This is a genomic window from Mesorhizobium sp. KACC 23794 (assembly GCF_052180275.1).
Lineage (GTDB): Bacteria > Pseudomonadota > Alphaproteobacteria > Rhizobiales > Rhizobiaceae > Kumtagia.
In genome coordinates this window covers 3518169-3743997 of sequence record NZ_CP197465.1, presented here as the reverse complement: position 1 = coordinate 3743997, position 225829 = coordinate 3518169, and the positions used below count along the sequence as shown (strand labels likewise).

Genomic DNA, 225829 nt, shown 5'->3' with positions numbered 1-225829 from the left:
GGCGCGCCCGAATATCTGTCGCAGGCGCGCGAGGCGACCGCCCTCCCCGTGCTGCGCAAGGACTTCATGTATGAGCCCTATCAGGTCCTTGAGGCGCGCGCCTGGGGCGCGGACGCCGTGTTGATCGTGCTTGCCGGGGTGGAGGACGACGGGGCGCGGGCGATCGAGGATACATCGCTCGAACTCGGCATGGACGTGCTGCTCGAAGTGCACAATGAGGCGGAACTGGAGCGGGCATTGGCGATGGCCTCGCCGCTGATCGGCATCAACAATCGCGACCTGCGCACTTTCGATGTCGACCTCGCCGTTTCGGAGCGGCTGGCCCGGCTGGTGCCCAGCGACAGGATCCTGGTCGGCGAGAGCGGCATTTTCTCCCATGAGGATTGCCGGCGGCTGGCGCATGCCGGCATCGAGACATTCCTCGTCGGCGAAAGCCTGATGCGCCGGCCAGACGTGACGCAGGCGACCCGCGCGCTGCTCTACGGCGAGGCGGCTGCGTCCGCCGAGATCGGCTGAGCGATGGCAGCGCCGGCATCCGCGCTGACGCATCTGAGCCCGGACGGCCAGGCGAACATGGTCGATGTCGGCGAAAAAGCCGAGACCGTGCGCACGGCGGTTGCGGAAGGCTGCGTCACAATGAAGGCGGAGACGCTGGCGACGATCATGGCCGGCAACGCCAAGAAGGGCGACGTGATCGGCGCGGCGCGCATTGCCGGCATTCTGGCAGCGAAGCGCACGCACGAACTCATTCCTCTATGCCATCCACTGCTGCTCACCAAGGTCGCCGTCGACATCGCGGAGGACACCGCCCTGCCCGGCCTGCGCGTCACCGCGCTCGCCAGGGTCACCGGCAAGACCGGCGTCGAGATGGAGGCGCTCACCGCCGCGTCGGTCGCGTGCCTCACCATCTACGACATGGCCAAGGCCGTGGACCGTGGCATGGTGATCTCCGGACTCCGGCTTGTCGAAAAGACCGGCGGCAAGTCCGGCGATTTTCGCGCGGCGGACTGACATGGCGCTGCTGCCGGTGGCCGAGGCCTTGCGATTGCTGCTCGACGGGGCCGGACCATTGCCGCCCGAACGGGTTTTGCTTCATGAGGCGGCGGGGCGCGTGCTAGCCGGTCCGTTGACGGCTCTCCGGACCCAGCCGCCTTTCGACGCTTCGGCGATGGACGGTTTTGCCGCGCGCGCAGCCGATGTGGCTGATGTGCCGGTGCGGCTTGAAATCGTCGGCGTGTCAGCGGCCGGACGCGGGTTTCGCGGCGAGGTCGCGCAAGGACAGGCGGTACGCATTCTGACAGGCGCGCCGATGCCGGAAGGCGCCGACACGGTCGTCATCCAGGAAAATACACGTCCGCTTGGTTCGAATGCCATTGAGGTTTTCGAGACGGTGGCGGCCGGCCGGCACATCAGGCGGCGCGGGCTCGATTTTTCGGAAGGCGAAATGCTGCTCGAAGCGGGCCGCATGCTTGATGCCGCCGCACTTTCGCTGGCCGCTTCCGCAAACCACGCCACGCTCAACGTGGTCGGCCGGCCGCTTGTCGCCATCATCGCGACAGGCGACGAACTGCTGCCGCCCGGCAGCCATCTCGGGCCGGACCAGATCATTTCCTCGAATGCCTATGGCGTCGCGGCGATCGCGTCGGCCGCCGGCGCGCGCGTGCTCGACCTCGGCATCGTCGGCGACGACCGCGGGGCCATCGCGGCGCGGCTGGCCGAGGCAACGACGGCCGGGGCGGACATCGTGGTCACGCTGGGCGGCGCGTCCGTGGGCGACCATGACCTCGTCCACGAGGTGCTCGGCTCGCAGGAAGTCCAGCTCGATTTCTGGAAGATCGCCATGCGGCCCGGCAAGCCGCTGATGTTCGGGCGGCGAGGCGGGATGCGGTTCATCGGCATGCCCGGCAATCCGGTGGCGAGCCTCGTGTGCTCTCACCTTTTCCTGAAACCGCTTGTCGCTCAGCTTGGCGGCCGCCAGGTGGAGCATGACAGGCGCCCGGCGGTGCTCGGCGCGCCGATGGCGGCAAACGATTTGCGGGAAGATTATGTTCGCGCCAGGATCGACATCGTCGACAGCGGGCTTGTCGCGACGCCCTTCGGCATCCAGGATTCGTCGATGCTGCGGATTCTCGCCGATTCGGGCGGTCTCATCATCCGCCCACCTTTCGCCCCGGCAGCCGAAAAAGGCGCTCCCTGCACCATCCTGATGCTGCGATAACAATTCGCTGCCGGTAAGTCGTGAAACGGCTCTGGCCGGGCATGCCTTCCGGGAGAGTCCGGGCCCGTGCACCTCAAATGGTGCTCGATCGATAGCCGGCATTTCCTATACCACGCCAAAAGTGCCCGATCGGCCCTCCGCCAACCACGCAGCCTGCCGCCTGACATCGGCCGGCAGCGGCGGCCAGTCCCGCTGATCCACTGCCGATATCCGCCCCGACGCGGCGGCGGTGCAACAAAGACGCAGCGGCGGGTGCAATAAAAAACCCGGCGGTTGCCCGCCGGGTTCTGTCTAGGCCGATCGGTGAAGCCGATCAGAACGTGCGCTGGAAGCGCAGGTTGAAGCCCCAGCTGTCGTCGAGATCCTGGTCGACGCCCTTGCTGTTCTTGTCGGGGGCGTAATAGACGACTTCCGGCGTGATCGTGAAGCCCGGAACCAGGTCGTAGGCAACGTTGGCGGCAACCGAGAAGTTCGAGCCGTCGTCATAGCCGACTTCGGCGTTGAACGTCGCCTTCTCGTTCAGCTTGATCGCCGTGCCGCCCCAGACGGCCCAGTCGCCAGCCCACTGCGCGTAGAAGTTCTCGTTGTCGAAGCCGGCCGAGTCCCAGGCGCCCATCACGAACACCGAAGCGGTGTCGGTGATGTTGATGTCCAGGCGACCCTTGACCGCCACTTCCGACTGCCAGCTGTCGTAACCGGCGACGAGACCGATCTTGCCCCAGCCCTGCGTGAACGACAGACCGCCGACCACATAAGGAGCGTAGTCCTGCGTGATGCCGCCATACCCGAAGGGGCCGTCAAAGTCCGAACCATACACGATCTCGTTCTGGTCGCCCTGCTCCAGGGCGACGCCGGCCGAGAAGCCGTTCGCGCCAGTGTAGGTGTAGGCGATCTGGAACGTGCCGAACGGACCGTAGGGAACGATACCGTCGTTCATGACGCCCGACGAATAGTCGGTGAAGGTCGAGAAGTAGGAGTCCGTCTTGCCGATGCGGAAACCGCCAAGCTCGATATAGGCATGCTCGATGCTCATGCCGTCGTTCATGTCGTAGAAGGGCGTGCCGCTGCCGGACACCTGGTAATTGAAGTTGATGGCGGCATACGCACGCAGCGTGCCGAGTTCGGTCTCGCTGCGGGCGTCGGTGCGCAGCTGGAAGCGGACGCGATTGTTGTAAGTATCGTCGCCTGCGGCGCTCGTCACGCCGTAGAAATCGCCGCCACGAATATCGACGCGGACATAACCGCCGATCTTCAGGCAGGTTTCCGTGCCGGGCAGGTAGAAGAAGCCCGAACCATAGACGTCGCAGACGCGGACGTATTCGACGGGTTCCGGCTCGGCAACCACGACCGCATCGGCCGCACGAGCGCCGGTGACTGCGACCAGGGCCGCAGCGGAGCCGAGAAGAAGGCTCTTGATGTTCATTTTCTGATCTCCAGTTTCAGTTGCGACCGGTACTTGTCTTGCTGGAGGCACCCGCCCCCTCAACGGCAAATCAAAGAACCCTATCGATTGCCCCTTGGCCATAACTCATACCTGTCATATCCGCGCTTTCAACCATGATCAGGTGTTTCGCCCATCCGCCGTCGCCGCTATCTCACGCCATGTGACATAAACGCCACGATTCCATGACCGATCGAAATCTTTGATTTACTTTTGGCGATGGTTGGCGGGCGCAGGCATCCCCTGACCGCCCCAATATACCGCTCGATTTGTCCGATGCGGATTCGGGGCCGGCTCGGCTCAAGGGCCCCTAGACCGCTTCCGGAACGCTGAACACGTCGACCAGGGTCCGGCCGGTGGCGAGTTCCGCGATCCATTTTTCTTCCATGCGGACCCTCTCCTGGGCAATGGCGAGCACGGTGCTCGCCTCATCGAGAGGAATCACCGCCAGGCCGTCATTGTCGCCGAGCACGATGTCACCCGGCTTTACTGCCACGCCGCCGAAAACGATCGGCCCGTTCACCGTGCCCCTCTCCTTGGAGAGCGGTCCTCGCGCGGTGTTGCCAAGGGCGTAGACGGGGAAATCATCCCAGCTGGCGATCGTGTCGATATCGCGGACCGCGCCGTTGACGACCAGCCCCGCAATCTTCTTGCGTCGCGCCAGGCCGCAGAGGATTTCGCCGACATAGGCGGTCTGGAGGCAGCCCCCCGCGTCGACGGTCACCACATCGCCCTCGCCCGCGACATCGATCGCATGCAGCATCGGCCCGAAATCGGAGCGCTCGCACCATGCCGTCACCGCCTGTCCGGCGAATCGCCTGCCAAGCGGAAATGGCCGCAGCGGCCGGATGCGCGGGTCGGCCACCACGCGGCCGCTGGTCACGTCGGACAAGATGGTCACCGGTATGCCGCGCCATGCGGCGAGGTCAGCCGGGGTGAGGCGCTTCGCCGTGTGACTGTAGATTTTTGTTGGCATGGTCGTCTCCTCCAGACGGTCGAACGGTGGTTGCGTGCCTCAGGCGGCAGCCGGTTTGAATCGGTTTCGGGAAAATCCCTCGACAGGATAGGCCGGCACGCGCCCCGCCGCCATGTCGGCGACAATCCTCCCGGAAAAGGCGCCGGCAAGATTGCCGAAGAAATGACCGGTATTGACGATCAGCCCGGCTAGCCCGGCCGATGAGTCGATCACCGGCAGGCCGTCTGGCGTCTGGGCGACGACGCCTGCCCATTGGCGAACGATCGGCAGACCGGCGATTCCGGGGAAATTTCGGCTGGTGATGGAGCAGGCCATGGCCTGCCCGGCCACCGTTGCCCGGTCGAGGTCGCTGCCGATCTCATAGGCGCAGCCGAACTGCAGCGATCCGTCGGGATAGCTGGCGATCTGCTCGGTGAAACCAAGCTCCGGGCGGATGCGCTCGGAGGGCTCGCGGGGCAGCATCGAGACATCGACGCCGGGCGGCGTGAAGAAACGGAACAGCGACTGGCCGGAAACGACGGGTTTTATCCGGAAAGGCGCAGGCGCGGTTTCGGCTGCCTCGAAGCGAGTCGGTTTATAGGGAATGGCCAGGCCCAGCCGCGACAGAAGCTCGTTCGACCAGGGTCCGCCGGCGATCACCACGATGCGGCTTTCGATTTCGGTCCCATCGGCGAGCCGGATGCCGCCGCAGGCGTCTTTATCAATCAGGATCGCCTCGGCGCGGGCTGGCGCTACAATCGTTCCGCCCGCCTGGACAAAGCCGTCGGCCAGATGCCGCACCAGAAGCCGCGTATCCTGATGCGCGTCGAGCGGATTCCAGACCGCACCCGAAACGTCAGGGCCGATGTCGGGACAGAGATCGCGCAGCGCCGGGCGCTCGAGCAATTCGACCGGCAGGCCCGACGCGACACGATCGGCGACGAAGGCGCGCGCCACCGGCTCATATGCCTCGTCGCGGTAGATGATCAGGCCGCCGCTAGCGCGAAAGCAGAAATCCGGGAACTCGCCGGTCAGCGATTCGGCAAAACGCCGGCAGGCCAGCGAAAAATCCATAGAAAGCCCGGCGGCCTTGGTCTGCAGCCAAAGGAAGCCCGGATTGCGTCCCGATGCGCCCCAGCCGGGATGATGCATGTCGAGGAGCGCGACCGAAAAGCCCTCCCGGCGCAGATACCAGGCGCTGGCAGTGCCGGCGATACCGGCGCCGACGACGATCGCGTCGAAGCCGCGGTTCACGCCCATGGCAGCCCGGCATCCTCAAGCTGCTGCGCGAGGCGGTCGATGAATGTCCTGCACCGATCGATCTCCGAGAGAGCGAGATATTCGTCCGGCTTGTGCGCCTGCTCGATCGATCCAGGCCCGCAGACGACGGACACGACGCCGGCGCGGTTGCTGAACAGGCCCGCCTCGGTGCCGTAGGCTACCTTTGCGTGGTCGTTGCGGCCGGCGAGTTGTTTCACGAAGGTGACGCCGGGATGTTCGACGTCGGTGCAGAGCCCGACGAACTCGACGATCGGCTCGACGGAGATCGATGCTTCCGGCGCGACGGCACGCATGCGCGGCAGGATTTCAGTTTCGGCATGCCGGCGGATCTCGGCGATCAGGGCGCGGGCGTCGACCTCCGGCAGCGACCTTATGTCGAAGCCGATTTCGCAATGGTTGGGAATGATGTTGAGCGCGGTGCCGCCGGAAATCGTCGTCACCGACAGGGTCGAGTGGGAGACATCGTAGAGATGGTCGTGCGGACCGGAGTGCGCGTGGCCCATCGACAGTGATTTGATGAAGGCGATCAGTTCGGCGGCGTATTCGATGGCATTGACCGCGGTCGGCGCGAGGCTGGAGTGGGCGCTCCTGCCGGACAGGACGGCACGAAACATGCCGCCGCCTTTGTGGCCGACGACGACCTGCATGCTGGTCGGCTCGCCGACGATGCAGAGCGCCGGCCGGACCGACATTGCCGCGATACGGTCGATCAGGCTGGTGACACCGGTGCAGCCCACTTCCTCGTCGTAGGAGATGGCGATGTGGATCGGAGCCTTCAAGCTGCGTTTCACCAATCCCGGCACGGCGGCGAGCACGATGCCGATGAAACCCTTCATGTCGCAGGCGCCACGGCCGTAGATGCGGCCGTCGGCCTCGCGCAACTGGAACGGATCGCTGGACCAGTCCTGCCCGTCAACCGGCACGACATCGCTATGACCGGAAAGGATGACGCCCGGCACGTCCGGCGGACCGATGGTCGCCCAGAGGTTGCCCTTCGTCCTGTCGGCGTTCCAGATGATGTCGCAACCGATGCCATGCCGTGCCAGTAAGGCCTCGACATGAAACAGAAGCTCGCGGTTCGGATCGCGCGAAACGGTCGGAAAGGCGATGAGATCGCCGATCGCCGCGATGCAGTCTTGCCTGGTCGCGGCAGCCGTCATTGCGTCATTCACCAGACGGGCTTGAAAACCGGAAGCGGCGGCAGGCCGCCGTCGCGTGGCCGCCACGAGACGCCGACCCGGTCACCGATCGTGGCGTTGTCGGCGACGATATTGGTGAGCAGGCGCGGTCCCTCGTCGAGTTCGACGATGGCCAGCAGATAGGGGGGCGGCAGTTCGGGCGTCACCGGAATACGCATCGTGGTGAGCGAATAGATGGTGCCGGTGCCTGCCACGTCAATCCATTCGAGCGAAGTCGATTCGCAGGAAAGGCAGAACGGCCGCGGATAGAACTGATGCGCATCGCAACTTTTGCAGTGCTGTACCGTCAGCCGCCCTTCGGCGCAGGCCTGCCAGAACGGCTCGGTGGTCGGGTCGGCGGCGCCAAGGTCGGAATAGGAGATTTTTTCAGACACGGGCGAGCACCACGGTGGAGGCGGTCGAGAAGGCGAGGCCGCCGGTGCCATGCGCGACGGCGATTTTTGCGTCGGGAACCTGGCGGGCGCCAGCCTCGCCGCGAAGCTGGTGCACCGCCTCGACCAGGAGCAGGATACCGAGCGCGCCGGGATGGCAATAGGAGAGGCCGCCGCCGGAGGTCATGCTGGGCAGGCTGCCGCCCGGCCTCAGCCGCCCTTCGGAAACGAAAGCTCCAGCCTCGCCTTTCTTGCAGAAGCCGAGATCCTCAAGATACAGCAGCACCGCGTGGGTGAAGTTGTCGTAGGGCTCGAAGACGTCGACGTCGGACGGTTTTACGCCAGCCATGCCGAAAGCGTCGCGCCCGGACGCCGCGCCCGGCGTCACCGTCAGGTCCGGGCATTGCGCGACATGCCATTGCACATGGCTTTCGCCGGCGCCCAGCACGCGCACCGGCCTCTTCGCGGCATCGCGCGCCCGGTCCTTGCGCGCCACGACGATCGCGCCGCCGCCGTCGGTCACCAGGCAGCAGTCGAGTTTTCGCAGCGGATCGGACAGCATCGGCGAGGCCATGACATCGTCGATCGAAAGCGGATCGCGGATCCAGGCTTTTGGATTGAGCGCCGCCCATTGGCGGGCGGCGACGGCGATTTCCGCCGTGTGTTCCAGCGTCGCGCCGTACTGGTGCATGTAGCGTGCGGCGCTCAGCGCGTAATGGCCGATCGGAAAATGGATACCGAAAGGCGTCTCGAACTGCGCGGACAGCGAGCCGTCGAGTGCGGCGGCGGCCTTCTTGCGGTTCTTGCGGCTGCGTTGCCGCGAGGCATAACCGATCAGCGCGACATCGCAGCGGCCGGTGGCGACAGCCACCATCGCGTGATGCACGAAGAATTCGAAGGATGCGCCGCCCATGTCGGACGATTCCGCGTAGCGCGGCTGCAGGCCGAGATATTCGCCGAGCTGGACCGAGCCTTCCTCACCCATATAGTTCGTGAACAGCGCATCCACGTCCCGGAAGCCCAGGCCGGCCTCGGCCAGCGCTTCCTGCGCCGCCATTGCAACCATCGAGAATTCGCTCTGGTCCAAAACCTTGCCGAGCGGCGTCTCGGCCGCTCCGACGATGTAGACAGGCTGTTCCGTCAATGGATGCGGCATGAAAAATCTCGGCATGGGAAATAGGAGTTCTGGTCGCGGATGGACGATGCGTGGTCGGTCTCGATGATCACGAAGCGCTCCCCTGCCCGCTTTCCTGGCCACGCACAGTTAAGCACCCCCTTTAAGGAGGCCGCCTTGCCTTCGGGCCTTGCGGGTGACATTGAAATCAGAGAGCAACATGAATATGAAGTCAATATCAATTTTTGATTCCGAGCTGTCGATTGTCGGCAAAGCGGCGTCGGATGTTGATTAACGACGATGCCGGTGCGATATCGGCCCGGCGAAGGATGGATCCGATGGCAGCGGAAGCCGAATTGAAGCCAGACGCGGCCCAGGGCGACAGGTCCCGGGAAAAATACGCCGACTATCTGGCGGCGGGGCTGGGGTCGATCCCGTTCGCCTCCAAGGGCGACCGGACGAAATATCGCCTGAAGATCGCCGCGGCGCGCGCGCTCGAGGAGATCGGCTACCAGGACGTGAAGGTCTCGGACATATGCGGCTTTGCCGATGTCGCGCTGGGAACGTTCTATGTCTATTACCGCGACAAGAACGAGATCGCGATCGAAGTCGTGCTCGACTTCGTCGAACATCTCTACGAGCAGGCGCGGCAGGTCGGGCGCGGCACCGGCGAATATGAGGCGATCCTCAACACGAACCGTTTCTTCATCGCCGCCTACTCGGCCAACCCCGGCCTGATGCAGTGCCATGTGCAATTGCAGAGCCAGCTGCCGGAGTTCCGCGAGATCTGGCGACCGCGTCATCTCAAATGGATCGAGAATCTTGCCCGATCCATCGCGCGGCGCGGCAATTACAAGGAAAACATGCCGGGATCGCCGCAGGCCGTCGCGCATGCGCTGGAGGTCATGGTGTTCCACTACCTCTATGCCGTGATCGTCAGCCGCAACCCGCTGGTCGACGGCGAGGATCCGGCACATGCCGACGACCTGGCGCAGATGCTGTCGACGCTTTGGTATCGCGCGGTCTACTGCAAGGATCCGCCGAGGCGGTAGAATGCGGAAATACGGGGACAGTTTACTGAATTCCCAAGCGTTTGCGACCGCTTGTCGAGAACAGAGTTTGGGAATTCAGTAAACTGTCCCCGCATTTCTTAGCGCGCGTTCAGTAGTTCGAGGTCAGGTAGCGTTTCGTCGCCTTGGCCAGCCGTGCAACCCCTTCTTCCAGGACGGACGGCGCATTGCGCGTGAAGTTGACGCGCATCGCAGAACGAAGCTGTGTGGCCGGGTCGAAGACGCTACCCGGAACGAAAGCCACTTTTTCTTCAAGCGCGAAGCGGTAGAGCGCGTCGGTGTCAACGGCTGGATGGCGCGTGCGCATCCACACGAACATGCCCCCAGGCGGCGTGTCCCATTCGAACCATTCGCCAAGCTCGGCGCTGGCCGCCGCGCAGAGCGCGTCGCGGCGCTCCCGGTAGTGCCGGACGATCGACGGCACATGCGCCTCCTCGCGTCCCGCTTCCAGCAGTTCCAGCGCGATCGCCTGGGTCAACATCGAACTGGCGATGTCGGAGGACTGCTTTGCCAGCGCCAGCGCCTGGATCATCGGCGCAGAGGCGACCGTCCAGCCGACGCGCAAGCCGGGCACGATGCTTTTCGACAGCGTGCCGAGATAGACGACAGGGCCGTCATAGGCGCCATCCGGCTCCATGCGGCCGTGCAGCGACAGGATGCTCGGGCCGGTGTCGCCGTCGAATTGCAGCGGCAGGTAGGGATCGTCCTCGACCAGCCAGGTGCCTGCTTCAAGTGCCTTTTCGAGCAGCGCCTGCCGGGCGGAAGTCGGAACCAGCGCGCCCGTGGGGTTGGAATAATTCGGGACGGTATAGATGAATTTCGCGGTCCGCAGGCTGTCGACGCCGGTTCCGGTTTCCGCCGACCAGTCCAGCGCCTCATAGACCGGGCGTCGCGGACGCCAGGCGTCGAGCGCGCCGACATAGGTCGGGAATTGCGCAACGATGCGGTCGCCCGGATCGATCAGCACTTTTCCGATGAGGTCGAGCCCCTGCATGGCGCCGACCGTCAGCAATACGTTGTCGATGGTGAAGGTCCGGCCCGACTCGCGGCTGATGCGCTCGGCGATATGTCGGCGCAAAGCCGACAATCCCTCGATCGGTCCGTATTCCAGCGCGCCTGAACCCCATCGCGCCAGCGCCTTTTCGGCTGCCTCGGCGATCGCCGCGGTCGGATAGAATTCGGCGGCAGGCAGGCCGCCGGCCATGCTGATGAAATCCGGATCGATGCCCAGCGCCATGAACTGCTGGGTGATGTTGTTGCTTTGCGAGATCCAGCGGGAAAAGGCCGGACGAACAGGGGATGAAGGGGTACGAAGCGCCATTGGCTGCGACCTTTGCCACGGCGCCTCCCCTCTCCGCAAGGACGGATCGGGAAGAGATTTCGCCCACAAAATTGATATTGACTTCATATTCATTTTGTCTTCTGCTGTCAATATCGGCGGGGGCCGCGAGGCTCGGCCGAGGGGGATGCCGGACGGGTTTCCGGATCGAATTTTCAGTGCATTTGTCGAGCGAGGTGGGCGTGCCGAACCATAGGAATTTCATGGCTGAACGGTTGCCGTCCGGAGCTTCAATCTGATGCCGCATCATCGACTTGACGGGCGTGTCGCAATCGTCACCGGCGCAGGCCGCGGGCTTGGGCGGTCCTATGCGCTGGCGCTGGCGGAGCTTGGCGCGGCAGTCGTCGTCAACGACCTCGGCGGCGACCTTTATGGATCGGGCCGCGACCCCTCCCCCGCACAGTCCGTCGTTGCCGAGATCGTCGCCAAGGGCGGCAAGGCGGTCGTCAGCGGCCACGATGTTGCCGACTGGAGCGATGCGCAGGCGCTGGTCGCCATGGCGGTCGAAACCTTCGGCGGCCTCGACATACTGATCAACAATGCCGGCATCCTGCGCGACAAATTGTTCGCCAACATGTCCGAAGAAGAATGGGACGCCGTCATCCGCGTGCATCTCAAGGGACACGCGGCGCCGTCGCGCCACGCCATGGAGCATTGGCGCAATGAATCGAAGGCCGGCAACAAGGTTGCCGCCTCCATCGTTCACACCACCTCGCTTGCCGGGCTTGTCGGTAACTTCGGCCAGGCGAATTATTCGTCGGCAAAGCTTGCCGTGGTCGGCCTGTCGCGGACGCTTGCGCTGGAAGGCATGAAATATGGTGTGCGGTCCAACGCAGTGTCACCGTCGGCGCGCACGCGCATCGAAGCGTCGCTCAAGCCCCCACCGGAGGGCGTCTTCGACGTGTTTTCGCCCGATAACGTGTCGCCGCTGATCTGCTGGCTGGCGCTGGAGCGCTGCCCGGCGACCGGCCAGGTGTTCCAGGCTTACGGCAACCGCATCGAAGTGATCGCGCCGTCCACCATCGAGGTCGATTTGAAGACCGACGGCCGCTGGAGGCTGGAAGATATCGACAGGGAGCTCGCGAACAAGCTGCCGAGACTTTCGAAACTGAGCGATTTTGTTGAGGGATTGCCGTGATGAATGCGAACGCGCCTGCGTCGCAGACCGAGGGATTTCCGATCGGTCTTTCAATCGACTCCGAGGAGTTCCGGACCAGCAGCCATCGCATAGCGCAATTCGCGCGGTCGGTGGACGATGAGAACCCGCATCATTTGGCGGGAGAATTCGCGCCGCCGGTGTTCTCGCACGTACCGGTCATGCAGAGCATGGTCGCGATCCTCGATCGCGTCACGAACGGTTTCGCCCTGCATGGCGAGCATGATTTCATCTTCCATGCGCCGATCGTGCCGGCCTTGCGGCTGTTCACCGTCTCGACGCTGGTCGGCGTGCGCGGCACCAAGCCGGGCACGACCTTTATCGTACGCTCCGAGACGTCGACCCACGATGGCAAGCCGGTCGTGACACAATACAGCACCTGCCTTGTGCGTGGCGCGGCGCCGGAGAATTCATATGGCGAGGCGGCGCCGGCGCGGCCGACGTCCGCCAGGGGCGCCGCGGCAGTCGTCTCGCATTTCGCGCTGACGCCGGACCAGACACGCCGCTACGCCGATGCCGCCCGCGACTATTCCGCCTACACCATCGACCCGGCCGCTGCCGCCAAGGTCGGCTATGCCGCGCCGCTGGTGCATGGAATGCTGACGCTTTCGCTGGCAGCCCGGGCCATCGTCGACGACCATTGCGGGGGCGAGACGCCGAGGTTGAAACGGCTTGGCTGCCGTTTTGCTTCTCCGCTTCTGCTGACGCCGGGCCAGACGCTGAAGGTCGAGCATTGGAACGGCCCCGGCGGACCGGTCGGTTTTGAAGCGTCCGACAAGGACGGCAACATCGTGATCAAGAACGGCTACGCCGAGGTGTCGAAATGAGCGCCGCCCTCTCATCGCCGCGCATGGAACTCGGCGTGATCAATGTTCCGGAGCGGCCGGAAAGCTGGATCCGCCATGAGAACGTGGCGCCCGACTGGGCCGCGGTACCCTTCCAATCGGTGATCGAGATCGTCAGCAAGGGCTGCCTGGAAGATCCGGAGCGCCCGGCGATCATCATCGAGGGCGGCACGGTGATGACGCGGCGCGAATTCCTCGACCGCTGCCAGCGCTTTGCCGGCTATCTCAGCGACAAGGTGAAGGCCGGCGACCGCGTGGTCGTCATGCTCGACAACCGGCTGGAGTTCATGATCGCCCTGTTCGGCATCATCGCCAACCGCGCCACCATGGTGTCGATCGCGCCGACGGCGATGCAGTACGACGCAGGCCATATCGTAACCGACGCGGCGCCAACCGTCGCGATCGTCGGCAAGCCGCAACTGCCGATCATGGAGGCCGTGCGCGGCAACTCGCCGGCGCTGGCCCATATCGTTCTGGTGGAGGGTGACGAGCCGGACGGTCTCGCTCAATACGAGCAGGCGGCCGAACCGCTCGATTTCGCCACGGTGAAATGCGATCGCGAGGACATCATCACGGTCTACTACACGTCGGGCACGACGGGCGCGCCAAAGGGCTGCATGCTGCATCATGGCTGGTGGCTGCGCGTCATCGATATCGATTTAAGGCTGTTCCGGCGCGGCTGGCAGGATCGGCAGCTCTGCTGCCTGCCCTTCTATTATGCCGACCCGGCGATCCAGCTTCTGACCTCGCTCGCCTCGCGCGGCACGATGGTGGCGATGCGCCGCTTCTCGGTGTCGCGCTTCTGGGAAGTGGTGACGACCTACGACGCCACCGAGATACTCTCGATCGCCTCGATCCCGGCGCTGCTGATGAAGGGCGAGCCGGGGCCTGCGGAAAAGGACCACCGCATCCGCCTTGCCATCCACGCCGGGCTGCCCAAGGAACTTCACGCGGAGATGGTCGAGCGCTACGGCTTTCACTGGCACAACCAGTATGGCTCGACAGAGGGCGGCGTGATGAGCCGCGTGCCCAACCACATGGCCGACGAACTGGTCGGCACCGGGACGATGGGCGTCGAGCCGCCCGGCGTGACCATCCGCCTGGTCGACGATGACGACAACGACGTGGCGCCCGGCGAGGCCGGCGAATGCCTGATCGGCGGTCCGGATCTCTACGCCGGCTATTTGAACCGCCCGGAGACAACTGCCGAAGCCAATCGCGGCGGCTGGTATCATTCTGGCGACGTGGCACGGCGCGACGAGCGCGGCCTGCTCTATTTCGTCGGCCGCAAGAAGGAGATCATCCGCCGCATGGGCGAGAACATTTCTGCCGCCGAGGTCGAGGGCGTGCTGCGCTCACATCCCAAGGTTGTCGAGGCGGCGGTCGTGCCGGTGCCCGACACGCTGCGCGGCGAGGAAGTGAAGGCCTATCTGCAACTCCGTCCCGGCGACGTGTTTCCGCCCGAAGGTGTAATCGCCTTCTGCCGGCAGAATCTCGCCGCCTTCAAGATCCCGCGCTTCATCGAGTTCCGCGACACCGATTTCGAACGCACGCCGTCGATGCGCGTCCAGAAGCAGAGCCTGCTCAAGGAGAGGAGCGACCTGCGCCAGGGCGCATGGGACCGCGAGACCGGCAAGATCGGAGAATGACCGTGAGCGCCACCGACCAGACAAGCGCCGGACCGAAAAGCTGCGATCTGCTGATCGCCAACGGCCATGTGCTGACGATGGACGGCACCCGCACCGTCTATCCGGATGGCGCGATCGCGGTGTCGGGCAAGAAGATCGTTGCCGTCGGACCGCGGCGCGCGGTCGAGGCGGCGTGGCAGGCGGCACGAAGGATCGATGCGCAAGGCGGAACCGTCCATCCCGGCTTCATCGAAGGCCATTACCATGCCGGCCTGCACCTCAGCCGCGGCTCGATCACCGACAATCCCAACCCTCCCAAGGAAGAGGGCGGCGGCGGGCCTGGCGTGTTCACGCGCTGGATCAACGCGGTCGAGGACGAAGACGAATATGCGAGCGCCCTGATGGCGTCGGCAGAACTCGTCCGCAACGGTTTTACCGGCTTCGTCGATGCCGCGACGAGCTTCTTCCCCGACCTGGTCGCCGAGGCGGCAGGCGCTGTCGGCATACGCTGCTCGGTGACCGACTGCATGTTGTGGGACCACCTCGGCGACGGCGAGCCGATGGCGGCTGACATACCGCGGGCGCCGTGCAGCATCGACCGATCGCTGAAAGCGATGGGCGGCCAGTTGAAGCGCAACAAGGACGAGGACGCACTGGCTCGCGGCCATGTCGCCATCTATGGCTGCGGCAGCGCGACCGACGAACTGATGCGTGCGGCCAAGACGCTCGCCGATCGCGAAGGCGTGGTGATCCACCAGCACCAGAGCCTTATGGTGTCCGATGCCAGCTACGACGAAAAACGCTTCGGCAAGCCGGCGCTGGTGCACTTCGCCGAGGAAGGATTGATCGGACCGAACAGCGTGTTCACCCATATGAACATCCTGTCGCCGCCAGAGGTCGAGGCGGTGTCCGCCAACGGCATGGCGCTGGTCTGGCATCCCGGCAACTTCATGTACTACGCGATCTCGCAGACGGGCCGCAGCGCCTTTCCGGGCCTTCACAAGCGCGGCACGTCGATTGCGCTGGGCACCGACATCGCAAAAGCCTGGGCGTTCGGCGATCTCGGCATCATCGCCTATCTGGTCAGCCGCGAATGGGGCGAATACCTGCCCTCCGAGTCGATCCTCGAAATGTTCACGCTGGGCGGCGCCCGGGCAATGGGCTTTGAAAACCAGGTGGGCAGCATCGAGGTCGGCAAGCGAGCCGATATCGTCATCCGCTCCAACGAGCTGCCCGACGCCCAGCCAAACGTCAACGTGGTGAAGCAGCTGATGCTGGTCAGCCGCACCAAGGCCGTCGACACGGTGCTTTGTAATGGCGAGATCGTCGTGCGCCACGGGCGGCTGGTGAAGCTCGACGAAGCGGAAATCTATCGGCTGGCCCGGCAGTCGGCCGAACGAACGGCGCAACGCGCCGGCATCAAGCCGAAGTCGACCTGGCCGCATGTGACCTGAACGCCGCCGCTTGCCGGCGGCAGCGAGAAACGTGGATCTATGACCAACGTTCGATTTTCAAACGTCTCGAAATCCTACGGGCCGGTTCAGGCCATCGGCGACCTGTCGCTTGCCGTTAATTCTGGAGAGTTCACGACGATCCTCGGGCCGAGCGGATCGGGAAAGACCACGATGCTGTCGCTCATTGCCGGCATCACGGCACCGACCACGGGCAGCATCGAACTCGGCGACAAGGAGATCACCTACGTACCCGCGGCGCAGCGCAACATCGGCCTGGTCTTCCAGAGCTACGCCCTGTTTCCGCATATGTCGATCTTCGACAACATCGCATTTCCGCTCAGGGTTCGAAAACTCTCATCGGCGCAAGTCTCCGAGCGCGTCACCGAAGCGCTACGCCTGGTTCGGCTCGGCGGCTTCGAAAAGCGCCGGCCGCACCAGCTTTCCGGCGGCCAGCAGCAGCGCGTCGCACTGGCACGCGCCATCGTGTTCAAGCCGGATATCCTTCTGCTCGACGAGCCGCTGGCAGCGCTCGACCGCAAGCTGCGCGAAGAGGTGAGATCCGAAATCCGTGCGCTGCAGCGCGGCCTTGGCATCACGACGATCATGGTCACCCACGACCAGGAGGAAGCGCTGTCGTTGTCCGACCGCATCGTCCTGCTTTCCGGTGGCAAGGTCGAGCAGATCGGCACGCCGGACGAAATCTATCACCGGCCGAAGACGCGGTTTGCCGCAGGTTTCCTGGGTCTCGCCAATTTCGTCGAAGGCACGCTTGACCGCGACGGCGCGATCCACAGCGAGGATGGCCGCTATCCCTGCGTCGATGGAGAGCGTCCGGCCGGTGCGCGCGTCTGCGGCCTGATCCGGCCGGAGGACATCCGAACCGACAAGGACAGCGGCTTCATCAGCGGCGTCGTCCGCGACGTTGTCTTCCTCGGCGAAATCGCGCGCTACACGATCGAATCCGCAAGCGGCCGCACGCTCACCGCCAATGTCGGCAGCGCGCGCACGCGCTTCCAGGAAGGCGCGACCATCTGGCTCTCATGGAACCCCGACCGCGTCTGGCTGCTGCCGGACGAGACAGGAGGAAAATCCGTCCACTAGGCCGCCGCCAAGGCAGGGCGTCCAAGCGTGGCATTCAACTCTGCCGAATTAAACTCAACAAGGATGATGCAAATGAAAAAGCAATTGGGGAACATATCGCTTGCATGCGTTGTCGCCTTGGCCCTGTCGACGCCTTTGTCGGCGCAGGAGGTCAAGGAACTTCACATCATGAACTCCGGCGGCGAATATGGAGACGCGTTGGACAAATGCGTGAACGGGCCGCTGCTGAAGAGCGACAGCATCAAGGTCATCACCGAAACGCCCGGCGGCTATGCCAAGATGGCGGCGCAGGCCAAGTCGGGGGTCATCACCAACACGGTGACGGACGCACCGACCGGGGACATGTATCGCCAGGTCGCCGAAGGCCTGACCGAGCCCATCGACTGGGCAAGGCTAAACCCGGAGCCGATGTTCGACGAAGCGAAAAACCCGAACGGTTTTGGTGCCAGCTATTATTCGACCATCATGGCCTGGCGGGCTGACGCCAAGGCGCCGGCGAACTTCGCGGAATTCTTCGATACCGAGAAATTCCCCGGCAAACGCGCCCTGCCCGACTATCCGGAATTCGTCCTGCCGTTCGCGGCGATGGGTGGCGGCATGTCGGTTGAGGACGCCGCCAAGGGCGTCGACCTCGATCTCGCCTTCAAGACATTGGAGAAAATCAAGAAGGACACGATCTGGTGGCAGTCGGGTGCGCAGCCGGCGCAGTTGCTGAAGGATAACGAGGTACAGTACGCGATCGCCTGGTCGGGACGTGTGCTGGGTCAGGAAGGCGTATCCGCCACCTACGACCAGGGCATGCTCGACATCTCCTGGTGGGTGGTGGCCAAGGGCATTTCCGACGACCAGCGCGACATGCTGTACAAATGGCTGAAAGTTCAGACAAACGCCGAGGCGCAGAAGTGTCTGCTTGACTTCCTGCCTTATCCCGGCCCGAGCCCGGAACTGGAAAAGCTGGTCACGCCGGAAGTGCTGAAAACCTTCCCGACCTCCGCGGAGAACAAGAAGGTGCAATGGCTGATGAACGGCCAGTGGTGGTATGACAACGCCAAGGAAGTCGAGAAGCGCTGGAACGAGTTCAAGCTCCTGCAGTGACGGAGGCCGGAAAAGCCGAAGAGAAGCCGTCCGTGTCCGACGCTTCCATGACGATCGATGGCGCGGCGCCAGCCGCCGCGCCATCTTCCAGTCGTCTTCGCCTGAGGCTGCGCTGGGACCTGCTTGTCCTGTTGGCGCCGCTCATGGTGTTGACGCTGATCGTCTTCGACGTCCCGCTGCTGACCACCGCGTTCTGGAGCGTGAGCGACGCCGACACCGGCGTGCTCACGAGTAAATACTTTCAGGAATTCTATGAATCCAATGCCTACATGCGCATCATCTGGCGCACGCTGGCGATTGCGCTTGAGGTGACCATTGCCACCATTCTGGTCGGCTATCCCCTCGCCTACTGGACAACGAAACTGCGGCCCCGGCTGCGCATGGTCGTGCTGGGTCTGGTCGTCATAACCTTCTGGGTGTCGATCCTGGTCAGGACCTATGCCTGGATCGTGATCCTCGGCAATGCGGGCCTGGTCAATCGCGGGCTGATGTGGCTCGGCGTGACCAGCAAGCCGGTCGAATTCCTCTACAACGAACTTGGCATCGTCATCGGCATGACCAACGTGCTGCTGCCGTTCCTGGTGCTGCCGCTCTATGCGGCGATGATCAGGGTCGACCAGCGCCTGCTGCAAGTGGCGGAGACGCTCGGCGCCGGCCGCGTGCGCATCTTCTGGCAAATATTCTTTCCGCTCACCATTCCGACACTCGCCGCTTCCGCGATCCTGATCTTCATCCTCAGCCTCGGCTTCTACATCACGCCGGCGGTGCTTGGGGGCGGGCGCGTGCCGTTGATCGCCAACATGATGGATCTGCTCATCAACCGCTTCGCCCGCTGGGAGATCGCCGCCGTCGTCTCTGTGGTGCTGATGGCGATCACGCTGTCGCTTTACGCCGTCTATCAATGGCTGCGGGAGCGCTATCAATGAGCGCGCGCGGCCGGTTTTCCGATCTGTGGCTGGCTATCTTTGCGGTGCTGGTGCTCATCTTCCTGTGCCTGCCGGTGCTGATCGTCGCGCCGATGTCCTTCTCCGACGCCAAGTCGCTGGAGTTCCCGCCGCCCGGTTTCTCGCTGCGCTGGTACGAAAACCTGCTCGGCAACCCGATCTGGGTGGAAGCCGGCAAGAACTCGCTGCTGCTCGCAACGCTCTCCAGCACGGCGGCGCTGGTCGCCGGAACGCTCGCATCCTACGTGCTGGTGCGCGGCGCTTTCTTCGGTCGCCGGATGCTGGAGGCCAATTTCATGGCGCCGATGATCGTGCCGTCGATCATCACCGCCGTCGCGCTCTATATCTTCTTCGCACGCACCGGCCTGCTCGGCACCTTTACAGGGCTGGTGCTCGGCCACACTATTCTGGCGGTGCCTTATGTCGTGCTGATCATGCAGGCGGCGATCCGCGGCTTCGATGTCCGCATCGAGCAGGTGGCCGCGACGCTCGGCGCGTCGCAGTGGCAGATCCTGACGAAAATCGTGCTGCCCAACCTGACGCCAAGTGCTGCGGCCGCCTGGATCTTCTCCTTCGTCATGAGTTTCGACGAGGTGGTCGTCACGCTGTTCGTTTCCGGAACCTACATGACCATCCCAAAACGCATGTTCAACGAGTTGATGCTGCAGGTGAACCCGACCGTGACGGCCGTCGCGACGCTGCTGATCGCTTTCAACCTCTTGGCGCTCGGCGTGCTCGTCCTGCTCAGCGGGCGCGGAAAACTATTCGGGACGGGCGCGGCGTGATCAGGGTCGGAGATATTCTTGAGGAATGGGAGTTCCAGATCGAGGCTGGAAAAGTGCGCGAGTTCGCGCGGGCGGTTCACGATGTCCATGCCGAGGACAGTGTCATTGCACCGCCAACCTTTCCGGTGGTGATCTCGTCCGATTTCGTCGAGCGGCTGATCACAAAAATGCTCGATCTCGACCGGTCTCGCACCGTGCATGGTGAGGAGACCTACGAATATTTCCGGCCGATCGTCGCAGGCGACACGCTGCGCTGCCGGGCGCGACTCGTGGCCGACGAGACCAAGACGGGAAAGCGCGGCGGCACGATGCGCATCATCACGACGGAGGTCGAATTCATCTCGGTTGCGAGTGGGATGCTCGTCTGCCGGGAGACCATGACCTCGATCGAGAAGGGCGCGGCCGCGCCATGAGCTTCGCAATCCCCGGGCCGGTCGTATACGGTCCGCTGACGCGAACCGATCTGGTTCGTTATGCGGGCGCCTCCGGCGACTTCAACCCGCTCCACCACGATCATCAATTCGCCAGCAATGCCGGGCTGCCGGACGTGATGGCGCATGGCATGCTGTCGGCGGGATTGCTTGCCTCGGCACTGACAAAATGGTTCGGCGCCGGCAGTGTCCGCCGCTATTCCATCCGTTTCCGCAGTCCGGTGTGGCCGGGCGACGTGCTGACCGCGCATTGCCGCAATGCCGAGACCGTCGCCGACAATGGCGGGCAGTTCGCCGATCTCACGCTCGAACTGGTGCGTGGCAATGGCGATGTCGTTATCGCCGGCACAGCGCGCGTGACGGTCGCCGACCCTTCCCATCTCGGCTCCCGGTAGGCGGAAAGCACGAACAGAAGAACAGATGAAAGGCCTTTGATGACGACGCCAGCCGTGACCATACGCCCTGCCCTGCCGAAGGATCGCGCAGCGTTCCTGGAGATGTGGCGCGATTTTGTCTCGCTTGCGCCGGACGAGCCTGGCAATCCCCAGATGGGCGAGCGCAACTGGGACCGCGTCGCGGATGCCGCGAGCGGGCTTCGATGTATCGTCGCCGTCGATGCGGATGACGTGCCGCAGGGCTTCACCCTCTTCCTCACCTTCCCCTTCACCTGGAGCAAAGGCGACGCCTGCTACCTGCAGGACATCTTCGTGAAAGCCGAAAACCGGGGCAGCGGCGCCGCGCGGGCGATGATCTCGCATCTTGAGCAGCTTGGCCGCGAGGCCGGATGGTTCAAGATATTCTGGATGACCCAGCCCGACAATTTCACTGCGCAACGGCTCTACGACAAGGTGGCGCAGCGCATGGATTATCTGCGCTACGACCTGAACGTCTCCGAGCCCTGACACCCCGTCCTGTTCGTCACACGCTTCCTGCCGAAGGTGTTCATACAACTGCCACAACAGGAAAAAATTGATATTGACTTCATATTCATGTTGCGGTCCAATCCAATTCTGGCGCTGGCCAATTCTCCGTTTCCTTCAATAGGTGTCCGTCACCCATGACCGCACGCCCGCGCGTTGCCATCGCCGGATTACAGCACGAAACCAATACCTTCGCGCCTTTCGGCGCTTCCTATGACGACTTCGTCCGCGCCGATGGCTGGCCGGAAATGACCACCGGCGAGGATATACTGAAGGTCTTCCCTCACCTCGCCATCCCGATCGGCGGCTTCATCAACGCGGCGCGTGAAAAATATGATTTCGTGCCGCTGGTCTGGGCAGCGGCCGAGCCGTGCAGCTACGTCACCGACGATGCCTTCGACCGCATATCGACTGTCATCTGCGGCGGCATCGCCGAGGCCGGCCGGCTCGACGCCGTCTATCTCGACCTGCACGGCGCCATGGTGGTGGACTCTTATGAGGACGGCGAAGGCGAGTTGTTGCGCCGCGTCCGCACGGTAACGGGACCGGATCTGCCGATCATCGTCAGCCTGGACATGCACACCAACATCACGGCTGCCATGGTCCAGCATTCCGACGCGCTGGCGATCTACCGCACCTATCCGCATATCGACATGATCGAGACGGGACAGCGCGCGTACGAATTGTTGGAACAGCGCCTCGCCCATGGAAAGCCTTTTCACAAGGCGCTGCGCAAAGTGCCTTTCCTGATCCCGCTCTATACGCAATGCACGGATTTCGAGCCCAGCAAGAGCCTCTATGGCGGCCTGCCTGCGCTTGCTGGACACGGCGTGGCGAATGTCGATATCGGCATTGGCTTTCCACCGGCCGACATCGCCGAGTGCGGGCCGGCCATCGTCGCCTATGGAACGGATGCCGGCGCTGTCGATGCGACCGCGGATGCTGTGCTTTCCCGCATGATGGATGCGGAAATGGCATTCAGCGGTCCGCTCTTCAGCCCTGCCGACGCCGCCAGCTACGGGATAGCGCACGGTCGGCCGGGTGATCCGATCGTGATCGCCGACACGCAGGACAATCCAGGCGCGGGCGGCACTTCGGACACGACCGGACTGCTCAGGGCAATGGTCGAATCCGGCATGCGCGATGCCGCGCTCGGCCTGCTCTGGGATCCGCCGACGGCCGAGAAGGCGCATGAGGCCGGCGCCGGCGCCGAACTCGACCTCGTGCTCGGCGGCCGCTACGGCTACGACTCCGAGCCATTTCCGGTCAGGGTCCGGGTCGAAGCGATTTCCGACGGCACCTTCACCTGCCACGGCGCCATCCTCGGCGGCGTGACCGTATCGCTGGGAAAAATGGCGCGGCTGCGCATCCTGGACGAAAAGTCCGACGTGCAGGTCGCGGTGTGCAGCGTGCGCTACCAGTGTCTCGATCAACAATTGCTGCGCGAAGTCGGCATCGAGCCGAAGGACCACGCCGTCATCGCGCTGAAGAGCACCGTGCATTTCCGGGCGGATTTCGACCCGATCGCCAAGGAGACGATCGTTGTCGAGGCGCCCGGAGCCAATTTCTGCCGGGGTGAAAAGGTCGTCTACAAGAACCTTCGCCCGGGAGTACGGCTCGGTCCCGGAGGCCCGGCCAACTGAACGAAGCTGCCTGACAAAATGGGAGACGGCACAATGAAACGCATGCTTCTGGGACTGCTTCTGGCCACATCGATGCTGACGGCGCCGGCGCTCGCCGACACGCCGGCCAACACGCTTGTGATGGCGAAAGCCATCGATGACATCGTGACGATGGACCCGGCCGAAATCTACGAACTCTCGAATTCCGAAATCGCGGTCAATGTCTATGACCGCCTGATGGGTCTCGAGATCGGCGACATGACGAAACTCGTGCCGAAGATGGCCGAGAGCTATTCGGTCAGCGACGACGGCAAGGTTTTCACCTTCAAGCTCAAGCCGAACCTCAAATTCCACTCCGGCAACCCGGTGACGGCCGAGGACGTGGCCTTCTCGTTTCAGCGCGTCATCCTGCTCAATTTGACGCCCGCGTACCTCTTCCAGGCGCTCGGCTGGAATGCCGAGAACGTCAAGGACATGGTGAAGGCGGTCGACGAACATACGGTGCAGCTCACGGTTTCGGAGAAGTATGCGCCGACCTACATCCTCAACCTGATGAGCACGGTCACTTCCTCGGTCGTCGACAAGAAGGAGGCGATGGCGCATGAGAAGGACGGCGATCTCGGCCATGACTGGCTGAAGACCAATTCGGCCGGTTCCGGCGCCTACAAGATGCGGTCCTGGAAGGCCAACGAGTCGGTGGTGCTCGAAGCCAATCCCGACTTCCGCCTCGGCGCGCCGAAGATCGAGCGCGTCATCGTCCGACACGTGCCGGAAGGCTCGACCCAGCGCCTGCTGATCGAAAAAGGCGACATCGACATTGCGCGCAACCTCAGCCCCGACCAGATCAAGGGTATCGAAGGCAATTCCGACCTCGTCGTCGAGCAGTTTCCCAAGGCGACGGTTTATTATCTCGGCCTCAGCCAGAAGGTCGAACCGCTGAAGAACCCCAAGGTGCAGGAAGCGCTGCGCTGGCTGATCGACTACCAGGGCATGGCCGACTCGTTCCTCAAGGGCCAGTTCATCGTGCACCAGGCGTTCTGGCCGGCGGGCTTCTATGCCTCGCTGGAAGACAATCCCTACAAGTTCGATCCTGCCAAGGCGAAGGCGCTGCTTGCCGAGGCCGGTTATCCCAACGGCTTCGACATATCGCTCGACACCGGCAACACGCAGCCCTTCACCGGCATCGCGCAGTCGATCCAGTCGACCTTCGCGGAAGGTGGCGTCAAGGTGACCATCAATGCCGCCGAGGTGAAGCAGGTTCTGACCAAATACCGCGCCCGCCAGCATGACATGATCTACATGTACTGGGGGCCGGACTATCTCGATCCGAACGCCAACGCCGACAGCTTCGCCAACAACCCGGACAACAGCGACAACTCCGCGTCCAAGCCGCTCGCTTGGCGCAACAGCTGGGACATTCCGGAGATCAGCGCCGAGACCAAAGCGGCCCTGCAGGAGAATGACGTCGAGAAGCGCAAGCAGATGTATCTTGATCTGCAGAGCAAGCTGCAGAAGTCCGGCCCGTTCCTCAACATGTTCCAGGAGAGCGAGCAGACGGTCCTGCGCAAGAACGTGAAGGGATTTTTCTCCGGTCCGAACGCCGATCTGGTATTCTTCTACGACGTGACCAAGTAGCTGAAGACCGCATCCCTGATGGCCGGTGAAACGACAGCAACGGGACGCGCGGTTGCCGCCTGGCAGCCGCGCGGCGCCGAGGTCGCCTATGAAGTCTTCCGCTTCCTCGGCATCCTGATCCTGACCCTCATCGGCCTGATCTTCATTACCTTCGTCATCGGACGGCTGGTGCCGATCGACCCGGTTCTCTCTATCCTGGGCGATCGCGCACCACCCGAGGCCTATGAGCGGGTGCGCCAGGAACTCGGCATCGACCTGCCGGTCTACCAGCAGTTCTGGATCTACCTGCTGAAGGTGATGCGCGGCGATTTCGGCACATCGGCGATGACGTCTCAGCCCGTTCTCCACGATCTCGGACAGTTCTTTCCCGCGACACTGGAACTTGCCACTGCCGCGACGCTGATCGGCGTCGTCATCGGCATTCCGCTCGGCGTCATCGCCGCCACCAACCAGGGCCGCTGGATCGATCATGTGACTCGCGTCATCGGCCTGGTCGGCTATTCCATCCCGATCTTCTGGATGGGGCTGATCGGGCTGCTCGTCTTCTATTCCTGGCTCGATCTCGTCGCCGGCCCCGGGCGACTGGACATCGCCTATGACGGGCTGGTCGAGCCAGTGACCGGGCTGATCACCATCGACAGCGCGATTTCCGGCGACTGGGACGTGTTCTTCAACGCCCTCTCGCACCTCGTCCTGCCCGCAAGCCTGCTCGGTTATCTCACGCTCGCCTACGTCTCGCGCATGACGCGCAGCTTCATGCTGGCGCAGTTGAACCAGGAATACATCCTGACCGCCCGCGCAAAAGGCATGACCGAGCGCCGCGTCGTCTGGCGTCACGCGCTCGGCAACATCGTCGTGCCGCTGATCACCGTCGTGGCGCTGAGCTACGCTTCGCTGCTGGAGGGCGCCGTGCTGACCGAGACCGTGTTCGCCTGGCCGGGCCTCGGCCTCTACATCACCCGCTCGCTGTTCAACGCGGACATGAACGCCGTGCTTGGAGGAACCATGCTGATCGGCGCGATCTTCGTCTGCCTCAACGTCTTCTGCGACATGCTTTACCGGCTGCTCGACCCAAGGGCTCGGACATGACCGCGCGCGACTGGCTGCTCACCGACACGCCGGGTTCGCGGCGCCAGGCCTCCTTCGGCCACTGGTATCGCAACTGGCTGGCGTTCCGCGGCAATCCGCTGGCTATGGTCGGCTTCGCGATCGTGCTCACGCTGATCCTCGTCGCAGTGCTGGCGCCGATACTGCCGCTGCAATCGCCGACCTTGCAGTCGCTGTCGACGCGGCTGCAGCCGCCGGGGGCCGAGCACTGGTTCGGCACGGACGAGCTTGGCCGCGACATCCTCTCGCGCGTCGCCTGGGGCGCACGGATCACGCTCACCATCGTCATCATGGTGGTGGTGATCGTCGTGCCCATCGGCCTGCTGATCGGCACGATCTCCGGCTACATCGGCGGGGCGGTCGACGTGGTGCTGATGCGCATCACCGACATTTTTCTCGCCTTCCCACGGCTGATCCTGGCGCTGGCCTTCGTCGCGGCGATCAAACCGGGGCTTGAGAGCGCCATCATCGCAATCGCCCTGACCTCCTGGCCGCCCTACGCCCGCATCGCACGCGCCGAGACGATCACCGTGCGCAACGCCGACTTCGTCAAGGCTGCCCGCCTGCAAGGCGCATCCCGCTTCCGCATCATCTGGCATTACATCGTGCCGCTCTGCACCGCCTCGGTGATCGTGCGCATGACGCTCGATATGGCAGGCATCATCCTGACCGCCGCCGGCCTCGGCTTTCTCGGCCTCGGCGCGCAGCCGCCCACACCGGAATGGGGCGCCATGATCTCCACCGGCCGCGACTACCTGCTCGACCAATGGTGGGTGGCGACGATCCCGGGCATTGCCATCTTCGTCGTCAGCCTCGGCTTCAACCTGCTGGGCGACGGCCTGCGGGACGTGCTGGACCCGAAACGCTCATGAGCGGCGCGATCCTCGACGTCGAGAATTTGCGCGTCACCTTCCCGACCTATCAGGGTTTTGTGGACGTGGTTCGCGGCGTCAGCTTTTCGCTCGGCCGTGAGCGGCTGGGCATCGTCGGCGAATCGGGTTCCGGTAAATCGCTGACCGGCCGCTCGATCATGCGGCTCGTGCCGCCGCCCGGCCGCGTCAGCGCCGACCGGCTTTCCTTCATGGGTCTGGACCTGCTCAAGGTGCCGGCAAAGGAGATGCCGAAGATCCGTGGCAAGCGCATCTCCATGGTGTTGCAGGACCCCAAATTCTCGCTCAATCCGGTGATGACCGTCGGCCAGCAGATCGAGGAGGCGTTTCGGCTGCATGTCGCAAAAGATCGGGCGCTTGCCCGCGCAAAAAGCATCGAGGCGCTGAAGGCGGTCAAGATCCGCGATCCGGAGGCGGTCTATCACCTCTATCCACACCAGCTTTCCGGCGGCATGGGCCAGCGGGTGATGATCGCGATGATGCTCATCCCCGAGCCGCAACTGCTGATCGCCGACGAGCCGACCTCGGCGCTCGACGTGACGGTGCAGTTGCAGGTGCTCGCCATCCTCGACGACCTGGTGCGCGAGCGCGGCATGAGCCTGATCCTGATCAGCCACGACCTCGGCATGGTGTCGGCCTTCTGCGACCGCGTGATGATCATGTATGCCGGCAAGGTCGTCGAAACCGTCAAGGCGAGTGAACTCCACCGGGTCCAGCATCCCTATGCCAAGGGGCTGCTCGCCTCCTCGCCGCGGCTCGGCGACGACCGGCCGGAACTGCCCGTGCTGCAACGCGATGCGAGTTGGGCAAGATGACCGCGCCGATGATCGCGATCGAAAACCTCGGCATCAGCTTCGGCAAGGGCGCGCGCCGGCTCAGCGCGGTCCGAGAGGTGTCGGTTTCGATTGAGGAGGGCGAGGCGTTCGGTCTGGTCGGCGAATCCGGTTCGGGCAAATCGACGGTGCTCAACGCGATCGCCGGGCTGATCGGCGACTACTCCGGGACCATCCGCATCGGCGGCACCGTTGTCGCGCCGACACGCAGCCATGCGCAACGACGCTTGATCCAGATGGTATTCCAGGACCCGTATGGCTCGCTGCACCCGCGCCATACCGTCGACAAGGTGCTGTCCGAGCCGGCGCGCATCCACGGGCTGCCCGACGTGGAAAAGCGTGTCGAGCGCGCGCTGGCCGATGTCGGGCTGAAGCCGGAACACCGCTTCCGCTTCCCGCACCAGCTTTCCGGCGGCCAGCGCCAGCGCGTGGCGATCGCCCGCGCCATCATTTTGGAGCCGCGCGTGCTTCTTCTGGATGAACCGACCTCGGCGCTCGACGTGTCCGTGCAGGCGGAAGTGCTCAACCTCTTGCGGCGCCTGCGGCGCGAACGCGGCTTCACCACCATCATGGTCAGCCATAATCTGGCTGTAGTTTCCTACATGTGCGACCGTGTCGCGGTGATGAACCGCGGCCGCATTCTCGAGACCTTGGCCAGCGCCGACCTGGCCGCCGGACGGTTCGAGCATGCCTATACGCGGCAGCTTTTCCGCGCCAGTTCGGGTTACGACCGTGAGTTGCTGCAATATCTGTGGGAAGAGGCCTGAACTCGAACACCATGCGCGCGGACAGCGTCAGCCTGCCTCAGACCTGGACGCGATTTGCCATCGCAGATTCTTGATTTCCGCATCATGGTTGCCCCCGTCTTAACCCGATATTTAACGGTTGCGGAACACAACTGGAACAGATAGTGTTTTGTTCTGGTTTTGTTTTTGGTGTGATTCTTGACGGGGCCAAGATGCTGACGCGCAAGCAACACGAACTCTTGCTATTCATCCACGAGAGATTGAAGGAGTCCGGCATTCCTCCCTCCTTCGACGAGATGAAAGAAGCCCTTGATCTGGCGTCGAAATCCGGAATCCATCGGCTGATCACGGCGCTGGAGGAACGCGGCTTCATTCGCCGGCTGCCGAACCGGGCGCGGGCGCTGGAAGTGCTTCGGTTGCCGGACTCGATCGCGCCCGGCCTCAATGCGGCGAGAAAATTCTCGCCGAGCGTGATCGAGGGCAGCCTTGGCAAGCGCCCGGCGGAACCGTCCCGCGTCGCCGGCAATGACGATTCGGGTTCCGGGATATCGATCCCCGTCATGGGCCGCATCGCGGCCGGCGTGCCGATCGATGCGATCCAGCATCGGACGCATTCCATATCGGTTCCACCGGAAATGCTGTCCGGCGGCGACCATTATGCGCTGGAGGTCAGGGGCGATTCGATGATCGAAGCCGGTATCCTCGACGGCGATACGGTGATCATCCGCAACGCCAATACAGCCATGCCCGGCGAGATCGTCGTGGCGCTGGTCGACGACCAGGAAGCAACGCTGAAGCGTTTTCGCAGGAAGGGCGCTTCGATCGCGCTCGAAGCTGCTAACCCGGCCTATGAGACCCGCATCTACGGTCCGGACCGCGTTCGCGTTCAGGGAAAACTGGTCGGGCTGATCCGCCGCTACTGATTTTCCGGCGGCGCCTGCGGGCGCGCCTTGCCTTGGTAGGGCGGAAGCCCGCGAGCCTCGCGCGAGAATATTCTGTGTCTGTGCCATGGGCGGTCCGGCGAGCGGATGGCGAAACGAACTTCACCGGGTTGCCCGTCGCTGGACGGCAGGTGGACCGCCGCGCTGCCATGCCGGGCGAGGTCGCGTTTGGTGACCACGGCAACGGCAGGGTTGGCACATTTCAGCGGCACGGTCGCGTTGTCGAGGATTATGACGCCGGCAAAAGAACAGGCGATCCGCGCTTCTTCCGGATCGGATGTGTGGATGATGGCGATGCCTGACGGATGCCATGCGACGCAGGTGACGTCGTCGCACAGGAAGGCGCTCGATGAATCGTCCGCGCCCCCGTCTGTTGCATCCTCGAATGACGCAACGGTTAGATTCCCGGCATAGGGGTTTTGAACCAAGGCTATCCGCCTTGACGATAAGGACCCACCGGGCGAAGGGCCATTGCCCTCGTCCCTGCCTGCATTGCTTTTCTTGTAGACGGCCTTCGCCGTCTTGACGCCTGCGGAAGGCGCTGGCGGATCGGGACCGACATCCCTGGTCGGCTTGTGAATTCCATAGGCCTGCAGCGTTCTTTTCCAGTTCTCGGCTGTGAAGGCGTTGGGCCGTGGCCTGTTGACGGCCATCAGGCTCTCGCTGGTGCGATAGCCCACCAGCCGCCCGTCCTCCGATATCAGCACGTCGGGGGTGCGCGTCGCGCCGAGCGTCAGCAGGCCGGCAAGCGCGAACGGCAGCGCGAGAAACCGCAGCCACGTCGTCGCCACTGTCGCCACGATCAGCGCGATGGTCAGCAGCACCACGGACTTTCCCGATATCAGGCCAACCGCGTCGATCGGCGAACGCGCCGAAAACCATTCCGCCACAACGATCATCGCCGTGATGCCCTTGCCCATCACGTCCAGGAACGGCCCGTCGAGGCCGAATGGCATGGCGACTGCCGCAAGCACTGCAAAAGGCACGACCAGCAGCGACACGATCGGCATCGCGGCGAGATTTGCGGCGAGGCTCAGCGGCGCGATCCGCTGGAAATGATAGGCGCCGAAGGCAGCCGTGGCGAGGCCGGCGACCAGCGACGTCAGGAGCAGCCCGACGACCAACGCGCCGACATGCCGCGCCGCGATCGAAACCCATCCTCGTTTCGGGTGGTGGAAAGGTCCGGACCCGGTGCGCCGTTGCGTCCAGAATGCGTAGGCGCCGACAAGGGCGGCCGTCGCCGCGAAGGACATCTGGAAACTTGGACCGATCGCCTCGTGCGGGGTGATCGCCAGCACGATGATGGCCGAGATGGCCAGGTTGCGCATGGTCAGCGCCGCCCGGTCGAACACCAGCGCGATCAGCATGACGGCCAGCATGAGGAAACTGCGCTGCGCCGCGACCTCGCCGCCGGAGATCGCAAGATAGGCGGCAATCGCGACAAGGCCGGCCAACGCCGCATATTTGCGGACCGGCCGGCGCGACGAAACGCCGGGGAAAAGCGCGAAGCCCGCCCTCAGCGCCGCGATCACCACGCCGGCGACCAGCGCCATATGCAGGCCGGAGATCGAGATGATGTGATAGAGGCCGGTGCGCCGCAGCGCCTCGCTGACGTCGTTTGGAATGCCCGCGCGCACGCCGACCACCAATGCGGCGGCAATCTCGCCTTCGGCCCCGCCGATCCTTTGCCGGATCCTCGCGGCGATTGTGTTGCGGGCATTCTCGATGAAGGTGCCGACCGAAGCGGAGAAACCAGTACCGGGTTCAGCGACGATGTCCGGGCCTTTCATGAAATAGCCGCTGGCGCCGATGCCGTCGAAATAGCTCTCGAACGAGAAATCGTAGCTGTCGGGACGCACCGGCCCGGAGGGCGGACGCAGCCGGACGAGGCCGTTGATGATCGACCCCGCCGCCACGCCCGCCGGCGCGTGGCGCGCGGTGGCGCGGATACGTTCGGGTGCATATCGCAGTTTCGGGCGCTCGGTCGACATCAGGTCGATGGTCAACCGGGCACGGCCATTGGAAAGCGGCTCGATGGCGACGACACGGCCGGTGATACGGGTCGATATGTCGCCGCCGAGTATGCTGGTGCCGGCCCGCCAGGTTTCGCCCTTGGCTAGCAATGCGCCGCAGAGCGTGAGCATGACCGCCAGCGCCGCCAGTTGCCCTGCCGTATGGCGCCGCAGAAGCACCGCCGTGCCCAGGGTAGTCAGGACGCCGGTTGCAAGAGTCACGAAAGCCGGCTCGGCCGGAAGGCTGAAATACAGGAAGGCGCCGGCTGCGAGAAACACCGGCACCAGCAGGAACAACGTGCCGCGTTCCACTTCCAGCGCGGTCGCGTTTCGCAAGGCAACGGCCGCCCGGGAGGCCATGACCGGCACGGGCGGCAAGTGTGCTCCGCTGCGCCACCATTGTTCCAGCCGGGTCTGGCGCCGGGGGATGACGACAAGTTCGCGGGATGGCGAAGCGACAAGGTGGGCGGCGGTCTCCATGTCCGTTTTCCGGAACAGGAACCGCTCGTCCAGGTCGCCCGCGGACACCTCCGACATGGCCTTCATCCAGCCCGCGCCAGGGCTTCATGGCGCATTGCGCCAAGCCGCGTCTGCGGCCTTGCGCGCCCGACCTTCTATGCTACATGAACGCCAGCAATTTTCCATGCACCGTCAGCGCGAACGCGCAGGGCGGGCCTCTCTTCGGAAATCTCGATGTCCCGCCCCGTCGTCACACGTTTCGCTCCCTCGCCTACCGGCTATCTCCATATCGGTGGCGCGCGCACCGCGCTGTTCAACTGGCTCTATGCCAGGCATACCGGCGGCCGGATGCTGCTTCGCATCGAGGACACCGACCGTGAACGCTCGACCGATGCGGCGACGGCTGCGATCCTCGACGGTCTGGCATGGCTCGGCCTGAAGTGGGACGGCGAACCGATTTCGCAGTTCGAGCGCGCACCGCGCCACCGCGAGGTGGCCGAGGACTTGGTGCGCATTGGCAAGGCGTATCATGCCTACGAGACCCCCGCCGAACTCGACGCCATGCGCGAGAAGGCACGTTCCGAGGGTCGCCCGCCCCGCTATGACGGCAGTTGGCGCGACCGCGACCCGTCCGAGGCGCCGGCTGGTGTCAAGGGAGCCATTCGAATCAAGGCGCCGAGCCAAGGCGAGACGATCGTACACGACCGCGTGCAGGGCGACGTGCGCTTCCCCAACAAGGACCTCGACGATTTCATCATCCTGCGCTCCGACGGCAACCCGACCTACATGCATGCCGTCGTCGTCGACGATCACGACATGGGCGTCACCCACATCATCCGTGGCGACGACCACCTGACCAATGCCGCGCGCCAGCAGGTCATCTACGATGCCATGGGCTGGGAAGTACCTGTCATGGCGCATATCCCGCTGATTCATGGCGCCGACGGAGCAAAACTGTCGAAGCGGCACGGCGCGCTCGGCGTCGAGGCCTACCGGTCGATGGGTTATCTGCCGGCAGCACTTCTGAACTACCTCGCCCGCCTCGGCTGGAGCCATGGCGACGACGAAGTCATGGCGATGGAAGACATGATCCGCTGGTTCGAGATCGAGGATGTCAACCGTGGCGCGGCGCGCTTCGACTTCCAGAAGCTGGAGGCGTTGAACGGCATCTACATGCGCCGTATGGACGCCGGCGAACTCACCGATATCCTTGTCGACACGCTGCCCCATCTTTCGGCGTCGGGCTCACTGGCCGCCGGTCTGAAAGACGCCCAGAAGTCGATGCTCGCAGCCGCGATGCCGGGGCTGAAGGAGCGCGCGAAGACGCTGGCCGAACTCGCCGACAGCGCATCCTATCTCTTCGCGGCGCGGCCGCTGGCGATCGACGACAAGGCCGCAGCGCTGCTTGGCGAGCGCCCGCGGACCCTGCTTGCGGGCGCACTGGCGGCGTTGAAGGATGTCGGCGGCGAATGGACGGCGCAGACGACGGAAGCCGCGATCCGCGACTTCGCGACCGCTCACGGCCACAAGCTCGGCGCCGTCGCGCAGCCTCTGCGCGCGGCGCTGACCGGGCGCAGCACTTCGCCCGGCGTGTTCGACGTCTTGGCCGTATTGGGCCGCGAGGAAAGCCTCGCACGTATTGGAGATCAAATCGATTAGCATGTCGCCGTTCTCATCAACGGCCATTGTAACCGTCCTGTTGCGATGCAACATTGCGGCCAAGTCAGACTATTCTCGGAACCGGGCCGGGAGCAGGAACGTCATGCTCTTTTCGGCTTCTCTTCCGTCTGGCGGCGTTCCTTCGCCGCTATCCCGGGTTCACAGCAAAGGGGTATCCGTATGAGCGAATCCACAGCGAGACTGGAATTCAACGGCAAATCGCACGAGCTGCAGGTTCGATCGGGCACCGTCGGGCCGGATGTGATCGACATCGCGGCGCTCTACAAGGACACGGGCGCCTTCACCTACGATCCCGGCTTCACCTCCACCGCGAGCTGCGAATCCGAGATCACCTTCATCGACGGCGACGAAGGTGTGCTGCTGCATCGCGGTTATCCGATCGACCAGTTGGCCGAGCACAGCGACTTCCTCGAAGTCTGCTACCTGCTTCTTTATGGCGAACTGCCGACCAAGTCGCAAAAGGACGACTTCGATTATCGGGTGACCCGCCACACCATGGTGCACGAGCAGATGTCTCGCTTCTTCACCGGCTTCCGCCGGGACGCGCATCCGATGGCGGTGATGTGCGGCGTGGTCGGCGCGCTGTCGGCCTTCTACCACGACTCGACCGATATCTCGGACCCGCACCAGCGCATGGTCGCCTCGATCCGGCTCATCGCCAAGATGCCGACGATCGCCGCCATGGCCTACAAGTACCATATCGGCCAGCCCTTCATCTATCCGAAGAACGAGCTGAACTTCGCCGCCAACTTCCTGCACATGTGCTTCGCGGTGCCGTGTGAGGAATACAAGGTGAACCCGGTCCTCGCCCGCGCCATGGAGCGCATCTTCATCCTGCATGCCGACCACGAGCAGAACGCCTCGACTTCGACCGTTCGCCTCGCTGGCTCGTCAGGCGCCAACCCCTTTGCCTGCATCGCCGCCGGCATCGCCTGCCTGTGGGGGCCGGCGCATGGCGGCGCCAACGAGGCGGCGCTGAACATGCTGGGGGAGATCGGCACCGTCGACCGTATCCCGGAATACATCGCCCGCTCGAAGGACAAGGACGATCCGTTCCGGCTGATGGGCTTTGGCCACCGCGTTTACAAGAACTACGATCCGCGCGCCAAGATCATGCAGAAGACCGCGCATGAAGTGCTGGGCGAGCTCGGCATCAAGGACGATCCGCTGCTCGACATCGCGATCGAGCTCGAGCGGATCGCGCTGACCGACGATTATTTCATCGAGAAGAAGCTCTACCCGAACGTCGACTTCTATTCGGGAATCACGCTGAAGGCTCTCGGCTTCCCCACCACAATGTTCACCGTGCTGTTCGCCGTCGCGCGCACTGTCGGCTGGATCGCGCAGTGGAAGGAGATGATCGAGGATCCGCACCAGAAGATCGGACGGCCGCGCCAGCTCTACACAGGCCCGACGGTTCGCGATTTTGCGCCGATAGCGAAGAGATAGGCAGTCGGGAATAGGCAGTGGGCAGTAGAAGAAACAATACTGCCTACTGCCTACTGCCTACTGCCTTCATCACCACCTCAGCGGCGAGTTCGCCGGACGGCCTCTCGGTGCGCATCCGCCGCGCCACCTCTGCGAACCCGTCCTTCTGCCAGGCGCGCATCGGCGTGTCGGCGAACAGCGCTTCCAGATCGCGCGCAAGGTGTTCGGGGCGGACGTAGAAATTGTAGAATTCCGGCACGATGGCGCGGTCCGCGATGATGTTCGGCAGCAAGGCGGACCATACCGTGACGAGATACTGGAACAGCCGTCCGACCGCGTCGACCTTGTAGCAGGACACGAACGGCACGCCGGCGAGCGCCAGTTCCAGAGACACCGTTCCCGAAGCGATCAGCGCCGCGTCGGCCTCGCCGAAGGCGCGCCACTTGCGCACGGGGTCGAGGATAATCTCCGCCTTGTCCGGCCAGTCGGACGTGGCCTTGCGCACGATCTCCGCCACATGCGGCACGGTGGGCAGCGAGACATTCAGCCTGTGTCCGCGCTCCCGAAGCTTTGCCAGCGTCTCGCCGAACGGCGCCAGCAGTGCGTTGACCTCACTGCGCCGCGAACCCGGCAGGACGAGCAGGTTGCGCGGCTCGCCCGTCGGCGAAACCTGCCGCTGCTTCTGCATGCGTGCGGCAACGGCAATGCCCGGATCGGTGGTCAGCCTGTGGCCGACGAAGGTTCCGGGCGGCCCGGCCAGCCGGTCAAGTTCCGCCGGCTCGAAGGGTAGCAGGCAGAGGATGTGATCGACATGCGGCCGCATCGCCGGCGCCCGGCCTGGCCGCCATGCCCAGACCGAGGGACAGACATAGTGGACGATCGGGATCGACGGATCCAGCGCCCGGACCTTGCGAGCGACGCGCAGGGAAAACTCCGGACTGTCGATGGTGACGAGGCAGTCCGGCCGCGCGGCGACAACAGCCCGCGCCGTCTGGCCGATACGGCGGATCAGTCGCGGCAGATCGCGCAGGATGGCCCCTACCCCCATCAGCGCGATCTCGGAAGCATCGAACAGCGAACGCAGGCCAAGCGATTCCATATGCCGGCCGCCGGTGCCTACCAGTTCGACGTCGCGGCCGGAAACGCGGCGCAGCGCTTCGATCAAGTCATGGCCGAGAAGGTCGCCGGATTCCTCCCCGGCGATCACCCCGATCTTCAGCGGGCGCGCTGCGCTCATGCCGGGCCGCCTTGCGGCAGGCCGACCACGAACAGGCCGAGCGCATCGGCGCGCGCCACCAGCTCGGCGCTGTCGAGCACAAGCGAGCGGCCGGCCTCGACGCCGATGCCGGCCAGGCCCGCCGCGTGGGCGGCCTCTACTGTCAGGGGCCCGATCGACGGAAGGTCGGCGCGCAGTTCCTGCCCCGGCTTGGCGCATTTCACCAGGACGCCGCGGGCCTTGCCGGCCAGGCGGCCGTGTCCGCGCAGATCCCGCACGCGCTGCAGCATGCCATCCGTGCCCTCGACACCCTCGACGGCGATCACCCGACCGCCGATCGACACTGTTCCCTGGCCGATGTCGAGCGCGCCGATCGCCCGCGCAGCCGCATAGGCGGCGTCGAGATCGGCTGTGTCGGATTTGAGCGGTTTTGCGCGCGTCATCGGACCCTCGATCGCCAGCAGGTCCGGCACGATCTCCTGCGCGCCGACGACGCGAAAACCTTCGCTCTCAATGCCCTTCACAAGGATACGCAACAAACCGTCATCGCCGCGCGCGAGCGCCGCCATCGCCTTTGCAAGGTGACGGAGCAGCGCGAAACTGATGCGGATCTCGCGCCAGGTGGGCCGCCGGCTTATGCCGCCCGCCAGAACGATGTGGGTCACGCCACGGCGCTTCAGGCGCGGCACCATCTCGGCAAATTCGCCGAGGCTGAGTTCATCGGTTTCGAAGGAGGCGAAAGCGTGCCCGTTGTCAGCCTCTCCACGCACCCGCAACACCAGCGGCGGATGCCCGTGCAGGGCCAGGCTCTCGGCTATATTGACGGGCAGTCTCCCACTGCCGGCGACGATTGCGACCTTGTCGGCCGGACCAAGCTCGACCCGCGGCCGGCTAGTCCTGGTCGTCGGCGTCGTCATCGGCCGCCCCTTTCAGCGGCGGAAGAGTGAATTGCCTTTTGCCGCGCGCCAGCATGAAATCGACGACCTTCATCGCATAAAGCGAGCCGGCAAACTTCTCGCGGGCAATCTCGATGTTCTCGGCAAGCGGGTGCGAGCGGTCGAACAGCGTCTTGTAGGCCTGCCGCAGATGCAGGATTTCGGCCTTTGGGACGCCGGATCGCTTCATGCCGACCACGTTCATGCCGCGTAGCGTAGCCCGGTTGCCGCCGACCATCGCGTAGGGAATCACATCGCCAAGAATCATCGAGCCGCCGGCGATGAAGGCGTTGTGGCCGATCCGCGTGAACTGGTGAATGGCGCTCAGTCCGCCGATGCCGACGAAGTCGCCGACTTCGATATGGCCGGCCAGCGTCGCCCCGTTGGTCATCGTCACGTTGTTGCCGATCGCGCAGTCATGGGCGATGTGGACGTAGGCGAGGAAATGCCCGTTGTTGCCGATCGTCGTGGCGCCGCGGCCGAAATCGGTGCCGGTGTTGATGCTGACGAATTCGCGGATGATGCATTTGTCGCCGATCGTCAGCGTCGTGCGTCCACCCTTGTGGCCGGTGCTCTGCGGCGGGCCGCCGAGAACGGCCTGCGGGTGGACGGTGCAGTCGCTGCCGATCGTCGTCGCGCCGGCGATGACGACATGGCTGATCAGCCGCGTGCGCTCGCCGAGCACCACCTCCGCTCCGACATGACAGAAAGGCCCGATATGCGCGCCGGCGCCGATGCTGGCGCCCGGTTCGACGATCGCCAGCGGATGGATGAAGGTGTCGTTCTGCATAGTCTTCCGGTTCACGAGGGCGAGTTCGCGATCATGGCGGAGATTTCTGCTTCCGCCGCCTTCGCGCCGTCGACCAGCGCTTCACAGGCGAAACGCCAGATGGTGCCGCGCTGCTTCAGTTTCTTCACACGAATCTCGAGCCGGTCTCCCGGCACGACCGGCCTGCGGAACTTCGCATTGTCGATGGTCATAAAATAGACGATCGCCGGCGTGTCCGAGCCGCGGTTGCGGATGCAGATGGCGCCCGCCGTCTGCGCCATTGCCTCGACGATGAGAACGCCCGGCATCACCGGCTGGCCGGGAAAATGGCCCTGGAAATGCGGCTCGTTGATGGTGACGTTCTTGATGCCGGTCGCCGAGCTGTCGCCGTCGATGTCGACGATCCTGTCGACGAGGAGGAAGGGATAGCGATGCGGCAGAAGCTTCATGACGCCGATGATGTCGATCGCTTCCATGGTCGTGGGAGCAGCGTCAGCCATTGTCCTCTTTCCTCGCCTTGGACTTCGCGAGCCTCGTCAGCGTCGCCACCTCGCGCATCGCCTGGCCTATCGGCTTTGCCGGGTAGCCGGCCCAGATCTCGCGCGCCGGGACGTCATGCATGAAGCCGCTGCGCGCCGCAAGCTGCGCGCCGCTGCCGATCGTCAGATGATCGGCGATGCCCACCCCGCCCGCCACCATGACGTTGTCGCCGATGGTGACCGAACCGGATACGCCTGACAGTCCGGCGATCACGCAATTGCGGCCTACGCGGACGTTGTGGGCGATCTGAACGAGGTTGTCGATCTTGGTGTTCTCGCCGATCACCGTGTCGCCGAGCGCGCCGCGATCGATGGCCGAGTTGGCGCCGACCTCGACATTGTCCTGGATGATGACGCGGCCGATCTGCGGAATCCGCTCCGGGCCGGACTTTCCGAACGCAAAGCCGAAACCGTCCTGCCCGATCTTGGCTCCCGCATGGATGACCACGCGGTCGCCGATCAGTGCGTACTGGACGACGGCATTAGGACCGACATAGGAGTTGCGGCCGATCTTGCAGCCTTTGCCGATCACTGCGTTCGGAGCGACGATGGTGCCGGCGCCGATCTCGACATCGCCGGCCACGACCGCACCGGCCTCCACCACCACGCCGTCCTCCAGCCGGGCGGAGTGGTCGACATGGGCGCCGGACGAAACGCCGGTCTCACCGGTCATCGTCCCGGGCGAAGCGGCGTCGGGATAAAGCAGCCGGCCAACCATGGCGAATGCATATTGCGGGCGGGGGCTGACCAGAACGGCGATGCCGGCTGGAACCCGGTCCGCGACATCGGGCGTACAAAGCACGGCGGTTGCGGACAGGCCGTCCATCAGGGCCGCGTTGCGCTTGCCCTCGACAAACACCAACGCCCCATCGCCGCCCGCAGATGCGGCGGCGACGGATTCAATCTGGACATTGGCGAGATCGGCGGTCCTGATCTCGGCGCCCGTAAGGACCGCAATCTCAGCCGCCGAGTAGCGCCGCGCCGGCACGAAGAATTCGGTAACGGACATGCAGGCCTTCAGATCCGGACGCTCACGCCCGGAACGATCATTTCACTTACCAGCGCGTCGAGATGCCGAAATTGAAGTTCTGCACCTGGTCGTTCTCTTCCTTGACCACGGGGAAGGCATAGTCGACACGCAGCGGACCGAAAGGCGAGGCCCAGATCAAGCTGGCGCCGACCGAAGCACGCCAATCCATTCCGGCGCCAGCGACTTCCGATACGACGCTGCTGGAAATGCTGTTGCCGTAAAGTGTCGCCGCATCGGCAAAGACCGCGCCACGCAAGCCGAAGCTCTCAGGAATCACCGGAACCGGGAACTGCGCTTCAAGCGTGGCGTTGAAATACGTCGTGCCGCCGAGATGGTCCTTGTCACTGGTCGTCGGGTCGTATGGGCCGATGCCGTTATACTCGAAGCCGCGGATCATGCGATCGTTGCTCTGGAACTGATCGAAGATGCGCAGGTTCGATTCGCTCCCGTAGCCGGCGATGTAGCCGCCGCCGGCCAGCGCCATGCCAACGATGTCGTATTCTTCCGACAGCGTCTTGTAATACGAAGCCCGAGTGGTGAACTTCACATATTTGGCGTCGCCGCCGAGACCCGCAAACTCCGCCACCGCAGTGGCGTAGATACCGGAATGCGGGCTCTTCATGTCGTCAATGGTGTTATAGATCAACGACTGCGAGACAGACGATTTGTTCCAGGGGCTATCCTCCGCGCCCTGAATGATCGCGTTCGATATACCGCATGGGTTATTGTCCACGGGCGGGCCGGCGTCCGGCTCGCAATTGTCATCGAGCTCGTACTTCTCCTGCTGGAAAGTATAAGCCGTCAGCGTGCTCAACGCCTGGGTGATGGGCAAGCCGAAGCGGACGGTCGCACCGGTCGTCTCGGTGTCGTAGTTGTCATAGTTGCGCGTGTTCCGGAAAATGTCGAAACCGGCCGCAATACGGCGCCCAAGGAAATAGGGCTCGGTGAAGGAGAAGGTGAAGTCGCGCGACTTCTCTCCGACGCCCGCTGCGAAACGAATGAACTGGCCGCGGCCAAGGAAATTCCGTTCCGTGATCGAACCTTCGATGGACGGCCCGGGAGAATCGCCGCCCGTCGTGTACCCGGCGCCGATCGACAGTTCGCCCGTCGACTTCTCGACCACATCGACGACCAGGATGACCTGATCCGGCTCCGAGCCGGGCGCGGTGGAAACATCGACGCGCTCGAAGAAATTGAGCGCTTCCAGCCGCCGCTTCGTGCGCTGGATGAGAACCTGGTTGAAGGCGTCGCCCTCGCTGATATCGAACTCGCGGCGGATGACGTAGTCGCGGGTGCGCGCATTGCCCCGAATCTCGATGCGCTCGACATAGGTACGCGGACCCTGGTCGATGGCGTAGGTCACCGAGATCGTGTGATTCTCGAAGTTGCGGTCGCCGCGCGGCGTCACCTGGGCGAAGGCGTACCCTTGGCCGGCAACCCTTTCGGTCAGCGCGATGATCGTGTCCTCGACGTTCTTCGCATTGTAGACGTCGCCGGCGTGCGTCTCGATCACCGACTGAAGCTGCTCGGTGTTCACATCCGCAATGGTGCTGTCGACGGTAACGTCGCCGAAGGTGTAGCGGTCACCCTCCTCCACCGTGATGGTGATCGTATACTGGTTCGACGCCTCGTCGAGTTCGCCATAGGCAGACACGACGCGGAAATCCGCATAGCCGCGATTGTAGTAGAACCTGCGCAGCAACTCCTCGTCGGCGCGAAGGCGCTCCTCGTCATAGATGTCGTCGCGCATCAGGAACGACAGGAAGTTCGAGCGCTTGGTGGCGATGACGTCGGACAGGCGGCGGTCGCCGAAGGCATTGTTGCCGACAAAATTGATGGCGGCGATCTTGGTGCGATCGCCTTCCTGGATGTTGAAGACCACGTTGACGCGGTTGTCGCCGAGGTCGATGACCTGGGTGGTGACCGTCGCATCATCGCGACCGACACGGCGATAGGCATCACGGACTGCCTGGGCATCAGCCTCCAGCGTTGCATCCGAGAACGTGCCGCGCGGCTTCAACTGGACCGCGCCGGCAAGCGGCGCGTCCTTGATCTTCTTGTTGCCCTGGAAAAGGACCTGATTGACGATCCGGTATTCCGACACCTCGACGACGAGGGTCGACCCGACCTGGTTGATGCGAACATCTGAGAACAGGCCCGTCGCGAACAGGCGCTTCACCGCCTCGTCGATGTCGCCGCTGGAGAAGGACCTGCCGGGCACGATGCCGGTCTGGCTGCGGATCGTATCCGCCTCGACGCGCTGATTGCCGCGCACCTCGATGCTGCTGACGACGGCCGCCTCGGCAGCCGAGATCGTCGCCAACTGCACGACGACGGCGCTTGGAGCGGCTATCGCCGCTGAAAGGGCTATCGCCGACGCGGCGCCCAGAAACTTCGATACTGCCTTCATTGGGCTCAAATTACCTTTTTCTCGTAGTCCCCACGGCGAGAAAACCGGACGTCGCGGACATTTTCACTTACGGTATTAACCGGATTTTCCCTATACGCAAGGCTTCTGGTTAACCGCCGTTTACTTCGCAGCCCGGCGTGACATTGGTGTCACGCCATTTGGTCGTCATGGTAAATGATGCTGTAACGTCCTGCGGCATAAGTCACATTCCGTTGTGAAATCAGCACCCGAACAGGTCGTTCCAGAACACGAACACCATGAAGCCGAGCACGATGAACATTCCCGTCCGGTACACCGCCTCCATCATCCGTTCGGACGCCGGGCGGCGGAACACGGCCTCGTAAGCGTAGAAGGCGAGATGCCCGCCGTCCAGCGGGGGAATCGGCAGGAGGTTCAGGATGCCGATTCCCACCGAGAGAAGCGCAACGAGCTGCACCAACCATTCGAAGCCCGCCTTGGCCGCCTTCCCCGCCATCTCCGCGATGCGGATCGGTCCGCCAAGCTGGCATTTGTCCTCACGGCCAACGACAAATCGTTTTAAAAATTGACCGGTGCGAACGATGATGTGGCCGGTTTCATCCACCGCTTCCAGCAACGCGCCGCCCGGACTGTAGGCAATATGCCGCGGCTGTCCGAACTCCTCGTTGTTGACCACGCCGATCGCACCGATCTTCACGGCGTTGCCCAGCGCGTCCTTTTGCTCCAGCAGTTCGGGCGTCGCGGTCAGCGTCATCTCCGCGCCATCGCGCAGGATCGTGAAGGTGATGGAATCGCCTGCCCGGCCGGAAACCAGCCTTTGCACATCGGCGAAGGTGGTGACCGGCGTGCCGTCCACGGAAACGAAGCGGTCGCCCGGCATGAAGCCGGCCTTTTGGGCCGGACTGTCGGCCCTGACCTCGGCAACCATCGGCTCGACGACATAGCGGCCGTAGGCGGCAAACAGAACCGTGAAGACGGCGATCGTCAGCAGGAAATTGAACGCAGGCCCCGCGAACACCGTGAGCGCGCGCTTCCAGACGGGCTGGGTGTGGAACGCGATCTTGCGCTGTTCCGGCGACAGGCTCTTCTCGACGTCCGGGTCGGGCGTGCTGGTGACGCTCATGTCGCCGACGAATTTGACATAACCGCCGAGCGGGATGGCGCAGAGCTTCCAGCGCGTGCCGCGGCGGTCGTTGAAGCCGACTAGTTCGGGGCCGAAGCCGATCGAGAACGCCTGCACGCCGATGCCGCACCAGCGGCCGACGAGGTAGTGCCCCATCTCGTGCACGAACACGACCACGGTGAGCACGAAAAGGAACGGCACGATGGTGCCGAGGATGAACCCTTGCGTGCCAAAGACGGCCGACAGAATCTCGTTCAATTCATATCCTCGTTACGACGAAACGGTCGCGTCTGCAGCGCTAGGGCGCGATGGCGGCGAATCGAAGGCTTTTCCACGACGCCGCCGGATAGCCCGACACCGGTCATCCGGCAAACAACGCCAGCGCCGGCCGATCGGCATCGCCGAGCGCCCAACCGATCAGGTAGAGGGTGAAGGCAGCCGCCACAAGCCCGTCGACGCGGTCCATCACGCCGCCGTGACCGGGAATGAGCCAGCCCGAATCCTTTACGCCATGCCGGCGCTTGACCCAGGATTCGAACAGGTCGCCCGCCTGGGAGACGGCGGAAAGCAGCGCGGCGACGGCGGCAAGCAGCCAAAGGTCCGCAAGTCCGGCGGCGGCGCCCAGGATCACGCCGGCAATCACGCCCGCGGCCAATCCGCTCAGCGCGCCGCTCTGCGTCTTTCCCGGCGAAATCGACGGCGCCAGCTTCGGGCCGCCGACGGCGCGCCCGACAAAATAGGCAAAGATGTCGGTCGCCCAGACAACGGCGAACAGGAACAGGATGGCGATCAGCCCGGCCTTGTCGTCGCCGCGCAAGAGGGCCACCGACGTACCCGCCAAACCGGCATAGGCAATGCCAGCGGCGGTCCAATATCCCTGTCCCCTGATGTGGTCGACGACCGCGAACGCCAGTGCCAGAATCAGCATCGGCCCGAGAACGACCACGGCAGGTTGGCCCATCACGAGCGCGACCAGCCCCATCGCAAGCCCCAGGCCCGCTGCGCGCTGGATTGCCGCGCTGCCGGTTGCGCGGGACATCGTGCACCATTCGTAGAAGATCGCCGCTGCTATGGCCGCCGCCAGCACCCGGAACGGCAATCCGCCGAACCAGGTAACAACCAGCACGACGGCGGCGAGAATCACCGCAGACACGATCCTCAATTGAAGATTGCTCATCCGCGCTCCGGTCAGGCGCTGGACGAGACGACGTCGCGCTCGATGCGGCCGCCGAAGCGCCGCTCGCGCACGCTGAATTGCCGCAGCGCGTCCTCGAACTGTTCGGGCGTGAAATCCGGCCAGAAGCAGGGAAGGAAGATCAATTCGCTGTAGGCAGCCTGCCAGAGCAGGAAATTGGAAAGCCGCATCTCGCCGCTGGTGCGAATCACCAGGTCCGGATCGGGGATGCCGCTGGTGTCGAGCGCATCGGAAATGGTCTCCGGCGTGATCGAAGCGGGGGCGATGCGCCCGGCCTCGACGTCGGCGCCGATCTTGCGCATCGCCCGTACGATCTCGTCGCGGCCGCCATAGTTGAAGGCGATGACGAGATTGAGAGCGCGATTGCCGACCGTGAGCGATTCGGCCTCGTCGAGCAGCCCCCTGATGTCGGGCTGCAGGTCCTCGCGCTCGCCGATCACCCGCACCCGGACGCCCGAACGATGCAGTTCCGCCAGATCGCGGCGGATGAACAGTTTGAGCAGGCCGAGCAGGTCGCTGACCTCGGATTGCGGCCGCGACCAGTTCTCGGAGGAGAAGGCGTAGACGGTGAGCCAGGCGATGCCGAGCTTCGACGCCGTCTTCACCGATTGCCGCAGCGCCTCGACCCCTGCCCGATGGCCGGCGAGCCTGGGCAGGCCCCTCGCCTTCGCCCAGCGGCCGTTGCCGTCCATGATGATCGCGACATGCGCGGGCGTGGTCATCGGCCTGGCGCCTCAGACCTGCATGATCTCGGCTTCCTTGCCGGCAAGCATGCTGTCGATGGTGGAGATGGTGTCGTCCGTCATCTTCTGGACGCGCTCCGACTGCTTGCGGTGCTCGTCCTCGCCGATGTCGCCGTCCTTCTCCGCCTTCTTCAGGTGGTCCATGCCGTCGCGGCGCACATGGCGCGCGGCAACGCGGGCGCCTTCGGCATATTCATGCGCCTTCTTGACCAGGTCCTTGCGGCGCTGCTCGTTGAGTTCCGGCAGCGGGATGCGCAGCGTGGTGCCGTCCATGATCGGGTTGAAGCCGAGATTGGATTCGCGGATGGCGCGGTCGACCGCGTTGACCATCGACTTGTCCCAGACCGATACCGAGATCATGCGCGCCTCTGGGATCGATATCGTCGCCACCTGCGACACCGGCATGGTCGTGCCGTAGGCCGACACCATGATCGGGTCGAGCAGGTTGGAGGACGCGCGCCCGGTGCGCAATGAAGCCAGATCGGACTTGAAGGCCGAGATGGCTCCGTCCATGCGGCGCTGGATGTCGGTGAAGTTTGCCCCATTCGTCATCGTTTCACTCCTTGATCCACAGTCGACATGCAGGTTTCAATCGGCAACGACGGTGCAATGGCCGCCGCCATTGAGGATTGCGCCGAAGCCGCCTTTTTCGTGGATCGAATACACAATTATCGGGATGTTGTTTTCGCGCGCAAGCGCAATTGCCGCCGTATCCATGATCGCCAGGCCCTTGCGGATGACTTCTCCATGGCTGATGCGCTCAAAACGCGTGGCGGTCGGGTCCTTGTTGGGGTCGGCGGAATAGACGCCGTCGACCTGCGTGCCCTTGAACAGCGCATCGGCGCCGATCTCGGCGGCACGCAGGGCCGCCGCCGAATCGGTGGTGAAGAACGGATTGCCGGTGCCGCCTGCGAAGATCACCACCTTGCCGGCGTCCATGTAGGCGGTGGCCTGGCGCTGCGAGAAACTCTCGCACAGTTCCGGCATGGCGATGGCCGAAAGCACCACCGCGTCGACGCCGATCTTGACCAGCGAGGTGCGCAGCGCCAGCGAGTTGATGACGGTGGCCAGCATGCCCATGTGGTCGCCGGTGACGCGGTCGCCGCCCTTGGACGCCACCGCGACGCCGCGAAAGATGTTGCCGCCGCCGATCACCACGCCGACCTCGACGCCGAGCGCGCGGGCCTCGGCGATATCGGACGCGATCCGGTCCACGACGGACACGTCGATGCCGAAATGCTGCTCGCCCATCAGTGCCTCGCCGGAGGCCTTCAGCAGGACGCGTTTATAGGGAGGCTTGGCCATCGAGCTCCTCGAAATGTTCGCAAAACCGGCCGCCGCTGCCGGAAACTCTGTCGCTGGCGCCCGTAATCCGAGCTGAGACCGGACACGGATTCCCGATACACGAAGGGCGCCGCGATGTCACGCGACGCCCCTTGCTGAAAGTCGACAGCCTTCGGGAAGGCTTACTTCTTGACGGCGGCCGCAACCTCGGCGGCAAAGTCCGACTTGTCCTTCTCGATGCCTTCGCCGAGCGCAAAACGCACGAAGGCGGAGATCTTGGCCGGCGCGCCGATGTCCTTCTCCGCATCCTTCAGCGCCTTCTCGACCGTCACGTCGGGATTGATGACGAAGGCCTGCTTGAGGAGCACGACCTCCTCGTAGAACTTGCGCAGGCGGCCTTCCACCATCTTCTCGATGATGGCCTCCGGCTTGCCGGATTCGCGGGCCTGCTCGGTGAAGATCGCCTTCTCACGGGCGACCGCGGCCGGATCGACCTCTTCCGCCGTCAGCGCCAGCGGGCTTGTGGCCGCGACGTGCATGGCGACCTGGCGGCCGAAGGCGCGCGCCGCGTCGGCATTGCCGGTCGTCTCGATCGCGACCAGCACGCCGAGCTTGCCGAGGCCGTCGGCGACCGCGTTATGGACATAGGTCGCGACGGTGCCATGCTCGACCGTCAGCTTGGCGGCGCGACGGAAGCTCATGTTCTCGCCGATCGTGCCGACCGCATCCTTGATGGTCTCGGCGACCGACTTGTCCGAATGCGGATATTTTGCATTGGACACGGCGTCGTGGTCCGGACCGAAGGCCAGCGCCACCTTGGCGACGTTGCTGACGATCTCCTGGAAGGCGGCGTTGCGGGCGACGAAGTCGGTCTCCGAATTCACCTCGACCACGACGGCCTCGCGCAGCCCCGAATCGATGCCGATCAGGCCTTCGGCGGCGGTCCGCCCGGCCTTCTTGTCGGCCCGCGAAATGCCCTTGGCGCGCAGCCAGTCGACCGCCGCCTGCATGTCGCCATTGGTCTCGGCAAGGGCTGCCTTGCAATCCATCATGCCCGCGCCGGTGATCTCGCGGAGCTCCTTAACCTGTGCTGCAGTAATGCTCATCTTCGCCTCTTTGCTTCTTAAAATGCGCTGGCGCACCATCGGATTATCGACGATGCGCCTGACGCCGGCACGACAAGCGTGCCCATTTCAATCGGGACGGGCCTGAAAGAGCCCGAAGACGGTTCAGGCCTGGGCGGCAGAGTCGTCGGCCGGGGCCGCCTCGACAGCAATCTCGTCCAGAGCCGGCTCGACCGGGGCCTCGACGGAAGCGCCGATGTCGACGCCGAACGAGCCCTGCTGGCGGGCGATGCCGTCGATCGCCGCCTTGGCGATGAGGTCGCAATAGAGTTGGATGGCGCGCGCCGCGTCGTCATTGCCCGGGATCGGGAAGTCGATCTTGTCCGGATCGCAGTTCGAATCGATGATGGCGACGACCGGAATGCCCAGGCGCTTGGCCTCCAAAATGGCGATCGCTTCCTTGTTGGTGTCGATCACGAACATCAGGTCCGGCGTCGAGCCCATGTCCTTGATGCCGCCCAGCGCCTTGTCGAGCTTCTCGCGCTCCCGCTGCAGGTTCAGCAGTTCCTTCTTGGTGAGGCCGCTGCCGCCGCCGGAAAGCAGCTCGTCGAGCTTGCGCAGGCGCTGGATCGAATTCGAGATCGTCTTCCAGTTGGTCAGCATGCCGCCGAGCCAGCGGGAATTGACATAATACTGGGCCGAACGCTGCGCGGCGTCGGCGACGATATCGGCCGCCTGGCGCTTGGTGCCGACGAACAGCACGCGGCCGCCGCGCGACACGACGTCGGAGACCTGCTTCAGCGCCTGGTGCAGCAGCGGTACCGTTTGGCTGAGGTCGATGACATGGATGTTGTTGCGGACGCCGAAGATGTACGGCGCCATTTTCGGGTTCCAGCGGTGGGTCTGGTGGCCGAAGTGAATGCCAGCTTCCAAAAGCTGGCGCATGCTGAAATCAGGCAGAGCCATTCTAAGTTCCTTTCCGGTTAGCCTCCACGGACACAGGCGAGAGAAAGGATTTTCGCTCGCCACCGGAGGTTTCAGCCGGATTTCTCCCGGGCAGACACCAAAGTCCGTGTGTGGAATGGCGCGGCATATAGAGGGGCTTCTTGGGAAATGCAAGCGCGGCGGGATTTTTGCCAGGGCTTGGAACTCGGGTTAACGCGCTTTCTCTGTTGCGGAATGACTGATTCCATGGGTGCTTCCTTGATTCGGAGCATCGCATGTCCGTCGCGATCCTTGAGGGTTTCGAAAAATCCCGCCTGAAGTCGCTTCTTGATTATTTTGGCGACATTGAAGACCCGCGCGAGCCATGGCGCGTGGCTCACCCGCTGCCAGAGGTCCTATTTCTTGTGGTCTGCGGCACCATCTGCGACTGCGAGGACTACGATCTGATCGCCGACTGGGGTGCGGCGCATCTGGATTTCCTGCGTCGCTACCTGCCCTATCATCACGGCGTGCCGGGTGGCCGCTGGCTGACCATCCTCATGAACCGTATCGATCCGGCCCTGTTCTCGGAATGCTTCACGGCATGGGTGCGCGAGACCTGGCCCGACAAGCCCGACTTCATCGCCATCGACGGCAAGACCTCGCGCCGCAGCCACGACCGCAGCATCGGCCGCGCGCCGCTGCATCTGGTCTCCGCCTTCGCCACCACGCAGCGCCTGGTGCTCGGCCAGGAGGCGGTCTGCGACAAGTCGAACGAAACCACCGCCATTCCGGTGCTTCTGGAGCGGTTGGCAGCAAATGACGGCCTCAAAGGCGCGCTGGTGTCGATCGATGCCATCGCCACCAATGCCACCATCGCCACGGCGGTCCGCGATGCCGGGGCCGACTATCTGCTCGCCGTCAAGGCCAACCAGCCAACGCTGCGCCGCGACATCGAACGCTATTTCAACGACGCGCCCGATGAAACGCTCGACAACTCCCACGACCTCGACAAAGGCCACGGCCGCATCGAGGAACGCTCCGTCACCGTCTCACGCGAGACCGATTGGCTTTCCGGAGACAGACGCTTCCCCGGCGAACTGCGCCTGCCAGGCGCGACGACCATCATTCGTGTCAGTTCGCGCGCCGAACTCAAGGACAGGTGCCGCTTCGAGACCCGTTACTATATCTCTTCGGCCACGCTCTCCGCCGAGCGGGCCGCGCACGCCGTGCGTGGCCACTGGTTGGTGGAGAACGCCCTGCACTGGACCCTCGACGTCGTCTTCAAGGACGACCAGTCGAGGTTGCGCAAGGGCCATGGCGCACACAACATGGCCATTGTCCGTCACTTCGCCATCAACCTCGTCAGAGCCATGAAGGACAACAGAGCCATCAAGCGCCGCCGCAAGGTCGCGGGATGGGACGCAGACTACCTCGCCTCTATCCTCGGCCACCTAACCCGTTAACCCGGATTCGAAGCCCTGGATTTTTGCGGCCAGCACACCGCCAGATAATGTACCGACCTGTTCGGTATGCCGGCAAGTTCTCGGTAGAAGTCAATTCGCCCGCCAGGCTGCCAAAGAGTTTGGCACCTTTGCCATCCGGAGTCGGCGGCGGTTTCTCGAAGGCAATACGGATCGCGGCACGGGGCGGAAAATTCCGCGCCGGCCATCGATGCCTCGCCTTCGCATCCGCCCCGGTCGGATGCGCGTCATGACGTGTTCGGGCGCTCCAGTGCGTACACGGCCAGCGCATGGGCGTGCGCCAGGATCTCGTCGACCTCACGGACTCTTCGGGGATGGTCGGCGGATGGATCGTAGCGCGACAGCCGGCAGCCGGGCGGGCGCCCGCGCCGCAGCGGCGAGATGCGCCGGGATCGGCCAGCGGCGGAACCACCCTGCGAAAGCGTGGCGTCGCGCCTAGCCTGCCAGCGGGCGAAACGCTTTGCCTGTCCCGGCAGGTCGTCCAGCGCGCGGCCCAACGCCTCCAGCCGCGCGCCCAGCCGAGCGGCGTCGATCGGATCGTCGGGCGACGGCGGGGGAGGCAGAGGGCTGAGCCGTGCGTTGAAGTCAAGCCACGAAATGCGCGGGGCGGCGTGGGCGGGCAAATGGGGGCGGTGGACGCGGAACGGTCGATGCAGCGGATCGAGCAGCGGCAGGCTCCATGTGCGAGCGGTGGGCCAGAGACGTTTCTTCGGCCCCATCGGCATGAAGGCGCGAGGCCCTCGCCGGATCGCGGGGTCAGGTTTCGGTTTTCTCGGGCGCGGCAAGGCCACCACAATGCCGCGCGCCGCCGCGATGATCAGCCGCCGCGTCGCGGCTTCGGCCGGACGCAAGAGCCGCAAGATGGCGCGGTAGAGGTGGCGGGGCAAGATAAGTGCCGGGTCAGATGCCGGGGACGGCTCCCTTTTTTCCGCCTGCACCTGCTTCCGGATTGCTCCGTCCTTCTGCGAAGAGAAAACAAACCGTCCCGAAGCGCCCATCTCGGCCATGCCCACGAGCATGACGAGGATGCGCTTCAGCGCCTCCCAGTTCCGCTCGATCGCCACGCTCCCGTCCATCTCCGCCTCCTCCGGCGATAGCGGCCGGCCCGACGAGTATGAGCCAAGTTTTCGCGCGGGGATGAAAATCGTGTTCGTCCGCGTTTTGCGCACCGGACGACAGAAGACGGGATCAGCAAAAACAATAACTTGGCGGCACACGTCGGCGGACGTCCAAGAAACTTTTCCGGCAGGGAGAAAATTCCATCCCCTTTTCGGGCTGAAATCCGGGAAATTCCGGGGACAGTTTTACCCAGCCTACTCGGAAACCCGAAAAGCGCGGCGTGGGGGCTTGTCCTACCCGATGATTCGAAACTGCTCGGGCCTGACGATGTGGAAATTGTCGTTGACGATTTCGCGGAAGGATTTCCAGTTTTTCGGCAGGGTGGTCTTGAAGAACCGCATGATGGCTTCGGCGAAGGTTCGGAAGTTGGGGTAATAGCGATTGTGGGTGACATGCTCGTGCATGAGCTTCCACAATCGCTCGATGGCGTTGAGGTTGGGAGCGTAGGCGGGCAGGAAATGCAGGCGGATGCGGCATCCGGGCCGCGCCAGCCAGGCCTTGACGGCTTTGCCGCGATGGATCGGCGCCCGGTCGAGGATGAGGTGGATCAGCCGCCTGCCGGGATTGTGCCGCTCCAGCCTTTCCATCAGGTCGATCGTCGTGCCCGTCGACATCTTCAGCGTCTCGATCAGTTCGAGATCGAAGGTTTCCAGGTTGAGCGCGCCCATCAGGTTCATGCGCTCGCGGCCCTTGCCCTTTTTGACGGCCAGCCTGTCGCCGCGCCGGATCCAGCCATGGGCGGGCCGGCTCTGGTATTCGGGGTGCACGGCGTCGCCGAAATAGACGACCTCGTCGGGGAGAAGCCGGGTGAGCAGCGTCTCGTAGGCGGCCACGAAGGCCTCCTGCACCGCCGCGTCAGCCTTGGCCGGCAGCCCCTTGGGCTTGCGGTAGTCGAAGCCCAGCCGGTGCAGCAGCTTGATCATCCCCGGCTTGGAATAGACGATGCCGTAGCGCTGTTCGACATGCGCCCGCACCGCCGCCGTGCTCAAAAACAGCTGGGCCGACAGCGTCTCGGCCAGTTCGGCTTCCTGGCGGCGCGACAGCTTGCCCGCGCTGCCCTTCCAGCCGAAGGCGCGCAACGCCGCCGCCCCGTCCGTCGTGAACGCCTTGTGCCAGCCGCGAACCGTATCGTCGTCGAGGTACAGCGCACGAGCCACGTCCTCGCAGGTCCAGCCGTCGTCAAGCAGCAGGATGGCGTTGCAGCGACGCGCCACACCGTGCTTCTCGCTCGCACGGCGCACCACCGCCTCAAGATGGTCACGCCCTTCCCCGCTCAGAAATCCGCCTCGAATCATGCCACGACAAGAATCAACCCGGGAAACGCCGTCACCCTCTTCTTCGGGTATCCAGAGAGTCAGGGTATTACTGAATTCCGCCGGCTTCAGCCTCGAAGCGCCGCGTCTTTCTGCGGAATTAAGGAAACTGTCCCCTGATTTCAGGCCGACGCGCGCGCCTCGGCCAGCGCCTTGAGGTCGGCGGGCTTCAACTCGACCGATTCACCGCAACCGCAGGCCGAACTCTGGTTCGGATTGCGGAAGGTGAAACCAGTCCTGAGCGTCGTGGTCTCGAAATCCATCTCGGTGCCGAGCAGGAAGAGTGCGGCCTCCGGCGCCACATAGACATGCGCGCCGTCCCGCTCGACATGGTCGTCGCCGGGCTTCGGCTCGGTCACGAGGTCGACCGTATATTCCATGCCGGCGCATCCGCCCTTCTTGATGCCAAGGCGGATGCCTTTTGCGCTGTCGCGCGTGTCGACGATCTCGCGCACGCGGATGGCGGCCTTGTCGGTCAAGGATATGACGGCGAAACGTCCCATTTCTTTCTCCCACTCGCGGCAGGTTCAAGGCCTGCGGAATGATCTTAGCCTTAAGATGGTGAATGATGCGCTGCAAGGCAAGGTGACAATGAATTCAAGCGTTCGAACGGCAAGGGGAGAATAATCCTGCCTCCAAGGGGTCGATTTTCATGCCTTCGCCCGCACCACAAATCGTCCGCAAGTCCATAAATCAACAGCACAAACAGAAAGGGCGGCCCAAAGGCCGCCCCTGATAGTCAGGTCAACGTCGCGAAAACGTCGCGCGCTATTCCTTGATCGACACGACGACGCCGGCGCCGACGGTGCGGCCGCCTTCGCGGATGGCGAAGCGCAGCTTCTCCTCCATGGCGATCGGCACGATCAGCTCGACGTCGACCGTCACATTGTCGCCCGGCATCACCATCTCGGTGCCCTCGGCGAGCGTCACGATGCCGGTCACGTCCGTCGTGCGGAAGTAGAACTGCGGACGGTAGTTGGTGAAGAACGGCGTGTGGCGGCCGCCCTCTTCCTTGGTCAGGATGTAGGCCTCGGCCACGAACTTCTTGTGCGGCTTCACCGTGCCCGGCTTGGCCAGGACCTGGCCGCGCTCGACACCTTCACGATCCACGCCGCGCAGCAGCGCGCCGATGTTGTCGCCCGCCTGGCCCTGGTCCAGAAGCTTGCGGAACATCTCGACGCCGGTGCAGGTGGTCTTGGCCGTCGGGCGGATGCCGACGATCTCGAGCTCCTCGCCGACCTTGACGATGCCGCGCTCGACGCGGCCGGTCACAACCGTGCCGCGGCCAGAGATCGAGAACACGTCCTCGATCGGCATCAGGAACGGCTGGTCGATCGGACGCTCGGGCGTCGGGATGTAGCGGTCGACCTCGGCCATCAGCTTGCGGATCGCGTCCTCGCCGATCTCTTTGTTGCTGTCCTCAAGGGCAGCCAGAGCCGAGCCGGGAACGATCGGAATGTCGTCGCCGGGGAACTCGTTCTTCGACAGAAGCTCGCGAACCTCGAGCTCGACCAGCTCCAGCAGCTCGGCGTCGTCGACCTGGTCGACCTTGTTAAGAAATACAACAATGGAGGGCACGCCGACCTGGCGGGCGAGAAGAATGTGCTCGCGGGTCTGCGGCATCGGGCCGTCGGCGGCCGAAACCACCAGGATCGCGCCGTCCATCTGCGCCGCACCGGTGATCATGTTCTTCACATAGTCGGCGTGGCCGGGGCAGTCGACATGGGCGTAGTGGCGGGCCGGCGTCTCGTATTCGACGTGGGCCGTCGAGATGGTAATGCCGCGCGCCTTCTCTTCGGGCGCCGCGTCGATCTGGTCGTAGCGCTTGTATTCGCCGAAATACTTGGTGATCGCTGCCGTCAACGACGTCTTGCCATGGTCGACATGGCCGATCGTACCAATGTTCACATGCGGCTTGTTCCGCTCAAATTTGCTCTTGGCCATCCTGCTCTTTCCTGGGCGTCAGCTATGAGGGTCTGCTTTAGTGGGGCCGATTAGCGACAACAGCACGAAAAGACAAGGGGTTTTCACCCGCCTGCCCGGCAATGCCATGCCATCCGGCGATCCCGTGGGAAGCCCGTTAGATAGGATTTTTGGCCGCACGCACAAGGCGGCTGATGAAGCAGGGGAACGCCGGCGGAAAGGCGCCCTGCAAGCAGGCGCCATCCGGCGTATGCCGCGGCCGCCAAGGGGACGCGCCGAGGCGGGAAAGACCCGTCTCGGAGAGGCCAGTCAAAGCCTCAGTAGACGACGACGGTCGTCTTGCCCGGAACCCGGTTGTAGAGGTCGATGACGTCCTGGTTGATCATGCGCACGCAGCCGGACGACATGTTCTGGCCGATCGTCCACCATTCGGGCGACCCGTGGATGCGGTAGCCGGTATCCTGGCCATCCTTGAAGATATAGAGAGCGCGGGCGCCGAGCGGATTGTCGATGCCGCCAGGCTGGCCGTTGGCCCATTTCACCAGTTCCGGCTTGCGGGCGATCATCTCCGAAGGCGGCTTCCAGGTCGGCCATTCCCGCTTGTACTGGATGTTGGCGCGGCCGTTCCATTCGAAACCGGCCTTGCCGATGCCGACGCCGTAGCGCAGCGCGTCACCGCCGCTCTGCACGAGGTAGAGGAAATGATTCTTCAGATCGACGACGATGGTACCGGGCGCCTCGCCAGTCGGGTCCTGCACGATCTGGCGGCGGAACTCGCGCGGGATCTTTTCGTAAGGGATCGCCGGCAGCACGAACGAACCCTCGGTGACCGAGGCGTACATGGTCGCAGGATTGGTGACGCCGGCGTCGACGCTGATCTTCGGCCGGATCGAGCCGGTGGAACTCATGTCGAGCCCTTCCAGCGAAGGCGAACAGGCGGCGAGCGTCGTGGAACCGGCAGCGACCAGGAAGGTGCGGCGGGTCAGCTTCAATGCGTCTTGGCTGTTGTGATCACGCGACATGGCAAGCACTCGTTACTCGAACGGGTTCATCATGTCGCAACATGGTTTAAATTCAGCTAAACAACGGCAGCTTTGCGCAAACGCCGTTTACCGTGTCGCTCGGGCGCGAAAGATCGGCGAAGCCCAGGGAGTGGAAATTCAAAAGGCTGGAGCGGGTGAAGGGAATCGAACCCTCGTATTCAGCTTGGAAGGCTGCTGCTCTACCATTGAGCTACACCCGCATCGCGTCGCGACCTTATGCAATATCCGGAGGTGGTGGAAGGGGTTGGATTCGAACCAACGTAGACTGAGTCAACGGATTTACAGTCCGTCCCCTTTAACCACTCGGGCACCCTTCCTACCGTCCGGAGCCTGTTTCGAGGCTGCGTGCCGCCCGGGGAATTGTAAGCCCGGAAAGCGAAGCGCCTTATGGCGGGCCGGCAAAATCCTGTCAACCACGCCAAACTCGAATTCGACCGCAATTTCGAAGGGCCTGTGAAATGCGCGTCATCCCGGCTATAGGCGTGGAATGAGCGACGACAAGAAATCCGGCACCCCCAAGGACACCCATTACGCGAAGCTGCGGCGCGCGCATCGCGACGCGAACGCTGGCGGTCCCGTGCAGCGCGCGCGCGCGCCGATTCCGGCCGGCGACGGCCCTGCGGAAGGGCTGGTGCGGCTCTACGGCCTGCACACGGTGCGCGCCGCGCTCGACAATCCGCGCCGCAAGATCAAAACCATGCTGGTGACGCGCAACGCGCTGGAGCGGCTGGGCATAACCGACATCGCCGCCCTGCCCTTCAAGGCCGAACTGGTCGAGCCGAAGGATATCGACAAGCAGACGGGCTCCGACGCAGTGCACCAGGGCGTTATGATCGACGCGCTGCCGTTGAAACCGAAACCGCTCTCGGCGCTCGGCGAGACAAGGCTGGTCGTCGTGCTCGACCAGGTGACCGACCCGCACAATGTCGGCGCGGTGCTGCGCTCAGCGGTGGCCTTCGGCGCCGGCGCGCTGATCACGACCTCGCGCCACAGCCCGACCGAAAGCGGCGTGCTGGCCAAGGCCGCGTCCGGTGCGCTGGAGCATATCGACCTGATCGAGGTGAAGAATCTGGCCGCCGCGCTTGACGAGCTTCACGCGGGCGGCTTCCAGAGCATCGGGCTGGATTCGGAAGGGGCCGAAGAGTTGGAGCCGACGTTTTCGGGGGAGCGGGTCGCTCTCGTGCTCGGCGCCGAAGGAAAAGGCCTGCGCCTGAAGACGCGCGAAACGGTGACGGCGCTGGCCCGCCTCGACATGCCGGGCGCCATCCGCTCGCTCAACGTGTCGAACGCGGCGGCGGTGGCGCTGTACGCGGCGCGGCGGTTTTTGGCGGTACGTTGACAGGAGCCTGAGGGTCGACTGCCGTCGCGGACTTGCCGGCCGGCATGTCACCTGTAACTATTGACCGGGGCGGATGCGGGTGTGCCATCCTGCGCTGAATGGCGCGGGTTGGATCGAAGGGTTCCGCCATGCGACGGTTTTTCGGAATGTTGCTCGTTGCCGGGTTCGCCATGAGCGTTTTGGCGGGCTGCCAGAACACTGCCGGCCGGCCCGGTTTCGTCCCACCCAATTGCGGATCAGTCGGCTCGTCCTGCTCGGCGCACTGATCGCTTTTGGGCAGGGACCGATGCCCGCTGAATATGCGTCGGAGTTCGGCCTTATCGCTTGAACACGCCCGGCGTCATCCGCTCGCGCAACGTATCGAACGCCGCCGCCATGGCGTTTTTTGCAGCAAGGAAAATTTTCGTGCCCGTTGAAAGCTGCTTCACTTCCATTTGAATTTTCAGCCTGATACCTCATCTGCAACCATCGGCTTCAGCCTCTCGATGCCCGTGGGGAATTCAGGTCCCATACCCAACGGCCGGGACCTGCCTTGAGGAGTTTCGGACATGCGACGGTTTTTCAGCGTTTTTGTCATCGCCGGCTCCGCCATGTGGGCACTGGCCGGCTGTCAGAACCTTGCCGGCCAGCCCGGCGTTGATCCGGCCAATTGCGCGGTCCCGGGCTCTTCGTGCTCCCGCGACGGTGGCGGCCGGTAGGCGCGGCCGCGCGCAGGACCCGGGAGACGCATTCTCCTCACGCCAACACGGTCTGCCGGTTACCCCACCGACGGCTCAAGCCACCTCATGTGCCGCCAGCCGCTCCAGCGCCCGCACCAGCGCCGAATGATCCTCCTTTGCCCCGCCATTAGCCGCGCAGGAATTGAAAAGCTGCTGCGTGGTCGAGGTGTTGGGCAGCGCCACGCCGAGCGCCTTTGCGCCTTCCAGCGCCAGGTTCAGATCCTTGCTGTGCAGTTCGATGCGGAAGCCGGGCGCGAAGGTGCGCTTGACCATCCGCTCGCCATGCACTTCGAGGATTCTTGACGCGGCCAGCCCGCCCATCAGCGCCTGTCGGACCTTCGCCGGATCGGCGCCGGCCTTGGAGGCGAACACCAGCGCTTCCGCCACGGCCTCGATGGTGAGCGCGACGACGATCTGGTTGGCGACCTTGGTGGTTTGCCCGACGCCGTTGCCGCCGACCAGCGTGAGGTTTTTCCCCATTTTTTCGAAGATCGGCCTCGCGCGCGCGAACGCCGCTTCCGGTCCGCCGACCATGATGGTCAGCGACGCCGCTTTTGCGCCGACCTCGCCGCCCGACACCGGGGCGTCGAGATAGTCGCAGCCCAGAGCGTTGATCCTTTCTGCGAATTTTTTCGTCTCGATCGGTGATATGGAGCTCATGTCGATCACGAGCTTTCCCTTGGAAAGCCCTTCCACGACACCGTTTTCGCCGAACAGAACGTCGGCAACCTGTGGCGTGTCGGGAACCATGGTGATGATGATGTCCGCCGCCTTCGCCACCGCCGTGTGGCTGGAGACGGTCTTCAGCCCGTTGGCCACAAGATCGGCCGGCGCCGGTTTCCTGTGGTCCGACGAGACGACCGGATAGCCGGCAGCGAGCAGATGTCCCGCCATCGGCGCGCCCATGATGCCGAGGCCGATGAAGCCGATTGTCTGCATGGTTCCAGTTCCTATCGTTCAAGACTTCAATGTTTTCATTCCACTGGAACACCCCTCATCCGTCTCGGCTGCGCCTCGACACCTTCTCCCGCAAGGGGAGAAGGGGGAGCCCTGCATTTACGCTTCCGCCAATCGCCGACCCTGGAGATCGGCGGAGGCGGTCGGGCAAGGCTCCGACCTTCTCCCCTTGTGGGAGAAGGTGGCCGAGCGAAGCGAGGTCGGATGAGGGGTGTTCCAGCTTGGCGCAGAGGGTGTTGATCAGGCAGCGCACTTGCGTCCGCTCAACGCCTTGAACCACCCCAGCCCCGCCTCCGTGCCGGCCTTGGGCTTGTATTCCGCGCCGATCCAGCCGGAATACCCGATCCGGTCGAGGTGCTCATAGAGATAAGGAAAATTGATCTCGCCCGTCCCCGGCTCGTGACGGCCGGGATTGTCCGCAAGCTGGATATGCGCGATGCGGCCGAGATTGTTCTCGATGGTTCGGGCGAGATCCCCCTCCATGACCTGCATGTGGTAGATGTCGTATTGGAAATAGAGATTGTTCGAGCCGACGCGGTCGATGATCGCCAGCGCCTGGGCCGAATTGGTCAGGAAGAAGCCTGGGATGTCGACCTTCGTGTTGATCGCCTCGATCAAGAGCTTGATACCTGCGGCCTCGAAGCGCGGCGCCGCGTATTTCAGGTTTTCGACGAAGACATTTTCCAGCACCGCGCGATCCACTCCGGCGGGCGCGATGCCGGCGAGGCAGTTCACCTGTGGGCAGGCGAGCGCCTTGGCGTAGGCGATCGCCGTATCGACGCTTTTGCGGAATTCGTCGATGCGGTCGGGCAAAACGGCAATGCCGCGTTCGCCAGCCGTCCAGTTGCCGACCGGCAGGTTGAACAGCACCTGCGCCAGCCCGTTATTCTCCAGCCGCGCGGCGACGGTCTCGGGCGGATGATCATACGGGCCGATATATTCGACGCCGGTGAAGCCGGCGCGGGCGGCAGCGTCGAAGCGGTCGAGAAAATCGTGCTCGGTGAAGAGCATCGACAGATTGGCCGAGAAACGCGGCATTGGTGTTTCCTTCAAATGTATCTGCTTTCGGTGCGTCCTTCGAGGCTCGCCCGCCAGAGTTGGTATCAATGCCCCACCAGCGGTGCGGGCTCGCACCTCAGGATGAGGACCGTGGGTGCTGCTTCGCCGGTAGCAAAGGCCGGTATCAACAATCTCATTTGGCGACCTGTTAGGTGACCGTCGTGGCCAACTCGCAGCCTATGCTGGTGCTCTCTTCCTGCGGCCCTGGCAATTGGAGACGCTGCGCCGTCCGTCCTCATCCTGAGGTGCGAGCCTGCACGACTGCGCCAATCCTGGCACGACCTCATGCGGGCGAGCCTCGAAGGACGCACCGATATCATCTCCTCAATCCAGCAGCGCGATGGCGGTCGGCGCATCCTCGTTGCGTTCGGCCAGTTCCTCGAACTCGACGACGGCATCGATCTCGGTGCCCATCGAGATGTTGGTGACACGCTCGAGGATGAACTCGACGACGACGGGAACCTGATGTTCGGCCATCAGCCGTTTCGCCTCCTTGAAGGCCGCCGCGCAATCCTCCGGCCGGCGGACGCGGATCGCCTTGCAGCCCATCGCCTCGGCGACGGCGACATGGTCGACGCCGTAACCCGGCTCGGCGCCCTCGCCGCGATTGATGTTCTCGAAAGCCAGGCTGACCTCGAAATCCATCGAGAACCCGCGCTGCGCCTGGCGGATCAGGCCGAGATAGGCGTTGTTCACCACGACGTGGATGTACGGCAATTTGTGCTGCGCGCCGACCGCCAGTTCCTCGATCATGAACTGGAAATCATAGTCGCCCGACAGTGCCACGATGGTCGCATCCGGATTGGCGGCGCGCACGCCGAGTGCTGCCGGCAGCGTCCAGCCGAGTGGGCCGGCCTGGCCGCAATTGATCCAGTTGCGCGGCTTGTAGACATGTAAAAACTGCGCGCCGGCGATCTGGCTCAAACCGATGGTGGTGACATAGGTGGTGTCGCGGCCGAACGCCTTGTTCATCTCCTCGTAGACGCGCTGCGGCTTCAGCGGCACCTGATCGAAATGGGTCTTGCGCTTCAAAACCTTCTTGCGCTGCTGGCATTCCTTCGCCCAGCCCGACCAGTCGCGCAGTTTTCCCGTCGTCTTCCATTCGGTGGCGACGTCGAGCAGCATCTTCAGCGCTGCCCCGGCATCGGAGGCGACGCCGAGATCCGGCGCGAAGACACGGCCGATCTGTGTGGGCTCGATGTCGATGTGGACGAATTTGCGCCCCTCGCGGTATTTGTCGACGGAGCCGGTGTGGCGGTTTGCCCAGCGGTTGCCGACGCCGAGGACAAAATCCGAGGCGAGCATGGTGGCGTTGCCGTAGCGGTGCGAGGTCTGGAGGCCACACATGCCGGCCATCAAGCGGTGGTCGTCGGGGATGGTGCCCCAGCCCATCAGTGTCGGGATGACGGGGACGCCGGTGATCTCGGCGAATTCGATCAGCAGGTCGGAGGCGTCGGCGTTGACGATGCCGCCGCCGGCGACGATCAGCGGCTTTTCCGCCGCGTTCAGCATCGCCAGGATTTTTTCGGCCTGGCGGCGGCTCATCGCCGGTTTCGCGGCGGTGAGCGGCTCATACGCGTCGATGTCGAACTCGATCTCGGAAAGCTGAACATCGATCGGCAGGTCGACGAGAACCGGGCCGGGACGCCCCGAGCGCATGAGATAAAACGCCTTCTGCAGTGCCATTGGCAGCTGGTAGGGCTCCATGACGGTGACCGCCCATTTGGCGACGGGTGCGGCGATCGCGGCAATGTCGACGGCCTGAAAGTCCTCCTTGGTCAGCCGGGCGCGCGGCGCCTGGCCGGTGATGCACAGGATCGGGATCGAATCGGCGGAGGCCGAATAGAGCCCGGTGATCATGTCGGTGCCGGCCGGACCCGATGTGCCGACGCACAGCCCGATATTGCCCGCCCTGGCACGGGTAAACCCTTCGGCCATGTGCGAGGCGGCCTCGACATGACGCGCCAGGATGTGGCGGATCGAGCCGCGTGCCCTCAGCGCGGAGTAGAACGGATTGATCGCCGCGCCCGGCACCCCGAAGGCGCACGAGATGCCTTCCTTTTCGAGGACGAGAACAGCGGCATCGACAGCGCGCATCTTCGGCATGGCCGGCCCTTTCCTTGTTCTGAATGCGTTGTGATGGTGGGAGGATGCCAGAGCATTGCGTATTTATCAATTTTTCCAGAATATTTTTTCATTTCCCTATAATTTACGTTATGCACTGATTTTAAAGGAAAATCTCTTTTCCGGAAATTCGCCATTCCAAATTCCGGAAAAGTTTTTTATTTTGATGTCATGCAAGCTCCCGAGAAACGCCAGCGCGGCCGGCCGCGCGCCTTCAACGCCTCGCCGGAAGCCAACGCCGTGCAGTCGCTGGACCGTGGCCTGCGAATCCTTTCGATCGTCGCGGAAGCCGACGGCCTGTCGCTGAGCGAAGTGGCGGAACGCTCGGGCATCGCCGCCTCGACCGCCTACCGGATGCTGACCACGCTGGAGACCCACGGCATGGTCGAGTTCGAGAAGACCGAGCAGCTATGGTCGATCGGCGTCGCCACATACCGCATGGGCGCTGCCTTCCTGCGCCGCCGAAAACTGGCGGACCGGGCGCGCACCGTCATGCAGGACCTGATGGAAAAGACCGGGGAGACGGCCAATCTCGGCGTGGCGGAGGAGGACTGCGTTGTCTTCATCAGCCAGGTCGAGACGCACCAGGCGATCCGCGCCTTCTTCCGGCCGGGCACGCGCAGCCCGTTTCATGCCAGCGGCATCGGCAAGGCCGTGCTGGCGAACCTGCCGGCCGAGCGCGTCACCCAGATCGTCCGCAGAACCGGGCTGGAAGCCTTTACCGGCAGGACGCTGGCCGACGCCCCTGCCCTCACCGGCGACCTCGCGGAGATCAGGCGGCGCGGCTGGTCGGTCGACGACGAGGAGCGGTTTCCCGGCATGCGCTGCGTGGCGTCGGCCATCTTCAACGAGTACGGCGAGCCGATCGGCGGCATTTCGGTGTCCGGCCCTAGCGCCCGCATCACGCCGGAACGGGTGGCGGAACTGGGGCCGATGGTGCGGGCGGCGGCGGCCGCGGTTACCGGGATGATCGGGGGACGGGTGGCGGTGGTTTAGCTCACGCCGGTGGCGGAGCGCCTTCATATTGCGGCAGGCCGTCGTCGATCGTCACCCAGGGCTGCTTCGACGCGGTGAAGATGTGCATCTCCGGTTCGAACAGCGACGGATCGTCGAGCGAGCCGGTGGTCAGCCCCATGATGCCTGCCGCGTCGCGGCGGGAGAAGATCGTGGTGCCGCAGCTCGGGCAGAAACCGCGCTTCAGGTCGGGCGAGGAATGCACGGTCGCCACCATGCCGTCGATACGCACGTCGTCGATGCGGAACAGGATGCGCGCATTGAAGGCGGCGCCGATCGCCCGCTGGCAGAGACGGCAATGGCAGATGCGCTGGTTGATGGGTTTTGCGTCGGCGCTGTAGCGCACGGCGCCGCAGAGGCAGCCGCCCCGGTATTTCGCGGTCATGATTTCTCCTAATGCCGACGTGCCTGCACCAGATAGGCGTCGATGCTGGTTTCGCCGAGCCATTTGGCGGCTTCAAGGCGATGAAGGCCTTCGACCAGAACATGCCGCTCACCGTCCACCCGCACCTGGATCGGCATCTTCATGCCGTTCTCGAGGATGTCTTCCGCGAGCAGCCGGACGGTTTCCGGATGCAGCGTCTTCCGGCGCGCGGCGGGCACGTAGATGTTGTCGATCGGAACCTTGTGAATCCTAAGCATGGCTGCTCCCTGGACACATCGATAGGCCCTCGGCGGGCGAAGTCCAAGACCTTTCCGGGCGTTGGACTGGCGGCCCGGCTCTTTTCCGGGCACTCTCGCGCTGCCGATCGTTGCGGTCGCGGGGAGGTTTCCATGCGCAGATGCGCGGTCCTGGCGTCGATGGTCGCGGTCGCCGTTTCGGCCGGAGCCATTGCCGTGCTTCCGGTTCCCGTACAGGCGCTCGAGCCGGAGCGCTACACCGTCTACTGCGCCGACGACCGGATCGAGATCTCGTTCTGGGATCTCGAGCAGATGAAGGTGCGGCGGGGCCTCGATGTGTGCCAGTTCGCCAGCTATACGAGCTACAGCGACGCCCTGAACTTCGCGCGGAAGAATTTCGGCGGCGAGGGCGAATCCTGCAGCTGTTGATTCGACGGACATTTGCCGGAAGAAACGCGTCGGCGGCTTTTTGGCGCGAGGGCAACGAAAAGGCCGGCGGAGCGCCCTGTCGGGGAACCCGCGCCGGCCAGCCGGCCCTTGGGAGGTCGGTCGACTTCAGATGTTCTTCGCGCCCATCTCCTGCGCGATGTAGTCCGCCTGCCTTATTGCCAGCGTGACGATGGTCAGCGTCGGGTTCTCGGCGCCGCCGGTGGTGAACTGGCTGCCATCCGAGACGAACAGGTTTTTCACGTCATGCGTCTGGCCGTGCTTGTTGACCACGCCGTCGGCCGCTTTATCGCTCATCCGGTTGGTGCCCAGATTGTGCGTCGACGGATAGGGCGGCGTCGGGAAGGAGCGCGTGGCGCCGACCGCATCGTAGAGCGCCATGCCTTGCTTGTAGGCGTGGTTGCGCATGGCGGTGTCGTTGGCATGGTCGGTGAAGGCGACGTCGGGCACCGGCAAGCCGTGCTTGTCCTTCAGTTCCTTGTGCAAGGTCACGCGGTTCTGCTCCTGCGGCATGTCCTCGCCGACGATCCACATGCCGGCCATGTGGTCGTAATGGTCGAGCGCCGTCGTAAAACTCCGGCCCCAGGCGCCGGGGTTGAGGAAGGCGGCCATGAACGGCAGTCCGAGCGCCAGCGTCTCCATCTCGTAGCCGCCGACGAAGCCGCGCGACGGATCGTGCTTCGCCTCGTCGCGGATGATTCCGGCCATGGTCGTGCCGCGGTAGAAATGCACCGGCTTGTCGAAGATCGCGTAAACCGACCCGGTGGTGTGGCGCATGTAGTTCTTGCCAACCTGACCCGACGAATTGGCGAGGCCATCCGGGAATTTGTTCGAGGCCGAGTTGAGCAGCAGCCGGGGGCTTTCGATCGAGTTGCAGGCGACGCAGACAACGCGCGCCTTCTGGCTTACCACCTTGCCGTCCTTGTCGGCGTAGACGACGTTGGTCACCTTGCCGCTGTCGTCGTGCTCGATCTTCAGCACCATCGAGTTCGGCCGCACCTCAAGCTTGCCGGTCGCCTCGCCCTTGGGGATTTCGGTGTAGAGCGTCGACCATTTGGCGCCCCACTTGCAGCCCTGGAAGCAGAAGCCGGTCTGCTGGCAGCCCATGCGGCCGTCGCGCTCGGCCGAGTTGATGGCCATGTTGCCGGTGTGGCATTCCTTGTAGCCGAGCTTGTCGGCGCCGGCCTTCAGAATCTTGAAATTGTTGTTGCCGGGCAGGCCCTCGATGCCGGTGGTGCGGGTGACGCCCATCTTGTCCTCGGCCTTGGCGTAATAAGGCTCCAGGTCGGCAAGGGTGATCGGCCAGTCGAGCAGGTTGGCGCCGTCGACCTTGCCGTAATGCGTCAGAACCTTGAATTCATGCTCCTGGAAACGTAGCGAGGCGCCCGCCCAATGGGTGGTCGTGCCGCCGACCGCCTTGACGATCCAGGCCGGCAGGTTCGGGAAATCCTTGGTGATGCGCCAGGCGCCGGACGTCGTGCGGTTGTCCAGCCAGGCGAGTTGCGAGAAGGAGTCCCACTCGTCGTTGATGAAATCGTCGTATTCGATGCGGTTGCCGGCTTCGAGGATGACGGTGTCGATGCCCTTCTGGGCGAGTTCGTTGCCGAGCGTGCCGCCGCCGGCGCCCGAGCCGATGATGACGACAACGCCGTCGTCGTTGAGATCGTATGGTGCAGCCATGGTTTCCTCCCAAAGGCCTTGATTCTGATGGTTCGACGCGATCGACAGGACGAAGGGGCTAGAGCCACTCGATGTCGTCGAAACCGCGCGCGATGTATCCGCCCTTGGAATAGGATTCGCCCTCGTAGCCGAAGATCGGCCACACCTCCTTCTGATTGTAGAGGCCGACCACCAGCCCGCCGCGAATCGCCTGGAAGAACGGCGTCTCCTCGATCTGTTGGAGCACCTTGACGCGCTCTTCCTCCCAGCCGAGGCCGCGATAGCCGCCGGCGCCCGACCGCTGGTCGAGGTCGGCGACGCCGTTCTCGATCAAGTCCTTGTGCGCGGCATCCTTGGCGGCGGCAGCGTCATGGCTTTTCACGGCGATCGCGTAATATCTGTCCGGCACCTGATCGTGCGGATAGATGTCGCGGGCCATCTGGATCAGCGTCGCCATGGTTTCCGGCTTGAGCGTTGCCGTCTCAAGCCCCCAGGCGTTTTGCGGGCTGATCACCGCCGTGCCGCTGATGACGAGCAGCGCGCCGGCCGCCCCTCCCCGCTTCAACAGTTCGCGGCGGGAAATCCCCGGCTTGCTCTCGTATAGGGTGACCATCTTTTCCTCCCTTGCTTGCTATCGGCGCCACACGGCGCCCTTGCTGGCTGACGTCCCTCCGTCCGCCACTTATCGATATCGGCCGTGCCGCTGGAGCACCTCGATCTTGTAGCCGTCCGGATCCTCGACGAAAAAGAAGCGCGCCAGGAGCGCGCCTTCGCGGTTGAACTCGACGATCTTTCGCGGATTGAGCCCGGCCGTCTCGAAGCGGGCGTGCTCGGCGTCGAGATCGTCGACGCAGAAGGCGATGTGGCCATAGCCGTCGCCCAGCGCGTAGGGTTCCGTCCGCCCTTTGTTGACGGTCAGTTCGACCTCGAAATCGGCCTGCGGATTGCGCAGATAGAGCAGCGTGAACGTTTCGAAATCCAGGCGGTCGGCAATGTCGAGGCCGAAGGCGGTCCTGTAGAATTCCACCGAGCGCGCCTCGTCGAGCACGCGGATCATAGAATGTATCGCTTTGGCCAAATCGGTCTCCGTCGTTGCTGTTCTGGATCGATTATGGGCTGCCCGGCCCGCATTTGGTGGCAGCCCGTTACCACGGAGCATGCTCCGATCTGCCGCCGGACAAAAGTCCGATTGCAGGAAGCGGCGTTTGCGCTGAATATGACGCCAGGGAGAAAAGCTCCGCCGCCAGGCTCGTCTTCAGTCGGTGCGGCCAAGACCAAGAACGAGGAGATCGACATGTGCAAAGTGTTCGCCGGGCAGGATCCGGAAGGCTATCGCCAGATCAACCGCTCGATCCGCATTGCCGGCCATTCGACCAGCATCCAGCTGGAGAAGACGTTCTGGGAACTGCTGGACGAGATCGCCGCCGGACAGGGCCTGACGACGCCGAAATTCATCTCGAAGCTCTATGACGAGGCGATCGAGATCAACGGGGAGATTCCGAATTTCGCGTCGATGCTGCGCACCACCTGCGCGCTCTATCTGCGCGGCCACCGGCCCGGCGACGCGGATATCAGGGCGCTGCACAGCGAAGCGGCCTGACCGGCGAGCTTGAAGTTGACGAGCAGGGCGCGAACGGTGCCCCGCTCAAATTGCGACTAGTTTCAAGCCAACTTCAGCCGATCACTTTGGCAACGTCGAGCGCGACCTGCGCCGCTGTGCGAAACAGTTCCTGGCGTTCGGACAGCGCGGTTTCCTCGCCCGTCAGCAGGCTGTCGACGATGGTGCAGATCGACAGCGCCCGGTAGCCCAGCGCGGAAGACAGCGCGAACAGGTTGGCGGTCTCCATATCGACGGCGGTGATGCCCTTGGCACGCGGCAAGTCGAACCGTGTCTCCGGTTCGGGATGATAGAAGATGTCGCTGGAGACCATCGATCCGGCATGGAAAGGAATCGATGCCGCCCGCGCGGCCTCCACCGCGAGCCGCGCCAGTTCGGGGTCGGGCCGGCCGATCGGGTCGCCAGCCGCCACGTCGAAATCCATGACCGCGCTTTCGGCGAAAAAGATATCGCGCAGCGGCGTCGACGCCGTCAGCGCGCCGCAGGAGCCGACGCGGATGACGGTGCGCACGCCGTAGGACGCGATCAGTTCATGGACATAGATGGTAAAGGACGGACGGCCCATGCCAGTCGTCTGCACGCTGATACGTTTTCCCTGGTAGAAGCCGGTGAAGCCGAGTGCGCCCCGTACGCTGTTCACGCAGCGCGCGTCGTCAAGGAATGTCTCGGCGATCCATTTGGCACGCAACGGGTCTCCGGGAACCAGGACGGTTTCCGCATAGTCGCCCGGCGATGCCTCGTTATGCGGTGTCATTGGTCCCCCGACCGCTTTCCGCGCTGTGACACACTATGCGGCCGGAACGGCCGCCGGTTCATTCGCTCTCCAGCACTTCCTTGACCACGGTTGCAAGCTGCTTCAGCGAGAACGGTTTTGGCAGGAAGCCGAATTTTGCCTCCGCCGGCAGATTGCGCGCGAATGCGTCTTCCGCATAGCCGGAAACGAAGATGAACTTGATGTTTGGATCGATCTTGCGCAATTCGCCGAGCAGCGTCGGCCCGTCCATCTCCGGCATGACGACGTCCGACACCACGATGTCGATCCTGCCTTCGAGCTCGCGGTAGATTTCCAGCGCCTCGACGCCGGAGGACGCTTCGTGCACGGTATAACCGCGCGAGGTCAGCGCCCGCATGCCGCCCATGCGCACCGCGTCCTCGTCCTCGACCAGCAGGACGGTTGCGGAACCCGAAAGGTCGCGCGACGCGTCGTTCGGCTTGGGCGGCGCAGCGACGGCAGCGCCATTGCCGGACGGCGGCTGCGCACCATCGGCCGCCTCGGGCTGGGCGGCGGCCCCCGGAGCCACGGCGCGGATCTCGGGAATATGGCGCGGCAGGAAGATGCGGAACACCGTGCCTTTTCCGACTTCGGAATCGCAGAAAATGAAGCCGCCGGTCTGCTTGATGATGCCATAGACCATCGACAGGCCGAGGCCGGTGCCCTTGCCGACCTCCTTGGTGGTGAAGAAGGGTTCGAAGATCTTCTTCAGCACGGCAGGCGCGATGCCGGTGCCGGTATCCTCGACCTCGATCAGCACAAAGTCGCCGGTTTCCAACTCGCGATGATAGGAGAAGGAGCGGGACTCGTCGGCGGTGACATTGCGTGTCCGCACCGTCAGCACGCCGCCGGAAGGCATGGCGTCGCGGGCGTTGACCGCGAGATTGACGACCACCTGCTCGAACTGGCTGATGTCGACCTTCACCGGCCAGAGGTCGCGGCCGTGATCGACCTTGAGCTTGACATTGTTGCCGACCAGCCGGGCCAGCAGCATGCGCAGGTCGGCAAGCACATCGGTCAGGTTGAGGACTTCCGGCCGCAGGGTCTGCTTGCGCGAGAACGCCAGCAGTTGCCTGACCAGCGAAGCCGCCCGGTTGGCGTTCTGCTTGATGTTCATGATGTCCGGGAAGGACGGATCGGACGGCCTGTGGTTGGTCAGAAGCAGGTCGGAGGCCATGATGATGGCCGTCAGCACGTTGTTGAAGTCGTGCGCGATGCCGCCGGCGAGCTGGCCCACCGCCTGCATCTTCTGGCTCTGGGCCATCTGGCCTTCCAGCGCCTTCTGCTCCGTCATCTCGACGGCGTAGACGATCGCCGCCTCCTCGGCGTCCTCGCTGCCCGGGCCGTCGGCCACGGCGTTCACATAGAGCCGGACATGCCGCTCCTCATTGTTGGGGAGCACCGTGTCGATGGTGTCGATCTCGGCCTGCCGGCGGCGGGCCCTCTCCAGCGCCAGAGCGAAGGCGGCGCGGTCGCGTTCGTGGATCATCGATTCGAAGCGGACATGGCGATCGATCGCGTCGCGGTCGACGATGCTGGAGAACAGCGAGAAGAACGGCGCGTTGGTGCGAACGATGCGTCCCTGTTGGTCGACGCCGGCGATCGCCATCGGCGTGGAATTGAAGAAGCGTGTGAAGCGGTTCTCGGAAGCCCTTAGATCGGCAGAGGAATCCTCGCCCTGCGTCCGGTTCAGGACGATCGTCCGGGTCGGGCCGCTGGAGCCGTCCCGGTTGGCTGTCACCCTGTGCAGGAAACGCACCGGCAGCGCCTGCCCGGTCGACATGGCGAGGTCGAGGTCGATGACCGCGTTCCTGGTGGTGCCCGGATCGGCCTTCACGGAGCGGATCAGCGCCATGCCGTCGCCGGCGACGACCCCGTCGAGCGTGACCTCGCCGGAGGTGAAGCCCGTCAGGTCGATGCCCAGCCATTCGGCGAGCGTGGCGTTGAGGTAGGTTATGCGGTTCTCGGCATCGGCGGCAAAGAAGCCGGCCGGCGCGTGGTCGAGATGGTCGATCGCCTGCTGCAGGTCGAGGAAGAAGCGCTCCTGCTCGGCACGCTCGCGCGAGATGTCGGCAAGCTGCCAGGCGGAAAGCGGCTGGCGCTCACCCGGGACCTTGAACGTCCGGGCCTGGGCGCGATACCAGCGCGGCCCGCCATCGACGCCGGGCTTGATCGACCGGGCCATGCGGAATTCGCCGCTGCCGGGCTGGCCGTCGCGCAGGCCCGACGCCAGCCGGTAGATCGTGTCGGCAGCCTCGGGCGCATCCGAGAGCAGCGATTCGACGGTGCGCAGGTCGGAGGCACTGGTTGCGCCGGTCATGTCGGCATAGGCGCGGTTGGCGTAGATCACGCGCGCCTTACCGTCTGTGACGATCAGGCCCTGCGCCATCGAATCGATGAAGGACTTCGACAGTTCGTCGGTGGTGGATTTCGATGCGATCTGCACGAAGCCGATCGCCGCGGCGAACAGGAAACCGACGCCGGTCATGGCCAGCACACCAAGCATGCCCAGCAGGAACGGATCCCCCAGCCTGTCGCGGAATATGCCGAAGACGATTGCCGCGCCGGTCAGCACGACGATGAAGGTGATCAGCCGGGTGATCGCGCCGGGCCGCGTGCCTTGATCGACGATCGGTACGGGATAGAAATCGCCGCGCGTGTCCTTCGCCATCAGAGCGCGATTCCCGCCATTTGCCGCTGTCCACCCCATTTTTCGAATCGGCCCAGATCAGATACTCCTTAACCTGAAAAGCCCATCGGCAAAAAGCGCTGAAAAGCCTCACTTCGGGCGGAAATGCCGCTGTCCGCGACATATCGCCGGGCATGCAAGGTAGTCCGAAACCAAGGCCCCAGGAAGGTTCCATCCGCGCCGCCTTTGCTCTAGTGTCCCCGCCGCGGCTGGCAATGATGCGGGGATCGAAATGCTGGACTTTTTGGATGAGGTAGCAGGTCCAGGATATTCGCAGGGGATCGTGGTGACCCTGCTCGCGCTGTTCGCCCTTATCCTTCTCCTGTTGGCCATCAGGCTGTTGCGCGGCCTGTTTGCCGGCACGTTCGTAGCCGGCGGCCGCAACCGAAAGACGCGGCTCGCTGTGATGGACGCGACGGCCCTCGACAATGAGCGGCGCTTGGTGCTGGTCCGCCGCGACGACATCGAGCATCTGCTGTTGATTGGTGGAAAGAGCGATATCGTGGTCGAGCGCGACATCCGCATCGGCCAGCAGCGCCGGCCGGCAATACCGACGGAGCCTGCGCGGGAGCCGCAGGTCGCCCAGCCTGCTGCGCCGCAGCCGGCGCCGCCCGCCGTCCCGCCAAGACGCGCGCCCGAACCGGCACGCGCCGCACCGCCGGCTCCCATAAGCCGCCTTCCGGCGCAGCCGGCGCCGCGTCCGCCCGAAATGCTGCCGCTGCGCCCCGCCGCGCGGCCCGAGCCGGCGAGACTGGCGCCTGCGCCTCAACCGACCGTCGCGCCGCGACCCGAGCCCCGCATCCCGCCCGTGGCGCCCCCTGCCCCGCCGCCGCACGCCAATTCCGTGCAAGCCCAGGCCGACGACCTCGACGACGCCCTACTGAAGGAACTGGAAGTCTCTCTGGACGACAACGACGCCAGGCCGGGCAAGCCGCAGCAGGCGCCCACGCTCGATGAGGAGATGGCGAAGCTGCTGGGCGAACTGTCGAACCCGAGGCGGTAGGCCCGGAGCCTCGCACAAAAAGAAAAAGCGGCTCGACGCCGCTTTTTCTTTTTGTCCGCAAAACTGGTTTCGGAAATCAATCGTCGCGATAGACTTTTTCGCGACGCTCGTGCCGCTCCTGCGCCTCGATCGAAAGCGTGGCGATCGGTCGGGCATCGAGGCGCTTGAGCGAGATCGGCTCGCCGGTCTCCTCGCAGAAACCGTAGGTGCCTTCGTCGATGCGCATCAGGGCCGAGTCTATCTTGGCGATCAGCTTGCGCTGGCGGTCGCGGGCCCGGAGCTCGATGGCACGGTCCGTTTCGGAGGAGGCGCGGTCGGCGAGGTCGGGGTGGTTGGCGTTTTCCTGCTGCAGGATTTCCAGTGTTTCGCGGGCTTCCTTGAGTATGTCACTCTTCCAAGTCATGAGTTTTGCCCGGAAATAAGCTTTCTGCCTTTCATTCATGAAAGGCTCTTCATCCGAGGGCACGTAGTCGGCATTAACGAGAACGCTCATTCGACTCATCCCATTACCCCTAGTTTTTTCGCGCCTATATATTCGCCGCCTCCAAGGGGCACAAGATCATTCCGTGCAACCGTCACGCAATTGTTAGCTGTGCCCGGAGGCGACTTGGCGTGTCGGTAGCACAGCTTGCATGACATTGATTTGATAAAGGAATGACGATCGCGGCGGGCCATTGCGCAGTACGGTTTCGACGGCTATTCCCAATGCCGCAAGGGAACCTCAGATGAGCACGCTCTATCTTCTCAGGCATGCCAAGGCCGGCTGGGCGCAGCCCGGAATGCGCGATTTCGACCGCCCGCTCGATGCTTCCGGCGTCAAGGACGCAGGCACGATCGGCATCGTCATGCGCGAACGGGGCTATGTGCCCGACCTCACGCTATGCTCCACCGCCCAGCGCGCCCGCCAGACGCTGGAGGGCGTCGCGACGAACGCCGACACCGGGCGTGTGCTTTTCCTGGACCGGCTGTATTCGGAGGATGCGGCGGGCTATCTCTCGGCCGTGCACGAGAACGATGGGCGCGGCTCGCTGCTGATCATCGGCCACAATCCGATGATGGAGGATCTGGCGCTGGCCGTAGCCGGCACGGGCGATGCGGCCGCGCTGGCGGCGATCCGTTCCGGCTTTCCGACATCAGGACTGGCGGCGATCGTCTTCAAGACCCCGCTTTCCCGGGCTCGTCCGGGCCAGGGCCACCTGGAGGCATTCCTGACGCCGGCCGATATCGGGCAGCACGGGCGCTAGGCCTGCCGACGACGCCGGCATTTCAATTGCCGCCACGCTCGCCTATATCGCCGGGACGGTTTGCAGCGGGATGTCCGGTTTGGCGTCACTTACCAGTTTCACCGACGAGGCGCGCATTGCGCTGGACACGCTTACCGGACGCGCCGCGACCCTGTTCTCGCAGCCATCGCTGCGGCTGGGCGTTACCGGCCTGTCGCGCGCCGGCAAGACCGTGTTCATCACCGCGCTCGTCCACAACCTGATCCATGGCGGGCGGCTGCCGCTGTTCGACGCCCGCAAATCCGGGCGCATTGCCCGAGCCGGGCTCGAGCAGCAGCCTGACGACGCGGTGCCGCGTTTCCAGTACGAGGATCATGTCGAGGCACTGGTGAATGCGCGGATATGGCCGGATTCGACCCGCGCCATCTCCGAACTTCGCCTGACGGTCGAATACGAGTCCGCATCCGGCTGGAACCGCATGTTCTCCAGTGGGCGGCTCGCCATCGACATCGTCGACTATCCGGGCGAATGGCTGCTCGACCTGCCGCTGCTCGGCAAGGATTTCCGGCAATTCTCGAAGGAGACGGTGGATCTGGCCGCCCTGCCCGTCCGCGCCGACCTTGCGGCGGCATGGCGGGACCTCGCGGCATCCGCCGATCCGACCGCGGATGCCGACGAGATGACAGCGAGACGCCTTGCGGAGGCCTTCGCCGGCTATCTCAAGGCCTGCAAGCTCGACGAGCGTGCATTGTCGACGCTGCCGCCGGGTCGCTTCCTGATGCCGGGCGACCTCGACGGATCGCCGGCGCTGACGTTTTCCCCGCTGGTGCTCGACGGCGACCGGCCGGCGCAACCGGGTTCGCTGCACGCGATGATGGAACGGCGCTACGAGGCCTACAAGACGCATGTGGTGAAGCCGTTCTTTCGTGAGCATATCGCACGGCTGGACCGGCAGATCGTGCTGGTCGACGCCTTGCAGGCGCTGAATGCCGGCCCCTGGGCGATGGCCGACCTGGAACGGGCGCTCGGCGAAATCCTCGCCTGCTTCCGCATCGGGCGCGGCGGTTTTCTCACCGATTTCTTCTCGCACCGCATCGACCGTATCCTTGTCGCCGCGACCAAGGCCGACCATCTGCACCACGAAAGCCACGACCGGCTTCAGGCAATCGTCAAACGCATCGCCGACCGCGCGGTGAAACGCGCCGACCTGACGGGAGCCGAGGTCGACGTGCTCGCCATGGCCGCGGTGCGGGTGACGCGCGAGGGCACGGTCAAACATGGCCGCGAGGAATTGCCGGTGATCATCGGCACGCCGCTGAAAGGCGAGACCATTGGCGACGAGGTCTTTGACGGCAAGACCGAGACGGCGGTCTTTCCCGGCGACCTGCCGGGAAGAATCGAATCGGCATTCGAGACGGTTTCCGGAGACGCCGGCGAGAATGCCATCCGCTTCGTCCGCTTCCGCCCGCCGAAGCTGGAGCGTGCCGCCGACGGCATGACCTTGTCGCTGCCGCATATCCGCCTCGACCGCGCCATGCAGTTCCTGCTGGGGGATCGCCTCGCATGACACCGCCCCGCAAGCCTGCATCTTTCCGCCTCTCCAGCGAGACGTCCGAGCAGCCTGTCCCCGCCCCGCAGCGAGCGGCTTCCGTCTCGAAACCGGCCGTCACTGAAGAACCTGCCAGGCCGAGACTGCCGCGCGCGCTGAAAGCCGAGGATGCTGTCGTGCTGCCGGCGGAGACGGATTTCTTCGCCGAGCCGGAGGCTGTCGCCGGCGACCCGCCGCCCGCCACCGCGCCAAAGAAGCGGTCGTGGCTGGCGACGATCTTCACGACAGCTTTTGGCGTGCTTGTCTCGCTCGCCGTCGGGCTATGGACCGACCAGTTGATCCGCGACCTGTTCGCGCGCGCCGAGTGGCTGGGATGGGTTGCGGCGGCGGCGGCGGCGGTCGCGTTGCTGGCGCTGATCGTCATCTTCGCCCGCGAAATGCTTGCGCTGTCGCGGCTCTCGACGATCGGGCATCTGCGCGACGCAGCGGCCGACGCCATACGCCGGGACGATTCCGCCGCGGCGCGCAAGGTGGTCGCCGAGCTGACGCTGCTGGTTGCCGGCAACGCCGAAACCGCCGCAGGACGGCGGGCGCTGGCCGACCTCAAGGGCGAGATCATCGACGGCGCCAATCTCGTCCGTCTCGCCGAGGCCGAACTCCTCGGCCCGCTCGACGCGCGGGCAAAAACCATGATCCTCGACGCAGCCAAGCGCGTGTCGATCGTCACCGCGGTCAGCCCGCGAGCCTTGGTCGACCTCGCCTACGTGGTGTTCGAGGCGGGCCGGCTGATTCGCCGCCTGTCGGAACTCTATGGCGGCCGGCCGGGCACGCTCGGCTTCTTCCGGCTGGCGCGCAGCGTGCTTGCGCATCTGGCGGTTACCGGCGCGATCGCCGCCGGAGACGATTTCGTGCACCAGATCGTCGGCCAAGGCCTTGCGGCGCGGCTTTCCGCAAAACTCGGCGAAGGCGTGGTCAACGGCACGATGACCGCGCGCATCGGCATCGCGGCGATGGAGACGGTGAGGCCCCTGCCCTTCAATGCTCTGAAACGGCCGAGACTGACGGATTTCCTCGCAGCGCTCGCCTCCTTCACCAAGAGCAAAGCGTCGGGAAAAGACATACCCGGCAAATGATGCGGTATCGTGCCGGCGACCGTTCCGGGAAGGCAGAAAGCCGACCGTTAAGGAAAGCATTAACCAATCTTGGTCATGTTCGCACACAGCAAAGCAGCCTCCTGTGCGTGGACAGTCCTCGATGAAGTTCGTGTCTTTTTCCGCCGTTTCGATGTTCGTCGCAGCGGCCGCCGCCTCCCTGCCTGTAACCGGCGCATCCGCCGCCGACCGCGACAAGAAGTTCTTCGAATCGGTCGAGGGCAACTGGACCGGGCCGGGTGAGATAGTCGCCGGGAAGTATAAGGGCACCAAGTTCAACTGTTCCTTCGAAGGCACCACGCCCGGCAACAAGGCCGGCATGACGCTGGACGGCGGCTGCAGGGTGGGCGTGTTCACGCAGAAGATGACCGCATCCATCGAACACAAGGCCGGCCGCTACCAGGGCACGTTCCTCGACGGCGCGGCTGGCAAGGGCCTCGACATCATCTCGGGCAGCGTGGTCGAAGGCGGCCAGAAGGTGGTGCTGGCAATCAACCGCAAGCAGCTCAACGGCATCATGCAGGCGCGCATCGCCGGCGAGAACACGATGAACGTCACCATTTCGGTGCGCGTCGAGAAACAACTGGTGCCGGTGATCGGCATGAGCCTCAAGCGCGTCGACACGACGACCGTCGGCTCGGTCGACTGATCCCCGCGCCTTCCTCCGGGAACTTCGCCGTCCTTTTTTGCACGACCGCCAGCGTCCATCCGCCACTGGCACAGAAGCGGTCGATTCCCTATCGTAGCCGCCGAAGGGCCACCCGGCCCGGCATGGCAACGGATGGGATGAACGCATGGCGGCTGAAGGCGCAGGCAGCGACCTCATTCAAGTTGTAGCGCTACTGGCGGCCGGCGTCGTCGCTGTGCCGATCTTCAAGCGCATCGGCCTCGGCTCGATCCTCGGTTATCTCGCCGCCGGCGTCGTCATAGGCCCGTTCGGCCTCGGCATCTTCTACGAATCGGAAGCGATCCTGCACGTCGCCGAACTCGGCGTGGTGATGTTCCTGTTCATCATCGGGCTGGAGATGGAGCCGTCGCGGCTGTGGGGCCTGCGGCGCGAGATCTTTGGGCTCGGCGTTTTCCAGGTCGGCCTCTGCGCAGCCTTGCTTACCATGGTCGGTATCGTGACCGGCTTTCCCGTCGCCGCCTCCTTCGTCGCCGGTGCGGGTTTCGTACTGACCTCTACCGCTATCGTGATGCAGCTGCTGGAAGAGCGCGGCGACATGGCGACGCCCAAGGGGCAGCGCATTGTCTCGGTACTGCTGCTGGAGGACCTGGCCATCGTACCGCTGCTGGCACTTGTCGCCTTCCTGGCACCGGGCGGCGAGCATATGGGCTGGACGGAGCGCCTGACGGGCATTGCGATCGGCATTGGATCGATCGTCGGCCTGATCGTTGCCGGCCGCTACCTCCTCAACCCCGTCTTCCGCATCCTTGCGGAATCGCGGGCGCGCGAGGTGATGACGGCCGCCGCCCTGCTGGTCGTGCTGGGATCGGCGCTGGCGCTGCAGCTCGGCGGGCTGTCGATGGCCATGGGCGCCTTCATCGCCGGCGTGATGCTGTCGGGATCGACCTTCAAGCACCAGCTCGAAGCCGATATCGAACCGTTCCGCGGCATCCTGCTCGGCCTGTTCTTCATGGCGGTCGGCATGTCGCTGAACCTCGCCGTCGTCTGGGAGGACTGGCGCCTCGTCGCCTTCTACGTGGTCGCTTACATGATCATGAAGGCCGTCGGCATCTATATCGTGGCGCGGCTGCTCGGCGCGGGACACCGGGAGGGGCTGGAACGCGCGGTGATCATGGCGCAGGGCGGCGAATTCGCCTTCGTGCTCTACGCCGCGGCTTTGTCGGAAGGCATCATCAGCACGAACGAAAGTGCGGTGCTGACGGCGATCATCATCGTGTCGATGGTGCTGACGCCGCTCGCCATCATCGTGCTGCGCCGCCTGACCCCGCGCGAGCAGCAGTCGCTGGAAGGCATCGACATCGCTTCCGGACTGACCGGCAGCGTGCTGATCATCGGCTTCGGCCGCTTCGGCCAGATCGCCAGCCAGCCGCTCCTCCTGCGCGGCATGGACGTGTCGATCATCGACAATGACGTCGAGATGATCCAGGCGGCCGCCGATTTCGGCTTCAAGGTCTATTACGGCGACGGCACGCGCCTCGACATATTGCATGCCGCCGGCGCCCATCAGGCCCGCGCCGTGCTCGTCTGCGTGGACAAAGGCGACACGGCGATCCGCATCGCCGAACTGCTCAAGTCGGAATTCCCGATGGTGCCGGTGCTTGCGCGCGCCTACGACCGGGGCACGACGATCTCGCTGATCAAGGCCGGCGTGGACTACCAGCTGCGCGAGACCTTCGAATCGGCGCTGTCGCTCGGCGGCGAGGCGCTGCACACGCTGGGCGCAGGGGAAGAGGTTGTTGCCGAGGTTCTGGCGGACGTGCGCCGGCGCGATGCGGAGCGGCTGGAGTTGCAGCTCGCCGGCGGCCTGCAGGCCGGGCGCGGGCTGATGAAGGGCAATGCGCCGGTGCCGGCGCCGCTGGCGCCGCCGAAGCGGCCGGGCCAGGCGATGAATCCCGAGACCGCCGACATTCTTGCCCAGACCGCTGCCCAGGAACGCCGATGAGGATGGTACAATGATCGCGACGGCCAAGCAGGTCGTGGATTTCTGGCGCGAGGCCGGGCCGGAAAAATGGTTCGAAAAGAACGAAGCGTTCGACAACGCTTTCCGCCAGCGCTTCATCGACACGCATGAGGCTGCAGCGCGCGGCGATCTGGATGGCTGGTCCGACAGCGCCGAAGGATCGCTGGCGCTGCTGATCCTGCTCGACCAATTTCCCCGCAACTGCTTCCGCAAGACCACACGCATGTATGCCACCGACCCGCATGCGCTGCACATCGCGCGCAAGGCGATGGCCGCCAGCCACGACCGCTCCTTTAGCGGACCGATCCGCATCTTCTTCTATCTGCCGCTCGCCCACTCCGAGGACATTAGCGACCAGGAGGAAGCTGTCCGCCTCAACACCACGGTCAACGAGGAATTCGCCCGACATGCGAGAGGCCACCGCGACATCATCGCGAGATTCGGCCGCTTCCCACACCGCAATTCCATTCTCGGCCGCGACACGACGCCGGAGGAGCAGGCGTTTCTGGACGAGGGCGGCTTCGCTGGTTGACGCGCGATCAGCCCTCCGACTGCCTCCACCAGTCGCGGCCGGACGGCAGGCGTTCGATCCCGGCGTGGTCGAGCATGGCGAGATGGAAGGCGATCGGCTTGCCGCCGATTTCGAGGCCGGGTGCGATCTCTTCAAGCGGCACCAGCACGAAGGCGCGCTCGGTCATGCGCGGATGCGGGATATCGAGGCCCGGCTGATGCAGGCTGAGGCTGCCGAACAGCAGGACGTCGATGTCGATCAGCCGCGGCCCCCAGCGCTCGCGGCGCTCGCGCTTCAGCCGACGCTCCGCATCCAGGCAAAGCTCCAGGAAAGCACGCGGCGTCCTGTCCGTTCGGATCTCGGCGGCGGCGTTGAGGAACTCCGGCTGGTCCAGCTTGCCCCAGGGCGGTGTCCTGTAGAGCGACGAAACCGCCACGACCTCCGTCTCCGGATCGGCGTCGAGCAGGCGCAGCGCTGCGCCCATGGCGCTCGCGGGGTCGCCCAGATTGCCGCCAAGGCTCAGGAAAACGTTCTTGCTCTGCGTGGCCGACAAGCCTCACCTCGATATGGTCAAGGGGTGCATCCGCTAGCACCGCCCCATGCCCGGATGCCGCCCCGATTGCGACATCCCTGGCAGGATACCGCGCGCTGGGGCATAGCTAACCACATGGAATGATGGAGCACATATTGGCCTTTATCATATGATCCGACTTTCGCAGCTTCCCATAGTCACCGGAATCGAGGCCGGACCAGAGGCGACATGCTGAAAAGAATACTGGCCTTGGTGGCTGCGCTCGCCTTCACCGTCCCGGCGGCCGGCGCGGCCACCGTTTCCAAGACTTATAGCTATTTCTCCATCGGCGGCGGCACGCTCGACGAGATCGAGGCCGAGCTCGGCAAATATGGGCCGCATGTCGAAAGTTCCGGCCAGCGGCATCCGGGCGCCACGCAGATGAAATTCTCCATGCGGGCGAGTTATGGAGATGACGGCAAGCGCTGCCGGATCGTCAAGGGTGACGTCAGCATCAAGGCGACCGTCATCCTGCCGAAATGGCGCCGGCCCAAGCGGGCGGACAGCGACGTACGGCTGATATGGGACACGCTGCGCTCCGACATCAAGCGGCATGAGGAGAGCCACGTCATCATCGCCAAGAACCATGCGCGCGAGCTGGAACAGGCCCTTCCATCGATCAGCGCGCCGACCTGCAAGGAGGCCGCCGAGGACGCCAAGGCGATGATGGCGAAAGTGCTCGCCAAGCTGGAGAAGGCGCAGAACGATTTCGACAAGGTCGAGGCGATAAACTTCGAACGCCGGCTCATTCGGCTGCTGGTCTACCGGCTGCAGCGGATAGAAGCCTATCAGAAGGCCAGAAAGCAGTGATCAGGCTTCAAGCCACGCCCAGTTTCTTCTGCAGGCTGGTCGAGGACGTGGTGTACTGGAAGACGACACGCTCGCCGGGACTGACGATGCGTTTCGCGGCCTGCGTCATCAGCGCGGCCTCATGGAAGCCGGACAGGATGAGCTTGAGCTTTCCGGGGTAGGAGTTGATGTCGCCGATGGCGAAGATGCCCGGCACCGAGGTCTCGAATTTCTCGGTGTCGACGGGGATCAGGTTTTCATGGAGATTGAGGCCCCACTCGGCGATCGGCCCGAGCTTCATCGTCAGGCCGAAGAACGGCAGCAGGCGCGTGCACGGCACCTCGGTATCGCCGTCCGGACCTTTCACGGTTGCGGACGAGAGCCGGCCGTCGGCGCCCTTCAACCCGGTCACCTGGCCGACCAGGAACTCCAGCTGCTTCATCTCCTGCAGCGCGTACATCTTGTTGACGCTGTCGGGAGCCGCGCGGAATTCCGGCCGGCGGTGCACCAGCGTGACGCTCCTGGCGATCGGCTGCAGGTTCAGCGTCCAGTCCAGGGCGGAATCCCCGCCGCCGACGATCATGACGTCCTGATCGCGGAATTCCTCCATCCGCCGCACGGAATAGAAGACGCTTCCGTTCTCGAAAGCCTCGATGCCGGGGATCGGCGGACGCTTGGGCTGGAAGGAACCGCCGCCGGCGGCGATCACCACCACCTTCGCCTCGAACACCTCGTTCTCGTCCGTGGTGACGCGAAAACCGCCGCCGTCGAGTTTTTCGAGCCCCGTCACCATGCGGTTGAAGCTGAATCCCGGCTTGAACGGCGCGATCTGCTCCATCAGCCGGTCGACCAACCCCTGCGCGGAGATCAGCGGGTAGCCCGGAATGTCGTAGATGGGTTTTTCGGGATAGAGTTCGGCGCATTGGCCGCCGGGCCGATCGAGGATGTCGATCAGATGGCACTTCATATCGAAGAGGCCGAGTTCGAAGACGGCGAACAGCCCGACCGGCCCGGCGCCGATGATCAGGATATCGGGTCGGGTCGGCTCTGGCATCGGCTGCTCCTCCGGGAGGCTTGGCTGGTCGCTGCGATCAACCTTGCCTTTCGGGGACGCTCACCACAAGCCCGTCAAGTTCGTTGCGCACCTTGATCTGGCAGGAAAGCCGCGAATTCGGCCGGACATCATAGGCGAAGTCCAGCATGTCCTCCTCCATGGATTCCGGCTCGCCGACGATAGCGGACCAGGCCTCGTCGACATAGACGTGGCAGGTCGCGCAGGCGCAGGCACCGCCGCATTCCGCCTCGATCCCGGGAACGGCATTGCGGACGGCGTTCTCCATGACGGTCGAGCCATTCTCGGCTTCGACCTCGAAGCGCGTGCCGTCGAAGGTTAGATATGTCAGCTTGGTCATGATTTATTCCGGGCTGCCTGAACAGCCGACATAATCACTGTTGCGCGCGAGTCAACAGAGCGGCCTTTTCACGCAGTCGAGGAATGATCGAGAGCCTGTTCGGCGGTGGTCAGCGGCATATGGCGGCGACGAAGTCGCGGGCCTCGTCGATGAGCCGGGCCAGTTTGCGCTTGGCCTGCGCGTCCTCGGGATCGGCCTCGATGGCCGCGGCGCAATCGGCGATCGCGAAAGCGCCGACGCTCCCGGCCGAGCCGCGCAGGCCATGGGCCAGCCGCTTGCACTCCGCCTGGTCGGCGTGGACGATACGTTCGCGCACCTGCTGGGTCTGGTGCACGAACATGCCGAGGATCTCCTGTTCGAGCGCCCGGTCGCCCATGGTCTGGCGCGCGAGGTGCATCAGGTCGATCGCGCGCCCACGCGCCGTCGCGGTTCCTTCTCCGCCGGGCATGGAGAATGCGACGGCGTTTTCCTTGTTCTCAAGCATGCTCGGTCGAACCTCGGTAGTTTCCGGCGGGCGCCCCACCTTAGCCATATGATGTGGATAACGGGTTAATCGCAAAAATGGCCAAAAATTGGCTCAATTTGCCGTCTCAATATGTCGTGACGTTAACCCTATGTTTAAAGTTTTACGCATTTCGCGGGATTGCGGTTTTCTTTACGGGACCCGCTGGATACGATAACGGGGCTCATAATGGGCCTTTCATGCGAGGTTTCCCTCGCGGAACTCGACCGGCATTGCAGCATTCGTACAGGGTAATAGCGGCATGGCTAAGGCACCGACGACCTCGAAAACCTTGGACAGCGATGTCGCAAAGGAGCTCGAAAAGGCGCTCGATCGCGACCTCATCGGCGAAGGCGACGATCTCGACATAGCTGCTTCTATGGAAGATCTCGAGGCGCAGATATCGCGCGCCGCCGAAGAGCTTTCGCGCGAAACGCGCGGCGCCCCGGCGAGCGAGGAAACGCCCTCCCCCCAAGCTGCACAGAATGACGGTCTGGCGATCGACGGCGACGTGATGCCTGCGTCGACGCTCGGATTGCGGCCTGCCGATCCGCCGACGGTGTCTTTCGCGCCGGCAAACGATGACACCGTCCGGGATTCCCGCCTCGTGCTGCAAGGCCTGAACCGCCGCTCGTCATCGGGCATCTACTGGGCGGTCGCCGTGCTTTCGCTGCTGTGGATCGCCGGCGGACTGATGCTGGGCTACCTTCTGGTCGGGCCGGAAATCCTCAACGAATTCACCGCAAGCACGGTACTCGACCAGCCGCTGGTGCTGCTCGTCGCCATCATCACGCTCACCCCGCTCATCCTGTTCTGGGCCTTTGCGGTCATGATCCGCCGCGCGCAGGACATGCGGCTGGCGGCGCAAGGCATAGCGGAAGTCGCAGCGCGCCTCGCCGAGCCGGAAAGCCTCGCGCAGAACCGCATCCTCACCGTCGGCCAGGCGGTGCGCCGCGAAGTGGCGGCCATGGGCGAAGGCATCGAGCGCACGCTGGCGCGCGCCGTCGAACTGGAAACGCTGGTCCATACCGAGGTCAACCAGCTCGAGCGCTCCTATTCCGAGAACCAGGCGCGCATCCGCGCGCTGGTTGACGGCCTCGGCAGCGAGCGCGAGGCGGTCGTCACCCATGCCGAGCGCGTGCGCGCCTCGATCACCGGCGCCAACGAGACGCTGAAGGATCAGTTGAGCTCGGCCAGCGACGTCATCCGCGACAGCATCCTCGGCGCCTCGACCAAGCTGACGATGACCATCACCAATTCCGGCGACGCGCTGATCGACCGCATCAACGACAGCGGCAATTCGATCTTCGATTCCATCGGCAGCCGGCTGGACAGCCTGAGTGACCGCATCACCACCTCGGGCGAGGCCTTCGCCAGCCTGCTCGATACCCGCATCGCCACCCTCCAGCAGACCTCCGACGACGTCACCCGGTCGCTGACCGACATGCTGGACGAACGCACGTCCGGCATGGTTTCCCTGCTCGGCGGCGCGGCGCGCTCGCTCAACGAAGAGTTCGACACCAGCCTGAAGGCGATCGAGCGCACGCTCGCCGAACGCGGCCAGAGCCTGATCGGCGAGTTCCAGACACGCGCCGAGGCGCTCGACACCGGCACGGAAAAACTGAACGCCGCGCTGGAAGCACGCGCGCGCCAGATCAACGACAGCCTGGTGGAGCGCGCAACCGAGATCGCCGCGACCTTCACCGGCGGCCGCCAGCAGCTCGCCGACCTGTTCGACGACAACAAGCTGAAGCTGAATGCCGAGATGACCGACATGGTCACCTCCACCTCCTCTATGCTGGAGGCGCGGGCCGCCGATTTCGCTGGACGCCTCGAAGAAGCCCGCCACACCGCCTCGCAGGCCTTCGACACCGACCTCGGCAAGTTGTCCGGCGCCCGCAAGGGCCTCGACGACATCATCGAGCTTCACACACGCCAGCTCACCGAGAGCGGCGACCGGGTGACGAACGTGCTGCGCGCCGACCTGGAGCGCTTTGCCGTCCGCCGCGGCGAAATCGAGGATGCCGTCGATACGCAGGTCAGGAAACTCGCGGAGGGCCGCGACGCGATCGCCAAGGCGGTCGAGGACGATTTGCGCCGCATCGACGAGTCGCGCACGCTGATCGACCTGTCGCTGGGCGAACAGCTGCGCAAGATCGCCGAGGGCCGCGAAAGCCTGGACCGGGCGCTGCAGGAGGATGCTGTCAAACTCGCACAGAGCCGCATCGGCATCGACGACATGGTCACGTCGCACGTCGCCAAGCTGAGCGAGGGCCGCAACATTCTTTCGCGCGCGCTGGAAGCGGACGTGTCGGTGATCGACAACATGGTGGCCACCCAGACCGAGAAATTCGCGGAGGGCCGCACCGCCCTTTCCCAGGCATTCGAAAAGGACATCGAGCGCCTCGACGCTGTCGTCACCGCGCAGACGGCGCGCATCGCCGAAACGCGCGGCGCGCTCAGCCGGGCGCTCGACTACGACATCGGCAGCCTGGATGCGATCGTCTCCACCCAGGTCGAGAAGATCGAAAGCGGCCGCCGGGCGCTGATGGACGCGCTGGAAAGCGACCTCGGCGGCATTGAGGCCGCCGTCGCCGGCCAGATCGACAAGATCGCGAGCAGCAGCCGCGCCCTTTCGCAGTCGCTGCGCGGCGAATTCGAAGGCGTCGAGACGCTGGTGGACAACCAGGTCGGCCGCATCTCAGAGAGCCGGTTCGCGCTGACCAAGGCCCTGGAAAGCGACGTCGGCACGATCGACGGGCTGGTTTCCAGCCAGGTCGAGAAGATCGAACTCGGCCGCAACGTCCTTTCCAAGGCGCTCGAAGCCGACATGGCGGGCATCGATTCCATGGTCTCGGGCCATCTGGACCGGCTGGCCGAAGGCCGGCGCATCCTATCGCGGGCGCTGGAATCCGAAATGGCCGACATCGAGGGTCTGCTGGCGGGCCAGTCAGGCCGGCTGGCCGAGGGCCGCGACGCGCTGAGCAAGGCCTTCGCCTCCGACATGACCGCCATCGACGACATGATCGCCAATCATGTCAGCAAGCTCGTCGACGGCCGCAGCGTGCTGACCGAAGCGCTGGAAACCGACATCGCCGAACTGCATGCCGCCGGTGACACGCAGGCGCAGAAATTCGCCGAAGGCCGCGATATGCTGTCCAAGCGCCTGGCCGAGGACCTCGCCAGGCTCGACGAAAGCCGCAATGGCATAGATGGCCTGGTCGCCGCGCAAGTGGAAAAGCTGGCGGAAGGCCGCGATATACTGAAGCGCGCGCTGGAAGCCGACCTGGCGAGACTGTCCGAAAGCCGCACCGAGATCGACGGCATCGCCGCCACCCATGTCAGCAAGCTGGCCGAGGGCCGCGAACTGCTCAAGCAGGCACTGGAAGCCGATCTCGCCACGCTGGCGGAAAGCCGTGCCGGCATAGACGGGCTTGTCGCCGCCCAGGTGGAAAAGCTCGCCGAAGGCCGCGACATCCTGAAGCGCGCGCTGGAAGCCGACCTGAACAGGTTGTCGGAAAGCCGGTCGGAGATCGACGGGCTCGCCGCCACCCATATCGAAAAACTTGCAGAGGGTCGCGCCCTCCTGGCGCGGGCGCTCGAAGGCGATCTGGCCAAGCTGGACGGCATCGCGTCGACACATGGGGAACGGCTTGCGGAGGGCCGCGCCCAACTGGCTCGCGCGCTCGAGGACGATCTCGGCAAGCTCGAAGGCATTGCGGCAACCCATGGCGAACGGTTGGCCGAAGGCCGCAGCCTGCTGGCCCGCGCCCTGGAGGCCGACCTCGCCAAGCTGTCGCAGAGCCGCGCCGAGATCGACGGACTGGCCGCCACGCATGTCGAAAAGCTCGCCGAGGGACGCGACCTCTTGGCCCGCACGCTGGAAGAGGACCTCGCCAAGCTCGAAGGCATTGCGATCACCCATGGCGAGCGGCTCGCCGAAGGCCGCAGCCTGTTGGCCCGCGCCCTGGAGGCTGACCTCGCCAAGCTGTCGCTGAGCCGTGCGGAGATCGACGGCCTCGCCGCCACGCATGTCGAAAAGCTCGCCGAGGGACGCAATCTGCTGTCCCGCACGCTTGAAGAGGATATCGCCAAGATCGACGGCATCACCGCCTCCCATGCGGAGAGACTGTCGGAGGGCCGCAGCCTTCTGGCGCGCGCACTGGAGGCCGATCTCGGAAAGCTCTCGCAGAGCCGCGACGAGATCGACGGCATCGCCGCAGCCCATGTCGAAAGGCTGGCCGAGGGCCGGAGCATCCTGTCGCGCTCGCTGCAGGAGGATCTTGCGAAGATCGAGGCGCTGAACGCCGCGCATGTCGATAAGCTGGCGGAAGGCCGCGGCTTGCTGAACGAGGCGCTGGAAGCCGACCTGGCAAAGCTGGCCGAGAGCCGTGCCGGCATAGACGGGCTGGTCGCCGCGCAGGTGGAAAAGCTGGCAGAGGGCCGCGATATCCTGAAGCGCGCGCTGGAAGCCGATCTCGCCAGGCTGTCTGACAGCAAAGCGGAGATCGACGGCATCGCGGCGAAACATGTCGAGACGCTTGCCGAGGGCCGCAACCTCCTGTCGCGGTCGCTCGAAGACGATCTCGCCAAGATCGAGACCTTGAACGCGGCCCATATCGAAAGGCTGGCGCAAGGCCGCGGCGTGCTCAACCAGGCGCTGGAAGCTGACCTGGCAAAGCTGTCGGAGAGCCGCGCCGGCATAGACGGACTGGTTGCCGCGCAGGTCGAAAAGCTGGCGGAAGGCCGCGATATCCTGAAGCGCGCGCTGGAGGCCGATCTCGCCCGGCTTTCGGACAGCAGGGCGGAAATCGACGGCATTGCCGCGAAGCATGTCGAGACGCTTGCCGAGGGCCGTAACCTCCTGTCGCGGTCGCTCGAAGGCGACCTCGCCAAGATCGAGACCCTGAACGCGGCCCATATCGAAAGGCTGGCGCAAGGCCGTGAGGCGCTTAACCTTGCGCTCGAAGCCGACCTGGCCAAGCTGGCGGACAGCCGCGCCGGCATAGATGGTCTCGTCGCCGCGCAGGTGGAAAAGCTGGCGGAAGGCCGCGATATTCTCACGCGCGCGCTGGAAGCCGATCTCGCCCGGCTTTCGGACAGCAAAGCGCAGATCGACGGCATCGCCGCGACCCATGTCGACAGACTCGCAGAGGGCCGCGAGGTCCTGGCCCGCGCGCTAGAGGCTGATCTTGCGCTGCTTTCGCAGAGCCGCGCCGACATCGACGGCATCGCCGCGAAGCATGTCGAAACGCTGGCCGAAGGCCGTAATGTCCTGTCGCGCTCGCTGCAGGAAGACCTTGCCAAGATCGAGGATATCAACGCCGCCCATATCGAAAAGCTGGCGCAGGGACGCGAGGCTCTGAACCTGTCGCTGGAAGCCGATCTTGCCAGGCTGGCCGAGAGCCGCGCCGGCATGGACGGCCTTGTCACCGCGCAGGTGGAGAAGCTGGCCGAAGGTCGCGACATTCTCAAGCGCGCGCTCGAAGCCGATCTTGCGAAACTCTCCGAAAGTCGCGCCGAGATCGACGGTATCGCCGCGACCCATATCGACAAGCTCGCAGAAGGCCGCGAAGTCTTGGCCCGCGCCCTGGAGGCCGATCTCGCGCGGCTGTCGCAGAGCCGTGCAGAGATCGACGGGCTCGCAGCCGCGCATGTCGAACACCTCGCCGCCGGCCGCGACGTGCTGAAGCAGGCGCTGGAAGCCGACCTCGCACGTCTGGCCGAAAGCCGCTCCGGCATAGACAGCCTGGTGACGGGGCAGATCGAGAAACTCTCGGAAGGCCGCGACCTGCTCAAGCGTGCCCTGGAAGCCGATCTTGCGAAGCTGTCGGACAGCCGCGCGGAGATCGACGGCATCGCCGCCATGCATGTCGGGCGGCTGTCGGAAGGCCGCGACGCGCTGGCGCGCGTGTTCGAGGCCGATATGGATAAGCTGTCGCAGCGCCGCATCGAACTGGACGGCATGGCCAAGACCCATGTCGAGCATCTGGCGGCTGGCCGCGAAGTGCTCAAGCAAGCGCTGGAAGCCGATCTCGCCAAGCTGACGGAAAGCCGCGCCGGCATAGACGGACTGGTCACCGCGCAGGTCGAAAAACTCGCCGAAGGACGCGACATCCTCAAACGCGCGCTCGAAGCCGATCTGATAAAACTCTCGCAGAGCCGCTCGGAGATCGACGGCCTGGCCGCCGCTCATATCGAAAAGCTCGGTGAAGGCCGGTCGCTGCTGCGCGACGCGCTGGCCGCCGACCTCACGGCGCTGGAAGCCAGCCGCGGCGAGATCGACGGCATCGCCGCAAGCCATGTCGACCGGCTGGCGGAAGGCCGCGAGGTGCTGAAGCGTGCGCTGGAAGCCGACCTCGAAAAACTGTCCGAGAGCCGGGCGGAAATCGAAAACATCGCCGCCAGCCATGTCGAAAGGCTGGCCGAGGGCCGCGAGACGCTCAAGCGGGCGCTGGAAGACGACCTCGCCCGCGTGCTGGAAAGCCGTTCCGAAATCGACAGCATCGCCGCCGGCCATGTCGAGAAGCTTGCCGAGGGCCGCGACCTGCTGCGGCGGGCTCTGGAGGCCGACCTCGCCGCACTCGACGAGAGCCGCGCCACCATCGACGGCCTCGTCATCGACCAAGTGTCGAAATTCACCGAGGGCCGCAACACGCTGACGCGGGCGCTGGAAGAGGACCTGTCGAAGGTCCACGACACACGCGGCGAGATCGACAAGCTCGTCGCCTCGCATTTCGACAGACTGGCACAGGGCCGCGACGCCTTGAAGCTTGCGCTGGAAGCCGACCTCGACAGGCTGGCGGACACTCGCGGCGAGGTCGACGCCCTCGTGCAGGCGCAGGTCGGCCGACTTACCGAAGGCCGCAATTTCCTGGTCCAGGCGCTGGAGGCCGATCTTTCCAAGGTCGCCGAGGCGCGCACCACGATCGATGCCAGCATCGTCGGCCACGTCGCCAAGCTGGCAGAGGGCCGTAGCCTGCTGTCGCGGGCGCTCGATGCCGACCTGAAGAAGGTTGGCGAAGGCCGCGACGGGCTCGACCAGATCGTGGCGAAGCAGCTGGAGCGCATCTCGGAAGGCCGCGACATGCTGGCGAAGGCCATCGAGACCGACATGGCCGGGCTGGAAGGCGTCGTCCGCGATCAGATCGCCAAGCTCGCCGACGGACGGGACGTGCTGTCGCGCGCGCTCGAACAGGACATGTCGAGCATCAGCGGCTTGGTCGACGGCCATGTGCAGAAGCTGGCCGAGACACGCAATGTGCTGACCGAAGCGCTGCAGGGCGACCTCGGCATGATCGACCAGGTGATCGCCGGACAGGCCGGCAAGTTCGCCGAGGGCCGCGAACAGCTCAGCCGGTCGCTTGCCGACGATCTGGCGAAACTCGGCGAGAGCCGCGCCAGCATCGACCAGCTGGTCTCGGCGCAGGTCGAGAAGCTGGCGGAAGGCCGCGACATCCTGCGCCGCGCGCTGGAAGCAGACCTCGCCAAGCTCGGCGAGGCGCGCAGCGGCATTGACCGGGCGGTCGAAGGCCAGGTCGAGAAGCTCGCGGAGGGCCGCGAGGTTCTGAGGCGCGCCCTCGACACCGATCTCATCCAGCTTTCGGAAGCCCGCGAGAGCATCGACCGGCTCGTCGAGAGCCATGTCGAGAAACTGGCGGAAGGCCGCGGCCTGCTCGGGCGTTCGCTCGAAGCCGACCTCGCGAAACTCTCCGAAGTGCGCGGCAGCATCGACCAGCTCGTGCAGTCGCAGGTCGATACGATCGCCGAGGGCCGTGAAATCCTCGCCCACGCGCTGGAGGCCGACCTGCAAAAGGTCGCCGGCAGCCGTGCCGACATCGATTCGATCGTCGCCGGGCATCTCGAAAAGCTGGCGGAGGGCCGCACCCGGCTGGCCCAGGCGCTCGACACCGATCTGCTGAAGCTGGTGGATGCGCGCCGCAGCATCGATCTCGAGATTTCCTCGCATATCGACACGATCGCCGGCAAACGCGACATGATTTCCGAAGCCATCGCTGCCGACGTCGAGCGCATCGAAGGAGCGTTCAGCCGCCAGACAGGCGTCATCGAGGAGCGCACCAGCACGCTGGAACGCGCGCTTTCGTCGGGCATCGACAATGTGCGCCAGGCCCTGCAGGGCAGCGCTGTGTCGGTTGCCACCTCGCTGCGCGACAAGGTGATGGAGATCACCGCGGCACTGCACCAGGAGGCCGGCAACGCCTTCACCGAGGCCGACCGTCGCATCGCCGAGCGGGCCGAGCAGACGTCCGCGGCCCTTCTGGCGCGTGCCGAGGACATCGCCGGCGTGTTCGCAGACACAGACCGGCGCATCCTCGCCCGCACCGGCGAGACGGCGGACGCGCTATCGGCGCGCACCGCCGAGATCGCAGAGACCTTCGACCAGGCGGACCGCAGGCTGGCCGAGCGCGCCGTCGCGACAGCGGCGACGCTTGCCGCCCGCGCCGGCGAAATCGGCCAGAACTTCGACCGGATCGACGGCACGATCGGCCAGCGCATAACGGAATCGGCCGATGCGCTGAGCGCCCGCGCCGCCGAGATCGGCAGGCTGTTCGACGGCGTCGACGAGCAGATCGTGCTGCGCTTCGCCAAGGGCGCGGAAACGCTCGACGCCCGCACCAGCGAGCTCAACGCGCTCTTCGACAGCGCCGACCGCAAATTTGCCGAGCGGATCGACAACGGCGCCCAGGCCTTCGGCGCACGCGCCACCGATCTGGTGAAGGTCTTCGAGAATGCCGACCAGCGGCTCACCGCCCGCGTCGGCGAGACGGCCGCGACGCTGGCGTCGAGGGCAAGCGAGATCGGACAACTGTTCCACGAGACCGACGAGCGCCTCGCGGCGAGCATGGACAAGAACTCCGACATGCTGGCCGGCCGTGCCGACCAGTTTGAAAAAGTGTTCGAGGCCGTCGACCAGCGCATCGCGGCGCGGGTCGATCACACCATCGATTCGCTGGCCGGCCGCGCGATAGAACTCGGCCGCGTCTTCGAAAGCGCCGACGACCGGATCGCCGCCGGCACCGAGGCTGCGTCAGCCGCCTTGTCGGCGCGCGCTGCGGAGATCGGCGAGGTGTTCCGGGACGCCGACGAGCGGCTTGCCGCGCGCACCGACGCCACGTCGCAGGCGCTGGCGGCCCGCGCCGCCGAGATGGGAGAAGTGTTCAAGGGGGCCGACGAACGTTTCGCGGCGCGCATCGGCGAAAGCGCTTCGGCGATCGGCGCGCGCGCGGAAGACGTCGCCAAGGCGTTCGCGGCGGCCGAACAGCGGGTGACCGCCCGCGCCGCTCAATCGTCGAGGGAACTGGAAGCGCGCGCGCGGTCGATCGAGGAAGCGCTGTCCGCCGCCGACCAGCGGGTCATGTCCGGCGCAGAGGCCGCCGCCTCCTATGTCGAAGCGAAGCTGGCCGACGCCGAAAGCCGGCTGGCCAACAGCGCCGACGAGGCGACCTTGCGCGTCGGCAACACCATGCTCGATGTCGAGAACCGGATGGCGGGCAGCGCCGAAACGCTGCGCCAGCGCGTCAACGAGCATGTGTCTGAAGCCGAGGCGCAACTCGTGTCGCGCGCCGACGTCATCGCCAATACCTTCACGGCGGTGGGCAAGCACATCGGCGACAGCACCAACGATGCGGCGCGGGCGATCGCGGCCAACACCCGTGAGCTCAATGCGCTGATGGCCGAGCGCTCGGCCGAGATCACCCGCATCCTCGACGAAACCGCGCGGCCGATCGCAGACAAGCTCAACGCCGCCCATGCAGACCTCGAGCACACGCTGGAGACCGCCTCGCAGCGCGCCGCCGACAAGCTGCGCTCGGAGAACAACGCACTTGCCGAAGCGCTGGCGAGCCGGACAGCGGAGACGCTGGCCGCAGTCGACGGAGCGCGCAACAACCTCGCCTCGGGCGTCAGCGACCTGCTCGGCCGCATGTCGTCGTCCAGCTCGAAGCTCGGCAAGCTGATCGAGACCGCCGCCGAAAACCTGAACAGGGTCGACGGCGAGCTGAGCTCGACCACGCAGCGCTTCGCGGCAACGACGGAAAAAGCAGCGCTGACTTTCGCAAGCTCGGCGCGGCTGGTGGATTCCAACACCACGCGCCTCGCGGACCTCTCGTCCGGCACGCTGCGCGAAGTCGCGTCGATCGCCACCCGCTTCGAGGAGCACAGCCGCCTGCTGACCAGCGCGTCGCATCTGCTCAGCTCCGCGCAGAACAATCTGGAGCATACGCTGGAGCGCCAGTCGACGCTGGAGGATCTGGCGGTCGGCCTGGTCAAGAAGTCGGAAGACCTCGAGAACATCATGAAGTCGTTCGAGAATCTTGTCGGCAACGCGCTGGAGAAGGCGGAAGGCAAGACGCTGGCGTCGACCGACAAGATTCGCGCCGCGATCACCGATGTCGTCGATTCGGCGACCAAGCGCTTCGCAGACGCGACGGAGGAGATGCGGCGCACCGCAAGCTCGATCAAGGGCGATCTCGACGCAACTCGCGCGGAGTTGAAAAAGGGCGTGCTCGACATGCCGCAGGAGGCGAAGGAATCGACCACTGCGATCCGCCGCGCCGTCGGCGAGCAGATCAAGGCTTTGAAGGAGCTCTCTGAAATCGTTGCGAAATCCGGGCGCACCATCGATGTGTCCGACAAAGGCAATACGCCGGCGCCACGCCGGCTGGTGCCGCCGCAGGCGCAGCCGCGCCCCGTCGAACGCGCGCCGGAGCCGGCTCCGCCGCCGAGGACGGAGCCGCCGCGGGCTCGGGAGGAGGAGCAGCGTCCGAAGTCCGGCGGCTGGGTGCGTGACCTCTTGAGCGGCGCCTCGCGCGCCGAGGACGAGGAAGGGGAAGTCATCGCAACTCCGCCGCCGCGCGCGGCACCCCGCGCCCCGTCGCAAGCGGCGGAATCGCTCAGCACCTTGTCGGTCGACATCGCCCGCGCCATCGACCACGACGCGGCGATCGAACTCTGGAGGCGCTACAGGCGTGGCGAACGCGGCGTATTCACCCGTCGCCTCTACACGCTCAAGGGCCAGCAGACCTTCGACGACATCCGCCGCAAGTACCAGAACGACGCCGATTTCCGCGGCGCGGTCGACCGCTACTGCGAGGATTTCGAGAAGCTGCTGAAGGACGTCGCCCGCAACGACCGCGACAACCGGATGACCGAGACCTATCTCAGCTCGGATACCGGCAAGGTCTATACGATGCTTGCCCATGCGGGCGGCCGGCTCGGGTAGGATGATGCCGCACGAATAGAAAAAGGCGGGCACTTGCCCGCCTTTTTTGTTGCTGTTTGGTCTCAGTTCGACCCGATCGACAATCGAACGAAATCAATGGCTTTGGCGATCGATCGGAAGTTTTCGGCGAGCATCTCAACAAGCTTCGCGCGGCGTCGACCCCAGGCGTCTCGTCTCACTGTCAGGCGAATGCGGCGAACCCTGCGCCGTATCCGAATTCCGCTGTCGACGCGGGGAATCTCCCCGTTCAGATGTCGATCGTCTCGCCTACCTTCGGCAGCACGATTTCGGTGCCGCCGCCTTCAAGACCCGCGGCGAACTTGTCGGCGCTCTGGTCGAGCGCTCCGAAGGTTGCGAAGTGGCAGGGGATGACTTTCTTGAAATTGAAGAAGCGTTTGCAGGCGAGCGCGGCCACCGCGCCGCCCATGGTGAAACGGTCGCCGATTGGCACGATGCCGATCTCCGGCTGGTGCAGTTCCTCGATCAGCGCCATATCGCCGAAAATATCGGTATCGCCCATGTGGTAGAGCGAGCGGCCGTCTGCGAAATGCAGGACCAGCCCGAGCGGGTTGCCGAGATAGGTGTTCGAGCCGTCGCCATTGTTGAAGGACGAGGAATGCAGCGCCTGGACGAAGGTGGTGGTGAAGCCGCCGCAATCGACCGTGCCGCCGGTGTTGCCGGGATTGATCCTGTCTCCGGCTGCCCCCTGGCCTACGAGGTACATGCAGACCTCGAAATTGGCGACGAGCTGTGCGCCGGTCTTCTTCAATATCTCAACGGCGTCGCCGATATGGTCGTTATGACCATGGGTGAGCAGCAGATGGGTGACGCCCTCGGCAGGTCCTTCCCAGCCACGCGACCACGAGGGGTTGCTGCTCAGGAACGGGTCGATCAGGATATTCGCGCCGCCCGTCTCGATGCGGAAAGCCGAATGGCCGTACCAGGTGAGTTTCATGCCGATGTCCTCGATTTCAGTGGCGGCAGAAGATAGAACGGCGGCAGCCTGAAAGGAAAGCCCGTGCCGGTCGTCGCCATAGAAACCCTGCCCGATCTCCTGAGCGGCGGCCGCACGCTTGCCGGGCTGGACCTCGGCGAAAAGACCATCGGTGTCGCCGTGTCGGACCGGGGCCTCTCCTTCGCGCACCCCCGCCCGGTGATCCTGCGCAAGAAGTTCACGGCGGACGCCGAGGCGTTGCTGAAACTGCTGCAGGCCGAACAGACAGGCGCGATCGTCATCGGCCTGCCGATCAACATGGATGGCAGCGAGGGTCCCCGCGTCCAGGCGACGCGGGCCTTCGTGCGCAACATGCAGCGGCTGACCGACCTGCCCTTCGTCTATTGGGACGAGCGGCTGTCGACGGTGGCGGTGGAGCGCACGCTGATCGAGATGGATTTTTCGCGGGCCAAGCGGAAAGGCAAGATCGATTCGGCGGCGGCCGCCTTCATCCTGCAGGGCGTGCTGGACCGCCTTCAGGCGCTTGGCGAATCCGGCGCGGCAGACTGGCCGGAATAGCGCTCGCGCTGCCTGCGCAGCCAGGCCACGATCTCGCGGCGGCGGCGGAACGCCCAGATGGCCACCAGGATGAGGGTGTCGAGAATGCACGCCTTGGCGATGAGCCAGGGGACCGTGGCGGGGTCGACACCCATGATCTGCCCGGCAAGCTGGAAATAGATGTCGTGGATCTGCCGCGACAGCATGAGGTAGCCGAAGTTCATGTCGTAATAGGAGAGGCCGAACCAGCCCCAGAAGATCGCCAGCGGCAGCGCCCAGATCGTCAGGATGTAGCGCATCAGTGATCGAAACTCCGCCGGCCCTCATGGGTCGCCACGAAACGCGACAGGCGCGCCGTCTGCGACGCATCGATCGCCTTGACGCGGGCGGCGAGCCGCAGTTCCTCGCTGTCCGCCTCCGGCTCCGGAGCGAGCTGCTGTTCAGCCCTGATGGCAACGTAGGAGGCGATCAGCGCGGCGAAATGCGCGGCCATCGCCGGAAACAGGCCGTGGGTGGCCTTGATCGTTCCAACCAGCAGCATGAGCGTCATCAATCCGGACGCGGCGGCGAATGCCATCCGCAAGACCTCCTCCCCGGCCACCCGGTTGCCGCCCGAGACGAAGAACGTCACGAAGGCCCACCAGAACAGCACGGAGCAGATGGCGAAGCCGAACGACACGGCAGCCTTCATGACCGGCACCGAAGCCAAGAAGACGTCCGGGCCGGACATGTCTATGCCGAAGAAGGTCAGCCCGTTGGCCGCGCCGTCCTGGCCGCCGAATATGGCGAGGCCCGCCAGCAGGGAGAACAGCACGGCCCAGTGCAAAACCAGAAAAAGAGTCAGTAACCGCGGCATGCTGTCCTCGTTCGCGCATTACAGACTGGGGCCGTTGCGGCTCCGGCGCAACGTAAACCATTTGTTAAGGTTAACGGCCTGGGGAAATGCGCTTGCTCGCCGGGCTCAGCTGCCTGGATAGAGCGTGTCGAGGATGAGCGACGGGTCGTGGCGTGGCGCCAGCATGCCGTAGGTGGTCCGCCACTGGCCGGCGAGGCGCGTCTCGACGAAGGCGTCGGCGATGCGGCCGGCGCCGATGCGCCGGAGTTCGGCCGCCGCCGCCGACAGTGCCAACTGCTCGGTCAGCACACGGGCGGATCCCTCGTCGGAAGACGCGACCTGCATGGCCGCGCGCAGCACGCCGACCGTCCCTGCCCCGCCCGAGCCCAGGTCGCGCGAAATGCCCGCCAGCACTTCCTCGAACAGTGCCGGCCCGCGGCCCAGCACGCGCAGCACGTCGAGCGCCATGACGTTGCCGGAGCCTTCCCAGATGGCGTTGACCGGCGCCTCGCGATAATAGCGGGCGAGCGGCCCCTCCTCCACATAGCCGTTGCCCCCGAGGCATTCCATGGCTTCTGCCAGCAGCGTCGGCGCCACCTTGCAGACCCAGTACTTCACCACCGGCGTCATGACGCGGGCAAAGGCTGCCTCGCCGCGGTCTTTCGCCGCCTCGTCGAAGGAGCGCGCCAGCCGGAACGACAGCGCGGTGGCGCCGGCGACGTCCAGCGCCATGTCGGCCAGCACGCGTTGCATCAGCGGCTTTTCGATCAGCGCGCCGCCGAACACTTTCCGGTGCCGCGCATGATGCACGGCCTCGGCCAGGCCGGCGCGCATGATCGCGGCCGATGCGACGGCGCAGTCGAGCCGGGTCAGCGTCACCATGTCCATGATCGTCTTGACGCCGGCGCCAGGGTCGCCGACGGGCTCGCCGACCGCGCCTTCGAACTCCACTTCGGAGGAAGCATTGGAGCGGTTGCCAAGCTTGTCCTTCAGGCGCTGGAAGCGAAAACCGTTGCCGTTGCCATCGCTCATGATGCGCGGCACGAGGAAGCAGGTCAGCCCTTCCGCCGCCTGCGCCAGGACCAGGAAGGCATCCGACATCGGCGCCGACATGAACCATTTGTGGCCGGTGATGCGGTAGAAGCCGCCCCCTGCCCGCTCGGCGCGCGTCGTGTTGGCACGGACATCCGTGCCGCCCTGCTTCTCGGTCATGCCCATGCCAAGCGTCAGGCCGGCCTTCTGGATCGGTGGCTTCTGCGTCTGGTCGTATTTGCGGCTGGTGATTCGCGGCGCCCACTCGCGAAAGAGTTTCGGGCTGGCCATCAGCGCCGCCAGCGAGGCGCTGGTCATGGTGATCGGGCAGAGATGCCCCGCTTCGAGCTCGGCGGTCAGGTAGAACCGCGCAGCCCGCACCTGGTGGCGGCGGCCGGTCTCCATCTCGCCGTTTTCCCAGACGGAAGAATGCAGCCCGCCGGCGATTCCGCGCCGCATCAGTGCGTGGTAGGCCGGATGATATTCGACGATGTCGAGACGCCGGCCCTGCCGGTCGTGAGTCCTCAGCTTCGGGGTCTCTGCATTGGCGAGGCGCGCAAGCTCCTGCGCCTCCTGGCTCAATACGAATTTGCCGTGCGCATCCAGTTCCTTGCGAACGGGCTCGGAAAAATCCTCCGCCAACTGCACGAGCAGCGGATCGCCGCGCCATGCATTGCCTCCGGCAAGCGGCGGCGGCTGGTTCGTTACCTCGTGCGTCACGCCGGATCTCTTTCCCCTGCGCCCTCGAATCCAAGCGCTTCGAGAGACTTATAAACGAAGGAAAGCGGCAAACGCGACGAAAAAGGGGAAGGTACTACGCCGCCCGCACCGACACGATCTTGCCGTCGGCGTCGATGACGCAGGTGGTCGGCTTACCGCCCGCGTTGAGTTCCACCTGATAGTTCTTCGCGTCCAGCTTGCGCGAACTCACCGGCAGCACCTTGCTGCTTTCCACCCCGGCCGATCGCGCCGCTTCGTTGGCGCACAGCAGTTGCAGGTCGGCCGGAGCCGTCTCCAGCGTCGTCCTTGCCATCTGGTCCGGCGTCGGACCTGTCGTGCAGGCGCTCGCGGCCATCGCCAGGGCGGTTGCAAACGACAGACCGGGCAACGGCCCGACTGCCCTCTTTGCGGATGTGCTCATCGTCCCCTCCTTTGAAAGAAGTCATACCCCCTTGTAGAGAGCGGCCCCCTGCATCAGCACGATGACCTTGGCGCCGATCTCGATGCGCGAATGCAGGTCGACGATGTCGTCATTGTTCATGCGGATGCAGCCGGACGACACGTCGAGGCCGATGGTCCAGGGCTCCGGCGTGCCGTGGATGCGATAGATCGTGTCCTGGCCGCCCTCGTAGAGATAGAGCGCCCGCGCGCCGAGCGGGTTGTCGGGACCGCCGGGCTGGCCTCCGGCCCATTTTCGCGCATTCGGATCGCGCGCCACCATTTCGGCGGGCGGCGTCCAGATCGGCCATTCGGCGGTGCGCCCGACACGCACGATGCCGGCCCAGCCAAAACCGTCGCGCCCGACGCCGATGCCGTAGCGGATCGCCTGCTGGCCGGGCTGGACGAGATAGAGAAAATGCTGATTGCCGTCGATGATGATGGTGCCCGGTTTCTCCGCCGTGCGGAACTTCACCATTTGCGGGCGAAAAGCTTCGGGAACCTGCTTGTGCTGCCGCCAGTATTTGTAGGCCTTGGTACGGTCGTAGCTGGTCCACGTCCGCGTCTTCGGATCGTAAACCTGGGTTCCACCGGCGGCGAACGATACCGCTGTCGCCAGCATCAGCCCAGCGGCGAACAGCGCGCCGAGTTTGATCATCCGGCCGCGCGTAACTGTGCTGGAAAACGTTGGACGGTTGAAGGCTTCGGTCATGGCTTGGCCCACCCGTCGACGCGCGCCTGGTTTTTCGCGACCCACTGCTCCGCGAAGGCGTAAGGGTCCTGCCGCTCGACCTGCAATGCATAACTCATGTCGATCGCCTCATCGGGCTTGAAATCGATACGCTCGAGGAAGCGGACGACATCCGGGTGCTTCTGGCGCAGCGAAGTGGCGTAGGCGATATGATAATGGGCTGCATCCCAGCCGACGGCGGCGTTCGATTTCGACAGCCAGTTTGGGTCCTCGCTGGGCAGCACCACCTTCCATTTGGCGGGGTCGTAGGGCGGCTCGGTCAGGCGCACGATGTCGTGCAGCTTGAACACGGCATGCGGCGCGTAGCAGGCAAAGACCATCGGGCGCCCGGTCGCCTCGGCGGCGTCCACGGCCGCCATGCCGACATCCTCCTGCACTTCCAGCAGCGTGAGGGTCTTGGCATAACCGTAGCTGTTGGCCCGGATGCGTTCGATCTCGGTGGACGACCATGTCGGCGCGCCGATCCACAACTCGCCGCGGCCATCGCCGTCGGTGTCGAGCACGGATGTCTTCTTCTCGTCGCTGAGGTCCGCGATGTCGCGTATGCCGTCCTTGTCCGCCGTCACCTTGGTGGCACAGATGCCCTGCCAGGCCGGCACGCCGATGGGGCTCATTGCGACCGTACCGGCATCGGTGACGTAGCGTTTGACGAGACTGTCGAGGTTGGGCAGCCAGACTTCCGGATGGATGTCGACCTGGCCGGAATCCAGACCGGCGAAGGCGATCATCGTGCCCATCTCGACGGCATCCGCGTCGAGGCCGAACTCCTTCTTCAGCGCCACCTTCAGAATGTTGGCGGTGGCCTGACCGGATGACCAGTTGGGCATCGCGATCACCAGGTCGGCAGCCTGGGCGCCCATGCAAGAAAGGCCAAGCGTCGATGCCGCCAACGCGGTCTTCATCCAAGACCATGCGCAGAGCATGCGGAGTCCCTCTCAACCGTGACGCGCCCCGCCGATAATTTTACATGTCTGGGGACGAAGCGCAATTTGCATCCTTCATCGTTGTCAAGGAAAAGCTGCATGGGCGGAGTCACCACCGTCAGGCACGCCCGTGCAGCCAAGGCTGGACTCTCGAACGCCTCCGAGCCGGCGGCACGAACAGTTGCCGGCATCTTGTTGACGACATCGGATATCGTCTTGTGGCAAGGCTGTGTGCAGCCTATAGCAGCCGCTTGAGATGACCGACGCCGCATCCCTGCCGCTATACCCTCACCGCCACCTTCTAGGCATCCGCGACCTTTCGGCGGCCGATGTCGAGCATCTGCTCGACCGTGCCGATACCGCAGTCGGGATCTCGCGGCAGTCGGAAAAGAAGACGTCGACGCTGCGCGGGCGCACCCAGATCAACCTCTTCTACGAGGCGTCGACCCGCACGCAGTCGTCGTTCGAACTGGCGGGGAAGCGTCTCGGCGCCGACGTCATGAACATGAGCGTCGCCAGTTCCTCGGTGAAGAAGGGCGAGACACTGATCGACACGGCGATGACGCTCAACGCCATGCGGCCGGACATATTGATCATCCGCCACGCCTCAGCAGGTGCCGCCGCGCTGCTGGCGCAAAAGGTCGGCTGTTCGGTGGTCAATGCCGGCGACGGCGCGCATGAGCACCCGACGCAGGCGCTGCTCGACGCGCTGACCATCCGACGCGCCAAGGGAAAACTGCGCGGGCTGGCGGTGGCGATCTGCGGCGACATCCTGCATTCGCGGGTGGCGCGCTCCAACATTTTGCTGCTCACCGCCATGGGCGCCTATGTGCGTGTCGCCGCGCCCTCGACGCTGCTGCCCGCAGGCATCGAAAATATGTCGGTGGATGTCTGCGCGACCATGGAGGATGCGCTTCGCGACGCCGATGTGGTGATGATGCTGCGCCTGCAGCGCGAGCGCATGGCCGGCGCCTTCGTGCCGTCGACGCGCGAATATTTTCATTATTACGGCCTTGATGCCGAGAAGCTGAAGGTTGCGAAAAGCGATGCGCTGGTCATGCATCCCGGCCCGATGAACCGCGGCGTCGAGATCGCCTCGGAAATCGCCGACGGCCCGCAGAGCGTCATCCAGGAGCAGGTGGAGATGGGCGTCGCCGTGCGCATGGCGGTGATGGAGGCGCTGCTCGATCCGCGCCGCAATCCCGAAGGGCGCGCCGGATGACCGTCACCGTCTTTTCCCACGCCCGCGTCGTCGACCCGTCGCGCGGCATTGATGAAGTTGGCGCCGTCATCGTCGACGGCAACAAGATTCTGGCGGCCGGCGCCTCGGCGCTGAACCAAGGTTTTCCGGGCGGCGCCACCGTCGTCGACTGCATGGGCAAGACGATGCTGCCCGGACTGGTCGATGGCCGCGTCTTCATCGGCGAACCCGGCGCCGAGCATCGCGAGACCATCGCCTCGGCCAGCCGTGCGGCTGCGGCAGGCGGCGTCACCTCGATCGTCATGATGCCGGACACCGACCCGGTGATCGACAATGTGGCGCTGGTGGAATTTGTACTGCGCACGGCGCGTGATACGGCGGAAGTCAACGTCTTCCCTGCCGCCGCCATCACCAAGGGCCTTGAAGGCGTCGAAATGACGGAATTCGGCCTTTTGCGCGAAGCAGGCGCGGTTGCCTTCACCGACGGCCGCCACTCGATCGCCAATGCGCTGGTGATGCGCCGGGCGCTGACCTATGCGCGCGATTTCGGCGCGGTCATCTGCCATGAGACGCTGGACCGCGACCTCGCCGCCGGCGGGGTGATGAACGAGGGGCTGTTCGCAAGCTGGCTCGGCCTGCCGGGCATTCCGCGCGAAGCCGAATCGATCCCGCTGGAGCGCGACCTCGCTCTCGCCCGGCTGACGCGAGGCCGCTACCACGCCGCAAAGATATCGACGGCGCTGTCGGCGGCGGCGGTCGCCCGCGCCAAGTCTGACGCTGCCAATGTGACGGCGGGCGTATCGATCAACCACCTGTCGCTGAACGACAATGACGTCGGCGAGTACCGCACCTTCTTCCGCCTGTCGCCGCCTCTGCGCGCCGAGGAAGACCGGATCGCCATGATCGAGGCGCTGCGCGACGGGACCGTCGACATCATCGTATCCTCGCACGACCCGCAGGACGTCGACACAAAACGCCTGCCCTTCGCCGATGCTGCCGACGGGGCGATCGGGCTGGAAACGCTGCTCGGCGCGGCCTTGCGCCTTTACCACAATGACGACGTGCCGCTCATCCGCCTGATCGAGGCGCTGTCCACGGCGCCGGCCAAACTCTTCGGCCTGCCCGGGGGCACGCTGAAGCCCGGCGCGCCCGCCGACCTGGTGCTGGTCGATCTCGACGAGCCATGGGTGGTGCGCGAAAGCGATATCCGCTCGCGTTCGAAGAACACCTGCTTCGAGGGTGCGCGGTTGCAGGGCCGCGTTTTGCGTACGCTGGTTGCCGGACGCACGGTTTTCGAGGCATAGTTCCAGGGAGCGGCGCGAGCCGCCCCGGGGGAGGCTCATGACGATCAATCTCATTGTCGCGGCGGTCTTCGGTTATCTGCTCGGCTCGATCCCGTTCGGGCTGCTGGTGACGCGCGCTGCCGGGCTGGGCGATGTACGCAAGATCGGCTCCGGCAACATCGGCGCCACCAATGTGCTGAGAACCGGCAACAAGGGCCTGGCGGCTTTGACGCTGCTGCTCGACATGCTGAAGGGCACGGCCGCAGCGCTGGTCGCCGGATATTTTTCTCCCGAACTCGGCCTCGCCGCCGGTTTCGCCGCCTTCATCGGCCACATCTTCCCAGTCTGGCTCGGCTTCAAGGGCGGCAAGGGCGTGGCGACCTATCTCGGCGTGCTGCTCGGGCTTTCCTGGCAGGCGGGGCTGGTCTTCGCCGTGGTCTGGATCGCCCTCGCCTTCCTGCTGCGTTACTCCTCCGCCTCGTCGCTGACCGCGGCCGTCGCTACCCCGGTCTTCCTCTATTTCACCGGCCGCACCGATCTTGCGGTCGTGTTCGCCGTCATGTCGGCGATCATCTGGATAAAGCATCACGCCAACATCTCGCGCCTGCTCGCCGGCACGGAAACAAGGATAGGCGCCAAGGGATGACTCAGGCCCGGCCGCTGCTTTCGGAGCGTCAGCGGCTCGCCTGGCTGAGACTGATCCGCACGCCGAATGTCGGACCGGCGACTTTCCGAGACCTGATCAACCGGTTCGGCTCGGCCGAGACGGCGATCGAGGAACTGCCGGGCCTCATGCGCAATGCCGGCGCCGCCGCAGCGCCGCGCATCCCGCCCGTGTCGGCGGCGGAGGCCGAAATGGAAAAGGCGAATCGCTTCGGCGCGCGTTTCGTCGGCATCGGGGAACCCGACTATCCGCCGCAGCTGAGGCGCATGGATTATCCGCCGCCGCTGATCGCGGTAAAGGGCAATGGCGCGATCTTTTCGCTGCCGGCCGTGGCAATTGTCGGCGCTCGCAACGCTTCGCTCGCCGGGCTTAAGATGGCGCGCATGCTGGCCGCGGCCGTTGGCAAGGAAGGGTATGCAGTCATCTCCGGCCTGGCGCGCGGCATCGACACAGCCGCCCACGAGGGCAGCATCGCCACCGGCACGGTCGGCGTTCTGGCCGGCGGACTCGACCGTCCCTACCCCCCCGAGAATGCCGGCCTGTGCGAACGCATCGCCGAGAGCGGAGCGGTCGTCACCGAGATGCCATTCGGCTGGGAGCCGCGCGCCCAGGATTTTCCGCGCCGCAACCGCGTGGTGGCCGGGCTGGGTCTCGGGCTGGTGGTGGTGGAGGCGGCCCGCCGATCGGGTTCGCTGATCAGCGCGCGGCTCGCCAATGAGATGGGCCGGATCGTCTTTTCGGTGCCAGGCTCGCCACTGGACCCGCGTGCCGAGGGCGCGAACCGGCTGCTGAAGGACGGCGCCGTGCTGGTGACGTCAGCCGAGGACATTTTGGACGCGCTGGCGCCGCTGACGCTCACCGAATCGCCGCCGGAGATCGACCTCGACGAGCCGCCGGATTTTTCGGACGCTCCGACGCCCGCCGAGACGGATCGCTCGAAGATCCTGGAGGCGCTCGGCCCCGTGCCGACCGGCATCGACGAACTGATCTGGCACACGGGCCTGCATCCCGCCCAGGTGTTCATGATCCTGCTGGAGCTCGATCTCGCCGGACGGCTGGAGCGCCACTCAGGTGGCGCTGTGTCGATTGTCTTCCCCGATCCGTAGCGGCCTTTCGCTGCGCATAACCTCGCCGGCCTCGGAGATGGCCATTCCGATGAGGTAGGCGAGCATTTCGCATCGCTCGGCTTCGGCCATGCCCCGCAGCTGGCGGAGCATGGAGTGGATATAGTCTAGCTGTTCGGTACGGCGTTTTCCAAGAATAGGACGCATGATGCTCATCCCGATCGAACCATGTGCGCGTCAACCGAGCCCCCGCCCGAACTGGCCGCCACCCGTCACTGCAATCGTCAGTCGCATCACATTTATCACAATAACCTAAGATTGCAAGGAATTTTTACCTACGATTTCGGTTGTATTGACGGCCGCAAGACGCCATTTTCGACCAGCGCCCTTGACCGATGGGCTTTCCGCAGCCATTTGACGAACCCGAACGGATTGCGAACGGCTTGGAGCCGTTGCGACAGGGGGCAGTCCACCAAGCAGAAACCTGGGTAGTCCATGGACGTCGTCGTCGTCGAATCGCCTGCGAAGGCAAAGACAATCAACAAGTATCTCGGCCGCAACTACAAGGTTCTGGCCTCCTACGGCCATGTCCGCGACCTGCCGGCCAAGGACGGATCGGTGCGTCCCGACGAGGACTTCGCCATGTCGTGGGAAGTCGACGGCCCCTCCTCCAAGCGGCTCGGCGACATCGCCAAGGCGATGAAGGACGCCGACGGCCTGATCCTCGCAACCGACCCGGATCGTGAAGGCGAAGCCATATCCTGGCACGTCCTGGAGGTGCTGCAGCAGAAGCGCGCGCTGAAGGGCAAGCCGGTCAGCCGCGTCGTCTTCAACGCCATCACCAAGCAGTCGGTGCTGGACGCCATGGCCAATCCACGCCAGATCGACGCGCCGCTGGTCGACGCCTATCTGGCGCGCCGGGCGCTCGACTATCTGGTCGGCTTCACCCTGTCGCCGGTCCTGTGGCGCAAGCTGCCGGGTGCCCGCTCCGCCGGTCGCGTCCAGTCGGTGGCGCTGCGGCTGGTCTGCGACCGCGAGGCCGAGATCGAGCGCTTCGTGCGCCAGGAATACTGGCAGATCGCCGCGACGCTGGCGACGCCGCGGAGCGACCTGTTCGAGGCGCGGCTGACCGGTTTCGAGGGCAAGCGGCTGCAGAAGCTCGACATCAACAATGGCGAGCAGGCCAATAACATCAAGGCGATGCTGGAAGGCGCGACGTTCCGGGCGCTTTCGGTCGACGCAAAACCGACGAAACGCAATCCCGGTCCCCCCTTCACCACCTCGACCTTGCAGCAGGCGGCGTCGTCGCGGCTCGGCTTCTCCGCCGTTCGCACCATGCAGGTCGCCCAGCGTCTCTACGAGGGCATGGACATCGGCGGCGAGACGGCGGGACTGATCACCTATATGCGTACCGACGGCGTGCAGATGGCGCCCGAGGCGATCTCCGCGGCCCGCGGCGCGATCACCAAGGAATTCGGCGAGAAATATCTGCCGGAAAAGCCGCGCTACTATTCGGCCAAGGCCAAGAATGCGCAGGAAGCCCACGAGGCGATCCGCCCGACCGATTTCTTCCGCACGCCGGCGTCCGTGCGCCAATATCTCGATGCCGACCAGGCGCGGCTCTACGAGATGATCTGGAAGCGCGCCATCGCCAGCCAGATGCAGCCGGCCGAGATCGAGCGCACCACGGTCGAGATCGAGGCGCTGAACGGCGGGCGCACCGCCAGCCTGCGTGCCGTCGGCTCGGTCATCCGCTTCGACGGCTTTATCGCCGCCTATACCGACCAGAAGGAAGAGGACGCGGCTGACGACGAGGAAGGTGGTCGCCTTCCGGAAATCCGCGCCGGCGAAGGGCTCGACCGCAAGTCGATCCAGGCGACGCAGCACTCGACCGAACCGCCGCCGCGCTATTCGGAAGCGACGCTGATCAAGAAGATGGAGGAACTCGGCATCGGCCGCCCTTCCACCTACACGGCGATCCTGAAGACGCTGGAAGACCGCGAATATGTGGTCATCGACAAGCGCAAGCTGATCCCGCATTCGCGCGGCCGGCTGCTCTCCGCCTTCCTCGAAAGCTTCTTCGCCAAATATGTGGAGTATGACTTCACCGCCGGACTGGAGGAGAAACTCGACGAGATTTCCGATGGCAAGCTGGTCTGGAAGGACGTTCTGCGCGACTTCTGGAAAGACTTTTCGGCGGCCGTCGCCGAGACCAAGGATCTGCGCGTCGGCGACGTGCTGGAGACGCTGAACGAGGAACTGGCGCCGCTGATCTTTCCCGCGCGGGAAGATGGTTCCAACCCGCGCATCTGCCCGAAATGCGGCGCCGGCACGCTGTCGCTGCGGCTCGGCAAATACGGCGCCTTTGTCGGCTGCTCGAACTATCCGGAATGCGGCTACACCCGCCAGCTCGGCGATGCCGCCAATGGCGAGGGCGAGAATGGCCAGGGCGAGGATGGCGGCACCAAGGTGCTGGGCAGCGACCCCTACACCAACGAGGAGATCACGCTGCGCAGCGGCCGCTTCGGCCCGTACCTCCAGCGCGGCGAAGGCAAGGAAGCCAAGCGCTCCAGCCTGCCCAAGGGCTGGACGCCGGACAGCATCGACCACGAGAAGGCGCTGGCGCTGCTGGCGCTGCCGCGCGATGTCGGAAAACATCCCGAAAGCGGTAAGATGATCTCCGCCGGCCTCGGCCGCTACGGGCCGTTCGTGCTGCATGACGGAACCTACGCCAACCTGGACAGCATCGAGGACGTGTTCTCGATCGGCCTCAACCGGGCAGTGACGGTGATCGCCGACAAGCAGTCCAAGGGCAAAGGCGCCCGCGGCGGCACGCCGGCGGCGCTGAAGGATCTGGGAGACCACCCCGACGGCGGCGGCAAGGTCACCGTGCGAGACGGCAAATACGGTCCTTATGTGAACTTCGCCAAGGTCAACGCCACGCTGCCGAAGGGCAAGGACCCGGCGTCGGTCACCATGGAGGAAGCGCTGGTGCTGATCGCCGAGCGCGAGGCCAAGACCGGCGGCGGCAAGAAGCCGAGCACCGCAAGACGGCCGGCAGCCAAGGCCAGTGCGAAGAAACCCGCCGCGAAGACGTCGGCGGCCAAGAAGCCTGCCGCGAAAAAGACGGCTGCGAAGAAAAAGGAATAGGACCGGTTGGCGAAAAAACCGACTCCGCCGAGAGAGGAAAGCGGCAAGAGCCCGGCCTATGGGCCGGGCGCGCATCCGAGGACGGCGGGCGACTTCCGGCCGAGCCGCGAGGACCTTCTCAGCTACATCGAGGAAAACCCGGACAAGAGCGGCAAGCGCGACCTCGCCCGCGCCTTCTCGCTGAAAGGCGCTGATCGGGTCTGGCTCAAGGACACGCTGACCGATCTTCACGACGAAGGCCTGATCGAGAAGGACAAGAAGCGGCTGAAGCGTCCGGGCTCCCTGCCCCACGTCGCCGTGCTCGACATTTTTTCCCGCGACGCCGACGGCAATCTGCTGGCGCGGCCTGCCGAGCGCGACGCTTCCGATACGCCGGTGGTGGTCACCATCAAGACCGCCAAATCCAGCGGTGGCCGGGCGCCCGGCGTCGGCGACCGCGTGCTGGCAAAAACCTTCCGCAATGACGGTCCAGGTCCGGCCTATACGGCGCGGGTGATGAAGGTGTTCGACAGGCGCGCCGACACCGCGCTCGGCGTATTCCGCACTTTGTCCGGCGGCGGCTTGCGCATCGTCCCGGTCGAGCGCGGCAAGCCGGAGATGGAAGTGCCGGAGGAATTCCGTAACGGCGCTGATGACGGCGACCTCGTCGAGGTCGAGACCGGCCGCTCGACGCGCTACGGCCTGCCGCAGGCGAAGGTCGTGGCGGTGCTGGGCTCGCTGGCCAGCGAGAAGGCGGTCTCGATGATCGCCATCCATGCCCATGGCATTCCGCATATCTTTCCCGCTGAAGTGCTCGCCGAGGCCGAATCGGCCGCACCCGTCGGCATGGACGGGCGCGAAGACTGGCGTGAAATGCCGCTGCTCACCATCGATCCGGCCGACGCCAAGGACCATGACGACGCAGTCCATGCCGTGCCGGACGCCGATCCGGCCAATCCCGGCGGCGTCATAGCGACTGTCGCAATCGCCGATGTCGCGTCCTACGTGCGGCCCGGAACCGCGCTCGACCGCGAGGCACTGAACCGTGGCAACTCGGTCTACTTCCCCGACCGCGTCGTGCCGATGCTACCCGAGCGCATTTCCAACGACCTCTGCTCGCTGAAGGAAGGCGTCGACCGCCCGGCGCTCGCGGTGCGCATGACATTTGCCGCCGATGGCCGCAAGCTGCGCCACACTTTTCATCGCGTCATGATGCGCTCGGTCGCGAAACTCTCCTACCCCCAGGCGCAAGCCGCAATCGACGGCGTTACGGATGAGAAGACGGCACCGCTGCTCGACACGGTGCTGAAGCCGCTATGGGACGGCTATGCCGTGTTGAAACGCGGACGCGACAAGCGCGGGCCGCTCGACCTCGACCTGCCGGAACGAAAAATCCTGCTGAAGCCGGACGGTACGGTCGACCGCGTCATCGTGCCGGAGCGCCTCGACGCCCACAAATTGATCGAGGAGTTCATGATCCAGGCCAATGTCTCGGCCGCCGAGACATTGGAGGCCAAACGCCAGAAGCTGGTCTACCGCGTCCACGATTCGCCCTCGCTGGTGAAGCAGGAATCGCTGCGCGAGTTCCTGCAATCCATCGGCATCTCGCTGGCGCGCGGCGCCGAACTGCGTACGCAGCAGTTCAATTCGATCCTCGACCGTGTCCGCGACGGCGAACATGAGGGCTTGGTCAACGAGGTGGTGCTGCGCACCCAGAGCCAGGCGGTCTATTCGCCCGACAATCTCGGGCATTTCGGCCTGAATCTCCGCCGCTATGCGCATTTCACCTCGCCGATCCGCCGCTATGCCGACCTCATCGTGCATCGTGCGCTGATTTCGGCATTGGGGCTGGGCAAGGACGGGCTGACGGCCACCGAGGAAGCGCGGCTGGAAGACATATCCGAACTGATCTCGACCACCGAGCGCCGCGCCATGGCAGCCGAGCGACAGACCGTCGACCGGCTGATCGCCGCGCATCTGGCCGAGCAGATCAATGGCGAGTTCAACGGCCGTGTCTCCGGCGTGACCAAGGCGGGACTATTTGTCCAATTGCCGCAGTTCGGAACAGATGGCTTTGTGCCCGTAGCAACTCTCGATGCCGATTACTATGTATTCGACGAGACGGCGCGGGCCCTGGTGGGCGAACGGACGGGCAAGGGTTTTCAGCTTGCCGACGCCGTGCTGGTGAAACTCGTCGAGGTCGCGCCGCTGGCCGGCGCGCTCCGCTTCGAGATGCTGAGCGAGCCGAAGCCCCTGCCGGGCGCCAAACGGTCGTTTCATAAGGCCAAGGCCCGGCAAAAGCGTGGGCGCGCCACCATGTCGCGCGGCCCGCGCGGCAGGAGATGACGATGGAAGAACAGGTTTTCGGCGGCGTCAATCATACCGGAAAAGTCGCCCGGCCGCTGTGGACGGCAATGAAGCGCGGCTTCCTCGGCCGCTGCCCGCACTGCGGCGAAGGAAAACTGTTCCGCTCCTTCCTGAAGACGGTCGACCGCTGCGAGCACTGCCACGAGGAGATGTTCCACCACCGCGCCGACGACCTGCCCGCCTATCTGGTGGTGGTCATCGTCGGCCATATCGTCGTCGGCGCCTTCATGGGCGTCGAGGCGACGAGCACGCTGTCGACCTGGCAGCACCTGGCGATCTGGGTGCCGCTCACCATCGCCCTGGCGCTGGCGCTGCTGCGTCCGGTCAAGGGCGCCGTCGTCGGCCTGCAATGGGCGCTCTATATGCACGGCTTCGGCGGCGAGCACGATCTGATCGAGCAGCATCCCGAGGCATGACGGCCGCCCGCTGGCCCAAGGCTCGGTCGAAAAGGGTGGTTCCATCGCCGTCCTCGCTCCGTTAAGGGAAGCCCTATGGACGGAATGAGCCGAACCGACCTCGACAAGGCCGAAGCCAAGGATTTCGCCCTCGGCAAGGGGCCGCTGCGGCCGCGCGATGCGGCGACCCTGATCCTTCTCGATCGGCAGGACGGCGCGGTCAGGGTGCTCATGGGCCGCCGCCATGCGCGTCATGCCTTCATGCCTGGAAAATTCGTCTTCCCGGGCGGACGCACCGACCCCGGCGACAGTTTTGTGGCGGTCGCCGAAGACCTCCACCCCGACGAACAGCAAAACCTCCTCCTGCGCACCGGCCGCGCCGGCCCGGTACGGGCCCGCGCCATTGCGCTTTCCGCCGTCCGCGAGACCTATGAGGAGGCCGGACTGCTGATCGGCCGCAGGGCGGACTTCAAGACGCCGAAGGCAGGCTGGCAAGGTTTTGCCGAAAACGGCGTGGTGCCCTCGCTGGAAGGACTTCGCTACCTCGCCCGCGCCATCACGCCACCCGGCCGCGTGCGCCGCTACGACACGCGGTTCCTCGCCGCCTGGAGGGAAAGCGTCGTGGTCGAACTGCCCGGTGGCGGACCGACGGAGGAACTGGAGGAACTCGTGTGGCTGCCGCTCGATGAAGCGAGAAAGGCCGACATCCCCACGATAACGCGAACCGTGCTCGGCGAACTCGAGCAGCGGCTGGCCTTCGACCCCCTGCTGCGTCCCGGCGGCGTGGTGCCGTTCTATCGCATGGTCCGCAACCGCTTCGTCCGCGAAACCCTCTAACCCTTACCAGCAAGTTCATACATGACCGGCAGTGTTCATCCAGGGGACGATCACGTGCGTATGCGCTGGCGGCCGATCTCAGCCGCCATCGCGTCGATCAGCGTGGTCGGCATCGCCATCGGCCTCGGCATGCCGCTGCTCAGCGTCATCCTCGAATCGCGCGGCTATTCGGCAAGCCTGATTGGCCTGAACACGGCGATCGCCGGTGTCGCCTCCATCGTCGGCGCCCCTCTGGCGACGCCGCTGGCGATGCGCTTCGGCGTGGTCTGGACCATGGCGGCCATGATCCTGCTCGGCGCGCTGGCCTTCATGGGGTTCTATTTCGCCACCGCCTTCTGGATGTGGTTCCCGCTGCGCGTCGTGCTGCACATCGCGCTCACCGTGCTGTTCATCCTCTCGGAGTTCTGGATCTCGTCGTCGGCGCCGCCGCACCGGCGCGGCTTCGTGCTCGGCATCTACGCCACGGTGCTGTCGCTCGGTTTCGCGCTGGGGCCGTGGCTGTTCTCGCGCATCGGCAGCGGCGGCTTCGCGCCGTTCGGAACCGTCTTCGTACTCGTCATGTTCGCGCTGGTGCCGGTGGTGGCCGCCTGGCGCGAGAGCCCCGACATCCATCCGAGCGGCGACGAAAGCGGCCATTTCCTGCGATACATCTGGCTGGTGCCGACGGCGACCGCCGCGGTGCTGGTGTTCGGCGCGGTCGAAACCGGCGGCTTCGCGCTGTTTCCCGTCTATGGCGCGCGCAGCGGTTATTCGGAAGGCGACGCCGCTCTGCTGCTCACCATGATCGGCCTCGGCAACGTGCTTATGCAGATCCCCATCGGCATGCTCAGCGACCGGGTGCCCGACCGCCGCTACCTGCTGCTCGGCTGCGCCACGATAGGTCTCGCCGGCATGATCTTCCTGCCGAGCGTGGCGGGCAACTGGCACATCATGGCGGCGGTGCTGTTCGTCTGGGGGGGCATGGTCGCCGCGCTCTACACGGTCGGCCTCGCGCATCTCGGCTCGCGGCTTTCCGGCCATGAGCTCGCCAACGCCAATGCCGCCTTCGTGCTGTGCTACGGGCTCGGCATGGTGCTCGGACCGCAGGCGATCGGCATCGGCATGGACCTGTTCGGCAAGGAGGGTTTTGCCGGCGCGCTGGCGCTGTTCTTCCTGTTCTACATCGTGCTGGCGGTCGTCCGCATCGCCATGTCGCGACGCCGCGCTTGACTTTCCGGCAGCGATCTTTATGTGTCGCGGCAGTTTTCCGCGCCGGGGTTCCGCCCCTTAGAGGCGGTTCGAACCCCAGTCTGTTGAACGGAACCTATCCATGGCAAAAGCTGCGAACATCAAGATCAAGCTGCTCTCCACCGCCGACACCGGCTTCTTCTACGTGACGAGCAAGAACAGCCGCACCAAGACCGACAAGTTCTCCTTCCGCAAGTACGATCCGATCGCGAAGAAGCACGTCGAGTTCAAGGAAACCAAGATCAAGTAAACTTGATCGGAATCCAGTCGTCGAAGCCGCCTCCGGGCGGCTTTTTCGTTTGTAGGGAGACGGCTGGCGATGCCAGCATCCGCTTCGGCGGCGCCCCTAGCACGTCAACCGCAAACGTCGCCCGCGCGCCTGGCCCAGAACAAGACCGGAGCTTCACCTTGTGCCCGGGGCGGCTTCTCCCGATAATGGGCGGAGCGAAAGGAGAAGGCCATGCGAAGGATGTTGTGCGCCGTCCCGATGCTTCTTCTGGCATCCGCCGCCGGCGCGGACCCGGCCTACACCGTCACCAACATGACCTGCAAGGCGGTCCAGGCGGCAGTGAAATCGAGCGGCTCGGCGATCCTGCACTATCGCTCCAAGTCGAATCCCGGCCTGCCCCTCTACAGCCGCTACGTATCCGACGCGAGCTATTGCGATTCCCGCACGACCATCGCCTATGGCAGCGTGCCGTCGGCGGACAACAAATCCTGCCCCGTCAAGAAGTGCATCGCGGCCTACTGAGAAGAGCAGTTCGGCTCGCAGTTAGCCGGCTCATCATCGCCGGCGACGACGGGGAAATCTCGTTGCGAAAAAGCGGAATTGGGGGCCGGCCGGCGATCTGGCAGCGGTACGAGGAGGCCACTGTGTGCCAGCGCCGGCCGGCCGACCCCACGGACCCAGGAGATGCGGCGGACCTGAGCATCATGGGGTAACTTTGTCCGCGCCGACTTTGTCTGATAAATTGCGGCGCTTTGTTGTCCCGGAACCGATGGTCGCGCAAGAAGACTTCAAAATCAATAGTTTCTTAACCAAACTGCGCAAATCGTGGCGGTTAAGGTAAATGCGAAACCATTGCCGACGAAATTCAAACGGTCAAAAAGCTTCAGAAACGGCCACAAATCCTGCCGATAAGGCATGCCGTTTCAACATGCTACGACATCGACTTAACGCCCTTTCGAGCTTCTGCCGCGATCGGCTCACGATGTTTTGAAAAATCACGCCGCGTTGGCAACGACCCGGTTGCGGCCGGCGGTCTTGGCTTCGTAGAGGGCCAGGTCGGCGCGTTTCATCAGGTCCTCTACCTTGTCCCGCCTGCGCAGCACGGAGGACACGCCGACGCTGATCGTCACGCCGATCGTCAGTCCGTCCTTGCCCACCGCAAAGGGGTTGCGCTCGATCTCGGCACGGATGCGCTCGGCGACCTTCTCGGCGATCGACGCTTCGGTGTCGGGCATGACGACGACGAACTCCTCGCCGCCGTAGCGGCAGGCGAGGTCTATGCCGCGAACGTTCTTGCGCAGCCGGTAGGCGAATTCGCGCAGCACCTGGTCGCCGCCGTCATGACCGTGCAGGTCGTTGATCCCCTTGAAGCGGTCGAGGTCCAGGATCAGCACGGAAAGCGGCCGCCGCCGCGACACCGCCCGGTCGAACAGCGTCCGCAGATGGCTGTCGAGATAGCGCCGGTTGTGCAGCCCCGTCAGCCCGTCGGTGACCGCCATCTCGATGGTCTGGGTGACGCTGGCGCGCAGATGGTCGTTGTAGCGCTTGCGTTTGACCTGCGTGCGCAGGCGCGCCGTCAACTCATGCTCGTCGATCGGGCGGACCAGATAATCGTTGATGCCGAGCTCCAGCCCGCGGATGATGCGGTTCTCGTCTCCGACATCGGCGAGCAGGATGATCGGCAGGAAGCGCGTGCGGTCGACAGAACGAAGCTGCGAGCAGAGCCGAAGAGGGTCGTGGTCGGCAAACGCCGTCGAGATCAGCACGCATTCGTAGGGCGTCTCGGTGGCCTGGAAGAAGCCGGCCTGCGGATCGGTGACCACGTCCAGATCGGCTTTTCCCGACAAAAACCGGCTTATGCTGTCGCCGGAGGCCGGCCGCTCGTCGATGAGCAGCACCTTGGGCATTACCCCGTCTTCCGGCAACCTGCGCGACAACAGTTCCTCGATGCCGATGTTGCGCGTCGTCGCCGCGCGCAGCCGCAATTCGTCCGTCAGCATCTTCAGCCGCACCAGGCTTTTCACGCGCGTCATCAGTTGCAGGTCGTTGACCGGCTTGGTCAGGAAATCGTCGGCACCGGCCTCGAGCCCGCTGACCCGATCGGAGGTCTGTCCGAGCGCCGTGATCATCACCACCGGGATATGCGCCGTCGCGGGGTCGGCCTTCAGCCGGCGGCAGACCTCGAACCCGTCCATGCCGGGCATCATCACGTCGAGCAGCACCACGTCGACCTTGCCGTTCTCGCAGGTCTCGATCGCTTCTTCGCCGTTCGACGCCGTCAGCACCTCGAAATATTCGGCGAGCAGCCGCACTTCGAGGAGCTTCACATTCGCGGGGATGTCGTCGACGACGAGGATGCGCGCGGTCATCGGCTACGAAGGCTCCGGGATGTGGATGCGGGCGACGATCATGCGTCGCCCAGATAGGATTTTATCGTCTCGATGAAGCGCGGCACCGAGATCGGCTTGGATATATAGGCCTCGCAGCCCCCCTGTCGAATGCGCTCCTCGTCGCCCTTCATGGCGAAAGCCGTCACGGCGATCACCGGGATGGTGTGCAGGTCGTCATCCTGCTTCAGCCATTTCGTCACCTCGAGGCCGGAAACTTCGGGCAGTTGGATGTCCATCAGGATGAGATCCGGCCGATGCGCGCGCGCAAGGTCCAGCGCCTCGAGCCCGTTGCGCGTGCGCACCGTCTCGTAGCCGCTCGCCTCGATGAGGTCGCGGAAGAGCTTCATGTTGAGCTCGTTGTCCTCGACGATCATTACCTTCTTGGTCATTGCCCTTTCCCCGACAGGAGCCCCGCCTGTCCACGAATCCCGTCACATACGCGATTCCCATATCAAACCCCGCCGGACCCTAGCCGAAGAACCTTGACGAAACGGAAACCGTTCCGATCGCTTGCAGGAAGCCGGGCGTTGACAGGCTGGTTCAGCGGCTTGCGGGCGGCGGCGGGCGCCGCTACTGCATCACATAGGGATCGAACGTCGGAGTCGCCAGTTGACGCGCAAAACCACTTCCGAGGATGCCGAAGCACTGGCGATTTCGGCGCTGGCCTATGTCGCCGCGGATCCGGTGCTCCTGCCGCGCTTTCTGGCGTTGACCGGCATCGATGCGCAGGCGATCCGGCACGCGGCGCGCGAACCGGGATTCCTCGCCGGGGTGCTGCGCTTCGTGCTCGCCCACGAGCCGACGCTGATCGACTTCGCCGGGCATGCGGGCATCACTCCGGCATCGGTCGGCGAGGCGCTGAAGGCACTGCCGACAGGCGACGACCGATATCTGGCGTCGACATGAGCGAGGATCCTGAGACCGCGCGGCAGATCGCGGAACTGTCGCTGGACACCAGGCCGCTGCTGGTGCTCGACGTCGATGACGTGCTGCTGGAGTTCCTGCGGCCGTTTACGCTCTATCTGGAAGCACAAGGGCTCGACCTGTCGCTGGCGACATTCCGGCTGCACGGCAATATCAGCATCAGGAAAACCGGAGAAGTGCTTGAGCGCGAACCGGTTTCGGCGCTGATCGATACATTCTTCGGCGCTCAGGCAGAATGGCAGTCGCCGCTCGACCGCGCTGTCGAGACGATCGCCGGCCTGGCGAAGAGCGCCGAGATCGTCATGCTGACGGCGATGCCGCACCGTCACCGCGCCGCACGCCGCGCGCATCTAGACCGGCTCGGCTTCCCCTACCCGCTTCTGACCACCGAAACGGCCAAGGGCCCGGCGATCCGCGCGCTGCGCGGCGCCACGCCGCGCCCTGTCGCCTTCGTCGACGACATTCCGCACAATCTGGTGTCGGTGCGTAGCGCTGTCAGCGAAGCGCACCTCTTTCACCTGATGGCGATGCCGTCGATGCGTTCGCTGCTGCCGCCGCTGCCCGAACGGATCGAGATCGTCGACGACTGGCGGGCGGCAGGCCCGAGGATCGCGACGGCGCTGGGACTCTGACTTGGCGCCGAACGGCCAGCCGCGTCACGCCACCGAGAAATCGGCATTGGTCAGGGCGAGGCCCGCCGTGATCGTCGCGAACAGGATACCTGCGGTCGATCCGGTGCCGTCGGCATCGTAAAACAGCCGGCCGAGATCCGTCTCATAGACGATGCGATCGCTGGCGTCGCCCGCAAGCCCTGTCAGGTTGGCGCGAAACGCCGAGGCGGCGAGCACGCCGGGGGTCAGCGCCTTGAAGATCGAGTCGGAGAGCAGAAAACGGTCGTCGGCGACGCTGAAGTCCGTGATCTTGTCCACATTGCCGGACCCCAGCGCCGTGGCGAACACAAAAGTGTCGTTGCCGGACAGCCCGCGCAGCGTATCGCTGCCGCCCTTGCCCTCCAGCCGGTTGTCGCCGTAGTTGCCGGTGATCTCCTGGGCGAATTCGTTGCCGGTGAGGCTGATCGACGTCGTCTCTGTCGAACTGCTGGTGGTCAGAATCTCGACATGCACGCCGGTTCCGAGCGCGTAACCGACACCTGCCATGACCCGGTCGGACGCGCCTTGCGACGACGTTTCGACAATGACGTCGCCGGCATTGAAAACGCGATAGATGTCGTTGCCGCCGAGCCCGCGCAGGATGTCCGCCTTGCCCGTCCCGCCATCGTGCAGGATGTTGGCGCCGGCATTGCCGGTTATGTCCTGCTTCAGCGCGTTGCCCGTCAGGTCAATCGCCGTCGTGCCGGCGGCGTTGTCGGTGGTCATGACCTCGACATAGACGCCGGCCCCGAGCGCGTAGTCGACCGCAGCGATCACCTTGTCGGCAGCGCCTTGCGACGAGGTCTCGACGATCAGGTCGCCGCTGTTGAACACACGGTAGGTATCGTTGCCGCCGAGCCCGCGCAGGATGTCCGCCGCGCCCTTGCCGCCGTCATGCAGGATGTTGCTGCCGGCATTGCCGGTGATGTCCTGCTTGAGCGTGTTGCCGGTGAGGTCGATACCAGCGGTCGCGGTCGAACCGTTGGTGGTCATGATCTCGACATAGACGCCGGCGCCGAGCACATAGTCGACGGCCGCCGCCACACGGTCGGCCGCGCCGCCGGTCGCGGTTTCGGCGATCTTTGAACCGGACGTATAGATCTGGTAGGCGTCGTTGCCGCCCAGGCCCTTCAACGTATCGGCCTTGCCGGCACCGTCGCGCAGCACGTTGGCGGCGTAATTACCGATCAACGTGTCGGCACCCTTGCCTCCGACCGCATTTTCGATCACCGCGCCGACGGCGATGGAGACATTGCCCTTGAAACCGCCAATGTTTGAAAACTTGCCGTCGCGCAGGTCGACGACCTGGTTCTGCGAGAATCCCGAGACGTTGAGCGTGTCGACGCCGCCGCCATCCCAGATGCACAGGACCGGGTCCGTGTTCTCCGTGAAATCGTAGACGTCGCCGGTGTTGGCGCCAAAACCGTAGATGGAGTTGCCGGCCCGCGTCGACATGTTGGCCCCGTAGAGCTGCTGCAGCGCCAGCACGTCGAAAAGCATCAGCGTGTCCGGGTCGCTGCCGAAGGCCTCGGTGGTATTGGTCTCGAGGAAATAGCTCATAACCGTGTATTGGTAGGAGTCCTCGATGAACTGCGCATGGTCGTCGTAGTTTATGTCGACGCCCGGCGCTGCATTGTAGTCGCCGGGGTGCGCGAAGCCGATCGCATGGCCGATCTCGTGCAGGACGGTCGAATAGGAATAGGTGCCGCGCTCCAGATCGGTGGTGGACACGCTCTCGGTGTTGAAACGCACGTCGCCACTGGCAGCCGACGACGATGTATCGTCCGGGTAAAGCGCATAGGCGCCCGATCCATCGGATGTGGATTTGTAATTCGAAAACAGCATCGTGGCATTGTTGGTCGTGCCGCTCGGGTTGACCCGGGTGAACGTGATGTTGGCGATCTCCTCATAGTCGCCCAGCGCCATTTCGACCGCCGCGATCTGCTTCGCACTCAACTGGCTGAACGGCGCACTGTTGTTCGCCGCGTCGGTGCTGCCGACAAAACTCGCGCGCACGCCCCAGGTGACCGTCGCTGGCGTTCCCGGCGTGCTCCACGACAGGACGATGCTGGTCAGGTCGCCTGCCCCCATCATCGTGTCGTAGTGGGCCCGGCTGCCCAGCACCGCTGAAATACCGTACTGGCCGGCGGAATCGTCGTCGAAGGGACCGGCGTCCAGGTAATAGGTGCCGGTCGTGGTCGCCCTGTAGGTGATGCTCGAAAACTGGTCTGGACCGCCGTCATCATCCTCTTCCAACAGCGCGCCGTTGCTGTTGCGAAGCCGCAGATACGGATCCTCCAGGCTATTGTTGGTGACGCCGGTGGCGGCGAGCGCGAAGGTGTAGGTCTGCCCGGCGACGAGATTGACCTTGTACCAGTCGTGTTCGGTGACGCCGCCGCTTCTGGTCAGGTAACCCTGCGCAGTCTGGCCGATGCCCAGTGTATAGCTCGTGTTCTTGCTTGCCGCAGCGTCAGCCGTCTCAATGATATCCGGCATTTCCAGCCCTCAATTCTTCCTTCGACCGCTTATGGCACAGGCCATCCCGGGCCGATAGACTCCCGCGGGCACTTCCGCAGGTTGCAGAATGAACAAAAATGCCGGGGCCGCCGCCTGATCCCGACAAGCGTTGCGGATATCTGGCAAAACACCCTACGATCCTGGCGGGCGGCCCTCACCGAGTTCCAGCCTCATCAGCGGACGGCCGGCCTTGCGCTCGGCCATGCGCGAAAAACCGGCCTTTTCGAACACCCGCGTCGAGCCGACGAACAGCCCGACGGAGCGGGAATCCTTGGATTGGTCGATGGGACAGGCCTCCAACAGCCGCGCCCCGCTTTCCCGGGCGAACGCAACACCCGCTCCGACCAGCCGGTGCGATAGCCCCCTGCCCCGCGCCGCGTTGCGGATGAAGAAACAGGAAATCGCCCAGACTTGGCCGTCTGCGCCATGGTCCGGTTTCAGCGGCGCCGAAACGCGTCCGGCATTGTTCCACTCGGGCACGTCGGCGCGCGGGCCGATCTGCATCCAGCCGACCGCCTTGCCGTCCTCGAAGGCAAGCAGGCCGGGCGGCGGGCCGGCCTCTATGCGAGCTCGGATATGATCCTTGTTACGCTGCCGGTCATTCTCCCGGCGGACCGCCGGCCGCAATCGGAAATGCGTGCACCAGCAGCCATAGCAGGCGCCCTGCTTGCCGAACAGATCCTCGAACGCCGGCCACAAGTCTGGCGTCAGCGGCTTGACCGTTTCCGTCATGACCTCCTCCGTCGCAACGCCTTGCAGGTGGCGTGCCGCTGTCCTATCATCCGCAATGTTCTGTTTATGTTCGCATCGATGGCAAAGCCTGTCAACAACCCCGACCACGGCTTCTGCCGCGACTGCCTGACGCTTCAGCCAGGCCTCGCGATGCGTTGTGCGCAATGCGGCAGCCCGCGGCTCGCCCGCCATCCGGAGCTTTACGGGCTGCATCTCGCCCATATCGATTGCGACGCCTTCTACGCCGCCGTCGAAAAACGCGACAATCCCGAGTTGCGCGACAAGCCGCTCATCATCGGCGGCGGCAAACGCGGCGTGGTCTCCACCGCCTGCTACATCGCCCGGATCAAGGGGGTGCGTTCGGCAATGCCGATGTTCAAGGCGCTGGAAGCCTGCCCGGAAGCGATCGTCATTGCGCCGGACATGGAAAAATACGTGCGCGTCGGCCGCGAGGTGCGCACCATGATGCAGGCCTTGACCCCGCTCGTCGAGCCGCTGTCGATCGACGAGGCGTTTCTCGACCTCGGCGGCACCGAGCGCCTGCATGGCCGCCCGCCGGCGCTGGTGCTGGCCGATTTCGCGCGCACGGTGGAGAAGGAGGTCGGCATCACGATTTCCATCGGCCTCTCCTACTGCAAGTTCCTGGCCAAGGTGGCTTCCGACCTGAAGAAGCCGCGTGGCCTGGCCATCCTCGGCGAGAAGGAGGCGTTCTCGTTTCTCGCCGGCCAGCCGGTGACGCTGATCTGGGGCGTCGGAAAAGCCTTTGCAGCGACGCTGGAGCAGGACGGTATCCGCACGATCGGCCAGTTGCAAAAGATGGAGCGCGGCGACCTGATGCGGCGCTACGGCACGATGGGCGACCGCCTCTACCGGCTGGCGCGCGCCGAGGACGCCCGCCAGGTGCATCCCGACAGCGACGCCAAGAGCGTTTCGGCCGAAACCACCTTCGACACCGACCTCGCCTCGATGGCCGACCTCGTGCCGGTGCTGCGGGCGCTCTCGGAAAAAGTCTCGACGCGGCTGAAGAAGGCGCATATCGCCGGCCGCACCGTCGTGCTGAAGCTGAAGACGCAGGATTTCAGGCTCCGCACCCGCAACCGACAGCTCGCCGACCCGACGCGGCTTGCCGACCGAATCTTCCAGACCGGCCTGCAGCTTCTCGAGAAGGAGGCGGACGGCACGAAATACCGGCTGCTCGGCATCGGCGTCAGCGACCTTTCCGATGACGGCCGCGCCGATCCGCCCGACCTGATCGACGAGCAGGCGCGCAAGCGGGCGATGGCGGAAGGCGCGATCGACACGCTGCGCGACAAGTTCGGCCGCAAGGCGGTGGAGACCGGCTATACATTCGGGACCGGGCATCGCGGCCGCCCGCTGCGTCCCGGCGAGGATGACGAGGCGCCCGAGGTGCGGCATCCGTGGGAGCGCATCTAGCCGGTCGTTCGAACCAGGGTTCGGCTCGGGTGCAAGTCCAATGATGGATTTGCGGTAGAGCGCCAGCCTTTCGCGCACACGCCGATGGGACGGCAAGCCGATTGCCGGGGCAATCGCAGCACGATACATTCGCCGCGATATCCGGAAGGGAGATGTTTGCCATGGTGACACGCGGGTTCGGCAGCCGGCAGCCGCCAGGCGAAACGTCCGACCGGCTTCCACCGGGCCAGTATCTCACCGAGGATTTTCCCGTCCTCTCCGCCGGGCCTACGCCGCGCGTAAAAACCGAGGACTGGAGCTTTACGCTGAAGATCGGGCCGAAGCCGGTCGCGAAATGGACCTGGGACGAATTCGGCCGCCTGCCGATCAGCCGCATGACCCGCGACATCCACTGCGTCACCGCCTGGTCGAAGTTCGACACCCATTGGGAGGGCGTGCTGGTCGACGACATTCTTGCCGAGGCCGGCATCGAGACGCCGAAACCCTATACGCTGGCACACTCCTTCGACGGCTACACGACCAATGTGCCGACTGACGATCTCATTGGCGGCAAGGCGATGGTGGCGATCCGCTACGAGGGCAAGCCGATCTCCGCCGACCACGGCGGGCCGGCGCGTCTCCTCGTGCCGCATCTCTATTTCTGGAAATCCGCAAAGTGGATCGACGGGCTGCAGTTCATCGACCAGGACACCGGCGGTTTCTGGGAACTGCGCGGCTACCACATATACGGCGATCCGTGGCGCGAGCAGCGCTATACGGATGACTGACGCCGCGCCGGGTACCACTCGGCCAGTCCACTGGCAGCCGGCCACGATCACGAAAATCGTCCGGCAAACGCCGCGGGTCATCAGCTTTTTCATCCGCCCGGCCACGCCCTTCTCGTGGCGCCCCGGCCAGCATGCCGACGTTCGCCTGACGGCGCCGGACGGCTATACGGCGCAGCGCAGCTATTCGATCGCCAATGTCCCGGAAAGTGGCAAGGAGATCGAAGTTGCCATCGAACGGCTGGACGACGGCGAGGTCTCATCGTTCTTCCACGCGGTGGCGGCGGCCGGCGACGAGATCGAGATCAAGACGCCGCTCGGCGGCCATTTCGTGTGGGAGGTCGCGGATAGCGGCCCGCTGCTGCTCGTCGGCGGCGGATCGGGCGTCGTGCCGCTGATGAGCATGCTGCGCCACCGCGCCGCGCGAAACGCGCGCGTGCCGGCCGCCCTGCTCTATTCGTCGCGCAACTGGGACGAGGTGATTTTTCGCGACGAATTGCTGGCGCTGGAGGCGCGCGACGACGGTTTCGCCCTGACTTTCGCCATCACGCGCGAACCGGCGAGGCGCGCGCAGGATTTGTCGCGGCGCATCGATCCCGCGGCGGTCCAGACGGTGCTTGCCGGCCTTCCCGCGGCGCCTGCGCATGTCTTCGTCTGCGGCAACAACGCCTTTGTCTCGACCGCCGCCGATGCGCTCGTCGCTGCCGGCGTAGCGCCCGAACGGATCAGGACGGAGCGCTTCGGGCAGTAACGCCGTCTGCTTGCGCACGCTGCGGCCGGTTCCTCTACTGCTTCACACCGCTGTTGTCGAACCGTCATTTTCCTGTGGCAGAGACTCCGGCAGCAAGCCCGGAGCCAGCCGATGACCGACCGCCAGAAAACCCGCCAGCGCCCTACCCGACGCCAGAATTTCGGCCAGACCTATGGCTCCGTGCTGGCCGACGGCGTGAGCCGCCGCACCGTGCTCAAGGGTTTTCTCGCCTCGACCGCACTGGCCGCGATCGGCTCCGCCTCGGCGCCGGCCGGCGCGAAGGCCGGAGAAAACGTCTCCAGCCTCAAGTTCACCGAGCTGACCCGCGTCCGCGACAACACCGACCATTGGCCGGAAGGCTACGACCGGCAGGTATTGTTGCGCTGGGGCGATGCGATCTTCTCCGACAGCCCGGCCTTCGACCTCGCCACGCTCGACGGACCCGCGGCGGAACACCAGTTCGGCTACAATAACGACTTCACCGCCTTCATCCCGCTGCCGCATGGCTCGCATAGCTCGGATCATGGCCTGCTGGTCGTCAGCCACGAATATGTCGACCCCTACCTGATGTTTCCCGGCCTCACCGACGAGGATTTTCGCGAAAAGCTCTCCGACGCGCAGATCCGCGCGATCATGGCCGCGACCGGCGTCAGCATCGTCGAGGTCAGGCGCAACGGCAACGCATGGGAGGTTGTGAAGGACGGCCAATACAACCACCGCGTCCATATGGGCACCGAGATGGCGATCTCCGGTCCGGCGGCGGGCGACGACCGGCTGAAGACCAAGGCCGACCCGACCGGCAGAACCGTGTTCGGCACCATCTCCAACTGCAATGGCGGCATCACGCCGTGGGGCACGATGCTGTCAGGCGAGGAAGGCGCGATGGACGTCTTCGCCGGCGACCACAAGACCTTGCCCGACCAGGAACTGGTCGAGCGCCAGGGCTGGGACGAGGAGGAAAACGACCTCTATTCGCTGTCGCGCCTTGAGCCGCGCTTCAAGTTCGAGGAAGAGCCGAACGAGTGGATGAAGTTCGACTGGGTGGTCGAGATCGACCCGTTCGATCCCGCTGCCAAGCCGGTCAAGCGCACCGCGCTCGGCCGCTTCACCCATGAAGGCGCGCAGGTAGCGCTGGCGCCGGACGGCCGCGTCGTCATCTATATGGGCGACGACGACGATTTCGAATATCTCTACCGCTTCGTCACGCGCGACAAATACAATCCGAACGACCGCGCCGCCAACAAGGACCTGCTCGACAGCGGCACGTTGTCGGTAGCTAAATTTTCCAGCGACGGCAGCGTCGAGTGGTTGCCGCTGGTCGCCGGCCAGGGTCCGCTGACGGCGGAGGCAGGTTTCGCCACGCAGGCCGACGTGGTGCTCAACACCCGCGCCGCCGCCGATCTGCTCGACGCGACGCCGATGGATGGGCCGGAAGGGTTTATCCCGCACACCGGCACCGGAAAGCTCTACGTGGCGATGACCGAGAATGAGGACCGCTTGCCCGCCGGCGGCGGCGACGAGAGCGAGACCATCAACGTCGCCAACCCGCGCGGCCCGAATCCCAACGGACACCTGCTCGAGCTGGTGCCGCCCGGCGCGCCGGAGAAACCCGATCATGCGGCGGAAAAATTCACCTGGGACGTGTTCGTGCTGTGCGGCGATCCGGCCGTGCCCGCCGACGAATGCCGCTACCATCCTGAAACCACCGCCAATGGCTGGTTCACCGATCCCGACAATATCGGCGTCGACCCGGCCGGCCGCATCTGGGTAACCACCGACGGCCCTCCGCCCGAGGGTCTCGCCGACGCGCTTTATGCCATGGACACGGAAGGCCCCGGCCGGGCGCTGCCGAAACTCTTCTACATCCCGCCGGTCGGCTCGGAATGCTGCTCGCCCGCCTTCACGCCGGACGGAACCACGCTGTTCGTGTCGGTCCAGCATCCCGGCGCGCTGCGCCTCGACGACAACGAGGACGCGACGTCGGTTGCCGATGCCGGTACCAACTGGCCGGATTTCGTCAACGGCATGCCGGCGCGCCCGTCGCTGGTGGTTATCACGAAACAGGATAAGGGTGTGATCGGGAGCTGAGCCGGTTGGGCCGGCTTGACCGACAGATGGCCCGGCCCATCCAATTCAACGTCACCCGCCGGCAGGTCAAGGCAAACAGCCCTCGGTATAATGCCGGAAGTTGCAGGGACGAGCGCCACGGCAGTCATCACAAACATCCAAGGATTATTTTCCTAGGATTATTTACATCCATGCCGATCGGTGCGATAGTCGCGCTGGCCTTTTCCGGAGGACGCGGCGGCGATGGACGGGACTGCGGCAATCGAGCGCAACTGGGAGGCGCTGAAGCGCCTGCTCGCCATGCTCGTCGGCATGGCTGAAGTGGGTTTTGGGACCGGGCTGGGCACTGGGGGACAGTTTACTTTCTTTGGGCAGGAAGACGCAGCCGCTTCAAGGTTGGCGCGGGCCGAAAAAAGTAAACTGTCCCCGGCACTTACCCTCCCCCGCCATCTCTACCGCGCCATATTGCGACTGCTGCGTCCGGCCGAGGCTGCCGCGCGGCGGCTGATCATCGCGGCGGCTCACGGGATTGTCGTGGTATTGCCGCCGGTTCGCCCCCGCAAGCCGACGCCCGCGATGCGGCGAGGCCCCCGCGCCTTCTTGCCGGTAGGGCCGAAGAAACGTCCAAAACCCGCCCTGCGCACGATGAGCCTGTCGCTCCTCGATCCGCTGCGGCGACCGTTCCGTCCCTGCCATCGTCATATGCCCGCGCACGCCATCCCGCGCGTCATGTCCCTCGATTTCGGCTCGCCGTACCGCCCCCTGCCGCCGCCTCCGTCGCCCGACGATCCGATCGACGCGGCGCGGCTGGCCTTGCGCCTGGAGGCGCTGGCCTCGGCACTCGACGACCTGCCGGGCCAGGCAAATCGCTTCGCCCGCTGGAAAGCCCGACGCGACGCCGCGCCGGCGCAGGAAAAATCCGACGCCGACCGATCCCGGCGCCTCTCGCCGCTGCGGCGCGGATGTCCGCCTGGCGGCCGGCTGTCGCGCTACGACCCGTCCGCCACCCATTCCCGCAGAATCCGCGAGGTCGACGAAATCCTGGCGCACGCCCATGCGCTGGCGGTGTACGCGCTGGAGCGCGCCGACACGTCGTGACGGCGCCCTCGGCGGGTGTGAAAACAAAAATCGACGGCCACAGCGGATTTTCTGCTGCGTGGCGACGATCCGTGCTGCCCGCGAGGACCATCGCTCGTCTGGCGGCCAAGCCGGCCAAACCTGCTCAGACCAGTTCCACCTCGACCACGCCGGGCACGGCGCGCATCGCCGACGCCACCTGCGGCGAGATACGGTAGCCGCCGGGCAGCGACACCTCGACCTCGCCGCGCGCGTCATGCTTGAGCACGATGAAGCTGACCTGCCCGTCGCCCTTGACGCCGAGCTGGCCAGCCAGCGTGTTCAGCGGCGCGGCGTCGCGAACATAGATGCGTAGCGCCTTCTGCACGCGGCTCGCCTCGTCCTCCAGTGACTGCGCCGTCTGGATGCGCAGGTTGACGCCCTCCGGCCGATCTTCCGCCGCCACCGTCAGCACCACCGAACGGCCGGGCTCGAACAGGTCGCGATACTGCGCCAGCGTCTCGGAGAACATGACCGCCTCGTACTGGCCGGTCTGGTCGGAGAACATGACGACGCCCATCTTGTTGCCGGTGCGGGTTTTTCGCTCCTGCTTCGAGGTAACCGTGCCCGCGAGACGACCGGCGGTGGCGCCCTTCTTCACCGCGGCGGAGAATTCCGCCCAGTTCTGCACCCGCATCTTGACCAGCGCCGATTTGTATTCGTCGAGCGGATGCGCCGAGAGATAGAAGCCGACCGCCAGGAATTCCTTGTGCAGCCGTTCGGCCGCGAGCCACGGATCGACCGCCGGCAGATGCAGCTTCTGCTGGCGGCCGGCCGAATTGGCTCCGAACATGTCGATGATGCCAAGCGCGGCGTCTTCATGCGACCGCGACGCCAGGCCCATCATACGCTCTACCCCAGCCATCATCGCCGATCGGTCGTGGCCAAAGCAGTCCAGCGCACCGGCAAGGATCAGGCTTTCGAACACCCGCTTGCCGACGATCTTCGGATCGACGCGCTCGCAGAAATCCTCGAGATCGGCGAACGGCTTTTCCTTGCGCCTGGCGACGATGTGCTCGACCGCCGCGTCGCCGACGCCCTTGATGGCGGCCATCGCGTAGAAGATCCGGTTCTCCTCGACCTCGAAATTCCGGTACGAGGTTTTCACCGAAGGCGGGACCACGTCGATGCCAAGGCGCAGTGCGTCCTGGCGGAAATCCGCCAGCTTGTCGGTGTTGCCCATGTCGAGCGTCATCGACGCCGCCAGGAATTCGACCGGGTAGTGCGCCTTCAGATAGGCCGTCTGGTAGGAGACCACGGCGTAGGCGGCTGCGTGCGATTTGTTGAAGCCGTAGTCGGCGAATTTGGCCAGCAGGTCGAAGATGAAATCCGACTGCTGCTTGGACAGCCCGTTCTTGATCGCGCCCTCGACGAAGCGGGCGCGTTGCGCGTCCATCTCGGCGCGGATCTTCTTGCCCATGGCGCGGCGCAGCAGGTCGGCTTCGCCAAGCGAATAGCCGGACAGCTCCTGGGCGATCTGCATCACCTGTTCCTGGTAGACGATGACGCCTTGGGTCTCAGCCACCAGATGGTCGATCATCGGATGGATCGACGCGATCTCCTCTTCCTTGTGTTTTCGCGCATTGTAGGTGGGGATGTTCTCCATCGGCCCCGGCCGGTAGAGCGCCACCAGCGCGATGATGTCCTCGATGCGGTCCGGCTTCATGCCGATGAGGGCCTTGCGCATGCCCGCCGATTCCACCTGGAACACCCCGACGACCTCGCCACGCGACAGCATGTCGTAGGTCTTCTGGTCGTCCAGCGGCAGTTTTGCCAGGTCGATGTCGATGCCGCGCCGCCGGATCAGCTTCACCGCGGTTTCCAGCACGGTGAGCGTCTTCAGGCCGAGGAAGTCGAACTTGACCAGGCCGGCTTCTTCCACCAGCTTCATGTTGAACTGGGTGACCGGCATGTCGGAGCGCGGATCGCGGTACATCGGCACGAGCTCCGACAGCGCGCGGTCGCCGATGACGATGCCCGCCGCGTGCGTCGAGGCGTGGCGGTAGAGGCCTTCCAGCTTCTGCGCCATGTCGAGCAGCGTGCCGACGATCGGTTCCTTCTCCATCTCCTCGGCAAAGCGCGGTTCCGCCTCGATGGCATCCTTCAGCTTGACCGGGTTGGCAGGGTTCTGCGGCACCATCTTGCACAGCCGGTCGACCTGGCCGTAGGGCATCTGCAGCACCCGGCCGACGTCGCGCAGCACGGCGCGCGCCTGCAGCGATCCGAAGGTGATGATCTGGCCGACCTGGTCGCGGCCGTATTTCTGCTGGACGTAGCGGATCACCTCCTCGCGCCGGTCCTGGCAGAAGTCGATGTCGAAGTCGGGCATCGAGACGCGGTCGGGGTTGAGGAAGCGCTCGAACAGCAGCGAGAAGCGCAGCGGGTCGATGTCGGTAATGGTCAACGCGTAGGCGACCAGCGAGCCGGCGCCCGAGCCGCGTCCCGGTCCGACCGGGATGCCATGCGCCTTCGCCCATTTGATGAAGTCGGCCACGATCAGGAAGTAGCCGGGGAATTTCATGCGCTCGATGATGCCGAGCTCAAATTCCAGCCGCTCGCGATATTGCTCCTCGCTGTAGCCCTGCGTCAGGCCGGCGGTGTCGAAGCGCATCTGCAGCCCCTCGCGGGCCTGCCGGCGCAATTCCTCCACCTCGGCCTTCTCGGCATCGTCGCCGCTGCCGGTGAAGCGCGGCAGGATCGGCGAGCGCTTCTTCGGATAATAGGAACAGCGCATGGCGATCTCGACCGTGTTGTCGATCGCCTCGGGCAGATCGGCGAACAGCGCCGACATCTCGGCCTGGCTTCGCAGATGATTGTCCGGGGTGAGCCGCCGGCGGTCATCGGAGGCGACCACCGCACCCTCGGCGATCGCGATCAGCGCGTCATGCGCGTCGAAGTCGTCGCGCGCTGGAAAGAACGCCTCGTTGGTGGCCACCAGCGGCAGTTCATGCCGGTAGGCAAGATCGATGGTCGCGGCCTCGATGCGCTTGTCCCAGTTGCCGACGCGCTCCAGTTCGACGTAGAGCCGGTCGCCGAATATCTCCTTCAAACGAAGCAGCCGGTTCTCGGCGAGGTCGGCATGGTCGAACTTCAGCGCCGCGCCGACCGGTCCGCGCGGGCCGCCGGTCAGGCAGATCAGCCCGGGCGACAGTTCCTCCAGCCATTCTGTCGATATCCTGATTGCCTCGCCCGAAGGGCCGTCGAGATAGGCGCGGCTCACAAGCCTCACCAGATTGGCGTAGCCGTCGGCCGTGGCTGCAAGCACAACGACCGGATTATGCTCGATGCCGGCGCGCCGCTGCCCGCTGCCGCCCCGGCCGTCACTCGGCTCGCCGCTGAAGGCCAGGTCGAGCTGGCAACCGATTAGCGGCTGGACGCCTTCCTTGGTCGTCTTGTTGGCGAATTCCAGCGCACCGAACAAATTGTTGGTGTCGGCAATCGCGATCGCCGACGCCTTGTCCTTCTGGGCATGCGCGACGATCTTGCCGATCGGCAGCGCGCCTTCGAGCAGCGAATAGGCCGAATGGACACGCAGATGGATAAAGGGGCGCGCCAGCGCCGGCGCTTTCGCAGCGGGCGTCGGCGACGGCCCGGCTTCGGTTTTCAGCATGGCGCGCAGGATTGGGTCGCGCGGGGGTCTGTCGGCGGGCATGGCGTCTCGGCTGGCAGGACTCAAGTGTTCCCTATTGTCGCCCATTCGCCAGGTCGAGGCCAGCAGCAATGCAGCTTGCTGCACAGCCAGGCGCCGCCCTGCTCCCTCGCCTGCACCAATGAATTGTCTCTTCGTTCGCGCAATGCTGCATTGCAGCAAACACGCTTTTCACCTACAGGGAATCGGCCCATGCTGTGGGCCGATATTGACATCCTTGAGTCCTCCATGCCTCTGCCGATCCTTGCGCTCGCCGTTGCATCGTTCTGCATCGGCACTACCGAATTCGTGATCATGGGTCTGCTGCCGGAAGTGGCGGCCGACCTTGGCGTATCGATCCCCGCGGCGGGGTTGCTCGTCACCGGCTATGCACTCGGCGTGGTCGTCGGCGCCCCGGTGATCGCGCTGGCGACAGCCCGAATGCGCCGAAAACTTGTGCTGGTCGGCTTGGCCTCGCTGTTCGTCATCGGCAATCTTCTGTGTGCCATCGCACCGAACTACTGGATGCTCATGGCGGCGCGCGTTGTCACCGCCTTCGGCCATGGCGCCTTCTTCGGCATCGGCTCAGTCGTGGCGGCAAGCCTGGTGCCGAAGAACCAGCAGGCAAGCGCCATGGCGATGCTGTTCGCCGGGCTGACGCTCGCCAATATTCTGGGCGTGCCGGCCGGCACGGCGCTCGGCGAAGCTTTCGGCTGGCGCTCGACCTTTCTGGCCGTGGTGGTCATCGGCATCATATCGGTCGCCGCGATTTCGTGGCTGGTCCCGAACAATGTCGCGCCGCCGACCGGCAGCGGCATCGCCGGCGAGATCCGCGTGCTTGGCCGGCTGCAGGTCTGGCTGGCGATGCTGATCTCGGCGCTGGCTTCCGGCGCATTGTTCGCCGTCTTCACCTACATCAAACCGATCCTCACCGACGTCACCGGCGTGTCCGTCCCCGCCGTCACCTGGATCCTGCTTCTGTTCGGCGGCGGCATGACGGTCGGCAACATCATCGGCGGGAAGCTGGCGGACTGGCGGATGATGCCCACCATCATAGGCTCGCTGGTGGCCCTGGTGGCGATGTTCCTCATCCTCCATGAGGTCGGCCCCCTGCCCTATGTCGTCATCCCGATGGTCTTCCTGTGGGGCGCCCTGACCTTCCTGCCGATACCTGCCCTGCAGCTTCGCGTCGTCGAAAGCGCTTCCGGCGCACCCAACCTCGCCGCGACGCTGAACCAGGGCGCTTTCAACATGGGCAATGCGGCCGGCGCCTGGATCGGCGGTTCGGCGCTGTCGCTGGGCGTATCCTATGCCAGCTTGCCGCTGGTCGGGTCGGCCATCGTCATGATGGCTTTGGCCGTGGCGTTCGCCTCCCTGCTTATCGAGCGCAACTGCCGCGAACCTATCGCCGGTACGTCAACGATCGGGTAACCATAGGCGGGCCACAATTCTCGTGGAAGGACTTCCGGAACGAATCGCGAACTGGTATCGCGACCGCCGAAACTCTGCGAGTATCCCGACAAACCCCGAATCAACTGCCTGACAATTTCATGGACGAAACAACCGACCTCTTCTCCAAAATCGAGGGACAGCCGGCGCCGCGCCCGTCCAAGCCGGTCGACCCGCTTGTCGCCGCGGCTCGCAAGACGCCCGTCTCCAAGGATGGCAGCGAGGGCTATGACGCCAGCCACATAGAGGTGCTGGAGGGTCTCGAGCCGGTGCGCCGTCGTCCGGGCATGTATATCGGCGGCACCGACGAAAAGGCGCTGCACCATCTCTTCGCCGAGGTCATCGACAATTCGATGGACGAAGCGGTGGCCGGCCATGCCACGTTCATCGAGGTCGAGCTTTCCGCCGATGGTTTTCTGACCGTCACCGACAACGGCCGCGGTATTCCCGTCGATCCGCATCCGAAATTCCCGAACAAGTCGGCGCTCGAAGTCATCATGTGCACGCTGCACGCGGGCGGAAAATTCGACTCGAAGGTCTATGAGACCTCCGGCGGCCTGCACGGCGTCGGCGTGTCGGTGGTCAACGCGCTCTCCGATCTGCTGGAAGTGGAGGTTGCGCGCGGCCGAAAACTCTACCGCCAGCGCTTTTCGCGCGGCGTGCCGCAGGGCGGGCTGGAACCGCTGGGCGACGTGCAGAACCGGCGCGGCACAAAGATTCGCTTCCATCCCGACGCCGATATTTTTGGCAAGGGCGCGAAGTTCGAACCGGCGCGGATATACCGCATGGCGCGCTCGAAGGCCTATCTGTTCGGGGGCGTCGAGATTCGCTGGTCCTGCGCGCCGGAACTGATCGCCGACAAGGACAAGACCCCGGACAAGGCGGTCTTCCACTTCCCGGGCGGGCTGAAGGACTATCTCATTGCGTCGCTCGGCGACGAATTCCAGGTCACCCGCGAGGTTTTCGCCGGAAAGACCGACAAGCCCGGCGGCCATGGCGGCGTCGAATGGGCGGTCACCTGGTACGGCGGCGACGGCTTCATCAACTCCTACTGCAACACCATCCCGACCGGCGAAGGCGGCACGCATGAGGCCGGCTTCCGCGCCGTGCTGACGCGCGGGTTGAAGGCCTATGCCGACCTGACCGGCAACAAGCGCGCCGCCGTGGTGACGCCGGAAGACGTGATGATCTCGGCCGCCGGCATGCTGTCGGTGTTCATCCGCGAGCCGGAATTCGTCGGCCAGACCAAGGACCGGCTGGCGACGGTCGAAGCCATCCGCATCGTCGAGAGCGCTGTGCGCGACGCCTTCGACCACTGGCTGGCCGACAATCCGCAGGAAGCGACGAAACTCCTCGACTGGGTGATCGCGCGCGCCGACGAGCGGGTGCGGCGGCGGCAGGAGAAGGAGGTCAGCCGCAAGAGCGCTGTGCGCAAGCTGCGCCTGCCCGGAAAACTCGCCGACTGCACGCAGAACGCCACGCAAGGCGCGGAGATCTTCATCGTCGAGGGCGATTCCGCCGGCGGCTCGGCAAAACAGGCGCGCGACCGCGCCAGCCAGGCGGTACTGCCGCTGCGGGGAAAAATCCTCAACGTCGCCAGCGCCGGCAACGACAAGCTCGCCGCCAACCAGCAGATCTCCGACCTGATCCAGGCGCTGGGCTGCGGCACGCGCTCAAGATATCGCGACGAGGACCTGCGCTACGACCGCGTGATCATCATGACCGACGCCGACGTCGATGGGGCCCATATCGCCTCGCTGCTGATCACCTTCTTCTACCAGGAGATGCCGCAGTTGATCCGCGACCGGCATCTGTTCCTCGCCGTGCCGCCGCTCTATTCGATCCGCCAGGGCGGCAAGGTCGCCTATGCCCGCAACGACGCCCACAAGGACGAGTTGCTGAAGACCGAGTTCACCGGGCGCGGGAAGGTAGAGATCGGGCGCTTCAAGGGTCTCGGCGAGATGATGGCGGCGCAGCTCAAGGAAACGACGATGGACAAGCGCAAGCGCACGCTGCTGCGCGTGGACGTGCTTGACGACGCGGAGACGACCAAGGCCGCGGTCGATTCGCTGATGGGCACCAAGGCCGACGCCCGGTTCCGATTCATCCAGGAACGGGCGGAATTCGCCGAAACGGAAGAGCTGGATATCTGACGAGGCGTGCTGTCCGCGTCGAACGGCGCATCGTTCGGGGCTCCTGCTAACCGGCGTTGCCAGAGTTCCAATACCCTGCAGACTTGGGATAAGAACGGCATTTCTGCTCGCAGGCGACCGGGATCCCCAATGGTGTCGTGGTTGTGGACCGTCCTGAAATCGCTGCTGATCGTTGCCGTCCTCGGCTATCTGGCGATCGTCGCCGCCATGTATTTCTGGCAGCGGTCGCTGCTTTTTCCCGGCGCGACCGGCGAGTGGATGCCGAATGACGCGCCGTGGGGCGAATGGGTGCGGATCGACACGCCCGACGGCGAAAGGCTGGCCGCGCTGCATCGGCCCGCGCAGCCGGGAAAACCGACGCTGCTGCTCTTTCCCGGAAACGGCGACAACATCATCCACTACAGTTTCCTCGCCGACGTCTTCGCCGCAGAAGGTCTTGGTCTTCTGGCATTTTCCTATCGCGGCTATCCAGGATCGAGCGGCTCGCCATCCGAAACCGGCCTGCTGCTCGACGGGCTTGCGGCATTCGACTGGCTTGCCGCCAAGAAGGCCGGCCCGATCATCCTGCTTGGCCGCTCGCTCGGAAGCGGCGTCGCGGTGAACACAGCCTTGGAACGCAAGGTTGCTGCGCTCGTGCTGGTGTCGCCCTACGATTCCATTTCAGCCGTGGCGCAACAACACTACCCGTATGTGCCGGTGAAATGGCTGCTCAAGGACAGTTTCCGTTCCAATCTCAGGATCGCGCGGGTCGACACGCCGAAACTGTTCCTGCATGGCGAGATCGACGGCCTGATACCGCTATCGTCGGGTGAACGGCTGTTTTTGCTGGCGAGCGAACCCAAGATTTTCAGGGTTCAGCACGGGCGGGGGCACAACGACATCTGGTCGGCGGCGCTGATCACCAACGTTGTAGCGTTCACTGATGCGCTGCCGGCGGGAAATCCAACGGAATGATCGAAACAACAAGGTGAGTTTGGTTCCCTGCGGTTTAGCCAATCTGACGGACGGCCCTACGCAGCAACGATGTGAATGCTCCACCGCCTAAGAGGCGGTGGCTTCGGGTTACGGCTCAAAGCCGGATCGGTCCGCCGTCGGCGGACGCGGCATTCACTCACGTCACGTTGAACTCGTCATCGGGCTCGGGTGGCATCTGGTTCTTAATGTACTCCATCCACATCTCGTCCGTGACGTTGCCGCTCGTCGTCACCCAATAGCCCCGCGCCCACAGATGCTGACCCCAGTAGCGCTTGCGCAATATCCCGAACTCACTCAGCAACTTGTGCGAACTGCGCCCTTTCAGGTGCTGCACGGCGCGCGATACAGACAGGCGCGGCGGGATCGACAACAGCATATGCACATGGTCACGGTTGATCGACCCGGCGTGAATGACCATCTCGTGCGCTCGCGCAGTCTCCCGTAGCAATTCTCGGCAGCGGTTGCCGACATCACCGCCAAGCACCGCGTAGCGGTACTTCGTCACCCACACCAGATGATACTTACAGTCCCAAGCTGTGTGGCTGCCACGCTTGTACGCTTCCATAAAGCCAATCTACACAGGATGCGACTCAATCCCAGCTGAACCGCGCCGGGTTTGCCGGAGGCTCCAAACCTTGAGAAGGTGGAGCCATCATGAGCAAGACGACGAACAGGTTTTCTCCCGAAGTGCGCGCCCGCGCGGTGCGCATGGTTTTGGACCACGAAAGCGAGCATTCATCACGCTGGGCAGCGGTGTCCTCGATCGCGGCAAAGATCGGCTGCACGGCGCAGTCGCTCAATGGATGGGTGAAGAAGGCTGAGGTGGACAGCGGCGTGCGCGCCGGCCTTCCCACCGAGGTCGCCGAGAAGCTGAAGGCTCTGGAGCGGGAGAACCGGGAGCTGCGTCAGGCCAACGAGATCCTGCGCAAGGCGAGCGCTTATTTTGCGATGGCGGAGCTCGACCGCCGGTTCAAGCCATGATCGCGTTCATCGACGATCACCGCGAGGCGCATGGGGTCGAGCCGATCTGCAAGGTGCTGCCGATCGCCCCGTCGACCTACCACGACCATGTCGCCAAGCGGCGCGATCCCTCCCGGCTGTCGGCGCGGGCGAAGCGGGATGAGGAACTCAAGATCGAGGTGCGGCGCGTGTTCGAGGAGAACTTCCGCGTCTACGGCGTGCGCAAGGTCTGGCGGCAGCTCAGGCGGGAAGGCTTCGACGTCGCCCGCTGCGCCGTCTCGCGGCTGATGCGGGAAATGGGCCTCGAAGGGGCGATCCGCGGCAAGCCGGTGAAGACGACGATCAGCGACAGGACCGCGCCCTGTCCGCTGGATCAGGTCAATCGCCAGTTCCACGCGCAGGCGCCGAACAGGCTGTGGGTCTCCGACTTCACCTATGTCGCGACCTGGGCCGGCTTCGTCTACGTAGTAGCCTTCGTCATCGACGCCTATGCCCGCCGGATCGTCGGCTGGCGGGCGAGCCGATCGGCGCATGCCGGCTTCGTCCTCGATGCTCTGGAGCAGGCGCTTCATGACCGGCGTCCGCTCCATGGCGGCGGCCTGGTTCACCACAGCGACAGGGGCAGCCAATACGTGTCGATCAAATACACCGAGCGCCTGGCCGAGGCCGGTGTCGAGCCATCGGTCGGCAGCGTCGGCGATTCCTATGACAACGCGCTGGCCGAGACGATCAACGGACTCTACAAGGCCGAGGTCATTCACCGGCGCGGGCCGTGGCGCTCCTTCGAGGTCGTCGAGTTCGCGACGCTGGAATGGGTGGACTGGTTCAACAATCGCCGGCTGCTGGAGCCCATCGGCAACATCCCGCCGGCCGAAGCCGAGGCACGCTACTACGCCATGCTGGACAAACCAGCCATGGCGGCGTGACTCAAACCAAACGGCCTCCGGCAAACCCGGCGCGGTTCACGACTCAATCCCAGCCGCCTAAAGGCGTGGGGTTTCCTGATCCCCTATCGGGGACTCTAAAAACGCTCCCTCTGGCTCACACTGAAGCGCCTTGCAAAATGGTACTATATTATAGTACCATCCATACGGTGAAGAAACGTCATCGCGCCACGCTGGAACTGATATTCGCCCGACCGGCAAGCGGTTCGGTTCGCTGGGGAGATGTCGAAGCTCTTTTTGTGGCGCTCGGCGCGGAGGTCAGCGAACGGGAAGGCTCGCGAGTCGGCGTCGTCCTCTTTGGCGAAGTGCGCGTTTTCCATCGTCCGCACCCGTCACCGGATACCGACAAGGGGGCAGTTGCGAGCATACGAAAATGGCTGGACGAACACGGAGTAAGGCCATGATGAACATCATCGAGATCGACGGAGAGAAGGCGGTTGTCGCCTACGATCCCGACATTCAGAAATTCAGGGGAGAGTTTATCGGCCTGAATGGAGGCGCGGACTTTTACGCGGATAGCGTGACAGATCTGGTCGCCGAGGGCCGGAAATCGCTCTCATTCTTCTTCGATCTCTGCAAGGAGAAGGGCATTGAGCCCCGCCGGCGTTTTTCAGGGCGTTTCAATGTCCGCCTCGACCCTGCCGACCACGCCACTGCCGCGATGGCAGCGGCGGCAGAAGGCAAGAGCCTGAATGAGTGGGTCGCCGGGGCAATCAAAGATGCGGCGGTGGCATCCCAATAAAACGCCCCCACCGCCTCGTCGGAAGTGTTGTCGCCACGGGCGTGACTCCGGAATAATCTACGAACTCAGGTTGGAAACGCGCCCCGACAGCCTTGATCTGGGTCTGCTTTGTCGGGTGTTTTCAAGGAAACTCGATGATTTCCGCGCAAGGCAGGAACAGAACCCGATTGGGCAGGCTCCTCACGCGGCCGCGATCGCCAACGCATGGCCGCGTGCATTCTCGCGCAGCACGTCCAAATGGATCGACTTCAGCAGGCCCGCCAGTTCGCCTTGTGCGTTCGGCCCGCCGAGTTCCCTGAGCATCAGCCACGACACTTCCTGGACACCGGCGACCTGCTTGCCCCTGGCCACCTCGCGCCAGACTTTCAGCGCGCGCATGATCACGTTGTGGGTCCCAGTGCCGAGGCCGGCGCCGCGCATCAAGGCCGAGACGGCGCCGTCGCCGCCACCCAACAGCAGCGACCGCACCCGGTGTTCCGCCTGGCCGGTCAGCGCCACCATGGCCGAGCCGAAGAAATCGATCTTGCCGTGCGCCACGGCGCGGATGAGGAACGAGGCGGTCAGGTCGCCGCGCAGCCGCAGATGTTCGATCAGCGCGCCGTGCTCGTCCGCCCGGGTGCCCTCGATTACCGTGATCGACGCCTTTACGCAGGCGTCGCGCATCACCCTTTCGGCGCGTGCCTGACCCATCAGCGCACGGACCAGCGGCGCACGGCTCAGCGCCTCGCCGAGCTTGACCAAAAGCATGTGGCGGCAATCGGATGGCAGCCGGCCATCGGCGATCATCGCCTCGCGCACCGAGGGCATGTCGCCAAAACGCTCGGCGATACGACGGAAGCTGATGGAGGCGATGTCGGCGCCCGGATTGGCGAACAGGGCCAGGCAGGCGTCAGGCTCGCCGACCTCGGCCAGCGCGGCCGACACCGACATGGAAACGGCGGAGCGTTGCGCGATCAGGATCTGAGTGGCGTTCGAGCCAGAGGCGACACGGTCGATCAGGTCGAGATCGGTGATCAGCGGCGAACGGCCGATGATCAGGCTTGCCACCTCCGGCTGGTCGGAGGCCAGCGCGCTGATGATCTGCAACGGCGCATGGCGGCTCATCGACAGCGCCTCGGCCAACGCCAGCCGCACCTTCCACGACGGATCGTCGAGCAGCAGCGTCAATGCGGCTTCCGCGGCGCAACGGTCCTCCAGGGCGAACTGGTTTTCGACGAAGGCCCGCGCCAGCAGTCCGGCCGCATAGGCCCTTTCGGAGACACGCGCCGTGTGGACCCATTTCAGGAATTGCGACACGATCATACAGCCTACCCGTTGCCCCGAAGACTCGATACTTGCCCCGCGTCAACCGTAGGCAGAAATGGTTTACGAAGCGTTCACCATGTTTTTTAATGGCTTACGGGCAGGCAGCGGCGGCTTCTCCTGACAGTGCCGGCCGTGCAACCCAGGCTGGGGACAGGGTCCCTGCCACGAAGATCGCGCGGACCCGTCTCCTGCTTTCGCGGCTTGCGGGCAGCCGCCTAGCGGATTAGCAAGGTTGCCGGACAGGAGGGTCGCATGGCGGGTTTGTATCTGGAGGACTGCCGGCCGGGACTGGTGATCCGGCATCAGTTGAGGAAAAGCGTGACCGAGAGTGACAACATGCTGTTCTCGGCCATGACGCTCAACCCGCAGCCGCTGCATATCGACTTCGACTTCGCGGCGAAGAGCGAATGGGGCAAGCCGCTGGTCAATTCGCTGTTCACGCTCGGCCTGATGATCGGCATCTCGGTGCATGACACGACGCTCGGCACGCTTGTCGGCAATCTCGGCATGACCGAGACAGTGTTTCCCCACCCGCTGTTTCACGGCGACACGGTGAGGGTCGAGACCGAGATCAAGACGGTGCGGGAATCGAGATCCAGGCCGGACAGGGGCATCGTCGAGATGGAGCACCGTGCATACAATCAGAACGACGTGCTGGTGGCGCGCTGCCTGCGCCAGACGATGCTGCTGAAAAGGCCTGCCTGATGCGCTCGCTGCTGTTTGTCCCGGGGGATTCGGAGCGCAAGCTGGAAAAGGGTTTCTCGTCGGCCGCCGACGTATTGCTGATCGACCTTGAGGATTCTGTCTCGCCGCAGAACAAGGCGGCTGCGCGGACGCTGGCCGCCGATGTGATCCGCAGCCGGCGTGGCGAGACGAAGGCCGCGATCTATGTGCGCGTCAACGACTTCGCGTCTGGCCTGCTGGACGACGATCTGCGGGCGGTGATTTCGGCAAGGCCGGACGGCATCATGCTGCCCAAGGCGGACGGACTTGCCGATATCGAGCGGCTGTCGGCAAAACTGCGCGTGCGGGAGGCCGAAAACGGCCTGCCCGACGGGGCGATCCGCATCCTGCCGATCATCTCCGAAACCGCCGCCGGCGTGTTCGGCGCGAGCACCTACGGCCGCGGCAATCCGCGCCTGTCCGGTGTCACCTGGGGCGCGGAGGACCTGTCAGCGGCGATCGGCGCGCGCGCCACACGCGACGAAAACGGCCGCTACACCGACCTCTTCCGGCTCGCCCGCTCGTTCACGCTGCTGGCGGCATCAGCCGCCGAGACGGCGGCGATCGACACGGTGTTCGTCAATTTTCGCGATTCTGACGGCCTGCGGAGCGAATGCCTGGAGGCCGAACGCGACGGCTTTACGGGCAAGATGGCGATACACCCCGACCAGGTGGCTGTCATCAACGAGGCATTCACGCCCTCGCCCGAGGCGCTGTCCGAAGCGCGCATGGTGATCGAAGCCTTCGCCGCCGCCGGCAACCCCGGCGTGGTCGGGATCGGCGGAAAGATGTTCGACCGCCCGCATCTCCGCCGCGCCGAGCGGCTGCTGGCGCGGGTGAAGATCGGCTGAACCGTTGGCGGAACGAAAGGGCGGCTCTCGGCAACCTTCGTCCTGCCACAACTCAGGCCGTTGCTACCGCCCCTGCATGATCCGAATGACCTTGCTGCTGTCGGCTGTCGGCTGACTGAGCTTCAGGTAGTCTGCATAAGTAATCCGTCCCGCGGCAGTGGCGTTCCACAGCCGTGTGCAGTAAGTCGCCGGGAAATTGGACAGCCCGATATTGAGCATTACCGAGTCATTCTTCTTCTCCGAAAGCGGCCTCGCCTTCTGACGCACCATGCATTCGGAGATCGCTTGCCGCTTCGCTGCGGGGCTTCCCCCAATCGTCGCCTGCATATTGTTGAACTGGCCCTCCGTCAGCGTACAGCCGGCAATCATGGCCACGCCGAGAAAAACGGCGCAAGAACGAAATGCGGTCTTCATAGTTACCCCCACAAAACCCGCTCTATACTTAAAATGTAAGAACGGTTCTGTATAGGGTATGGATGGATGCCGTAAGGTCAGCCCTCTTCCCATTTCGGGCGCCGCATCGAAAATGTCTCATCGACCCGCGCGTAGTCCAGATATCCGAGGCGGGCGACATTGCCGGCCTTGGCTGTGTCGAACATGCCGTCGGTCAGATAGGCGTCATCGATGAACACGCCGACGACCTGGCCGACCACCACGGAGACATCCGAAACCCCGTCGAGCGTCCTGGGATGGATCACCTCGGTCACCTTGCATTCCAGTGCGGCCGGCGCGCCGGCGACGCGTGGCGGCTTGACCAGCCGCGACGGCGCCGGCTTCAACCTGGCATAATCGAACTCGTTGACGCCTCGGGGCGCATTCACAGAGGTGCGGTTCATGTGTTCCGCCAGGTCGCGGCCGACCAGATTGGCGACGAACTCACCGGTCTCCTGCGCAAAGGTCGCGCTATCCTTGTTGCCCTCCGACGAGAACCACACCAGATAAGGCCGCGACGAAAACGCGTTGAAGAAGGAATAGGGCGCGAGGTTGACCTGCCCGGCCTTGCTCAGCGTCGAGATCCAGCCGATCGGCCGCGGCGCGACGATCGCCTTGAACGGATCGTGCGGCAGCCCATGGCCATTCGAGGGCTCGTAGAACACCGCCTATTCCTTCCAGGGACCGGAATAATCCGCATAGAGTTTCGAAACGTCGGGGCGAGGACGCTCGGGCGCGGGACCGGCATAGTTGCCGATATGGACGAAGCCGATGACCCTCTCGTGCGGCGCGAGACCGAGCAGGGTTCGGCCCTCCGGCACTTCCGAATACCAATTGCTGATCCAGTTGGCACCGTAGCCGAGACCACCGGCGGCGACCAGCAGGCTCATCGCCGCAGCACCTCCCGACAGGAACATCTCCCATTCCGGGATCTTCATGTTGGGTTTCGGGCTCGAAACCACGCCGATGACGAGCGGGGCGCGCGAAAACCGCTCGCGCTCCTTCTGCTTGCGGCCTTCCGGCTGCGGCCCCTCGACCTTGTCGACCAGTTCGGCCAGCGCCTCGCCGATCCGGTGGCGGACGTCGCCGCGATAGAGGATGAAGCGCCAGGGCTCCAGCCTGCCATGGTCGGGAATGCGTGTGGCGATCTTAAGCATCAGCGCGATCTCGTCGTCGGTCGGGCCGGGACCTTTCAGTTCGTGGATGGGGGCAGAGCCGCGGGCGAGCATGAAGTCGATGATCGGCGACGCCATATCTTTTTCTTTCTTTCGGGTTTTCTGGCTGGGCACGTCGCGAACGGCGGCTCTGGCTGCGCCGGCGGGCGCGGAGTGGTTTATCTTGCTTCAGTCGGGTCCAGCCGAAAAATCGCGGCTGGCGAAACCGGAACGTTCATTCAGATATGTGAGCATCGGCAATACGGCAAGCCGCCGCCTGCGGGCAAGCGTCGCCTGAAGCTTGCGTCCCTGTCTTGAAATTGCCACCGCCTTGGGCTTCATGGCAAACCATGACCGTGCGAACACTACGCAACCTGCTCCTTGCTTTCGGCGTTGCCGCCCTGACCGTCGCGCCGGGCATCGGCACCGCGCAGGAACTTGGCGACCGGCTGAAGAAACTCGAACTGCCCGGCCTGTCGACCTACGCGCCGGCGCAAAACACCTCGCCACTGGCGACCGCCGGTCTCGGCCGCATCACGCTGGCCGCGCAATTGATCAACGACGGCGGCGACATCACGCGCGGGCTGGTCTGGCGCATCTTCGAGACCGAGCCTGGCGCCGATGGCAAGCTGCGCCTCGTCGCCTCGGCCAAGGGGGGCACGCAGTCCTTCGACCTGACGCCCGGGCAATATCTGGTCCACGCCTCCTATGGCCGCGCCGGCGCCACCAAGCGAATATCGGTCGGCGCCGATGCCAAGCGGGAAGCCTTCGTGCTCGACGCTGGCGGGCTGAAGCTCGACGCGGAAAATTCCGGTGGGCTGGGCATCCCTTCCGACAAGCTGCGTTTTTCGATCTATGAGGCGGAGGCAAAACCGGGCAGCGGAGAGCGCGCCCTGATCCTTCCCGACGTCAGCCCCAACACCGTCATCCGGCTGAATGCCGGCGTCTACCACGTCGTTTCCACCTACGGGAACGTCAACGCCGTCATCCGCTCCGACATCAAGGTCGAGGCCGGAAAGCTGACCGAGGCGACGGTCGAGCACCGCGCGGCCGAAATGACGATGAAACTGGTGCGGCAGGCCGGTGGCGAGGCGATCGCCGACACGTCGTGGTCGGTACAGACCAATTCCGGCGACCCCGTGCGCGAAAGCGTCGGCGCCTTCGCCTCCATGGTGCTGGCGGAGGGCGACTACACCATCGTCGCCAAGAATCGCGACCACATCTACCAGCGCGACTTCACCGTGGAAGCCGGGAATAACGCCGAAGTCGAGGTCATCGCCGACGAAAGCACGCCGACGGCGGTCGAGGGCGCCGATTGACGGCTAGGGCCTGTTGAGATTCAGGTCAGGGCGAGGCGAAAATGGCGCTTTTTGAGAACCGGAGCGGAGTGTACGTGGAGATACATGAGCACCGGAAGCGCAGAAAAGTGCCATTTGCAGCCCGCTCTGACCTGAATATCAACAGGCCCTAGGCCGCCGAACGCGTTTCCTCTCGGCGGCGCCCCATGCGGACGAGACGCAGTCTTGCCGGAGGCGCGGCGGTTTCAGCCGGCTTCAGATCGCGCACCGCCTCCTGCAGCCGCCCGAGCAACAGCTTTCGATCACGCAACGGCTCCAATGACGCCCATGGCATGACGGCGCCGATCCGTGCCTCGATGGATTTTCCGCAGAGCCGCGCGAATTCGCGCACCAGCAACGACAGCCTGAGCGTCAGCGACAAATTGCCGACAAACCGTGCAATCTTGCCGTCCCGCTCGGCCAGGTTCATGTATTTGCTGACCAGATGGAACAGGCGGCCGTTCTGCCCCTCGAAATGGATAGGGATGACCGAAGCCTTCGCATCCTGAACGAGACGAGCGACAAAGATCTTCCACGGCAGGTCCTGGGCGCGGCCGAGAACTTTTGGTGCCGTCGCCACACCGCCGGCCGGAAAGATCACCACCGTCACGCCTTCCTTCAGCAGGCGGACCGCCTCGTGGCGAACGGCGAGATTGTTCCTCAGCGCCTCCTTGGTCTCGGAAAAATCGACCGGCAGCGCATAAGGCTCCATCTCGGGGATCTTCAGAAGGTCCGCGGCGATCATCACCCGAAACGGCCGGTCCAATTTTTCGGCCAACGACAGGATGGCGATGCCGTCGCCAATGCCGAACGGATGGTTGGCGATCATCACCAGCGGCGTATCTGGGAGCCGCTCCGGCGGCCAAACCGCGTCGTGGCGGACCTCGACGTCTATGAGTTCGAGCAGCCGCGCGAAGCACCGCCGGCTGCCGCGCTGCACCTCAGTCCGCCAGATGGCATAGAGAGCGGCATAACGCTTGCGGCCGGACAAGCCTTCGACAGCCCGGATGATCCAGCGCTTCAGCCGCGGCTGAGCCTCGTTGGAATAGGACAGTTCCGGGAAGTCGTCCCGACTCTTCGATCGCGCGGTCTTCATTACGACCGGGCTACGGCAAGCCGATGACAGTCGTATGAAGGACAAGAAGACGCGCCCGCAAACGGGCGCGTCTTCGACGTTTCAGGCCGCTTCGGCGATCGTTTCAGCGCGGCGGCGATCCGGCGCGACCGCTTCGGCCGACAGCGACGCGACGGCCTCGTCCAGCGACATCGACTGCTGGTCACGCGAGCCCAGGCGGCGCATGTTCACGGTGCCCTCCTCCGCCTCGCGTTTTCCGCAGACGAGGATGACCGGCACCTTGGCAAGGCTGTGTTCGCGCACCTTGTAGTTGATCTTCTCGTTGCGCAGATCCGCCACCGCCGAGAGGCCAGCCCGCTTCAGCCGTGCCACCACCTTCTCGGCGTAGTCGTCGGCATCCGAGGTGATCGTCGCCACAACCACCTGCTGCGGTGCGAACCACAGCGGGAAATGGCCGGCATAGTTCTCGATCAGGATGCCGAGGAAACGCTCCATCGAGCCGCAGATGGCACGGTGGATCATCACCGGCTGCTTCTTCTCCGAATCGGAGCCGATGTAGAAGGCGCCGAACCGCTCCGGCAGGTTGAAGTCGACCTGCGTGGTGCCGCACTGCCACTCGCGGCCGATCGCGTCCTTCAGCACATATTCGAATTTAGGCCCGTAGAAGGCGCCCTCGCCCGGGTTGATCGACGTTTTTATCTTGCCGCCCGACTGCGCCTCGATGGTCTTGAGCACACTGCCCATGATCTCCTCGGCATGATCCCAGGCAGCATCCGTGCCGACGCGCTTTTCCGGTCGCGTCGACAGTTTCACCTGGATCTCGGTGAACCCGAAATCGGCGTAGGTCGTGAGGATCAGGTCGTTGATCTTGAGGCACTCGTCCGCAAGCTGCTCTTCCGTGCAGAAGATGTGCGCGTCGTCCTGCGTGAAGCCGCGCACCCGCATCAGCCCATGCAGCGCTCCGGACGGTTCGTAGCGGTGAACGGCACCGAATTCCGCAAGCTTTATCGGCAGATCGCGGTACGACTTCAGGCCGTGCTTGAAGATCTGGACATGGCCCGGGCAGTTCATCGGTTTCAGCGCGAACACACGGTCGTCGTCTGTGTCGTCGCCGGCCACCGTCACCTTGAACATCGCGTCGCGATACCAGCCCCAGTGGCCGGAAGTCTCCCACAGGCTCTTGTCCAGCACCTGCGGCGCGTTCACTTCCTCGTAGTCGAGGTCGTTCAGCCGCCGGCGCATATAGGCGACAAGGTTCTGGAACATCTTCCAGCCCTTTGAGTGCCAGAACACGACACCCGGCCCTTCCTCCTGGAAATGGAACAAATCCATCTCGCGACCGAGCTTGCGGTGGTCGCGCTTCTCCGCCTCCTCCAGCATGGTGATGTAGGCGTCGAGCTCGGCCTGGTCCGCCCAGGCGGTGCCGTAGATGCGCGTCAGCATCGGGTTGTTCGAGTCGCCGCGCCAATAGGCGCCGGCCACCTTCATCAGCTTGAAGGCGTTGCCGATCTGGCCCGTCGAGGCCATGTGCGGGCCGCGGCAGAGGTCGAACCAGTCGCCCTGATAGTAGATCTTCAGATCCTGGTCGTCCGGAATGGCGTCGATCAGTTCGACCTTGTAGGCCTCGCCCTTGTCGCGAAAAACTTTTCGCGCATGGTCGCGATCCCACACCTGCTTGGTGAAGGGCCTGTTGCGCGCGATGATCTCGCGCATCTTCTTCTCGATGACCGGAAAGTCTTCCGGCGTGAACGGCTCGTTGCGGGCGAAGTCGTAATAGAACCCGTTCTCGATCACCGGGCCGATGGTCACCTGCGTGCCCGGCCACAGTTCCTGCACGGCCTCTGCCAGCACGTGGGCGGCGTCGTGGCGGATCAATTCCAGCGCGCGCGGGCTTTCCCGCGTCACGATCTCGATCTTGCCGGAACGGCCAAGCGGATCGCTGAGGTCGCGCAATTCGCCGTCGAGCGCATAAGCCACCGCCTTCTTGGCGAGCGACTTCGAGATCGATTCCGCCAATGCGAGGCCTGTCGTCGCCGCGTCATAATCGCGGACGGAGCCATCGGGGAATGAAAGGGAAACGTTGGACATGACTTGCTCCTGCTATCCAGTCCCGCAAACGAGCGCGGGTGGGGAAATGCCGGAAGACCCGGCAGGAGCGGTCTTTTAGTGACGCAAGGCCGCAACGTAAAGCACGATGCTCCATGATTCTCGAAGGTCGTCGCCATGTTCCTCCTGAAACGCAGCGTCAAACGCAAACCGGAAATGCAATGGGCGCTGGGCGACCGGCAGTTCTTCGCCTGCGGTGCCTGCCATATTCTTGCATATGCGTTTCACGAAAAATATTCCGGCGCGGGATTTGACGCCGTCTGGATCAAGCCAGGCCCCGGCCAGATCGGCAATCATGTGATCGCCACCGACGGCAAACTCGCTTTCGACTACCACGGCTTTTCGGCATGGCCGCATCTGCTGTTCCACAGCGTGCGCAAGGCAGAGCGGCTGATGCCCGGCTGGTCGCACACACTGGTGCCGTTGCCACCAGAAGTCCTGATATCTGAGGCGAAATCGCGAACGATCGACGGCCTTTGGCTGCGTGGCCCCGAGCAATTTCTGCACGACGCGCTGCCGCGTGCTCGCGCATACGTCGACCGTTTCGAGCCGCCCGCCCGGCTGACGGCAACTGGTTAGCGAGAAGGCGCCGCCGGCTCCAACGACGCGACCACACGCCAGATGTCGGCCGGCATGAACGGCTTCTCCACCACCGGCGCTCCGCTCTGCGCCAGGAAGCGGCCGGCGGCCGGCCCGAGCGTGTCGCCAGTCACGAAGACGATGCGCTCGGTCAGTTCCGGCCGGTTCTCCGCAAGCCAGCGATAGAAGGCCGGGCCGTCCGTGTCGGGCATGCGGATGTCGCAGAGGATCAGGTCGCATGGTCCATCACCAAGCTGTGCGCGCGCTTCCCCGCCATTGGCGGCCAAGGCACACTGGTAGCCGCGCCGTTCCAGGATCTCGGCAAGTGTCCGGGCTATCTCGGGCTCGTCGTCGACCACCAGCGCATGCCGCTTCCTGACCCGCGTGACTGCCGGCGCTGGAGCCTCGTCCGTTGCCGCCTGCGAGGTGGCGCCGCCGTGCGGAAGCCGCAACTCGAAATGAGCCCCGCCGAGCGGGCTGCCATCCAGCAGCCGCAATGTACCTCCATGGGCCTCGGCCAGTCCCCTTGATACAGCCAGACCTATGCCGGTGCCCTCGCCCACAGTCTTGGTGGTGAAGAATGGGTCGAACACCCGGCTGCGTATGGTTTCCGGAATCCCTGGGCCATTATCGGCGATGGTGATCCACAACTGATCGGCACTTACGTCCTGACCGGCCGAGATCAGGATCCTGCGTGAGCCTTCCCTGGTCTCAAGTGCTTGCTGCGCATTCACCACCAGGTTGAGCAGCACTTGATGCAACTGGTCTGGGTCGGCCCCGATCGCCGGCAATTCAGCGGGAATGCTGGTTTCGACCTCTATCCCAGCTGTGCGTAAGCCATAGGCGAGCAGCTCGAGCACTTGCGCGACGACTTCGCGGAGATGGATTTCCCGCCGTTCGGCCTTGCGCTGCCGGGCGATGGCCAGGAAGCTTCGCACGACACGCGCGCAGCGTTCGGCGGCCTGCTCGATGGTCTTCGCCCGGCGTTCGATCTCGCGAGCACTCTCCGGAACAGGCCCCGCGAATCCGTCGCACAGCATCGTGGCCTGGCCAAGCACCACGGCCAGCGGATTGTTCAGTTCATGGGCGACACCTGCAAGCAGCGAGCCGAGCGCAGCCATTTTTTCAGACTGGAACAGGCTCTCGCGCTGGCGTTCGATCTCGGCCTCGGCGGCCTTGCGGCCGGACAGGTCGCGCAGATGCGCGGTGAACAGCCGCCTCTCGGGCAGCCGCACCTCGGTAATGGTGAGTTCGACCGGCACGGTGCTGCCGTCCCGCCGCATGGCCTCGAGTTCCAGCCTGCGCCCCAGCACGCGCGGAATGCCGGTGCGCATGTAGCGTTCCATCCCGTCCGTATGGAGTTGCCGCATGGCGGGAGGGATGATGAGTTCGGCCAATGAGCGTCCGACCGCCTCATCCCGCGAATAGCCGAAAGTGCTCTGCGCCGCCGGGTTGAATTCCACCACCCGCCCATCTTCGTCGGAAACGACGATGCAGTCGAGCGAGGAGGCGATTACCGCCGCGCTGACGGCTTCCGTTTCCTGAAGATCGCGGAAGCGCTTGGTGAGGCTGGCAAGTTCTGGCAACTCCCAGGGCGCTGAACCGCTCATCCGTCCTCGCCTATGCCGGTGAAGATGTAGCCGGCGCCACGCACCGTCTTGATCACCTGCGGCTGGGCCGGATTGCGTTCAACGCGCCGACGCAGCCTGGTGATGCGAATGTCGACCGCACGGCTGTCGCCGGCCGCCTCCGCACCGATGGCGGCACCGAGTTTCTCACGCGTCAGCACCCGGTTCGGGTGGCGCGCGAAGATTGAGAGAAGCGCGAAGTCGGCTTCGCTGAGCTTGTCGCGGCTGCCGTCGGGGCCAATCAGGGCGCGGCCCGCATCGTCCAGCACCATCATGCCGAACCGCGGACCTTCGACCGGCGCTCGCCCGGGCTCTGCAGCGGACGGTGCGATCTGCGTCGATACCGTCAACGGCCGGCGCAGCACTGCGCGGACACGCGCAAGCAGTTCCCTGAGATTGAAGGGTTTGGCGACATAATCGTCCGCCCCGATTTCAAGCCCGACGACGCGATCGATGACCTCGTTGGCGGCGGTCAGCATGATGATGCGTACAGGCGGACCGCCACGCAGCCGCCGTGCCACCGAGAACCCGTCTTCGCCCGGCATGTTGACGTCGAGCAGGATCAGGTCGGCTGCTTCCCGCGCCAGTTCACGGTCGAGCGCGGCGCCGTTGAGTACGGTGCGGATCGCGTAGCCCGAACGGCCAAGGAACTCGGCCAGCATGGCGCCGATTTCCGGTTCGTCGTCCACCGCAATGATGCGCCCCTTTGCGTCCATACCCCTTCCCGTCTGCCCTGATTCCTGCATATCCGCTCCCGGCGGGCCCGGCAACTCGGGCTTCATACAAAAGCAACGGGCCGGCCCTCCTGGGGCCGGCCCGTCGTAACATTGAGGATTTGCCTGTCAGATAAAGCTGAAATCCGCCTGGGTGAGTTGCGATGCATGCACATTGAGCAGAAATACGCTGTCGTCCGTCCCGGCAATGCTTATGGTCGTGCCAAGCTGGGTTTCCGAGAAGCTCAGATCGGCATAGGTCAGATCGTAGAACTGCAGGATATCCACGCCGTCGGCGAAGTCCTGGATCTTGTCCTGGCCGGTCTCGCCCTTGAACACGAAGTAATCCGCATCGCCGCCGCCGGTTAGCGTGTCGTTACCGCCACGGCCGAACAACCGGTCGATTCCCATGCCGCCGGAAAGCACATTGTCGGCACCGTTGCCATAGAGCTTGTCGGCGAACGCCGAGCCGGAAACGCTCTCGACCGAAGAGAGCTTGTCTCCCTGGGCAAAGCCGCCAGTGGCGGTGCCGGCGAAAAGATCGATCTGCACCGCGGCATTCGAGCCCGCATAGGAGACGGCATCGCTGCCCTCACCGCCGCTGAAGCTGTCTGAGCCGAGGCTGCCGAAGAGCAGGTCATTGCCCTTGCCGCCAGCGAAGCTCTCCGACCAGGAACCGCCATAGACGATGTCGCCGAAATCCGAACCGATCACGCCCTCGATCGAGACGATCGTGTCGTTGAGCGCACCGGCGCCGCCGACCGACTGGTTCACCAGATCCACCGACACGCCGCCGGTTGCTCCGGCATAGGACACCTTGTCGATGCCGTTGCCGCCGTTCATGAGGTCGCCCCCGGCGCCACCGTTCAAGATGTCGTTGCCGTCGGCACCATACAGCTTGTCGTTGCCGTTGTAGCCGTACAGGGTATCGTGGCCGTCCATGCCGAACAGCCGGTCCGCACCGTCGTCTCCCTCCATCCGGTTGTCCAGTTCGTTGCCTACGCCGAGGAAGTCGTTGGCATAGATGTATTCGAGGTTCTCGATATTCTGCCCCAAGGTGTAGGAGGACAGGGTCGTGCGGACCTCGTCGATGCCCGCGCCGTTCAGTTCGACGACCGTGTCGGATACGGAGTCCACGTAATAGATGTCGTCGCCGGCGTAGCCTTCCATCACGTCGTCGCCCTTGCCGCCGTCGAGCACATCGTTGCCGTTGCCACCGTACAGGGCGTCGTTTCCGTCCTTGCCGTAGAGATGGTCGTCGCCGTTATTGCCGGTGAGTTTGTTGGCGAGAGCATTGCCGGTCAGCGTCCGTCCGGAGTTGTGATCGATGATCTCGCCGTTCTCGATGTTGTCGCCGAGCGTCCAGTTGATCCAGCTACGGATGGTATCGGCGGTGCCGCTGTCCTTCAGTTCGGTCGCGACGTCCTTGGACGAATTGACCTCGTAGATGTCGCTTCCGGTTCCGCCGGCCATCTTGTCGTCGCCGTTGCCGCCAATGAGCAGGTCCTCGCCGATGCCGCCGTAGAGCGTATCGTTGCCGTCGCCGCCGCTCAGCGTGGAAGACCACGACTTGATGGCTTCGAGGACGTTGTCGAGGCCGTTGCCCGTGATGGTCACGCCGAAACCGCCGGAGCCGGTATAGACCACGTTCTCGACATTACCCTTGACCTGGGCCGCATTGCTGAGATTGAGCGCGACATTTCCCTGCAGAAGGACCATGTCGACCGCTACGTCGCCGCCGGTTTCGTCCACCACGTCGCCGGCATTGTCGACCGTGTAGGTGTCGGACCCGGTGCCGCCCTTCATGACGTCGGCGCCGGCGCCGCCGTCGAGCTTGTCATTTCCGTGGCCGCCAATCAGCGTGTCCTTGCCCGAGCCGCCGATCATGACGTTGGAGAGAGAGTTGCCGGTGACCGTGGCGCCGGTGGTCGACTGGACAACCACCTTCTCGATGCCGGCGCCACCGGTGGAAAGGTCGACGCTGTAGTTCGTGTAGACAACATCATAACCGCTGGAGTCGCCGATGACCTTGTCGGTCGCGCTCTGCAGATAGTAGATGTCGTCGCCAGCGCCGCCGTCGAAATTGTTCGTACCGGAGCCGCCCCACATCTTGTCGCTGCCAGCGCCCCCCAGAAGCGTGTCGTCACCGTCGCGGCCGTAGAGTTCGTCGTTTCCGTCACCACCGTCGAGCTTGTCGTGGCCTGCGCCTCCGTCGAGCTTGTCGTTACCCTCTTCGCCGAAGAGCTCATCGTGATCGGCTTCACCGTAGAGAACGTCGTCGCCCTTGTCGCCGAACATCTGGTCGTTGCCGCTGCCGCCCCAGAGATAATCGTTTCCGATCGCACCATCGCCCAGGTCGTCGTCGCCGCTCATATAGTCGTGGCCGTTGCCGCCCCACAGCTTGTCGTTGCCGTTGTTGCCGACCAGAAAATCGTTGCCGTCGTCGCCGTAGAGCTCATCGTTGCCGTCCCAGCCCCAGATGGAGTCATTGCCACCCTTGCCGAGGATCATCTCGTTGTAGGCGTCGCTGCCGACCAGCTCGCCTTCGTAGATAGGGCCGATGATCGGGTAGTTGACCCACTCGCCACCTTGGTCGCTGTCATTGCCGATGATGATTTTGTCGATTGCCATTTCCGTCTCCATCATGAAGCGGCTGCGGGCCGCCCCTCTTTTTTGTCCCGTCGAGCCGGGAATGGCTCGCGTTCGATGGAGGGCTTTGTAGGGAATGCCCGTATCTGGAGTTTTTCGCCTCTTTCGCTACATTGTAGCCAATGTTTCAGGCTATTTCGGGCAATGTTTCAAGCAGCATCTCGTAAAGTGTTACAAAGCGGCTGCAAGGACTCGATTGTTTCAGATACGTCGGTAGATACGTGGGCGCGGGGCAATGCCTGGAGCGAACCGGGGCCGGCGTAGCTCATCAAGATCGCAGATCGCTGCCGTCTCCCCGCTTCTTTCCGATTGCCCAGTACCGCCACGGCATGAACCATCGATAGAAAGCCGCCAGCCGCTCAGGCACGTTGTCGATGCCGCTGGTGCCGCCAGGGCCGCAGCGCGCCAAGCGGAACAGGCCCATCCAGCCGCCCGCCCACAGGCCATGACGCGCTATCGCCTCATAGGCATATTCAGAGCAGGTCGGCAGGTGCCGGCATGAATTGCCGACGAAACCCGACAGCGTCAGCTGGTAGAGCCGCACGATCGAAACGCCTAGCAGCCGGCCCGGTGTCGGTCGCCACGGGTCGGGCCAGTTGCGCCCTGTGGCGGGAGGTGGTCGTTTTCCAGCGTCATGCCGGCATTGATTGCACATCGGCTTCAAATAATGCTTCAGAGGCGGCTTCGGCAACCAATTCCACGGTTTGTTTCGAGCCGCGGTTCATGTCGGATGTGCTGCGCCACTCCTATGCTGTCGGCGCGGAGGACAATGTTCTGCCGCTTCGCGAAGCCGTGGCAACTGCGCTGGCCGAATGGAAACGGCGCGCCCTGTCCGGGACTGCACAATCGACCTCCGGAAACGCCTGCCGCAAGGGACGCTCACGCACCTGGAAAGTCACGAGGCGAAGCACGTCACCGAAGATATCCAGATAGGCGTTCATGACCAGATCTCCTTCTGAAGAGGATTAAACCGCCGCTGGTGTTCGTCTTCAAACGAGTATAATTTCGCGTTCGAATGACTTGAGGTTATGCGAAATGAAACGCGGTCGCCTGCCGCTCACCGCCCTGCGCAGCTTCGAAGCGGCGGGCCGCCATCTGAGCTTCAGCCGCGCCGCCGACGAACTGTTCGTCTCGCAGGCCGCCATCAGCCGGCAGATCCGCGAACTCGAAGCCCTGCTCGAAAAGCCGCTGTTCGACCGCCTGCACCGGAAGGTGGCGTTGACGGAAACCGGAAAACACCTGCTCAGCCAACTGACCGCGAGCTTCGACGCTATCGACCAGCGGCTTGGCGAGATCATCAGCCGGCCTGCCCAGCATGTGGTGACGGTCAGCGTCGAGCCGTCCTTCGCCGCCGCGTGGTTGCTGCCGCGGCTGCATTTGTTCAACGCTGCCAGGCCGGACATCGACGTTTCCCTCGACGCCAGCCCGCAATTGACCGATTTCCGTGGGCACGCGGTGGATCTGGCGATCCGCCATAGCCTCCACGCCAGTTCATGGCCGCGGACGCAGTCCCGGCACCTCACCTTTTGTGGCAAGATGCCGGTACTCGCCCCCTCGGCCCTTGCCTCCGGCCCGCCGGTCGTCGTCCCCGCCGACCTCTGCAACTACACGTTGATCCACGAGGACAATCGGGACGGCTGGTCGGACTGGTTCAGGGAGGTCGGCGTCGAAGATGTCGAACCGCAGCGCGGGCCGATCCTCCCCGACGCCGCCCTTGCTGCCCAGAGCGCCGCGCTCGGCCATGGCATTGCGCTCGGCTGCTGGCTGTTGTGCAGACCCGACCTCGAGGCCGGGCGGCTGGTCGCCCCTTTCCCGACCGAAATGCCCTACGGCGCCTACTGGGTCGTCGCTCCGGATTTCGGTCGCCTCAGCGAGCCGGCGACAGCCTTCGCCGAATGGCTGTTCGCCGAGGTGCATGCCGGTCAGGCCGCAAACCAGCCGGAAGGCACCGCCGCCTGAGACTCAGCGCACGACGGCTCGACCCAATTGAAGAGGAAAACTTATCGGCACTTGATTGATGTGACGACGGCGCCCGCCAGAGGCTTTCCGGTGCCTCTCGCGACGCAGTTGAATTGAGGACGACGGCAATCCTGATGCCGCCACCAACCACAGTGCCGGCAGGCCGACGCCCAATGAAATGGCCGACACCATCCGGAGAGGACCAGCGCAGCACCAGCGGCAACACGAGGGTTAAGTCCGAAATGCCACGGGGATGCGACGCGACAAGGCGGCAGCTTCCGGAGCCTCGATCGGAAACGGCATGTGGTTCGGCGGCCGATTTCCAGTTTATCTTCCATGTAGACTTAGGATTGCGGGCCTCCATCCCTTCCCGGAAATATCTTCAAGCTTTTTGAGGAGGGATGTTAAATTTCATAAAGACTTACCGGGCAATCCTCTGTCATATAGCGCTGGCATCGGCCATCGGGGTTTTGGCAAGGCCGATGATTTTTGCAAAGAAAGGGGGGCTATCATGCCCATAGTCACGCAACGTGTTTCAGCCCAGAGCGAAGGTCTTTCGGGGAGCCCTTACGATCAGCTGACACAATCGATCGTTCAATCCGACAATGCTGGAGGCGATTTCTCGTTTCAGTCGAGCAGCGGCTTTATCTTCGGAGCCAACACCCAGACGTCACCTGGCGTCTTCTCGCTGAGCCCGCACTCCATCGTCGTGCGCGGTACCAATCTCGGCTACGACCCGTTCTTCGGCTTCTATCCGTTTTCCGGCGTCATAACGTCGCTCACCATAGTGCGCGCGGGCGCCACCTTTAGTGGTACGTACCCGCCGAGCGGCAACACGGTGTTCGACGTCACCGGCCTCAGTCTGAACCTGAGTGATTCGCAGGTTCGCAACGCTTTCCTCGACGTCTTCACGGATGGCGACACGTCTGGGCTGGAGAACCTCATCGCCGGCCTCCCCTATACCTTCTTCGGCAGTAGCGGCGCGGACGTGTTCGAAGGCGGCAACGTGGTGGACGACATAAGGGGCGCCGCTGGCAATGACCGCCTGTCAGGCTTCGGCGGAAACGACAAGATCTACGGCCAGGACGGCGACGACACGCTGACTGGAGGCGTCGGCGCGGACTATCTCAGCGGCGGAACCGGCGTCGATACGGCCTCCTACGCCGGCGGGTCGGCGGTGAAGGTCAATCTCGGCGACGCCACCCAGAACACCGGCGACGCGGCAGGCGACACCTTCAACTCGATCGAGAACCTGATCGGCAGCGGGTCCACGGACAGCCTGATCGGCAACACCGGCAACAACGTCCTCAACGGGGCGTCCGGCAACGATGCGCTTTATGGCATGGACGGGTCCGATACGCTGATCGGCGGCAAAGGCGCCGATAAACTGAACGGCGGGGCCGGCGGCGACACCGCCTCGTATGCCGGCGCGTCGGCCGGCGTCGTGGTCAGCCTAGCCAATCCGGCCATCAACACAGGCGACGCCGCCGGCGACAGTTATAGCTCCATCGAGAACCTGACGGGTTCAAGCCACGCCGACACGCTCGAGGGCAACAGCGGGGCCAACGTCATCAACGGCTCCCTCGGCAACGACACCATCAAGGGCAACGCCGGCAACGACACGCTGACCGGCTCCTCGGGCGCCGACTTCTTCGTCTTCAACACGGCCCTGAACGCCACGACCAATGTGGACAAGATCACCGATTTCAACCTTGTCGACGACACGATACAACTCGACGATGCGATATTCACGGTCCTGCCGACAGGGGCCTTGGCGGGCAGCGCCTTCAAGGATGTCGCCGTTGCAGCGATCGATGCCAACGACCGGATCCTCTACAATTCGGACACTGGCAGCCTGTTCTACGACAGGGATGGTTCGGGCAGCGCATTCACCGCGATCAAGTTTGCGTCGCTCACCGGATCGCCGACGCTTACGGCGGCCGACTTCGTGGTGATCTGATCCATTGAACAACTGGTGGCCAAATTGGCCACCAGGTGGGCCTGGCTGCGGAAAGGTGGACGGGCTCACCTCAACACCGGCGATAAGTTGCCTGAGTTCGCCGGGTGCTGATGTGCGGTGAGCCCGGCCAACTCCCCCGCTATCTGAGTCGCCGATGCGCTTCAGGCCCCAAAACCAAGCGCGCACAGCGGTCGCTCGGCATGGTAAATCATCCCTAAACGAAAAAGGTCAAATGACACCTGTCCGGTCGCCTTCCGCTGTCATCGGTAAGTAGGCACCCTGACCGTCGCGGTTCGGCATGCCCATGACATGGCTCCCGGGTGGCAGCATCACCTGATCGAAGGTCTGCGTGAACATCGCTTTGCGGGGCCGGGCAGGTGAAGACCGACGATCGGTCGATCGCCATTCGGGACGTCGACAAGCTCAGACGCTTCGCAAGGGGGAGAGGATTGACAGAATACGCCGCGGCCTGCGCAACCTCGTTGGCAATCCTCCGAAAAACATCATCAATCCGGATGGGTAAACGGATCTGGGCGCCAGGATAACAGCCTTGGGAGGAGATCCTCCCCGAGCCCTTGTCTCCTACTCCGCCGTCGCCTCTTCGTATTCCGCCGACATGGTCAGCCAGCGCTCCTCGTGCTGCGTGAGTTGTGCCGAAAGCTGCGAGCGCTCCTTGGCGAGGCGCGTGGCGGTCGACGGATCCTTCTCGTAAACGGCCGGGTTCGCCAACTCATCTTCGAGCGTGTCGATGCGCTTGCGCAGCCGATCCATCAGCGCCTCGGTCGCGCGAATCTCCTTGGCGAGCGGTTCGGCGCTCGCCCTGCGTGCTGCCGCCTCGCGGCGGCGGTCGGCCTTCGACGCCTTCTCGGCCTCGCGCCGTTCCTTGCGGTCGCCGGACACGCCGGTGACCTGCTGGCGATAATCAGCCAGATCGCCATCATACGGATTGACGTGGCCGTCCTTGACCAACCACAGCCGGTCGGCCGTCGCCTCGAGCAGGTGGCGATCGTGCGAGATGAGGATCACCGCGCCGGGATACTCGTTGAGCGCATGGATGAGCGACTCACGGCTGTCGATGTCGAGGTGGTTGGTCGGCTCGTCGAAGATGAAGAGGTTCGGTCCCTCGAAGGCGGCGAGCCCCATCAGCAGGCGCGCCTTTTCGCCGCCGGAAAGGTCCTTGGCGGGCGTGTTCATCTTCTCCGTCGTCAGCCCGAACTGCGCGACGCGGCCGCGCACCCTGGATTCGGGGGCCTCCGGCATCAGCCGGCGCACATGCTCGTAGGCGTTCTCCTCCGGACGAAGATCGTCGAGCTGATGCTGCGCGAAGATCGCCACCTTCAGGCCCGGCGCCACCGTCATGGTGCCGCTGTCAGGCTTCAGCCGGCCGGAAAGCAGTTTTGCAAAGGTCGACTTGCCGTTGCCGTTGGCGCCGAGCAGCGCGATGCGGTCGTCGGCGTCGATGCGCAGCGTCATCTTCTTCAGGATGGGCTTGCCCGGCTGATAGCCGACATTGACGTGGTCGAGTGCGACGATCGGAGACGCCACCGTCTTCACCGGCTCCGGAAAACTGAACGGCCGCACCGTGTCGTCGACCAGCGCCGAGATCGGCTTCATCTTCTCCAGCGCCTTGATGCGCGACTGCGCCTGGCGCGCCTTGGAGGCCTTGGCCCGGAAGCGGTCGACGAAGGACTGCAGATGCTTGCGCGCCGCTTCCTGCTTGACCCGGCCCTTCTCCTGCAACTCGCGCTGCTCGGAAAGCTGGCGCTCGAACTGGTCGTAGCCGCCGCGCCAGAAGGTCAGCTTCTGCTTGTCGAGGTGGATGATCGAGTTGACCGCGCTGTTGAGGAGGTCGCGGTCATGGCTGATCAGCAGCACGGTGTGAGGGTACTTGGCGACATAGGTTTCCAGCCACAGCGTGCCTTCGAGATCCAGGTAGTTGGTCGGCTCGTCGAGAAGCAGCAGGTCCGGCTCGGCAAACAGAACCGCGGCGAGCGCCACGCGCATGCGCCAGCCGCCGGAGAAGGACGATGCCGGCCGCTGCTGCGCTTCAGCATCGAAGCCGAGGCCCGACAGAATGGTCGCCGCGCGCGATTCCGCCGAATGCGCGTCGATGTCGGCCAACCTTATGTGAATCTCGGCGATGCGGTGCGGGTCGGTCGCGGTCTGCTCCTCGGCCAGCAATGCGGTGCGCTCGACGTCGGCCTTCAGCACGATGTCGATCAGCGGCTCCTCGGTCCCCGGCGCCTCCTGGGCGACCTGGCCGATGCGAACGTTCTTCGGCAGGCCGATCGAGCCGGTCTCGGGCGAAAGCTCGCCGGTGATCGCCTTGAACAGCGTGGTCTTGCCGGTGCCGTTGCGGCCGACAAGCCCGGCCTTCGTGCCCGAAGGCAGCGTCAGCGAGGCGTGGTCGATAAGCAGGCGCCCGGCGATGCGGAGCGAAAGGTCGGTGATGGTCAGCATGGCAAGGCGCTTTTGGCCGAAGGCTGGAGCAAGGGCAAGGGCAGGCGTTGAACAATGATGGCATGAGGTGTATTCTGAGGATAGAAATACACATCGAGAGCCGGGCATGCGCACGAACATAGATATCGACGAAAAGGTCTTGAAGGAGTTGATGGCCCTCACCGGCGCCAAGACCATGAAAGAAGCCGTTAACAACGCCGTGCGCGATCAGTTGAGGCAGCAGCGCGCCATCGACACCCTGCGCAGTTTGCGCGGCAAGGTCGAATGGGAGGGCGACCTCGATGCAATGCGGCGCGACCGCTTTTGATCCTCGTCGATACGTCGGTATGGATCGCGTTCTTCAGGCAGGCCGATTCAACGCATACCGTCGCGCTGGATAATTTGCTGGTCGCCAAGAAAGTTCTGATGGGCGACTTGATCGCCGCAGAAGTCCTACAAGGCATCAAGGGCGCAAGAGAAGAGAAGCTGATCGCATCGGCCCTGCTGCGCCTTCCAACCAGAAATCTATGCGGGATCGAGATCGCCGGCAAGGCGGCGGAGAACTACCGCCGGTTGCGCGGCAAGGGCGTCACCATTCGCGGCACCATCGACATGATCATTGCCACCTGGTGTATCGAAAACGGCGTGCCTCTGTTGCACAACGACCGTGACTTCACCGTAATGGAATCCGAACTCGGACTTCAGGCTTTCGAGACCCAGGTCTGATCGGCGCCGAACGGGATCGGCTGCGTCACGCAAACTCCCTGCCCTCCTCCGTCCGCTGGAAATACGCCAGGTCCAGCGAAATGCTTGGCTTGCCCAGCACCGTGAAGATCGTGTGCATCTGGCCGCGATGATGGGTCTGGTGGTTGAAGACATGCGCCAGCGCCGGCGCCAGCCGCTGCGAGATCGTCCGCATGTCCGATAGCGTCGTGTAAGTGAAGCGGCCGGCGAGTTGTTTTGCCGTCAGGCCGTCGATCCATCCGGAAATGCGCGCGTCTTCCGCGATCCGCGCCTGCCGCAGTTTTTCGAAATCCGTGAACAGGATGGCGTCCAGCGCCGCGGGCGCGTCGCCCAGCCCGCTGAACCGCTTCATCCAGATCCGGTCGGTCACCAGCAAGTGGTTCAGCGTGCCCATCGCCGATTTGAAGAAGGCGCCGGTGTCGCGGTCGAATTCCTCCTGCGACAGGTCGGCGGCAGCATCGTAGATGCGCTGGTTGGCCCAACGGTTGTAGGCGGCGAACATCTCGAAATGCTGCTTCATCGGCTTCCCTTTTGGGTTCGGCGCGGCAAAAGTCGCAGCAGTCCTAGTCGCCAAATCGAGAGCCGCCAATGACCATTCTGCTTTATGAACTCGCCGGAACCGATGCATCACGGCCCTTCAGCCCGCATTGCTGGAAGACGGTGATGTCGCTGGCGCACATGGGCCTGCCCTACAAGACGGTCGCGACGCCGTTCACGCAGGTGCCGCTGGTGGAGGACAGCGCTTCCAAAACCGTCCCCGTCATCCGCGACGGCGACCGCGTCGTCGCGGATTCCTTCGACATCGCCGTCTACCTGGAAGAGATCTATCCGGACCACCCGAGCCTGTTCGGCGGTCCGGGCGGCGTCGCCATGGCGCGCTTCATCGAGCGCTGGTCGCAGTTGACGGTGCACCCGTTCCTGGGCGCTGCGGCGCTGATGGATATCCACGGCATGCTGGCGCCCGTCGACCAGGCTTATTTCCGGCAGAGCCGCGAAAAACGCTTCGGCAGGCCGATCGAGGAGGTGCCCGGCGACCGCGATCAAAAACGCGCGGCCTTCCAGGCCGGGCTCGAACCTCTGCGCAGCATGCTGTCCTACCAGCCGTTCATCGGCGGCACCTCGCCACTGTTTGCCGACTACATCGTGTTCGGCGCCTTCCAGTGGGTCCGCGTCGTATCGCCGTTCCAGGTACTTACGGCAGACGATCCGGTCACCGCCTGGTTCGAACGCTGCCTCGACCTGCACGGCGGCGTAGGAAGACGCGCCGCAGCCGCCGCCTGAGCGGCCTACATCCCCTTGGCAAGGCGATAGGCGGCCTGTATAGGCTCCGCCACCTCCCTTCCCGATGGTTCATAAGGATACAAAATGGCGATCGAACGCACCTTCTCGATGATCAAACCCGATGCCACCCGCCGCAATCTTACCGGTGCGATCACCAAGATGCTGGAAGACGCCGGCCTGCGCGTCATCGCGTCCAAGCGCGTGTGGATGAGCCGCCGCGAGGCCGAGGGTTTTTATGCCGTCCACAAGGAACGGCCGTTCTTCGGCGAACTGGTGGAGTTCATGTCGTCGGCGCCGACCATCGTTCAGGTCCTGGAGGGCGAAAACGCCATCGCGAGGAACCGCGAAGTCATGGGCGCGACCAATCCGGCCAACGCCGCCGAGGGAACCGTGCGCAAGGTGCACGCGCTGTCGATCGGCGAAAACTCCGTGCATGGTTCGGATGCCCCGGAGACCGCCGCCCAGGAGATCCGTTACTGGTTCTCCGACACCGAGATCGTCGGCTGATCTCGTTCACCATGTGACAAACGCGAGGCCGACCAGGGCCTCGCGTTAAGGTAGATACCTCCCTCCACCGGACGCATCCGAGGCAGGGCTGAACTTGTCGCAGATCGAATGGAGTTCGGATTTCGTCTTCGCCTGACGACGGCGCCGCTGTCGCCATTCGATGACAATCGCTCGCTGGAAATCGATCCGGGTTGAGACGCCGGGTCCGGAAACAGAAGCAATCATCTGATTTCATTGAAGAGCCGGTGCCGCACCGGCTCTTCTTGCTTTCGCCTCCCGATGCCGGCCATTGCCGGCTGCGTCACGCGAGTTTGCGCTTCATTTCGTCGACCACCTCGCGGTCGATTGCGGCCGGCTGGAACAGTTTCTCGAATTCCAGCGGCGGCAGCGCCCTGCTGTAGAGATGGCCCTGCAGATAGTCGCAGCCGAAGGCGCGCAGGAACGCCTCCTGGCGGACGTTCTCGACATGCTCGGCCACCGATTTCAGCCCGAGCGTGCGCGCGATCGCCAGTATGGTCTTGACCAGCGCCCGGTCGCTCTCCGAGTTCTCTATGTCGGCGACAAAGCCGCCGTCTATCTTCACTTCGTCGAAAGGCAGCTGCTTCAGGTAGGCCAGCGACGAATAGCCGGTGCCGAAATCGTCGAGCGAAAGACGTATTCCGAGTTCCTTGATCTCCGCCATGCGCCGCCGCACATGCTGATGATCCTTGGCCATCACATGTTCGGTCAGCTCAAAGGTCAGCATGCGGGGGTCGATCCCGTGCTGCTGGATGAGCGCGCGCACCATGGGCAGGAAGTCGTCGTTGGAAAACGATTGCACGCTCACATTAAGCGAGAGCCGCAAATGGCTCAGTTCCGGCCGCGCGCTCCATTCGGCCAGAGCGCCAAAACCCGCATCGAACACGAAGCGGGTAAGATCGTCGTTCAGGCCATACTGTTCGGCAAGCGCGATGAACTGGTCGGGGCGCACCTGGCCCCTGGTCGGATGGTTCCAGCGTATCAGCCCCTCGGCCGCCATGACACGCCCGGTGAAATCGACTTGCGGCTGATAGTGAAGCTCGAGCTGATGGCGCACGAAAGCATTGCGCAGATCCGCCAGCAGTTCGAAGCGCTGTGACTGGCGGTCCATGTTCGCCGCATCGAAAAGCGCGAGGCCGTTCCGGCCGGCCGCCTTCGCCTGGTACATTGCGAGGTCGGCACGCTTCATGATCTCGTCGGCGCGCTGTCGGGCCCCGTCGAAAACGACCACGCCGATGCTGGCCGAAGCGACATGATGCCGGCCGCTTATGTCGAAGCTGCGGCTCAACTCGGTCAGGATGCGGTTGCCGGTGGAAATCGCCTTGACGGTCGCCAGCGCGGAATCCTTTTCTGCTTCGTCCAGAACGACCACGAACTCATCACCGCCGATGCGGGCGACAAGGTCGCGCGGCGCGACGCAGCGGCGCAGCCGGTCCGCCACCTGGACCAGCAGCAAGTCGCCCATGTCGTGGCCTTGTGTGTCGTTCAGCATCTTGAAATTGTCGAGGTCGATGAACAGCATAGACGCATGCTCGCCACTGCCATGGCAATGCGCCAGCACCTCGGACATGCGGTTCAGGAACATCCGGCGGTTCGGCAGCTTCGTCAGCGGATCGTAATAGGCCAGTTCCTCGATCTCCATCTCCTGCCTCTTGCGGATGGAGATATCGGAGATGTAGCCGTACCAGTGCATTTCACCGTTGGAGATTTCGGTGCTGGCGTTGATCCGCACCCACTTCTCGATGCCGTCGCCCGTGCGGATGCGGAATTCGCAATCCCACGGAACCTGATGCTCGGCTGACTTGAGGTAGCTTTCGAAGTAACGCGGCCTGTCCTCCTCAAGCACCAAGTCGTGGAACGCCAGCGGATTTGCAATCTGCCGTTCGCGGGGGATGCCACTGACGCGCGACGCGCCCTCGGAAAGGTAAAGTATATCGCTCTGCCCATCGCCACGCCGGACGAAATGGAAGAGGCCGATGGGGAGACGTTGGGTCAGCTTCCCGAACTGCTCCTCCAGGCCTATCCGCTTGATCGTCTCGGTGATGTCGCGCACCGACCCTTCATAGAAGAGCGGCTTGCCGGTCTTCTCGTTATAAACGAGCCGGGCGGACTCGGTGATCCAGATTCGCTCGCGGGTCTTGTGCCGGTAGATTTCCGATACAAAATCCTCGACCTTGCCGTCCCGGTGCAGGATCGCGCGGAACTGGCTGCGCCGGTCTGGCTGGACGTACCACTCCTTGCGATGTCGTGGACGCTGGCGAGCAGTTCCGCTTCGCTGTCGTAGCCGTTGAGCCTGACCAGGGCCTTGTTGCCGCTCAGCTGCCGCCCGTCCGGCAAGGACCGGTAGATGCCCTCGGAAAGGTTTTCGATCAGTTCCCGGTTGTTCTCGCGATCATAAGCCGCCTTCAGATAAAGTCGGCGGTATCGGAACATCCAGAAGGCAAGCAGCGCCATGAGGACGAGATTCGCCGCGAGAAGCCAAGTCCTTCCATCCGCCAGATCATAGAGGCTCAACAGCGATTGCATCGTCAACGCGGGACCGTTAACCGATCGCAGGGTAGAACGCGGTCATTAGAATAGTGTGAATGCTCCACCGCCTAAGAGGCGGTGGCTTCGGGTTACGGCTCAAAGCCGGATCGGTCCGCCGTCGGCGGACGCGGCATTCACTCACGTCACGTTGAACTCGTCATCGGGCTCGGGTGGCATCTGGTTCTTAATGTACTCCATCCACATCTCGTCCGTGACGTTGCCGCTCGTCGTCACCCAATAGCCCCGCGCCCACAGATGCTGACCCCAGTAGCGCTTGTGCAATATCCCGAACTCACTCAGCAACTTGTGCGAACTGCGCCCTTTCAGGTACTGCACGGCGCGCGATACAGACAGGCGCGGCGGGATCGACAACAGCATATGCACATGGTCACGGTTGATCGACCCGGCGTGAATGACCATCTCGTGCGCTCGCGCAGTCTCCCGTAGCAATTCTCGGCAGCGGTTGCCGACATCACCGCCAAGCACCGCGTAGCGGTACTTCGTCACCCACACCAGATGATACTTACAGTCCCAAGCTGTGGGGCTGCCACGCTTGTACGCTTCCATAAAGCCAATCTACACAGGATGCGACTCAATCCCAGCCGCCTAAAGGCGTGGGGTTTCCTGATCCCCTATCGGGGACTCTAAACAAATCGGTGCCGAAGACGACTGCCCAAAGATCGAAAAGCCGAGCCTTTTCTAGGGCGCAGCCTGCCAGCGGAGCGTCGCGGCCTGATCGGTGTCCTTCGCCTCGACCCAGTCGCCGACGCTGCCGTCCCGGCGGTGCTCCTTCTTCCAAAACGGAGCGCGGGTCTTCAGATAGTCCATCAGGAAGGAGGCCGCCTCGAATGCCGCCTGCCGGTGCGACGAGGCTGCGACCACCAGCACGATGTTTTCGCCGGGCTGGATCCGGCCGAAGCGATGGATGGCGGTGAGGCCGGTCACCGGCCAGCGGTCGGCCGCCTCCCTGGCGATGCGGGCGATCTCGGCTTCGGCCATGCCGGGATAATGTTCCAGCTCAAGCGCCGCCAGCGTGCCCGCTTCATCGCGGCAAAGCCCTGAAAACGTTACGATTGCCCCGACGTCGGACCGGCCCTCGCCCAGCCGGGCGATCTCGGCCGCGGTGTCGAAATCCTCCCGCTGGATGCGCACGGTGGGCTCGATACCCGACACCGATCAGCCGCCCGTCATCGGCGGGAAGAGCGCGATCTCACGAGCGCCGGCCAGCCTTTCCCGATGGTCGACATGCTCCTGGTTGATGGCGACGCGGATGGCGTCGGGGTATCTGAGGGCATTGCCATAACCCTCGCCCCTGCCCTGCAGCCATGCCAGAAGCTCACGGACGGATTTCACCTCGGGAGGCAAAACCACCTCTTCGCCGGAGAGCCCAATGCGCTCGCGCACCCAGGCGAAATAGATCAGTCTGACGGTCTGGTCGCTCATTCGTCCACGATATGCTTCACGCCGGCGCGAAAATAGTCGTAGCCGGTATATAGGGTCAGGATGGCCGAAACCCAAAGCAGGAACAGGCCGATCTGCGTCCAGTAGGGCATGATCTCGTCGCCGACGGGACCGAGCAAAAGAAAAGCGATCGCAACCATTTGCGCGGTTGTCTTCCACTTGGCGAGCTTGGTCACCGGCACGCTGACCTTGAGCTCGGCAAGGTATTCGCGCAGGCCGGAAACCAGGATTTCCCGGCAGAGGATGATGATCGCCGCCCACAGCGACCAGCCGGCGATGCCGCCGCGATGGTCGGTGTCGGCGGCAAGCAGCAGCAGGCAGGTGGCGACCAGCAGCTTGTCGGCGATCGGATCGAGCATGCGGCCGATGTTGGAGGTCTGCTTCCAGGCCCTTGCTAGGTAGCCGTCCAGATAATCGGTGATGCTGGCCAGGATGAAAATCGCGAAGGCGCTCCAGCGGGCGAATTCGCTGGATTGCAGGCGGCCGTCCAGGAAAAAGCACAGGACGACCAGCGGAACCGCAAGAATCCGCCCGTAGGTCAGCATATTCGGGAGATTGAACGCGCGTCTTGCCATATTTTTCGTCGCTTTCGCCTAGCCGTACTCAAATCAGACGGGGACGTAGGGGGTCAACTGGCCAAATCGGATGGACCAGACTGTAATGCAAGGGCTTTCGATCGGGCGTGATGCTGATTTGTCCCCGGACAATCCGGTCTGGCTCGCCGTTCCGCCAAACCTGTGAAGTCGGGAAGAATCAACGTTTTCATGAGGCTACTCGATCAGCGTATCAAAAAACCGCTGACGGACTTCTTTTTCGGCCCGAAAAGCGTGCCATGTACGTCACGATACCCGCTTGCGGCTTGTCGACGCGGCTGATTTCGTTGGCGCCTGCCTGACGATTTTCCTCAGCCGCATCCGGCCGGTCAATTCTCGTGAAAATGGTTGTAGACCGCTTTCGCAACCGCTTCCGAAATGCCCTCCACCGCCATGAGATCGTCCATCGCCGCGCGGCTGACCGCCTTGGCCGTTCCGAAGGCGAGCAGCAGCGCGCGCTTGCGGCCGGGGCCGATGCCGGCGATCTCGTCGAGCGGGTTCTTGGTCATCTCCTTCTTGCGGCGGGCGCGGTGGGAGCCGATGGCGAAGCGATGGGCCTCGTCGCGTAGGCGCTGGACGAAATAGAGCACGGGGTCGCGCACCGGCAGCGAGAAGGACGGTTTGCCCTCGGCGAAGAACTGCTCGCGGCCGGCTTCGCGGTCGCGGCCCTTGGCGACGCCGATGGCGGTGACGCGGTTGGCGATGCCGAGATTTTCCAGCATGGAGCGAACGGCCGACATCTGGCCCTGGCCGCCGTCGATGAGGATCACGTCCGGCCAGGCCGGGAAAGCCCCGCTTCCCGCTTCATCGTCTTCGGGACCGGCGGCCGCAGCGGTCTCGCCTTCGGCCTGCGCCTCCTTGAGCAGCCGTGAGAAGCGACGCTCCATGACCTCGCGCATCATGCCAAAATCGTCGCCCGGGGTGATGTCTGTCGAGCGGATGTTGAATTTTCGGTACTGGTTCTTCACGAAGCCTTCGGGACCGGCGACGATCATCGCGCCGACGGCATTGGTGCCCATTATGTGGGAGTTGTCGTAGACCTCGATGCGGGTGGGCGCCTTCGCAAGACCGAACGTCTCCTTCAGCCCTTCCAGCAGGCGGCCCTGGGTCGATGTCTCGGCCAGCCGCCGCGCCAAGGCCTCTCGGGCGTTCTGCAGGGCGTGGTCGGTCAAATCCTTCTTCTCGCCGCGCTTCGGAACGCTGATCGCCACCTTGTGGCCGGCGCGGGTCGACAGCGCCTCGCCCAGCAGATCCTGTTCCTCGACCTCCTGCGCCAGCAGGATCGCCCGCGGACACGGCTTGTCGTCGTAGAACTGGGCGATGAACGAGCCCAGCACCTCGCCGCCCTCCAGCGCCGGATCGGCCTTCGGGAAATAGGCGCGGTTGCCCCAGTTCTGGCCGGTGCGGAAGAAGAAGACCTGGATGCAGACCTGGCCGCCTTCCTGGTGCAGCGCAAAGACGTCGGCCTCGTCGACCGATTGCGGGTTGATGCCCTGGTGGCTCTGGACATGCGACAGCGCCGACAGGCGGTCGCGGTAGACGGCGGCGCGCTCGAAATCGAGATCGTCGGACGCCATCTGCATGGCGTCGGCGATCTGGGTCTTCACCTTCTGGCTGCGGCCGGAGAGGAAGTCCTTGGCCTCGCCGACCAGTTCCGCATAGTCGGGCACCGAAACCTCGCCGGTGCAGGGCCCGGAGCAGCGCTTGATCTGAAAAAGCAGGCAGGGCCGCGTGCGGGTCTCGAAAACCGAATCGGTGCAAGTTCTTAGAAGGAACGCCCGCTGCAATGCGTTAATCGTGCGGCCGACTGCGCCGGCCGAGGCGAACGGGCCAAAGTAGTCGCCCTTGCGGGAGCGCGCGCCGCGATGCTTGAAGATGCCAGGCGCGGCATGATCGCCGGTGACCACGATATAGGGGAACGACTTGTCGTCGCGCAGCAATACATTGAAACGCGGCCGCAAGCGCTTGATCATGTTCGCTTCGAGCAGAAGCGCCTCGATCTCGGTGCGGGTCACCACGAATTCCATGGTGGCGGTCTCGCGCACCATGCGGCCGATGCGGTTGGTGTGGAAGCGGCCCTGCGCATAATTGGTGACGCGCTTCTTCAGGCTGCGCGCCTTGCCGACATAAAGTACGTCGCCGGCTGCATTCATCATGCGGTAGACACCGGGCGCGTTGGGCAGGCGCTTCACCAGCGTCTGGATGACGTCGGCGCCGACCTTGCCGTCGGCGTCGCTGCCGTGCGTGGCGCTCCAGTCTATGGCGGTGAAGGGGATATCCGGGCCTGCGGCAGCAACCGGCTCGACCGCGACGTCCTCATCCTCGTCGGTCTCTGCGCCGGGCATATAGCCGGCAACATCGTCCGACGCCTGATCCTGCTTCGGAATCGGCGGCATCCTGATCTGGCGGGGGGCTGGACTCATTCGACCATGCCTGACACGTCGGGCGTCTCCCAGGCAAGATGCTGGCCGCCGTCGAGGGCGATCATCTGGCCGGTGATGGAACGCGCCTGCCAGAGATAGCGGATCGTCGCGCCGAATTCGGCCAGCGCCGGTCCCCGCCTGAGAATGAGCGCCTCGACCTGCGCCTGGAAATCGCCCGGCTGCTGTTTTTCATTGGCGAAGGTCGGGCCTGGACCGATGGCGTTGACGCGGATGCGCGGCGCCAGCGCCTGAGCCATGGTTTGGGTTGCCGCCCACAGCGTCGACTTCGACAGAGCGTAGGAGAAATAGCGCGGATTGGGGTGCAGCACCCGCTGGTCGACGATGTTGACGACAAGCCCCTCGGCGTCCGGCCGCAAGCGCTCGGCCAACGCCCTCGCCAGCGCCACAGGGGCCTTGGCGTGGATGGCGAAATGCCGGTCCCAGACCTCCCAGTCGAAATCGGTCACGGCGTCGTCCTTGAAGATCGAAGCGTTGTTGACGACGATCGACAGCGGGCCGAGCGCTGCCTCGGCTTGTTCTACGAGTCGGGCGGGCACGGCCATGTCGGTTAGATCGCCGGCGACCAGTACCGCCCGGCCGCCCTGCCCGACTATCCCGTCCACGAGCGCCGCGCCCTCGTCGCGCGAATTGTTGCAATGGATGGCAACGCCGAAACCATGCCGGGCGAGATCCCCAGCGATGACGCGGCCGATGCGTCTCGCACCTCCCGTCACCAGCACGTTCGTTTCAGACACTGTTTCCAACCTTCATTGTTCTTGGGCGCCTGCGGGCGGACGCCGAAAAAGCCGTTTACCGGTCATTCGCTCATCGGGCGGGAATATGGCGAAATCGCCTCGATCACCTGCCCGAGACGACTGAATCGGCCTTGCGGAAGCTGCAATATAGGACGCGCAAAGCCTTGCACCAAGCGGCACGGCGGGGATCGGCGTCAACCTGCTGACAGTGCGCTGTTGCACCGGCGCAACGCCGAATTCCAGCCATATTGGCGCCAGCGAATGATCAAACTTACGGTGCCCTGCAGCCGCAATCGGGTCCGATATTCGGAACCGGCGAGCACCGCGCCCGTTCCTCCCGTCCCGGGCCGGGGCTCTTCCGAACGTGACCACAGCGTCCTGAGTATCCTGTGGCTAAGGAGACCAAAATGTCAGCCAGACTTAAATTCGCACGCCCCGCTGTGACCGCCCTCGGCCTCATCGCGTTCATGGGCATCACCTCTGCCTACGCCGCGGACGCTATCGAGACAGTGCCGGAGCCCGCGGTGCCGATGGACGTGCCACCGGTCGCCAGTTGGGGAGGCGCCTATGCGGGCATCACCGCCGGCTATGGATTTGCCGGCCGTTCGCATGACGACGCCACTGGATACACTGCCAGCACTGACGGCTTCGTCGGCGGTGGCTTCGCCGGCTACAATTTCGACATGGGCAACGGCGTGATCGCCGGTGTCGAAGGCGATGTCGGCTATAGCGGCGTAGAAGGCAAGAAGCACGGTACCGAGGTGAAAGGCGGCGTCGACGGCTCGTTGCGCGGCCGTCTCGGCTACACCGTCACCCCGGACGTGCTGGCCTATGTGACCGCCGGCGGCGCCGCCAAGCGCATGACGGTGAAGGCCGCGGGCGACGAGGACTCGCAGACCCAGCTCGGCTGGACCGCGGGCGTCGGAACCGACATCAACCTCACCGAGAAGGTCTTCGGCCGCGTCGAGTACCGCTACACCGACTATGGCAGCCAGAACTTCGATGTCGGCGGCGGCCACAAGGTCGACGCCTCCGACCATCGCGTCCAGGTCGGCGTCGGCATTCACTTCTAGGCCGGAACGCATCGCAGACAGGAAAGGCCGGGTGCTTGCACCCGGCCTTTTTATCGTGTGCGGATTTCCAGCCCTGGAGGGTGGGGAAACGTCGTCGTCTTCACGCCGGCAGGTAAGCCTTCAGCTCCGGAAACTTCTCGTCGAAGCGGGCGGCCCAGCGCTTGAGCTTGACGCGCCCGCGCTCCCATTGGCCGGCGAAGCGCAGGTCGAGGTAGCCCAGCGCGGCGCGCAGCGCGATGTGGCCGGCGTTCGGCTTCTTGCCGACCCGCGGCGGATTCTGGTTGAGCAGGTCGAGCGAGCGCGCGACCTTTCCCCATTGCAGGTCGAGCCAGGGCTGGTGGACCTTTTCGGCCGGGCGCATGCGGCGCTCGTAGACATGGGCAAGAAGGCAGTCGCAGATGCCATCGGCCCAGGCTTCGAGGCGCTCGGCATCGAGCCGCTTGTCCGGGTTGCGCGGGAACAGCGCGTTGCCTGAGACACGGTTGAGATGCTGGGTAATGGCGCGGCTGTCGAACAGCGACTGGCCGTCGTCCAGCACCATGCAGGGGATTTTGCCCAGCGGATTGACGGCGGTCAGTTCCGGCGGCTGCGGGCCGGTCTCGACTTTCAGCAGGTCCACCGCCACCCCCGCCTGCGCGGCCGCCATACGTACCTTGGCGCTGTAGGGGGACGCAGGCGAATAAAGCACTTTCGGCATTCGACAAAAATCTCCGGTCAGACGCCGGCGAAGCTATGGCCGAACGCCGTCCGAAGCAATCTGGCCACGGCGGTTTTCCCGCCGCTGGGCCAAGGCTCTCACGCCACTGCGCGCTGTTCCCCGACGAACGGGCTGAAGCCCATCCATTGCTGCATGGCCTTGGCCACCGGCCGCTCGCCTTCCAGAACAAGGCGCCCGGCGGCAATCTCGGAAGGGATCGGCACGATACCCATCCAGATCGCCGTCATGGTGTACAGCGAACTGCGCACCAGCAGGTTCAGATCATAGCCCGGATCGAAATTGCACAGATCCACGGTGCCCGCGTCGATGACCAGCCACCAGTTCTTCTGCGTATCGGGCAATTCGGGGTACTGAAACTGAATCGTGCAGCGTCCCGGCGGCAACGGCTCCGGGTTGAGTTTGCGGCGGATGTCCCACATCAGCAGCGACGGGTCGAGATTCTTCAGGGTGAGCCGCGATTCCACCCAGCGGTGCCCCCACAGCCCCATCGACAGGACGACGGGCCTCAGTTCCTCGCCGGCCGCCGAAAGCCGGTATTCCATGCCGCTCCGGTCGCCGGGCACGGCGACGATGATCCCGCATTTTTCAAGATCTTTCAGGCGTTTGGACAGTAGCGCCGGTGACATGCGGGGAACGCCGCGCCGCAGATCGTTGAAGCGTTTCGAGCCGTAGAGCAGCTCACGCACCACCAGCATGGTCCAGCGTGTGCACAACACTTCGGCTGCCATCGAGACGGGACAGAACTGCCCGTATCCACCATGGTCTTCCATATATCCTCCGTAGGGAAAGTTTGTCTGAGAATACAGAAGATGTGTTGAGATTGCCACCAGGCCACGCACTCACCGCGAGGCAGGCGCCTCAAACGGTATAGTTTCTGTACTTGTGTCGGAATGCAGTCTCGTAAAATGTGGAATTCTGCAACATTTTACAGGAGATACCACAATGACCGCCCCCATGAGAGCAGAATCCTTAAGCGCCCTGCGCCGTACCGACGTCGTCGGGTTGGCGCGTGAACTCGGGCCGCAGTTCGCAGAGCATGCGGACGACGCAGACGCCAACGACCGTTTCGTCGCCGCCAATTTCGAGACGCTGAAGACTTCGGGCCTTGTCGAAGCGGCCGTGCCGGCCGAACTCGGCGGCGGTGGCGCGGAGGTCGCTGAACTCGCGGCCATGCTGCGCGAAATGGCACGCCACTGCGCCTCGACGGCGTTGGCCTTCGCCATGCACACGCATCAGGTGGCGATCCCCGCCTGGCGCTGGCGCCACCAGAACCTGGCGGCCGTCGAGCCACTGCTGAAGCGTATCGCCAGCGAGCGGATTCTTCTGCTTTCAAGCGGAGGATCGGACTGGATCGGCGGCTCGGGAGAAGCGGTCAAGGTCGATGGCGGATACCGCATATCGGGCCGAAAAGTCTTCACCTCGGGCGCGGCGTCCGGCAACCTGCTGATGACCGGTGCGGTGGTGCATGGCGAGGACGGCACTGATTCCGTCATCCATTTCGGCGTGCCGATGTCGTCGCCTGCGGTGTCGATCGCCGACACCTGGCGGGTGATGGGCATGCGCGGAACGGGATCCAACGACGTGGTGATCGACGGCCTGTTCGTGCCCGACGCCAGCGTCGCATTGACGCGCAAGAGCGGCGAATGGCATCCGCTGTTCCAGATCATCTCGACGATCGCCTTCCCGCTGATCTACGCGGTCTATCTCGGCGTCGCCGAGAACGCCCGCGAGATCGCGGTCGGCATGGCCAGGAAGAAGCGGCAGACGCCACACGCGCTGAGGCTGGCCGGCGAGATGGACACGGCGCTGCGCGCCGCACAACTGGCGCATCGGTGGATGATCGACATCGTCGAGCGCAACGCGCCCTCGGCCGATTCGGTCAACGAGGTGATGATTGGCCGCAGCCTCGTGGCTTCCAACGCCATCAGGGCCGTGGAACTGGCGATGGAATTGGCGGGCGGCGCGAGCTTCTACCGCGCCAACGGGCTGGAGCGCTGCTTCCGCGACGTGCAGGGCGCGCGCTTCCATCCGCTGCAGGCCGGCCCGCAGGCCGAATATGCCGGCGCGGTGGCGCTGGGGCTGCCGACCGCGACCATTTTCTGATCCCAGAATTGTCCGCTCGTGGTCAGACGGACAATGAAGCGATGCCGCGCGCTTCAGGCACGCGCGGCATCGCGATTTCTCACAGGCGGGAAGCCTATCCGCCGCGCATCGGCGGCATGACGATCCTGTCGGCGCGGCAGGCGCGGCGGTCGATCTCCGGGCACTCCCGGAAGCCCAGATCCTTGGTCATGCAGATGCGGATTTCGCGCAGGAACCGGCGGTCGCAGGTGACGGCGATATCCGAAGCGTCGAGGCCGGGATTGGCCTTGAGGAAGGATTGCTCGGCCTCGCGAGGCGACAGCGTGCGGTAGTCGTCGAGCCGCCGGAATTCCTGCGGCACCACCACCCGCTCGCGGGCGAAGCGCAGGACCTGGAAATAGTCGGCCTGCGACAGGCCCGTGCAGGTGCCGTGCTTGCGCCATTCGTGGCGGATCAGGCCGGCGGACGGCATCAGATCGTAGAGCGAACGCGCCGTATCATTGTCGACATTGCCGTTGCCGCCGCAGTCCTGCGGAAAACCGCGCTCGAACTGCGGCCACAAGCCGTGCACGACGAAGGCATAGGGCCGGCCGGAGGCGCATTGCTGGCGGTTGGCGTTCTCGCCCTCCGCCTCGCAATAGCTCGGCGACCACGACAGCGACAGCACGTAGAAGTCAAAACCCTTTCCGAGTGGAACCTTCTTGCCCGCATCGACGGCTGCCTGTTCCGGCTGGGCGTCCGCGGCCGGCTGCTGATCACAACCGGCAAACGCCAGCAATCCCGTGAAGAGCAGAAAAGCGAGCCATCGCGGCAGCGGCTTGCCGCGGCGCATGGTCAAATCATTTCAGGACGCGGCAGTTGCCATTATAGACGAACCAGCGGTCGAAGCCCGACACGCAAAATTCGACGTTCTGCCTTGTCGCGGCAAAACCCATGCGCGCCTCGATCAGATACCACAGGTCGCGCTTGCTGCCGTCGGAGAGGATCACGGTCGCCCCGCAATAGCGCCTGCTGATCGGCCATTCCTCGTTGCGCGGGATGTAGCGATGCTCGTGGATGTCGCGGAAGTCGGTGATCGATACGTCCGGGAGGTTGGGCACGTTACGGACCTGATAGTCGAAGCGCGCCGAGATGCTGCGGAGGAAGCTCTGGTCGTCGCAGGCGCTGACCTTCGTGCCCGTCGGATCGATGAAATTGCCGGCATGGGAGACGCCGGCCATTGCGCACACAGCGAGCGCGGCCACGGCTAAAGCTTTGACGACCTGCAACATGCGCCCTCGCGAACGATCCAGTGAACTGAAATCCATATTCACTGTGCGCAATGGCCGGCCACGGGTCAAGCTCCGGCAGCCTCCCCGGCCAGCCAATCCAGTGTCCATTCGCCACCCGGTGTTTCCGCAAGGACACGGTGCAGCGCCGGCAGGATGACGCGCAGCTCTGATTCAAGCGTGAACGGCGGGTTCACCACCACCATTCCTGTACCGTCGAGGCGTGGCTCGTCGGAAGGCGGGCGGATGGCGAATCGGATGTCGAGGATTTTTGGAATGCCCGACTGCCGCAGGTCCTTCGCGAATCCCGCCACGGCCTGAAGATCCTTCACGGGATACCAGAGCGCGTAGATGCCGCCCGGCCAGCGCCGATGCGCCTTCACCAGGCCCTGGACCAGCCGGCCGAATTCGCCCGGCTGCTCGAAGGGCGGGTCGACCATGACCAGCCCGCGTTTCTCCTTTGGCGGCAGATGCGCACCCAGCGCCAGCCAGCCGTCGAGTTCGATGATGCGCGCCTGATGATCGCCCGCAAAAAGATTGGCCAGGCGATGAGCGTCCTGCGGGTGAAGCTCGATCGCCGTCAGCCGGTCCTGCTTGCGTACCAGATGGCGCACGATCATCGGCGAGCCGGGATAATGGGTGAAATTACCCCCCTTATTCGTCGCTTCGACAGCTTCGAGATAAGGCGCGAGCAGAGTTGCTGCGGGAGCAGGCAGTTGTGCCGAACGCAAGCGGCCGATGCCGCCCAGCCACTCGCCGGTGCGTTGCGCGGCGTCGCTGGAAAGATTGTAGACGCCGGCGCCCGCATGCGTGTCGATGACCCGGAACGCCTTGTCCTTGATCTTCAGATATTCGACCAGCCGCGTGAGAACGGCGTGCTTGACGACATCGGCGAAATTGCCGGCATGGAAGTCGTGGCGGTAGTTCATGACGGCATGGCGTTCAGGGCTGCGCCGCGTCGCGGCCCCAGCGCGGCTTTTGCGGCGGCTGCGCGCCTCCGCCACTACTGCCGCCCCGGCCGCGGCGCAGCGATAGGACGAAACCGATGAAGCCGATCGCCATGATCGAGAAGCCGACTGGCTGCGCCCGCTGGTCGTAGGCCCCTGCCCCGCCGGTCAGGATCAGGTCGACCGATGAAAACTGCACGCCCTCGGCGTCCCCCGGCCCGACGGTGAACGTGTAGGAGCCCTCGGCGATCTCGGCGATCGGGCCGGCCTCGATGCGATAGACCTGCTGGCGGGTCTGTGGCGACTCCTCGCGTTTTTCGGCGCTGGAAAGGCCGAGCGATTCGGCCAGCACCGTGCGCCCCTGGGTGGCGGCGGTGATGGTGAGCAGGCTCTGGCCGGCATCCAGGTCAGGCGGCAGGACCGCGGCCACGTCGAGCACAGCTTTTACAGGCGCATCGGTTGGACCCAGGCGGGCATCGACCGGGCGAAAACCTCCCGCTGCATTCTGCACCCGCCAATTGCCGATCTCGTGCGCGCCGAGATGGCCGACCGCCCAGGGATAAGCCAAGCCCATGCCCGCGCCGGCCAGCAGGACCAGGAAGAAGACGATGCGCATCAATAGCATGATCGCCTCACGCCTTGCGCTCCCAGCGGCGCTCGGGCGTTTGCTGCCAGTAGGTCACCGCATGGCCGCCGGCCTTGTGGATTTTCCACTGGTTGCGAGCCTCCTCGACCTGGGCGGCGTCGTGACCGTCGAACATGAAGACGATGCGCTCGCAACCATCGTCCGGCGGCGGGCTGGCGCCGTCGACCACGAAACGCACGGCGGCGCCGTTGCGATTGTCCAGCGCGGTCGTCAGCAGAACGGGCTGCGCCTCGGCATGCGGCTCGCGGTCGGTGCCGTGGGCGAGGAATGAATCGTCGCGGTAGGTCCACAGATGCGTGTCGAGGCTGTCGCGGCGTTCGTCGCTGCCCAACTGAACCACGGCGCGCCAGCCGCGCTGCACCGTCTTCTCGAGAAGCGCCGGCAGCGCGTTCTCGAGCGTCGATTCGGTGAGGTGATAGAAAAGAACGTCGGCCATGCCGGACTTATCTCTCGATGCATCGCAGATTCCCCAATGGAAAACCGCGCAACACTTTTGCGGAACCTGCTCAGTCCTCGTAGTGGTCGCGGACGAGCCGGTCGAGCAGGCGCACGCCGAAACCCGACGCCCAGGACTGGTTGATCTCGGTGGCCGGCGACGAGATCGCTGTTCCTGCTATGTCGAGATGCGCCCAGGGCGTCTCCTTGACGAAACGCTGCAGGAACTGCGCGGCGCTGATCGAGCCGCCATGCCGGCCGCCGGTGTTCTTCATGTCGGCGTTCTTGGTGTCGATCATCTTGTCGTATTCGGCGCCCATCGGCATACGCCACAGCCGCTCCTGCGTGACCTGGCCGGCGGCGGTGAGCCGCTCGGACAGTTCGTCATTGTTGGAGAACAGGCCTGCGTAGGCGTTCCCGAGCGCGACCATGATGGCGCCGGTCAGCGTCGCGAGATCGATCATGAATTTGGGCTGGAAACGATCGTTGCAATACCAGAGCGCGTCGGCCAGCACGAGGCGGCCCTCGGCGTCCGTGTTGATGACCTCGATGGTCTGCCCGGACATCGAGGTGACGATGTCGCCGGGGCGCTGGGCGTTGCCGTCGGGCATATTCTCGACACAGCCGATGATGCCGACGACATTAGCCTTGGCCTTGCGCGCGGCGAGCACATGCATGAGCCCGGTGACGGCGGCAGCGCCGCCCATGTCACCCTTCATGTCCTCCATGCCGGCAGCCTGCTTGATCGAAATGCCGCCGGTGTCGAAGACGACGCCCTTGCCGATGAAGGCGACGGGCTTGTCCTTCGGCTTGCCACCGTTCCACTGCATGACGACCAACCGGGGCGGTCGAACCGAGCCCTGCGCCACGCCGAGCAGCGCCCCCATGCCGAGCTTGCGCATCTCCTTCTCGGTCAGTACCTCGACCGAAACGCCGAGTTCCTTCAATTCCGACGCCTTCGCGGCGAACTCGACCGGGCCGAGGATATTGGCGGGCTCGTTGACCAGGTCGCGCGCCAGGATGACGCCGTCGACCGTGCCTTGCGTCTCGGCAAAGGCTTTCTTCGCGGCGCTCGGATTGGCGCACAGGATGGTGATGCGGGCCGGCTTGTCGGGCGCAGCACCGTTGGCGTCTTCCTTCTTGGTCTTGTAGGTGTCGAAGCTGTAGTTCCTGAGCAGGATGCCGCCGGCTATGCTCGCGACCTCGGCCGGACCGACGGTGACGCCGGGCAGTTCGGCGACGATCGACACGTCCTTGCCCTTCTTGATCTGCGCGGCGATGGATCCGCCGAGCCGCCACCAGCACGCCTCGCCCAACGCCGAGGCCTTGCCGACGCCAACCGCGACGATGCGGTCGAGCGGCGATCCCTCGGGCGCGATGAGGTCGACCGCACCTGCGAATTTCGCCTTGAATTCGGAAACCTCGAAGGCGCGCGGCAGGATTCCGGCGGGATCGCAAGCCTTGGCGGCGTCAGACAGCCCGTCACCCTCGGCCGCCAGAACGACGGCCACCCCCTTCTTGGGAGCTGCAAACTTGGCGAAGCTTATGGCTGGTCTCAACGTCATCGGCATTCCATTCGACTGAACCGGTTCAGGCCCGCAACCTTTGAGAGTTTTCGGTGATTTGGCAAGAAACTTCGCCGGCGCCGTGGACGGAGCGTAACGAAATCATCGCAAAATCGTCGCGGCGCTGTAAGCCCAGTGTCAGGAAGCGAGGCTAGCGGATACGCAGCACAAGGCGGCGGATGGCACCTCGGACAAAGGCGCCGGCATTCGGACAACTTGAGCGATCGAGTTGGAGGCAGAATGACCGATGTGACCGCCGTCAGGCATCCAGACCTTGCGGCCCGGCGGCCAATTCCTCACCTGGCGATACCGGGCTGGCTCATACTTGCGTCGATCATCGCTGCGCTGGCCATGTTCTGGCTCTTTCCGGCCCTGGACATCGCCACGAGCCGGGTCTTCTTCGTCGAGCGTCCCTGCGGAGAGTTCGAAGCGGCAACACGAGTCTGCGGCGACTTCCCGGCCCGACTCCACCTGGCCTATCTGCGCCAGACGCTGCAGGCATTGCCGTTCGTCCTGGCACTCTCGCTCGGCATCTGGGTCACCCTGAAGCTGACGATCAACGGGCGGCTGGACAGCACCGTCGCTCGGAAGGCATCGACGGCGTTCTGGACCTATGCGATTGCCGTGGGACTGGTCGTCAACGTCGGCCTGAAGGGATATTCTGGCCGGCCGCGACCAATCCACAGCGATCTCTTCGGCGGCGATCTTCCGTTCGTGGCGGCGGGCAAGATCACCGGCTACTGCGCCTCGAACTGCTCCTTCGTCTCGGGTGAAATGGCGTCGGCAGTCTGGCTGCTGTGCGTCGTGCCATTGCTGCCGGTTGCCTGGCGCACCGTCGGATTCGTGCTCGCGGCCAGTCTCGCGACACTGACCGGCGCGATGCGCATCGCCTTCGGCGCCCATTATTTGTCGGACGTCGTCTTCGCGGCGGTCGTGACCCTGGCCGTCCATCACCTGGTGACGGCCGCAGCCGGCAAGGTCCACCGCGCCCGCCCGGACCTCGGCGCGAAAATCCTCCCGGCGATCTCCAGGCGAACGCGCACCCGACTGAAACAGGCGAAAGAGTAGCCTCGATGCAAGCAGAGCTGGACGTGAAGGCGAGCCTGTAAAATTATTTGTTTCGCCGCAATAAAGCATTAACCCTGACTCTTGGCACTTTGTTAGCCTCGCCGCCCCGACAATGCGCCCGCCTGGGACAGGGGCGCGGCGACTTGGCGGGGGCTGCGCCGGTTGAACTGGCGCGGGCTGGCGCATAGGTTAGGCAGGCTCCGTTCATCGCGGCGCTCAAGGGACGTCCATGGAATTCCTCCGCTGATGAAGGTCATCGAGCGCTACATCTTCATGAAGGGGCTCGCGACGTTCCTCGCGACGCTTGGCGGTACCATGGCGATCGTCTGGGTGACGCAGGTGCTGCCGCGCCTCGACCTGGTGACCACCAACGGCCAGAGCGCAGGCAATTTCCTCTATCTTGCAAGCTTAATCCTGCCGTCGGTCGTTCCGGAGGTGCTCCCCTTCGCGGTCGCCATCACCGTGGCGCAGACCTTCGCCTCGATGAACGCCGATTCGGAACTCGTCGTGATCAATGCCTCCGGAAGCTCGCGCTGGGTGGTGGTCAAGCCGATCCTGGTCCTGGCGGCGCTGGCCAGCCTCACTTCATTCCTCTTCGCCAATTTCGTCGACCCCTATTCGAAGCTCGAATTCCGCAGGCTGCTCGCAGGCGCCCGCGCCGACCTCATCTCGATGGTCGTCCAGGAAGGGTCGTTCCGGCAGATCGAGAAAGGGCTTTTCATCCAGATCGGCGAGAGGCTGCCGGGCGGCGATTTCGGCGGCGTGTTCCTTGCCGATTCGCGCGACCAGAACGCCGACTTCATCTATTACGCCAAGAAGGGATCGGTGGTCGAAGAGGGTGAGGACAAGACGCTGGTGATGAATGACGGCGTCGTCCAGCGGAAGGCGTCGAACGGCGACGTGTCTGTCATCCATTTTGATTCCTACACCTTCGACCTTTCCGTATTCGCCGCGAAAACCAGCGGGGGCACGATGTACGCGAAGGATCGCGACATCATCTACCTGCTCGATCCCGACCTGAACGATTCGACCTTCAAGGCGAAGCCGCAGGAATTCCGCGCCATGCTGCACCGGCGGTTGGCCGAATGGCTCTATCCGATCGTCTTCGGGCTGATCGGGCTTGCGGTCGCTTCCGACGCGAAATCGCATCGCGAGGGCAGGATCCATCCGCTGGTCACGACCCTGGCGCTGGCGCTGTTCGTGCGCTGGCTGGGCTTCTTCACCGGCAACCAGGCGCAATCGTCACCGCATTTCATCATTCTGATCTACGCCGTTCCGCTGTTGGCGTCGGCGGTCTCCATATGGTTCATCGCTACGAACCGCACGATGGAACTGCCGGTGGCGTGGGCCGATTCGCTGATGTCCTGGTCCCGCCGGATCGGCGACCGCATGGCGTTCCTGCGCATCCGGGGCGGCACAGAGCCCGGGCAAGGGTCCGTCTCATGACCTGGACGCTCGGCCGCTATTTCTTCTTCCGCTATGCGACGATCACGGCATGGTTCTTCGTCGGCATCTTCGCGATGGTTTTCCTGATCGACTTCACGGAACTGTCGAGCCGGACGTCGGCGTTAAAGAACTTCACGGTGCAGATCGCGCTGGCAATCTCGATCCTGCGCGTGCCGATGATCGTGCAGCAAGTGATACCGTTCATCTGCCTGTTCGGCGCGATGGCGACCCTGGTGTCGCTCAACCGCAAGTATGAGCTGGTGATCGCGCGGGCGGCCGGTATCTCCGCCTGGCAATTCCTGTTTCCGGTCTGCCTCGGCGCGCTGGCGATCGGCTTCCTTACAATATTCCTGCTCAACCCGATCGCGGCGCGTGGACTGGCGCGGGCGGAGAACATCGAGGCCTTCCTCCGCGATGGCGATTCGGCCGCGCCCACTGCCTTCGACGTGCCGTGGATTCGCCAGAAGACCGAGGGAACGGATACGATCATCGGCGCCAAGATGGTGCTCAATCAGGGACTGGAGCTCGCCGACGCATCGTTCTTCGTCTTCGATGCCGAAGGCAACATCATCGAGCGCAAGGACGCGCGCCGCGCCTTCCTGCGCGACGGTTTCTGGGAACTGCGCGAGGTTAAACGCCTGCGCGACGGCAAGCAGATTGAGGCCGTGGCGGAGGACCGGGTCCCGACCAACCTCACGCCCGCTTTCGTGCTCGAAAGGCTGGCGCAGCCGGAGACCGTGCCGATCTTCGACCTGCCGTCGAAGATCGAGGTAGCGCGCTCCTTCGGGCTCAAGGCGACCGCATTTTCCATGCAATTTCATTCGCTTGTGGCGCTGCCCATGCTGTTGGTGGCGATGACGCTGATCGCGGCGACGGTGTCGATGCGGTTCGCCCGCCTCGGTCAATCGATCACGATGATTCTGGGTGGCGCGCTAGCCGGCTTTCTGCTTTATGTGGTGTCTGTTCTCGTGAGGGCCTTCGGCGTCGCCGGATTCGTGCCACCTTACGTCGCTGCATGGTTGCCGGTGGTGGTCGCGTTGTTTTTTGGAGTTACATTCCTGCTCTACAAGGAAGACGGCTAGTGAGGGCTCCGTCACCCGCATACCGCCGCATGCCGGCCCGGATCGTGCGTCTCTACGCAACGACGGCGCTTGCCTGCGTGCTGGGCGTCGGCATTGCCGGGATCGCTGCCGCGCAGGACATCAGCGGCCTGACCGAGCGCATGGCCGGCAACGTGCCGAGCGATTCGCAGATGCTGCTCGAGGCCGACACTCTGGTCTACGACATCGACGCCGACATGGTGACGGCGGTCGGCGGCGTGCGCATCGACTATGGCGGCAACAAGCTCGTCGCCCAGCGCGTCAGCTACAACCGCAAGACCTCGCGGCTCACGGCCAGCGGCGGCGTGCAGATCATCGACAGTTCCGGCACCAAGGTCTTTTCCGAAGAAGTCGACATCACCGACGATTTCGCCAGCGGCTTTGTCAACGCGCTGCGCGTCGAGACCATCGACAGGACCTATTTCGCGGCGGAAAGCGCCGAACGCAAGGATGGAGTGCTGACGACGTTCAACAACGGCGTCTACACCGCTTGCGCACCCTGCGAGGACAAGCCCGACCAGGCGCCGGTCTGGCGCATCAAGGCCAAGAAGATCATCTGGAACGGCACGACCAAAACGGTGCGGTTCGAGCAGTCGCGCTTCGAATTCTTCGGCTTCCCGATCGCCACGCTGCCCGCCTTCGAGATCGCCGACCCGACGGTGAAGCGCAAGAGCGGCTTCCTGATTCCCAGCTTCAAGCAGAATTCCGATCTCGGCTACGGCATCAGCGTCCCCTACTATTTCGCGCTGTCGCCAACCTCCGACCTGACCGTGACCGGCACCGGTTACACGCAGCAGGGCTTCCTCGGCGAGGCCGAGTGGCGAAAGCGCTACGACAATGGCGAATTCAGCCTGAAGGTCGCCGGCATCTATCAGGCCGACCCCGGCAATTTCGACGACCAGAACACGGTCAACTCGGGCCCGGAGGGCGATCCGAACCGGTTTCGCGCCATGGTCGGCTCAAAGGGACGGTTCGATATCAACCCGCGCTGGCAGGTCGGTTGGGACATCCTCTACCAGACCGACAAGAATTTCTCGAAGACCTACAGCATCGAGGGCTTCGACAAGTACGTGCAGCGTTCCGAGATCTACCTGACGGGCCTGAACGACAGGAATTTTTTCGATCTCCGCGGCATGCAGTTCGATGTCCAGGAGGACATCCTGGATTCGGACGATCAGTCGACGGACCAGTACCAGCCCTGGGTGCTGCCCAGCTTCGACTACAGCTACATTCCGGACGAACCTCTGGCCGGCGGCGAATTGCGGCTGGATGTGAATGCCCGTTCGATCTACCGGTCGCGGCTTGACGACAACACATTCGACAACAACCCGGACCAGGCGGACGACTACCGGAACAATCTGGTCCAGGGCATCGAGGGATACTCCAGCCGGCTGACCGCGGAGGCCGAGTGGAAACGTTCGTTCATCACCGATGGCGGGCTGGTGGTCACCCCGCTGCTCGGATTCCAGGCCGACACCACCTACGTCAACCAGTCGCAATCATCGGTCGACGCGATCAATGCGCTCGCAGCCGCATCGGTGCCGAGCGCCGGCGCCGATGTACGCTCCGCCTACAACCGCCTGATGGCGACCGCAGGCATGGAACTGCGCTGGCCGGTGTTGTTCTCGAGCACGAGTTCGTCGCATGTGCTGGAGCCGATGGCACAATTGTTCGCCCGGCCGAACGAGCGGTACAGTTCCACCTACGGGACGCCCAACGAGGACGCGCAGAGCTTCGTGTTCGACGCAACGACTCTGTTCGAACGCGACAAGTTCTCCGGCTACGACCGTGTCGAGGGCGGAACCCGCGCCAATATCGGCCTGCGCTACAGCGGCAGCTACGACAATGGCTGGGCAACCAACGCCTTGTTCGGCCAATCCTATCATCTGGCCGGCGAGAATTCCTTCGCCTCGCCCGATCTCGTCCATGCCGGTGCCGAATCGGGACTGGACACCGATACGTCGGACTATGTGGGCCTTGTGGGCTTTGCCTCGCCTTTCGGCCTTTCGGCGTCGTTGAGCGGCCGTTTCGACGAGCAGACCATGGACGTGCGGCGCGTCGAGGCGAAGACCGGCTATATGGCGGGGCCGGTCAGCGTCACCGGGAACTACACCTTCATCCAGGCACAGCCCCTCTACGGCTTCAGCGAGGACCGGCACGAAGTCAGCGCCGGCGCTTCGATCCGCTTCCACGAGAACTGGCGCGTCTTCGGCGGTGGCAGATACGACCTGCAGTCCAGCGTGCTGGTTTCCGATTCGATCGGATTGGCCTATGATGACGAATGCTTCGCCTACGCGTTGACCATGTCGAACTCGCGTGACACCGACGGCTACAGCTCGGACGAGCGGACCATAGGGTTCAGCATATCGCTGCGGACGCTCGGCGACATCGGCGACGGGACCACTTCGTTCCAGTAAGTTTCGGGCGCGTCATCGTTTCGCCCCAGACATCGGTCATCGACCGAAGTCATGTTTGCAAGCAAAACCGGAAACGGATCCGCAGGGATGGCCTCCGTGAGAAAAACTCTTCTGTCGCTGAACGTCGCGATCTTCCTCGCAGCCACCGCGCTGACTGTTTCCGTCCAGGGGACGGCCCATGCGGCGAGCGAGATCAGATACGTCGTCAACAATGTCCCGGTGACGAACTACGACATCCAGCGACGCGCCGCCTTCCTCAAGCTGCAGCGCAAGAAGGGCGACCTGTCGAAGCAGGCCAGCGACGAGATGATCGAGCAGACGCTGCGGCAGACGGAGATGAAGCGCCTGGGCATCCGTGTGGCCGACCAGGACGTCGACGCCGCTTATGCGCGTTTCGGCAAATCCAACAAGATGACCACGAAGCAGCTGAACGGCGTTCTCGACCAGGCCGGCGTCACCGCTTCGCATTTCAAGGACTACATCCGCACGCAGCTGGGCTGGAACCGCGCGCTTTCAGCCCGTTTCCGTGCACAAGGCGGGACGATGAGCGAGCAGGAAGTCGTGCGCCGCATGCTGGAAAAGGGCGGCAGCAAGCCTTCCGCGACCGAATACATGCTGCAGCAGGTGATCTTTGTCGTCCCGGCCTCGGAGCGCGGCTCGATCGGCAAGCGCAAGAAGGAAGCCGAGTCCATGCGCCAGCGCTTCACCGGTTGTGACAGCACGCGCGAGTTCGCCAAGGGCCTGCTCGACGTCACGGTGCGTGATCTCGGCCGTGTACTCGCTCCCGAGCTGCCCACCGAGTGGGCCGAGCAGATCAAGGCGACGAAGATTGGTGGCGCCACGCCGGTCCGCGAGACGGAGCGCGGAGTCGAGTTCATCGGCATCTGCCGCACCCGCGAGGTTTCCGACGACCGGGTCGCGAAATCGGTATTTCAGGCCGAGGGCAGCGACGACGACAACGCCGCCGAACTCGACAAGAAATACATCGCCGAATTGCGCGGGCGGGCAAAGATCGTCGAACGCTGAGGGCAGTTGCCTCCGGCCGAGCCGATCGGCGCGGAGCGGCACTTCTGTAGCGCCCGTGTCCTCGTGAAGCCGCAGGTCTCCGTGACCGCGCAGTCAATCCTTTTCCGTGCGCGGTAGCTTAACCTTGCGACATGACCTCCCCCTGGGCCTGACCGCAGGCGATCCTTCCGGCATCGGCCCGGACGTGTCGCTTGCCGCATGGCTGCGGCGCGATATGCATGATGTGCCTCCCTTCTATCTGCTGGGCGATCCGGCGATGCTGTCGCTTCGCGCCGGACGTCTCGGCCTGGACATACCGATCACCGTGGTGGAGCCCAGGGATGCCCGCCAGGCTTTTGCAGCCGCCCTCCCCGTCGTGCCGCTGGCGGCACGGTTCGCCGATACACCCGGCAGGCCGGACGTCGCCAATGTGCCCGGCATCGTCGAATCGATTGACCGCGCCGTGGCGGATACGTTCGAGGGCCGCGCCGCCGGCGTCGTCACCTGCCCGATCGCCAAGAAGGTGCTTTACGATGGCGGATTCAGGTTTCCCGGCCATACCGAGTATCTCGCCGAACTGGCGAAAATCCGCACCGGCGTCATGGCGCGGCCGGTGATGATGCTGGCCGGGCCCGAGCTTCGGACCGTGCCGGTGACCATCCACATCGCGCTTGCCGGCGTGCCGGCGGCGCTGACGGAGGCCGACATTGTCGAGACCGGTCGCATCGTTGCCGCCGAACTCGAAAGGCGCTTCGGCATCGCCCGCCCTCGCCTGGCGGTCGCCGGGCTCAACCCGCATGCTGGAGAGGACGGAGCGATGGGCCTTGAAGACGGGCAAATCGTCCGCCCGGCGGTCGAGGCGCTGCGGCGGGAAGGCATCGCGGCACAAGGGCCGCTGCCAGCCGACACACTCTTCCATGCGCGGGCGCGAAAAACCTATGACGCGGCGATCTGCATGTATCACGACCAGGCGCTGATACCGGCCAAGACCCTGGCCTTCGACGAGGCGGTCAATGTGACGCTCGGGCTTCCCTTCATCCGCACCTCGCCCGATCACGGCACCGCCTTCAATATCGCCGGCAGCGGCAAGGCAAAGCCCGACAGCCTGATCGCGGCGCTGCGGATGGCGGGGCAGATGGCCGCGCGGCCAGCGCCATGAGCCTCGCTTTGGACGGCCTGCCGCCGCTGCGCGAGGTGATCGACCGCCACGGGCTTCAAGCGAAGAAGGCGCTCGGCCAGAATTTCCTGCTCGACCTCAACCTGACCGGCAAGGTAGCGCGCGCCGCCGGTCCGCTGGAGGATGTTACTGTGATCGAGGTCGGCCCCGGTCCGGGGGGCCTGACCCGCGCGCTGCTGATGCATGGGGCGAAGCGCGTCGTGGCGATCGAACGCGACGAACGCTGCCTGGCGGCGCTGGCCGAAATCTCCGCGCATTATCCCGGACGGCTGGAGGTGATCGCCGCCGACGCGCTGAAGACCGACATGGCGGCGCTGGCGGCCGGCGAGCCGGCGAAGATCGTCGCCAACCTGCCTTACAATATCGGCACGGAACTGCTGGTCCGCTGGCTGACCGTGCAGGACTGGCCGCCCTTCTACCGATCGTTGACGCTGATGTTCCAGAAGGAGGTGGCGCAGCGCATCGTGGCCGCGCCTGACGACGATGCCTATGGGCGGCTGGGCGTGCTCGCCGGCTGGCGCTGCAAGGCCGACATCGCCTTCGACATTCCGGCACGCGCATTCACGCCGCCGCCGAAGGTGACCTCGTCGGTGGTGCACCTGGAACCGCGCGCGACGCCCCTGCCCGCCGACATCCGCAAGCTGGAACGCGTCACCGAGGCGGCATTCGGCCAGCGGCGCAAGATGCTGCGGCAGAGTTTGAAGGGATTGGGCGGCGAGGCGCTGCTGGAAAAGGCCGGCATCGACGCGACGCGGCGAGCGGAGACGCTGAGCGTGGAAGAGTTCGTACGGCTGGCGAACGCAATCTGAGCGGATGGCACGTCGCCCATCCTCGTCCAGAACCCTTGACTTTAGGCGATCAGGTCTTCTCGTCCAGCAATCCCGAGACGAAATCGAACAGGCCGGGACGGCGGTCGCGGCGCAGGCGCTCGGCGGTGATGATGGCTTTCACTTGCGCAAAGGCGCGGTCGAGGTCGCGATTGATCACCACATAGTCGTAGTCGCGCCAGTGCTCGATCTCCGCCCTGGCGTTTTCCAGCCGGCGGGCGATGGCATCGTCCGGATCCTCGGCGCGGCGCTTCAGCCGGCTCTTCAGTTCGGTCATCGACGGCGGCAGGATGAAGATCGAGACGATGTCGGCCCGCATCTTGTCCTTGAGCTGCAAGGCGCCCTGCCAGTCGATGTCGAACAGCATGTCGCGGCCTTCGGCCATCGCCCCTTCGACGGGTTCTCTCGGCGTGGCGTAGCAGTTGCCGTGGACCTCCGCCCATTCCAGCAGCGCGTCGGAATCACGCAGGCGGTCGAATTCACGCTGCGAGACGAACCGGTAGTGGACGCCGTCGATCTCGCTGCCCCGGCGCGCGCGCGTCGTAACGCTGACGGAAAGGCCGAGATCGTGGTCGCTCTCCAGCAGATTACGGGCGATCGTCGACTTTCCGGCGCCCGAAGGCGAGGAGAGAACCAGCATCAAGCCGCGGCGGCGAATCCCCGCTGATAGCTGTCCGGTCTCCATCCCTACTCCAAATTCTGAACCTGCTCACGGAACTGGTCCACCACCGCCTTCAGTTCCAGACCGATGGCGGTTATCGCTCCCGCATTCGACTTAGAACATAAAGTGTTTGATTCGCGATTAAATTCCTGCGCGAGGAAGTCCAGCTTGCGGCCGATCGGACCGCCGGCTGCAAGCAGTGCGCGGCCTGATGCGACATGGGCCTTCAAGCGGTCGATCTCCTCGCGGATGTCGGCCTTGGTGGCGAGGAAGGCGGCTTCCATATGGAGCCGGCCTTCGTCGAGAGTGGCGCTTGCGTCCATCAGCAGCGCGACCTGTTCCGCCAGCCGGGCACGGATCGAAACGGGCTCGCGCGACGGGTCGGCCTCCGCTTTGGCGACAAGCGCCTCGATCGTGTCGATGTGGCCAAGCAGGACTTCGCGCAGGGCGTCGCCCTCCGACTGGCGGGCCTTCACCAGTTCAGCGATGGCCAACTCGAAGGTCGAGAGGATGGCGGCGTCGAGGGCAGCGCGGATCTCCTCGGTTTCCTGCGTCTCCGACGGTTCGAGCACTCCGCGCAGCGCAAGCAAACCATCGGCGCTGGCTGGCGCCGTACCGAACTGGTCCTGAAGCCGCTTGGCGAGACCGGCGAGATCCTTGAGGAAGGCCTCGTTGATGACGGGCTGCGCAGCCGCGCCACCGGTCCGGCCGATGCTCAGCGTCGCCTGGAAATTGCCGCGTGCGAAGCGCTTTTGCAGCGCCTGCCGCACGCCGAGTTCCAGGCGCTCGAAGCCGGGCGGCAGGCGCAGCCGGATCTCGATGGTCTTGCCGTTGACGGATTTCAGCTCCCAGGCGATCGAAGTGCCCTCGATTTCGCCGGTGGCGCGGGAAAAGCCGGTCATGCTTTGCAGGGTCATCGCGGGCTCTTCCTTCCAAACGGGCAAATACACTGGAAGGCAGGCGCTTCCCGGTGACGCGGCGTCAGCCCTCCGATACCGGGTCGATGCGGTAACGTCCAGTCACGATCAGTCATGGGAACCAGCGCGCTGGGCGGGCTTTGCCCCATGAAATCAGTAGCCTGTCAATTTGCAGGTGGGCGAGATCTACTATTGCGCCGTGCTGCCGTCGCCTTGCGTACCTGGCTTGGCGCCATCGCCGGACTGCTGCTTCTGGATCGCCCGCCAGCGCGCGACGTTGCGGTTGTGCTCCTCCAGCGAACCGGCGAAAACGTGGCCGCCGGTGCCGTCGGCGACGAAATACAGGTCGTTGGTCTGCAAGGGATTGGCGACTGCCTCAAGCGCTGCACGGCCCGGGTTGGCGATCGGCGTCGGCGGCAGGCCGTTGATGACGTAAGTGTTGTAGGGCGTCGGCTTTTCCAGATCAGACTGATAGATCGGCCGGTCGGCGGGTTTGCCGGCGCCGCCGAACAGGCCGTAGATGATCGTCGGATCTGACTGCAGGCGCATCTTCTTGCGCAGGCGATTGACGAAGACCGAGGCGACGTGCGGCCGCTCGGAATCGACGCCGGTCTCCTTCTCGACGATCGACGCCAGGGTGACGAATTCGTTGACGTCGGCCAGCGGCAGGTCCGGCGCGCGCTTCGCCCAGATCTCGTCGATGAGTTCCTTCTGCTGCGCCTGCATCTTGGCGACGATGGTCTTGCGGTCGGCGCCGCGTGTGAAACGCTGCGTGTCGGCGGCGAGGCTGCCCTCGGCCGGCACTTCTGACGGCATCGCGCCGGAGAGCGTGTCGTTGTCGGCGATCCGGCGGAGCGCCTGCGCCACGGTGAGCCCCTCCGGGATCGTCAGCGAATGCATGATCGACTTGCCGCTCTGCAGCAACTGTATGATGTCGCGCATCGAGGCGCCTGCCGGCACCTCGTATTCACCGGCCTTGAGCGACTCGTTGCCGCCATAAGCGCGCAAGCCAAGGCGGAAGACGGTGGAGTCGGTGATGAAGCCGCCCTGTTCCAATTGCGAGCCGATCTGCCCGGTGGTGGCGCCTTCCTTGACGAGGAAGGTCTTGGCCGCCGTCGTCGGGCCGGTCGAGAAGAACGCCTGCCTGCCGAGATACACCGCCAGGCCGGCCACGATGACCATGATCATCACGACCGAGACGACGAGGTTCATGAAGACGACGATCTGGTTGCGCGAAGCCCGCGACCGGCGCGGCGCCGGAGGCGGCGTCCCCGTCTCGGGGCGAAGCGCCTGGCTCGCCGTCTTCGGCGGCTCGGCCTTGGGCGGCTCGGTACGGCGGCCGAATTCAGCCGTGTTGGTATCGCTCATCGCCCTAACCTAGCTATTGCACCAATTCCTCCGCATCGGAGACTAGGCGCGAATATGGCAAAATTCCCGGCAGGCCGGTGCGACGCAACGTCAGCCGTCGAAACGCTGGAACACCAGGGATGCGTTGGTGCCGCCGAAGCCGAAGGAGTTCGACAGCGCCACGTCGACCTGACGCTGCCGTGCCTGGTGCGGCACGAGGTCAATAGCCGTCTCTCGTTCCGGGTTGTCGAGGTTGATGGTCGGCGGCACGATATTGTCGCGGATGGAGAGGACCGAAAAGATCGCCTCCGCCGCGCCGGCAGCACCGAGCAGATGGCCGATCGCCGACTTTGTCGACGACATCGAAATCTTCGAGGCGGCATTGCCGACAAGCCGCTCGACCGCACCGAGTTCGATCGTATCGGCCATGGTGGAGGTGCCGTGGGCGTTGATATAATCGAGATCGGCAGGCTGCAGGCCGGCACGCTTGACCGCGGCGGTCATGCAGCGGAAGGCGCCGTCGCCGTCTTCGGCGGGAGCAGTGATGTGATAGGCGTCGCCCGTCAGGCCGTAGCCGACAACCTCGGCGTATATCTTGGCGCCGCGCGCCCTGGCGTGTTCCAGTTCCTCGAGAACGACCACACCGGCCCCCTCGCCCATGACGAAGCCGTCGCGGTCGCGATCGAAGGGCCGCGACGCGGTCTCGGGCGAGTCGTTGCGATCGGTCGACAGCGCCCGGCAGGCCGCGAAACCCGCCATCGAAAGCCGCGTCACCGGGGCTTCCGCGCCGCCGGCAAGCATCACATCGGCGTCGCCGAACATGATCAGCCGCGCCGCGTCGCCAATGGCGTGCGCGCCGGTGGAGCATGCGGTGACGACCGCGTGATTCGGACCCTTGAGGCCGTGGCGGATCGAGACCTGGCCGGAGACGAGATTGATGATGTTGCCGGGAATGAAGAACGGGCTGATGCGGCGCGGGCCGCGCTCCTTGAGCAGCAGCGCGTTGTCGGCGATGCCGTCGATGCCGCCGATGCCCGAGCCGATCATCACGCCAGTGGCGTTGCGATCCTCGGCCGATTTCGGCTCCCAGCCGGAATCGCTCAGCGCCTCGTCGGCGGCCGCGATGCCGTAGAGGATAAAGTCGCCGATCTTGCGGAGCTCTTTGGGCTCAAGATAGGATTCGGGATGGAAAGTATGGTCGCTGCCGTCGCCGCGCGGAATGACATGGGCGACCTTGCAGGCGAGGTCCTCGACCTCGAATTGGGTAACCCGCCGACAGGCACTCCTGCCGGCCAGGATCTGCTTCCAGGTATGGTCGACGCCAACGCCAAACGGCGACAGCAGACCCAGACCCGTTACCACGACACGCCTCATCGCAGTGCCCCGATGCGCTGACGGCATGCCGGCCGGATCAAGCCGAAGCTTTGTCGATGTACTTCACCGCGTCGCCGACGGTGAGGATCGTCTCGGCGGCATCGTCGGGAATCTCGACGCCGAACTCTTCCTCGAAGGCCATGACGAGTTCGACCGTGTCCAGGGAGTCAGCGCCCAGATCATCGATGAAGCTCGCAGATTCCGTCACCTTGTCGGCTTCAACGCCGAGATGCTCGATCACGATCTTCTTGACGCGCTCTGCGGTGTCACTCATGTTGGCTTCCTCGTATCAAGTTGTGTGCCTTCGTTAGCGGGCGGATTGCCGCTAATCAAGCTGAAAGATGATGTTGGCCGGAACGCACCGGCCGCGGCCCTGAATTGTCGGTCGGCGGCCGATGCCATCGCGGCATTACACGAAAGTTTTAGGGCATCCAAGGCGAAAAGCCGCGTCCGGCGGCCGGAAACGCTGACTTTGCGTCAGCGCCTGCCGGATCAGATCATCGCCATGCCGCCGTTGACGTGGATGGTCTGGCCGGTGACGTAGGCGGCCTCACCGGAGGCTAGGAAAGCCACCGCCGCTGCGACCTCGGCGCCCGTACCCATGCGTCGCGAAGGGATCGCGGCCATGATCGCGTCCTTCTGCTTGTCGTTGAGCTTGCCGGTCATCGCCGATTCGATGAAACCGGGCGCGACGCAGTTCACGGTCACGTTGCGGGTGGCGATCTCCTGGGCCAGCGATTTCGTGAAGCCGATCATGCCGGCCTTGGAGGCGCAGTAGTTCGCCTGACCCGGGTTGCCGGTGACGCCGACCACCGAGGTAATGTTGATGATGCGGCCGTTGCGGCGGCGCATCATCGGATGCGTCAGTTCGCGGGTCAGGCGGAACACGGCGGTGAGGTTGACCTCGATCACCGAATCCCAATCGGCGTCGGACATACGCACGAATAGGCCGTCCCTCGTGATGCCGGCATTGTTGACGAGGATGTCGACGCCTTCGAGGTCTGCTTCCGCCTTCTGGCCGAGCGCCTTGACCTCGTCGCGATTGGTCAGGTCGGCAGGAAACAGTTTTACCCGGTCGCCGAGATCGGCGGCGAGCGATTCGAGCTTTTCGACGCGCGTTCCGTGCAGGCCGACTGTCGCGCCTTGCGTATGCAGCACCCGCGCAATCGCCTCGCCGATGCCTCCGCTCGCGCCGGTGATCAGCGCCTTGCGGCCGGTGAGTTCGAACATTTTTGCGTCTCCAATATCGTCGTTCTTGTTTGCGGACAGTCCAGGTGGCGGTTCCATAGCCCGGGCCGATCGCCGTTCAGATAACCCATATTGCGATCTGTTGCGACTTTACGACGGACTCGCCAAGCACAAGCTTGGCACCCGCCGGACACGCCCAGTCCGGCCCGCCGTAGTTGAAGCAGAAAGTATATCCGCCACGCCGGCGGATACGAACATGCTCGGGCAGATCCAGCACCTCCAGCCCTGCCTCTTGAACTGCATATCTCATGGTGGACGCAAGGAGTTTCTCGTCCGGCCAGCACGCCAGGTAGAGCGAACGTCCGTTGGCGATCAAAGCCGGATCATCATTTTCGAAACGGCCGAGGACCTTGGCATCGGTCTCTACATATTCGCGCCAGCGAACGGCATTTCCACTCACCTCCCCCCGCACCGCGTCCTTCAGGCCGGGCCTCAACGACGCGACCTGCGTGACGCGCGCGCCGGTCAGGTCCGCAAGCGGGCCGGTGGGCAAATTGGCGGGGGTTGTGCAATTCGGTGTCTTCGAACCGCTGCGCGGCCCGAAGACGATGACGGCTTCGCTTGCCTCGAACGCCCCGACTGTGGCCTGCGGGACGATCGGCAGCGACGGGACCAGCACCAGCGCATAACCGTCGAGCGGCGCACCTGGCGCGACGAGATCGACGTCGAGGCCAAGACGCCGCACGGGCTCGTACCAGCGGAAAACGAGTTCCGAAAACCCGAAATCCTTGCCCTGCGGCAGCACGCGCAACGCCCAGATTGCCTCGTAGTCGTAGACGATCGCTACCCTCGCCTGTTCCGTTTCCGGGAGGACACCGACCGTTTCAAGCTCGCGTCCCACGACCGTCGCTTCCCGTCCGCCGACCGAAAGCTCGTGGAGACCGGGCAGGTTCAGGCCGGCATGAAACTGTTCCTGCGCGAAAGGCGCCTGACGCCAGCGGAAATAGCTGACTACTTCGGCCCCGTGCGCCAGAGCTTCCCAGGTCCGGAGACGCACCATTCCAGGTTTCGGCACAGGGTTCCACGGCGCCCAGTTCACCGGACCCGGCTGCTGTTCCATTACCCAGAACCGGCCACGGCCGATACCGCGATAGAGATCGTGGTTGAAGGGCGCAATGTCGGGATGCGAGGTCTCGGCCCAGCGGCACTTCTCCTCCTCCGTCGGCAGAAACGTTTCGGTGAGGCCGAGCGGATAGGAATCGTGCGACGCGAAATCCAGAGCGCCACCGACTTTCCAGGCATCGAAGCTATTGAAAAAACCCATGAAGTTGTGGGTGATCCAACGCCCGGGGGAGTGCGCGCGGACGATCTCGCATTGCATCGAATTATAGGAGACGATCTCCTCCGACTTGAACCGCCAGAAATCCAGCCGGGCCGCCGGATTTGGCTCCGTCACCGTCATCGCCGGCAATGCCACCTCGTCGAAACTGCGGACCTCCATCGACCAGAAGACGTTGCCCCAGGCTTCGTTGAGCTGGTCGGCTGTCTGGTAGCGGCGGCGCAGCCAGTCGCGGAATCCCTTCAGATCATCAGCCCCCCACGAAAACACCGTTCCGTGGCAGCCATATTCATTGTCGGTCTGCCAGCCCACGAGGGCCGGATGCTGACCAAAATGCCTGGCAAGCCTTTCCACGATGCGGCGGCTCTCGCTGCGCCAGACATCCGACGAAAAATTGTAATGCCGCCGGCCACCGAATCCATAAGCCCGCCCCTGTTCGTCGACGGGTCTGATTTCGGGGTATTCGTCCATCAGCCATTTGGGCGGCGCCGCGGTCGGCGTGCCGAGCACGATCTTCAGCCCGGCGCCGCCGAGGATATCCATCACCCGCTCGAGCCAGCCGAAATCGAAGGCGTCTCGGCTCGGCTCAAGCCGCGACCACGCAAACTCGCCGATGCGCACGAACACAATGCCCATTTCGCGCATGCGCCGCGCATCGTCCGGCCACCACGCTTCCGGCCAATGTTCCGGATAGTAGCAGACACCGAGCATGGACCGCTCCCCTGGTTTCCCGCAGCCCAGGAATTCCGGGCTCGCAGCCGGAAAGCCGGGCGGGTCCGGCTTCGTCAGGCCAGCGCAGTCAGCGCCGCCTCGGCATCCGCCGGCGTGCCGATATTGGCGGTGGCGATCTCGCGGTCGATGCGGCGGGCGAGGCCGGACAGCACCTTGCCGGCCCCGACCTCGTACAGCGTCGTGATGCCGTTGGCGCCGAACCATTCGACGGTCTCGCGCCAGCGCACCCGGCCGGTGACCTGCTCGACCAGCCGAGCGGCGATCCGGCCGGGATCCGACGAAGGCTGGACGGCGACATTGGAGACGACGGGAACCACGGGTGCGTTCTTGCGCACATTCGCCAAGGCCTCGCGCATTGCCTCGGCAGCGGGCGCCATCAGCGCGGAATGGAAGGGCGCGGAGACCGACAGCATCAATGCCCGCTTGGCGCCCTTCTCCGTGCACAGTTTCGCGGCTAGCTCGACGGCGGCTTTGGCACCCGAGATTACAAGTTGTCCTCCGCCGTTGTCGTTGGCGATCTGGCAGGTCGAGCCCTCTGCGGCCTCGGCGCAGGCCGCCTCGACGGATTCCTGGTCGAGCCCGAGGATCGCCGCCATCGCGCCCTCACCCACCGGCACGGCAGCCTGCATCGCATTGCCGCGTATGCGCAGCAGCCGCGCCGTGTCGGCGACCGAGAACATGCCGGCGGCCGCAAGCGCGGAATACTCGCCCAGCGAATGGCCGGCGACATAGAACACCTTGTTCTTCAGCGAGAAGCCGCGCGATTCAAGCGCGCGCACCGCCGCCAGCGACACCGCCATCAGCGCCGGCTGCGCATTGGCGGTCAGCGTCAGGCTCTCTTCCGGCCCTTCCCAGATGGTCTTGGACAGTTTTTCGCCGAGCGCGTCGTCGACCTCGTCGAACACCGCCTTCGCCTCCGGAAAGGCGCTCGCCAGATCCTTGCCCATGCCGACGGACTGGCTTCCCTGGCCCGGAAAGGTGAAAGCGATCGTCATCTGGTCGGGTCCTTCCTGCTCATTTCTTGGTAGCCCTGTCGCGCGACGCCGCACGCCAAGTCAAGACCGGCAAGGGACAATCGGTCGCATCCTTGTCCGCAGTTTCTTTTGCCGACGACAGAAACCTTCCAAATTTGGCCACAGGCACTGGATTTTTGTGACGCGAGGATGACATTACCGTGACGGGCTCATGAAAAGCGCCCGGCATGATCTCGGGAAAGCGTGCGTTGGGTTATCTGAGCCGGAATTTGCAGCCGCCCGAGCGGCGATCCTCGCGGGGGAACGGAGACCGGGCCGCCAGGCGCTTGCACGCGCTGCGGTTCTGCGGCTCGACGCTGGCGACGCTGCTGGTCGCCGGGCTTCTGGTGTTCGCCGTCGAGTTGATCGCGCGCGGCTCGCTGGCGCAGACGCTGGAGTTCTTCCAGCAGCCTTTCCGCCCCGGCTGGACGACCGTGGTGCTGTTTGCGCTGCTGATCGTGTTCTTCGACGCCCTGCTTGGGCGGCCGTATCACGCGCTCTTCCTGATCGCGCCGATCGCGATCGGGCTCGCCTTCGTCGGGCACCAGAAGGCGTTCTATCTCGGCGATCCGCTCTATCCGACAGACTTTCTCTACGCCCTGCAGATCGTCGAACTGATGCCGCTGCTGGTGCGGCAGCGGCCGCTGACGGCGATCGGGTTCGCGTTTGTCGCGGTCGCGGCGGTCGCGGCGCTGGTGGCCGCGTGGCGCTTCCGCTGCAAGCGTGCGCCAAGGCTGACCTTCAAGGCACGCGCCTCGCGGCTGGTTGTGGCGCTGCCGGCGCTCATCTTCTTCGGCTCGATCATGGACTATGCGACCTTCTCGTGGGCGCGCGACCGGCTGCAGATATCGCCGGTGATGTGGGACCAGAAGGAGAACTACAACAGCAACGGTTTTGCCATCGCGTTTGCGCTCAACGTGCCGATGGCGAAAGTCGCCGCGCCCGCAGACTATTCCGAAGAGGCGATCAAGGGGCTGCTCAAGGCCCCGCTGGCGCCTCTGGTGGTGCCCGAGGACAGGCCGGACATCATCATGGTGATGAGCGAATCCTTCTGGGATCCGACGCGGCTGCCGAAGACCACCATCACGCCCGACCCGATCCCGACCGTGCACGCGCTGCAGTCCGGCCATATGCTGTCGCCGGAGTTCGGCGGCATGACCGCCAATGTCGAATTCGAGGCGCTGACCGGCTTCTCCAACGCCTTCCTGCCTTATGGCAGCATCCCCTACCAGCAATACGTCCGCACCCCGATGCCGTCGCTGGCGAAATTCCTGAAAAGCGAGGGTTACGACACGCGCGCCTTCCATCCCTATGCCGGATGGTTCTGGAACCGCGCGACGGTCTATGACGATTTCGGCTTCGACCGTTTCCTCTCGGAGGAGACGCTACCGGTGCTGGAGAAGCGCGGGCCGCTGGCCGCCGACACAGCCTTCGTCGAGGAGATCATCGACAACGCCGACCGGGCGAGCGGGCCGTTTTTCTATTTCGCGGTGACCTTGCAGGGCCATGGCCCCTACGAGCCCAACCGCTACCCGGATTCGACGCTCGACGTGAAAAGCCCGATCAGCGAGGTTTCGCGGGAATCTCTGAAGACCTATGCGACGGGCGCCGCCGATGCCGACAAGAGCCTCGCCGAGCTAATCGACTGGGCAAAGAAGCGCGAGCGCCACACGGTCATCGCCTTCTTCGGCGACCATCTGCCGCCGCTCGGGCCGGTCTATACCGAGACGGGCTTCATGAAGGACGTCGTCGCCGACCGCAACGCGCCGGTGGAGACGCTCGCCGCCGAGCACGAGACGCCGCTGGTCGTGTGGTCGAACCGCCGCGGCCCGTTGAAAGAGATCGGCTCGATCAGCCCGGCCTTCCTGCCGCTCTACCTGATGCGGACGGCTGGCTTCAGCCATCCCTACTACACCGGCTTCCTCGGCGCGGTGCACGACCGCTACAACGCCGTCGACCGCAACATGCTGGTGGCGAAGGCGGGCGACCCCACGCCGAACTGGGCGCGGGCCGAGACGGTCGACCCGCTGATCCGCGATTTCCGCTATCTCCAGTACGACCTGATCTTCGGCAAGCGTTTTGGCGAGGCGAGGTTCTTTCCGGAATCGCAGAAGGTGGCCAAGCCCGCTCCGCCGCCGGTGTGAGTGCCGGCGTCAGCCGGTGAACTGCAAGGAGGCGATGATGCTGGCGATGCTGCTGAAGATCGTCTTCAGCTTCGCGGGATCATTGGTGCCGAAATAGTATTCGGGCTTGGATGCACAGTCGCCGTAAAGCTTTCGATTGGTGGCGTTGTCAGAGCCCAGCAGAATCGTGAATATCTGCACATCCTGCTTCTTCAACTCGGTACACATGGTCGAAGTCCAGGTGTTGACCTGCGTGATGGCATCGGATTTCTTTCCTGAACTGCTCATGCGCCTGTCACTGAGGAAACCATAGGCTCCATAGTCGGATCCATTGAACGAATTGGCGCTGCCGAATACTTCATTGGTTCCATCAGTGAAGACCACCACCCACTTGCTGACGTGCTCATCTGTGAAAGGTTGCGCCTCGGTGTAAGGTTCTTCGGGCGACAGCACCCGCCGTCCCCAGGCAAGTCCTTCGGAAACGTTGGTGCCCGAGCCAGCCCAGGCCCGCATTTTCCCGATCTCGACTTGTAGGGAATCCAGGTCTTCCGTCAACGGGACAATCGGTGTCGGGCAGGCGCGATTGGGGCCATTTGTAAAGGCTTGAACCTCCGCGTCCTTTCTAGTGGGGGGCAGCGCCCTGTCCTCCGAAATCTTGCGAATCGTGCCACCACTTCGCGCGTTGTATTTTTCGAACCTCCTCTGCTCTTTTGACTGCTTTTCTACAGTACCGGGATCAGTTGAAGCGGTGGCCGGTGCATCGTCCTTCAAATAAGAATTGTTGAAATTATTCGCGTCGTTGCCGGGGGCCTTTTCTCCACCCGGTTCATCCGGAGCGAAGTAGGGCACGAACAGCGTCGAGGGGTTGTTGATATCTGGTGCGACATCGCTGAGATTGTACGGATCAGGACGGGCCTCGACGCAGCCCCTCCAAACCTCGCCCAAGCGATCGAACATCAGCTTGTGATGAGCAGGCGCATCATTAATCTTATTGAAATGGACGCCGTTCTGCTTGTTCTTTCCGGTCATGTCGATCCAGGATTCCTTGAAATCCTTACCCTTGACGTTGACCGCCGTGACGAATGGCACCAGCGCCGCTCGCACTGTGCGCCCGGACGTTCCGCTACCCTGCATGCCCTTCAGCGTCTTTACCAATTCGGTGGCCGCCTCGCGCAAGTCCCAAATTCGGTTGAGTTTTTTATTGGTGTCAATCATCGATCCGGTGTTGTCCAGCACCAGCGCCACCTCGACGTTCCTGCGCGACTCGTAGGCGACGGCCGTAACCTTGATCAGCGGATCGGCCCCGAAAAGCCCCATGAATTTCAGGTCGACATGCGATGTTGCGGTCCCCACGTTGCGGATGTCCACCAGCGTCTCATTGACGGCGAGCGTCGCCGTGGGATCGCGCAGCAGGTTCTTGTCGGCGACGTTGGAAGAAAAATAGGCGTCGAATTTGTCCTTGCGCGAGATGTTGGCGGCGCCGAGACGCGAAGCTGCCATCACCGCGGCGTCCAGCGAAGCCTGCAGGTCGGATTTCGCCGACATGAGATTGGTGACGTCGATGCCGAAGCCGACGGCGAAAAGCACGGCGGGGGACGCGATCGCGAACATCATCGCAAAATTGCCGGACGTGGACCGCAGGAACCGCTTGAACATCTTTCACCTCTCACCATAGCAGCGGAGGCAGGTAACGGCCGGCGACATGAATATTCGGTTGAATTGCAGGGAGCGGTGACAGCCGCTTGCCGGCAGGATTAACGGCCGGTTGCGGTCCGGCCCGCAATTCTAGGCAATAACCGGAGCACCGCCGCTGTGGACGAAAGACGTAGAGGGCAGCGCTCGGGCCTATGAGTTTCGCGCCGCCCAAGCTTGCGCCGCCGCCGGAATGCTGTATAGAGCGCGCTTCTGCCGGTCCCGGCTGGGGGCTGTACGGAGGGCCGGAGGTTTTTGCAAACCTCCGTTCGAAGGCGAAAAGGCCTTCAGCCTCCCGTGTCTCCGCTCTCGACCGTCCATGCTCCTTTCTTCCCCGTTCGCGGGTTCAAGACAGGTTGCAGAGGCTTAGCCGCCGGTACCGGGCAGAGTGTTGAAGAAAGGCGAAAAGCACAATGGCTCTCTACGAACATGTGTTTCTTGCCCGGCAGGACCTCTCGCAGCAGCAGGTCGACGCGCTTGTGGAACACTACAAGGGCGTGATCGCTGCGAACGGGGGAACCGTCGGCCGGGTCGAGAACTGGGGACTGAAGTCCCTCACCTACCGGATCAAGAAGAACCGGAAGGCCTACTACACCCTCATGGACCTGAACTGCCCGCCGGCCGCGCTCAACGAGATGGAACGCCAGCAGGGCCTGTCGGAAGACATCCTGCGTTTCCTGACCGTCAAGGTCGACGCCCATGAAGAAGGCCAGTCGGCCATGCTTCAGAAGCGCGAAGAGCGCAGCGAACGCGGCGGCTTCGGCGACCGTGGCCCGCGCAGCTTCGGCGACCGTGACCGTGGCGACCGCGGCCCGCGCAGCTTCGGCGACCGCGAAGGCGGCGACCGTGGTCCGCGCAGCTTCGGCGATCGCGAGGATCGTCCTCGCCGTCCGCGTGAAACCGTTGAAGGAGGAGCAGCGTAATGGTCGACATCAATCAGATCCCGACGCGCCGTCCGTTCCATCGCCGCCGCAAGACCTGCCCGTTCTCCGGCGCCAATGCCCCGAAGATCGACTACAAGGACGTGCGCCTGCTGCAGCGCTACATTTCCGAGCGCGGCAAGATCGTGCCGTCGCGCATCACCGCCGTCAGCCAGAAGAAGCAGCGCCTGCTCGCCCAGGCGATCAAGCGCGCCCGCTTCCTCGGCCTGCTGCCGTATCTGGTGCGGTAAATTAGACGCTGGGGACAGTTTTACTTTTTTCCGCTGAAAGGCGAGGCCGTTGAGACCTCTGCGCTAGCGGAAAGAAAGTAAACTGTCCCCGGCACTGCTTCCGCGACGGGCGCGGGACGCAAAGATCAAAATCCCGAGTTGGGGCCAAAACCCCTAACTGCCGACACGGGCAGGACAGCGACCCCAGGCGAACATGCCTGCCAAAACGCTTCCCCTGTCCGTTTGCGAAATCGCCGCCCGACGCGGCATGTGAACAAGGAACAGAGAAATGGAAGTCATTCTTCTCGAACGCATTTCCCGCCTCGGCCAGATGGGCGACACCGTCAAGGTCAAGGACGGCTTTGCCCGCAATTTCCTGCTGCCGCAGGGCAAGGCGCTGCGCGCCAATGAAGGCAACAAGAAGAAGTTCGAAGGCCAGCGCTCGCAGCTAGAAGCCCGCAATCTCGAGCGCAAGTCGGAAGCGTCCGCAGTCGCCGAGACGCTCGACGGCAAGAGCTTCATCGTCGTGCGCTCGGCCGGCGAGACCGGCCAGCTCTACGGTTCGGTGTCGACGCGCGACATCGCCGACCTGCTGACGGCCGGAGGCTACACCGTCTCCCGCAACCAGGTCGAGCTCAACCAGCCGATCAAGACCATCGGCCTCACCAATGTGGCGATCGCACTGCATCCGGAAGTCGAGGTCACGGTGACGCTGAACATCGCCCGGTCCGAGGAAGAGGCCGAGCGCCAGTCGAAGGGCGAGACGCTGACCACCGCCGAGGCGATCTACGGCGACGACATCAACGAGAACGCCCGACCCGACAATTTCTTCGACCCGGCATCGGAAGAAGACGGCGACGCCTGAGCGTACCTTCACCGCACGATTTGGAAGCCCGGGTTCGCCCGGGCTTTTTTGTTATGACGTGTCTTCCCCCGAGCTTCCGCAGGGCTGTCCGGGGAAAGTTTGTTGTGAATCGAAATGCCGCAGGCGCATGCCCCGTGAGACGGGGTTTTTCCGTCTACCTTCTGGTTGTCGAGACTCAGAAAGGGACGGGGCATGCGCTTTGCATCTAGCATCCTTGGCAAGCTGGTTGAACCGATCGATCGGCGTCGCTTTCAGAGGATTGTGGAGGAGCATGACGGGGACGCCTACGACAAGACGTTCAAGAGTTGGGACCATCTGATGGCGCTGATCTACGCCCAGTTCAGCGGCGCCGGCAGCCTGCGCGGTGTGGAAGCGGGCTGGAACGCCAACCGCCAGCACCACTATCATCTGGGCAGCGGGGCGCTGTCGCGTTCGACCTTGTCGGATGCCAACCGCCGCCGCCCCGCCGCCGTGTTTGCCGGGACCTTCGCCTTTCTTGCCGGCCAGCTCGACCGGCAGATGCGCCGTGAAGGCACGGCCTTGCTGCGGCTGATCGACTCTACTCCCATCCCGCTCGGCAAGCTGTGCGGCTGGGCCAGGTCGAACGGCCGCATCCGCGGCATGAAGCTGCATGTCGTCCATGACCCCGGTACCGACTGCCCGCGCGTGCTGGCCATCACCGACGCCAACGTCAACGACGCCTGGATCGGCCGCACGGTTCGCATCGAGAGCGGCGCCACCTATGTGTTCGACAAGGGCTACTGCCATTATGGCTGGTGGACGGCAATCGCCGCGGCGCAAGCCGTCTTCGTCACCCGGCCCACATCCAACATGGGGCTCAAGGTGCTGTATCTCAACCGCGTCAGGGATGCCCGGGGCGACGGCTTCACCGTTCTTCAGGACGCCCGGGTGGAGCTTGCCAGCAAGGGCGATTCCAGCCTGCCGATGCCGTTGCGCCGCATCGCCGTGAAGCGCGAGCAGGGCGACACCATCACGCTTGTGACCAACGATCTCGATCGCCCGGCCGTCGAAATTGCCGCCCTCTACAAGGGCCGATGGCAGATCGAGCTCCTGTTCCGATGGATCAAGCAGCATCTCAAGATCCGCAAGTTCCTCGGCAACAACGACAATGCCATCCGCCTGCAGCTCTTCGCCGCGATGATCGCCTATGCGCTGCTGCGCATCGCCGCCCACACTCACCGCGTCGCCATGCCGAGCCTGCGCTTCACCGATCTGGTCGCGCAATGCCTGTTCGAGCGCCGCAACATCGCCGCCATCGAACGACCGCCCCCCGTCAATCCAAGCCACAGGAAACCTCCGTGCTCGCCAAACCAGATGGCCTTCGACTATGCATGACTTTCCCCGGACAGCCCTGCGAGCTTCCGGGCATGGCTTCCCGCATTCTCCAAGCGCGCCGACGTGACTTAAAAGCCCCGCAATAACCGCAAATATCCATACAAACGTATGAGTTTCGCCAGTTTCCGCAGGGACTGGCCTCATTATCGATTTCCGTTTTGTGCCAATTGGAACTTTTCAAGCCGCGACTTTTTGAAGCAGAATAGGTCAGGCCCGCTGTCGAAGCGGCACCCACGGATTTGGGTACAGGCACATGAACCTTCTCCTCAAACGCATCGTCGACCGGATCGTCAGGGTCGGAAACCTGAAGATCACCGGGCCGGACGGGACCACCACCAGCTTCGGCGACGGCAGCGGGCCGCCAGTCCACATGCACATCAAGACCGCCCATGCAGAGCGCGCCATCACGCTGCACCCGACGCTGGCGATCGGCGAGACCTTCATGGAGGAGGAACTCGACTTCCCCGAAGGCGACGTGCTGGCCTTCCTCAAGCTGGTCTACGAGAACATGGGCCCGATGGGCGGCAGCGACGCGCTGACGCGGGCGATCGAAAGCCTGCGCGTCGCGTTCCGCCGCCTGCAGCAGGTCAACACGCATGCGCGCTCGAAGCGCAACGTACAACGCCACTACGATTTGTCGGGCGAAATCTACAAGCTTTTCCTCGACGCCGACATGCAATATTCCTGCGCCTATTTCGAACGGCCGGATATGACGCTGGAAGAGGCGCAACTCGCCAAGAAACGCCATATCGCCGCGAAACTCCGGCTGAAGGCCGGCCATTCGGTGCTCGACATCGGCTCGGGCTGGGGCGGGCTCGGGCTCTACATAGCGAAAAATTTCGAAGCCGACGTGCTGGGCGTCACGCTGTCGACCGAGCAGCATGCGGTCTCGACCGAGCGGGTGCGCGCCGAGGGACTGGAGGACCACGTCCATTTCGAGATCCGCGATTATCGCGATTTGAACGAGCGCTTCGACCGCATCGTTTCGGTCGGCATGTTCGAGCATGTCGGCGTCAATCACTACCGCACCTTCTTCGAAAAATGCGCGACGCTGCTGAAGCCGGATGGCGTCATGCTTTTGCATTCGATCGGCCGCTTCGGGCCGCCGTCCGCCACCAACGCCTTCATCCGAAAACATATTTTCCCCGGCGGCTATATTCCGGCGCTGTCGGAAGTGATGCCGGTGATCGAGAAATCCGGGCTGATGGTCGGCGACATCGAGATTCTCCGGCTGCACTATGCCGACACGCTGAAACACTGGCGCGAGCGGTTTTTGGCCAACCGCGACAAGGCGAAGGCGATCTATGACGAGCGTTTTTGCCGCATGTGGGAGTTTTATCTGTCAGGCTCCGAGGCGGCGTTCCGCTGGCAGGATTTGATGGTCTTCCAGATCCAGCTGACGCGCAAGAACGACACCGTGCCGGTCACGCGCGGCTACATGGAAAAGTGCGAGAAGGCGCTCGCCATGCACGAAATGGGGCATCGCGAGATGGATAAACCAGCAAAGAAGCCGAAAAGCCGCAGCCGGAAAGTATCGGATCGGGAGTGATTGCGGGTCGGAAGTGTGAAAAAAACGTTACCGACCTGACACAACCCCTTTCAGCCTGACGAGAGGACCTTTCGGCCCGTTTCAGGCTAACGGCATAAGGCGTTTTGGCCTTACGGAGCTGACGCGATCCAGGTGTGTCGGGCGAGCGGGAGCTTGTCTCAAACGGCAAAAGGCTGCGGGAGCGAAACGTTGTCCGGGCCAGAAATCAGACAGCACTCAAAGCTCCCGCAGAAAAACCTCCTGCGCGGAGCTTGGGCCGGATGAACTGCCACGCGCCTTTCGGCTTCAACGAGGCCCACGTACTTCCAAGCATGTGCTGCGGGCACTAGCACCCTTTTACGCCCGGAAAAAGGCAAAATCGGTCATCTGCAACTTTCGATACCCGCCGGCATCGATCTGTCGGCACAAGCCGGTGCTCCCAAAGACTTGAGCCTGGCGCCACCGCCTGTCACATAGGGCGTTTCACCGGGCAAACCCAATGACCTACCTGATCTACGCGGCGGCCGCCCTTGCCGAGATCGCCGGCTGCTTCGCCTTCTGGGCGTGGTGGCGGCTGGACAGGTCGCCACTGTGGCTGGCGCCAGGCCTGCTGTCGTTGGTCCTGTTCGCCTGGCTGCTGACGCTGGTGCAGGCAGACGCCGCCGGCCGCGCCTACGCTGCCTATGGCGGCATCTACATCGCCGCTTCGCTGTTTTGGCTTTGGCTTGCGGAAGGTGTCAGGCCCGACCGCTGGGATACGCTCGGCGCAGCCATCTGCCTTGTGGGCGCCAGCATCATCCTGTTCGCCCCGCGCGGAGCCTGACGATGGAGCTTCCGCGCGCGCTGCGGCTGGCGGTCGACCGGCTTCTGGAACGAACTCCGCTTGCGGAGTTGCAGCGGGCTTCCGGCCTGCTGTCGGCCCGCTACCGAGCCGAACTACGCGACGGGCGGCTGCATCTCGACGGCGATCTCGCTGTGAAAGCCTATCTGGCCGCGCGCCTGCCTGCCACCTATGCGGCGGTGCGTGCCAGCTTCGAGACCGTCGCCGACGGCCTCCCGGATTTTTCGCCGAAGTCGCTGCTCGATATCGGCGCCGGCCCGGGCACCGCGTTGTGGGCGGCGGCGGACTGCTGGCGCGCACTGGACGATGCCGTCCTCGTCGAGGCGAGTGCTGCGGTGCGAAGCGCCGGCGAGGCGCTAGGTGGGGAAATGCCCACAGTCTCCACCCGCTGGCTCGCCGGCGACGCGACGCGCGGACTGCCCGATCTCGCGCCGGCCGACCTCGTCACGCTGTGCTACGTGCTCGACGAACTCGACCTGGCCCAGCGCGCCGCGCTGATCGAGCGACTGTGGGCGCTGACGGCCGGCGTGCTGGTGATCGTCGAGCCGGGCACGCCGGCCGGCTGGCAGCGGATTCTTGGCGCACGCGCCCAACTGATCGCCGCCGGCGCGCATCTCGTCGCGCCTTGCCCGCATGCCGCCCCCTGCCCGCTCGCGCCGCCCGACTGGTGCCATTTTTCCCGCCGCGTCGCCCGCTCGCGGCTGCACCGGCTGGCCAAGGGCGGCGACGTGCCGTGGGAAGACGAAAAATACATTTTTGTCGCCGCGGCGCGGCAAGCGCTCCAGCCGCCACAGGCGCGGGTGATCGCGCCGCCGCGCGGCGGCAAGGGGATGGTGACCGTCAAGCTTTGCAAGGCGGACGGCAGCGCGGCCGAGCGCCGGCTCAGCAAGCGCGACGGCGAGAATTTTCGCGTCGCCCGGCGGCTGGACTGGGGAGATCCAGTGCAGCAGGATTTCGCCGAGAATGGCTGAGCGCCGAGCGCGGCCAGTCGTGGAGCCACTCAGCCGATGCTTTGGCCCAGTCGCGGTTTAGATGTCGGTTGCGAATGGAAAGCGGCTCCGTCAAACGCGGCGAAATGCGACCGTTTCACAGGTCTCGAAAGCCGGACTTGATACGGCAGCAAACCAATCAGCGCGAAAACCCGGCAGCTTCTGAACATGCTCCAGCAGCAGGCTCCAGCCCATCCACTCCTCGTGGAAGAACCAGATTTTGCCGTCAATCTTCACCTCGCAACAAATCAAATCGGTGGTGATCTCGTCGCGCTTGTAGAACGCGACGCTCTCGATGTCAGCGAGTGGCAACTGGTTTAAAATACTGGCGTCGATGGTCGACATGCTGGCAGCTATGGCAAACGGTCAATCAAAACCGCCCGATTTATTTCCAACTAATTTGATGACCTCAATCGGATCGATCCCAAGCTCCGCCGCCAGGCTCAACGCATTTGGGATAATCCAATATGGCGAATCTGGATCAAAAGGCCCCTGCGGGTGTGTCAGATTGTAGAGGGTCTTCGCACAGGCTTCTTCAAATAGATATTGTGCCTCGAGCTTGCGATCGGATCGACGTTCGGCCTTCAGCGTTTTGGCACGAATATTCCCGAATGCGCCGTGAGCCTTGGTCCAGGAGCCGCGATCCTGGATCGTCCGGCCAAGCTGCTCCAGCGTTTCGCGGTCTTCGCAATGCTGAACGAAGAGGCTTACGAGGCCCCGCATTCCCTTCAGTATCGAAGTGTTTGTCATAGCGTCAGGACAATGCACGCCTGGGGGCATGGTCCGCAATGGGTGGAAAGCGGACTATTGGATCCCTTAGCTCTGCCCCCCTAAAGGTCGAAGCTCTGTGTCGAATATTCGGGCGAACTCTGGAAACAGCTTTTCCTGTAATTGCGTAAATTCTCTCCCACCAACTTCATGAGCGGAAGCAATCTCCAGATCAATCTGCGCTTGCCACAACAGCCAAAGGAGTCGGTAGTTTGTCCGGTGATCTGACGACAGACTTAGGGCTTTGACATAAGCCAAAAGGCGCATGCCGGCTTCAGGTTCGAAACGTACGAAAATGGAGCTTTGAGAAAAACCCGTCATCAGACGTGAACTCGCCCTCCAAAGCGTCCAGACTCTCGGCCGTTGTGATCCTCATGATCGGTTCCTTCATGGCGTTCCCAGATAAATGCAAATTTTCGCAATGAGCGGAAAGCAGATATGGATTAGTTGCCCCGCTGCTGTCTCGCTGCCGCATGCCGGACCGCCAATGAGGCTTCGGTGAGTTGTTCGAGCCTCTGCAACATCACGTCAAGCTCGAACTGCTCCATCTTTCCCTGCGCATATCCGCGCCATTTCCCTGTCTGGACGAAGCGCCGCACGAGGGTGCTGAATTCCTGGTGCTCGGCAAGCGACACCTCGTCGAGACCGATGGCATTGTAGCCATGATCAAAGGCTTGAATGAACGCGGTGAGAAAGGGACGCGGCCCCGCCATGTCCATCATGTCATGGAGCATGGCGTAGATGATGCGAGAACTGGCGCCCCAAACCTCACCAGTCTTATCGAAGGAGATCACGCCCATAGCTTACCATGCCAATCGGCGGTAGCGTCCGCAATGGGTGGAAAGCTGTCGTATGTTGGGCTATTCAGCCTTTAGGTTATTCGTGGCAATCGACTTAGAATTGAAGAGGGAATTACACGACGCTGCAAGCGCCTGCGGTGCGATCTCAGTCTCCGACTTAGATGCGATCCACTGCACTAAGATGTTACGACAGCGATTCGTTCTTGACGACAGCTTTTTGAATTGGTGGGAGAGCTTAAAAGTTCCGACCACGACATTTTCCCATCGCAACAATGACGAATGTTTGACGATTCTTTGCGAGTTGGCCGGAAATGGATCACAGGTTGTTTTGCTGACTACAGATGAAGATAGCCCTCCGTGGCTAGCTTACCAAGGGAAATTGGAGCAGATTCTTTTCCTGATATCTAATTGCCGATTCTTCGAATTTTTACTCTTCCAGCCCGATAGTGGCGTGGCGATTCTCGATATGAACCGCGCCGGGTTTGCCGGAGGCTCCAAACCTTGAGAAGGTGGAGCCATCATGAGCAAGACGACGAACAGGTTTTCTCCCGAAGTGCGCGCCCGCGCGGTGCGCATGGTTTTGGACCACGAAAGCGAGCATTCATCACGCTGGGCAGCGGTGTCCTCGATCGCGGCAAAGATCGGCTGCACGGCGCAGTCGCTCAATGGATGGGTGAAGAAGGCTGAGGTGGACAGCGGCGTGCGCGCCGGCCTTCCCACCGAGGTCGCCGAGAAGCTGAAGGCTCTGGAGCGGGAGAACCGGGAGCTGCGTCAGGCCAACGAGATCCTGCGCAAGGCGAGCGCTTATTTTGCGATGGCGGAGCTCGACCGCCGGTTCAAGCCATGATCGCGTTCATCGACGATCACCGCGAGGCGCATGGGGTCGAGCCGATCTGCAAGGTGCTGCCGATCGCCCCGTCGACCTACCACGACCATGTCGCCAAGCGGCGCGATCCCTCCCGGCTGTCGGCGCGGGCGAAGCGGGATGAGGAACTCAAGATCGAGGTGCGGCGCGTGTTCGAGGAGAACTTCCGCGTCTACGGCGTGCGCAAGGTCTGGCGGCAGCTCAGGCGGGAAGGCTTCGACGTCGCCCGCTGCGCCGTCTCGCGGCTGATGCGGGAAATGGGCCTCGAAGGGGCGATCCGCGGCAAGCCGGTGAAGACGACGATCAGCGACAGGACCGCGCCCTGTCCGCTGGATCAGGTCAATCGCCAGTTCCACGCGCAGGCGCCGAACAGGCTGTGGGTCTCCGACTTCACCTATGTCGCGACCTGGGCCGGCTTCGTCTACGTAGTAGCCTTCGTCATCGACGCCTATGCCCGCCGGATCGTCGGCTGGCGGGCGAGCCGATCGGCGCATGCCGGCTTCGTCCTCGATGCTCTGGAGCAGGCGCTTCATGACCGGCGTCCGCTCCATGGCGGCGGCCTGGTTCACCACAGCGACAGGGGCAGCCAATACGTGTCGATCAAATACACCGAGCGCCTGGCCGAGGCCGGTGTCGAGCCATCGGTCGGCAGCGTCGGCGATTCCTATGACAACGCGCTGGCCGAGACGATCAACGGACTCTACAAGGCCGAGGTCATTCACCGGCGCGGGCCGTGGCGCTCCTTCGAGGTCGTCGAGTTCGCGACGCTGGAATGGGTGGACTGGTTCAACAATCGCCGGCTGCTGGAGCCCATCGGCAACATCCCGCCGGCCGAAGCCGAGGCACGCTACTACGCCATGCTGGACAAACCAGCCATGGCGGCGTGACTCAAACCAAACGGCCTCCGGCAAACCCGGCGCGGTTCAGCTTCTGGTGAACGGCGGCTTTCAGAAAGGTAGCCTGGAAAGCGAACGTTGGCTCGACCAAGGCGACGACCGGCTTTAGCCCAAAGCCGACGGAAGTCAGTCGAGACGTTAGTGACCGCTTTGCGCCGCATCTGCGACGTTGACTCCCTGGATCGCGAATCCCGTAAGCTGCCGTTCGCCTCAAATGTCTTCCCAACTGGCGGTAAGGAGGTCCTCCGGAGCCAGGCGCCTGCGTGAATCAGCATTCGGCAGTGTTACGCTCGGCTCGTTGCTGAACGACCTTTAGCCTGTTCGTCTCAGTCGGTGACTTCTACTTCTAGAATGTCAAATTGACTGGGGCCGCCGTCAGAGCGCCGAGTTGCTCGGTAACGGCCAGGCGATAGGCCATGATGTCGATGGAACAGCTTCGAAAACGCGGCCGCGGTCTCGTAGCCGACACGGGTCGCAATCCGTGCGATTCCCTCGTCGCTTGTTTCGAGCAGAAACGCAGCCTCCGACATTCGGCGTGCGATCAGGTAACGGTACATGGGCTGGCCAACGAGCTTGGTGAAGCGAGCCGAAAAAGCAGAGCGACCGAGCCCCACGCGGTGCCCAAGGTCGCCGAGGGTCCAGGGCTGATCCGGTCGTTCGTGGATCAACTGAAGCGCCGGTCCTATGTGCGGGTCCGCCATCGCCCCGAGCCACCCGCCCTCTCCGTATTCGAGAGACTCGATCCAGCTCCGCAACACCTCGACGAAGAGTACTTCTGTCAGCCGCGACAGTGCGATGTCCTGGCCGGGACGCGCAAACGACGACTCGCTAACCATGCGTTCCAGAAGCGTCTCGAGCCCTCCGCCGCCGTCTGTCGGCTTCAAGAGAAGCAGAGGCGGAAGCAATTCCAAGACGCTGCCGCGCGAGGGCCGCTCCACAGTGAAATTGCCGCAGATCATCGTCGAGAGCGGCTGTGCGTCGCCTCCATGACGAACGACGCCAAGGCGTCCGGACGGTCGATCGAGGTCCAGGATCTGTAAAGGCTTCGCCCCGCGGTCCGAATAAATCAGGTGCGGCTCGCCGCGCGTGACGACGACAAAGTCGCCCTCAGTCATCCGGAGTTCTCGTCCCTGTTCAAGCACGAGGGTAGCTGAGCCGCGACTGAGATAGTGGAACAGGGCGTAGGGGCGCGCCGGCAATGCCAGATTCCACGGATAGCCGAGCTCGAAGTGGAAGAGCAGAGTCCCACCGAGGCGGACGCGATCGAGCACTTGGGCAAGGACATCCATCGCCATACGCTAATACAGCGGACGGTCAGACACAATATTCGGACGATTGAAGCCTAACGTCCGAGAACTCCAGGTCCTACTTCACCTCAGGTCGAGCCAACACGTCGCGCGGCATACCATTTCGCAGAATGGCTGATGGAAGAACCGCGACTTTGCCGACGCCTGCCCTTCTCTGGACCTAATTCGTCCGCCATCCCAACAGGAGCAAACCATGCGAAATCTTCTACTCTCGGTCGCCACCGTCCTCATGGCCGGAGCAACATTTGCCGCCCCCGCCCAATCAGCTCAACTGCCCAAGGGTGCAGCTCACAACATCGTACTCGTCCATGGCGCTTTCGTCGACCAGACGAGTTGGAAGCCCGTTGCCGACATCCTCACGAAGAAGGGCTACAACGTCACGCTCGTCGAAAACCCGCTCACCTCACTCGCTGCGGACGTCGATGCGACCAAGCAGGCGCTTGCGAAACAGAACGGCAAGACCGTCCTCGTCGGTCACTCCTGGGGCGGCGTGGTCATCACCGAAGCAGGCAACGATCCCAAGGTGTCGGCATTGGTCTATGTCTCCGCGTTCGCGCCGGATGTGGGACAATCCCTTGCGACGCTCGCCAAGAGCGGTCCGGCAACCGAAGGTGCCGCGGCTATACGTCCGGACGACAAAGGCAACCTCACCATCGATCCCAAGGTGTTTCCTTCAGCGGTCGCCGCTGACCTGCCCCCGCAGATCGCCGAATCCCTGGCAAACCATCAGCTTCCGCTGAACCACACGGCGTTCGAGGCACCGGTCGATACGGCCGCCTGGCGCGACAAGCCGACATTCTATGTGATCAGCACCAAGGACAAGGTGATCGCGCCCGAGGCCCAGAAGTTTTTCGCCGCCGAGATGAAGGCCCAGACGACGGAGGTCGCCGGCAGCCATGCCTCGCTCGTCGTCCACGCGAAGGAAGTCGCCGCGGTGATTGAAAAGGCCGCGCTTGTGAAGTGACGATCGGGCTCCCGGCGCCTTCGTGCCGGGAGCCCAACGCTCACTCTCTGAGGAACGGGCACGCCTGGGGCAGTCTCACGATCCAAGAAATGAAAGATATTCCAATTCGAGTGTCGGCTTTTGGGCAATGGCATCATCGTCGTTGCAGCCAGGATAGGCCGAAACCGGACACTCAAACCGAGACGCTACCGATCTTCTCCAGCAACTCCGGCAGTTCGCCGAGATGCACGAGTTCGCGGAACTGCGGCTCGCCGAGCGGGGGTTCGACATGCTCGAACACCCAGGTCAGCGGGTGCGGGACGAAGACGCCCCAGCTTCCCGCCCGGATCGCCGGCACCACGTCGGATTTCAGCGAATTGCCGATCATCATCGCGGTATCGGCACCGTCGCCGTGGCGGGCAAAGATGCGCTCGTAGGTGGCGGCCGACTTGTCGCTGACGATCTCCACGGCGTCGAACATGTCGCCCAGGCCCGATTGCGCCAGCTTGCGCTCCTGGTCGAACAGGTCGCCCTTGGTGATGAGCACGATGCGGTAATGTCCGGCCAGCCGCGCGAGCGTGTCGGCGGCATGCGGCAAGGTCTCGACCGGATGCGACAGCATCTCGCGGCCGGCTTCCAGGATCTGGCCGATCACGGCGGCGGGGACCTTTCCCCCGGTGACCTCGACCGCCGTCTCGATCATCGACAGGGTAAAACCCTTGATGCCGAATCCGTAATGCGCGAGGTTGCGTTTTTCCGCCTCGAGCAGCCGCGAAACCAGGTCGCCCGGTGGTGCATGGTCGGCAAGCAAAGCTTGGAATCGCTCCTCCGTCAGCCGGAAGAACTGCTCGTTCTGCCAGAGCGTGTCATCAGCGTCGAAGCCGATCGTCGTCACCGCAGCCATAAGTACCTCGCCGTTTCGGCATGGCCTATCGCGCGCTCGGCGACAAGACAACCGGCGGGCGGGATCAACTCTCCAGCGACGCCAGGCGTGCCTCTTCGAGGATCCATTCACGGAACGCGGCGATGCGCGGATCGTCGGCTGCAACTGTCGGGTAGGCCAGGTGATAGGCATATTCCGGCGTGACCTTCATGCCGAGATCGAAGGGCCGCACCAGCCGCCCCTCGGAAAGGTCGTTGGCGACCATCGAGAAATCGCACAGCGCGACGACGCTGCCCTCGATTGCCGCCTGGATGACATAGGACGATGAGGCGAACAGCACGCAGCGGCTGTCGTCGAAATCCTCGACCCCGGCGGCGGCCATCCACATGCGCCAGTTCGGCCAGGTGACGCCCTGCCGCGACCATTCGATATGGACCAGCGTATGACGCAGCAGGTCACGCGGCACTTCCAGCGGCGGCCCGGACTTCAGCAGGCGCGGGCTGCAGACCGGAAAGATCACGTTGTCGAACAGGCGGTGCGTCATGATGCCGGGATATTTTCCCGTGCCGAAGCGTACGGCGACATCGACGTCGTCGTGGTCGAAATCGCGCAGATCGTAAGAGATGTCGAAGCGTAGATCCATATCGGGCCATCTCGCCCGGAACCGGTCGAGCCGAGGCACCATCCATTTCGATGCGAATGTCCCGTCCATCGTGAGCTTGAGCTGCGTGACGCCGCGCGACAATTTTTTCGCCCGGGCAACCGCCTTGGCGAGCCCCTCCAGCGCCTCGACCGCCGCCTCGTGGAAAACCGCGCCGGCCTGGGTCAGGCGGATGCTGCGGCTGGTGCGGATGAACAGCGCCATGCCGAGCTGGTCCTCGGTCTCCTTGATCTGATGGCTGACGGCGGCCGGCGTCAGGCCCAGTTCCGCCGCCGCGCGCGAAAAATTCAGGTGGCGGCTGGCCGCGTCGAACACCTTTAGCGCGCGGGTGCCGGGAATGTGGAGCGTCATGGCATCTTCAAAGGAAATTCATAGATCGTGCAAATATTGCTCGTTTTTCCTTTTCAATTCAACGGCGTATTTTGAGGCTCACATCATATCCCTCGAAAGGGTTTCAACATGTCCGCCCTCACCATCAAGGCCCACCGGCAGCACTCCGCGGGGCTGTCGTCACTGGCGTTGCGCCTGCTGGAATACCTGCACGCGACGATCTCGCGGCATCAGGCGATCGACGAACTCGGCAAGCTCTCCGACCGCGACCTGCAGGATGTCGGCCTGGAACGCAGCGACATCGCGGCGCGGATCGACAGCGAGATGAGCCGCATCAGCCTGCGGTCGCTGCGGCGGTGACAGGCGGGGCCGGCTCGGCCCCGTCGTCGGGCTGTCAGGGCTTGGCCGGCGTCACGATCTCGTAGGTGCAGGCGAACGAAGCGGCAGCGATGCGATAGGTGTCGCTCGGGTCGGAAGGCACCTGCACGATCGCATCACCGGGTTTTGCCACCATCTGCTCGCCCCACGGCGCCTTGAAGGTGAATTCACCCAGTTCCGCCGAGACGATGAAATAGCCCATGTCGTCGCCCTTCGGCGCGAATGTGCGATAGCCCTGCGCATCCGGTTCAGACTGCGGCTCGCCGTAGCGGGTCGGGAATTTGGCGGCCTTGACCAATATCTCCTCGTTGCCGGTCTCGGGGCAGCGGTTGCGCACCACCCAGTCCCCTGCCTCGGCGGGCTTGGATTTTGTTTCCACGCCCTCGCCCTTGATGATGGTGACCACCACCTCGCCGGCCACGGCCGGACGCGCGTCGACAGGCTTGGTCTTGTGGGCGATGCCAGACTTGCCCTCGCCCTTGACCTTCTCGAACAAGGCGACCTGATCCTGTTCGGACGCCGCGTGAACTACGACCGCCGAAAGCATCGCGACCATGCCTGCCAAAAGGCTCGCAACAACTATCACCCTTCCGGTCTTCATCCTGGCCGCCCCTTTGTGCATCGCAAAAAAGAAAGCACGAACAAGCGCAGAAGCCAATCCGCATGGTGAAAATCAGCGTACGATTCTGCCTATTTGTTCTTGATATGTTCTGTGTCGTTTGATAATTCTAGCGATGACGAGTCAAGCGGTTTCGCGGTTGTGAACAGCGTCCTGTGGATGACCGGCGCGACCCTACAAAAGGACCGGCGATCAAGCTCAAGCCGGTTGACTCCATGCCCAACGCTTCTGCTACCGAGAGGTGGAGCGGATAGAGGACATCATGGCTGAGGCAGCACGCAAGTTCGCGGTGGCGGAAACCCCGCTCTATCGCGAGGCGCCGAACAACATCGAGGCCGAGCAGGCGCTGCTGGGAGCGATCCTCGTCAACAACGACGCCTTCTACCGGGTCTCGGATTTTCTGAAGTCCGGTCATTTCCACGAACCGCTGCATCGAAAAATATTCGAGGTGGGGGCCGAACTGATCCGGATGGGCAAGATGGCCAATCCGGTGACCATGAAGACATTTTTGCCGGCCGACGAGAAAGTCGGCGACATGACCGTCGCCCATTATCTCGCCCGGCTGGCGGCGGAGGCGGTGACGGTCATCAACGCCGCCGACTACGGCCGCGCCATCTACGATCTCGCCACCCGCCGGGCGCTGATCACGGTCGGCGAGGACATGGTCAACATCGCCTATGACGCGCCGGTCGACATGGCGCCGCAAGACCAGATCGAGGACGCCGAGCGCAGGTTGTTCGAACTGGCCGAGACCGGCCGCTACGACGGCGGCTTTGAGAGTTTTTCCGACGCGATCAAGACCGCGATCGACATGGCCAGCGCCGCCTATATGCGCGACGGTCACCTTTCCGGCACCGCAACGGGCCTTCGCGACCTCGACGCCCGCATGGGCGGCCTGCAATCGTCCGACCTGATCGTGCTGGCCGGCCGCCCCGGCATGGGCAAGACCTCGCTGGTCACCAACATCGCCTTCAACGTCGCCCATGCCTATGAGCCGGCGCAGCAGGCGGACGGTTCGTTCAAGGCAGCCAATGGCGGCGTGGTCGGGTTCTTCTCGCTCGAAATGTCGTCGGAACAGCTCGCCACCCGCATCATCTCCGAGCAGGCGGAGGTGCCTTCCTCGAAGATCCGCCGCGGCGACCTCACCGAGGCGGATTTCGAAAAACTGGTCAGCTGCACGCAGATGCTGCAGAAAATCCCGCTGTTCATCGATTCGACCGGCGGCATCTCCATTGCCCAGCTCGCCGCGCGGGCACGGCGGCTGAAGCGCCAGCGCGGGCTGGACCTGATCGTCATCGACTATATCCAGCTGATGCAGGGCAGCAGCGCCCGCGCCTCGCAGAACCGCGTGCAGGAGATCACCGAGATCACGACCGGCCTCAAGGCACTGGCAAAAGAGCTAGCGGTGCCGATCATCGCGCTGTCGCAGCTGTCACGCCAGGTAGAAAGCCGCGACGACAAGCGCCCGCAGCTTTCCGACCTGCGCGAATCCGGCTCGATCGAGCAGGACGCCGACGTGGTGCTGTTCGTCTACCGCGAGGAATATTATCTCAAGAACAAGGAGCCGAAACCCGGCACTGAGGAATACATCAAATGGGAAGGCGAGATGAACGATGCGCGCGGCAAGGCCGAATGCATCATCGCCAAGCAGCGCCACGGCCCGACAGGCTCGGTGGGACTGGGCTTCCAGGGCGAGTTCACGCGCTTCTTCGACCTGGCGGAGGATTCTCATCTGCCATACCGGGAGGAGTAGCTGCGGCTTGGCGTCGCTTATTTTATGCATTATACATAATTTATGCAGAATGCATGAGGTGCATGACCATGCTCAAGGTAAGCGCGGCAGAATTCCAGCGCAACATCGGTCGATATCAGGATCTCGCGCTCACGCAGCCTGTGGCGGTGACACGCAACGGACGCGAGCGGACGGTTTTGCTCTCGACGGAGGAATACCATCGATTGAAGCGCAGGGACCGGGAAGTGCTGGGTTTGGGAGACTTCACCGAAGAAGACATCGCAGCTATCGCAGCCTCCGAGCCGCCCGAAAGCTCGAAGGCATTCGACCACGAGCTCGATAGCTGACGCTTGGCAGATCTGCCCGAACCCACTGCCGGTCTGGTGATCCGCTACAGCTACCTGTGGCGATCGGATTATCTGCGCGGGTTGGAGGAAGGGCAGAAAGATCGGCCGTGTGCGATTGTGTTGGTCGTCAAGGGCGAGTTGGCCAGACCGAGAGTAACGGTGCTCCCGATCACGCACCGACCTCCGTCCAGTGCTGACGAAGCTGTCGAGATTCCCGCCGATACCAAGCGACGCCTCGGACTTGATGATGAGAGGTCATGGGTGATTCTCACTGAAGCAAATCGGTTTTTTTGGCCCGGACCCGACCTGCGCCGGGCAAGTCTGAAAAAGCCAGACAGTTTCGCGCTCGGCGAACTTCCCTACGGATTGTTCATGAGAATCAGGAAGGGATTTCTCGAGGCTGCGAGAACCCAATCGGCGACCACCATCGTGCGTTCCGAATAACCTCGCATGGCCAAACCCCGCATCCAGTTCATCTGCCAGGCCTGCGGCAACGTCACGTCGCGATGGGCCGGCAAGTGCGAGGCCTGCGGTGAGTGGAACACACTCGTCGAGGAAGGCACGGCTGGCGGCATCGGCAGCGGGCCGGCGTCGATGCGCTCGACCCGCAAGGGGCGCGCCGTCGTGCTCACCTCGCTTTCCGGCGAGATCGAGGACGCTCCGCGCATCGCGTCGGGCATCGGCGAACTGGACCGCGCCACCGGCGGCGGCTTTGTCCGCGGCTCGGCCCTGCTGGTCGGCGGCGATCCCGGCATCGGCAAATCGACGCTGCTGACCCAGGCGGCGGCGGCACTGGCCAGCAGAGGGCACCGCATCGTCTACGTCTCGGGCGAAGAGGCGGTGGCACAGATCAGGCTGCGCGCCCAGCGCCTCGGCGTGGCAAATTCGACGGTCGAACTGGCGGCCGAGACCAATGTCGAGGACATATTGGCGACCATCGCCGACGGCAAGCGACCGGATCTGGTGATCCTCGACTCGATCCAGACGCTGTGGACGGATGCAGCCGATTCGGCGCCGGGCACGGTGACGCAGGTACGCTCGGCGGCGCAGACGATGATCCGCTACGCAAAATCGACAGGCGCGGCGATCGTGCTGGTCGGCCACGTGACCAAGGAGGGGCAGATCGCCGGTCCCCGCGTCGTCGAGCACATGGTCGACGCAGTGCTCTATTTCGAGGGCGAAGGCGGGCACCATTACCGCATCCTGCGCACGGTGAAGAACCGATTCGGTCCGACCGACGAGATCGGCGTGTTCGAGATGTCCGACAAGGGGCTTCGCGAGGTGTCGAACCCCTCCGAGCTCTTCCTCGGTGAGCGGCACGCGACGGCGCCTGGAGCGGCGGTTTTCGCCGGCATGGAGGGAACGCGGCCGGTGCTTGTCGAAATCCAGGCGCTGGTGGCCCCGACCTCGCTCGGAACGCCGCGCCGCGCCGTGGTCGGCTGGGACGGTGCGCGGCTCGCCATGGTTCTCGCCGTTCTGGAGGCGCATTGCGGGCTGCGCTTCGGCACGCACGACGTCTACCTGAATGTAGCCGGCGGCTACCGGATTTCCGAGCCTGCCGCCGATCTGGCGGTCGCGGCGGCCCTCGTCTCTTCCCTTACCGGCCTTGCCCTTCCGGCCGATTGCGTCTATTTCGGCGAAATCAGCCTTTCGGGTGCGATCAGGCCGGTTGCGCATGCGCAGCAGCGTCTGAAGGAAGCGGAAAAGCTGGGCTTTGGACAGGCGGTGCTGCCGCGCGGCAGCGAGGAACCCGGCTCCGGCATCGGCGCGGCTTCGTTCCAGCCGGCGACGCTGACGGACCTGGTGGTGCGGATCGCCGGCTCGCTCAGGCGGGACGCGGACGACTGATTTGAAGCGGGCAGCGCGACGGGGCGATGAAGTGGGGATTGAATGCCGATAACGCTGCTTGACGGAATCCTTGTCGGCTTCACGCTGGTTTCCGCGATGCTCGCGATGGTGCGCGGGTTTTCCCGCGAGGTGCTGTCTGTCGTCTCGTGGGTTGCGGCTGCTGCTGCTGCCTACTTCTTCTACAAGCCGGTGCTACCCTACGTTCAGCCCTATATCGACAACGAGCAGTTCGCGATGGCCGCGGCCGCCGGCATCGTCTTCGTCGTTGCGCTGATCATCGTCTCGCTGATCACCATGAAGATCGCCGACCTGATCATCGATTCGCGCATCGGCGCGCTCGACCGCACGCTGGGCTTCGTCTATGGCGCGGCGCGCGGCGTCCTGGTGGTGGCGGTCGCGCTGCTGCTCTTCAATTGGCTGGTCGGCAGCCAGCAGCCGCCCTCGGTTGCCAACGCGAAATCGCGGCCGATGCTGGAAAGTATCGGCAAGTGGCTGGAGAGCATGCTGCCGGAGAACCCGGAAAACTCGATCCTGAAGCGCATCATCCCGGAGGATGGTGACACCGAAGCGCAGCCGCCGGAAGCCCCGGCTGCGGATGCGCCGCCGGCCGAGACCCCTTCGGCTCCGGCCGAGACGCCGCCGGCCGAAAGCCCGCCCGCGAACAACTGATTCGGCCTCGCCGCCCGCTTCAGCCGAGATTCTCCTCCCGATCTCGCAAAATATGCGAATTTCGGTTTCTCGGACGCACGGCCGATCGGGCGCGGGCGGACCACGCAAGCAGGTGCGCCGCGCCAAGGCTCGGAACGCGACAGCGGACGGTCTGCCTTCGCCGCCCGATCACGCGAACGGGACCGGCGATCCAATCCAACAAGGATGCCATGCCGAATTGGCAGTAGCGCCCCACACCCGGCTGCCCTATATGACGGTTTTCCGACACTGGGTGACGTGCCCCGATGGCAGACGCTGCAGAATCCCTCTCCGCCGAGGCCGACGACCATTTCCACGATGAGTGCGGGGTGTTCGGCATCCTCGGCAGGCAGGACGCGGCGGCGATCGTCACGCTCGGCCTGCACGCGCTTCAGCATCGCGGCCAGGAAGCGGCTGGCATAGTCTCCTTTGACGGCACGCAGTTCCACGTCGAACGCCATGTCGGGCTGATTGGTGACACTTTCACCAAGCAATCCGTGATCGACCGGCTGCCGGGCAATCGCGCCATCGGCCACACGCGCTACGCCACCACCGGCGGTGCCGGCCTGCGCAACGTCCAGCCTTTCTTCGCCGAACTCGCCGAGGGTGGGCTGGCGATCGCCCACAATGGCAACATTACGAACGCCATGACCGTGCAGCGCGTGCTGCAGAAGCAAGGTTCCATCTTCTCGTCGACCTCCGACACCGAGACGATCCTGCACCTCGTCGCCACCAGCAAGGAGCGCGACACCAATTCGCGTTTCATCGATGCGATCAAGCAACTCGAAGGTGCGTTCTCGCTGGTGGCGCTCACCGCCAAGAAGATGATCGGCTGCCGCGACCCGCTGGGCATCCGGCCGCTGGTGCTGGGCGACCTCGACGGCTCGTGGATCCTGGCTTCCGAGACCTGCGCGCTGGACATCATCGGCGCGCGTTACGTGCGCGACCTGAAGCCCGGCGAGATGGTGGTGATCACCTCCAAGGGCATCGAGAGCATCTTTCCATTCGAGCCGCAGAAATCGCGTTTCTGCGTGTTCGAATATGTCTATTTCGCCCGACCGGATTCGTCGGTCGAGGGGCGCAACGTTTATGACGTGCGCAAGCGCATCGGCGCCGAACTGGCGGTGGAGAGCCCGGTCGAGGCCGACCTCGTCGTGCCGGTGCCGGATTCCGGAACGCCTGCGGCGATCGGTTTCAGCCAGGCCGCCGGCATCCCGTTCGAACTCGGCATCATCCGAAACCACTATGTCGGACGCACCTTCATCTCGCCGGGCGATTCGATCCGCCATATGGGCGTCCGGCTGAAGCACAACGCCAACCGCCGCATCATCGAGGGCAAGCGCGTCGTGCTCGTCGACGATTCGATCGTGCGCGGCACCACCAGCCAGAAGATCGTGCAGATGGTGCGCGACGCCGGTGCCAAGGAAGTGCATATGCGCATCGCCTCGCCGCCGACGCGCGCCTCCTGCTTCTACGGCGTCGACACGCCGGAAAAGGCAAAACTGCTGGCGTCGCGCATGACCGTCGAGGAGATGGCGAGCTTCATCCGCGTCGATTCGCTGGGCTTCCTGTCGCTCGACGGCCTCTACCGGGCAGTCGGCGAACCGTCGCGCAACAACGAGCAGCCGCAATTCTGCGACGCCTGTTTCTCCAACGAATATCCGACCCGCCTGCTCGACTTCGAAGGCCACGACAACGTGCGCACGCTGTCGCTGCTGGCGACCGGCGGGCAGTAGACGACGACCGGGCAGGCCGCGCCTTTCAACAATTGACAAGTCGAGAGCATGTGTCATATATGGCACATGCAAGATGTTCGAGGCTGAACGGTGTTCGAGGTCGTATTCTTTGCTACGGCCTCGGGCAATGAGCCAGTCCTCGGGTGGCTGAGAACGCTGAACAAAGACGAAAAGCTGACAATCGGCGCCGACCTAAGGACTGTGCAAATCGGGTTTCCACTAGGAATGCCGCTTTGTCGGGCCTCTTGGCGATGGGCTTTTCGAGGTCAGGAGCAGCCTTCCGAGCAAGAGGGAAGCGCGGCTGATGTTTTTTCAACAGGACCGCGATCTGGTTGTGGTCAATGGATTTATCAAGAAGACCCAGAAGACGCCAGCCGATGAGATCGACAAGGCACGGTCGCGGAAACGTTTGTACGAGTCTGCCAGATGAGCGAACCAAACGCGGAGCATACCCTTGACTGAAAAAAAGAATCCTCATCGTGGTTCGACGCTTGACGCTTTTCTCAGCGAGGAAGGCATCCACGACGAAGCCACCACGATTGCGGTCAAGCGCGTCATCGCTTGGCAGTTGCAAGAGGCGATGGCTGAACAAAAGATCAGCAAGACCGACATGGCGGCGCGCATGTCGACGAGCCGTCGGCAGTTGAGCCGTGTGCTCAACCCCGACGATGACAATGTGACGCTCGATACATTGCAACGTGCCGCGAAAGCATTGGGCCATTCGCTACGGCTTGAGTTGATTTGACAAGGTAGCAGCAACTGTTCCGCTCCATACCCGCCAAGGCGGGAGCAAGCATCTGGTATTCACGGCGCCCTACACGTCTCGGTCCTGCCACATCAGCCCTCGCTTCATAGCCAACACGTCACCGGGTCCATGCACTGCCGCGAAGAGCAGGCCAGCCAAAAACGTAAAGTGATCGACGAAGAAGCCGAACTCGGCCTGGTTGCCTTGCCAATGTGACGGTCCGTGAAACGCAAAGGCCAGGAAGATCACATAGGCGCCCGCCAACAGGGCAGCTTCGGAAAAGAAAGCTCCAGTTAGGAAGGCCAGCACCAACGCCACCTCGAAGATCGCCGCCAGCCAGGCGAGAAGCAGGGGAAACGGAAAGCCGGCCGCCGCTATGTAGGCGGCAGTGTCCGCCATGCCGGCGAATTTGAAGGCGGCCGCCATGGCAAACACTCCGGCGAAGATCAGCCTGGCGACGAGAATTGCAACTGTCCTGCCCATTGTTCGATCCTTCAATGATGCTGTCGAAGCCAAGGACGCAGCGCGGCACGGCATTCCGACACGCATCGTCGAAATTCCGATGCGCCGATGCGGACGCGGAATGATCGCCGGAGGTTCGGGGTTTCGCCGGAGAGGAATTCGTCCTATCTGGTGCCGTCTGTCTACCCTCCTCGAACCGGATGCTCGCATGCCCCCTGCCCCCGATCTTTCCGGCCGCATCGCGCTCGTCACCGGCGCCTCGCGCGGCATCGGCTATTTCACCGCCAAACATCTGGCCGCCGCCGGCGCGCATGTGATCGCGGTGGCGCGTTCGGTTGGCGGACTCGAGGAACTGGACGACGAGATCAAGACCGCCGGCGGCCAGGCGACGCTGGTGCCGCTCGACCTCACCGACATGCCAGGCATCGACCGGCTCGGCGGCGCGATCAGCGAACGCTGGGGCAAGCTCGACATCCTGGTCGCCAATGCCGCCATTCTCGGCGTCATCTCGCCGATCGGCCACATCGAGGCGAAAACCTTCGAGAAGGTGATGGCGGTCAACGTCACGGCGACATGGCGGCTGATCCGCTCGGTCGACCCGCTGCTGCGCGCCTCGGATGCCGGCCGAGCCATCCTGCTGACCTCCGGTCTCGCGCATTCGGCCCGCGCCTTCTGGGGCCCATATGCCGCGTCCAAGGCCGCGGTCGAGGCGCTGGCCCGCTCCTGGGCCTACGAAACGGAGAACATGGCGCTGCGCGTCAACTCCTTCGACCCCGGCCGCACGCGCACAGCCATGCGCGCACAGGCGGTTCCGGGCGAGGATCCCCTCAGCGTCCCGCATCCGTCCGACGTGGCGCTCAAGATTCTGCCGCTGGCAAGCCCTCTACTGACTGAGACCGGCATGCTCTATCAGGCGCCTCACGACCGGTTCGTCGGCTACCGGGATCCGGCGTAACGCGAGGCAAGTCTCCGACGCCGCTGCGCCAATCCTCCGGCTGCCGTGGTGCAGCGCCGCAGCGTCGCCGGGCCGTATAGCGTGCTGCATCCATCCCGCGCCTTCGGCTGCGGCGTTCCCCACGGTGCAGCAATGTCGAATGCCATGACCGCCGAGCCGGCCGAGCGCGTCTATGCCGGCATTCTGCTGACCAGCCTCGCCTACATCCTGTTTTCGAGCCAGGACGCGGCAATCAAGCTTCTGGTGGTCGGCATCTCGGTCTGGCAGGTGATGTTCTTCCGCAGCGTCGTGGTGCTTGCCGGGTGCTTCGCCTCCGGAGGCGCGACGCTGTTCCGCGACGCGGCCCGTTCGCCGATCGTCAAGCCCATGCTGCTTCGCAGCGTACTCACCCTCTTGGCCTGGCTCTGCTACTACACCGCCGCGAAATATCTGCAGCTGGCGGAAATGACGACGATCTATTTCGCCGCGCCGATCATCGTCACCACCATGTCGGTGTTCATCCTGCACGAGAAGGTGCCGTTGCTGCGCTGGGGGGCGGTCGTCCTCGGCTTCATCGGCGTGTTCATCGCTTGCGATCCCGCAAAGCTCGGCCTCACCATGCCGATCCTGCTGGTGCTGGCGGCGGCGTTCTTCTGGGCGCTGGCGATCGTGCTGCTGCGCAAGACCGCCTTGCAGGAGCGGACGATCATCCAGCTCGTCCTCAACAATGTCTTCTTCCTGGTGGCGGCCGGCGTGCCGATGATCTTCGTCTGGCAGACGCCGTCGCTGTACGAACTGATCCTGCTCGTGACGGTCGGCGCTCTCGGCGGGGCGGCGCAGCTGGCGCTTTTCGCGGGCATGAAGCACGCTGCCGCCTCCGTCATCGCGCCGTTCGAATACACGTCGCTGATCTGGGCGTTCATCTTCGGCTACCTGATCTGGCACGATATCCCGCGCCCCGAAGTGTTCGTCGGCGCGGCACTGATCATTTTTGCAGGCCTGCTCGTGATCGGCGGAGAGCAGATTCGCAGGCGCGGCTGAGGCCGGCTTGGGACCGGCGAAAGCAATCGAAAAAAGTTTCGAGCGCCGTGGAACCAATGGTGCCGACCGGCGTTTCAATTCGCGACGGGCAATCCCCCTTATGCCCACCCCCCGCCCGTCGATCGCTTAAAGCCAGCCGCGAGGCTGGCTTTTCTTTTGGGCGGTCGGATATGCTGGGCCGTCGACGCATTGACGCCTGCCACGGATCGACTACCCTCCGGACGCTGCGGCCCGGACGAGGCGGGACGTGACTTTGCTACGAGGTTGGGAGGCGCGGCATGATCCTGACTGGCATTGTTCTCGGTTTGCTGGTGGCCGCCTACCTGGCCGGCAGCATCGCCTTGATGATCGGGCTCGGCCTGTCGTTCCGGCAGGCGCTGCTCTATCTGCCGCTGAAACTCGTCTACCGCATCGACGACCGCCGTATTCGGCTTGCACGGCAGGCCGAGACGCCCGTCATCTACGTCATAACCCATCAGTCGCGGCTCGATCCCGCGCTGATGCTGTCGCTGCTGCCGGACGACACGCTGCATATCCTCGACGCGCAATCCGCAAAGGCCATGTGGCTCGAACCCTGGCGCGAACTGGCACGCACCATCGCCTTCAACGCCGAGCACGTCTTCGTCAGCCGCAGGCTGGTGCGCGTGCTGAAACGCAAGGGACGGATCGCCGTCTACCTGCCGGAAAACGTGGAGCCCGATACACGCGCCTTCCGCCTCTACCGCGCAGTTTCCCGCATCGCGCTGCAGGGAGACGCGCGCATCGTGCCCATCTTCATCGACGGCGCACGACACCTGCCGTTCTCGCTGGTCGACGAGGACAACGCTCCCCGCCGGCCGCTGCAGAGACTGAGGGTCGGCACGCTCGAACCGCTCACCGTCAACGAACTGACGGCGCGGGCGGGAGCGGCAAACACCACGGCTTCCAATGTGTTGTTCGACCGCGTCGCCGAGGCGCGCAGCGGGATGTCGTTCTCGCGCCAGAGCCTTTTCCAGGCTGTGCGCCGGGCGGCCAGGCGATTCGGCGCCGACCGACAGATCGTCGAGGACGCAATCAGCGGCACGCTGACCTATCGGCAATTGCTGATGGCGGCGCGTATCTTCGCCGGCCGCTTCGCCCGCATGACGGCGCCCGGCGAGGCGGTCGGCGTGCTGCTTCCCAATTCCAACGGTATCGCGATCTCGCTGCTCGGGCTGATGTCGGCGGGCCGCACGGCCGCCATGATCAACTATACGGCCGGGCCGGCGAATGTCACTTCGGCGATCCGCACCGCGCTGATCCGCACGATCGTCTCGTCGCGCGCCTTCATCGACAAGGCCGGGCTGGAGGATATCGTCGAGGCCGCGAAGGCCGGTGGCGCGCGGTTCGTCTGGGCCGAAGATATCCGCGACGGCATCGGCAATTTCGATCGGCTTGTCGCCGCGCTCTGCTGGCAAAGCCCGGTGAGCGCCCAGGATCCGGCCGCGCCGGCCCTGATCATGTTCACCTCGGGGTCGGAGGGGGCGCCGAAGGCAGTTGTGCTGTCGCACCAGAACCTGATCGCCAACGCCATGCAGGTCGAGGCGCGGCTGGCGGTCGGACCACGCGATTTCCTGATGAACGTGCTGCCGGTGTTCCATTCCTTCGGCCTGCTTGGCGGGCTGATCCTGCCCTTGCTCACCGGCGTTCGAACGCTGCTCTACCCCTCGCCGCTGCATTACAAGCAGATCCCGCAGGTCGCGGCGAAACGACGGCCGACCATCCTGTTCAGCACCGATACGTTTCTCTCCGCCTACGCCAAGGCGGCGGGCGACGACGATTTCTCCAGCCTGCGCTTTGCGGTCGCCGGCGCCGAGCCGCTCAGGGCTGAGACGCGGCGGGTCTGGAAGGAACGCTTCGACACGCGCCTGCTGGAAGGTTTTGGGCTGACCGAAGCGGCGCCGGTCGTTGCCGTCAGCACGGCGACGCACAATCGCGAGGGCTCGGTCGGCCGGCTGCTGCCCGGCGTGCGGGTGCGGCTGGAGCCGGTCGACGGCATTGCCGACGGCGGACGGCTCTGGATCCGCGGGCCGAACGTCATGATGGGCTACATGTCCGCCGACAAGCCCGGCATGCTGCAGCAACTGCCGGAAGCCTGGCACGACACCGGCGACATCGTCTCGTTCGACCGCGAAGGTTTTGTCGTCATCCGCGGGCGCGCCAAGCGTTTTGCCAAGATCGCCGGCGAGATGGTGTCGCTCGGCGCGATCGAGATGCTGGTGCAGTCGCTGTGGCCGGAGCATCGGCACGCCGTAGTCGCAGTGCCGGACAAGAGGCGCGGCGAGCGTATCGTGCTGGTCACCACGGCGGCGGAGGCGGACGCGGCAGAGCTTCGCCGCGCCGGCAAGGAGGCCGGCATCGCCGAACTGGCGGTGCCCCAGGACATCGTCAAGGTCGACGAGATCCCGATCCTCGGCACCGGCAAGATCGATTATCCGACGACCCGAAAGCTGGCGATCGACCGACTGGGCTTGGCTGCGGCCGCATGAGGCGATCCGCGGCTCCGCGAAGGCGCTTCAAGCCGCACTCGCAACGCCTTGATCCAAAAGCACGAAACGCTCCGCCGGGAGCCTTGCAAGCGTTTCAGCTCGCTGGATCTTCAGCAGGCGGCGGCTCCTTTGCCGCTTCGACTACCGCCCGGCGGGAATAGGCCCGGATGCTGAACGGCAGGAACACGAGATAGGCAACCACACCGACCGACAGCGTTTCCCACGGATAGGTGAAGAGCAGCAGGGCGACGAAGACGACGCCGAGGATCATCGGCATCACCGTGTCGCCCGGCACGCGCAAGCGCTTGCCGGACCACACCGGCAGCCGGCTGACCAGCAGGAAGGCGACCAGGATGGTGAAACCGGAAGCGATGAAAGCCGCGATGCGGCTGGGCTCGAAGGCGCCGATGAAGATCAGGTAGACCGGCAGCAGCACGATGACCGCGCCGGCTGGCGCAGGGACACCGACGAAATATTCGCCCTGCCAGGCCGGCCTTGTCTTGTCCTCGTCCAGCACGTTGAACCGCGCCAGCCTGAGCCCACAGGCGATGGCGAACAGCAGCGCTGCGATCCAGCCGGGAGAGCCTGCGCGATCAAGGAGATAGGCGTAGAGCACCAGCGCGGGAGCGACGCCGAAATTGACGATGTCGGCCAGCGAATCCATCTGCGCGCCGAATTTCGAGGTCGCCTTCAGCATGCGGGCAATGCGGCCGTCTATGCCGTCGAGGAAGGCGGCGACCAGCACCATCGCCACCGCCGTCTCGAAGCGATTCTCGAAGGCCAGCCTGATGCCGGACAGACCGGCGCAGATCGCCAGAACGGTGATCAGGTTCGGCAGGACCAGCCTCAGCGGGATCTCGCGGATGCGCGGGCCGCCGTGGCCATGCGGCTCGAAACGCTGGAACGGACCGGCCACCGGCTACGACACCCGGACCAGCGGAGCGGCGGGGCTGCCGCCGAATTCGGCGATGACGGTCTCGCCGCCCACCGCCGTCTGGCCGACGGCGACACGCGGCGTCGCTTCGAGCGGCAGAAAGACATCGACGCGCGAACCGAACCGGATCAGGCCGAACCGCTCGCCAATGCCGATGTTTCCGCCCTGCCCCGCCCAGCAGACGATGCGCCGCGCCACTAGGCCGGCGATCTGGACGGCGGCGACGGTGCCGTTCGGACTGTCGATGACGAGGCCGTTTCTTTCGTTCTCACTGCTGGCCTTGTCGAGTTCGGCGTTGAGGAATTTTCCGGGGCGATGCTCGATTTTCGTGATTCTTCCACGGACGGGAGAGCGATTCACATGGCAGGAAAAGACGTTCATGAACACCGAGATCCGGGTCATCTCGGCGCTGCCGAGGCCGAGCTCCCGTGGCGGCACGGCCGGGCCGACCGCCGAGACGATGCCGTCGGCGGGGCTGATGACGAGCCGGTCATCGGCAGGAGTCACCCGCTGCGGATCGCGGAAAAAGTAGGCGCACCAAGCCGTTAGGATCAAGCCGACCCAGAACAGGCTGGTCGAGAAGATGCCCAGCACCAGCGCGACAACGGCAAAGCCGCCGATGAACGGCCAGCCTTCGCGGTGGATCGGCACGAAGGCATTTTTCACTGTATCGACGAGGGACATCGGTACCCGACAGTTTGCTAACGATGGCGTCTATTTACGGGATGGGGAGGCGGGTGGCAACGCGATGGGAGGCTAGCGGAGGCGCTGTGGACGGTTTTGATGGCCGCATGGACGGGCGGTGAAATTGAACCCGACCAATGTTGAGCGGGATCGAGGGTTTAGATGAGCCGAGAGGCCTTTTTGCTTACCGTATTTGCCCGGGCCGGACATCGCAAACGATGCCGAAAACCTTCCCATAACCAACTTCCCCCGGCGCCCGCCGTGCTGACTTTAAGGAATGGCGACGCAATTCAGCTTATTTGTGGCCGACCACCAGCACTCCTGGAGACGGGGCAGCCCGCGTCTGGGCAAAGGCCGCCAAGCCGAACCCGATCCGGAAACGCGGCTCAATCACTCTCCGCTTTCTTCCCGGTGCGG

The 225829-nt window shown here is 64.2% G+C and carries 210 protein-coding genes, 2 tRNA genes, 1 pseudogene and 2 other annotated features (2 of these 215 only partly in view); of the genes and pseudogenes, 108 read left to right on the top strand and 105 right to left on the bottom strand.

Features of this window, described 5'->3' with window-relative positions; genetic code table 11:
- The 3 genes in view from trpC to ACSBOB_RS18245 are tightly spaced (at most 3 nt apart) and all read left to right on the top strand, a layout consistent with a single transcriptional unit that may run on beyond the window.
- A protein-coding gene (gene trpC, locus ACSBOB_RS18255; RefSeq protein ID WP_442577521.1) for an indole-3-glycerol phosphate synthase TrpC crosses the window boundary here: on the top strand, positions 1-516 show its 3' portion. It extends 303 nt beyond the left edge of the window; only the last 516 of its 819 coding nucleotides appear in the window; its start codon lies off the left edge, out of view; the stop codon is at positions 514-516.
- Positions 517-519: 3 nt separating this feature from the next.
- Positions 520-1011 (top strand): cyclic pyranopterin monophosphate synthase MoaC, encoded by a 492-nt coding sequence (gene moaC / locus ACSBOB_RS18250; RefSeq protein WP_442577520.1) that lies wholly within the window; start codon positions 520-522, stop codon positions 1009-1011.
- 1 nt (position 1012) lies between these two features.
- A complete protein-coding gene (locus tag ACSBOB_RS18245; protein ID WP_442577519.1) occupies positions 1013-2218 on the top strand; it encodes a molybdopterin molybdotransferase MoeA in 1206 nt (401 codons plus the stop codon).
- 313 nt (positions 2219-2531) lie between these two features.
- On the opposite strand, the gene ACSBOB_RS18240 is transcribed toward ACSBOB_RS18245, so the two are convergent.
- The 6 genes from ACSBOB_RS18240 to ACSBOB_RS18215 all read right to left on the bottom strand — a co-directional run bounded on the left by ACSBOB_RS18240 (position 2532) and on the right by ACSBOB_RS18215 (position 8621).
- On the bottom strand, positions 2532-3641 hold the full coding sequence (locus tag ACSBOB_RS18240) for a porin (protein WP_442577518.1): 1110 nt from the start codon (positions 3639-3641) through the stop codon (positions 2532-2534).
- A gap of 328 nt (positions 3642-3969) precedes the next feature.
- Positions 3970-4635 carry an RraA family protein gene (locus ACSBOB_RS18235; RefSeq protein WP_442577517.1) on the bottom strand — a complete coding sequence of 222 codons (666 nt, stop codon included), beginning with the start codon at positions 4633-4635 and terminating at the stop codon, positions 3970-3972.
- 39 nt (positions 4636-4674) lie between these two features.
- Complete coding sequence (locus ACSBOB_RS18230) at positions 4675-5874, bottom strand: NAD(P)/FAD-dependent oxidoreductase (protein WP_442577516.1); 1200 nt, start codon at positions 5872-5874, stop codon at positions 4675-4677.
- Complete coding sequence (argE, locus tag ACSBOB_RS18225) at positions 5865-7055, bottom strand: acetylornithine deacetylase (RefSeq protein WP_442577515.1); 1191 nt, start codon at positions 7053-7055, stop codon at positions 5865-5867. The genes ACSBOB_RS18230 and argE overlap by 10 nt, the downstream gene beginning before the upstream one ends.
- 8 nt (positions 7056-7063) lie before the next feature.
- Entirely contained in the window at positions 7064-7468 is a 405-nt protein-coding gene (locus tag ACSBOB_RS18220; RefSeq protein WP_442577514.1) for a Zn-ribbon domain-containing OB-fold protein, read from the bottom strand.
- Entirely contained in the window at positions 7461-8621 is a 1161-nt protein-coding gene (locus ACSBOB_RS18215; RefSeq protein WP_442577513.1) for an acetyl-CoA acetyltransferase, read from the bottom strand. Before ACSBOB_RS18215 ends, ACSBOB_RS18220 begins: the two co-directional genes overlap by 8 nt.
- A 39-nt stretch (positions 8622-8660) precedes the next feature.
- Here ACSBOB_RS18215 and ACSBOB_RS18210 point away from each other — a divergent pair, with 39 nt between their 5' ends.
- Both ACSBOB_RS18210 and ACSBOB_RS18205 read left to right on the top strand, forming a co-directional pair.
- Entirely contained in the window at positions 8661-8828 is a 168-nt protein-coding gene (locus tag ACSBOB_RS18210) for a hypothetical protein (RefSeq protein WP_442577512.1), read from the top strand.
- 89 nt (positions 8829-8917) lie between these two features.
- The gene (locus ACSBOB_RS18205) at positions 8918-9631 is read left to right on the top strand and encodes a TetR/AcrR family transcriptional regulator (RefSeq protein WP_442577511.1); all 714 of its coding nucleotides are present in this window, start codon (positions 8918-8920) and stop codon (positions 9629-9631) included.
- Between the two features lie 109 nt (positions 9632-9740).
- On the opposite strand, the gene ACSBOB_RS18200 is transcribed toward ACSBOB_RS18205, so the two are convergent.
- Positions 9741-10970, bottom strand: a complete 1230-nt coding sequence (locus ACSBOB_RS18200) for an aminotransferase-like domain-containing protein (RefSeq protein WP_442577510.1) — start codon at positions 10968-10970, stop codon at positions 9741-9743.
- A 256-nt stretch (positions 10971-11226) separates the two neighbouring features.
- Here ACSBOB_RS18200 and ACSBOB_RS18195 point away from each other — a divergent pair, with 256 nt between their 5' ends.
- From ACSBOB_RS18195 to lexA, 18 genes are all read left to right on the top strand, one after another.
- On the top strand, positions 11227-12126 hold the full coding sequence (locus ACSBOB_RS18195) for an SDR family NAD(P)-dependent oxidoreductase (RefSeq protein ID WP_442577509.1): 900 nt from the start codon (positions 11227-11229) through the stop codon (positions 12124-12126).
- Complete coding sequence (locus ACSBOB_RS18190) at positions 12126-12971, top strand: MaoC/PaaZ C-terminal domain-containing protein (protein ID WP_442583762.1); 846 nt, start codon at positions 12126-12128, stop codon at positions 12969-12971. The genes ACSBOB_RS18195 and ACSBOB_RS18190 overlap by 1 nt, the downstream gene beginning before the upstream one ends.
- Positions 12968-14638 carry a class I adenylate-forming enzyme family protein gene (locus ACSBOB_RS18185; RefSeq protein WP_442577508.1) on the top strand — a complete coding sequence of 557 codons (1671 nt, stop codon included), beginning with the start codon at positions 12968-12970 and terminating at the stop codon, positions 14636-14638. The genes ACSBOB_RS18190 and ACSBOB_RS18185 overlap by 4 nt, the downstream gene beginning before the upstream one ends.
- 2 nt (positions 14639-14640) lie before the next feature.
- Positions 14641-16071 (top strand): amidohydrolase family protein, encoded by a 1431-nt coding sequence (locus ACSBOB_RS18180; RefSeq protein WP_442577507.1) that lies wholly within the window; start codon positions 14641-14643, stop codon positions 16069-16071.
- A gap of 39 nt (positions 16072-16110) precedes the next feature.
- On the top strand, positions 16111-17172 hold the full coding sequence (locus ACSBOB_RS18175; RefSeq protein ID WP_442577506.1) for an ABC transporter ATP-binding protein: 1062 nt from the start codon (positions 16111-16113) through the stop codon (positions 17170-17172).
- A gap of 72 nt (positions 17173-17244) precedes the next feature.
- Positions 17245-18267 carry an extracellular solute-binding protein gene (locus ACSBOB_RS18170; protein WP_442577505.1) on the top strand — a complete coding sequence of 341 codons (1023 nt, stop codon included), beginning with the start codon at positions 17245-17247 and terminating at the stop codon, positions 18265-18267.
- Between the two features lie 32 nt (positions 18268-18299).
- Positions 18300-19193, top strand: a complete 894-nt coding sequence (locus ACSBOB_RS18165; RefSeq protein WP_442577504.1) for an ABC transporter permease — start codon at positions 18300-18302, stop codon at positions 19191-19193.
- Positions 19190-19996, top strand: a complete 807-nt coding sequence (locus tag ACSBOB_RS18160; RefSeq protein ID WP_442577503.1) for an ABC transporter permease — start codon at positions 19190-19192, stop codon at positions 19994-19996. Before ACSBOB_RS18165 ends, ACSBOB_RS18160 begins: the two co-directional genes overlap by 4 nt.
- Positions 19993-20409, top strand: a complete 417-nt coding sequence (locus ACSBOB_RS18155; protein WP_442577502.1) for an FAS1-like dehydratase domain-containing protein — start codon at positions 19993-19995, stop codon at positions 20407-20409. The genes ACSBOB_RS18160 and ACSBOB_RS18155 overlap by 4 nt, the downstream gene beginning before the upstream one ends.
- On the top strand, positions 20406-20822 hold the full coding sequence (locus ACSBOB_RS18150) for a MaoC/PaaZ C-terminal domain-containing protein (RefSeq protein WP_442577501.1): 417 nt from the start codon (positions 20406-20408) through the stop codon (positions 20820-20822). The genes ACSBOB_RS18155 and ACSBOB_RS18150 overlap by 4 nt, the downstream gene beginning before the upstream one ends.
- A 39-nt stretch (positions 20823-20861) precedes the next feature.
- Positions 20862-21329, top strand: a complete 468-nt coding sequence (locus ACSBOB_RS18145; RefSeq protein WP_442577500.1) for a GNAT family N-acetyltransferase — start codon at positions 20862-20864, stop codon at positions 21327-21329.
- A 155-nt stretch (positions 21330-21484) separates the two neighbouring features.
- Entirely contained in the window at positions 21485-22990 is a 1506-nt protein-coding gene (locus ACSBOB_RS18140) for a M81 family metallopeptidase (protein WP_442577499.1), read from the top strand.
- Positions 22991-23023: 33 nt separating this feature from the next.
- Positions 23024-24604: an ABC transporter substrate-binding protein gene (locus ACSBOB_RS18135; protein WP_442577498.1), complete on the top strand. Its 1581-nt coding sequence runs from the start codon at positions 23024-23026 to the stop codon at positions 24602-24604.
- Positions 24605-24622: 18 nt separating this feature from the next.
- Positions 24623-25693, top strand: a complete 1071-nt coding sequence (locus tag ACSBOB_RS18130; protein WP_442577497.1) for an ABC transporter permease — start codon at positions 24623-24625, stop codon at positions 25691-25693.
- Positions 25690-26583, top strand: a complete 894-nt coding sequence (gene nikC, locus ACSBOB_RS18125; RefSeq protein ID WP_442577496.1) for a nickel transporter permease — start codon at positions 25690-25692, stop codon at positions 26581-26583. Before ACSBOB_RS18130 ends, nikC begins: the two co-directional genes overlap by 4 nt.
- Complete coding sequence (locus ACSBOB_RS18120) at positions 26580-27416, top strand: ABC transporter ATP-binding protein (RefSeq protein ID WP_442577495.1); 837 nt, start codon at positions 26580-26582, stop codon at positions 27414-27416. Before nikC ends, ACSBOB_RS18120 begins: the two co-directional genes overlap by 4 nt.
- Positions 27413-28201 (top strand): ABC transporter ATP-binding protein, encoded by a 789-nt coding sequence (locus ACSBOB_RS18115; RefSeq protein ID WP_442577494.1) that lies wholly within the window; start codon positions 27413-27415, stop codon positions 28199-28201. Before ACSBOB_RS18120 ends, ACSBOB_RS18115 begins: the two co-directional genes overlap by 4 nt.
- Before the next feature lie 191 nt (positions 28202-28392).
- Positions 28393-29103, top strand: coding sequence for a transcriptional repressor LexA (gene lexA, locus ACSBOB_RS18110; protein WP_442577493.1), 711 nt, complete (start codon positions 28393-28395; stop codon positions 29101-29103).
- Here the strand turns inward: lexA and ACSBOB_RS18105 are convergent.
- Entirely contained in the window at positions 29097-31670 is a 2574-nt protein-coding gene (locus ACSBOB_RS18105; RefSeq protein WP_442577492.1) for a ComEC/Rec2 family competence protein, read from the bottom strand. The two genes, lexA and ACSBOB_RS18105, sit on opposite strands and share 7 nt — an antisense overlap.
- Positions 31671-31826: 156 nt before the next feature.
- Here ACSBOB_RS18105 and gltX point away from each other — a divergent pair, with 156 nt between their 5' ends.
- Positions 31827-33251, top strand: coding sequence for a glutamate--tRNA ligase (gltX, locus tag ACSBOB_RS18100; RefSeq protein ID WP_442577491.1), 1425 nt, complete (start codon positions 31827-31829; stop codon positions 33249-33251).
- A 180-nt stretch (positions 33252-33431) separates the two neighbouring features.
- Positions 33432-34721, top strand: coding sequence for a citrate synthase (gene gltA / locus ACSBOB_RS18095; RefSeq protein ID WP_442577490.1), 1290 nt, complete (start codon positions 33432-33434; stop codon positions 34719-34721).
- Positions 34722-34764: 43 nt separating this feature from the next.
- Here the strand turns inward: gltA and ACSBOB_RS18090 are convergent, their stop codons facing one another.
- The 13 genes from ACSBOB_RS18090 to rpsB all read right to left on the bottom strand — a co-directional run bounded on the left by ACSBOB_RS18090 (position 34765) and on the right by rpsB (position 47953).
- Entirely contained in the window at positions 34765-35937 is a 1173-nt protein-coding gene (locus ACSBOB_RS18090) for a lipid-A-disaccharide synthase (protein WP_442577489.1), read from the bottom strand.
- Positions 35934-36833 (bottom strand): LpxI family protein, encoded by a 900-nt coding sequence (locus ACSBOB_RS18085; protein ID WP_442577488.1) that lies wholly within the window; start codon positions 36831-36833, stop codon positions 35934-35936. Before ACSBOB_RS18085 ends, ACSBOB_RS18090 begins: the two co-directional genes overlap by 4 nt.
- Complete coding sequence (gene lpxA, locus ACSBOB_RS18080) at positions 36808-37641, bottom strand: acyl-ACP--UDP-N-acetylglucosamine O-acyltransferase (protein ID WP_442583761.1); 834 nt, start codon at positions 37639-37641, stop codon at positions 36808-36810. Before lpxA ends, ACSBOB_RS18085 begins: the two co-directional genes overlap by 26 nt.
- An 11-nt stretch (positions 37642-37652) precedes the next feature.
- On the bottom strand, positions 37653-38120 hold the full coding sequence (gene fabZ / locus ACSBOB_RS18075) for a 3-hydroxyacyl-ACP dehydratase FabZ (RefSeq protein WP_442577487.1): 468 nt from the start codon (positions 38118-38120) through the stop codon (positions 37653-37655).
- A complete protein-coding gene (lpxD, locus tag ACSBOB_RS18070; RefSeq protein WP_442577486.1) occupies positions 38113-39168 on the bottom strand; it encodes a UDP-3-O-(3-hydroxymyristoyl)glucosamine N-acyltransferase in 1056 nt (351 codons plus the stop codon). Before lpxD ends, fabZ begins: the two co-directional genes overlap by 8 nt.
- A gap of 46 nt (positions 39169-39214) precedes the next feature.
- A complete protein-coding gene (gene bamA, locus ACSBOB_RS18065) occupies positions 39215-41599 on the bottom strand; it encodes an outer membrane protein assembly factor BamA (protein WP_442577485.1) in 2385 nt (794 codons plus the stop codon).
- Positions 41600-41819: 220 nt separating this feature from the next.
- The gene (rseP, locus tag ACSBOB_RS18060; RefSeq protein WP_442577484.1) at positions 41820-42959 is read right to left on the bottom strand and encodes an RIP metalloprotease RseP; all 1140 of its coding nucleotides are present in this window, start codon (positions 42957-42959) and stop codon (positions 41820-41822) included.
- 103 nt (positions 42960-43062) lie between these two features.
- Positions 43063-43878 carry a phosphatidate cytidylyltransferase gene (locus ACSBOB_RS18055; RefSeq protein WP_442577483.1) on the bottom strand — a complete coding sequence of 272 codons (816 nt, stop codon included), beginning with the start codon at positions 43876-43878 and terminating at the stop codon, positions 43063-43065.
- A gap of 11 nt (positions 43879-43889) precedes the next feature.
- Complete coding sequence (locus ACSBOB_RS18050) at positions 43890-44618, bottom strand: isoprenyl transferase (protein WP_442577482.1); 729 nt, start codon at positions 44616-44618, stop codon at positions 43890-43892.
- A gap of 12 nt (positions 44619-44630) precedes the next feature.
- Positions 44631-45191, bottom strand: a complete 561-nt coding sequence (frr, locus tag ACSBOB_RS18045) for a ribosome recycling factor (RefSeq protein WP_442577481.1) — start codon at positions 45189-45191, stop codon at positions 44631-44633.
- A 36-nt stretch (positions 45192-45227) separates the two neighbouring features.
- Positions 45228-45944 (bottom strand): UMP kinase, encoded by a 717-nt coding sequence (gene pyrH / locus ACSBOB_RS18040; protein ID WP_442577480.1) that lies wholly within the window; start codon positions 45942-45944, stop codon positions 45228-45230.
- Positions 45945-46105: 161 nt separating this feature from the next.
- Entirely contained in the window at positions 46106-47029 is a 924-nt protein-coding gene (tsf, locus tag ACSBOB_RS18035; RefSeq protein WP_442577479.1) for a translation elongation factor Ts, read from the bottom strand.
- A gap of 123 nt (positions 47030-47152) precedes the next feature.
- Positions 47153-47953 (bottom strand): 30S ribosomal protein S2, encoded by an 801-nt coding sequence (gene rpsB / locus ACSBOB_RS18030; protein ID WP_442577478.1) that lies wholly within the window; start codon positions 47951-47953, stop codon positions 47153-47155.
- 254 nt (positions 47954-48207) lie between these two features.
- On the opposite strand from rpsB, the gene ACSBOB_RS18025 reads away from it, so the two are divergent.
- Positions 48208-49377 (top strand): ISAs1 family transposase, encoded by a 1170-nt coding sequence (locus ACSBOB_RS18025; protein ID WP_442577477.1) that lies wholly within the window; start codon positions 48208-48210, stop codon positions 49375-49377.
- A 245-nt stretch (positions 49378-49622) separates the two neighbouring features.
- On the opposite strand, the gene ACSBOB_RS18020 is transcribed toward ACSBOB_RS18025, so the two are convergent.
- The 7 genes from ACSBOB_RS18020 to ACSBOB_RS17990 form a co-directional block, all read right to left on the bottom strand.
- Positions 49623-50471 carry a hypothetical protein gene (locus tag ACSBOB_RS18020; RefSeq protein ID WP_442577476.1) on the bottom strand — a complete coding sequence of 283 codons (849 nt, stop codon included), beginning with the start codon at positions 50469-50471 and terminating at the stop codon, positions 49623-49625.
- Positions 50472-50747: 276 nt separating this feature from the next.
- Positions 50748-51755, bottom strand: a complete 1008-nt coding sequence (locus tag ACSBOB_RS18015; protein WP_442577475.1) for an IS630 family transposase — start codon at positions 51753-51755, stop codon at positions 50748-50750.
- Between the two features lie 194 nt (positions 51756-51949).
- Positions 51950-52330 (bottom strand): Fe-S cluster assembly scaffold SufA, encoded by a 381-nt coding sequence (gene sufA, locus ACSBOB_RS18010; RefSeq protein ID WP_442577474.1) that lies wholly within the window; start codon positions 52328-52330, stop codon positions 51950-51952.
- Between the two features lie 265 nt (positions 52331-52595).
- Positions 52596-53771 carry an elongation factor Tu gene (gene tuf, locus ACSBOB_RS18005; RefSeq protein WP_442577473.1) on the bottom strand — a complete coding sequence of 392 codons (1176 nt, stop codon included), beginning with the start codon at positions 53769-53771 and terminating at the stop codon, positions 52596-52598.
- Between the two features lie 296 nt (positions 53772-54067).
- A complete protein-coding gene (locus ACSBOB_RS18000) occupies positions 54068-54772 on the bottom strand; it encodes a L,D-transpeptidase (protein WP_442577472.1) in 705 nt (234 codons plus the stop codon).
- A 147-nt stretch (positions 54773-54919) separates the two neighbouring features.
- Positions 54920-54993: transfer RNA gene (locus ACSBOB_RS17995), tRNA-Gly, on the bottom strand.
- A gap of 32 nt (positions 54994-55025) precedes the next feature.
- Positions 55026-55110 (bottom strand) — tRNA-Tyr (locus ACSBOB_RS17990).
- A 170-nt stretch (positions 55111-55280) separates the two neighbouring features.
- On the opposite strand from ACSBOB_RS17990, the gene ACSBOB_RS17985 reads away from it, so the two are divergent.
- Positions 55281-56132, top strand: coding sequence for a TrmH family RNA methyltransferase (locus tag ACSBOB_RS17985; protein WP_442577471.1), 852 nt, complete (start codon positions 55281-55283; stop codon positions 56130-56132).
- Positions 56133-56905: 773 nt separating this feature from the next.
- Here the strand turns inward: ACSBOB_RS17985 and ACSBOB_RS17980 are convergent.
- From ACSBOB_RS17980 to gcl, 3 genes are all read right to left on the bottom strand, one after another.
- A complete protein-coding gene (locus tag ACSBOB_RS17980; RefSeq protein ID WP_442577470.1) occupies positions 56906-57790 on the bottom strand; it encodes a 2-hydroxy-3-oxopropionate reductase in 885 nt (294 codons plus the stop codon).
- Positions 57791-58048: 258 nt separating this feature from the next.
- Entirely contained in the window at positions 58049-58846 is a 798-nt protein-coding gene (hyi, locus tag ACSBOB_RS17975) for a hydroxypyruvate isomerase (protein ID WP_442577469.1), read from the bottom strand.
- Positions 58847-59191: 345 nt separating this feature from the next.
- Positions 59192-60973, bottom strand: coding sequence for a glyoxylate carboligase (gene gcl / locus ACSBOB_RS17970; protein ID WP_442577468.1), 1782 nt, complete (start codon positions 60971-60973; stop codon positions 59192-59194).
- A gap of 189 nt (positions 60974-61162) precedes the next feature.
- On the opposite strand from gcl, the gene bhcR reads away from it, so the two are divergent.
- Entirely contained in the window at positions 61163-61987 is an 825-nt protein-coding gene (bhcR, locus tag ACSBOB_RS17965) for an HTH-type transcriptional regulator BhcR (protein ID WP_442577467.1), read from the top strand.
- Between the two features lies 1 nt (position 61988).
- Here bhcR and ACSBOB_RS17960 read toward each other — a convergent pair whose 3' ends face one another.
- Positions 61989-62390 carry a GFA family protein gene (locus tag ACSBOB_RS17960; protein WP_442577466.1) on the bottom strand — a complete coding sequence of 134 codons (402 nt, stop codon included), beginning with the start codon at positions 62388-62390 and terminating at the stop codon, positions 61989-61991.
- An 8-nt stretch (positions 62391-62398) separates the two neighbouring features.
- Complete coding sequence (locus tag ACSBOB_RS17955) at positions 62399-62647, bottom strand: ParB N-terminal domain-containing protein (protein WP_442577465.1); 249 nt, start codon at positions 62645-62647, stop codon at positions 62399-62401.
- Positions 62648-62779: 132 nt separating this feature from the next.
- Between ACSBOB_RS17955 and ACSBOB_RS17950 the strand changes: the two genes are divergently transcribed.
- Positions 62780-63055: a hypothetical protein gene (locus ACSBOB_RS17950; protein WP_442577464.1), complete on the top strand. Its 276-nt coding sequence runs from the start codon at positions 62780-62782 to the stop codon at positions 63053-63055.
- A gap of 126 nt (positions 63056-63181) precedes the next feature.
- On the opposite strand, the gene ACSBOB_RS17945 is transcribed toward ACSBOB_RS17950, so the two are convergent.
- The 3 genes from ACSBOB_RS17945 to ACSBOB_RS17935 all read right to left on the bottom strand — a co-directional run bounded on the left by ACSBOB_RS17945 (position 63182) and on the right by ACSBOB_RS17935 (position 65810).
- Positions 63182-64753, bottom strand: coding sequence for a GMC family oxidoreductase (locus tag ACSBOB_RS17945; protein ID WP_442577463.1), 1572 nt, complete (start codon positions 64751-64753; stop codon positions 63182-63184).
- Between the two features lie 58 nt (positions 64754-64811).
- The gene (locus ACSBOB_RS17940) at positions 64812-65345 is read right to left on the bottom strand and encodes a twin-arginine translocation signal domain-containing protein (RefSeq protein WP_442577462.1); all 534 of its coding nucleotides are present in this window, start codon (positions 65343-65345) and stop codon (positions 64812-64814) included.
- A gap of 69 nt (positions 65346-65414) precedes the next feature.
- On the bottom strand, positions 65415-65810 hold the full coding sequence (locus ACSBOB_RS17935; protein ID WP_442577461.1) for a VOC family protein: 396 nt from the start codon (positions 65808-65810) through the stop codon (positions 65415-65417).
- 216 nt (positions 65811-66026) lie between these two features.
- On the opposite strand from ACSBOB_RS17935, the gene ACSBOB_RS17930 reads away from it, so the two are divergent.
- Positions 66027-66332 carry a ribbon-helix-helix domain-containing protein gene (locus ACSBOB_RS17930; protein WP_442577460.1) on the top strand — a complete coding sequence of 102 codons (306 nt, stop codon included), beginning with the start codon at positions 66027-66029 and terminating at the stop codon, positions 66330-66332.
- 73 nt (positions 66333-66405) lie between these two features.
- Here the strand turns inward: ACSBOB_RS17930 and deoD are convergent, their stop codons facing one another.
- Together deoD and cckA are read right to left on the bottom strand one after the other, a co-directional pair.
- Positions 66406-67104, bottom strand: coding sequence for a purine-nucleoside phosphorylase (gene deoD / locus ACSBOB_RS17925; protein ID WP_442577459.1), 699 nt, complete (start codon positions 67102-67104; stop codon positions 66406-66408).
- A gap of 58 nt (positions 67105-67162) precedes the next feature.
- On the bottom strand, positions 67163-69793 hold the full coding sequence (cckA, locus tag ACSBOB_RS17920; protein ID WP_442577458.1) for a cell cycle histidine kinase CckA: 2631 nt from the start codon (positions 69791-69793) through the stop codon (positions 67163-67165).
- A 250-nt stretch (positions 69794-70043) separates the two neighbouring features.
- Here cckA and ACSBOB_RS17915 point away from each other — a divergent pair, with 250 nt between their 5' ends.
- Positions 70044-70814 (top strand): hypothetical protein, encoded by a 771-nt coding sequence (locus ACSBOB_RS17915; RefSeq protein ID WP_442577457.1) that lies wholly within the window; start codon positions 70044-70046, stop codon positions 70812-70814.
- A 76-nt stretch (positions 70815-70890) separates the two neighbouring features.
- Here the strand turns inward: ACSBOB_RS17915 and dksA are convergent, their stop codons facing one another.
- Entirely contained in the window at positions 70891-71307 is a 417-nt protein-coding gene (gene dksA, locus ACSBOB_RS17910) for an RNA polymerase-binding protein DksA (protein WP_442577456.1), read from the bottom strand.
- 232 nt (positions 71308-71539) lie between these two features.
- Here dksA and ACSBOB_RS17905 point away from each other — a divergent pair, with 232 nt between their 5' ends.
- From ACSBOB_RS17905 to ACSBOB_RS17880, 6 genes are all read left to right on the top strand, one after another.
- Entirely contained in the window at positions 71540-72058 is a 519-nt protein-coding gene (locus ACSBOB_RS17905; RefSeq protein ID WP_442577455.1) for a SixA phosphatase family protein, read from the top strand.
- 70 nt (positions 72059-72128) lie between these two features.
- Positions 72129-73604 (top strand): YcjX family protein, encoded by a 1476-nt coding sequence (locus ACSBOB_RS17900; protein ID WP_442577454.1) that lies wholly within the window; start codon positions 72129-72131, stop codon positions 73602-73604.
- Entirely contained in the window at positions 73601-74719 is a 1119-nt protein-coding gene (locus ACSBOB_RS17895; protein ID WP_442577453.1) for a YcjF family protein, read from the top strand. Before ACSBOB_RS17900 ends, ACSBOB_RS17895 begins: the two co-directional genes overlap by 4 nt.
- A gap of 121 nt (positions 74720-74840) precedes the next feature.
- On the top strand, positions 74841-75386 hold the full coding sequence (locus ACSBOB_RS17890) for a hypothetical protein (protein WP_442577452.1): 546 nt from the start codon (positions 74841-74843) through the stop codon (positions 75384-75386).
- 145 nt (positions 75387-75531) lie between these two features.
- Positions 75532-77367, top strand: a complete 1836-nt coding sequence (locus ACSBOB_RS17885) for a monovalent cation:proton antiporter-2 (CPA2) family protein (protein ID WP_442577451.1) — start codon at positions 75532-75534, stop codon at positions 77365-77367.
- 10 nt (positions 77368-77377) lie between these two features.
- Positions 77378-77917, top strand: coding sequence for a DUF924 family protein (locus ACSBOB_RS17880; protein ID WP_442577450.1), 540 nt, complete (start codon positions 77378-77380; stop codon positions 77915-77917).
- 7 nt (positions 77918-77924) lie between these two features.
- Here ACSBOB_RS17880 and folK read toward each other — a convergent pair whose 3' ends face one another.
- Complete coding sequence (gene folK, locus ACSBOB_RS17875; RefSeq protein WP_442577449.1) at positions 77925-78449, bottom strand: 2-amino-4-hydroxy-6-hydroxymethyldihydropteridine diphosphokinase; 525 nt, start codon at positions 78447-78449, stop codon at positions 77925-77927.
- A gap of 207 nt (positions 78450-78656) precedes the next feature.
- On the opposite strand from folK, the gene ACSBOB_RS17870 reads away from it, so the two are divergent.
- Positions 78657-79277, top strand: coding sequence for a DUF922 domain-containing Zn-dependent protease (locus ACSBOB_RS17870; RefSeq protein ID WP_442577448.1), 621 nt, complete (start codon positions 78657-78659; stop codon positions 79275-79277).
- A gap of 7 nt (positions 79278-79284) precedes the next feature.
- On the opposite strand, the gene ACSBOB_RS17865 is transcribed toward ACSBOB_RS17870, so the two are convergent.
- The 3 genes from ACSBOB_RS17865 to ACSBOB_RS17855 all read right to left on the bottom strand — a co-directional run bounded on the left by ACSBOB_RS17865 (position 79285) and on the right by ACSBOB_RS17855 (position 81152).
- Positions 79285-80310 carry an NAD(P)/FAD-dependent oxidoreductase gene (locus ACSBOB_RS17865; protein WP_442577447.1) on the bottom strand — a complete coding sequence of 342 codons (1026 nt, stop codon included), beginning with the start codon at positions 80308-80310 and terminating at the stop codon, positions 79285-79287.
- A 37-nt stretch (positions 80311-80347) separates the two neighbouring features.
- Positions 80348-80668 (bottom strand): 2Fe-2S iron-sulfur cluster-binding protein, encoded by a 321-nt coding sequence (locus tag ACSBOB_RS17860; protein WP_442577446.1) that lies wholly within the window; start codon positions 80666-80668, stop codon positions 80348-80350.
- 109 nt (positions 80669-80777) lie between these two features.
- Positions 80778-81152 carry an Hpt domain-containing protein gene (locus tag ACSBOB_RS17855; protein ID WP_442577445.1) on the bottom strand — a complete coding sequence of 125 codons (375 nt, stop codon included), beginning with the start codon at positions 81150-81152 and terminating at the stop codon, positions 80778-80780.
- A gap of 280 nt (positions 81153-81432) precedes the next feature.
- On the opposite strand from ACSBOB_RS17855, the gene ACSBOB_RS17850 reads away from it, so the two are divergent.
- Positions 81433-92412 (top strand): hypothetical protein, encoded by a 10980-nt coding sequence (locus tag ACSBOB_RS17850; protein WP_442577444.1) that lies wholly within the window; start codon positions 81433-81435, stop codon positions 92410-92412.
- A gap of 247 nt (positions 92413-92659) precedes the next feature.
- On the opposite strand, the gene ACSBOB_RS17845 is transcribed toward ACSBOB_RS17850, so the two are convergent.
- Positions 92660-93367 (bottom strand): metal-dependent hydrolase, encoded by a 708-nt coding sequence (locus ACSBOB_RS17845; RefSeq protein ID WP_442577443.1) that lies wholly within the window; start codon positions 93365-93367, stop codon positions 92660-92662.
- Between the two features lie 63 nt (positions 93368-93430).
- On the opposite strand from ACSBOB_RS17845, the gene ruvX reads away from it, so the two are divergent.
- Positions 93431-93925 carry a Holliday junction resolvase RuvX gene (gene ruvX / locus ACSBOB_RS17840; RefSeq protein WP_442577442.1) on the top strand — a complete coding sequence of 165 codons (495 nt, stop codon included), beginning with the start codon at positions 93431-93433 and terminating at the stop codon, positions 93923-93925.
- Here the strand turns inward: ruvX and ACSBOB_RS17835 are convergent.
- The 6 genes from ACSBOB_RS17835 to ACSBOB_RS17810 all read right to left on the bottom strand — a co-directional run bounded on the left by ACSBOB_RS17835 (position 93883) and on the right by ACSBOB_RS17810 (position 98582).
- Positions 93883-94203: a DUF6105 family protein gene (locus ACSBOB_RS17835; protein ID WP_442577441.1), complete on the bottom strand. Its 321-nt coding sequence runs from the start codon at positions 94201-94203 to the stop codon at positions 93883-93885. The genes ruvX and ACSBOB_RS17835 overlap by 43 nt on opposite strands.
- Complete coding sequence (locus tag ACSBOB_RS17830) at positions 94203-94760, bottom strand: hypothetical protein (RefSeq protein WP_442577440.1); 558 nt, start codon at positions 94758-94760, stop codon at positions 94203-94205. The genes ACSBOB_RS17835 and ACSBOB_RS17830 overlap by 1 nt, the downstream gene beginning before the upstream one ends.
- A 105-nt stretch (positions 94761-94865) precedes the next feature.
- Positions 94866-96491, bottom strand: coding sequence for an acyl-CoA dehydrogenase family protein (locus ACSBOB_RS17825; RefSeq protein WP_442577439.1), 1626 nt, complete (start codon positions 96489-96491; stop codon positions 94866-94868).
- Between the two features lie 94 nt (positions 96492-96585).
- Positions 96586-96912, bottom strand: coding sequence for a hypothetical protein (locus tag ACSBOB_RS17820; RefSeq protein ID WP_442577438.1), 327 nt, complete (start codon positions 96910-96912; stop codon positions 96586-96588).
- A gap of 21 nt (positions 96913-96933) precedes the next feature.
- Positions 96934-97587, bottom strand: coding sequence for a L,D-transpeptidase (locus ACSBOB_RS17815; protein ID WP_442583760.1), 654 nt, complete (start codon positions 97585-97587; stop codon positions 96934-96936).
- Positions 97588-97637: 50 nt separating this feature from the next.
- Complete coding sequence (locus ACSBOB_RS17810) at positions 97638-98582, bottom strand: ABC transporter substrate-binding protein (RefSeq protein WP_442577437.1); 945 nt, start codon at positions 98580-98582, stop codon at positions 97638-97640.
- A 277-nt stretch (positions 98583-98859) separates the two neighbouring features.
- Here ACSBOB_RS17810 and ACSBOB_RS17805 point away from each other — a divergent pair, with 277 nt between their 5' ends.
- The 11 genes from ACSBOB_RS17805 to ACSBOB_RS17755 all read left to right on the top strand — a co-directional run bounded on the left by ACSBOB_RS17805 (position 98860) and on the right by ACSBOB_RS17755 (position 111521).
- Positions 98860-99825, top strand: a complete 966-nt coding sequence (locus tag ACSBOB_RS17805; protein ID WP_442577436.1) for an aspartate carbamoyltransferase catalytic subunit — start codon at positions 98860-98862, stop codon at positions 99823-99825.
- Positions 99822-101108: a dihydroorotase gene (locus ACSBOB_RS17800; protein WP_442577435.1), complete on the top strand. Its 1287-nt coding sequence runs from the start codon at positions 99822-99824 to the stop codon at positions 101106-101108. Before ACSBOB_RS17805 ends, ACSBOB_RS17800 begins: the two co-directional genes overlap by 4 nt.
- 37 nt (positions 101109-101145) lie before the next feature.
- Entirely contained in the window at positions 101146-101733 is a 588-nt protein-coding gene (gene plsY, locus ACSBOB_RS17795) for a glycerol-3-phosphate 1-O-acyltransferase PlsY (RefSeq protein ID WP_442577434.1), read from the top strand.
- Complete coding sequence (dprA, locus tag ACSBOB_RS17790) at positions 101730-102857, top strand: DNA-processing protein DprA (RefSeq protein WP_442577433.1); 1128 nt, start codon at positions 101730-101732, stop codon at positions 102855-102857. Before plsY ends, dprA begins: the two co-directional genes overlap by 4 nt.
- A 453-nt stretch (positions 102858-103310) precedes the next feature.
- A complete protein-coding gene (topA, locus tag ACSBOB_RS17785; RefSeq protein WP_442577432.1) occupies positions 103311-105965 on the top strand; it encodes a type I DNA topoisomerase in 2655 nt (884 codons plus the stop codon).
- Between the two features lie 126 nt (positions 105966-106091).
- Positions 106092-108290 (top strand): ribonuclease R, encoded by a 2199-nt coding sequence (gene rnr, locus ACSBOB_RS17780; RefSeq protein WP_442583759.1) that lies wholly within the window; start codon positions 106092-106094, stop codon positions 108288-108290.
- Positions 108291-108292: 2 nt separating this feature from the next.
- The gene (locus tag ACSBOB_RS17775; RefSeq protein WP_442577431.1) at positions 108293-108727 is read left to right on the top strand and encodes a DUF983 domain-containing protein; all 435 of its coding nucleotides are present in this window, start codon (positions 108293-108295) and stop codon (positions 108725-108727) included.
- Positions 108728-108802: 75 nt separating this feature from the next.
- Positions 108803-109543 carry an NUDIX hydrolase gene (locus ACSBOB_RS17770; protein WP_442577430.1) on the top strand — a complete coding sequence of 247 codons (741 nt, stop codon included), beginning with the start codon at positions 108803-108805 and terminating at the stop codon, positions 109541-109543.
- A 60-nt stretch (positions 109544-109603) separates the two neighbouring features.
- Positions 109604-110752, top strand: coding sequence for an MFS transporter (locus ACSBOB_RS17765; protein ID WP_442583758.1), 1149 nt, complete (start codon positions 109604-109606; stop codon positions 110750-110752).
- A gap of 100 nt (positions 110753-110852) precedes the next feature.
- A complete protein-coding gene (gene rpmG / locus ACSBOB_RS17760) occupies positions 110853-111020 on the top strand; it encodes a 50S ribosomal protein L33 (RefSeq protein ID WP_396648615.1) in 168 nt (55 codons plus the stop codon).
- Positions 111021-111230: 210 nt separating this feature from the next.
- Entirely contained in the window at positions 111231-111521 is a 291-nt protein-coding gene (locus ACSBOB_RS17755) for a hypothetical protein (RefSeq protein WP_442577429.1), read from the top strand.
- 473 nt (positions 111522-111994) lie between these two features.
- On the opposite strand, the gene ACSBOB_RS17750 is transcribed toward ACSBOB_RS17755, so the two are convergent.
- Together ACSBOB_RS17750 and ACSBOB_RS17745 are read right to left on the bottom strand one after the other, a co-directional pair.
- On the bottom strand, positions 111995-113368 hold the full coding sequence (locus ACSBOB_RS17750) for a PleD family two-component system response regulator (protein ID WP_442577428.1): 1374 nt from the start codon (positions 113366-113368) through the stop codon (positions 111995-111997).
- Positions 113369-113406: 38 nt separating this feature from the next.
- Complete coding sequence (locus tag ACSBOB_RS17745; RefSeq protein WP_442577427.1) at positions 113407-113778, bottom strand: response regulator; 372 nt, start codon at positions 113776-113778, stop codon at positions 113407-113409.
- A gap of 220 nt (positions 113779-113998) precedes the next feature.
- On the opposite strand from ACSBOB_RS17745, the gene ACSBOB_RS17740 reads away from it, so the two are divergent.
- Together ACSBOB_RS17740 and ACSBOB_RS17735 are read left to right on the top strand one after the other, a co-directional pair.
- Positions 113999-114295 carry a DUF3572 domain-containing protein gene (locus tag ACSBOB_RS17740; RefSeq protein WP_442577426.1) on the top strand — a complete coding sequence of 99 codons (297 nt, stop codon included), beginning with the start codon at positions 113999-114001 and terminating at the stop codon, positions 114293-114295.
- Positions 114292-114945, top strand: coding sequence for a hypothetical protein (locus ACSBOB_RS17735; protein ID WP_442577425.1), 654 nt, complete (start codon positions 114292-114294; stop codon positions 114943-114945). The genes ACSBOB_RS17740 and ACSBOB_RS17735 overlap by 4 nt, the downstream gene beginning before the upstream one ends.
- A gap of 24 nt (positions 114946-114969) precedes the next feature.
- Here ACSBOB_RS17735 and ACSBOB_RS17730 read toward each other — a convergent pair whose 3' ends face one another.
- The gene (locus tag ACSBOB_RS17730) at positions 114970-117459 is read right to left on the bottom strand and encodes a M10 family metallopeptidase C-terminal domain-containing protein (protein ID WP_442577424.1); all 2490 of its coding nucleotides are present in this window, start codon (positions 117457-117459) and stop codon (positions 114970-114972) included.
- A 153-nt stretch (positions 117460-117612) separates the two neighbouring features.
- Complete coding sequence (locus ACSBOB_RS17725; RefSeq protein WP_442577423.1) at positions 117613-118212, bottom strand: GNAT family N-acetyltransferase; 600 nt, start codon at positions 118210-118212, stop codon at positions 117613-117615.
- 66 nt (positions 118213-118278) lie between these two features.
- Here ACSBOB_RS17725 and ACSBOB_RS17720 point away from each other — a divergent pair, with 66 nt between their 5' ends.
- The 5 genes from ACSBOB_RS17720 to ACSBOB_RS17700 all read left to right on the top strand — a co-directional run bounded on the left by ACSBOB_RS17720 (position 118279) and on the right by ACSBOB_RS17700 (position 124326).
- Complete coding sequence (locus tag ACSBOB_RS17720; protein WP_442577422.1) at positions 118279-119646, top strand: DNA polymerase IV; 1368 nt, start codon at positions 118279-118281, stop codon at positions 119644-119646.
- Positions 119647-119807: 161 nt separating this feature from the next.
- The gene (locus tag ACSBOB_RS17715) at positions 119808-120413 is read left to right on the top strand and encodes a sulfite oxidase-like oxidoreductase (protein WP_442577421.1); all 606 of its coding nucleotides are present in this window, start codon (positions 119808-119810) and stop codon (positions 120411-120413) included.
- Positions 120406-121161, top strand: coding sequence for a ferredoxin reductase (locus tag ACSBOB_RS17710; RefSeq protein WP_442577420.1), 756 nt, complete (start codon positions 120406-120408; stop codon positions 121159-121161). The genes ACSBOB_RS17715 and ACSBOB_RS17710 overlap by 8 nt, the downstream gene beginning before the upstream one ends.
- A 111-nt stretch (positions 121162-121272) precedes the next feature.
- Positions 121273-123249 carry a PhoX family protein gene (locus ACSBOB_RS17705; protein ID WP_442577419.1) on the top strand — a complete coding sequence of 659 codons (1977 nt, stop codon included), beginning with the start codon at positions 121273-121275 and terminating at the stop codon, positions 123247-123249.
- A gap of 222 nt (positions 123250-123471) precedes the next feature.
- Positions 123472-124326: a hypothetical protein gene (locus ACSBOB_RS17700; protein ID WP_442577418.1), complete on the top strand. Its 855-nt coding sequence runs from the start codon at positions 123472-123474 to the stop codon at positions 124324-124326.
- A 124-nt stretch (positions 124327-124450) separates the two neighbouring features.
- On the opposite strand, the gene dnaE is transcribed toward ACSBOB_RS17700, so the two are convergent.
- Positions 124451-127996 carry a DNA polymerase III subunit alpha gene (gene dnaE, locus ACSBOB_RS17695; protein WP_442577417.1) on the bottom strand — a complete coding sequence of 1182 codons (3546 nt, stop codon included), beginning with the start codon at positions 127994-127996 and terminating at the stop codon, positions 124451-124453.
- Between the two features lie 225 nt (positions 127997-128221).
- On the opposite strand from dnaE, the gene ACSBOB_RS17690 reads away from it, so the two are divergent.
- From ACSBOB_RS17690 to ACSBOB_RS17680, 3 genes are all read left to right on the top strand, one after another.
- A complete protein-coding gene (locus ACSBOB_RS17690) occupies positions 128222-129403 on the top strand; it encodes an MFS transporter (protein WP_442577416.1) in 1182 nt (393 codons plus the stop codon).
- 119 nt (positions 129404-129522) lie between these two features.
- On the top strand, positions 129523-131574 hold the full coding sequence (parE, locus tag ACSBOB_RS17685; RefSeq protein ID WP_442577415.1) for a DNA topoisomerase IV subunit B: 2052 nt from the start codon (positions 129523-129525) through the stop codon (positions 131572-131574).
- 129 nt (positions 131575-131703) lie between these two features.
- Entirely contained in the window at positions 131704-132528 is an 825-nt protein-coding gene (locus ACSBOB_RS17680) for an alpha/beta hydrolase (RefSeq protein WP_442577414.1), read from the top strand.
- Between the two features lie 157 nt (positions 132529-132685).
- On the opposite strand, the gene tnpA (ACSBOB_RS17675) is transcribed toward ACSBOB_RS17680, so the two are convergent.
- Positions 132686-133114 carry an IS200/IS605 family transposase gene (tnpA, locus tag ACSBOB_RS17675; protein ID WP_442577413.1) on the bottom strand — a complete coding sequence of 143 codons (429 nt, stop codon included), beginning with the start codon at positions 133112-133114 and terminating at the stop codon, positions 132686-132688.
- 89 nt (positions 133115-133203) lie between these two features.
- Here tnpA (ACSBOB_RS17675) and ACSBOB_RS17670 point away from each other — a divergent pair.
- The 3 genes from ACSBOB_RS17670 (at position 133204) to ACSBOB_RS17660 (ending at position 135195) form a co-directional block, all read left to right on the top strand.
- Positions 133204-134435 (top strand): IS3 family transposase gene (locus ACSBOB_RS17670; RefSeq protein ID WP_442577412.1). Its coding sequence is split into 2 segments (ribosomal slippage): positions 133204-133492 and positions 133492-134435, totalling 1233 coding nucleotides; the frame shifts between segments, so codons are not numbered across the junction.
- Positions 133485-133601 (top strand) — a sequence feature (AL1L pseudoknot). (Overlaps the previous gene by 117 nt.)
- Complete coding sequence (locus ACSBOB_RS17665; protein ID WP_442577411.1) at positions 134321-134857, top strand: type II toxin-antitoxin system HicA family toxin; 537 nt, start codon at positions 134321-134323, stop codon at positions 134855-134857. The genes ACSBOB_RS17670 and ACSBOB_RS17665 overlap by 115 nt, the downstream gene beginning before the upstream one ends.
- Entirely contained in the window at positions 134854-135195 is a 342-nt protein-coding gene (locus tag ACSBOB_RS17660) for a type II toxin-antitoxin system HicB family antitoxin (protein ID WP_442577410.1), read from the top strand. The genes ACSBOB_RS17665 and ACSBOB_RS17660 overlap by 4 nt, the downstream gene beginning before the upstream one ends.
- Positions 135196-135375: 180 nt before the next feature.
- Here ACSBOB_RS17660 and ACSBOB_RS17655 read toward each other — a convergent pair whose 3' ends face one another.
- Positions 135376-136497: a DUF2336 domain-containing protein gene (locus tag ACSBOB_RS17655; protein WP_442577409.1), complete on the bottom strand. Its 1122-nt coding sequence runs from the start codon at positions 136495-136497 to the stop codon at positions 135376-135378.
- Positions 136498-136752: 255 nt separating this feature from the next.
- On the opposite strand from ACSBOB_RS17655, the gene ACSBOB_RS17650 reads away from it, so the two are divergent.
- Both ACSBOB_RS17650 and ACSBOB_RS17645 read left to right on the top strand, forming a co-directional pair.
- Positions 136753-137205, top strand: a complete 453-nt coding sequence (locus ACSBOB_RS17650) for a MaoC family dehydratase (protein ID WP_442577408.1) — start codon at positions 136753-136755, stop codon at positions 137203-137205.
- The gene (locus ACSBOB_RS17645) at positions 137205-138074 is read left to right on the top strand and encodes an HpcH/HpaI aldolase/citrate lyase family protein (RefSeq protein ID WP_442577407.1); all 870 of its coding nucleotides are present in this window, start codon (positions 137205-137207) and stop codon (positions 138072-138074) included. The genes ACSBOB_RS17650 and ACSBOB_RS17645 overlap by 1 nt, the downstream gene beginning before the upstream one ends.
- A gap of 63 nt (positions 138075-138137) precedes the next feature.
- Here ACSBOB_RS17645 and ACSBOB_RS17640 read toward each other — a convergent pair whose 3' ends face one another.
- The 3 genes from ACSBOB_RS17640 to ACSBOB_RS17630 all read right to left on the bottom strand — a co-directional run bounded on the left by ACSBOB_RS17640 (position 138138) and on the right by ACSBOB_RS17630 (position 139759).
- On the bottom strand, positions 138138-138488 hold the full coding sequence (locus tag ACSBOB_RS17640) for a hypothetical protein (protein ID WP_442577406.1): 351 nt from the start codon (positions 138486-138488) through the stop codon (positions 138138-138140).
- Between the two features lie 77 nt (positions 138489-138565).
- Positions 138566-139171 (bottom strand): flavin reductase family protein, encoded by a 606-nt coding sequence (locus ACSBOB_RS17635; protein WP_442577405.1) that lies wholly within the window; start codon positions 139169-139171, stop codon positions 138566-138568.
- Between the two features lie 3 nt (positions 139172-139174).
- Positions 139175-139759, bottom strand: coding sequence for a nitroreductase family protein (locus tag ACSBOB_RS17630; RefSeq protein WP_442577404.1), 585 nt, complete (start codon positions 139757-139759; stop codon positions 139175-139177).
- Between ACSBOB_RS17630 and ACSBOB_RS17625 the strand changes: the two genes are divergently transcribed.
- Positions 139743-139958 (top strand): hypothetical protein, encoded by a 216-nt coding sequence (locus tag ACSBOB_RS17625; RefSeq protein WP_442577403.1) that lies wholly within the window; start codon positions 139743-139745, stop codon positions 139956-139958. The two genes, ACSBOB_RS17630 and ACSBOB_RS17625, sit on opposite strands and share 17 nt — an antisense overlap.
- A gap of 52 nt (positions 139959-140010) precedes the next feature.
- Positions 140011-140979, top strand: coding sequence for a hypothetical protein (locus tag ACSBOB_RS17620; protein ID WP_442577402.1), 969 nt, complete (start codon positions 140011-140013; stop codon positions 140977-140979).
- Positions 140980-141127: 148 nt separating this feature from the next.
- Here the strand turns inward: ACSBOB_RS17620 and ACSBOB_RS17615 are convergent, their stop codons facing one another.
- A complete protein-coding gene (locus ACSBOB_RS17615) occupies positions 141128-142093 on the bottom strand; it encodes a 1-acyl-sn-glycerol-3-phosphate acyltransferase (protein ID WP_442577401.1) in 966 nt (321 codons plus the stop codon).
- 81 nt (positions 142094-142174) lie between these two features.
- Complete coding sequence (gene thrS, locus ACSBOB_RS17610) at positions 142175-144160, bottom strand: threonine--tRNA ligase (RefSeq protein ID WP_442577400.1); 1986 nt, start codon at positions 144158-144160, stop codon at positions 142175-142177.
- Positions 144161-144295: 135 nt separating this feature from the next.
- On the opposite strand from thrS, the gene ACSBOB_RS17605 reads away from it, so the two are divergent.
- Positions 144296-144757: a hypothetical protein gene (locus tag ACSBOB_RS17605; protein WP_442577399.1), complete on the top strand. Its 462-nt coding sequence runs from the start codon at positions 144296-144298 to the stop codon at positions 144755-144757.
- Here ACSBOB_RS17605 and ACSBOB_RS17600 read toward each other — a convergent pair.
- From ACSBOB_RS17600 to ACSBOB_RS17580, 5 genes are all read right to left on the bottom strand, one after another.
- A complete protein-coding gene (locus ACSBOB_RS17600; protein WP_442577398.1) occupies positions 144754-146367 on the bottom strand; it encodes a hybrid sensor histidine kinase/response regulator in 1614 nt (537 codons plus the stop codon). The genes ACSBOB_RS17605 and ACSBOB_RS17600 overlap by 4 nt on opposite strands.
- Positions 146364-147101, bottom strand: a complete 738-nt coding sequence (locus ACSBOB_RS17595) for a response regulator (RefSeq protein ID WP_442577397.1) — start codon at positions 147099-147101, stop codon at positions 146364-146366. The genes ACSBOB_RS17600 and ACSBOB_RS17595 overlap by 4 nt, the downstream gene beginning before the upstream one ends.
- Before the next feature lie 126 nt (positions 147102-147227).
- Positions 147228-149729, bottom strand: coding sequence for a calcium-binding protein (locus ACSBOB_RS17590; RefSeq protein WP_442577396.1), 2502 nt, complete (start codon positions 149727-149729; stop codon positions 147228-147230).
- Between the two features lie 286 nt (positions 149730-150015).
- Positions 150016-150402: a membrane protein insertion efficiency factor YidD gene (gene yidD, locus ACSBOB_RS17585; RefSeq protein WP_442583757.1), complete on the bottom strand. Its 387-nt coding sequence runs from the start codon at positions 150400-150402 to the stop codon at positions 150016-150018.
- Between the two features lie 91 nt (positions 150403-150493).
- On the bottom strand, positions 150494-150688 hold the full coding sequence (locus ACSBOB_RS17580) for a hypothetical protein (RefSeq protein ID WP_442577395.1): 195 nt from the start codon (positions 150686-150688) through the stop codon (positions 150494-150496).
- Between the two features lie 94 nt (positions 150689-150782).
- Here ACSBOB_RS17580 and ACSBOB_RS17575 point away from each other — a divergent pair, with 94 nt between their 5' ends.
- Positions 150783-151706 (top strand): LysR substrate-binding domain-containing protein, encoded by a 924-nt coding sequence (locus tag ACSBOB_RS17575; protein ID WP_442577394.1) that lies wholly within the window; start codon positions 150783-150785, stop codon positions 151704-151706.
- Positions 151707-152217: 511 nt separating this feature from the next.
- Positions 152218-153666, top strand: a complete 1449-nt coding sequence (locus ACSBOB_RS17570) for a calcium-binding protein (RefSeq protein ID WP_442577393.1) — start codon at positions 152218-152220, stop codon at positions 153664-153666.
- A gap of 582 nt (positions 153667-154248) precedes the next feature.
- On the opposite strand, the gene ACSBOB_RS17565 is transcribed toward ACSBOB_RS17570, so the two are convergent.
- Positions 154249-156126, bottom strand: coding sequence for an ABC-F family ATP-binding cassette domain-containing protein (locus ACSBOB_RS17565; RefSeq protein ID WP_442577392.1), 1878 nt, complete (start codon positions 156124-156126; stop codon positions 154249-154251).
- A gap of 151 nt (positions 156127-156277) precedes the next feature.
- Between ACSBOB_RS17565 and ACSBOB_RS17560 the strand changes: the two genes are divergently transcribed.
- Both ACSBOB_RS17560 and vapC read left to right on the top strand, forming a co-directional pair.
- Positions 156278-156433, top strand: coding sequence for a type II toxin-antitoxin system VapB family antitoxin (locus ACSBOB_RS17560; protein ID WP_442577391.1), 156 nt, complete (start codon positions 156278-156280; stop codon positions 156431-156433).
- Positions 156430-156831: a type II toxin-antitoxin system VapC family toxin gene (vapC, locus tag ACSBOB_RS17555; protein ID WP_442577390.1), complete on the top strand. Its 402-nt coding sequence runs from the start codon at positions 156430-156432 to the stop codon at positions 156829-156831. The genes ACSBOB_RS17560 and vapC overlap by 4 nt, the downstream gene beginning before the upstream one ends.
- 25 nt (positions 156832-156856) lie before the next feature.
- Here the strand turns inward: vapC and ACSBOB_RS17550 are convergent, their stop codons facing one another.
- Complete coding sequence (locus ACSBOB_RS17550) at positions 156857-157369, bottom strand: DinB family protein (protein ID WP_442577389.1); 513 nt, start codon at positions 157367-157369, stop codon at positions 156857-156859.
- Positions 157370-157437: 68 nt separating this feature from the next.
- Here ACSBOB_RS17550 and ACSBOB_RS17545 point away from each other — a divergent pair, with 68 nt between their 5' ends.
- Positions 157438-158130, top strand: coding sequence for a glutathione S-transferase family protein (locus ACSBOB_RS17545; protein ID WP_442577388.1), 693 nt, complete (start codon positions 157438-157440; stop codon positions 158128-158130).
- Between the two features lie 84 nt (positions 158131-158214).
- Complete coding sequence (gene ndk, locus ACSBOB_RS17540; protein ID WP_442577387.1) at positions 158215-158637, top strand: nucleoside-diphosphate kinase; 423 nt, start codon at positions 158215-158217, stop codon at positions 158635-158637.
- A gap of 301 nt (positions 158638-158938) precedes the next feature.
- Here the strand turns inward: ndk and ACSBOB_RS17535 are convergent, their stop codons facing one another.
- The gene (locus ACSBOB_RS17535) at positions 158939-160708 is read right to left on the bottom strand and encodes a putative bifunctional diguanylate cyclase/phosphodiesterase (protein WP_442577386.1); all 1770 of its coding nucleotides are present in this window, start codon (positions 160706-160708) and stop codon (positions 158939-158941) included.
- Positions 160709-160795: 87 nt separating this feature from the next.
- Between ACSBOB_RS17535 and ACSBOB_RS17530 the strand changes: the two genes are divergently transcribed.
- Complete coding sequence (locus ACSBOB_RS17530) at positions 160796-160939, top strand: hypothetical protein (protein ID WP_442577385.1); 144 nt, start codon at positions 160796-160798, stop codon at positions 160937-160939.
- A gap of 383 nt (positions 160940-161322) precedes the next feature.
- On the opposite strand, the gene tnpA (ACSBOB_RS17525) is transcribed toward ACSBOB_RS17530, so the two are convergent.
- The 6 genes from tnpA (ACSBOB_RS17525) to ACSBOB_RS17500 all read right to left on the bottom strand — a co-directional run bounded on the left by tnpA (ACSBOB_RS17525) (position 161323) and on the right by ACSBOB_RS17500 (position 166416).
- Entirely contained in the window at positions 161323-161751 is a 429-nt protein-coding gene (gene tnpA, locus ACSBOB_RS17525; RefSeq protein ID WP_442577384.1) for an IS200/IS605 family transposase, read from the bottom strand.
- 132 nt (positions 161752-161883) lie between these two features.
- Entirely contained in the window at positions 161884-162357 is a 474-nt protein-coding gene (locus ACSBOB_RS17520; protein ID WP_442577383.1) for a molybdenum cofactor biosynthesis protein MoaE, read from the bottom strand.
- A gap of 3 nt (positions 162358-162360) precedes the next feature.
- Positions 162361-162627, bottom strand: coding sequence for a molybdopterin converting factor subunit 1 (moaD, locus tag ACSBOB_RS17515; protein ID WP_442577382.1), 267 nt, complete (start codon positions 162625-162627; stop codon positions 162361-162363).
- Complete coding sequence (gene pgsA / locus ACSBOB_RS17510; RefSeq protein WP_442577381.1) at positions 162624-163220, bottom strand: CDP-diacylglycerol--glycerol-3-phosphate 3-phosphatidyltransferase; 597 nt, start codon at positions 163218-163220, stop codon at positions 162624-162626. Before pgsA ends, moaD begins: the two co-directional genes overlap by 4 nt.
- A gap of 347 nt (positions 163221-163567) precedes the next feature.
- Positions 163568-165583 carry an excinuclease ABC subunit UvrC gene (gene uvrC / locus ACSBOB_RS17505; RefSeq protein WP_442583756.1) on the bottom strand — a complete coding sequence of 672 codons (2016 nt, stop codon included), beginning with the start codon at positions 165581-165583 and terminating at the stop codon, positions 163568-163570.
- A gap of 74 nt (positions 165584-165657) precedes the next feature.
- Complete coding sequence (locus tag ACSBOB_RS17500; protein WP_442577380.1) at positions 165658-166416, bottom strand: SDR family oxidoreductase; 759 nt, start codon at positions 166414-166416, stop codon at positions 165658-165660.
- A gap of 407 nt (positions 166417-166823) precedes the next feature.
- On the opposite strand from ACSBOB_RS17500, the gene ACSBOB_RS17495 reads away from it, so the two are divergent.
- The gene (locus ACSBOB_RS17495; protein WP_442577379.1) at positions 166824-167489 is read left to right on the top strand and encodes an outer membrane protein; all 666 of its coding nucleotides are present in this window, start codon (positions 166824-166826) and stop codon (positions 167487-167489) included.
- A gap of 100 nt (positions 167490-167589) precedes the next feature.
- Here the strand turns inward: ACSBOB_RS17495 and ACSBOB_RS17490 are convergent, their stop codons facing one another.
- Together ACSBOB_RS17490 and ACSBOB_RS17485 are read right to left on the bottom strand one after the other, a co-directional pair.
- Positions 167590-168186 carry a glutathione S-transferase family protein gene (locus tag ACSBOB_RS17490; RefSeq protein ID WP_442577378.1) on the bottom strand — a complete coding sequence of 199 codons (597 nt, stop codon included), beginning with the start codon at positions 168184-168186 and terminating at the stop codon, positions 167590-167592.
- 98 nt (positions 168187-168284) lie between these two features.
- Positions 168285-168977, bottom strand: coding sequence for a winged helix-turn-helix transcriptional regulator (locus ACSBOB_RS17485; RefSeq protein ID WP_442577377.1), 693 nt, complete (start codon positions 168975-168977; stop codon positions 168285-168287).
- Positions 168978-169149: 172 nt separating this feature from the next.
- On the opposite strand from ACSBOB_RS17485, the gene ACSBOB_RS17480 reads away from it, so the two are divergent.
- Positions 169150-170310 (top strand): acyl-CoA dehydrogenase family protein, encoded by a 1161-nt coding sequence (locus ACSBOB_RS17480; RefSeq protein ID WP_442577376.1) that lies wholly within the window; start codon positions 169150-169152, stop codon positions 170308-170310.
- Between the two features lie 94 nt (positions 170311-170404).
- Here ACSBOB_RS17480 and ACSBOB_RS17475 read toward each other — a convergent pair whose 3' ends face one another.
- The 6 genes from ACSBOB_RS17475 to ACSBOB_RS17450 form a co-directional block, all read right to left on the bottom strand.
- Positions 170405-171121, bottom strand: coding sequence for a ribonuclease T2 family protein (locus tag ACSBOB_RS17475; RefSeq protein ID WP_442577375.1), 717 nt, complete (start codon positions 171119-171121; stop codon positions 170405-170407).
- A gap of 7 nt (positions 171122-171128) precedes the next feature.
- Entirely contained in the window at positions 171129-171560 is a 432-nt protein-coding gene (locus ACSBOB_RS17470; protein WP_442577374.1) for a hypothetical protein, read from the bottom strand.
- A 65-nt stretch (positions 171561-171625) separates the two neighbouring features.
- On the bottom strand, positions 171626-172486 hold the full coding sequence (locus ACSBOB_RS17465) for a 23S rRNA (adenine(2030)-N(6))-methyltransferase RlmJ (RefSeq protein WP_442577373.1): 861 nt from the start codon (positions 172484-172486) through the stop codon (positions 171626-171628).
- 13 nt (positions 172487-172499) lie between these two features.
- Positions 172500-173129 (bottom strand): hypothetical protein, encoded by a 630-nt coding sequence (locus tag ACSBOB_RS17460; RefSeq protein ID WP_442577372.1) that lies wholly within the window; start codon positions 173127-173129, stop codon positions 172500-172502.
- Between the two features lie 7 nt (positions 173130-173136).
- Positions 173137-173586, bottom strand: coding sequence for a DNA polymerase III subunit chi (locus tag ACSBOB_RS17455; protein WP_442577371.1), 450 nt, complete (start codon positions 173584-173586; stop codon positions 173137-173139).
- A 70-nt stretch (positions 173587-173656) separates the two neighbouring features.
- Positions 173657-175150, bottom strand: a complete 1494-nt coding sequence (locus ACSBOB_RS17450) for a leucyl aminopeptidase (protein ID WP_442577370.1) — start codon at positions 175148-175150, stop codon at positions 173657-173659.
- Positions 175151-175390: 240 nt separating this feature from the next.
- On the opposite strand from ACSBOB_RS17450, the gene ACSBOB_RS17445 reads away from it, so the two are divergent.
- The 7 genes from ACSBOB_RS17445 to rsmA all read left to right on the top strand — a co-directional run bounded on the left by ACSBOB_RS17445 (position 175391) and on the right by rsmA (position 184172).
- Positions 175391-176218, top strand: a complete 828-nt coding sequence (locus ACSBOB_RS17445) for a phosphatase PAP2 family protein (RefSeq protein ID WP_442577369.1) — start codon at positions 175391-175393, stop codon at positions 176216-176218.
- Positions 176219-176464: 246 nt separating this feature from the next.
- On the top strand, positions 176465-177664 hold the full coding sequence (gene lptF / locus ACSBOB_RS17440) for an LPS export ABC transporter permease LptF (RefSeq protein WP_442577368.1): 1200 nt from the start codon (positions 176465-176467) through the stop codon (positions 177662-177664).
- Positions 177661-178746: an LPS export ABC transporter permease LptG gene (gene lptG / locus ACSBOB_RS17435; protein WP_442577367.1), complete on the top strand. Its 1086-nt coding sequence runs from the start codon at positions 177661-177663 to the stop codon at positions 178744-178746. Before lptF ends, lptG begins: the two co-directional genes overlap by 4 nt.
- Before the next feature lie 29 nt (positions 178747-178775).
- Positions 178776-181181: an LPS-assembly protein LptD gene (locus ACSBOB_RS17430; RefSeq protein ID WP_442577366.1), complete on the top strand. Its 2406-nt coding sequence runs from the start codon at positions 178776-178778 to the stop codon at positions 181179-181181.
- A gap of 87 nt (positions 181182-181268) precedes the next feature.
- Positions 181269-182207 (top strand): peptidylprolyl isomerase, encoded by a 939-nt coding sequence (locus tag ACSBOB_RS17425; RefSeq protein ID WP_442577365.1) that lies wholly within the window; start codon positions 181269-181271, stop codon positions 182205-182207.
- A 124-nt stretch (positions 182208-182331) separates the two neighbouring features.
- Entirely contained in the window at positions 182332-183345 is a 1014-nt protein-coding gene (gene pdxA / locus ACSBOB_RS17420; RefSeq protein WP_442577364.1) for a 4-hydroxythreonine-4-phosphate dehydrogenase PdxA, read from the top strand.
- On the top strand, positions 183342-184172 hold the full coding sequence (gene rsmA, locus ACSBOB_RS17415) for a 16S rRNA (adenine(1518)-N(6)/adenine(1519)-N(6))-dimethyltransferase RsmA (RefSeq protein ID WP_442577363.1): 831 nt from the start codon (positions 183342-183344) through the stop codon (positions 184170-184172). The genes pdxA and rsmA overlap by 4 nt, the downstream gene beginning before the upstream one ends.
- 49 nt (positions 184173-184221) lie before the next feature.
- Here the strand turns inward: rsmA and gmk are convergent, their stop codons facing one another.
- The 8 genes from gmk to fabD form a co-directional block, all read right to left on the bottom strand.
- Positions 184222-184875 (bottom strand): guanylate kinase, encoded by a 654-nt coding sequence (gene gmk / locus ACSBOB_RS17410; protein ID WP_442577362.1) that lies wholly within the window; start codon positions 184873-184875, stop codon positions 184222-184224.
- Positions 184876-184877: 2 nt separating this feature from the next.
- Positions 184878-185768: a YicC/YloC family endoribonuclease gene (locus tag ACSBOB_RS17405; RefSeq protein WP_442577361.1), complete on the bottom strand. Its 891-nt coding sequence runs from the start codon at positions 185766-185768 to the stop codon at positions 184878-184880.
- 189 nt (positions 185769-185957) lie between these two features.
- Positions 185958-187136, bottom strand: a complete 1179-nt coding sequence (mltG, locus tag ACSBOB_RS17400; protein ID WP_442577360.1) for an endolytic transglycosylase MltG — start codon at positions 187134-187136, stop codon at positions 185958-185960.
- Positions 187137-187226: 90 nt separating this feature from the next.
- Complete coding sequence (gene fabF, locus ACSBOB_RS17395; protein ID WP_442577359.1) at positions 187227-188489, bottom strand: beta-ketoacyl-ACP synthase II; 1263 nt, start codon at positions 188487-188489, stop codon at positions 187227-187229.
- A 37-nt stretch (positions 188490-188526) separates the two neighbouring features.
- On the bottom strand, positions 188527-188763 hold the full coding sequence (locus ACSBOB_RS17390) for an acyl carrier protein (RefSeq protein ID WP_442577358.1): 237 nt from the start codon (positions 188761-188763) through the stop codon (positions 188527-188529).
- Between the two features lie 218 nt (positions 188764-188981).
- Positions 188982-189719 (bottom strand): 3-oxoacyl-[acyl-carrier-protein] reductase, encoded by a 738-nt coding sequence (gene fabG, locus ACSBOB_RS17385; protein ID WP_442577357.1) that lies wholly within the window; start codon positions 189717-189719, stop codon positions 188982-188984.
- Between the two features lie 76 nt (positions 189720-189795).
- A complete protein-coding gene (locus ACSBOB_RS17380) occupies positions 189796-191727 on the bottom strand; it encodes a beta-galactosidase (RefSeq protein ID WP_442577356.1) in 1932 nt (643 codons plus the stop codon).
- Positions 191728-191801: 74 nt separating this feature from the next.
- Positions 191802-192743, bottom strand: coding sequence for an ACP S-malonyltransferase (gene fabD, locus ACSBOB_RS17375; protein WP_442577355.1), 942 nt, complete (start codon positions 192741-192743; stop codon positions 191802-191804).
- A gap of 305 nt (positions 192744-193048) precedes the next feature.
- On the opposite strand from fabD, the gene ACSBOB_RS17370 reads away from it, so the two are divergent.
- Entirely contained in the window at positions 193049-194905 is a 1857-nt protein-coding gene (locus ACSBOB_RS17370; protein ID WP_442577354.1) for an LTA synthase family protein, read from the top strand.
- 9 nt (positions 194906-194914) lie between these two features.
- Here the strand turns inward: ACSBOB_RS17370 and ACSBOB_RS17365 are convergent, their stop codons facing one another.
- On the bottom strand, positions 194915-196540 hold the full coding sequence (locus ACSBOB_RS17365) for a pilus assembly protein (RefSeq protein WP_442577353.1): 1626 nt from the start codon (positions 196538-196540) through the stop codon (positions 194915-194917).
- 449 nt (positions 196541-196989) lie between these two features.
- Between ACSBOB_RS17365 and rpsF the strand changes: the two genes are divergently transcribed.
- The 7 genes from rpsF (at position 196990) to ACSBOB_RS17330 (ending at position 203287) form a co-directional block, all read left to right on the top strand.
- A complete protein-coding gene (rpsF, locus tag ACSBOB_RS17360) occupies positions 196990-197499 on the top strand; it encodes a 30S ribosomal protein S6 (RefSeq protein WP_442577352.1) in 510 nt (169 codons plus the stop codon).
- Positions 197499-197747: a 30S ribosomal protein S18 gene (gene rpsR, locus ACSBOB_RS17355; protein WP_442577351.1), complete on the top strand. Its 249-nt coding sequence runs from the start codon at positions 197499-197501 to the stop codon at positions 197745-197747. Before rpsF ends, rpsR begins: the two co-directional genes overlap by 1 nt.
- 268 nt (positions 197748-198015) lie before the next feature.
- Entirely contained in the window at positions 198016-198591 is a 576-nt protein-coding gene (gene rplI / locus ACSBOB_RS17350; RefSeq protein WP_442577350.1) for a 50S ribosomal protein L9, read from the top strand.
- A gap of 192 nt (positions 198592-198783) precedes the next feature.
- Positions 198784-199947, top strand: coding sequence for an IS4 family transposase (locus ACSBOB_RS17345; protein WP_442583622.1), 1164 nt, complete (start codon positions 198784-198786; stop codon positions 199945-199947).
- A gap of 253 nt (positions 199948-200200) precedes the next feature.
- On the top strand, positions 200201-201496 hold the full coding sequence (locus ACSBOB_RS17340) for a class I SAM-dependent methyltransferase (protein WP_442583621.1): 1296 nt from the start codon (positions 200201-200203) through the stop codon (positions 201494-201496).
- A gap of 478 nt (positions 201497-201974) precedes the next feature.
- Entirely contained in the window at positions 201975-202298 is a 324-nt protein-coding gene (locus ACSBOB_RS17335) for a YnfA family protein (protein ID WP_442583620.1), read from the top strand.
- Positions 202299-202300: 2 nt separating this feature from the next.
- Positions 202301-203287, top strand: a complete 987-nt coding sequence (locus ACSBOB_RS17330) for a small ribosomal subunit Rsm22 family protein (protein ID WP_442583619.1) — start codon at positions 202301-202303, stop codon at positions 203285-203287.
- A gap of 90 nt (positions 203288-203377) precedes the next feature.
- Here ACSBOB_RS17330 and ACSBOB_RS17325 read toward each other — a convergent pair whose 3' ends face one another.
- From ACSBOB_RS17325 to ACSBOB_RS17310, 4 genes are all read right to left on the bottom strand, one after another.
- Positions 203378-203650, bottom strand: coding sequence for a hypothetical protein (locus ACSBOB_RS17325; RefSeq protein WP_442583618.1), 273 nt, complete (start codon positions 203648-203650; stop codon positions 203378-203380).
- 21 nt (positions 203651-203671) lie between these two features.
- Complete coding sequence (locus ACSBOB_RS17320; RefSeq protein WP_442583617.1) at positions 203672-204028, bottom strand: hypothetical protein; 357 nt, start codon at positions 204026-204028, stop codon at positions 203672-203674.
- A 93-nt stretch (positions 204029-204121) separates the two neighbouring features.
- On the bottom strand, positions 204122-204394 hold the full coding sequence (locus tag ACSBOB_RS17315; protein ID WP_442583616.1) for a hypothetical protein: 273 nt from the start codon (positions 204392-204394) through the stop codon (positions 204122-204124).
- A gap of 122 nt (positions 204395-204516) precedes the next feature.
- The gene (locus ACSBOB_RS17310; protein ID WP_442583615.1) at positions 204517-204873 is read right to left on the bottom strand and encodes a hypothetical protein; all 357 of its coding nucleotides are present in this window, start codon (positions 204871-204873) and stop codon (positions 204517-204519) included.
- A 52-nt stretch (positions 204874-204925) separates the two neighbouring features.
- Between ACSBOB_RS17310 and ACSBOB_RS17305 the strand changes: the two genes are divergently transcribed.
- Together ACSBOB_RS17305 and ACSBOB_RS17300 are read left to right on the top strand one after the other, a co-directional pair.
- Positions 204926-205378 (top strand): hypothetical protein, encoded by a 453-nt coding sequence (locus ACSBOB_RS17305; protein ID WP_442583614.1) that lies wholly within the window; start codon positions 204926-204928, stop codon positions 205376-205378.
- A gap of 15 nt (positions 205379-205393) precedes the next feature.
- Positions 205394-206625 (top strand): IS3 family transposase gene (locus ACSBOB_RS17300; RefSeq protein ID WP_442577412.1). Its coding sequence is split into 2 segments (ribosomal slippage): positions 205394-205682 and positions 205682-206625, totalling 1233 coding nucleotides; the frame shifts between segments, so codons are not numbered across the junction.
- Positions 205675-205791 (top strand) — a sequence feature (AL1L pseudoknot). (Overlaps the previous gene by 117 nt.)
- A gap of 335 nt (positions 206626-206960) precedes the next feature.
- On the opposite strand, the gene ACSBOB_RS17295 is transcribed toward ACSBOB_RS17300, so the two are convergent.
- Entirely contained in the window at positions 206961-207923 is a 963-nt protein-coding gene (locus ACSBOB_RS17295) for a cupin domain-containing protein (protein ID WP_442583755.1), read from the bottom strand.
- A gap of 211 nt (positions 207924-208134) precedes the next feature.
- Between ACSBOB_RS17295 and ACSBOB_RS17290 the strand changes: the two genes are divergently transcribed.
- Positions 208135-208905 carry an alpha/beta hydrolase gene (locus ACSBOB_RS17290; RefSeq protein ID WP_442583613.1) on the top strand — a complete coding sequence of 257 codons (771 nt, stop codon included), beginning with the start codon at positions 208135-208137 and terminating at the stop codon, positions 208903-208905.
- Between the two features lie 172 nt (positions 208906-209077).
- On the opposite strand, the gene ACSBOB_RS17285 is transcribed toward ACSBOB_RS17290, so the two are convergent.
- Together ACSBOB_RS17285 and gcvA are read right to left on the bottom strand one after the other, a co-directional pair.
- Positions 209078-209788 carry an HAD family hydrolase gene (locus tag ACSBOB_RS17285; RefSeq protein WP_442583612.1) on the bottom strand — a complete coding sequence of 237 codons (711 nt, stop codon included), beginning with the start codon at positions 209786-209788 and terminating at the stop codon, positions 209078-209080.
- A 64-nt stretch (positions 209789-209852) separates the two neighbouring features.
- Positions 209853-210779 carry a transcriptional regulator GcvA gene (gene gcvA, locus ACSBOB_RS17280; protein WP_442583611.1) on the bottom strand — a complete coding sequence of 309 codons (927 nt, stop codon included), beginning with the start codon at positions 210777-210779 and terminating at the stop codon, positions 209853-209855.
- 108 nt (positions 210780-210887) lie between these two features.
- Between gcvA and ACSBOB_RS17275 the strand changes: the two genes are divergently transcribed.
- Complete coding sequence (locus ACSBOB_RS17275; protein WP_442583610.1) at positions 210888-211118, top strand: DUF1127 domain-containing protein; 231 nt, start codon at positions 210888-210890, stop codon at positions 211116-211118.
- Between the two features lie 34 nt (positions 211119-211152).
- On the opposite strand, the gene ACSBOB_RS17270 is transcribed toward ACSBOB_RS17275, so the two are convergent.
- The gene (locus tag ACSBOB_RS17270; protein ID WP_442583609.1) at positions 211153-211737 is read right to left on the bottom strand and encodes a hypothetical protein; all 585 of its coding nucleotides are present in this window, start codon (positions 211735-211737) and stop codon (positions 211153-211155) included.
- 280 nt (positions 211738-212017) lie between these two features.
- Here ACSBOB_RS17270 and ACSBOB_RS17265 point away from each other — a divergent pair, with 280 nt between their 5' ends.
- The 8 genes and pseudogenes from ACSBOB_RS17265 to ACSBOB_RS17230 all read left to right on the top strand — a co-directional run bounded on the left by ACSBOB_RS17265 (position 212018) and on the right by ACSBOB_RS17230 (position 218850).
- Positions 212018-213508 (top strand): replicative DNA helicase, encoded by a 1491-nt coding sequence (locus ACSBOB_RS17265; protein ID WP_442583608.1) that lies wholly within the window; start codon positions 212018-212020, stop codon positions 213506-213508.
- 62 nt (positions 213509-213570) lie between these two features.
- The gene (locus ACSBOB_RS17260) at positions 213571-213834 is read left to right on the top strand and encodes a type II toxin-antitoxin system Phd/YefM family antitoxin (protein WP_442583607.1); all 264 of its coding nucleotides are present in this window, start codon (positions 213571-213573) and stop codon (positions 213832-213834) included.
- A 3-nt stretch (positions 213835-213837) separates the two neighbouring features.
- A complete protein-coding gene (locus ACSBOB_RS17255) occupies positions 213838-214278 on the top strand; it encodes a hypothetical protein (protein ID WP_442583606.1) in 441 nt (146 codons plus the stop codon).
- A gap of 6 nt (positions 214279-214284) precedes the next feature.
- The gene (gene radA, locus ACSBOB_RS17250; RefSeq protein WP_442583605.1) at positions 214285-215682 is read left to right on the top strand and encodes a DNA repair protein RadA; all 1398 of its coding nucleotides are present in this window, start codon (positions 214285-214287) and stop codon (positions 215680-215682) included.
- A 42-nt stretch (positions 215683-215724) separates the two neighbouring features.
- The gene (locus ACSBOB_RS17245; RefSeq protein WP_442583604.1) at positions 215725-216351 is read left to right on the top strand and encodes a CvpA family protein; all 627 of its coding nucleotides are present in this window, start codon (positions 215725-215727) and stop codon (positions 216349-216351) included.
- 284 nt (positions 216352-216635) lie between these two features.
- Complete coding sequence (purF, locus tag ACSBOB_RS17240; protein WP_442583603.1) at positions 216636-218105, top strand: amidophosphoribosyltransferase; 1470 nt, start codon at positions 216636-216638, stop codon at positions 218103-218105.
- A gap of 292 nt (positions 218106-218397) precedes the next feature.
- Positions 218398-218535 (top strand): annotated as a pseudogene (locus ACSBOB_RS17235) (type II toxin-antitoxin system RelE/ParE family toxin); the annotation flags it as partial.
- A gap of 24 nt (positions 218536-218559) precedes the next feature.
- Positions 218560-218850: a helix-turn-helix domain-containing protein gene (locus ACSBOB_RS17230; RefSeq protein WP_442583602.1), complete on the top strand. Its 291-nt coding sequence runs from the start codon at positions 218560-218562 to the stop codon at positions 218848-218850.
- A gap of 69 nt (positions 218851-218919) precedes the next feature.
- Here ACSBOB_RS17230 and ACSBOB_RS17225 read toward each other — a convergent pair whose 3' ends face one another.
- Positions 218920-219333, bottom strand: a complete 414-nt coding sequence (locus tag ACSBOB_RS17225) for a DoxX family protein (protein ID WP_442583601.1) — start codon at positions 219331-219333, stop codon at positions 218920-218922.
- Positions 219334-219520: 187 nt separating this feature from the next.
- Between ACSBOB_RS17225 and ACSBOB_RS17220 the strand changes: the two genes are divergently transcribed.
- The 3 genes from ACSBOB_RS17220 (at position 219521) to ACSBOB_RS17210 (ending at position 223794) form a co-directional block, all read left to right on the top strand.
- On the top strand, positions 219521-220267 hold the full coding sequence (locus ACSBOB_RS17220; RefSeq protein WP_442583600.1) for an SDR family NAD(P)-dependent oxidoreductase: 747 nt from the start codon (positions 219521-219523) through the stop codon (positions 220265-220267).
- A gap of 132 nt (positions 220268-220399) precedes the next feature.
- Positions 220400-221287 (top strand): DMT family transporter, encoded by an 888-nt coding sequence (locus ACSBOB_RS17215; protein WP_442583599.1) that lies wholly within the window; start codon positions 220400-220402, stop codon positions 221285-221287.
- Between the two features lie 278 nt (positions 221288-221565).
- Positions 221566-223794, top strand: a complete 2229-nt coding sequence (locus ACSBOB_RS17210; RefSeq protein ID WP_442583598.1) for an AMP-binding protein — start codon at positions 221566-221568, stop codon at positions 223792-223794.
- 94 nt (positions 223795-223888) lie between these two features.
- On the opposite strand, the gene pssA is transcribed toward ACSBOB_RS17210, so the two are convergent.
- The 3 genes from pssA to ACSBOB_RS17195 all read right to left on the bottom strand — a co-directional run.
- The gene (pssA, locus tag ACSBOB_RS17205; RefSeq protein ID WP_442583597.1) at positions 223889-224710 is read right to left on the bottom strand and encodes a CDP-diacylglycerol--serine O-phosphatidyltransferase; all 822 of its coding nucleotides are present in this window, start codon (positions 224708-224710) and stop codon (positions 223889-223891) included.
- A 3-nt stretch (positions 224711-224713) separates the two neighbouring features.
- Positions 224714-225412, bottom strand: coding sequence for a phosphatidylserine decarboxylase (locus ACSBOB_RS17200; RefSeq protein ID WP_442583596.1), 699 nt, complete (start codon positions 225410-225412; stop codon positions 224714-224716).
- Between the two features lie 386 nt (positions 225413-225798).
- Positions 225799-225829, bottom strand: partial view of a DUF1801 domain-containing protein gene (locus tag ACSBOB_RS17195; RefSeq protein ID WP_442583595.1) — the 3' portion only. The gene runs 407 nt beyond the window's last position; only the last 31 of its 438 coding nucleotides appear in the window; the start codon falls outside the window, past its right edge; its stop codon occupies positions 225799-225801.

Excerpts from the sequence above, each read along its gene's own strand:
- ACSBOB_RS18140 (WP_442577499.1), top strand. The coding sequence starts at position 21,485 with ATGACCGCACGCCCGCGCGTTGCCATCGCCGGATTACAGCACGAAACC.
- ACSBOB_RS17445 (WP_442577369.1), top strand. The coding sequence starts at position 175,391 with ATGACCGATGTGACCGCCGTCAGGCATCCAGACCTTGCGGCCCGGCGG.
- ACSBOB_RS17855 (WP_442577445.1), bottom strand. The coding sequence starts at position 81,152 with ATGCTTGAGAACAAGGAAAACGCCGTCGCATTCTCCATGCCCGGCGGA.
- rpsR (WP_442577351.1), top strand. The coding sequence starts at position 197,499 with ATGGTCGACATCAATCAGATCCCGACGCGCCGTCCGTTCCATCGCCGC.
- ACSBOB_RS17715 (WP_442577421.1), top strand. The coding sequence starts at position 119,808 with ATGGTGACACGCGGGTTCGGCAGCCGGCAGCCGCCAGGCGAAACGTCC.
- ACSBOB_RS17710 (WP_442577420.1), top strand. The coding sequence starts at position 120,406 with ATGACTGACGCCGCGCCGGGTACCACTCGGCCAGTCCACTGGCAGCCG.
- ACSBOB_RS17465 (WP_442577373.1), bottom strand. The coding sequence starts at position 172,486 with ATGAACTACCGCCACGACTTCCATGCCGGCAATTTCGCCGATGTCGTC.
- ACSBOB_RS17810 (WP_442577437.1), bottom strand. The coding sequence starts at position 98,582 with ATGAAGACCGCGTTGGCGGCATCGACGCTTGGCCTTTCTTGCATGGGC.
- ACSBOB_RS17600 (WP_442577398.1), bottom strand. The coding sequence starts at position 146,367 with ATGAGCGGTTCAGCGCCCTGGGAGTTGCCAGAACTTGCCAGCCTCACC.
- dprA (WP_442577433.1), top strand. The coding sequence starts at position 101,730 with ATGACTCAGGCCCGGCCGCTGCTTTCGGAGCGTCAGCGGCTCGCCTGG.
- ACSBOB_RS17745 (WP_442577427.1), bottom strand. The coding sequence starts at position 113,778 with ATGACCAAGAAGGTAATGATCGTCGAGGACAACGAGCTCAACATGAAG.
- lptG (WP_442577367.1), top strand. The coding sequence starts at position 177,661 with ATGACCTGGACGCTCGGCCGCTATTTCTTCTTCCGCTATGCGACGATC.
- gcvA (WP_442583611.1), bottom strand. The coding sequence starts at position 210,779 with ATGACGCTCCACATTCCCGGCACCCGCGCGCTAAAGGTGTTCGACGCG.
- ACSBOB_RS17390 (WP_442577358.1), bottom strand. The coding sequence starts at position 188,763 with ATGAGTGACACCGCAGAGCGCGTCAAGAAGATCGTGATCGAGCATCTC.
- ACSBOB_RS17700 (WP_442577418.1), top strand. The coding sequence starts at position 123,472 with ATGGACGGGACTGCGGCAATCGAGCGCAACTGGGAGGCGCTGAAGCGC.
- ACSBOB_RS18115 (WP_442577494.1), top strand. The coding sequence starts at position 27,413 with ATGACCGCGCCGATGATCGCGATCGAAAACCTCGGCATCAGCTTCGGC.
- fabZ (WP_442577487.1), bottom strand. The coding sequence starts at position 38,120 with ATGGCTGACGCTGCTCCCACGACCATGGAAGCGATCGACATCATCGGC.
- ACSBOB_RS17620 (WP_442577402.1), top strand. The coding sequence starts at position 140,011 with ATGACCGTGCGAACACTACGCAACCTGCTCCTTGCTTTCGGCGTTGCC.
- ACSBOB_RS18085 (WP_442577488.1), bottom strand. The coding sequence starts at position 36,833 with ATGACGACGCCGACGACCAGGACTAGCCGGCCGCGGGTCGAGCTTGGT.
- ACSBOB_RS18130 (WP_442577497.1), top strand. The coding sequence starts at position 24,623 with ATGGCCGGTGAAACGACAGCAACGGGACGCGCGGTTGCCGCCTGGCAG.
- ACSBOB_RS17800 (WP_442577435.1), top strand. The coding sequence starts at position 99,822 with ATGACCGTCACCGTCTTTTCCCACGCCCGCGTCGTCGACCCGTCGCGC.
- ACSBOB_RS17775 (WP_442577431.1), top strand. The coding sequence starts at position 108,293 with ATGGAAGAACAGGTTTTCGGCGGCGTCAATCATACCGGAAAAGTCGCC.
- moaC (WP_442577520.1), top strand. The coding sequence starts at position 520 with ATGGCAGCGCCGGCATCCGCGCTGACGCATCTGAGCCCGGACGGCCAG.
- ACSBOB_RS17225 (WP_442583601.1), bottom strand. The coding sequence starts at position 219,333 with ATGGGCAGGACAGTTGCAATTCTCGTCGCCAGGCTGATCTTCGCCGGA.
- ACSBOB_RS17220 (WP_442583600.1), top strand. The coding sequence starts at position 219,521 with ATGCCCCCTGCCCCCGATCTTTCCGGCCGCATCGCGCTCGTCACCGGC.
- ACSBOB_RS17295 (WP_442583755.1), bottom strand. The coding sequence starts at position 207,923 with ATGGATGTCCTTGCCCAAGTGCTCGATCGCGTCCGCCTCGGTGGGACT.
- ACSBOB_RS17900 (WP_442577454.1), top strand. The coding sequence starts at position 72,129 with ATGTCCGGTTTGGCGTCACTTACCAGTTTCACCGACGAGGCGCGCATT.
- ACSBOB_RS17860 (WP_442577446.1), bottom strand. The coding sequence starts at position 80,668 with ATGACCAAGCTGACATATCTAACCTTCGACGGCACGCGCTTCGAGGTC.
- tnpA (WP_442577413.1), bottom strand. The coding sequence starts at position 133,114 with ATGGAAGCGTACAAGCGTGGCAGCCACACAGCTTGGGACTGTAAGTAT.
- ACSBOB_RS17645 (WP_442577407.1), top strand. The coding sequence starts at position 137,205 with ATGCGCTCGCTGCTGTTTGTCCCGGGGGATTCGGAGCGCAAGCTGGAA.
- ACSBOB_RS18025 (WP_442577477.1), top strand. The coding sequence starts at position 48,208 with ATGTCCGTCGCGATCCTTGAGGGTTTCGAAAAATCCCGCCTGAAGTCG.
- fabF (WP_442577359.1), bottom strand. The coding sequence starts at position 188,489 with ATGAGGCGTGTCGTGGTAACGGGTCTGGGTCTGCTGTCGCCGTTTGGC.
- ACSBOB_RS17340 (WP_442583621.1), top strand. The coding sequence starts at position 200,201 with ATGAACCTTCTCCTCAAACGCATCGTCGACCGGATCGTCAGGGTCGGA.
- ACSBOB_RS17750 (WP_442577428.1), bottom strand. The coding sequence starts at position 113,368 with ATGACCGCGCGCATCCTCGTCGTCGACGACATCCCCGCGAATGTGAAG.
- bamA (WP_442577485.1), bottom strand. The coding sequence starts at position 41,599 with ATGAAGGCAGTATCGAAGTTTCTGGGCGCCGCGTCGGCGATAGCCCTT.
- tsf (WP_442577479.1), bottom strand. The coding sequence starts at position 47,029 with ATGAGCATTACTGCAGCACAGGTTAAGGAGCTCCGCGAGATCACCGGC.
- ACSBOB_RS17640 (WP_442577406.1), bottom strand. The coding sequence starts at position 138,488 with ATGAAGACCGCATTTCGTTCTTGCGCCGTTTTTCTCGGCGTGGCCATG.
- ACSBOB_RS17830 (WP_442577440.1), bottom strand. The coding sequence starts at position 94,760 with ATGCCGCGGTTACTGACTCTTTTTCTGGTTTTGCACTGGGCCGTGCTG.
- ACSBOB_RS17885 (WP_442577451.1), top strand. The coding sequence starts at position 75,532 with ATGGCGGCTGAAGGCGCAGGCAGCGACCTCATTCAAGTTGTAGCGCTA.
- lptF (WP_442577368.1), top strand. The coding sequence starts at position 176,465 with ATGAAGGTCATCGAGCGCTACATCTTCATGAAGGGGCTCGCGACGTTC.
- ACSBOB_RS17310 (WP_442583615.1), bottom strand. The coding sequence starts at position 204,873 with ATGGGCGTGATCTCCTTCGATAAGACTGGTGAGGTTTGGGGCGCCAGT.
- ACSBOB_RS17575 (WP_442577394.1), top strand. The coding sequence starts at position 150,783 with ATGAAACGCGGTCGCCTGCCGCTCACCGCCCTGCGCAGCTTCGAAGCG.
- lexA (WP_442577493.1), top strand. The coding sequence starts at position 28,393 with ATGCTGACGCGCAAGCAACACGAACTCTTGCTATTCATCCACGAGAGA.
- ACSBOB_RS17940 (WP_442577462.1), bottom strand. The coding sequence starts at position 65,345 with ATGGTCACCCTATACGAGAGCAAGCCGGGGATTTCCCGCCGCGAACTG.
- ACSBOB_RS17380 (WP_442577356.1), bottom strand. The coding sequence starts at position 191,727 with ATGCTCGGTGTCTGCTACTATCCGGAACATTGGCCGGAAGCGTGGTGG.
- rsmA (WP_442577363.1), top strand. The coding sequence starts at position 183,342 with ATGAGCCTCGCTTTGGACGGCCTGCCGCCGCTGCGCGAGGTGATCGAC.
- ACSBOB_RS17850 (WP_442577444.1), top strand. The coding sequence starts at position 81,433 with ATGGCTAAGGCACCGACGACCTCGAAAACCTTGGACAGCGATGTCGCA.
- topA (WP_442577432.1), top strand. The coding sequence starts at position 103,311 with ATGGACGTCGTCGTCGTCGAATCGCCTGCGAAGGCAAAGACAATCAAC.
- moaD (WP_442577382.1), bottom strand. The coding sequence starts at position 162,627 with ATGAGCGACCAGACCGTCAGACTGATCTATTTCGCCTGGGTGCGCGAG.
- ACSBOB_RS17655 (WP_442577409.1), bottom strand. The coding sequence starts at position 136,497 with ATGATCGTGTCGCAATTCCTGAAATGGGTCCACACGGCGCGTGTCTCC.
- pgsA (WP_442577381.1), bottom strand. The coding sequence starts at position 163,220 with ATGGCAAGACGCGCGTTCAATCTCCCGAATATGCTGACCTACGGGCGG.
- ACSBOB_RS17870 (WP_442577448.1), top strand. The coding sequence starts at position 78,657 with ATGCTGAAAAGAATACTGGCCTTGGTGGCTGCGCTCGCCTTCACCGTC.
- ACSBOB_RS17845 (WP_442577443.1), bottom strand. The coding sequence starts at position 93,367 with ATGAAACTCACCTGGTACGGCCATTCGGCTTTCCGCATCGAGACGGGC.
- ACSBOB_RS17755 (WP_442577429.1), top strand. The coding sequence starts at position 111,231 with ATGCGAAGGATGTTGTGCGCCGTCCCGATGCTTCTTCTGGCATCCGCC.
- ACSBOB_RS17915 (WP_442577457.1), top strand. The coding sequence starts at position 70,044 with ATGCTGGACTTTTTGGATGAGGTAGCAGGTCCAGGATATTCGCAGGGG.
- ACSBOB_RS17815 (WP_442583760.1), bottom strand. The coding sequence starts at position 97,587 with ATGATCAAACTCGGCGCGCTGTTCGCCGCTGGGCTGATGCTGGCGACA.
- hyi (WP_442577469.1), bottom strand. The coding sequence starts at position 58,846 with ATGCCGCGTTTCTCGGCCAATCTGTCGATGCTCTTCACCGAGCACGAT.
- uvrC (WP_442583756.1), bottom strand. The coding sequence starts at position 165,583 with ATGCCCGGCGCAGAGACCGACGAGGATGAGGACGTCGCGGTCGAGCCG.
- ACSBOB_RS17480 (WP_442577376.1), top strand. The coding sequence starts at position 169,150 with ATGACCGCCCCCATGAGAGCAGAATCCTTAAGCGCCCTGCGCCGTACC.
- ACSBOB_RS17930 (WP_442577460.1), top strand. The coding sequence starts at position 66,027 with ATGTGCAAAGTGTTCGCCGGGCAGGATCCGGAAGGCTATCGCCAGATC.
- ACSBOB_RS17490 (WP_442577378.1), bottom strand. The coding sequence starts at position 168,186 with ATGCCGAAAGTGCTTTATTCGCCTGCGTCCCCCTACAGCGCCAAGGTA.
- ACSBOB_RS17615 (WP_442577401.1), bottom strand. The coding sequence starts at position 142,093 with ATGAAGACCGCGCGATCGAAGAGTCGGGACGACTTCCCGGAACTGTCC.
- ACSBOB_RS17405 (WP_442577361.1), bottom strand. The coding sequence starts at position 185,768 with ATGACCCTGCAAAGCATGACCGGCTTTTCCCGCGCCACCGGCGAAATC.
- pyrH (WP_442577480.1), bottom strand. The coding sequence starts at position 45,944 with ATGGCCAAGCCTCCCTATAAACGCGTCCTGCTGAAGGCCTCCGGCGAG.
- dksA (WP_442577456.1), bottom strand. The coding sequence starts at position 71,307 with ATGAGCGTTCTCGTTAATGCCGACTACGTGCCCTCGGATGAAGAGCCT.
- ndk (WP_442577387.1), top strand. The coding sequence starts at position 158,215 with ATGGCGATCGAACGCACCTTCTCGATGATCAAACCCGATGCCACCCGC.
- ACSBOB_RS17210 (WP_442583598.1), top strand. The coding sequence starts at position 221,566 with ATGATCCTGACTGGCATTGTTCTCGGTTTGCTGGTGGCCGCCTACCTG.
- ACSBOB_RS17980 (WP_442577470.1), bottom strand. The coding sequence starts at position 57,790 with ATGCAGACAATCGGCTTCATCGGCCTCGGCATCATGGGCGCGCCGATG.
- ACSBOB_RS17495 (WP_442577379.1), top strand. The coding sequence starts at position 166,824 with ATGTCAGCCAGACTTAAATTCGCACGCCCCGCTGTGACCGCCCTCGGC.
- ACSBOB_RS18135 (WP_442577498.1), top strand. The coding sequence starts at position 23,024 with ATGAAACGCATGCTTCTGGGACTGCTTCTGGCCACATCGATGCTGACG.
- ACSBOB_RS17365 (WP_442577353.1), bottom strand. The coding sequence starts at position 196,540 with ATGTTCAAGCGGTTCCTGCGGTCCACGTCCGGCAATTTTGCGATGATG.
- ACSBOB_RS17725 (WP_442577423.1), bottom strand. The coding sequence starts at position 118,212 with ATGACGGAAACGGTCAAGCCGCTGACGCCAGACTTGTGGCCGGCGTTC.
- ACSBOB_RS17835 (WP_442577441.1), bottom strand. The coding sequence starts at position 94,203 with ATGCGCTACATCCTGACGATCTGGGCGCTGCCGCTGGCGATCTTCTGG.
- ACSBOB_RS17550 (WP_442577389.1), bottom strand. The coding sequence starts at position 157,369 with ATGAAGCAGCATTTCGAGATGTTCGCCGCCTACAACCGTTGGGCCAAC.
- ACSBOB_RS17945 (WP_442577463.1), bottom strand. The coding sequence starts at position 64,753 with ATGGCTGCACCATACGATCTCAACGACGACGGCGTTGTCGTCATCATC.
- ACSBOB_RS17590 (WP_442577396.1), bottom strand. The coding sequence starts at position 149,729 with ATGGCAATCGACAAAATCATCATCGGCAATGACAGCGACCAAGGTGGC.
- ACSBOB_RS18190 (WP_442583762.1), top strand. The coding sequence starts at position 12,126 with ATGAATGCGAACGCGCCTGCGTCGCAGACCGAGGGATTTCCGATCGGT.
- ACSBOB_RS18230 (WP_442577516.1), bottom strand. The coding sequence starts at position 5,874 with ATGGGCGTGAACCGCGGCTTCGACGCGATCGTCGTCGGCGCCGGTATC.
- ACSBOB_RS17730 (WP_442577424.1), bottom strand. The coding sequence starts at position 117,459 with ATGCCGGATATCATTGAGACGGCTGACGCTGCGGCAAGCAAGAACACG.
- ACSBOB_RS17455 (WP_442577371.1), bottom strand. The coding sequence starts at position 173,586 with ATGGCCGACGTTCTTTTCTATCACCTCACCGAATCGACGCTCGAGAAC.
- ACSBOB_RS17895 (WP_442577453.1), top strand. The coding sequence starts at position 73,601 with ATGACACCGCCCCGCAAGCCTGCATCTTTCCGCCTCTCCAGCGAGACG.
- ACSBOB_RS18120 (WP_442577495.1), top strand. The coding sequence starts at position 26,580 with ATGAGCGGCGCGATCCTCGACGTCGAGAATTTGCGCGTCACCTTCCCG.
- dnaE (WP_442577417.1), bottom strand. The coding sequence starts at position 127,996 with ATGCCCGCCGACAGACCCCCGCGCGACCCAATCCTGCGCGCCATGCTG.
- ACSBOB_RS17475 (WP_442577375.1), bottom strand. The coding sequence starts at position 171,121 with ATGCGCCGCGGCAAGCCGCTGCCGCGATGGCTCGCTTTTCTGCTCTTC.
- ACSBOB_RS17865 (WP_442577447.1), bottom strand. The coding sequence starts at position 80,310 with ATGCCAGAGCCGACCCGACCCGATATCCTGATCATCGGCGCCGGGCCG.
- ACSBOB_RS17315 (WP_442583616.1), bottom strand. The coding sequence starts at position 204,394 with ATGACGGGTTTTTCTCAAAGCTCCATTTTCGTACGTTTCGAACCTGAA.
- ACSBOB_RS17820 (WP_442577438.1), bottom strand. The coding sequence starts at position 96,912 with ATGAGCACATCCGCAAAGAGGGCAGTCGGGCCGTTGCCCGGTCTGTCG.
- ACSBOB_RS17325 (WP_442583618.1), bottom strand. The coding sequence starts at position 203,650 with ATGTCGACCATCGACGCCAGTATTTTAAACCAGTTGCCACTCGCTGAC.
- ACSBOB_RS17735 (WP_442577425.1), top strand. The coding sequence starts at position 114,292 with ATGAGCGAGGATCCTGAGACCGCGCGGCAGATCGCGGAACTGTCGCTG.
- ACSBOB_RS17595 (WP_442577397.1), bottom strand. The coding sequence starts at position 147,101 with ATGGACGCAAAGGGGCGCATCATTGCGGTGGACGACGAACCGGAAATC.
- gltX (WP_442577491.1), top strand. The coding sequence starts at position 31,827 with ATGTCCCGCCCCGTCGTCACACGTTTCGCTCCCTCGCCTACCGGCTAT.
- ACSBOB_RS17485 (WP_442577377.1), bottom strand. The coding sequence starts at position 168,977 with ATGGAAGACCATGGTGGATACGGGCAGTTCTGTCCCGTCTCGATGGCA.
- rpsF (WP_442577352.1), top strand. The coding sequence starts at position 196,990 with ATGGCTCTCTACGAACATGTGTTTCTTGCCCGGCAGGACCTCTCGCAG.
- ACSBOB_RS17955 (WP_442577465.1), bottom strand. The coding sequence starts at position 62,647 with ATGCTTAGGATTCACAAGGTTCCGATCGACAACATCTACGTGCCCGCC.
- tuf (WP_442577473.1), bottom strand. The coding sequence starts at position 53,771 with ATGGCCAAGAGCAAATTTGAGCGGAACAAGCCGCATGTGAACATTGGT.
- ACSBOB_RS17570 (WP_442577393.1), top strand. The coding sequence starts at position 152,218 with ATGCCCATAGTCACGCAACGTGTTTCAGCCCAGAGCGAAGGTCTTTCG.
- rpsB (WP_442577478.1), bottom strand. The coding sequence starts at position 47,953 with ATGGCTCTGCCTGATTTCAGCATGCGCCAGCTTTTGGAAGCTGGCATT.
- bhcR (WP_442577467.1), top strand. The coding sequence starts at position 61,163 with ATGCAAGCTCCCGAGAAACGCCAGCGCGGCCGGCCGCGCGCCTTCAAC.
- ACSBOB_RS18020 (WP_442577476.1), bottom strand. The coding sequence starts at position 50,471 with ATGGACGGGAGCGTGGCGATCGAGCGGAACTGGGAGGCGCTGAAGCGC.
- yidD (WP_442583757.1), bottom strand. The coding sequence starts at position 150,402 with ATGTGCAATCAATGCCGGCATGACGCTGGAAAACGACCACCTCCCGCC.
- ACSBOB_RS17605 (WP_442577399.1), top strand. The coding sequence starts at position 144,296 with ATGTTCCTCCTGAAACGCAGCGTCAAACGCAAACCGGAAATGCAATGG.
- ACSBOB_RS17285 (WP_442583612.1), bottom strand. The coding sequence starts at position 209,788 with ATGGCTGCGGTGACGACGATCGGCTTCGACGCTGATGACACGCTCTGG.
- ACSBOB_RS17425 (WP_442577365.1), top strand. The coding sequence starts at position 181,269 with ATGGCCTCCGTGAGAAAAACTCTTCTGTCGCTGAACGTCGCGATCTTC.
- ACSBOB_RS17690 (WP_442577416.1), top strand. The coding sequence starts at position 128,222 with ATGCCTCTGCCGATCCTTGCGCTCGCCGTTGCATCGTTCTGCATCGGC.
- ACSBOB_RS17265 (WP_442583608.1), top strand. The coding sequence starts at position 212,018 with ATGGCTGAGGCAGCACGCAAGTTCGCGGTGGCGGAAACCCCGCTCTAT.
- rplI (WP_442577350.1), top strand. The coding sequence starts at position 198,016 with ATGGAAGTCATTCTTCTCGAACGCATTTCCCGCCTCGGCCAGATGGGC.
- ACSBOB_RS17290 (WP_442583613.1), top strand. The coding sequence starts at position 208,135 with ATGCGAAATCTTCTACTCTCGGTCGCCACCGTCCTCATGGCCGGAGCA.
- ACSBOB_RS17275 (WP_442583610.1), top strand. The coding sequence starts at position 210,888 with ATGTCCGCCCTCACCATCAAGGCCCACCGGCAGCACTCCGCGGGGCTG.
- ACSBOB_RS18050 (WP_442577482.1), bottom strand. The coding sequence starts at position 44,618 with ATGACCACGCCCGCGCATGTCGCGATCATCATGGACGGCAACGGCCGC.
- rpmG (WP_396648615.1), top strand. The coding sequence starts at position 110,853 with ATGGCAAAAGCTGCGAACATCAAGATCAAGCTGCTCTCCACCGCCGAC.
- ACSBOB_RS17430 (WP_442577366.1), top strand. The coding sequence starts at position 178,776 with ATGCCGGCCCGGATCGTGCGTCTCTACGCAACGACGGCGCTTGCCTGC.
- ACSBOB_RS17890 (WP_442577452.1), top strand. The coding sequence starts at position 74,841 with ATGAAGTTCGTGTCTTTTTCCGCCGTTTCGATGTTCGTCGCAGCGGCC.
- ACSBOB_RS17985 (WP_442577471.1), top strand. The coding sequence starts at position 55,281 with ATGAGCGACGACAAGAAATCCGGCACCCCCAAGGACACCCATTACGCG.
- nikC (WP_442577496.1), top strand. The coding sequence starts at position 25,690 with ATGACCGCGCGCGACTGGCTGCTCACCGACACGCCGGGTTCGCGGCGC.
- ACSBOB_RS17705 (WP_442577419.1), top strand. The coding sequence starts at position 121,273 with ATGACCGACCGCCAGAAAACCCGCCAGCGCCCTACCCGACGCCAGAAT.
- ACSBOB_RS18090 (WP_442577489.1), bottom strand. The coding sequence starts at position 35,937 with ATGAGCGCAGCGCGCCCGCTGAAGATCGGGGTGATCGCCGGGGAGGAA.
- ACSBOB_RS17905 (WP_442577455.1), top strand. The coding sequence starts at position 71,540 with ATGAGCACGCTCTATCTTCTCAGGCATGCCAAGGCCGGCTGGGCGCAG.
- ACSBOB_RS17560 (WP_442577391.1), top strand. The coding sequence starts at position 156,278 with ATGGCCCTCACCGGCGCCAAGACCATGAAAGAAGCCGTTAACAACGCC.
- ACSBOB_RS17460 (WP_442577372.1), bottom strand. The coding sequence starts at position 173,129 with ATGCTATTGATGCGCATCGTCTTCTTCCTGGTCCTGCTGGCCGGCGCG.
- ACSBOB_RS17765 (WP_442583758.1), top strand. The coding sequence starts at position 109,604 with ATGCGCTGGCGGCCGATCTCAGCCGCCATCGCGTCGATCAGCGTGGTC.
- ACSBOB_RS17245 (WP_442583604.1), top strand. The coding sequence starts at position 215,725 with ATGCCGATAACGCTGCTTGACGGAATCCTTGTCGGCTTCACGCTGGTT.
- gltA (WP_442577490.1), top strand. The coding sequence starts at position 33,432 with ATGAGCGAATCCACAGCGAGACTGGAATTCAACGGCAAATCGCACGAG.
- ACSBOB_RS18185 (WP_442577508.1), top strand. The coding sequence starts at position 12,968 with ATGAGCGCCGCCCTCTCATCGCCGCGCATGGAACTCGGCGTGATCAAT.
- ACSBOB_RS17770 (WP_442577430.1), top strand. The coding sequence starts at position 108,803 with ATGGACGGAATGAGCCGAACCGACCTCGACAAGGCCGAAGCCAAGGAT.
- ACSBOB_RS17950 (WP_442577464.1), top strand. The coding sequence starts at position 62,780 with ATGCGCAGATGCGCGGTCCTGGCGTCGATGGTCGCGGTCGCCGTTTCG.
- ACSBOB_RS17960 (WP_442577466.1), bottom strand. The coding sequence starts at position 62,390 with ATGACCGCGAAATACCGGGGCGGCTGCCTCTGCGGCGCCGTGCGCTAC.
- ACSBOB_RS18105 (WP_442577492.1), bottom strand. The coding sequence starts at position 31,670 with ATGTCGGAGGTGTCCGCGGGCGACCTGGACGAGCGGTTCCTGTTCCGG.
- ACSBOB_RS18235 (WP_442577517.1), bottom strand. The coding sequence starts at position 4,635 with ATGCCAACAAAAATCTACAGTCACACGGCGAAGCGCCTCACCCCGGCT.
- ACSBOB_RS17650 (WP_442577408.1), top strand. The coding sequence starts at position 136,753 with ATGGCGGGTTTGTATCTGGAGGACTGCCGGCCGGGACTGGTGATCCGG.
- ACSBOB_RS17660 (WP_442577410.1), top strand. The coding sequence starts at position 134,854 with ATGATGAACATCATCGAGATCGACGGAGAGAAGGCGGTTGTCGCCTAC.
- lpxD (WP_442577486.1), bottom strand. The coding sequence starts at position 39,168 with ATGTCCGTTACCGAATTCTTCGTGCCGGCGCGGCGCTACTCGGCGGCT.
- argE (WP_442577515.1), bottom strand. The coding sequence starts at position 7,055 with ATGACGGCTGCCGCGACCAGGCAAGACTGCATCGCGGCGATCGGCGAT.
- ACSBOB_RS18245 (WP_442577519.1), top strand. The coding sequence starts at position 1,013 with ATGGCGCTGCTGCCGGTGGCCGAGGCCTTGCGATTGCTGCTCGACGGG.
- mltG (WP_442577360.1), bottom strand. The coding sequence starts at position 187,136 with ATGAGCGATACCAACACGGCTGAATTCGGCCGCCGTACCGAGCCGCCC.
- ACSBOB_RS17215 (WP_442583599.1), top strand. The coding sequence starts at position 220,400 with ATGTCGAATGCCATGACCGCCGAGCCGGCCGAGCGCGTCTATGCCGGC.
- parE (WP_442577415.1), top strand. The coding sequence starts at position 129,523 with ATGGACGAAACAACCGACCTCTTCTCCAAAATCGAGGGACAGCCGGCG.
- ACSBOB_RS17330 (WP_442583619.1), top strand. The coding sequence starts at position 202,301 with ATGGAGCTTCCGCGCGCGCTGCGGCTGGCGGTCGACCGGCTTCTGGAA.
- fabG (WP_442577357.1), bottom strand. The coding sequence starts at position 189,719 with ATGTTCGAACTCACCGGCCGCAAGGCGCTGATCACCGGCGCGAGCGGA.
- ACSBOB_RS17470 (WP_442577374.1), bottom strand. The coding sequence starts at position 171,560 with ATGTTGCAGGTCGTCAAAGCTTTAGCCGTGGCCGCGCTCGCTGTGTGC.
- ACSBOB_RS18150 (WP_442577501.1), top strand. The coding sequence starts at position 20,406 with ATGAGCTTCGCAATCCCCGGGCCGGTCGTATACGGTCCGCTGACGCGA.
- ACSBOB_RS17200 (WP_442583596.1), bottom strand. The coding sequence starts at position 225,412 with ATGTCCCTCGTCGATACAGTGAAAAATGCCTTCGTGCCGATCCACCGC.
- ACSBOB_RS18210 (WP_442577512.1), top strand. The coding sequence starts at position 8,661 with ATGGACGATGCGTGGTCGGTCTCGATGATCACGAAGCGCTCCCCTGCC.
- ACSBOB_RS18160 (WP_442577503.1), top strand. The coding sequence starts at position 19,190 with ATGAGCGCGCGCGGCCGGTTTTCCGATCTGTGGCTGGCTATCTTTGCG.
- tnpA (WP_442577384.1), bottom strand. The coding sequence starts at position 161,751 with ATGGAAGCGTACAAGCGTGGCAGCCCCACAGCTTGGGACTGTAAGTAT.
- gcl (WP_442577468.1), bottom strand. The coding sequence starts at position 60,973 with ATGCCGAAGATGCGCGCTGTCGATGCCGCTGTTCTCGTCCTCGAAAAG.
- ACSBOB_RS17720 (WP_442577422.1), top strand. The coding sequence starts at position 118,279 with ATGTTCGCATCGATGGCAAAGCCTGTCAACAACCCCGACCACGGCTTC.
- sufA (WP_442577474.1), bottom strand. The coding sequence starts at position 52,330 with ATGGGACGTTTCGCCGTCATATCCTTGACCGACAAGGCCGCCATCCGC.
- gmk (WP_442577362.1), bottom strand. The coding sequence starts at position 184,875 with ATGGAGACCGGACAGCTATCAGCGGGGATTCGCCGCCGCGGCTTGATG.
- ACSBOB_RS18200 (WP_442577510.1), bottom strand. The coding sequence starts at position 10,970 with ATGGCGCTTCGTACCCCTTCATCCCCTGTTCGTCCGGCCTTTTCCCGC.
- purF (WP_442583603.1), top strand. The coding sequence starts at position 216,636 with ATGGCAGACGCTGCAGAATCCCTCTCCGCCGAGGCCGACGACCATTTC.
- ACSBOB_RS17320 (WP_442583617.1), bottom strand. The coding sequence starts at position 204,028 with ATGCGGGGCCTCGTAAGCCTCTTCGTTCAGCATTGCGAAGACCGCGAA.
- ACSBOB_RS18215 (WP_442577513.1), bottom strand. The coding sequence starts at position 8,621 with ATGCCGCATCCATTGACGGAACAGCCTGTCTACATCGTCGGAGCGGCC.
- ACSBOB_RS17805 (WP_442577436.1), top strand. The coding sequence starts at position 98,860 with ATGACCGACGCCGCATCCCTGCCGCTATACCCTCACCGCCACCTTCTA.
- ACSBOB_RS18000 (WP_442577472.1), bottom strand. The coding sequence starts at position 54,772 with ATGTCGCGTGATCACAACAGCCAAGACGCATTGAAGCTGACCCGCCGC.
- ACSBOB_RS17565 (WP_442577392.1), bottom strand. The coding sequence starts at position 156,126 with ATGCTGACCATCACCGACCTTTCGCTCCGCATCGCCGGGCGCCTGCTT.
- radA (WP_442583605.1), top strand. The coding sequence starts at position 214,285 with ATGGCCAAACCCCGCATCCAGTTCATCTGCCAGGCCTGCGGCAACGTC.
- ACSBOB_RS17680 (WP_442577414.1), top strand. The coding sequence starts at position 131,704 with ATGGTGTCGTGGTTGTGGACCGTCCTGAAATCGCTGCTGATCGTTGCC.
- ACSBOB_RS17625 (WP_442577403.1), top strand. The coding sequence starts at position 139,743 with ATGATCGGCGACGCCATATCTTTTTCTTTCTTTCGGGTTTTCTGGCTG.
- lpxA (WP_442583761.1), bottom strand. The coding sequence starts at position 37,641 with ATGCAGAACGACACCTTCATCCATCCGCTGGCGATCGTCGAACCGGGC.
- ACSBOB_RS17880 (WP_442577450.1), top strand. The coding sequence starts at position 77,378 with ATGATCGCGACGGCCAAGCAGGTCGTGGATTTCTGGCGCGAGGCCGGG.
- deoD (WP_442577459.1), bottom strand. The coding sequence starts at position 67,104 with ATGACACCGCATAACGAGGCATCGCCGGGCGACTATGCGGAAACCGTC.
- ACSBOB_RS17580 (WP_442577395.1), bottom strand. The coding sequence starts at position 150,688 with ATGAACGCCTATCTGGATATCTTCGGTGACGTGCTTCGCCTCGTGACT.
- ACSBOB_RS17665 (WP_442577411.1), top strand. The coding sequence starts at position 134,321 with ATGGGTGGACTGGTTCAACAATCGCCGGCTGCTGGAGCCCATCGGCAA.
- ACSBOB_RS17345 (WP_442583622.1), top strand. The coding sequence starts at position 198,784 with ATGCGCTTTGCATCTAGCATCCTTGGCAAGCTGGTTGAACCGATCGAT.
- ACSBOB_RS18145 (WP_442577500.1), top strand. The coding sequence starts at position 20,862 with ATGACGACGCCAGCCGTGACCATACGCCCTGCCCTGCCGAAGGATCGC.
- ACSBOB_RS17260 (WP_442583607.1), top strand. The coding sequence starts at position 213,571 with ATGACCATGCTCAAGGTAAGCGCGGCAGAATTCCAGCGCAACATCGGT.
- ACSBOB_RS18170 (WP_442577505.1), top strand. The coding sequence starts at position 17,245 with ATGAAAAAGCAATTGGGGAACATATCGCTTGCATGCGTTGTCGCCTTG.
- ACSBOB_RS17305 (WP_442583614.1), top strand. The coding sequence starts at position 204,926 with ATGTTGGGCTATTCAGCCTTTAGGTTATTCGTGGCAATCGACTTAGAA.
- ACSBOB_RS18205 (WP_442577511.1), top strand. The coding sequence starts at position 8,918 with ATGGCAGCGGAAGCCGAATTGAAGCCAGACGCGGCCCAGGGCGACAGG.
- ACSBOB_RS17335 (WP_442583620.1), top strand. The coding sequence starts at position 201,975 with ATGACCTACCTGATCTACGCGGCGGCCGCCCTTGCCGAGATCGCCGGC.
- ACSBOB_RS17630 (WP_442577404.1), bottom strand. The coding sequence starts at position 139,759 with ATGGCGTCGCCGATCATCGACTTCATGCTCGCCCGCGGCTCTGCCCCC.
- ACSBOB_RS18240 (WP_442577518.1), bottom strand. The coding sequence starts at position 3,641 with ATGAACATCAAGAGCCTTCTTCTCGGCTCCGCTGCGGCCCTGGTCGCA.
- ACSBOB_RS18195 (WP_442577509.1), top strand. The coding sequence starts at position 11,227 with ATGCCGCATCATCGACTTGACGGGCGTGTCGCAATCGTCACCGGCGCA.
- frr (WP_442577481.1), bottom strand. The coding sequence starts at position 45,191 with ATGACGAATGGGGCAAACTTCACCGACATCCAGCGCCGCATGGACGGA.
- plsY (WP_442577434.1), top strand. The coding sequence starts at position 101,146 with ATGACGATCAATCTCATTGTCGCGGCGGTCTTCGGTTATCTGCTCGGC.
- ACSBOB_RS18175 (WP_442577506.1), top strand. The coding sequence starts at position 16,111 with ATGACCAACGTTCGATTTTCAAACGTCTCGAAATCCTACGGGCCGGTT.
- ACSBOB_RS17545 (WP_442577388.1), top strand. The coding sequence starts at position 157,438 with ATGACCATTCTGCTTTATGAACTCGCCGGAACCGATGCATCACGGCCC.
- ACSBOB_RS17270 (WP_442583609.1), bottom strand. The coding sequence starts at position 211,737 with ATGAAGACCGGAAGGGTGATAGTTGTTGCGAGCCTTTTGGCAGGCATG.
- fabD (WP_442577355.1), bottom strand. The coding sequence starts at position 192,743 with ATGACGATCGCTTTCACCTTTCCGGGCCAGGGAAGCCAGTCCGTCGGC.
- cckA (WP_442577458.1), bottom strand. The coding sequence starts at position 69,793 with ATGGCGAAGGACACGCGCGGCGATTTCTATCCCGTACCGATCGTCGAT.
- ACSBOB_RS17450 (WP_442577370.1), bottom strand. The coding sequence starts at position 175,150 with ATGACGTTGAGACCAGCCATAAGCTTCGCCAAGTTTGCAGCTCCCAAG.
- ACSBOB_RS18055 (WP_442577483.1), bottom strand. The coding sequence starts at position 43,878 with ATGAGCAATCTTCAATTGAGGATCGTGTCTGCGGTGATTCTCGCCGCC.
- thrS (WP_442577400.1), bottom strand. The coding sequence starts at position 144,160 with ATGTCCAACGTTTCCCTTTCATTCCCCGATGGCTCCGTCCGCGATTAT.